The sequence below is a fragment of the Streptomyces sp. H39-S7 genome (genome assembly GCF_027158205.1).
Classification (GTDB): Bacteria; Actinomycetota; Actinomycetes; order Streptomycetales; family Streptomycetaceae; genus Actinacidiphila.
Genome location: NZ_JAPVLU010000016.1, coordinates 1 through 184,240 on the forward strand (window position 1 = coordinate 1; position 184,240 = coordinate 184,240).

Genomic DNA, 184,240 nt, shown 5'->3' on the forward strand with positions numbered 1-184,240 from the left:
CGCCGGCACCGTGGTCGGCCGGCGCCGGCGCCGGCGCTGCCACTCGGCGAGCAGGCCGAGCGGGTCGTGCTCGTCCTGGACCAGGGCGAGCGCGCGGCCGGCGTCGGCGGTCTGCGGCCCGGCCGCGGCCAGCAGCCAGGCGACGGCGTCGGCGTAGGCACCGGGGTGGAGTTCGGCGACGCTCGACGGGGTCCGCTCCGGCGGCCCGCCGGGGTACAGCTCGGCCAGGTCCTCCAGCAGGGCGTGCAGCAGCAGCGGGTTGCCGGCGGTCGCCGCGGCGAGGCCGGACGGCGGGTCGCCGCCGAGCCGCTCACGGGCGATCGCGTCGACCGACGGCCCGCTCAGCGGCGGCAGTCGCACCGTGTGGACGAGCGAGGGGGCCAGGCCCCAGGCGATGCCGCGCGGGGCGGCCGTCATGTCGTACTGGTGACGCTCGGTCAGGATCAGCAGCAGCGGCAGCCGGTCGAGCCGGGGCGCCAGCCGCCCGAACCAGGCGCGCGAGGCCGGGTCCGCCAGGTGGACGTCGTCGACGGCCAGCGCGAGCGGCACGCCGCCGGGTGACAGTTCGTCGATGGACGCGGCCTCGGGGGCGCCGTCCAGCAGCCGGTGCACGACGGCCGGCACGCCGTCCGCGTCCCGGTCATGCTCCGCGCAGCGGGTCCGCCGGACGTCCAGGCCCCGCCGCCGGGCGAGTTCGGCCGCGGCGTCCAGGAGGGCGGTCCTGCCGCTGCCGGTGCCGCCGCGCACCACCAGCAGAGCGCCGGCGCCCGCCTCGGCCCGCTGGGCGAGGCGCGCCGCGACGGCCAGCTGGCCGTCGCGTTCCCGCAGACCGAGCTGCTCCCCCACCGTGGCCACCGCACCCCTTCCGCCGCCGCGGTCCCAGGATATGCCGTGGTGTTGTCGTGGTTGATCTCGTGGTGGTCCACGATGGCCGGGCACCCCCGGTCCGGGCACTGTGGAGCTTGTAGCCGATCCACCGGGGGACCCCTCATGCACAGGCCGAGCCTGCCCACCGCGGTAAGCCTGGCCGTGCTTGCCCTCTCCGTGTTCGTGCTGGTGACGGCGTGCGGCGCCACCAAGGACGCCGCCCGTCCGTCACCGACCCAGGACCTGCCGGGACACGCCTCCACGGCCAGGCCCGGCACGGCGCTGTCCGTGATGTTCGCGACGGTGCCGTCGCGTTAGGGACGCGACCCGGACCGCGACCGCGGTCCCCACAGTCTTCCGGCGGCGGGGTTCTCCCCCGTATTCCCCGCCGCCGGAGGTAACTCCCCGGCTGCCGCCGCCGTCACCACACGCGGACCGAGCCTCCCGGTGCGAACGCCGGGCTGGTCGCGTCGGCGGGCGGCTCCTTCAGCGGCTCGGCGATCTCCGCCACCGTGGGTCCGGACTTCGCGGCGACCGCGTCCAGCAGCCCCAGGTCGAAACCGTAGACGCGGGCCGCGTTGCCGCCGGCCATCGCGGCGACCTCCTCGGCCGGCAGCCCGGCGAACGCGATCCGCAGGCCCTCCCTGGTGTAGGGGTACGTGCCCTCGTCGTGCGGGTAGTCGCTGCCCCACATGATCTTCTCCAGGCCGATCCGGTCGCGCAGCGGCACCTCGTGGGGGCGCATGAAGCTCGCGCCGACGAAGCAGTTGTCCCGCCAGACGGCCCGTGGGCCCTTGCCCATCGAATCGGCCAGCCCGGTACCGAACTTGGCCTCGGCGGTGGCCGCCCGGGTCGCGGCACTGACCAGCCGCCCGTGGTAGTACTCCAGCATGTCGAGCACGGCGGGGATCCACCCCGAGCCCTGCTCGGTGAGGACCAGCCGCAGCCCGGGATGGCGCTGGAACGCCCCGCCGAAGATCAGGTGCCACAGCGCCCGGTGCGAGAACCACGTCGTCTCGACCATGAAGACCGCGCGCGCCGCCGGTTCGTCGCCGAGCGGCGGGGAGGCCGAGCCGCCGTGGTGGTTCACCGGTACGTCCAGCTCGTCGCAGACCGCCCAGAGCGGGTCGTAGACGCCCGAGTACAGCTCGGGGACGCCGGAGCCCGGTGGCGCTCCCGGCAGCAGGATGCCGCCGGTCAGCCCGTGCTCCTTGGCCCACCGCACCTCGCGGACCGCCGCGTCCACGTCGTTGAGGAGGATCTGCGCGACGCCCGCGCGCCGGCCGGGGGCCCGCGCGCAGAAGTCGGCGAGCCAGCGGTTGTGGGCGCGCAGCCCGGCCCAGCGCAGCGCGAACTCCTCCTTCGTGGGCGCGGGGGCCAGCAGCGAGCCACTGGGGAAGAACGGCGGCACGGTGTTGGGGAAGACGACCTCGGCGACGATGCCGTCCGCCTCCAGCTCCGCGAGCCGGCGGTCGGAGTCCCAGTTGCGCGGCGCCTCGGGGGCGATCAGGTCCTCGTACGGGTTGACATACGTGGCCGCCCACGCGTCGAACTCCTCGTGGTGGCCGCTCTCCAGGTACGGCCGGTAGTCGAGCAGGTCGGCGCCGGCGTGGCAGTCCGCCGAGATCACCGTGTAGCGGTCGTCGGGACCGGGAGCGGGGGTCGTCATGTGCCCGCCTCCATCCCGACATACGGGAAGTCGTGCCCGGTCAGCCAGTGCCGTCCGGTGTCGCGGGCGCGCGCCCAGGACGCCTCGACGGCCGACTGGTCGTCCGGCTGGCCCAGTTCCGCCGGGGTCGGGCCGATGCGGCGGGCGATCGGCGCCAGCGCCCCGGTGTCGAACCCGAAGACCTCCGCGGCGGCCAGCCCCAGCATCTGCCGGGTCTCGGTCACCGGGATGTCGTGGAAGGTGTTCCGCAGCCACTCCCGGGTCGCGGGCCAGGTCCCCTCCGGGTGCGGGAAGTCGCTGCCCCACAGGATGTTGCCGACCCCGATCTCGTAGCGCTGGGCCAGCTCGCGCCGCTTGGTGTTGGTCGCGCAGATGAAGACCTGGCGGTCCAGGTACTCGCTCGGCGGCCGCTTCAGTTCGGCGAACGGGGAGAGCTTCTTGCCGCCGTGCGCGCCGAGATAGAGCCGGTCCATGAACCACAGCTGGTTCGGCAGCCACCAGCAGCCGGACTCGGCGATGCCGAACTTCAGCCCGGGGAAGCGCTCGAAGACGCCGGCCCACAGCAGGAACCACAGCGGCCGGGACGGCCAGAACGTCACCTCGCTGACGTAGATGCCCAGGTGGTCCCCGTACTCGTGGTGCGGGGCCGACCCGGAGTGGGTCACGATCGGCATCTCCAGTTCCTGCGCCACCGCCCATACAGGGTCGTAACGGGCGTCGTGGTAGGCCGCTTTGTCGACCCACCGGGCGGGGATCATCAGGGCGCCCAGGCCGGACGCCTTCGCCCTGCGGACCTCGGCCACCACCGCGTCGATCTCGCCGGTGATGGGCAGCAGCGCCACCCCGCAGCGGCGCTCGGGGCTGCGTTCGGCGCAGAACTCCGCCAGCCAGCGGTTGTGCGCCTGCGCGCCCGCCATGCCCAGCGCGGGGTCCTGGTCGCCGGAGAGCCCGAGGCCCACCCCGAAGGGCGCGGCGGTCTGGCTGTCGACGGCGTCGGCGTCGGGGAAGACGACCTCGGCCGCCACCCCGTCGCCGTCGAGCTCCTTGTCGCGCTGCGCGCTGTCCCAGCCGCCGCGCAGCCCTTCCTCGTTGTCGCTGAACCACTTCTGGGCGAACGCCTCGTTGCGCACCCCGAGCCGCGTCATCGCCTCGCGGCGCGCCTGGCGCTGCCCGAGGAACGCGTCGAACTCCGCGTGGAACGCACTGTCGAGATACGGCCGGTACTGCTCCGTCGGCAGGCCCGCGTGGCAGTCCGAGGAGATGATCAGGTACGGATCCGTCATGGTGTCTCCTGTCCCCTCGTTCAGTCGAGGATGAAGTTCTCCAGGTAGCCCGGGTCGGCCCGGTCGAGCATCGACCGCGAGCGCGCCCTGATCTGGGCGTCGCTGCGGTCGCTGGCCGGCAGCATCCAGAAGCGGCCGGCGCGGATGCCGTCCACCACGAAGGCGGCGACCTCCTCCAAGGGGGTGAACGCCACCTCGTGCCCGGCCTCCTTCATCGCGGCCTCCCACTGGTCGAGGCTGCGGTAGGGGGTGCGGCGGGGCGCGGACTTGGCGTACCGCTCGGGGCGGTTGCGGTGCGACTCCCACAGGCCGGTGCGGAGCATGTGGGGGCCGGGGAAGAGCACGGAGGCGCCGACGGCCGCCCGCTCGGCCTTGAGGTGCGCGTACAGCGACTCCGTCATCGTCACCACGGCGGCCTTGGTGACGGCGTACACCGACGCGGTCGGGAGCGGGGCGATCCCGCCGTCGCCCGACGAGGTGTTGACGACGTGTCCGGGCTCACCGGCCGCGAGCATCCGGGGCAGGAACGCCTGGATGCCGTGGAAGACCCCCCACACGTTGACGGAGAACGCCCACTGCCAGTCCTTGGGGTCGTGCTCCCACATCCGGCCCTCGGCCCCGGAACCGACCCCGGCGTTGTTGCACAGCACGTGGACGGCGCCGAAGGCCCGGTACGCGGCCTCGGCGAGCGCTTCGACGGACGCGCGGTCGCTCACGTCGGTGAGCTGCCCGACGGCCTCGGCGCCGTTCTCGCGCAGCCGCCCGACGGCCTTGTCGAGCGCGCCCTCCTCCACGTCGGCGAGGACCACCCGCAGCCCTTCCGCGGCGAACCGTTCCGCCATGGCGTACCCGATGCCGCTCGCGGCGCCGGTCACCACGGCCGTCTGTCCGGCCAGCAGCTCCATCAGGCCTCCCGGTGGGGCGCGTCGAGGATCTGCTGGACGTCGTCGTAGCGCTGGTGGATGTAGGGCAGCAGCGCCTGTGCGCTGACCCGTTCGACGACCTGGCCCGACTGGTCGCTGGTCTTCTCGCCGAGGGTGATCCCGACGAGGCGGCGCACCGTGAGGTCGGCGACCGGGTCGTAGGCGGACTCGCGCAGCACCACGCTGCCGGTCACCGCTTCGAGCTTGCGCACCCGTTCGTGCCGGGTGCAGCGCACGAGCACCGGGTCGCCGTCGAAGCCGTTGCCGTCGACCGCCGGGAGGAACTTGAAGTAGAAGTCGGTCTTCTCGGTGACGTCCGGCAGCGGCAGCGCGCCGCTGACCGCGCCGGCGACCTCGACGAACGCGATGCCGTGCCGGGCCAGTCTGGCCATCACGACGTCGCCGACCCGCTCCACGGCGACCTCGCCGAGCTTCTTCGGCTCGCCGAAGACCTCCCGGCCGCCGATCAGCGCCCGTTCGGTCGTCATGGGCATCACCAGCGGGTACCAGCCCTCGACGCCGTCGTGCCGGGCGGAGACCGCGACGGAGCCGGCGCCCAGCGGGTGCCCGAACAGGTCGACGCGGCTGATGTTCGCCCGTACCAGGGGCCGTTCCCCCGGCTTGAGCGGCGGCGGCAGGACCTGCGCCACCACGTCCGGGTCGGTCTCCCAGACCGCCACCACCCCGGTGGACCAGATGTCGGGGAGCCTGCCGCCGGCCGCCTTCGCCGCCCGCATCTCCGCTTCGCTCCGCGGGCCGTACCGTACTCGCGCCATGTCGTGCCGCCCTTCGTTCATGTCAGTCACACGGGTGAGTCATGAGGGAATCGGGACGAGCTCTGTAACACAGTTACACCGACGCGCTCGAAGGGTAAATAGGCGTGCACGGTCCACAATGGGAGCACCATGCCGCGCACCGCCCTGACCCGCGACGACGTACTCGACGCCGCTGCCGCGCTCGTCCGGCAGCTCGGCCCCGAGGCGCTGACCATGCGCAAGCTCGCGGCGGAACTGGGCACCGCGGTCACCTCGATCTACTGGCACGTGGGCAACCGCGAATCGCTGCTCGACGAGCTGGTGGCCCGTACCGTGCGGGAGATGGGCGCCATCGCGCCCAGCGGCCGCGGCCCGCTCGACCGGGTGCTGTCCATCGCCCGCGCCCAGCGCCGGATGCTGCGCGACCGGCCGCATCTGATCGCGATGGTGCACGAACGGGGCCTGACCGAGCTGATGTTCCTCCCCGCCCAGCAGGCCCTGGTACGTGAGCTGCACGACGCGGGGCTGCGCGGGGCGCGGGCCGCGGAGGCGCTGCGCGCCATCGAGTTCCACGTCATCGGCTTCGTCCTGGTCGAACGCAACCGCGACCGTTCCCCCGCCCAGAGCCCCGCGGAACAGGACTTGTGGGACACCGCCGCGGCCGGCCACGACCCGGCGCTGGCCCGCGCGCTGGCCGCCCCGCCCGACCCCGAACGCCTCTTCACCACCACGACGCGCGCCCTGGTCGGCTCACTGCTGCGTATCTGAGTGTCAGCGGCGCCCCCTATTCTCAATGACCATGCTGGACAACCGCACCGAGCCGACCGCCTCCCCGTCCCCGTGGCCCGCCGCGTACCCGGACGGATATGCCGTGGTCGACGTCGAGACCACCGGTCTCGGCCGCGACGACCGGATAGTGTCCGCCGCCGTCTACCGGCTGGACGCCCGGGGCGAGGTCCAGGACCACTGGTACTCACCGGTCAACCCGCTGCGCGATCCCGGTCCGGTGTGGATCCACGGACTGACCAGCGCGATGCTCGCCGACGCCCCGCTCTTCCCGGAGATCGCCGCCGAGCTGGCCGAGCGGCTGGCCGGCCGGGTCCTCGTCGCCCACAACGCGGTCTTCGACTGGTCCATGCTGGCCCGCGAGTACGCGCGGGCGAAGTCCACCGCCCCGGTCGAGCAGCGGTTGTGCACGATCGTGCTGGCCAAGGAGCTCCGGCTGCCGCTGGCCAACCACAAGCTGGAGTCGCTGGCCGCGCACTACGGCGTCATCCAGCAGCGCGCCCACCACGCCCTGGACGACGCGCGGGTGCTCGCCGAGGCGTTCCGCCCGAGCCTGCATCTGGCGGCCGCGGCCGGGCTGCCGCTGCCGCTGCACGCCTGCCGGGCGCTGACCGAATGGGTCGAGGGAAGCGTGCCGGCGGCCCGCCCCGCGCCGGCCGGCGGATCGTACGGCTCCCAGCGCCCCGGCAGCTGGCGCCCCGCGCGCAAGCGGCCGTCCTGCCCGTACCCCAACCCGGGCCGGCTGGCGCCCGACGGTGCGCTCGCGCAGGGGATGCGGGTCGCGTTCTCCGGCGACACCGGGATCGACCGCGAGCTGCTGGAGGACCGCGCGACCGACGCCGGACTGCATGTCGCGTCCAGTGTCAGCCGGCTCACCAGCGTGCTCGTCACCAACGACCCGGACTCCCCCACCGGCAAGTCCGTCAAGGCCCGCGCGTTCGGCACCCCCGTCATCGACGAGCGGCGCTTCGCGGAACTCCTCAAGGCGGTGACCCCCGCGCCCGGGGTACACGGCTGATCGAGTGGCGCGGCGGCGACGCGCCCGGCCGCCTGTTGCCCGCCGCCCCGCCGCGGCGCAATCTGTGCCCCATGGCCCGATGTGAAGTGTGCGGAAACGACTACGTCATGAGCTTCGAGGTGCACGCCCAGGGGGCGGTGCACGTCTTCGACAGCTTCGAATGCGCCATCCACCGCATGGCGCCCATCTGTGAGCACTGCCGGGTGCAGATCGTCGGCCACGGCGTCGAGGCCGACGGCCAGTGGTACTGCAGCGCGCACTGCGCCAAGGCCGAGGGCGCGCACGGCGTCGTCGACCGTGTCGGCTCCGCCCCCACCTCCTGATCCGTCCCCCCTCGACCCGCTATCGGCAGGCATCCCGCGACCGAGTACGGTCGTGGGGTGTACCGCTTTCTGCTGTCCCGCCAGTGGGTGATCCTCACGCTGCTCGGCCTGGTCATGATCCCCGCGATGGTCAAGCTGGGGTACTGGCAGCTGCACCGCCACGAGCACCGGGTGGCCAACAACCACCTGATCAGCCAGAACGTCGAGGCCGCCGCCGTGCCCGTCGAGGAGCTGGCAGCGCCGGGCAGGGCGGTACCCCGCAAGGACCTGTACCGGTCGGTCAGCGCGACCGGTCACTACGACACCGCGCACGAGGTCGTCGCCCGCCAGCGCACCGCGGCCGACGGGCAGAAGAACGGGTACCACGTCATCACCCCGCTGGTGCTGGACGACGGCCGGGCGATCCTCGTCAACCGGGGCTGGATCGACCCCGGCGGCGGGCTGACCACGCTGCCGCGGATCCCGGCCGCCGCGTCGGGTGAGATCACCGTCACCGGGCGGCTGCGCCCCGACGAGACGAGTGCGAGCACCGGCATCAAGAACAAGAGCGGCCTGCCGGACCGCATGATCATGCTCATCAACTCCGCCGACCTGGCGGAGGCCGGCCCCCGGCCGCTGCTCGGCGGCTACCTGGAACTGGCCACCACCTCCCCCAAGCCCTCGGGACCCCAGCCCGAACTGATCCCCGAGCCGGACGACTCCAGCATCGGCCCGCACATGGCGTACGCGATCCAGTGGTGGCTGTTCTCGGCGATGGTCCCGGTCGGATGGATCATTCTGGTGCGCCGCGAGCGCAAGGAGCGCGCCTCCGGGCAGGAGTCAGAGAAAGGCGTTCCGGTCGCGGTGTAGCCGCGTCCCCGGCACGCTACGAGCAGCAGTGTGTACGAAAGGCGGCCCCGTGCCAGGACTGATCGAGGACTACGCGCTCATCGGTGATCTGCAGACCGCGGCGCTGGTCGCCAAGGACGGCTCCATCGACTGGCTGTGCCTGCCCCGCTTCGACTCGGCCGCCTGCTTCGCGGCGCTGCTCGGGGACGAGGAGAACGGCCAGTGGCGGATCGCCCCGGCCGGCGCCGACCAGTGCACCCGGCGCGCGTACCGCGGCGACACCCTGGTGCTGGAGACGTTCTGGGAGACGGAGACCGGAACGGTCAAGGTCACCGACTTCATGCCGCAGCGCGACCGCGCCCCCGACGTCATGCGGATCGTGGAGTGCGTCTCCGGCACCGTGCAGATGCGCAGCGAGCTGCGGCTGCGCTTCGACTACGGCAGCATCGTGCCCTGGATGCGGCGGGCCGACGGCCACCGCATCGCGGTCGCGGGACCCGACTCGGTCTGGCTGCGCAGCTACCCGACGCAGCTGCCGATGTACGGCAAGAACTTCTGCACCTACGCCGACTTCTCCGTCTCGGCCGGCGACCGCGTCGCCTTCGTCATCACCTGGCACCCGTCGCACGAGACGCGCCCGCGCCGCATCGACCCGTACGACGCGCTCGCCACCAGCATCGAGGACTGGGAGAAGTGGTCGGCGCAGTGCACCTACGAAGGCCCCTGGCGCGACGCCGTGCTGCGCTCCCTGATCACCCTCAAGGCGCTCACCTACGCCCCGTCGGGCGGTATCGCCGCGGCCGTCACCACCTCGCTGCCGGAGGAGATCGGCGGGGTGCGCAACTGGGACTACCGCTACTGCTGGCTCCGCGACGCCACCCTGACCCTCAACGCGATGGTCTCCAGCGGCTACCTCGAAGAGGCCTCGAAGTGGCGCAACTGGCTGCTGCGCGCGGTCGCCGGGGACCCGGCCGACCTGCAGATCATGTACGGGATCTCCGGTGAGCGGCGGCTGCCGGAGTACGAGGTGCCGTGGCTGGCGGGGTACGAGGCGTCCGCCCCGGTCCGGATCGGCAACGCCGCGGCGGGACAGCTGCAGCTCGACGTCTACGGCGAGGTCCTCGACTCGCTCTACCTGGCGCGCGAGAGCGGACTCGCCGACGACAAGCACGCCTGGAGCCTGCAGCGCACCCTGATGGACTTCCTGGAGTCGAACTGGCGCGAGCCGGACGAGGGCCTGTGGGAGGTCCGCGGGCAGCGCCGGCACTTCACGCACTCCAAGGTGATGGCGTGGGTCGCCGCGGACCGCGCGGTCCGCACGCTGGAGGCGCAGCCGAAGCGCGGCGGGGACCTGGCCGGCTGGCGGGCCATGCGTGACCAGGTGCACCTGGAGGTGTGCAAGCGCGGCTACGACAACGAGCGCAGCACGTTCACCCAGTTCTACGGCTCCAGCCAGCTCGACGCGGCGACGCTGCTCATCCCCCAGGTCGGGTTCCTGCCGGCGTCCGATCCGCGCGTGATCGGCACGGTCGACGCGGTGCGCAGGGATCTGGACCACGGTGGCCTCGTCCGCCGCTACACCCTGGACGAGAAGGCCGTGGACGGTCTGCCCGGCCAGGAGGGCGCCTTCCTGGCCTGCTCGTTCTGGCTGGCCGACGCGCTGCACTCGACGGGCCGCGAGCGGGAGGCCCGCGAACTCTTCGGGCACCTGCTGAGCCTGCGCAACGACGTCGGGCTGCTCGCCGAGGAGTGGGACCCGGTCTCCCGCCGCCAGCTCGGCAACTTCCCGCAGGCGTTCAGCCACATCGGACTCGTCAACACCGCACTGCACCTGTCCGGGGCGCGTAGGGGAGCATGAGCGCATGGATCTCGAACTGAAGGACCGGGTGTACATCGTCACCGGCGCCACCCGCGGGCTGGGCCTGGCTGCCGCTCGCGAGCTCGCGGCCGACGGCGCGAAGCTGGTCGTCACCGGCCGCTCGCAGGAGTCGGCCGACGCGGCGGCCGGCGCGCTGGGCGGCCCCGGGAACACCATCGGGCTGGCCGCCGACAACAGCGCCGCGGACACCCCCGACCGGCTCATCGGCGCCGCCCGCGAGGAGTTCGGACGGCTGGACGGGGTGCTGATCAGCGTCGGCGGCCCGGCCGTCGGCCTGTCGGAGAGCATCACGGACGACCAGTGGCGGGACGCGTTCGAGACAGTCTTCCTCGGCGCGGTACGGCTCGCGCGGGCCACCGCGGCGGCGCTCGGCGAGGGCGGCGTGATCGGGTTCGTGCTCTCCGCGTCGGTGTACGAGCCCATCCCGGGCCTCGCGGTCTCCAACGGGCTGCGGCCGGGGCTGGCCGGCTTCGCCAAGAACCTCGCCAACGAGCTGGGCCCGCGCGGCATCCGCGTCGTCGGGCTGCTGCCGTCCCGGATCGACACCGAGCGGGTGGCGGAGCTCGACGCCCTCAGCGGCGACCCGGCGGCCTCCCGCGCCCGGCACAGCGCCGCCATCCCGCTGCGCCGCTACGGAACCCCGGAGGAGTTCGGCCGGGCCGCGGCCTTCCTGCTCTCCCCCGCCGCCTCGTACCTGACGGGCGTCATGCTCCCGGTGGACGGCGGAGCCCAGCACGGCTTCTGACGTGGAACACCGGTGCGCGGCGGGTCGTCCGGCCCGCCGCGCACCGGTCAGCTGACGCGGCTGGCCCGGTGCTTGACGGCCCGCAGCCGCGCCTCGGCCGGGAGGTGGTCGAGGCCCGCGGAGCTGCCCGCGCGCCGCAGGATCTCGGTGTCCAGGCGGGACACGACGGTGTCGGGGTCCGCGTGGGGGGCCAGCGCGAGCGTGAGGCGCGCGTGGGGCGCGGAGCGCTTGCCCGTCAGCGTGGCGCCGGCCCGGTCCACACCGTCCAGCGCCTCGGTCTCGGTGGCCAGCACGTCCTCCAGGGCCCGCCCGCGCAGGCCGGCCTCCTGGCCGTCGTGGCTGTCGACGCGCAACTGGCGCATCCGGTGGCTGCGGAACTGGGCGAGCAACCACCACAGGGCCGCCAGCACCAGCACGCCCAGGACGGCGAGGACGGCGGGCCACCACCAGCCGTCGCCCCGGTAGCGGGTGCGCTCGTGGGCCGTGAGGAGCACGTCCTCGGGCCCGTCGAAGGGCCACTTGTCCGGCAGCGTGAATCCCCAGCGGCGCTGCAGGTCCAGGCTGCCGACCAGCACCGCGAGACCGGCGGTCAGCAGGATCAGGCCGGTCAGTGCCAGCAGGATCCGGTTGAGGGAGCTGCGCATCGGCGGATCAGCCCTTCTGGGCGCGCTGGACGTGGATGGTCAGGGCGGGCGAACGGGCCAGCCCGAGTTGGACGAGTCCCTCGGTCAGGGCGGTGTCCAGGTCGGCCCGTACTTCGTCCAGGTCGCGGAAGTGGGACGCGGCGCGGGCGCTGATACGGCGGCGGCCGACGCGGACCCGGACGGTGTGCACGCCGGCGACCTCCATCGCCCGGTCGCGCAGCGTGAGTTCGGCCGCGTGCTTGTCGAGCCCCGCGCGCACCCCGGTCGTGCTGCGGCGCATCGGCAGGATGTCGCGCAGACCAGGGGTCAGGGCCAGGACGATCAGCCACAGGCCGATCGCGGCGGCAACCGCCGCGCCGGTGATGACGACCCAGTTGTCCAGTGGCCGGGTGGCCAGTTCATGTGCCAGCCGGGGCCGCCAGCTCATCGCGGCGCGGTCGGTGCGGACCGCGGCGATGTCGTAGAGCAGGATCCCGGTGGCGCCCAGCACCACCAGCGCGGTCAGCGCCGACGGCACCCTGCGCTGCGACCAGAACCGCGGCGCGCGGCCGGCCGGCGGCTCGGCGGGGCGTCCGGTGGCGGACCCCTCGGGCCGGTCGGGCTCGGAGGACCCGATGACCGGCAGCTGCCGGGTCGTGCCCCCGGGTTCGGATTGCGCACCAGTCCCGGTCACAGCACCCTCCCCTCGCTCTGCTGCCGCACCGTCGCGGAGTGCAACCGCTCGATCTCGACGGCGACCTCGGGTACCTCCATACCCGTCAGCGCCCGCAACCGGTCCGCGACATGGCGGCGGACCGAGCCGCAGACCCGCCCGAGATCACCCGGATAGCCCAGTTCCACCGACAACCGCACCCGCGCGGTCTCCTTGCGCACCGAGACCGACGCGTGCGGCGTACGGTCCGCCGGCACCAGCCCGGACTCCGGGACGTCCGCGAGCACCTCGGACGCGGCCCGAGCGGCGATCTTGGCCACCACCCGGTCCGCGATCCTGAGCGCGCCGCGATCCGCGGCCGGCAGGGTGTCCGGGGCCGCTGCGGCCATCACCGCCGCCGGTCGCGGCTGCGGAAGAACTCTCCGGGCTCCAGGTCGCCGTCCAAGAACTTCCCGGCCACGAACCCGACCGCGCCGAGCGCGGCCACCAGCAGGAAGGCACCGAATCCGCCGAAGTACCCGGCGAACCCGAGCGCCATGCCCACGATCAGTCCGACCAGTGACATCCTCATCGTCCGTTCACCGTCCTCTCCTCACCGCTGTCGCCGGCGGCACCGGCCGCCGTCCCGCCTGTCCACACGGTCGTCACTGGACCCTCTGCTCGCGGTCGTCCTCGTCGTCCTCGTCCGGCAGCTTCACGTCGCCGACCGCGACGTTGACCTCGACGACCTCCAGGCCGGTCATCCGCTCGACCGCGGCGATCACGTTCTCCCGCACCGCCCGGGCCACTTCGACGATGGACACCCCGTACTCGACGACGATGTCCAGGTCGAGCGCGGTCTGCACCTCGCCGACCTCCGCCTTCACGCCACGGGTGACGGACTTGCTGCCGGGCACCCGGTCGCGCACGGCACCGAAGGTACGGGCGAAGCCGCTGCCCATCGCGTGCACGCCGAGCACGTCACGGGCGGCCAGTCCGGCGATCTTCTCGACCACGCCGTCCGCGATGGTGGTCCGGCCGCGGGTCGCGGGGTCGCCCAGCGGCGCCCGCCGGCCGGGCGTTCCCGAACCCGCGCTCGTGCCCTTCTCCAACGTCCTGCCCTCGCCCACGGAATCGGGGCCGTCAGGCTCGGAAATGTTGCGCTGTGCCGCCTCGGTCATCGCGAGTCGTCCCTTCGTCTGGGCTGCTCCGTGCACCACACTATGTGCGCATGCCCTACCGCGCTGCGGAGATGCGGCCAGGAAGTGTGGGGCGCACCGCCGTTCGGGTGGCGCGCGACGAAGGAGGCGGAGACCGGTGACTGTGGACCGTTTGACCCGTGCGGTACGGGAGCAGATCGCGTTCGGGCGGGTGCTGCCGCTCGGCGGGGTGGGTGACGGTGCCTGGATCACCGAGAGCGCGGCCGCCGACGCGCTGCGCGGGGCGGTGGCCGGGCTCCCCGGCGTACGGGTCGGTGCCCTGCGCATCAGTCCGGAGGCGGGTGGGCCGGACCATCCGGAGCCGGCCGCGGAAGCGGAGCGGGCGGCGGGCGGGGCCGGTGCGTCGCTCGTACCGCCGAGTGCGGTGCCGTACGGACCGCTGTGCCTGTCCGCGTCCTTCGAGGCAGCCACCGACCGGCCGCTGCCCGCCACCGCCGAGCGGTTGCGGGCGGCTCTGTGGCGCGCGGCCCACGACCAGCTGGGGCTGCCCCTCACCACGGTGGACCACGACGTCACCGGCCTGATGGATACCCCGGCCGGACCCGGGGCGCTGCCCGCTTTCGATGCCGTCCCCCAGCCGGCCGTCGAGGGTCCGGCGGGCGCCTCCGGCCAGGACCCGGTGGAGGCCGGTCCCGCACCTGCCGCGAACGGGGTGGTCGTCGCCGCGCTCCTGGTGCCGGGCGTCGCCCGGGTCACCTCGCGGCTCGGCGGCTTCGCTTCCGGGATCCGCACGGCCGACGGCGGCGATCCGCCGGCCCGGGAGGTCCGGGTGCAGATCGCGGTGGTGCCCGGCCACCGCGCGCTGGACGTGGCCCGAGCGGTGGGCGCGGCGGTCACGGAGGCCGCGCAGCCGGGCGCGCCCGGCCCGGTGACGACGGCGGTCGTGGTCACCGCCAGCGGGTGACCACGACCGGACGGACCGGGCGTCGATCGCGCGGAACTACTCGCCGACCCCGGCGAGGTCGCGCAGCCGGCGGCCCTGGGCGGCGCGCTCGGCGGGGCGCTGCTCCTCGTAGGAACGGCCGACGGCGCCCTGGAGCAGGGCCTTGGTCTCGATGACGGCGTCGCGCGGCGCGGCGATCAGTTCGGCGGCGAGCGCCCGAACGGTGTCGTCCAGCTCCGCGACCGGGACCACAACGTTGGCGAGGCCCAGTTGCCACGCCTCCGAGCCGTGCACGAAGCGCCCGGTGGCGCAGATCTCCAGCGCCCGCGCGTAGCCGACGAGGTCGACCAGCGGCTTGGTGCCACCGAGGTCGGGAACCAGCCCGAGGCTGGTCTCCCGCATGGCGAACTGCGCGTCGTCCGCGCACACCCGCAGGTCGCAGGCGAGAGCGAGCTGGAAGCCGGCACCGATCGCGTGGCCCTGTACGGCCGCGATGCTCACGATGTCGCTGCGCCGCCACCAGGTGAACGCTTCCTGGTACTCGGCGATGGTCGCGTCGAGCTGCTTGTCGGAACCGCGCGCGAGGTCGATGAACGACGGCTCGCCGTCGAAGCCCTCGGGCGTGAAGGCCTGCCGGTCGAGTCCCGCGGAGAAGGACTGGCCTTCGCCGCGGAGCACCACGACGCGTACGTCGCCCGGCAGGAGCCGGCCCGCTTCTGTCAGCGTCCGCCACATGGCGGGCGACTGGGCATTGCGCTTGGCCGGATTGCACAGTGTGACGGTCGCGACGGAGTCGTCGGCGGTGAGCCGTACTCCGTCACGCTCGAGCAGCACGGTGGGGTCGGGCATCGGGCACCTCCGAGCGAACCACGGAATTGATTACCGAAGAGTAACCACTCGGTCGACACGGTCGTCGACCGGGTGGGCACGCCGGGAATCCGGTTCGCGGGAGATGCCCTGCCCGTCAGGCCGTAGCGGCCTTCGACTTGCCTCGTGTTGCTCCGCCGCGACCGCGCAGGGTCACGCCGGACTCGCTGAGCATCCGGTGCACGAATCCATAGGAGCGGCCGGTTTCCTCGGCCAACGCCCGGATGCTCGCACCGGAGTCGTACTTCTTCTTCAGGTCTGCCGCGAGCTTCTCGCGCGCGGCGCCGGTTACCCGGCTGCCCTTCTTCAGAGTCTCGGCCACCCGTGCCTCCTCTAGGGAAGTGCGCTCTGGACTCTCATGATCACCCCTAGGCGGCTTCCTGGCCACCCATTCGGCAAGGTCCGTACGACAACATTTGAACCGGGGACCTTTTTACGGCGGCCCGACAGCACGGGAGGATCCCCGAATGCGCCCGTCGCTTTCCGGACAATTGTCCGAGCGCCGCGAAAAGCGGCAGGTCATCCATGGTCGGTAAGGAGTTTGCCGACGTCACACCACTGATCGACTGCAGGACGAGCTCCTACCGCGCCACGTGCGGGCACGGTATGAGCTCGTCTCACACAGATGATGGATCACCCATAGGCCGAATGATCCACTGCCAAGTGATCAGGCCAGCGAGACCAGGTCCGCGTAGTCCTCGCCCCACAGGTCCTCGACACCGTCGGGCAGCAGGATGATCTTCTCGGGCGACAGCGCGTGCACCGCGCCCTCGTCGTGCGTCACCAGGACGACGGCGCCGCTGAAGGTGTGCAGCGCGCCGAGGATCTCCTCGCGGCTGGCCGGGTCGAGGTTGTTGGTGGGCTCGTCGAGCAGCAGCACGTTCGCGCTGGAGACCACCAGCGAGGCGAGCGCCAGCCGGGTCTTCTCACCGCCGGAGAGGACGCCGGCCGGCTTGTTCACGTCGTCGCCGGAGAAGAGGAACGAACCGAGGATCTTCCGGATCTCGACCAGGTCGGTGTCCGGGGCGGCCGAGCGCATGTTCTCCAGGACCGTGCGATCCGGGTCCAGGGTCTCGTGCTCCTGGGCGTAGTAGCCGAGCTTGAGGCCGTGGCCCGGCTCGATCTTCCCGGTGTCGGGCGTCTCGACGCCCGCCAGCAGGCGCAGCAGCGTCGTCTTGCCGGCGCCGTTGAGGCCGAGGATGACGACCCGGGAGCCGCGGTCGATGGCCAGGTCGACGTCGGTGAAGATCTCCAGCGAGCCGTACGACTTGGACAGCCCGGTCGCCATCAGCGGGGTCTTGCCACAGGGCGCGGGGTCCGGGAAGCGGAGCTTGGCGACCTTGTCCGAGACGCGGACGGCGTCGAGACCCGCCAGCAGCCGGTCGGCGCGCTTGGCCATGTTCTGCGCGGCGACCGTCTTGGTGGCCTTGGCGCGCATCTTGTCGGCCTGCGAGTTGAGCGACGCGGCCTTCTTCTCGGCGTTGCTGCGCTCGCGCTTGCGGCGCTTCTCGTCGGCCTCGCGCTGGGCCTGGTACAACTTCCAGCCCATGTTGTAGACGTCGATCTGGGTGCGGTTGGCGTCCAGGTAGAAGACCTTGTTGACGACCGTCTCCACGAGCTGGATGTCGTGGGAGATCACGATGAAGCCGCCGCGGTAGGTCTTGAGGTAGTCGCGCAGCCAGCCGATGGAGTCCGCGTCCAGGTGGTTGGTCGGCTCGTCGAGCAGCAGGGTGTCGGCGTCGGAGAACAGGATCCGGGCCAGTTCCACCCGGCGTCGCTGGCCGCCGGACAGGGTGTGCAGCGGCTGGCCGAGCACCCGGTCGGGCAGTCCGAGGGCGGCGGCGATGGTGGAGGCCTCGGCCTCGGCCGCGTAGCCGCCCTTGGTGAGGAACTCGGTCTCCAGGTTGGAGTACTTCCGCATCGCCTTCTCGCGGGTGGCGCCCTTGCCGTTCGCCATCCGCTCCTCGTTCTCCCGCATCTTGCGCAGGACGGAGTCCAGGTCGCGGGCGGAGAGGATGCGGTCGCGGGCGAGGGTGTCGAGGTCGCCGGTGCGCGGGTCCTGCGGGAGGTAGCCCACCTCGCCCGAACGGGTCACGGTGCCGCCGGCGGCCTGGCCCTCACCCGCCAGGACCTTGGTGAGGGTGGTCTTGCCGGCGCCGTTGCGGCCGACGAGGCCGATGCGGTCGCCCTTGGCGATACGGAAGGAGGCGGACTCGATGAGGATGCGGGCTCCAGCACGCAGCTCGAGGCCAGTGGCAGTAATCACGGGAAAAGCTCCAGGGCATGGCGAACGACAGAAAGGGGCGCGGGAAGGTCGTACGCCGCCGGCTAATGAACGAGAGGGACTGCCATACAGGCCAGTCTACCGGGGTGTGGCAAGCCGGTTGTTGCCCAGGGCGGGGCGGTGAGGTGGTACACGCCCGAGGCCGCGGGGCGCGCCCGGGCGGCTCCCGGAGGGCCACTGTGGGGCAAATCACCCATACTCGATCCATGCAGTTCGACGACAACGCAGGGCTGGACACGTCGCAGGTGCAGGACCAGCGCGGTGGCGGCTCCTCCGGCGGCGGCCCGTTCGGCGGCGGCGGTCCCAGCGGCAAGGTGGTCGGCGGCGGCATCGTCGGCCTGATCGTCGCCGTGATCGGGATCGTCCTGGGCATCAGCCCCGACCAGATGGGCCTGTCCGGCGACGGCACGGACACCGCGCCGCGCACCGGCGCCGCCGCCGACCTGGCGCAGACCTGCGCGACCGGCCGGGACGCCAACACCCGGGACCAGTGCCGGATCGTCGCGGTGGTCAACAGCGTCCAGGCGTACTGGACGGACGAGTTCCGGAACCGCGGCGGGACCTATCAGCCCGCGCCGACCGTCTTCTTCGACCGGCCGCTGCGCACCGGCTGCGGGACCGCCGATCCGCGGACCGGGCCGTTCTACTGCCCCGTCGACCGCAAGGTCTACATCGACCTGAACTTCTTCGCCACGCTGCAGGACCAGTTCGGTGCCGAGGGCGGGCCGTTCGCGGAGAGCTACGTGGTCGCCCACGAGTACGGGCACCACGTGCAGAACCTGCTGGGGACGCTGCGTGCCGCCCAGGACGGGCGTACGGGGGCCGCCAGCAAGTCCGTACGGGTCGAGCTGCAGGCGGACTGCTACGCGGGCGTGTGGTCGAAGAACGCCACGATGACCATCAACCCGTCCACCGGCAGGCCGCTGATCACGGCGGTGACGGCGGACGACATCGCCCGCGGCCTCGACGCAGCGGCCGCGGTCGGCGACGACGCGATCCAGTCCCGGGCACAGGGCCGGGTGACCCCGGACAGCTGGACGCACGGCTCGTCGGCGCAACGGCAGCAGTGGTTCACGACCGGTCTGCGGACCGGCGACATGGCGCGCTGCGACACCTTCGGCTGATCCCCGGAGCCGGGTCCGGCCCGGGGGCGGAACGGTGCCGGCGCTGTCAGACGCCGCCGGTGTGCACCTGGAAGGCGGCCCGCCGGACGGCCTTGGCCACGGCCGGGTCCGGGTGCGCGGCGGCCAGCGCCACCAGCACCTGGACGGTACGGGGGTGCCCCGCGCCGCGGATCTCCACCAGCAGCGCACGCGCACCGAGCCCTCGACCGCCGCGTCGAGGTGGCTGACGAGCAGCTGCCCCTCGCCGTGGTCGGCCACGGCCGCGGCGGTGTCCACCCACAGCCAGGCCGTCTCCTCGCGGGTCAGCAGCCCCGCGACGGCCTCCGGGTCGCCGCCGTCCTGCTCGGCCAGCCACAGCAGCGCGTACGGGCGCAGCGTCGGCTCCTCCGACGCGGCGCGCACCGCGGGCTCGGCGGGCGCTCCCACCACCCGGAGCGCCTCGAAGGCCAGGCCGCGCAGCAGCGCGTCCTCACCGCGGGCGGTCTCCAGCAGCTCGGCGACGGCCAGGCCGACGGGCCGGGCGGCGAGCCAGGCCCGGTACTCGGCGCGGGCCGGTCCCGGGGACAGCCGCGCACAGGCGCGCAGCATCTTCTCGGCGGGTTGCTCGATATGACCGGCCGGGCCCTGGGCGGCCACGCAGATCTGCTCCAGCTTGACCCAGACCGCCCAGTTGCCGAGCGGGGTGAGCGCGGCCTCCCGGGCGTCGGAGCCGGCGTCGCGCGGCTGCAGCGCCCCGACCCCGGCGACCGCGTCGAGCACCCAGTCCAGGAGGGCGGGCAGCGGGTCGTGGGCGCCGTCGGCGGGCGGCTCGTGCCGTTCGGTCCGCAGCTCCGCGACCCGCTGGCGCAGCAGGTCGAGCAGGGTGTCGACCGGCACCGGGCCCGAGGACAGGTGCAGGAAGGACAGCAGCTGGGGGGTGGCCTCGACGACCTCGGCCACCAGCGAGGGGTCCGCCTCGGCGGGGTCGCCGGGGGGATGCGCGAGGGACCAGGCGTCGAAGAGCGCGACCCAGCCGCGCAGGACGGCGGTGTTGTCGCGGTCCCAGGCGCGCAGCCGCCAGCCGGGGCGGGCGGTCCCCCGGTGGAGTTCGATCAGGCCGGCGAGCCGGGCCCGGTCCCAGCCGGACCGGATCTGCCGTTCCGTCAACTCCAGCTCGGCCGCGGCCTGCTGGACGTCGGCGTCGGGAAGTATCCCGGTCGGGCCGGCGGTACCGGGGCCCGCTTCGGACCACCGCGCGAGGCGGACCGTGTCGGCGAGTTCGGCCCGCGCCTGGCGGGCGAGCTCGGACAGCGCGGGGGTGCCCTCGGGCGGCCGCGGCGGGCGGGAGCGCCGCGCCGTCGCCGTGGGGCGGGCGGCGGAGCCCCCCACGGCGAAGGCCAGGGAGGGTCGTCGGGGGACAAGACGGAGCGGAGTGTCTCGCGAAGTACGGGACGTCACTGGAGCAGTGTCCCGGGTGAGGCCCCAGAATCCCAAACGCGCTCCGGGGCGCCGCCCCTCACCCTGCGCTCCCGGCCCCGCGCCGAGCGCTACATCAGGGGGGTCAGGAACCGCCGCAGGGCCTCTTCGTACGACTCCGGGTCGACGTTCCACATAGCGCCGTGGGAGGCGCCCTGGACGGTGTGCAGGGTGACCAGATCCGGTCGTCCCGCGGCGAGTTGGCGCGAGCCTGACCAGGACGAGAGGGTGTCGTCCGGGCCGTGCACGACCAGCGTGGGAACGCTCAGCCGGCCGGGGTCGGCGGCGTCCGCGATCCGTTCCGCATGCAGCCCCGTGCGCCCTTCCGCGGCGCGGACCCCGAGGGGCACCAGCGCTCCCGGCACGCCGTGCGAAAACGCCGCGGCGCGCACGGTCGACTTCCAGTCCAGAACGGGCGAATCGAGGATCAGCCCGCTGATCCGGTCCCGCAGCGCCGAGTGGTCGGCGGCCCGCAGGGCCATCGTGGCGCCCGTCGAGAATCCGTAGAGCACGATCCGCTCGGCGCCGTACTCCACGGCGTACCGCATCGCCGCGTCCAGGTCGCGCCACTCGGTGTCGCCGAGGTGGCCGAGGCCGTCCGGGGAGGCCGGGGCGCCGGCATCGTTGCGGTAGGCGAGGTCGAGCACCGGGAAGCGGTGGCCGTTCAGGGCGGGCAGGACGTTGAGCGGGAGCTCGCGGGTGGTGCCCAGGCCGTGCACGGCGATCACCCATGTCGAGCGGGCCGCGGGGACGAACCAGGCGGGCAGCGGGCCGAGTTCACCGGGCACCAGCACCTCGGCGTAGTCCAGGCCGAGGGCGCCGCGCGGGTCGCCCTCGTGGACCTGGGCCGTCATCCGGACCTTGGTGCCGGGATCGAGCGCACCGCGGTAGACGCGGTCCAGGCGCCGGGCGACCGTGTCCGGTGTCGTCCACAGCACCTCGCCGACCGCGGCGTGCACGCCGTCGCCGGACAGGCCGTAGACACCCGGGCGCAGCGAGGCCAGGGCGCGCGTCATGGTGACCTGTCCCGCCGCGGTGGCGTGGACGGTGAGCCGCTCGTCCGGCTCCGCGCTCTCGGGGGACGGTTTGAGAGCGAGGTCGGACACGTACCGTCCGGCCGCCACAGCGGCCGCCCCGGCACCGATCACGGTGGTGGCGGCCACGGCCGCCACGGTTCGCTTACGCATCGGTACCAGTGTCCGCGGAGCGGGGCGATGCGGCCAGTGGACGTCGGCCGGTCGGGTCACGACCGGTCCCGGGGACCGTCAGCCGGGCTGGCCGTAGCCGCGCAGCCGCCCGCCCGCCTCGTCCATCTCCGCGTCCGACAGCAGGGCGGGCGTCAGCCCGGGGACCGAGCGGGCGGTGAGCCAGACCCGGCACATCCACTCCAGCTGCGCCGTGCGGTCGTACGCTTGGTCCAGTGTGTCGCCGTACGCGACCGTGCCGTGGTTGCGCAGCAGGCAGGCGCTGCGGTCGCGCAGCGCCTCCAGCACCCGCGCGGCCAGCTCGTCCGTCCCGTAGAGGGCGTATCCGGCGACCCGGATCCGGCCGCCCATCGCGGCGGCCATGTAGTGGATCGACGGCAGCTCGTCCACCAGTGTCGACACGGCCGTGGCGTGCACGGCGTGGGTGTGCACGACGGCCCGCGCGCCCGTGCCGCGGTAGACCGCCAGGTGCATCGGCAGCTCGCTGGTGGGGCGCAACCGCCCGGAGACCTGCCGGCCGTCCAGGTCGACGGCGACGGCGTCGACCGGGCCGAGGCGGTCGTACGGGACGCCGGTCGGGGTCACCAGCACCAGATCGCCCACCCGGACCGAGACATTGCCGGACGTACCGACCACCAGGCCGTCCGTGACCGTGCGCCGGGCCGTGGCGACCAGTTCCGACCAGGCTTTCTCCAGGGCATCGCGCATCCGTCGATCCTTACAGGTTGGCCGTTGCCGCGTACTCGCGGGGCGCAGTACCGTCCCGCACACCACCGGCCGCACACTGGCCGTGTCTGGCGAATGGCGCCGTCCGCCCGGAGGGCGGGGCCCGCGGCGTCTGGTGCGTACGATCGCAAGGCGGAGGGCCGTCCTCGTACCGGGGTACGTGGATGAGCCCGACAACGCAGCGAGCGTGCGTGCCAGGCGTCGCGGGTCAGGCGGGATTCGTCAGACACGGCCTAGGCCGCACCGGCTCGCACACGGATTGCAGGGGCATCATGACCACCGTCAACGGCGGCATCTCCTTCTGGTACTCGCAGACCGGCGTGCCTGTGCCCCGCGAGCCGCTGCCGGGGGACGCGACCGCCGACGTCTGCATCGTCGGGGGCGGCTACACGGGGCTGTGGACCGCCTACTACCTCAAGAAGGCCGTGCCGTTCCTGCGCATCACGGTGCTGGAGCAGAAGTTCTGCGGCTACGGCGCGTCCGGGCGCAACGGCGGCTGGCTGTACAACGGCATCGCGGGCCGCGACCGGTACGCGAAGCTGCACGGCCGGGACGCCGCGGTCGCGCTGCAGCACGCGATGAACGACACGGTCGACGAGGTGGTGCGGATCGCCGGCGAGGAGGGCATCGACGCCGACATCGTCAAGGGCGGGGTGCTGGAGGTGGCGCACTCCCCCGCGCAGCTCGCCCGGCTGAAGGCGTTCCACGAGGCGGAGGTGGCCTTCGGCGAGAAGGACCGGCTGCTGCTGGGGGCGCGCGAGTCCGCGGAGCGGATCAATGTCGCCGGGACCTCCGGCGGCACCTGGACGCCGCACGGCGCCCGTATACAACCGGTGAAGCTCCTGCAGGGGCTGGCGAAGGCCGTCGAGTCCCTGGGGGTGGTGATCCACGAGTCCACCCCGGTGACCGAGATCAGGCCGAAACACGCGATCACCCCGTACGGAACGGTGCGCGCCCCGTACGTGCTGCGCTGCACGGAGGGCTTCACGGCGTCGCTCAAGGGCCAGAAGCGGTCCTGGCTGCCGATGAACTCCTCGATGATCGCCACCGAGCCGCTGCCGGCGCGGGTCTGGGACACCATCGGCTGGGACGGCCGCGAGAACCTCGGCGACATGGCGCACGCGTACATGTACGCGCAGCGCACCGCCGACGACCGGATCGCGCTGGGCGGTCGCGGGGTGCCCTACCGGTTCGGTTCGCGGACCGACAACGACGGGCGCACCCAGCCGGCCACGGTCGAGGCGCTGCGGGAGATCCTGGTCCGCTTCTTCCCCGCCACCGCCGGGGTGGCCATCGACCACGCCTGGTCAGGGGTGCTGGGAGTGCCCCGCGACTGGTGCGCGAGCGTGGAGCTGGACCGGGCCACCGGCCTCGGCTGGGCGGGCGGGTACGTCGGCAGCGGCGTCGCGACGGCGAACCTGGCGGCGCGGACCCTGCGCGACCTGGTGCAACTGGACTCGGGCCAGGGGCACGGCACCGAACTGACGGCGCTGCCCTGGGTGGGGCACCGGGTGCGGCGCTGGGAGCCGGAACCCTTCCGCTGGATCGGGGTGCACGGGATGTACGCGGCCTACCGCGGCGCGGACCGCCGTGAGCTCACCGGACGCAGCGGCGAGACGGACCCCGTGGCGCGCGTCGCCGACCGGATCTCCGGACGGCACTAAGCGGAATCCGCGGGCGGTTCCGTAACAAATTTTCGGGTGGCGCCGGGTCCGGTTTCCGCGTGCTATCGGACCCGGGCCCCGTGGGGCGCCTGAACCGTCCCAACACCCGTCATGGCCTGAAGAATCGGGTGCGCGGACACCGGCACCATGCGGCCGCCGCCAGTTAACCTTCCGTTCACCCAGGCTCCGTACGGTCGCCATCGCCACTGTCCGATCAAACGATTGCCTGGGTAAATGGAACACATCACGCTCCTGATCGGAATCGTGATCGTGACCGCTCTCGTGTTTGATTTCACGAACGGTTTCCACGACACCGCCAACGCGATGGCCACCACCATCTCCACCGGCGCACTCAAGCCCAAGACGGCGGTGGCCATGTCCGCCGTGCTGAACCTCGTCGGCGCCTTCCTGTCCGTGGAAGTCGCCAAGACCATCTCCGGCGGCATCATCGACGAGAGCGCCGGGATCCGGCCCGAAGTCATCTTCGCCGGTCTGGTCGGCGCCATCGTCTGGAACATGCTGACCTGGCTGGCCGGGCTCCCCTCCAGCTCCTCCCACGCACTGTTCGGCGGCCTCATCGGCGCCACCCTGGTCTCGGTCGGCGCCCACGGCGTCAACGGCGACAAGGTCGTCATGAAGGTCCTGATCCCGGCGCTCGCCGCCCCGATCGTCGCGGGCCTGGCGGCGATGCTCGCCACCAAGCTCACCTACCGGATCGGCCGCAACAGCGACCCGAAGGCGACCGCCAAGGGGTACCGGGCCGGGCAGATCGCCTCGGCCGGCCTGGTCTCGCTCGCGCACGGCACCAACGACGCGCAGAAGACCATGGGCGTCATCACCCTCGCGCTGATCACCGGCGGAGTCGTCGCCCCGCACGCCGACCCGCCGATGTGGGTCATCGTCTCGGCGGGCACCGCCATCGCGCTCGGCACGTACCTCGGCGGCTGGCGGATCATCCGCACCATGGGCAAGGGCCTCACCGACATCGAGGCGCCGCAGGGCTTCGCCGCCCAGACCGGCGCCGCGGCCACCATCCTGGCCTCCTCGCACCTCGGCTTCGCGCTCTCCACCACCCAGGTCTGCTCCGGCTCCGTGATGGGCTCCGGCGTCGGCCGCAAGGGCGCCGTGGTCCGCTGGAGCACCGCCGGCCGCATGGTCGCCGCCTGGGGCCTGACGCTGCCCGCCGCCGGTCTGGTGGCCGCCGGCGCCGCGCTGCTGGCCGACCAGGGCAGCTGGGGCATCACCGCGGTCGCCGTGCTGGCGCTCACCGCCTGCACCGCGATCTGGCTCGCCTCGCGCCGCAAGCCGATCGACCACAGCAACGTCAACGAACTCCCGGCCGAGCCGCAGGGTGCGGTCACCGCCGCCATCGCGGCCGTCAGCCCGCCGCCCGCCGGCCTCGTCGCCCCGCTCTCCGCGACCATCCCGGCCCTCGCGGTCGTCGCCACCCCCGCCGACGCCGCACCGGCCACGGCCTGATCCCGGCCCGGAAGGAATCCGCACCATGCAGATCGACTGGCAGGCCCTCGGCACCGTCCTCGGCGTCACCCTCGCGGTGACCATCGGGCTGGTGGGCGTCTTCACCCTCGGCATCGTCGGACTCGCCAAGCGGGAGTCCGCCCCGTCCGCCGAGGGCGGCGTCGCCGTCTCCGGCGGTTCCGCCGCCCTGACCCGGACCGGCGCCTACGCGTGCTTCGCGCTCTGCGCGGCGGCCGTCGCGTACGGCATCTACCTGATCGTCGCCTGATCAGCGCCTGATCGCCCCGCGATCACCGCGCGCGCCCGTCGCAGGCCCGCATCCGCGCACCGCGGGTGCGGGCCTTCGATGTGGGCCTTCGCACATCTTCCGCCGCAGGTCAACAGTGAGTTGACGGGGTTCGCGGCACGTGGTGGACTGCCCGGTGCCATACGGCGGCAGGAGAGGAAGTCCGGTGCGAATCCGGCGCGGTCCCGCCACTGTCACCGGGGAGTGCACCCCAACCCGAACGTCACGGCCGAGCGATCGGCCGGACGGACCGGGGTGCGCGGATCCGGGAGCCAGGAGACTCTCCGCCGCCGGTCACGTCGAAACCAGGGCGCGGACCCTGAGTGAGGACTCCTGCCATGCCCGGCTGCCGTCGTACCCCACCGGATCCCCAGGCCCTGTCCCGTCGAGGCGTGACGGCGGGCTGACGCCGTGCGAGCCGGACACGCCTTCGCTTGCGGCGCCGCTCTCGGCCATCTCGGCGACCTGATCGCGGGCGATCCCCGCCGCGGCCACCCGGTCGCCGGGTTCGGACGTGCCGCGGCGGCCGCCGAACGGCACCTGTGGCGCGACCACCGCGGCAGCGGCGCGCTCTGGACGGCGCTGTGCGCGGGCGGCGCGACCGCCGCCGCCGCGCTCGCCGCCCGGGCCGTACGCTCCTCCCCCGCCGCCACCGCCGCCCTGACCGCGGCCGTCACCTGGTCGGTGCTGGGCGGCGCCTCGCTGGGCCGCGAAGCGCTGGCCATCGGCTCCGCGCTGGAGGCGGGCGACCTCGACGCCGCCCGCGAGCGGCTGCCGAACCTGTGCGGCCGCGACCCGCACTCCCTGGACGCCGCGCAGATCGCGCGGGCCGTCGTGGAGTCCGTGGCCGAGAACACCTCCGACGCGGTCGTCGGCGCCCTGGTGTGGGGCGCGGCCGCCGGCGTCCCGGGGCTCGTCGGCTTCCGCGCCGTCAACACCCTGGACGCGATGGCCGGCCACAAGTCGCCGCGCTACCGCCGGTTCGGCTGGGCCGCCGCCCGCCTCGACGACGTCGCCGGCTGGCCCGGCGCCCGGCTGACCGCCGTCCTCACCACGCTCGCCGGCCCGGACCCGCGCGGCGCGCTGCGCGTCTGGCGCGCCGACGCCGCCGGCCACCCCAGCCCCAACGCGGGCCCCGTGGAAGCCTCCTTCGCCGGCGCGCTGGGCGTCCGGCTCGGCGGCACACTCGCGTACGCCGGCCGCGTGGAGCACCGCGCCGTGCTCGGCGCCGCCAACCGGCCGCCCGAGGTCGCCGACATCGCCCGCGCCGTCCGGCTCTCGCGGCGCGTCGGCGCGCTGGCGCTGGCGGTCTGCGCCGGCGGCCGGCTGGCCGTCACCGCACTGTCGGCATCCAACGAGAAGGGTCCCCGATGAGCAGTACACGCGGTACTCGCGGCGCGAGCCGTACCGGCGGAGGGCTGCTGGTCGCCGGGACCACGTCCGACGCGGGCAAGAGCGTCGTCACGGCGGGCATCTGCCGCTGGCTGGTCCGGCAGGGCGTGAAGGTCGCGCCCTTCAAGGCGCAGAACATGTCGCTCAACTCGTTCGTGACGCGCGAGGGCGCGGAGATCGGGCGGGCGCAGGCCATGCAGGCGCAGGCGGCGCGGGTCGAGCCGACCGCGCTGATGAACCCGGTGCTGCTCAAGCCCGGCAGCGACAGCAGCAGCCAGGTCGTGCTGCTCGGCAAGCCGGTGGGAGAGATGAGCGCCCGCGGTTACCACGGGGACGGCGGGCGCGGCAGGGCACTGCTCCCCGTCGTCCTGGAGTGCCTGACCGAACTGCGGGGCACGTATGACGCGGTGATCTGTGAAGGGGCGGGCAGTCCGGCCGAGATCAACCTGCGGCACAACGACATCGTCAACATGGGCCTGGCCCGCGCCGCCCGGCTGCCGGTCGTGGTGGTCGGGGACATCGACCGGGGCGGGGTCTTCGCGTCGTTCTTCGGCACGACGGCGCTGCTGAGCCCCGGGGACCAGGAGTTGCTCTGCGGCTACCTGGTCAACAAGTTCCGCGGCGACGTCTCGCTGCTGGAACCGGGCCTGGACATGCTGCGCGGGCTGACCGGCCGGTCGGTGTACGGGGTGCTGCCGTTCGCCCACGGGCTGGGCATCGACGAGGAGGACGGGCTGCGGGTCTCGATGCGCGGCGCCGTACGGGAGTCCGCCGTCGCCCCGCCGCACGGCGAGGACCTCCTGCGGGTCGCGGTCGTCGCGGTGCCGCTGATGTCGAACTTCACGGACGTGGACGCGCTGGCCGCAGAGCCGGGCGTCGTCGTGCGCTTCGTCGACCGGCCGCAGGAACTCGCCGACGCCGACCTGGTGGTGCTGCCCGGCACCCGGGGCACCGTCAGGGCGCTGGCCTGGCTGCGCGAGCGCGGGCTCGCCGACGCGATCGTCCGGCGGGCCGCCGAAGGCCGTCCGGTGCTGGGCATCTGCGGCGGCTACCAGATCCTCGGCGAGAGCATCGAGGACGACGTCGAGTCGCGCGCCGGCCGGGTCGACGGGCTCGGACTGCTGCCCGTGCGCGTCCGGTTCGCGGCGGAGAAGACCCTGGCCAGGCCGGTCGGCGAGGCGCTCGGCGAGCCGGTCGAAGGGTACGAGATCCACCACGGGGTCGCCGAAGTCCTGGGCGGCGAGGGGCCCTTCATGACGGACGACGGCGGGCGCGCGCTGGACGGCTGCCGGGTGGGCGCCGTCTGGGGCACCCACTGGCACGGCTCGCTGGAGAGCGACGGCTTCCGCCGCGCCTTCCTGCGCCGGATCGCCCAACAGGCGGGACGGCGTTTCGTCCCCGCCCCCGACACCTCCTTCGGAACGCTGCGCGAGGAACAGCTCGACCGCCTCGGCGACCTGATCGAAGAACACGCGGACACCGCCGCGCTCATGCGGCTCATCGAGGACGGCGCACCCGCCGGCCTCCCCTTCCTTGCTCCGGGGGCACCGTGACCACCGTTCTGCTTCTGTCCACCGCCGACACCGACCTGCTGGCGGCCCGCGCCTCCGGTGCGGAGTACCGGATCGGCAACCCGACCCGGATCTCCCCCGACGAGCTGCCCGCGCTGACCGAGGGCGCGGACATCGCCGTCGTGCGGCTGCTCGGCGGCAAGCGCGCCTGGGAGGACGGACTCGCGGCGCTGCGCACGTCCGGCATCCCGACGGTGCTGCTCGGCGGGGAGTCGGTGCCGGACGCCGAACTCATGGCGGAGTCCTCGGTGCCCGCGGGCGTCGTCGCGGAGGCGCTGCGCTACCTGGTCGAGGGCGGCTCGGCGAACCTGGTGGAGCTGGCCCGCTTCCTGTCGGACACGGTGCTGCTGACCGGCGAGGGCTTCGAACCCCCCGCCACCATGCCGCAGTACGGGACGCACGGCGCGTACCCGTTCACCGAGGGCCGCCCGACCGTCGGGGTGCTCTTCTACCGCGCCCACGAACTGTCCGGGAACACCGGCTTCGTGGACACGCTCTGCGCCGCGATCGAGGCGAAGGGCGCCAACGCGCTGCCGGTGTACTGCGGGACGCTGCGCGGCGCCGACGACGGCCTGTACGCGCTGCTCGGCCGGGCGGACGCGCTGGTCGCGACCGTCCTGGCGTCCGGCGGCACCCGCGCCTCCGACGCCTCGGCGGGCGGCGACGACGAGGCCTGGGACATCGGCGCGCTCGCCGACCTGGACGTCCCGGTCCTCCAGGGCCTGTGCCTGACGTCGTCCCGCGCGGCCTGGGAGGCCTCCGACGCGGCCCTGTCGCCGATGGACGCGGCGATGCAGGTGGCGATCCCGGAGTTCGACGGCCGGCTGATCACCGTCCCGTTCTCGTTCAAGGAGACCGGCGAGGGCGACGTGCCGGTCTATGTCGCCGACCCCGAGCGCGCCGCGCGCGTCGCCGGGATCGCGGTCCGGCACGCCGTGCTCAAGCACAAGCCGAACGCGGAGAAGAAGCTCGCGGTCGTCTTCACCGCGTACCCCACCAAGCACTCGCGGGTCGGCAACGCCGTCGGCCTCGACACCCCCGCCTCGGCGGTGGGCCTGCTCGACGCGCTGCGCGGCGCCGGATACGCCGTCGACGGCTACCCCTCGGAGGGCGACGAGCTGATCCACCGGCTGATCGCCGCAGGCGGCCACGACGTCGAGTGGCTCACCGAGGAGCAGTTGTCCGCCGCCCCCGCCCGCGTCCCGCTCGCCGACTACCAGCGGTGGTTCGCGACGCTCGACCCTGGGCTGCGCGCGGGGATGCTGGAGCACTGGGGCGAGCCGCCGGGCTCCCTCTACCTCGACGGTGAGGACATCGTCCTGGCGTCCCTGCAGTTCGGGAACGTCGTGGTGATGATCCAGCCGCCGCGCGGCTTCGGTGAGAACCCGATCGCGATCTACCACGACCCGGACATGCCGCCCTCGCACCACTACATGGCGGCCTACCGCTGGCTCGACAACACGTTCGGCGCCGACGCGATCGTCCACATGGGCAAGCACGGCACCATGGAGTGGCTGCCCGGCAAGGGCCTGGGCCTGTCGGCGGGGTGCGCGCCGGACGCGGTGCTGGGCGAGCTGCCGCTCGTCTACCCGTTCATCGTCAACGACCCGGGCGAGGGCACCCAGGCCAAGCGGCGCGGCCACGCCACCGTCGTCGACCACCTGGTGCCGCCGATGGCCCGCGCCGACACGTACGGCGACCTCGCCAAGCTGGAACAGCTCCTCGACGAGTACGCGCTCGTCTCCGACCTGGACCCGACGAAGACGCCGGCCGTCCGCAGCCAGATCTGGACGCTGGTGCGGGCCGCCGAACTCCACCACGACCTGCACGTCGACGACCAGCCCGACGAGGACGCCTTCGACGAGTTCGTCATGCACATCGACGGCTGGCTCTGCGAGATCAAGGACGTCCAGATCCGCGACGGGCTGCACATCCTCGGCGGCGGCCCCGTCGGCGACGCCCGCGTCAACCTGGTGCTGGCCATCCTGCGCTCCTCCCAGGTGTGGGGCGGCGTCGGCGCCGCACTGCCGGGTCTGCGGGCCGCGATGGCCGAGGCGTTCGGCCTGAACGAGAAGTCGCTGCTCGCCGAGCCCGGCGCCCGGGTCGCGGTGCCCGCCGCCCTGACGGCACTGGCCGACGGTCCCGCGCGGACCGCGGCCGACGCCGTCGACCTGCTGGAGACGCTCGCGCGCCGGCTGGCCGGGGCGATGGAGGAGTCCGGCTGGAGCCGGGCGGCGGTGCCCGCCATCGTGCGGGACGTACTGAGCACGGAGGTGGCCGACGCCGTCCGCATCCTGGAGTTCGCCGCCGACGAGGTGGTGCCCCGCCTGGAGCGCACCACCGACGAGATCGACAACATCCTGCGCGCGCTGCGCGGCGGCTACGTGCCGGCCGGTCCTTCCGGGTCCCCGACCCGCGGCCTCGTCAACGTCCTGCCGACCGGCCGCAACTTCTACTCCGTCGACCCCAAGGCCATCCCGTCCCGGCTCGCCTGGGACGTTGGCACCGCCCTCGCCGACTCGCTGCTGGCCCGGCACCTCGCAGACACCGGCGCGTACCCGAAGTCCGTCGGCCTGACGGTGTGGGGCACGTCCTGCATGCGCACCCAGGGCGACGACATCGCCGAGATCCTGGCCCTGCTGGGCTGCCGCCCGGTCTGGGACGACGCCTCGCGCCGGGTGACGGGCTTCGAGGTGGTGGGTCCGGAGGAGTTGGGCCGCCCGCGCATCGACGTGACGGTCCGCATCTCCGGCTTCTTCCGGGACGCCTTCCCGCACGTCATCCAGCTCCTCGACGACGCGGTGCAGGCCGTCGCGGAGCTCGACGAGCCGGCGGACACCAACTACGTCCGCGCCCACGCGGACGAGGACACCGCGGAACACGGTGACCGCCGCCGGGCCACGGCCCGCATCTTCGGCTCCAAGCCGGGCGCCTACGGGGCCGGCCTGCTGCCGCTGATCGACGCCCGCAACTGGCGCTCGGACGCCGACCTCGCCGAGGTCTACGCGGTCTGGGGCGGTTACGCGTACGGGCGCGGCCTGGGCGGGCGCGCGGCACGCGGGGACATGGAGCAGGCCTTCCGCCGCATCCAGGTCGCCGCGAAGAACGTCGACACCCGCGAGCACGACATCGTCGACGCCGACGACTACTTCCAGTACCACGGCGGCATGGTGGCGATGACGCGCCACCTGACGGGCGTCTCCCCCGCCGCCTACGTCGGCGACAGCGCCACCACCGACCAGGTCAAGACCCGCACGCTGGGCGAGGAGACCCACCGCGTCTTCCGCGCCCGGGTGGTCAACCCGCGCTGGATGGCCGCGATGCGCCGCCACGGCTACAAGGGCGCCTTCGAGATGGCCGCGACCGTCGACTACCTCTTCGGGTACGACGCGACGGCGGGCGTCGTGGACGACTGGATGTACCAGCGGCTCGCGGCGGAGTACGTGTTCGACAAGGAGAACCAGGACTTCATGAAGAAGTCGAACCCCTGGGCCCTGCGCGGCATCAGCGAGAGGTTGCTGGAAGCCGCCGACCGCGGTCTGTGGGCCGAGCCCGACCCGGAGACCCTGGACCAGCTCCGGGAGATCTATCTGCAGCTCGAAGGCGACCTGGAAGGCGACTCATGAGCACCCCTTACCCGTTCACCGCGATCGTCGGGATGACCGACCTGCGGCTCGCGCTGCTGCTGAACGCCGTTTCGCCGGCGGTCGGCGGGGTGCTGGTGCGCGGCGAGAAGGGGACCGCGAAGAGCACCGCCGTGCGCGCGCTCTCGACGCTGCTGCCGGACGTCGCCGTCGTCGCCGGGTGCCGGTTCAGCTGCGATCCGGCGGCGCCGGACCCGGCGTGCCCGGACGGTCCGCACGCGGGCGGTGCGGGCACCGCCCGCGCGGCGCGGATGGTGGAGCTGCCGGTCGGGGCCTCGGAGGACCGGCTGGTCGGTTCGCTGGACATCGAACGCGCGCTGTCCGAGGGCAAGAAGTCGTTCGAGCCGGGGCTGCTGGCCGACGCTCACCGCGGCGTGCTCTACGTCGACGAGGTCAACCTGCTCCACGACCACCTGGTCGACCTCCTGCTGGACGCCGCCGCCATGGGCGCCTCCTACGTCGAGCGCGAGGGCGTCTCCGTACGGCACGCGGCCCGCTTCCTGCTCGTCGGCACCATGAACCCGGAGGAGGGCGAGCTGCGCCCGCAGCTCCTCGACCGGTTCGGGCTGACGGTGGAGGTCGCGGCGTCCCGCGAGACGGACGAGCGCGTCGAGGTCGTGCGGCGCCGGCTCGCGTACGACGAGGACCCGGCGGCGTTCGCCGGGAAGTGGGCCGGCGACGAGGACGCGCTGCGCGCGCGGATCGTGGCGGCGCGGACGCTGCTGCCGTCCGTGCTGCTCGGGGACCGGGCGCTGCGCCAGATCGCGGCGACCTGCGCGGCGTTCGAGGTCGACGGGATGCGCGCGGACATCGTGATGGCGCGGACCGCGACCGCGCTGGCGGCGTGGGACGGGCGGACCGAGGTCATCGCGGAGGACGTCCGGCAGGCGGCGCTGCTGGCGCTGCCGCACCGGCGGCGCCGCAATCCCTTCGACGCGCCGGGCCTCGACGAGTCGAAGCTCGACGACACGCTGGAGCAGAACAGCGGCGGTTCCGACCCGGAGGACGACCCGGATCCGGAGGGGCCCGACGACGGGGGCGGGCAGCCGCCGGAGGGCGGTCCGGACGACGGGCCGGACGACGGCCCGCAGGACGGCCCGGACTCCTCGGAGCAGCCGGAGCAGGAGCGCGGTGGCGCATCGGGCGGTGGCGAGCAGGGTGCCGCTCCGGCCGGCGAGCCTTTCAAGACCAAGGCGTTCACCATCCCCGGCATGGGCGAGGGCGCGGCAGGCCGCCGGTCGCGGGCGCGGACCGCGCACGGCAGGACGACCAGCGCGCGGCGCCCGCAGGGCCAGTTGACGAAGCTGCACCTGGCGGCGACGGTGCACGCGGCGGCCCCGCACCAGCGGGCGCGCGGGCGCAGCGGTCCCGGTCTGGTGATCAGGAAGGACGATCTGCGGCAGGCGGTGCGGGAGGGGAAGGAGTCGAATCTGGTGCTGTTCGTCGTCGACGCCTCCGGCTCCATGGCCGCCCGGCAGCGGATGACCGCCGTCAAGGGCGCGGTCCTGTCGCTGCTGATGGACGCGTACCAACGGCGCGACAAGATCGGGATGATCACCTTCCGGGGTGCGGACGCCGAACTGGCGCTGCCCCCGACCTCGTCGGTGGAGGCGGGCGCGGCCCGGCTGCAGGTGCTGCCGACGGGAGGCAGGACGCCGCTGGCGGCCGGACTGCTGAAGGCGCGCGAGGTGCTGCGGATCGAGCGGCTGCGGGACGCGTCCCGCCGGCCGCTGCTGGTCGTGGTGACGGACGGCCGGGCGACCGGCGGGCCCGAGCCCGTCCAGCTGGCCTCGCGGGCGGCGCGGCTGCTGAACGCCGAGGGTGTGGCGTCGGTCGTCGTCGACTGCGAGTCGGGGCCCGTGCGGCTCGGTCTCGCGGGCGCGCTCGCGGTCGATCTGGCGGGGACCGCCGTGACGTTGGAGGAACTGCGCGCGGACACCGTGTCCGCGCTCGTACGTGATGTGCGGAGGGCCGCGTAATGCCGCAGGGACAGCCGAGCAGCGTGCCGGACGACGGGCTCACAACGCGCCAGCGCCGCAACCGGCCGCTGACGATCGTGCACACCGGTATCGGCAAGGGGAAGTCGACGGCCGCCTTCGGGCTCGCGCTGCGCGCGTGGAACCAGGGGTGGCCGATCGGGGTGTTCCAGTTCGTCAAGTCGGCGAAGTGGAAGGTCGGCGAGGAGCGGGCACTGCGCGTCCTCGGCGACTCCGGCGAGGGCGGCACCGTCGCCTGGCACAAGATGGGCGAGGGCTGGTCCTGGGTGCAGCGCGACATCGCCGACAGCGAGGAGGCGGCGCGCGAGGGCTGGGAGCAGGTCAAGCGGGACCTGGCCGCCGAGACCTACCAACTGTACGTGCTGGACGAGTTCGCGTACCCGATGCACTGGGGCTGGGTGGACACCGACGAGGTGATCCAGGTGCTCAACGACCGCCCCGGCACCCAGCACGTGATCATCACCGGCCGCAACGCGCCGGAGAAGCTGGTCGAGGCCGCCGACCTCGTCACCGACATGTCGAAGGTCAAGCACCCGATGGACGCGGGGCAGAAGGGCCAGAGGGGCATCGAGTGGTGACGTGCGTCCCCCGTCTGGTCATCGCCGCCCCGGCCTCGGGCAGTGGCAAGACCACCGTGGCCACCGGGCTGATGGCGGCCTTCACCGGGGCCGGCCTCGCCGTGTCCCCGCACAAGGTCGGCCCCGACTACATCGACCCGGGCTACCACGCGCTGGCCACCGGCCGCCCGGGACGGAACCTCGACGCCTTCCTGTGCGGCCCCGATCTCGTCGCCCCGCTCTTCCTGCACGGCGCCGCCGGGACGGATCTGGCGGTCGTCGAGGGCGTCATGGGCCTGTTCGACGGGGCTGCCGGGCAGGGTGAACTGGCGTCGACCGCGCACGTGGCGAAGCTGCTGCGCGCGCCGGTGGTGCTGGTCGTCGACGCCTCGTCGCAGTCCCGGTCGGTGGCCGCGCTGGTGCACGGCTTCGCGTCCTGGGACCCGGAGGTGCGCCTCGCGGGCGTCATCCTCAACAAGGTCGGCTCCGACCGCCACGAGGCGCTGCTCCGCGAAGCGCTGGACGAGTCCGGCGTCCCGGTCCTGGGCGCCCTGCGCCGGGCCGAGCAGGTCGACACGCCGTCGAGGCACCTGGGGTTGGTACCGGTCGCCGAGCGGCGCGAGGACGCGGTGAGCGCGGTCCGCGCGATGGCGGCCCAGGTCCGCGAGGGCTGCGACATGGACGCGCTGCTGGCGCTGGCGCGCAGCGCCCCGGTGCTGGACGCCGGCCCGTGGGACCCTGCGGGGCTCTTCCCCCACCCCGCCCCTTCCCGAAGTCCTCGGTCGCCGGACGGGCTGAACGCTGTGGGCGGGGTCGGGGGGACGGCCCGCCGCGGGCGCCCCGTGGTGGCCGTCGCCGGCGGGCCCGCGTTCACGTTCTCGTACGCGGAGCACGCGGAACTGCTGACCGCCGCCGGCGCGCAGGTCGTGACCTTCGATCCGCTGCGTGACGAGGTCCTCCCCGACAACACCGCCGGCCTGGTGATCGGCGGCGGCTTTCCCGAGATGTACGCGCCGGAGCTCTCGGCCAACGAGCCGCTGCGCGAGGCGGTGGCGGCGTTCGCCGCGTCGGGGGCGCCGGTCGCCGCCGAGTGTGCGGGGCTGCTCTATCTGGCGCGGGAGCTGGACGGCCGGCCGATGTGCGGGGTGCTCGACGCGACCGCGCGGATGTCGGAGCGGCTGACGCTGGGGTCTCGCGAGGCGGTGGCGGTCTCCGACAGTGTCCTGGCGGAGGCCGGGACGCGGGTGCGCGGACACGAGTTCCACCGCACGGTCGTCGAGCCGGGCGCGGGCACCACGCCCGCGTGGGGGGTGACGCGGCCGGAGCGCCGTGTCGAAGGTTTTGTCCACGGGGGCGTGCACGCCTCGTATCTGCATGTGCACTGGGCCGCCGTTCCGAGCGTGGCCCGAAGACTGGTGGAGAGGTGTTCCGAATGAGCGGTCGGCTGATCGGGGTCGGGGTGGGCCCCGGCGATCCGGAGCTGGTGACCGTCAAGGGGGTGAACGCCCTGCGGGCGGCGGCGGTCGTGGTCGTCCCCGTCATGGACACCCTCGAACGCGGCCGGGCCGAGGCGACCGTGCTGCACTACGTGGAGCAGGAGAAGATCGTCCGGATCGTCTTCGCGCTCAACGAGCGGACCGACCGGGCACGGCGTGAGGCCGCGTGGGACGCGGCGGGCGAGCAGGTGGCCGCGCTGCTGCGGACGCACGGCACGGTGGCGTTCGCGACGATCGGCGACCCCAACGTCTACTCGACGTTCACCTACCTCGCGCTGACCGTCGGGGAGTTGGTCGACGGCGTCGCCGTCGAGACCGTTCCCGGCATCACGGCGATGCAGGACCTCGCCGCGCGCAGCGGCGTCGTGCTGGCCGAGGGGACCGAGCCGCTGACGCTCGTGCCCGTCACGGCCGGGTCGGCGGTGCTGAAGGAGGCCCTGGAGGGTCCCGGCACGGTCGTGGCGTACAAGTTCGGGCGGCTGGCGGCGGAGGTCGCGACCGCGTTGCGGGAGACCGGCAGGACCGAGGGCGCCGTGTGGGGTTCCGCGCTCGGGCTGCCCGAGGAATCGATCCGGCCCGCCGCCGAACTGCTCGAAGGCCCGCTCCCCTATCTCTCGACACTCATCGTCCCCGCTCGCCGGGACACCCGTGGAGGCAAGCTGTGACCGGCAAGGTGACCATCGTGGGGGCGGGGCCCGGCGCCGCCGACCTGCTGACGTTCCGGGCGGCCCGCGCGATCGCGGCCGCCGACATCGTCATCTGGGCGGCGAGCCTGGTGCAGGCGGAGGTGCTGGAGCACGCCCGTGAGGGCGCGGAGATCCTGGACTCGGCGACGATGTCGCTGGAGGACGTCGTCGCGGTCTATCAGCGGGCGCAGGCCGAGGACCTGCACGTCGCGCGGATCCACTCCGGCGACCCGGCCCTGTGGGGCGGCACCCAGGAGCAGGTCGACCGGCTCGACGGGCTCGGCATCGAGGTCGAGATCATTCCGGGTGTCTCGTCCTTCTCGGCGGTCGCGGCGATCGCGCAGCGCGAGCTGACGATCCCCGAGGTCGCGCAGTCCGTGATCCTGACCCGGCTGGGCGGCGGCAAGACGCCGATGCCGCCGGGCGAGGAGGTACGGGAGTTCGCCCGGCACGGCACGACGATGGCGCTGTTCCTGTCGGCCGCCCGGTCGGGCCAGCTCGTCACGGAGCTGCTGGAGGGCGGCTATCCGACGGAGACGCCGGTGGTGATCGCGTACCAGGCGACGTGGCCGGAGGAGCTGGTGCTGCGCTGCACGATCGCGACGCTGGAGGAGACGGTCAAGGAGCACAAGCTCTGGAAGCACACCCTCTTCCTCGTCGGCCCGGCGCTCGCCGCGTCCGGCACCCGCTCGCACCTGTACCACCCGGGGCACTTCCACGGTTTCCGCCGTGCGGACCCGGCGGCCCGGCGCGCGCTGCGCGAGTCCAAGGCATAACCCCCTTGCACCCCCGAACGAAGGGACGGCCTTGAGCCGGACGCCGTACGAGCCGTACGCCCAGCCCGGCCCCCGCGGGCCGGAACTGCCGCGTACCTCCGGCACGCCCACGCCCGGCGCGATCACCGTCATCGGCACCGGCACGGGTACCGGCGTGGCCGCCACGGCTCCGCCGGGCGCCACGCTCGTCGTCGGCGCGCGCCGCCATCTGGAGGCGGCGGCGCTGCCGGACGGGGTGGAGCGGGTCGTCCTCGGCCCGCTCGCCCCGGCCCTCGATGCCATCGAGCGGCACCTCGGCTCACCGGAGGACCGGGACCGGCGGGTGGCCGTGCTCGCCTCCGGCGACCCCGGGTTCTTCGGGATCGTCCGGGCCCTCGGGGCGCGCTTCGGCCCGGCGGCCCTCGACGTCCGCCCGTCCTCCCCCTCCATCGCGGTGGCCTTCGCCCGGCTCGGTCTGTCCTGGGACGACGCGGTCGTCGTCAGCGCGCACGGCCGCGATCCGCGCACGGCCGTCAACGTGTGCCGCGCGCATCCCAAGACCGCAGTGCTGACCGGGCCGGGGGCCGGTCCCGCCGAGTTGGGCGCGGCGCTGGCCCGGACCGGTATCGAGCGCACGCTGGTGGTCGCGGCGGCCCTCGGGACGGCGGATGAGACGGTCGAGCGCCTCTCCCCCGCCGACGCCGCCGTCCGCGACTGGACCGGCACCGGGGTGAGTGTCGTGCTCTGTCTGGACGAGGCGCGGGTGCTGTCGCCGGTCCAGCGGATCGTCGCGGGACCGCCGGCCGCACCGGCCGGATGGGCGCTGCCCGAGGAGGCGTTCGGGTACCGCGACTCGATGATCACCAAGTTCGAGGTGCGCGCCCTGGCCCTGTCCCGGATCGCCCCGCGCACCGGTGATCTCGTGTGGGACATAGGGGCCGGCTCGGGGTCGGTCGCCGTGGAGTGTGCCCGCTTCGGCGCTGCCGCGGTCGCCGTCGAGAAGACCGCCGACGGGATCGAGCGGATCCGGGCGAACGCGGCGGCCCACGGGGTGGACGTGCAGATCGTGCACGGCGCCGCCCCGACCGTGCTCTCCCAGCTCCCGGACCCCGACGCCGTCTTCATCGGGGGCGGCGGGCGCGATCTGCCCGCCATCGTCGGTGCCTGTGCCCGGCGCGCGCGCAGGACCGTGGTCGTGACCCTGGCGGCCGTCGACCGTGTCGGCGACGTACGCGACGCCCTGTCGGCGGCCGGTCTCGTGCCGGACGGCCTGCTGCTGCAGTCCTCCCGGCTGGCACCGCTGCCGGGTGGCGTCACCCGGCTCGCCGCCAACAATCCCGTATTCGTCCTGTGGGCCACCCGGCCCGGCACCGAAGGAGCAATTCTGTGATCGGCCTGATTTCCGCCACGTCGGCGGGGCAGCGCGGCTGCGAACACCTGGCCGCCGCCTGGCCGGACGAGGTCCGGGTCTACGACGGGCCGGTCCGCGAGGCGGTCGGGCGTGCCTTCGCCGAGTGCGGGCAACTCGTGGTCTTCCTCGCCACCGGCGCCGTCGTCCGCCTGATCGCGCCGCTGCTGCGGGGCAAGGACACCGACCCGGGCGTCGTCACGGTCGACGAGACGCACCAGCACGCGATAGCCCTGCTGGGCGGCCACGGCGGCGGTGCGAACGAGCTGGCGCAGCGCGTCGCGGACGTGCTGGGCTGCCGTCCGGTGGTCAGCACCGCCACCGACGCCGCCGGGGTGCCCGGCCTGGACATGCTGGGGTGGCCCGTCGAAGGCGCGGTCGCGGCCGTCAGCCGCGCGATCCTCGACGGCGACCCCGTGCGTCTGGACACCCCCCATGGCGTCCACCCCCTTCCCGCTCTGCCACCCAACGTAACCGCCGCCACTGACAGTGACGTCTCACTCACCGTCACCGACCGTGCGACCAGCGACGATGCGGCCGCCGGCACCACCGTGCTGCTGCGCCCGCCGTCCCTGGTGGTCGGCGTGGGCGGCAGCCGGGGAGTGCCGGCCGACGAGGTGCTGACGCTGATCGGGAGCGCGCTCGCCGACGCCGGTCTCTCGCCCGGCTCCGTCGCGGCGCTGGCGACCGTGGACGCGAAGGCGGACGAGGCGGGGATCGTCGAGGCCGCCGGGCGGCTCGGGGTGCCGCTGCTGACCTTCGGCGCGGACCGGCTCGCCGGGATCGACGTGCCGAACCCGTCGGACGCGCCGCTCGCGGCCGTCGGCACCCCGTCCGTCGCCGAGGCGGCGGCGCTCGCGGCGGCGCCCGGCGGCGAACTGCTCGTGCCGAAGCGGAAGTCCGCACCCGCTGAGGGGCCCGCCATGGCGACCGCCGCCGTGGCGCGGCGCCGGCCGCGCGGCCGGCTCGCGGTGGTCGGGCTCGGACCGGGCGCACGCGACCTGCTGACGCCGCGGGCCCGCGAGGAGCTGCGCCGGGCGTCGGTGATCGTCGGCCTGGACCAGTACGTCGACCAGATCAGGGACCTGCTGCGGCCCGGCACCCGGGTCCTGGAGTCCGGGCTGGGCGCCGAGGAGGAGCGGGCACGCACCGCCGTGGAGCAGGCGCGTGCGGGGCACGCGGTGGCCCTGATCGGCAGCGGCGACGCCGGCGTCTACGCGATGGCCTCCCCCGCGCTCGCCGAGGCAGCGGACGACATCGACGTCGTCGGGGTCCCCGGCGTGACGGCCGCGCTCGCCGCCGCCGCGATCCTGGGGGCACCGCTCGGCCACGACCATGTGTCGATCAGCCTGTCGGACCTGCACACACCGTGGGACGTCATCGAGCGCCGGGTCCGCGCGGCGGCCGAGTCCGATCTGATCGTCACCTTCTACAACCCCCGCAGCCGGGGCCGCGACTGGCAGCTGCCGAAGGCGCTGTCGCTGCTCGCGGAGCACCGGGAGCCCGGTACCCCGGTCGGTGTCGTGCACGCCGCCTCCCGGCCCGACGAGCGCAGCGAGGTGACGACCATCGCGGCGCTGGACGTGACGACGGTCGACATGGTGACCGTCGTGACCGTCGGCAACACCGCCACCCGCAACGTGGCCGGCCGCATGGTGACGCCGCGCGGCTACCGGTGGCAGGCATGACCGGCCCGCGCCCACGCCTGCGCCCGCGCTTCACCGACAACGACAACGACAACGGCAGACCGGGAGGTTCCCTATGACCCGAACCGTCCATCCCATCGAGCAGGAGTCGTTCCGCAGGCTGCGCTCCCGGCTCGACACCTCGCACTTCCCGCCGCTGACGCGGGCCGTGGTCGAGCGGGTCGTCCACTCCAGCGCCGATCTGGAGTACGCCGGGGAACTCGTGTGCGACGAGGACGAGTTGCTGGCCGCGCATGCCGCGCTGCACGCGGGCGCCCCGATCGTCGCCGACGTCGAGATGGTCGCCGCCGGGATCACCACCCGGCCCGTCGTCTGCCGCCTCAAGGACGGCCGGTCGGGACCGGGGCTGACCCGCAGCGCGCACGCGATCCGGCTCGCCTACGAGCAGGTCGGGCCGGGCGCCGTCTGGGTGATCGGATGCGCGCCGACCGCCCTGGAGGAGCTGCTGACGCTGGACGCCGCGCCCGCCCTGGTGATCGGTCTGCCGGTCGGCTTCGTGGGGGCCGCCGAGAGCAAGGAGTCGCTGCGCATCTCCGGTCTTCCGGCCGTCAGCAACATCTCCGAGAAGGGCGGCTCGGCCGTCGCCTCCGCCGCGCTCAACGCCCTGCTCTACACCGAACTCCCCGGCGGCCCCTCCGTCGACCCGGGTTCCGCAACCACCCCCAGCAACAAGGAGAACTCCCTGTGATCCCGCCCGCACTCCTGCTCGTCGGCCACGGAACCCGTGACGAGGCCGGGGCCGAAGCCTTCCGCGCGTTCGTCCGGCAGCTCGGCGAGCACAACCCGGGACTGCCGGTCGGCGGCGGCTTCATCGAGCTGTCGCCGCCGCCGCTCGCCGACTCCGTCGCCGAGCTGGTGGGCCAGGGTGTCCGCAGCTTCGCGGCGGTGCCCATGGTGCTGGTCTCCGCCGGGCACGCGAAGGGCGACATCCCGGCGGCCCTGGCCCGCGAGGAGCAGCGGCACCCGGGCACGACGTACACCTACGGCCGGCCGCTCGGACCGCACCCGGGTCTGCTGACCATCCTGGAGCGGCGGCTGGACGAGGTGCTGGGCGACGACGACCGCTCGGACACCACCGTGCTGCTCGTCGGCCGCGGTTCGACGGACCCGGACGCCAACGCCGAGATCTACAAGGTGGCGCGACTGTTGTGGGAGGGCCGCGGTTACGCGGGCGTGGAGACGGCGTTCGTGTCGCTGGCCGCGCCGGACGTGCCGTCGGGCCTCGATCGCTGCCGCAAGCTGGGCGCCGGCCGCATCGTCGTGCTGCCGTACTTCCTGTTCACCGGGATCCTGCCGGACCGGGTCCGGGACCAGGCCGCCGAGTGGGCCGCGGCGCACACGGACACCGAGGTGCGGCAGGCGGCCGTCATCGGCCCGGAGCCGGAACTGGCCGACCTGGTGATGGAGCGCTACCGCGAGACGCTCAAGGGCGATCTGCGGATGAACTGCGACTCCTGTGTCTACCGCGTGAAACTGCCCGGTTTCGAGGACCGGGTCGGCATGCCGCAGCAGCCGCACCACCACCCCGACGACCCGTCGGGCGATCACGGCCACGGCCACCACCACGGTCACCATGCCCACTCCCACTGACCACGCCGGCGGTGACGGCTATGACCTGCGGCACCACGGCGACGCGGAGGTGCGCGACGACGGCGGGGTGCTGACCGACCTCGCCGTCAACGTCCGCGCCGGTACGCCGCCGGCCTGGCTGAAGGCCGTGATCGCCGGGTCGCTCGACGGCCTGGCCGCCTACCCCGACGGGCGGGCGGCCCGCGCCGCCGTCGCCCGGCGGCACGGCCGGCCGGTGGACGAAGTGCTGCTGACGGCGGGTGCGGCGGAGGCGTTCGTGCTGCTGGCGCGAGCGTTCGCGCCGCGCCACGCGGTCGTGGTGCACCCGCAGTTCACCGAGCCCGAGGCGGCGCTGTGCGACGCGGGACACCCGGTGCACCGGGTGGTCCTGGACGCCGCCGACGGCTTCCGCCTCGATCCGGCGGCCGTCCCGGAGGATGCCGACCTCGTCGTGCTCGGGAACCCGACGAACCCGACCTCGGTGCTCCACCCGTCCGACGTTGTCGCCCGACTGGCCCGGCCGGGCCGGACCCTGGTGGTCGACGAGGCGTTCATGGACGCCGTGCCCGGCGAGTCCGCCTCGCTGGCCGCCCGGCGTGACGTGCCCGGCCTCGTCGTGCTGCGCAGCCTCACCAAGACCTGGGGGCTGGCGGGGCTGCGGATCGGCTACGTGCTCGCCGGCCCCGGGCACATCGCCCTGCTGGAGCGGGCGCAGCCGCTGTGGGCGGTCTCGTCGCCGGGGCTGGCCGCCATCGAGGCGTGCGTGGCACCGGACGCGCTGGCGGAGGCGGACCGGGCCGCGGCCGACATCGCGGCCTGTCGCGCGTACCTGCTCGCCCGGCTGGGCGAGTTCGACGGCCTGAGGGTCGCGGGCGCGCCCGCCGGGCCGTTCGTCCTGGTCGAACTCGCGCAGGCGGCGGCCGTCCGTGAGCGGCTGCGCGACCTCGGCTTCGCCGTCCGCCGCGCCGACACCTTCCCCGGCCTCGACGCGCGGTGGCTGCGGATCGCCGTCCGCGACCCCGCCACCACGGACGCCTTCGTCGAGGCCCTGGCCAAGGCGCGGAGCACCGGACCGGGGCAGGTGAACCCCGCGCTCAGCCCTTGACGCCGAGAGCCTGGAGGTCGACCCCGCCCAGCGCCGGATGGAGATAGACGTTGGTCAGCCGCGTCGACCGGTAGTTCAGCTCCCGCACGTACATGTACGGGATCAGGGTGCCCCGGTCCTGGGAGGTGGAGTCGACGGTCCGCCAGACGCTGTCGGCGGAGTTCCGGTCGGTCTTGGCGTCGGCCTCGTCCATCAGGTCCTTCAACTGCTGGTCGACGAGGGCCGCGTAGTTGTTCGGGCTGCCGTTCAGCAGCAGCGGGCGCAGGAGGCCGGCCGGGGTGGGCCAGTCGGCCTGCCACGTGGTGAGGACGATGCCCCACCCGCGCTCCTTGATCTTCTTCTGGTCGGGCAGCGTCGCGTAGAAGTCCGCGGCCTCGGGGTACTCGGCCTTGGCGGTGATCCCGACGGCGGCCAGCTGGGTGCGCAGGTTCTCCACGACGGCCTTGGTGTGGGGATTGCCGTTGGCCGTGACGATCGTGGTCGAGAAGCCGGACGCGTGACCGCAGTCGGACAACTGACGTTTGGCGAGGTCGGGGTAGGTGCGGCCGGAGGCCGTCCCGTAGGTGTTCAGGTGCGGGTCGTAACCGCCGACCGTCGGCGGCAGCATCCCGCCCGCGACGTCCCCCGCCTCCTTGCCGCCGCCCGCGTCGCGCAGCGCCGTGCGGTTCGCGGCGTACTGCACCGCCCACCGGCAGCGGTAGTCGTTCAGCGGCGCGACGGCGGTCTGCAGGGAGAAGTACCGGACGGCCCCGATCAGGGCGGAGTCCGCGTTCGCCTTGAGGCTGTCGCTGGCGAGGATCTTGGTACGGGTGGCGTCCTGGACACCGACCTGGCCCGGATCCAGGTCGGCCTCCCCGTTCAGGAGCGCGGCGTCGACCGCGTCGACGCTCGCCGCGACCGTGAACTCGACGATGTCCGGCAGGGCCGTACGGATGCCGTCGGTGGCCGGATCCCACTTCTCGTTGCGCACCAGGCGCAGCTTCTTGTCGCGGTCGTAGATGGCGATCTTGTAAGGGCCGCTGGCGACCGGCATCTTCTCGTAGTTGCCCTTGGTGTCTTTCGCCTGCGGCACCGGCGAGGACATCGGCAGCGCCAGCACGTACGGGAAGTCGGCGAACGGCGCGTCGAGGTGGAAGACGATGGTCCGGTCGTCCGGCGTGAGCACGCTCTTGAGGCCCAGTTGATCCGGGTCGGTGTCCTTGTAGGGGCCCGGGTACGACTGCCCCTGGTCGAGCAGGTCCCTCAGGTGCGTGGGCCCGCCGCTGAACAGGTCGGTCGCGAACGTCCGCTCGATGCCGTACTTGATGTCCTTGGACGTGATGGCCGTGCCGTCCTCGAACGTCACGCCGTTCTTGAGGGTGTACGTGTAGGTGCGGCCGCCGTCGCTGATGGTGCCGGTGGTGGTCGCGAGGTCCGGCGCGAGCGTCGCGCCCGCCTGGCCGGGCTGCGGGGCGAAGTCCACGAGTTTGCGCAGCAGCAGCCGGTCCAGGTTGAAGGAGAGGGGTGAGTACGAGCGCGCCGGGTCCAGCGAGTCGGGGGCGTAGAACGACATCAGCTTGAGGGTGCCGCCCTTGACCGTGGACGGGTTGACGGTGCCCGTGACCGCCCCGTTGAATCCGGCGCCGGGGTGGCGCTGGTCGATGAGGTCCAGGGCCGAGACGGTGTGCTCGGGTGTGTGGGACGAGGAGCCGAGGCGGACGGCGACGACCGTGCCGACCGTCAGCACCACCGCCGCCGAGACCGCAATGAGGGCGCGCCGCCGTGCCTTGCCGCGCCGTGGACCGGCCGGTGGCGCGGCCCAGCGCTGCGCCGTGTACGCCTCTCCCGGGCGCCCGGGCGGTGGCATCAGCTGGCGGGCCGGGGCGGGGGGCGGCGTGTGGGGCGGGTTGTAGGCCGGGTGCAGCGGCACGAGCGGCCGCGGGGCGGGGGCCGGGGCGGGCGGCGCCGGCGTGGCGCCCCGGGGTGCCGCGAGCCACGCGTTCAGGTCGTCGCGCATGGCGGCCGCGCTGCGCGGGCGCAGCGCCGGGTTCTTGGAGAGGGCGGCGATGACGACCGCGTCCAGCTCGGGCGGTACGGCCGCGTTCCGCGCCGAGGGCGGATCCGGGGTGGAGTGGACGTGGGCGTACATCACCGTGAGCGGCGTCGGGCCGGGGAACGGGACGGTGCCGGTGAGCAGTTCGGTCAGCATGCAGCCGACCGCGTACAGGTCGCTGCGCGCGTCGACCTCGCGGTCCTCGATCTGCTCGGGTGACATGTAGCCGGGGGTGCCGAGGGCGGATCCGGTGCCGGTGATCCGGGTCAGCGAGTGCACGACCCGGGCGATCCCGAAGTCGGCGACCTTGACGGAACCGGTCGAGGTGATCAGGACGTTGGACGGTTTGACGTCCCGGTGGACCAGCCCGCGGGCGTGCGCGTGCGCCAGCGCGTCCAGGATGTCGCAGGTGATCCTGACGGCCCGCTCGATGTCGAGCCTGACCTGGCTGCGGGCCAGGTCGGCGAGGGTGCTGCCGTCCACGTACTCCATGACGAGGGACGGCACGATGTCCTCGTCCGTCCGCACCTCGTCCTGGTCGTGGACGGTGACGATGCCGGGGTGGTTGAGCCCGGCGGCGGCGCGGGCCTCGCGCGCGAAACGGCGCCGGGCCTCGGCGTCCCGGGCCAGCTCCGGCAGGAGGGTCTTGACGGCGACGGTCCTGCCGAGCCTCGTGTCGTACGCGAGATGCACCCGTGCCATGCCTCCGGAGCCGAGCAGCTCCCGGATCTCGTACCTGCCCCCGAACAGCGCGCTGTCCATCGCGTCCCCCGACCCCCTGCCCGTTCAGAGGACCCCGTGACCCCTGAAACGAACTGCGAAACGAACCCTGAAACGAATCTTGCGAAACCCTGCTTGTTCTCCCCTGGAGACAACAGTAGAGGGCGACGCCGACAACGGCGCCGCCCTCTACTATTCCCCCTCCGGGACCCTCGGTCCCCCCTCACACCCCCTCGGGTCCCCATCCGGTCGTATCAAGACGTACCCGGACGTCTACGCGTCCGCTTCCGCGGCCGCCATCGCCTCCGCGGCCTTGCGGCGGCGCGACGCCAGATACAGCGCGCCCCCGCCGACCACCACGAGCGCGCCCGCGCCCGCGGCGAGCAGCGGGGTGTTGGAACCGCTGCCGGTCGCGGCGAGGTCCTGGGTGGTGGGGCCGGCCTGCGGCTCGGTCCCACCACTGCCGCCGGTGCCCCCGGAACCGCTCGCGGCGCTCGACCCGCCGCTGGCACCGGAGTTGCCGCCCGAGGCACCACCGGAATCGGCACCGGTCGACGACCCGCCGGACGACGCTCCCCCGGCGGAGGCCCCGCCGCTCGCAGCACCGCCGTTGGTGGAACCGCCGTTGCCGGCACCGCCGTTAGTGGAACCGCCGTTCGCAGTGCCTCCGTTGCTCGCACCGCCGTGGGTGGCACCCCCGGCGCCGGTGCCGCCGGTCGTCGGGTCGACCACCTTCGGCGTCTCGCACGTCGCCCTGACGAGCGTCACGGTGCCGCTGACATCGGCGACGTTCAGATTGCCGGGATTGACCTTCACCTTCAGCTCCAGGGCGGTCGCGGCGGCCGTCCGCGTCGTGGTCCGGGTCTGCGTCAGGTCGAGGCCGACCACGCCGACCCCCGGCACCACCACCTTCGTCGCCGGCCCGGTGGCGGTCAGGGTGATCTTCTTGTTGAGCACCCACACGCCGGCCAGGGTGGCCGACGCGGTCGGCTTCCGGCCCGCCTCGCAGGTGGCCTTGGAGGTGGCCGCCTCGATCCTGATCAGGGACAGCAGCGGCAGACCGGGCAGATGCACCTCGGCGCGGACCAGGTTCGCGTAGCCCTCCGCCTTGCGCGCGCCGGCCGCCGCGCGGGCGGTGGCGACGTCCGCCCGCAGCATGGTGAACGGCTTGCCGTGGTCGACGCCGGCCAGCTTCGCCGTGAGCGCGGTCTCGTCGGCGCCGGCCGGCGCCTTCACATCGTTGAGGGAGACGTTGAGCGGGACGTCGACCGTCTTGTTGAGCAGCGACACGTCGAGACCCGCGCGCAGGACGGTCGCGGTCGACCTGCCGCTCTCCGGGCTGCTGCCGGAGGTGCCCCCGGAGGTGCCGGAGGGATGCGCCTGGGCCGCCGGGGCGACGGCCAGCGCACCTGCCGCGAGCGCGACGGCCGCGCCGATGGCGGCGGCCGAACGGCGTGCGGGCAGGCTGAAGTTGGAGCTGTACACGGTGGGACCCCCACGAGTGGCTTGGAGTCAGCGGCGACGCTTGCGGGGACAACGCGTCCGCCGGTGACCTCGGTCCCGCCATATTTACGCACTGAGAGTGAACTGGCGACTACCCGCAGCCAGTTCACCCATACGGGTGGTTTCCGGCACTGTCTTCGAATCTCGTTGCACGTCCGTTCCCACCCGTCACCCGCGCCACGTGGTGACGGCCTCCGCCACGTTGACGCGCCGACGCGTACGCGATGGTGTCCAACGATCCGCGGCCCCTCCACGTAACGCTGCGTCAACCCACCACCCGCCCGCGCAGCACGATGCGCCGCGGAGCGGCCAGCACCCGTACGTCCGCGCGCGGATCGGTGGCGTACACGACCAGGTCGGCGGAGGCTCCCTCGGTGAGCCCGTCGCGGCCGAGCCACTCCCGGGCGCCCCAGGTCGTGGCGGAGAGCGCCTCGACGGGCGGGAGGCCGGCCAGGACGAGCTCGGCGACCTCGTCCGCGATCAGGCCGTGGGCCAGCGAGCCGCCCGCGTCGGTGCCCGCGAAGATCCGGATGCCGGCGTCGTGCGCGGCGCGCACCGTGTCGTGCCGGCGCTCGTGCAGCCGGCGCATGTGGGCCGCCCAGCGCGGGAACCTGGCCTCGCCGCCGGCCGCCATCGCCGGGAAGTTCGCGATGTTGACGAGGGTCGGGACGATGGCGACGCCGCGTTCCGCGAAGAGCGGGATGGTGTCCTCGGTCAGTCCGGTCGCGTGCTCGACGCAGTCGATGCCCGCCTCCACGAGGTCGCGCAGCGAGTCCTCCGCGAAGCAGTGCGCGGTGACCCGGGCGCCCTCCTCGTGGGCGGCGGCGATGGCCTCCTCCAGGGCGCCGCGCGGCCAGCAGGCCGTGAGGTCGCCGGCCTCGCGGTCGATCCAGTCGCCGACGAGCTTCACCCAGCCGTCACCGCGCCGTGCTTCCCGGCGCACGTACGCCGTGAGATCCCCCGGCTCGATCTCGTGCGCGTAGTTGCGGATGTAGCGGCGGGTGCGCGCGATGTGCCGGCCGGCGCGGATGACGCGCGGCAGGTCCTCGCGGTCGTCGATCCAGCGGGTGTCGGACGGCGACCCGGCGTCGCGCAGCAGCAGAGTGCCGGCCTCGCGGTCGGTCAGCGCCTGCTTCTCCGCGGTCTCCGCGTCGACCGGCCCGTGCGTGTCGAGGCCGACGTGGCAGTGCGCGTCGACGAGGCCGGGCAGCGCCCAGCCCTCGACGGTGGTCACCTCACGCGGTCCGGCCGGCCGGTCGTAGGTGATCCGGCCGTCCAGCACCCACACCTCGTCCCTGACGTCCTCGGGCCCGACCAGCACCCGGCCCTTGACGTGCAGCGCACCGCGATCACCCAAGACACTCATGCCCCGCACCCTAAAAGGTCGGAGGTACGCTCGCGACGGCACCCCAAGGCCCGCCACGGCACCCCGGCCCCCAGCCCCTCACCCGTACGGAAGAGACACCTCGTGACGCACCCCCTCCTGGACCTGCCCCCGCTGACCGCCGGCCGTTTCGCCGGGATCGAACGGCGGGTCGCGGCCCTGCTGGAGACCGAGCAGGACGTCGTCATCACCCAGGGCGAGGCGCTGCTGCCCCTGGAGGGCTGCATCCGCGGCGGGGCGCGGCCCGGCTCGGCGGCGCTCAACGTGGTGACCGGCCCCTACGGGAGGACGTTCGGCGACTGGCTGCGCGACGCGGGCGCCGACGTCACCGACCTGGCCGTGCCGTTCCACGGGGCGGTGAGCGCCGAACAGGTGGAGCGCGCGCTGGCGGAGCGTCCGGAGATCGACTTCGTCTCGCTGGTGCACGCCGAGGCGGCCACCGGCAACACCAACCCGGTGGCGGAGATCGGCGAGGTGGTGCGCGCGCACGGCGCGCTGTTCCTGCTGGACGCGGTCGCGTCGGTGGCCGCGGAGCCGCTGCTGCCGGACGCGTGGGGCGTGGACCTGTGCGTCATCGGCGCGCAGAAGGCGATGGGCGGCCCCGCCGGCGTGTCGGCGGTCTCGGTCAGCGCCCGTGCCTGGGAGCGGATGGCGGCCAACCCGGCGGCGCCGCGCCGTTCGTACCTCTCCCTCCTGGACTGGAAGGAGCGCTGGATCGACACCGGGCGTGCCGCGCTGCCGCACGCGCCCGCGCAGCTGGAGATGCTGGCGCTGGAGGCGTGCCTGGAGCGGATCGAGGCGGACGGCCTCGACGCGGTGATGGCCCGGCACCGGGCGGCGGCCATCGCGACCCGCGAGGGCGCGCTCGCGCTCGGCGGCGGCCTGGAGCCGTATGTGCACGAGGTGCGCGACGCCGCGCCCGTCGCGACGACGCTGCGGGTGCCCGCGGGCACCGACGCCACCGCGCTCGTGGCGCGGGCGCTCGCCCTGGACCCGTCGGTACCGCTCGTCGCGGGCGGCGGCGCGCTCGCCAGGGAGATGGTCCGCGTGAACCACTACGGTCCTGCCGCGGATCCCGCCGTGGTCGCGCGGAGCCTGGCGGCTCTGGGCACGGCGCTCTCCGGCTGACGCGAGCAGACGCAGGCAGCCGTTGACAGACATTGCCGGATATTGGACGGACATTGACTTCCGGGGAATTCGGCCTTTTCCTGGCACTCCCAGAGCGAATTTCCCGGAGGTATTCTTCCGGATGACTCCTGCCCAGCCCCCCGCAGGTTAAACGCACTAATTTGGCCCATGATTTCCGGGTGCTCCAACAATGTGACCGAGTCCACACCAAGATCAAATCGTCCGGTAATATCAGGACATAACACCAGCTCTCGCCACGGTTCTGGCCACCCGCACCCGCCCGCGCGATAACACGACGGGTTGGCCTCGTAAAGGCCTTTGCCCCATGCAATTCCACTTTCAGCTCGGTAGGTTCATTCCGCATGAACGCCGCTACGGAATTGAAGGCGCCGATCGCCCCCGCATTCCTCGACACCCCCACAGTCGACGACGGCGGAGCGATGTGGCGCATAGCCCGCGATTCAAAGACGCTCGATCTCAACTCCTCGTACAGCTATCTCCTGTGGTGCCGTGACTTCGCCGCCACCTCGGTGGTCGCCCGCGACGCCGACGGGGCCCCGGTGGGTTACGTGACCGGATACATCCGTCCCGAGGAACCGCGGACGCTGGTCGTCTGGCAGGTGGCCGTCGACGCCGCACAGCGCGGCCGCGGCGTGGCCGCCGCCATGCTCGACCACCTCGCGGTACACACCGCTGCCGGCGGCGTCCGGCTGATCGAGACCACGATCACGCCCGACAACGCCGCCTCGCAGCGGCTGTTCCTGTCCTTCGCCGAGCGCCATGGCGCGCCGGTCGAACGCGAGGTCCTCTTCCCCGGCGCCCTGTTTCCCGACGGACACGACTCCGAGGTGCTGTTCCGCATCGGCCCGATGGCCTGACGCGACCGCGTTCGACCCCCCGACTTCGCATCACCACCGTCGCCCCTCCCCCCGGAAAGCAGGCACAGTGACCATCACCACCCCCGACCTGACCGTTTTCGAGTCCCTGGAGTCGGAGGTCCGCAGCTACTGCCGCAGCTGGCCCGTCGTCTTCGACCGCGCCCAGGGCAGCGTCATGTACGACGAGGACGGCCGCGCCTACCTCGACTTCTTCTCCGGTGCCGGCGCGCTGAACTACGGGCACAACAACCCGGTGCTCAAACGCGCGCTGCTGGACTACCTGGAGCGCGACGGCGTCACCCACGGCCTCGACATGAGCACCACGGCGAAGCGCACCTTCCTGGAGCGCTTCCAGCAGGTGGTCCTGGAACCGCGCGGCCTGGACTACAAGGTGATGTTCCCCGGCCCGACGGGCACCAACGCCGTCGAGGCCGCGCTGAAGCTGGCCCGCAAGGTCAAGGGCCGCGAGTCGATCGTCTCCTTCACCAACGCCTTCCACGGGATGTCGCTGGGCTCGCTCGCCGTCACCGGCAACTCCATGAAGCGGGCCGGCGCGGGCATCCCGCTGGTGCACGGCACCCCGATGCCGTTCGACAACTACTTCGACGGCCGGGTGCCGGACTTCCTGTGGTTCGAGCGGCTGCTGGAGGACCAGGGTTCCGGCCTCAACCAGCCGGCCGCGGTGATCGTCGAGACCATCCAGGGCGAGGGCGGCATCAACGTCGCCCGTCCGGAGTGGCTGCGGGCGCTGGCCGACCTGTGCAAGCGCCGCGACATGCTGCTGATCGTCGACGACATCCAGATGGGCTGCGGCCGTACCGGCGCGTTCTTCTCCTTCGAGGAGGCCGGGATCACGCCGGACATCGTCACCCTCTCGAAGTCCATCAGCGGCTACGGCATGCCGATGTCGCTCGCGCTCTTCAAGCCGGAGCTGGACATCTGGGAGCCGGGCGAGCACAACGGCACCTTCCGCGGCAACAACCCGGCGTTCGTCACCGCCACCGCCGCGCTGGACGCCTACTGGGCCGACGGCCAGCTGGAGAAGCAGACGGTGATGCGCGGCGAAATGGTCGAGCGGGCGCTGCGGGAGATCTGCACCGCGCAGGCGCGCGCGGGCGCCGAGTACCGGGGCCGCGGCCTCGCCTGGGGCCTGCAGTTCATCGACCCCTCGATCGCCGGCCGGGTCTGCGCCCGCGCCTTCGAGCTGGGGATGCTGCTGGAGACCTCGGGACCGCGCAGCGAGGTCGTCAAGCTGCTGCCGGCCCTGACCATCAGCCCCGACGAGCTGGACGAGGGGCTGCGCACCCTGACGCGGGCCGTGAGCGAAGCGGTCGCCGAAGCCGTCTGAGCGAGCACCCGCACCCGGCCGCGAACGGAACGAAAGCACGCGAACGGAACGAAAGCAGAGGCACGTACATGATCGTCCGATCCTTCAAGGACATCGAGGGCACCGACCGCGATGTGACCGCCGAGACCGGCACCTGGCGCAGCAAGCGCATCATCCTCGCCGCCGAGGGCGTGGGCTTCTCGATGCACGAGACCACGATGTACGCCGGTACCGAGACGTCCATGTGGTACGCCAACCACATCGAGGCGGTGCTCTGCGTCGACGGTGAGGGCGAGCTGACCAACGACGAGACCGGTGAGACCCACTGGATCTCCCCGGGCACGCTCTACCTGCTCGACGGCCACGAGCGGCACACCATGCGCCCCAAGACCGATCTGCGGTTCGTCTGCGTCTTCAACCCGCCCGTCACCGGGCGGGAGGTGCACGACGAGAACGGGGTCTACCCGCTGCTGACCGAGACCGGGGGCACGACGACCGCGACCCGTACCAGGAACCGAACCGAGACCGAGACCGAGACCGAGACCGAGGGAGCCTGACGCCATGACGACGATCACCACCGACACCATCACCAGCCGGTACCCGACGCGCGGCGCGTCCGAGGCCGTCACCCCGCGCCAGGACCCGGTCGTGTGGTCCGAGTACGGCACCCCGGGTCCGATCCAGCCCGCCGAGCTGCGCGGCTACGACCGGGACGGCTTCCTCACCGTCGACCAGCTGCTGATGCCGGGCGAGGTGGACCGCTACCGCCATGAGCTGGACCGGCTCATCGCCGATCCGGCGGTCCGGACCGACCCCCGCGCGATCGTGGAGCCGAAGTCCGGGTCGATCCGCTCGGTCTTCGAGGTGCACAAGATCAGCGAGGTCTTCGCCGAGCTGGTCCGCGACCCGCGGCTCGCGGACCGCGCGCGCCAGATCCTCGGCTCCGACGTCTACGTCCACCAGAGCCGGATCAACGTCAAGCCGGGCTTCGGCGCGTCGGGGTTCTACTGGCACTCGGACTTCGAGACGTGGCACGCCGAGGACGGTCTGCCCGGGATGCGGACGGTCTCCGTGTCGGTCGCGCTGACCGAGAACCACGACACCAACGGCGGGCTGATGATCATGCCCGGCTCGCACCGCACGTTCCTCGGCTGCTCGGGCGAGACGCCGAAGGACAACTACAAGCAGTCGCTGCAGATGCAGGACGCGGGCACCCCGTCCGACGAGGCGCTCACCGGGCTCGCCGGGGAGCACGGCATCAAGCTCTTCACGGGCGCCGCGGGTTCGGCGACCTGGTTCGACTGCAACTGCATGCACGGTTCCGGCGACAACATCACGCCGTTCCCGCGCAGCAACGTCTTCATCGTCTTCAACAGCGTGGAGAACGCGGCGGTCGAGCCCTTCGCGGCGCCGGTGCGGCGGCCGGAGTTCATCGGCGCGCGGGACTTCACGCCGGTGCGGTAGGGAGTGCGCTCCGGGGGCGGGCCGCTGCGGGCGGCCCGCCCCCGCGCCGGGTTCAGCTGCCGTCGCGCAGGTCGCCGGGCGCCCAGGGCCGGAAGACGATCCGGTCGAAGACCGCCGTGCACCCGTCGGCGTCCGGGGACGGGCACTGCGCCATGAAGCCGACGCTCGCGACCGCCGCCTCCCGCTCCGTGCCGAGGGTGAAGAGCCGGACGAACGTCCACCGCTCGCCGTCGTCCGAGGCGTGGAAGGCGAAGGCCCGCCCGGTGCGGGTGATCCGCAGCCAGACGTGGTCCCCCGGCACCTCATAGCTGTTGGCGTCGTCGGAGCGGCCCCGCGTGACGACCGAGACCACGGTGTACCGGGCGGGCGACAACTCCAGGCAGAGCTTGGCCCACTGGTCGTCGGCCACTTCAAGGCAGAGCGCTCCGGCGTCGCCCGCGGAACGCAACCGGGGCGTCACCCGGGCGATCAGCTGGAAGTCGCCCTCCGGCGGGGTGCCGAGCAGCCGGGGCGCGTCGGCCGCCGGCACCTTCGGCTCCCGGCCGGGGTGCACGAAGCGGTCCTGGCCGGGACCCGTGGTGATGACGAGCTCGCCGTCCTCGTACCCCGGGTCCGCGGCCGGGCCGTACGCCAGCAGCCCGAAGGGCAACTCCTTCGGTTCCCACAGCGGTTCACGCGGCACCGTCAGATTTCCAGCCGGCCGTCGAAGCGGCGCGGCAGGCGCAGCGGGTTCTCGTCGCGCAGCTCGGCGGGGAGCAGCGCGACCGGGGTGTCCTGGTAGGCGACCGGGCGCAGCCAGCGCTCGATGGCGGTCCCGCCGACGGAGGTGGACGTCGACGTGGTCGCCGGGTACGGGCCGCCGTGGTGCTGGGCGGGGGCGACGGCGACGCCGGTCGGCCAGCCGTTGACGAGCAAGCGGCCCGCCAGCGGGGTGAGTTCGGCGAGCAGCGCGGTGGCCGGGCCGTCCTCCTGTCCGGCCTCCTCGTCACCGATGTGGACGGTGGCGGTGAGGTTGCCGGGCAGCCGCTGCAGCACGGCGGTGATCTGGGCGCGGTCCTCGTAGCGCGCCACGACCGTCACCGGCCCGAAGCACTCCTCCAGCAGCAGGTCGTGCGGCCCTTCCGCGGCCAGCCGGTCGGCGGGAACGGTGAGGTAGCCGGCGCTGACGGTGTGCTCGCCGCCGGAGCCCGGCGTCACCGGTGCCTCGACTCCGGGAAGGGCGGCCCTGGCCTCGACGCCTGCGACGAAGGCGTCCCGCATCCGGGTGTCGAGCAGGACGCCCGCGTCCGAGTCGCTGACGGCGGCGGTGACGGCCTTGAGCAGCCGGTCGCCCGCCGCGCCGGCCGGGGCCAGCACCAGACCGGGCTTGACGCAGAACTGGCCGACGCCGAGCGTCATGGACCCGGCGAGCCCCGCGCCGATCTGCTCGGCGCGTTCGTCCGCCGCCGCTTCGGTGATCACGACCGGGTTGAGGCTGCCCAGTTCGCCGTGGAACGGGATCGGCTTGGGACGGGCCGCGGCCGCGTCGAAGAGCGCCCGGCCGCCGCGTACCGAGCCGGTGAATCCGGCGGCGCTGATCAGCGGGTGCTTGATGAGGTCTATTCCGGCCTGGAAGCCGTGCACGACGGAGACGACGTCCGCCGGCAGTCCGACGCGGACGGCGGCGCGGCGCAGCACGCTCGCGCACAGCTCCGACGTGGCGGGGTGGTCCGGGTGCGCCTTGACGACGACCGGGCATCCGGCGGCCAGCGCGCTCGCGGTGTCGCCGCCGGGGACGGAGAACGCCAGCGGGAAGTTGCTGGCCGAGTAGACCGCGACCACGCCGAGCGGGATCTTGTAGCGCCGCAGGTCGGGGCGGGGGGCGGGCTTGGCGGCCGGGTCCGCGTGGTCGATGACGACGTCCAGGAAGGCGCCTTCGTCGACGATGTCGGCGAACGCGCGCAGTTGGAAGGTGGTGCGGGCGAGCTCGCCGGTCAGCCGGCCGGGGCCGAGCGCCGTCTCGGCGTCGGCCGCCTCCAGTACCTGCGGACCGGCCTCCTCCAGGAGGTCGGCGGCGGTGCGCAGCAGCCGGGCGCGTACGCTGCGGTCGGCGAGCGCGGGGATCGCGGCGGCCGCGGCACGGACGGCGCCGTCGATCTCGGCCGTGGTGGCCTCGTCCGCCACCTGCTCCCGCTGCTTCCCGGTACGGGGGTCGACGGACCAGACTGGAACAGCCACCGGGGGAACCTCCAGATTTGCCTCATGCGGATCAGCCACTGTTCGATATGCTGAACAGCGTCTTCACTTATGAATCTTTGAACTATTCCGGAGCCTACTTGCAGGGTCCGGGGCCGAACAAGAGGGGTCAGGACGATGTCTGCTGGCGAGGGTGGCGGTTCCCAGGTCAAGTCCGCGGTCCGTACGGTCGAACTGCTGGAGTTCTTCGCGGGGCGCCCCGGTATGCACAGCCTCGCGGCCGTACAGGAATCCGTCGGCTACCCCAAGTCCAGCCTGTACATGCTGCTGCGCACCCTGGTCGAGCTCGGCTGGATCGAGACCGATGCCACCGGAACGCGCTACGGGATCGGCGTCCGCGCCCTGCTCGTCGGCACGTCGTACATCGACGGTGACGAGGTCGTCGCCGCGGCCCGCCCGACCCTCGACCGGCTCTCCGACGACACCAGCGAGACGATCCACCTCGCCCGGCTGGACGGCACCAGCGTCGTCTACCTCGCGACCCGCCAGTCCCAGCACTACCTGCGCCCCTTCACCCGGGTCGGCCGCCGTCTGCCGGCCCACTCCACCTCGCTCGGCAAGGCGCTGCTCGCCACGTACTCCGACGAACAGGTCCGCAAGCTGCTCCCCGAGACCCTGGAACCCCTCACCGAGCACACCCACACCGACCGCGAGAAGCTCATCGAGGAGCTCGCGGTCATCCGGGAGCAGGGCTTCGCCGTCGACCGCGAGGAGAACACCCTCGGCCTGCGCTGCTTCGGCATCGCCATCCCGTACCGCACCCCGGCCCGGGACGCGGTCAGCTGCTCGGTCCCGGTGGCCCGCCTCACCCCGGCCCACGAACAGATGATCAAAGACACCCTCTTCGACGCCCGTGACCGCCTGACCCTTGCCACCCGCCGCCTCTGATCTCCTGATCGTCACAGAACGTCGACGACCTGCCCCTGGCCTCGTCACCCTGCCTCCCACAGTGCGAGAATCGACGCGGAGTTGATCACACACGGGGGGAAACGTGGCGAATCGTCCGACGGACTGGCATGTGCTGGATCTGGACCGGGACCCGGTGCCGGGTGATCCGTACGAGGTGAAGGAACTCGCCCGCAAGCTGGGCGACTTCGCCGACGACGTCTCGTCGGCCCTGAGATCGGTCAAGGGCCTGAGCGGGAACAACGCGGTCCAGGACTGGGCCGGGCTCGCGGGCGACGCGTACCGGGAGCAGTTCGGGGATCTGCCCGGCGAGCTGACCAAGCTGGAGAAGTCCTACCGGCTGGCGGGCACCGCGTTGGAGACGTACTGGCCGAAGCTGGAGACCGCGCAGGCGGATGCCGACCGGGCGCTCGCCCAGGGGCGTACCGCCCGGCACGACCTGGACGCCGCGAAGACCACCCAGGGCAACGCGGACGACTGGGTGAAGCGGGCCGGAGACAAGTCCAAGGAGTACCAGGCCGATCCGAAGCCGGGCGTGGAGCCGCCGTCCGCCGACGAGGTCCGCACCGCCACCCGCAACGCGCTGGATGCCTCGAACGCGCAGAAGTCCGCGAACTCCGCGGTCCACGAGGCCCAGCAGCGGCTGGACGCGGCCAAGGAGCTGGCCGCGCAGGCGGCGCATCTGCGGGACACGGCCGCGTCGACGGCCGAACACGCGCTGCACGAGGCGTCGGACGCGGGCATCAAGAACAAGCACTGGTGGGAGAAGGCGGTCGACTGGGTCGCGGACCACTGGGACGAGATCGTCGCGGTCTGCAAGGTCATCGTCGCCGTCCTCGGCATCATCGTGATGATCATCGGCGGGCCGCTCGCCTGGCTCGTGCTCGCCGCCGCCCTCGTCGTCCTCGCCGACACACTCGTCAAGTACGCGCAAGGAAAAGCCAGCCTGTGGGACGTCGCGTTCGCCGCCCTGGACTGCATACCGGGAATGAAGGGCCTGACCACCGCCGGCGGCCTGCTCAAGATGGCCAAGAGCCTGCCCAAGCTGATGAAGGGCATGGGCAGCCATCTCGGTGACATCGCCGGCGCCATGCGCAAGGGCGCCCAGAGCGTACGGCAGGCAGCGAAGCGCATGGGTGAGCGCCGGTGCAAGAGCGACCCGATCGACGTGGTCACGGGCGAGATGGTGCTGCCCCAGGTCGATGTCGACCTGCCCGGAATCCTCCCGGTGCTCCTGGAGCGCGCGCACATCTCCTCCTACCGGGCCGGCCGGTGGTTCGGCAAGTCCTGGGCCTCCACGCTCGACCAACGGCTTGAGCTGGACGGCCAGGGAGTCTGCTTCGTCGCCGACGACGGCATGCTGCTGCAGTACCCGGTGCCGGCCCGCGACGTGCCCGTGCTGCCCGTCGCCGGACCGCGCTGGCCCCTGGTCTGGGACGGCTCACCGGCCGGGATCGTCACCGTCACGGATCCCGACAGCGGGCGCACCCTGCACTTCGACCCCAACGGGCCCACCCTTCCGACCGCCTCCGGGCAACCGGTACAGCTGCCGCTGCGCGCGCTCAGCGACCGCAACGGACAACGAATAGACATCGACTACAGCGAGGACGGGGTGCCGACGGGGATCCGCCACGCGGCCTACCGCCTCCGCGTGGCCACCTCCGAGGGCCACATCGCGGCGCTGTACCTGCTCGACGGGACGCGCGAGGGGTCCGCGGAGCAGGGCGCGGACGGGCACGAGCGCCAGGAGCCGGCAGAGATCCTGCTCGGCCGGTTCGGCTATGAGAACGGCCATCTCGCCGAGGTCTTCAACTCATCGGGCCGCGCTGCCCGCTTCGGCTACGACGACCACGGCCGGATCACCGGGTGGGAGGACCGCAAGGGGACCGGCTACGCGTACCTGTACGACAGCGAGGGCCGCTGCGTGCGCACCACCGGATCCGACGGTTTCCTCAGCGGCACCTTCGACTACGACACCGACCGCCGGGTCACCGTCCACACCGACTCGCTGGGTCATACGACCACCTTCCACTACAACGAGGAGCTCCAGGTCACCCTGGAGACCGACGCTCTCGGCCACAGCACTGCGAGCGAGTGGAACAGCCGTGATCAACTCCTGGCCCACACCGACGCCCTCGGCCGTACCACCCGGTACACCCGCGACGCCGAGGGCAACCTGCTCGCGATCCGGCGCCCCGACGGCACGTCGACCACCGCGGAGTACAACGCCCTCCGGCTTCCCGAATCGATCACCGAACCGGACGGCAGCCGCTGGCGCTTCGGCTACGACGAACGAGGCAACCTCCTCACGGTCACCGACCCGATCGAGGCCACGACCCGCCACACCTACGACGAGCTCGGGCGGGTCCGCGCCGTGACCGACGCGCTGGGACACACCCGGCGCATCGAGGCCGACGCCGCGGGCCGGCCGGTCGTCCTGACGGACGGCAGCGGGTCCTCCACCCGGTACGCGTACGACACGCTGGGCCGGGTGATCGCCATCACCGACCCCACCGGCGGCGTCACGCGCTTCACCTGGTCCGTCGAGGGCCTGCTGACCTCCCGCACCAGCGCGGCAGGCAACACCGAGCAGTGGGTGTACGACGGCGAGGGAAACCTGGTGCGGCACATCGAGCCCACCGGTGCCGTCAACCGCTTCGAGAGCACCCACTTCGAGTTGATGACCGCACGGACCGCCCCGGACGGCTCCCGTATGGAGTTCGCCTACGACACGGAACTGCGCCTCACCCGGGTCACCAACCAGCAGGGCAGCACCTGGACCTACGAGTACGACCCACTGGGCAACCTCCTGCGCGAGACGGACTTCAACGGCCGCGTCCTGTCCTACCGGTACGACGCGGCGGGGCAACTCGTCGAGCGCGTCAACGCCGCGGGACAGAGCGTCGAGTACCTCCGGGACGCCCTCGGGAACATCGCGGAGCAGAGCTGCGGCGGACTGGTCACGACGTTCCGCTACGACCGGCTCGGCCGGATGGTCGGGGCCTCCAACGCCGACGTGGACGTCGCCTTCGAACTCGACGGAGCGGGCCGCGTCGTCGCCGAGACCTGCAACGGTCGCGTCCTGCGGAACACCTATGACCTGCTCGGGCGCCGAACGCGGCGTCTCACCCCGGGCGAGGCCGTCAGCACCTGGGAGTACGACGCCGACCACCGTCCCACCGCACTGCGGGCCGCCGGGCAGGTGCTCCGCTTCGGCTACGACGCGACCGGCCGGGAAGTCGGCCGGCAACTCGGTTCGACCACTCTCCGCCGGGAGTGGGACGACGACCACCGTCTCACCGCGCAGACCCTGGCCGACGCGGACAGCCGGGTCACGCTGAGCCGCCGGTACACCTACCGTGCGGACGACTACCTGACGGCCGTCGACGACAGTGCCGGCGGCAGCCGCGGCTACGACCTGGACCCGGCGGGGCGGGTGACCGCCGTGCACGCCGGCACGTGGACCGAGCGGTACGCGTACGACGCGGCCGGCAATCTGACCGAGGCGCAGTGGCCCACCGGCCCGGACCCGGAGGATGCCGGTGTGCTGGGGGCTCGTACCTTCACCGCGGCACTGGTCGGCAGGGCGGGCCGGACGACGTTCGAGCATGACGCCCAGGGGCGCGTCGTGCGTCGCAGCCGCAAACAGCTCTCGGGTGGTTCCCGCACCTGGGAGTACCGCTGGGACGGCGAGGACCGGCTCACCGACGCGATCACCCCGGACGGCCGGCACTGGCGCTACCTCTACGACCCGCTGGGACGGCGGACGGCCAAGCAGTTGCTGGACGGGGACGGCAGGGTGCTCGAACGGACCGACTTCACCTGGGACGGCACCGTGCTCGCCGAGCAGTGGAGTTCGGCGCAAGGCCGCACCCTGACGCTCGACTGGGCGCCCGACAGCGGACTGCCCGTGGCGCAGACCGATCGCGTTCCGCTCAGCGACGCGTCCCAGGGCGAGTTCGACGAGCGCTTCTACGGCATCGTCACCGACCTGCTCGGCACCCCGACGGAACTCGTCTCCCCGGACGGGCACATCGGCTGGAGCCTGGAAACCAGCCTCTGGGGAAACCCGCTCCCCACCCCGCGGGGCGAAACCGAATGCCCGCTGCGGTTCCCGGGTCAATACCATGACGACGAGACGGGCCTGCACTACAACTATTTCCGTTACTACGATCCGACGGTCGGCCGCTTCCAGAGCCTCGACCCGCTCGGTCTCGCCGGGGGCCCGAATCCTGGTTGGTACGTCCCGAACCCGACGGCGTGGATCGACCCGTACGGCCTCGCCCTCTGCCGGCAGAAGCCGCGTATCGAGAACGGGAACGTCAAGGAGGGCTGGATACACATCGACGGCCGCCACATCTCGGGCACCATCCCCAACCACGGCGGCCTGAGCAGCCTGATGCCTCCCACCACCACACGCGAGCAGGTACTCAAGGCCGCTACGACGGCGGTACGAAAAGGAAATAGGATCTCCGACCCCGCCAAGCGCATGCAATTGTTCGAGAAGAAGATGACAGTCAACGGTTTCACCGCCAAGTACCATGTCCTGGTCGATTCACACGACGCGAACCGGGTGGTCACCTTCTTCCCCTTCGGAAAGAGTTTTGGGGCGTAATGCGATTCGTGTTCTCCGCCGATGACGTGCCGCCGCCTTCCGGGTTCGATCTCGGGCATCTGGAGGTGGCGGGGAACCTGGGTTCGTACTCCTCGCGCGGGCATGCCCCGGACCAGGCGATGATGATCTACGTTTCGCTCTCGCTGCTGCTCGACGGTCTGCGGTCGCTCGTCGAGGCCGGGCGCGGCGGGTACGCGTTCGGCGGGGTCGACTCCTCCTTCTCGCTGAAGTTCTCGCTGACGAAGGACGGGACGCTCACCACCCAGGCCCCCGGCACGCCGGTCGACCGGTCGGACGTACGGACGGTCGTCGCCGCGGCGTGGGCGGCGGCGGAGGGGTTCGCCGCCGCCCACCTGCCGGGCCTGCCGCCGGACGACGCCGGGCGGCAGGACCTCGAGATGTCGCTGGCCGCCTTCGCGCCGCTGGTCACGCGGGCCGGGTAGCCGGGTGGTGGCCGGCGACGGTCAGACGCGGGTGACCTGGCCGCAGCCCTCCCCCGGGCCGACGGGCTTGCTGCGGTCGTAGGGGTCGACGGCGGAGGCGGAGGGAGCCGGGGTGGTGCTGGGGCCGCCGGTCGGTCCGATGCTCGGGTGCAGGAAGCCGTCGGTGATGTCGCAGGCCGAGTTGCCGAGGTCCTGGCGGTAGTCGGTGATCCAGAGCTTGCCCCTGGTCACCTGCTTGACCCGGGGGTCGGCGACGTCGAAGTCCAGCACGCGCCGCACGATGGTGCGGGAGACGGCCGACGAGTGGCCGTCGGCGGCGGTCACCCCGTAGACGAAGGTGACGTCGGCGTGCACGGTGACCGAACCGGACTTGCCCTCCTTGAAGGTGAGCAGACCGCGCGTCTTGACCACGTCGCCGACCATCCGCACCTCGGCCGGGGCGAACCGGCTGGCCACCGCCAGCGGGTTGTGGTTCTTGTCGGGCTTGCGGAAGGAGGTGTCCCACAGTGAGACGATCTCCGACTCCAGCGGGTCGATCAGGCCCAGAGCGATCCGCGGGCGCTCCCCGCGCAGGGTCGCCGGGTTGAGGTTCGTGTCGATCAGGAACTGCTTGGTGCGCTCCAGCGCGTCCTCCACCTGCGCGCGTGTCATCCGCCCCACCGCCTTCGCCGGGGGGACGACGATCCCGGTCGCGCCGTCCGCGTACAGGAGGGCCGGCGAGCCGCGGAAGGGCTCCGCGAGCGTCGGGGTGTCCGCCATCGGGTCGACGGACGGGGCAGCCGTGGGCGGCGCCGTCTCCGGCGGGAGGGCGGGGGGCCGGCCCGAGTCGTCGGAGCGGTACCCCGTCGTGTCGGCGGAGTCCGCGGAAGCGCCCGAGCCGCTGAAGTCGCCGCGCAGCCAGTCCAGCGCGGTGGACGGATTGAGTACCACCAGGAGGACCACCACCGCCAGAAGCACGCCCAGCCCTCCGCGCAGGCGCCGCCGGGTCGCGCGGCGTTCCCGGTCCTGCCAGGTGGGCCCGGTGCGCCAGCCCGCGGGCTCCGCGGGCACCGCCGGCTTCGCGCGGCGCCCCCACCGCTTGCCCTTCCGCTGCTGCAGCGCGGCGAGTTCCGCCTCGCGCCGGAACCGCTCCGTCACCATCCGGGCGCGCGCCGAGGGTTCCTTCGGAGCCTGCGCCCTAATGTCCTGTTCGGTGTCCCGGACGAACTTCTCCCATACGTCGTCCGGTATAGCGGACTTGTCCCCGGAAGCAGGTGGTTCAGCGGTCACGGAAGGGCCCCCCACAGGCTGTTCTGACACGTGAGGGCAGTTCTACAGGCCAACGGCGCACCCTACAAATCGGTTCAGGACCGCAGGGCGCCGAGGGCCGAGCGGACCGTTTCGAGGTCCGCGTCGGAGGCCAGGCCCGCGTGGTAGAGCCGGATCTCGGTGGCGCCGAGGCCCGCGGCGTGGGTGACGTCGGCGGCCAGGGTGCCGGGGCTGCCGCCCATGCCGGACACGACGGGGAAGTTGGCGGCGAGGACGGTGTCCGGACGCCGGTGGGGCGCGAAGGGGCTGAGTACGGCGGCCCGTTCGGCCGGGCCGCCGGCGCAGGGCAGGACGAGGCCGTCGGCGTGCGCGAGCACGTCCTCCGCGTCGACCCCGACGTTCGCGCCCGTGCGGTGCGGGCCGGGGTCCGCGTGCAGCAGGATCCGGAAGCCGGGGGCGGCCTCGGCGCGGACCGCCGAGACGACCTCCCGCTGGAAGTGCCGGGCCACCATGGCGCGCCAGGACAGCGTCGCGCCGGCCAGGTCCACGCCGAGCAGCTTCTCGACCTCGGCCCACTCGGCCGCGCGGTCACCGGGCGCCGGCTCCCGCTCGCCGGACCACACGGGCACCAGCGCGGTCCGTACGGCGACCTGCAGCGCGTCGGGATCCTGTCCGAGCCCCGCGTAGCCGTCCCGGCAGGTGCGGCAGAAGCAGAGCGACATCAGGTACTGGGCCGCCCCGTCCAGCGGCACTCCCCCGACCTTGTCGTGCGCGTGCAGATGGCCGAATCCGTACCATCCGCAGGACTCCAGCTCGGTGCCGTCGGTCCCCGGCCTGACCGCCGCCTCCACCGCGAGGTCGACGGCGTAGGCGCGCACCTCGGGCTGGGCGATGCACGGCGCCCACGGGTAGCGGTCGCCATAGGCGTTGCGCACCGAGGTGCGCGGGAACTCCTCGCCCAGCCGGGAGTTGTGCGCGAGCACCACCCAGGAGTGGACGGAGAGCCCGGCCGCCGACAGCGCGGCGGCCGCCTCCCCGTAGGCGTCGGCCGCCGGCACCCACGCCTGCGGGTACGGCCGCAGCGAGCGGCCGCTCCAGCGCTCGGGGTCCGGCGGGTAGAGCACCGCCGCGTGCCGGGCCGTGACGACGCGCCCGCGCGGATGGCGGGGCGTCAGGGCGCGGGTGGAGTGGTAGGCGGACGCGAGCGTGACCTGCTGGACGCCGAGGCCGGCGATCCGGCGCGGGGCGTCCGGATCACCGACGATGTCCCACGGGTAGACGAAGGCGGAGGCTTTCAAGGGTGGCTCCTCATACAGCGGGTCGGCACACGCGGGCCCGATGCTGCCGCACCGGGCGCCCGTTCGTCAGCTGTCGCTCAGCAGCGCCATTCCGCGCTCGATCAGTTCGGCAAGCTCCTTGACGTGCGCGGGCGAGGGCTCGACCAGCGGTGAGCGCACCTCGCCGACATCCAGGCCGCGCAGCCGGACGCCCGCCTTGACCAGCGAGACCGCGTAGCCGCGCCCCTCGTTGCGCAGCGCGACCAGCGGCCGGTAGAAACCGTCGATGAGCCGGTTGACGGTCGCGTCGTCACCGGTGTTCAGCGCCTTGTGGAAGGCGAGGGCGATCTCGGGCGCGAAGCAGAAGACGGCCGAGGAGTACAGCAGCACGCCGATGCCGCGGTAGGCGAGGCCGGTGAGCTCGGCGGTGGGCAGGCCGTTGAAGTAGAGGAAGTCGCGCTCGGGCAGCTCGGTGCGTACCGCGCTGACGATCCGCTGCATCAGGTCGAGGTCGCCGAGGCCGTCCTTGAGGCCGATGATGTTGGGGATCCTGGCCAGTTCGACGACGGTCGCGGGGTCGAAGACGGCGTTGTCGCGCTGGTAGACGATGATGTCGAGCCCGGTGCCCGCGGCGAGGCCGGAGTAGTGGCGCAGCAGGCCGGCCTGGTCGGGGACGACGAGGTAGGGCGGCATGGCGAGCAGCCCGTCCGCGCCCGCGTCCTGCGCCAGCCGCGCGAACTGCACCGCGAGGGCGGTCCCGTAACCGGCGCCCGCGACCACCGGCACCCGGCCCGCCGAGACCTCGACGGCCGCGGCGACGACGGCGCGGAACTCCTCGGGGGTGAGGGCGTGGAACTCGCCCGTGCCGCAGCACGCGAAGACCGCCGCCGCGCCCGCTTCGATGCCTCCGCGCACATGCGCGCGGAAGGCGTCGAGATCCAGCTCACCGTCGGGGCCGTAGGCGGTGACGGGGAAGAACAGCAGGCCGTCGAGGCGCTCGGCAAGTGAGGCTGAGGTCATCGGATCCCCTTGGAGTTCTGTGCGCTCTTCTGGCTGTGCGCTCTTCTGATTCACGTCCATATTCGTGAACGCTGCCACGCTAAGCGAGCCCAGCCGCGCCGGTCAAGCGAACGGACATGCCTTGACGGTGACGGAGGCGCTCTTTAGCCTGTCCATAGATATGAATGATGTCCACGGAGGAGAACAATGTCGGTCCCCCGCACCATCCTGCTCACCGGCGCGGCGGGCGGCCTGGGCACCCTGATGCGCGAACTGCTGCCCGCGTACGGCTATGAGCTCCGCCTGCTGGACGTCCGCCCCGTCGACGGGGCGCCGGACGCCATCACGGCCGATCTCACGGACGCCGGCGCGCTGCGCGAGGCGGTCCGGGGCGTCGACGCGGTCATCCACCTCGCGGGCATCTCGCTGGAAGCACCCTTCGAGAAGATCGTGCGTTCCAACATCGAGGGGACCTACCACCTCTACGAGGCGGCGCGCCAGGAAGGCGTGCGGCGCGTCGTGTTCGCCTCCAGCAACCACGCGGTCGGCTTCACCCCGCGCCCCACCGGCGACGACCCGCTGATCCCCATCGACACCCCGCGCCGCCCGGACACCTTCTACGGGCTGTCGAAGTGCTTCGGCGAGGACCTCGCCTCCCTCTACTGGGACCTGCACGGCCTGGAGACCGTCTCGCTGCGGATCGGCTCGTGCTTCCCCGAGCCGACCTCCGTGCGGATGCTCTCGGTCTGGATGAGCCCCGCCGACTGCGCCCGGCTGCTGCACGCCGCGCTCACCGCCGAGGACGTCCGGCACACCGTCGTCTACGGCAGCTCGGCCAACACCCGCCTGTGGTGGGACCTGACGACGGCCCGCGCGCTCGGGTACGAGCCGCAGGACGACTCCGAGCCCTTCGCCGCCGCCCTCATCGCCGAGCACGGCGAACTCGACCCGGCCAACCCCGACCACGCCCACCTGGGCGGCCCCTTCTGCACCAACCCGCCCGTCTGGCCGTACTGAGGGCGGGGCGCACCCTGCGACCAGCCGGTTCTCCACAGGCGGCGCAAGGTAATGGAACCGCAAAGCCCGGTCGATCGTTACCGGGGCATGACCGCTATGACACCCGGCTCGAATGTCCCGCTCTCCGCACCGCGCGTCGCGGTGGACGTCACCGCCCCCGTGCGGCTCGACGTGTCGGGCCTGCTGCTCACCGCCGACGGCAAGGTGCGCTCGGACGACGACTTCGTCTTCTACAACCAGCCGAACGGTCCGGGCGTGACCCACCAGTCGGGCCGCGGCACCGGACCCGACTCGATCACCGTGGACACCGCCGCCGTGCCCGAGGGCATCGAGAAGATCGTCGTGACGGCGAGCCTGGACGCGGCGGGGGCCACCTTCGCCGGCACCGAACCGACGGCCACGGTCCGTGACGCCGACAGCGGCAGCGTCATCGCGACGTTCACCCCGCCCCGGCTGGGCTCGGAGACCGCGCTGGTGGGCGCCGAGGTCTACCGGCGCGGTGGCGCGTGGAAGGTGCGCGCCGTCGGCCAGGGGTACTCCAACGGGCTGGCCGGGATCGCCACCGACTTCGGGGTGAGCGTGGAGGAGCCCGCCGCCGCCCCGCAGGCACCCGCTGCCCCGCAGGCTCCCATGGCCCCTCAGGCACCCGCGGCCCCGCAGGGCTTCGGCCCGCCGCCCGCCATGCCGAGCGCGCCCCCGCCCCAGCCCCCGGCCGCGCCGGCCGCGCCCGCGAAGATCAACCTGGACAAGGGCCGGGTCAGCCTCACGAAGAACCAGTCCGTCTCGCTGGTCAAGGCGGGCAAGCCGCTGATGTCCTCGGTGCGGCTGGGCCTCGGCTGGGAACCCGCCGCCGGCGGCCGTTCCATCGACCTGGACGCGTCCGTCATCGCGTACGGCCCCACCCGCAACCACATCGAGACCTGCTACTTCGGCCGCCTCAGCATCATCAACGGCGCCATCCAGCACTCCGGCGACAACCTCACCGGCGCGGGCGCGGGCGACGACGAGACGATCACCGTCCACCTCGGCGGGCTGCCGCCCGAGGTCACCGGCCTCGTCTTCACCGTCAACTCCTACTCCGGGCAGAAGTTCAACAAGGTGGCCAGGGCGTACTGCCGGCTGCTGGACGGCGCCACCGGCGAGGAGCTGGTGCGCTTCGACCTGACGAACGGCGAGGCCCGCACCGGGGTCCTGATGTGCAAGATGGTCAAGCAGTTCTCGGGCGAGTGGGAGATGACCGCCCTGGGCGACTTCATCGACTCCCGCAGCGCCAAGGGCATGGTGAAGCCGGCCGCGGCGGCGCTGTAGCGCCACGGCGGCCGGCCCGTCCGGGTCAGCCGGTCAGCAGTGCTTCTGCCGACGCCAGGGTCCGGTGATCGCGAGCATGATCCCCGGGTCCTGGATGTTGGCGAACAGCGTGTGTCCGTCGGGCGAGAAGGTCACCCCGGTGAACTCGCTGTACTCCGGCTCCAGATCGGTGCCGATGTTCAGCTCGTTGCGGGCGATCGGGTAGGTGCGCCCGTCGTTCACCGCGCCGAAGAGGTGCTGGATGCCGGCGCCGTCCTCGGCGATGACCAGGCCGCCGTAGGGCGAGACGGTGATGTTGTCCGGGCCGTCGAGCGGGCCGTCGGCGCCCGGGTCGGCGTTGACGCCGAGCAGCACCTTCAGCGTCAGCGTGCGGCGCTTCGGGTCGTAGAACCAGACCGCGCCGTCGTGGTGCACCGGGCTCTCGTCACGGGCGAAGGACGAGACGATGTAGGTGCCGCCGTCGCCCCACCACATGCCCTCCAGCTTGCGGGCCCGGGTGACCTCGCCCGCCGCGAACTGCTTGCGCACCGAGACCGTCTTCGCATCGCGGTCCGGGACGTCGACCCAGTCCACGCCGTACACGGTGCCGGTCTTCGTCGCCCGCGACAGGTCGTCGACGAACTTGCCCCCGGAGTCGAAGCACTTGAACGCCTGCAGCACGCCGGCGGTGTCGCCGAGGGTGTCCAGGTGGCCGCGGCCGTGGTGGAAGCCGGCCGGCGGCGTCCAGCGGTAGAGCAGCCCGTTCGGTCCCGAGGCGTCCTCGGTGAGGTACAGGTGGCCGCGCTTGGGGTCGACGACGACCGCTTCGTGGGCGTACCGGCCCAGCGCCTTGATCGGCTTGGGGTCGCGGTTGGCACGGCGGTTGTACGGGTCGACCTCGAAGGCGTAGCCGTGGTCCTTGGTCATGCCGTTCTGGCCGGCCTTGTCCTCGGTCTCCTCGCAGGTCAGCCAGGTGCCCCAGGGAGTCGCGCCGCCCGCGCAGTTGGTGGAGGTACCGGCGATGCCGACCCACTCGGCCACGTGGCCGCCGTGCTTCGCGACCTCCACGACGGTGCAGCCGCCGGATGCCGCCGGGTCGTAGACCAGGCCCTCGGTGAGCGGCACCGGGTGCGGCCAGTCGGCCCGCTTGCCCTTCAGCTCGTGGTTGACCACGAGCAGCGTCGCACCGCGCACGCCCTCGAAGGTGGCCGTGCCGTCGTGGTTGGACGGGGTCGACTCACCGGTCTCCAGCGTGGTGACGCCGGTGCGGGTGATCACCCGGTACGAGAAGCCCGCGGGAAGCCCGAGCAGACCCTTCGGGTCCTCGACGATCGGGCCGTACCCCAGCTCGGGCGCGTGGTGTCCGGCGGCCGCCGGCTTGGCGGCCGTGGCCGGGGTGTCGGCGGCGAGCGCGCCCGGGGCGGTGGCGAGGACGTCGACGGCACCCGCCAGTGCCACGCCGGCACCGGTGATGGCTGTGCGCTGAACGAAGTCTCTACGGCTGAGCGGCACTCTGGGGCTCCTTCTGTCGCGGGCTGCGGCGGTCACGTTCCCTTCCCGAGACGAACGCCGGATGAACGACATCCGGCCACCGGGAAGCCACGCATGGATAAGCTCAAAAACCCGTAAGGAATCTTCGTATACAAGGTCAAGACATGACCAACACCCTGAACGGCGAGTTTTCGTGTGAAAGTGCTCGCCCCTCGTCCTGACAGTCCTCTGCGTCAGCCGCAAAGTACCCCGCGCCGGGCGCCGCGCTGAAGATGCGGATCCGGCCGAACTCGACGGCGTGCCGGTAGGAGTGCTCGCCGTCGGATCAGGTGCCGCCGGGCGGGCCGGGTCGCTACGGCCCGCCCGGCACACCGCTGTACGCCGGTCCCGGTCAGCGCCCGGTGCCCGCCTTGGAGCGGGCCTTGAAGGCGGCCTTGCGGGCGGTCTTGGCGACCGACTTGTCGGGGTGCAGCCGCCCCATCGCCTCCAGGACATCCGACGTGGCCGGGTGGTCGACGCGCCACACCGCGTCGAAGAAGCCGTCGTGCTGGGCGACGAGGCCGGTCACGAGTTCGGCCAGCAGCTCGGGGGCGTGCTCCGAGTCGAGCTGCGCGGCCAGGGTGTCGACGGTCAGCCAGAACACCATCGCCTCGTCCGGCGCGGGCACGTCCCGCGCTCCGTGCTCGGTCAGCCACACCCGGGCGAGGCCGCCGAGCTGCCGGTCGTCGAGCACCTCGCGCAGCGCGGGTTCCGCGTCGGTGCCGAGCAGGCTGAGGGTCTGCTGGCACATCAGCCGGCGGCCGGGCGCGCCCAGGTCGTCGCCGGTGGACGCCGCGAGCAGTTCGCGCGCCGCCTCGTCGGACTTGCGGCCGTCGAGCCACAGTTCGGCCTCGGTGCGGGCCGCCTGGTCCGGGTAGTCGGTCATCGCGTCCAGGAGCACGGCGGCCTCCCGGTCGGCGAGGTCGCCGACGGCGGGCGCGTGGGCGCCCGCGTCGAGCAGCCGGGCGCGGACGCCGAACACCCCGAGCGGGGTGAGCCGGACCATGCCGTAGCGGGAGATCTCCTCCGGGTCCAGGTCGGCCCCGAGGTCCTGGTCGGCCGCGGCGCCCCCGTCCTCGTCGCCCTCCTCGATGAGCGCGTCGTCGACCGGCTGATACTCGATCAGGCCGGTGGGGGCGAGCAGCCGGAAGTGGTCGTCCAGCCGCATCATGACCTCGGTGACCTCCTCGAGGACGTCGTCCGTCGGCTCGGCCATGTCGTCGGGGACGACGAGCGAGGCTGCCAGGACGGGCAGCGGCACGGACTCGTACCCGGCCTCCTCCATCGCGCTGTACGCGTACAGGTTGGCGAGCGCCGCGTCGAGAAACTCGGCCTCCTCCTCGGGGTCCCAGTCCAGCGCGTCGAGGTCCAGGACGCCGTCGTCGTCCTGGCCGTCGCCGCCGATGGCGGCGCGCAGGCCCTCGAAGTCCGGTGAGGCTGCTTCGCCGAGGGCGGTCTCGGCGGTGGCGAGCCACACCTCCAGGACGTCCTGCGGCTCGCCCGCGGTCAGTTGGGCGAGTGCCTCGCCGGGCAGCGCGCTGCCGGCGGGGTCGCCGGGCTCGGTGGCCTGGGCGGCGGCCTCGTCGATCTCCAGCTCGACCAGGCCGGTGTCGATCGCGATGCCCCAGGCCTGCGAGGTCTCGGCCAGACCGTCCTGGTCGTCGGCGAGGCCGAGCTCGGCCGCCGCACGCAGCCGGTCGTCCTCCGTCAGCTCGCCCATGACGTCGACCCGGGTGTCGGGACCGGCCCAACGGGCCAGCCGGACCGCGCGTTCGAGCAGCGGCACGGTGAGCGCGAGCCGTGCCAGCTCGTCCTCGGGGAGCAGCCGCACAGGCGGCAGGGCGAGGCGGTCAGCGGCCATGGCGGGGTTCTCCTCAACAGCGGTGGGGGGTGACGGCGCCGCGCCAGTGGGGCGGCGCGGACCCAGCCTAGACGCGTCGGAAGGCGGCACGTCCGGTTCATCTCCCCTTCAGGGTTCGTTCCCTTTTCATCCGTTGTCCGGCTCTTGACAACACCTAGGCCTTACAAGGAAATTGACGCGCGTAGACCTTTGCTCCACACACCTTTGCGCCAGAGACCTTTGCCCTCACGGAGGCCACGTTGACCACCCCTCGCTCCATCGGCGCCATAGCCACCGCCGCGCTCGCGGCCGGGCTGCTCGCCCTGCCGCAGTCCGCGACCGCGGACACGCCCGCCGCCGACGGCGTGCGCGTTCACGACGTCCAGGGCGCCACCCGGCTCTCGCCGCTGTCCGGCCAGGCGGTCACCGCGGTACCCGGCATCGTCACCGGTGTCCGCGCCTACGGCTCCTCCAAGGGCTTCTGGATGCAGGACCCGACGCCGGACGCGGACCCGGCGACCAGCGAGGGCGTCTTCGTCTTCACCAGCTCCAACCCCACGGTGGCGGTCGGCGACTCGGTGACGGTCTCCGGCACGATCAGCGAGTACTACCCGGGCGGCAAGGCCACCGGCGACCAGTCCGTCACCGAGATCACCAAGCCGGTGGTGACCGTCGTCTCCTCCGGCAACGCGCTGCCCGCCCCGGTGGTCCTGAACAGCGCCGCCGTCCCCGCCGCGTACGCCCCGGCCGGCGACCCGGCGGCCGGAAACAGCATCGAGGCGCTGCCGCTGCGGCCCGCGGCGTACGCACTGGACCTGTACGAGTCCCTGGAGGGCATGAACGTCCAGGTCGCCGACACCCGCGTGGTGGGCGCCACCGACCCGTACTCCGAGCTGTGGGTGACGGTCCGGCCCACGGAGAACCCGACCCCGCGCGGCGGCACCGTCTACGGCTCCTACGCCAACCAGAACTCCGGCCGGCTGCAGATCCAGTCCCTGATCCCGACGGCCCAGCAGCCCTTCCCGACCGCGAACGTCGGCGACGTCCTCACCGGCGCCACCGAAGGCCCGCTGGACTTCAACCAGTTCGGCGGGTACACCCTGACCGCCCGCACCATCGGCACCGTCGCCTCCCACGGGCTGCAGCCGGAGACGACCCGCAAGCAGAGGAAGGACGAGCTGGCGGTCGCGACGTACAACGTCGAGAACCTCGACCCGTCCGACCCGCAGACCAAGTTCGACCGGCTCGCCGCCGGCGTCGTCACGCACCTCGCCTCGCCCGACATCGTCGCCCTGGAGGAGATCCAGGACAACAACGGCGCCGTCAACGACGGTACGGTCGCCGCCGACCAGACGGTGAACAAGTTCATCGACGCGATCGTCGCCGCCGGCGGCCCGCGCTACCAGTGGCGCTCCATCGACCCGGCGAACGGCACCGACGGCGGTGAGCCCGGCGGCAACATCCGCCAGGCGTTCCTCTACAACCCGGCGCGGGTCTCCTTCACCGAACGGCCCGGCGGCGACGCCACCACCCCCGTCTGGGTCTCCAGCATCCACGGCAAGGCCGCGCTCAGCGTCTCCCCCGGCCGCATCGCCCCCGGTGACAGCGCCTGGGCCGACAGCCGCAAGCCGCTCGCGGGTGAGTTCACCTTCCGCGGCAAGCCCGTCATCGTCATCGCCAACCACTTCGCGTCCAAGGGCGGCGACGCGCCCCTGACGAGCCGCGTCCAGCCGGTGGTGCGCAGCTCCGAGACCAAGCGCCTGCAGCAGTCCGTCCAGGTCAACACGTTCGTGCGGCAGATCCAGGCGGTCCAGAAGGACGCCCGGGTCGTCGTGCTCGGCGACATCAACGACTACGAGTTCTCCGCCGCCGGGCAGCGCCTCACCGAGGGCCGCGCCCTGAAGGACCTCGTCCTGTCGCTGCGTCCGGGCGAGCGCTACTCGTACGTCTTCCAGGGCAACTCGCAGGTGCTCGACCACATCCTGGTCAGCCCCTCCCTCGGTTCCCCGGACTACGACGTCGTCCACATCAACGCCGAGTTCGCCGACCAGGCGAGCGACCACGACCCCCAGGTCGTCCGCGTCCGCCCGTAACACCGCCACGGCCCGGGGCCCCCGCCACACCGGCGGGCGCCCCGGGCCGTCCTGGGAGCGGCGCCGGGTGGGTCTCCACCCGCCCGGCGCCGTCGCTCAGTTGTGGCTGTGCAGGAGCTCGTTCAGGCCGCCCCACGAGCCGGTGCGCTGCAGTACCTCGACCGTGCCGGTGGTGGAGTTGCGGCGGAAGAGGAGGTTGTCGGCGCCGGAGAGCTCCAGGGCCTTGACGATCTTGCCGTCCGGGAGCGTGACGCGGGTCCCGGCGGTGACGTAGAGGCCGGCCTCGACGACGCAGTCGTCACCGAGCGCGATGCCGATGCCCGACTCGGCGCCGAGCAGGCAGCGCTCACCGACGGAGACGACCTGCTTGCCGCCGCCCGACAGGGTGCCCATGATGGACGCGCCGCCGCCGATGTCGGAACCGTCGCCGATGACGACGCCCTGCGAGATCCGGCCCTCGACCATGGACGTGCCGACGGTGCCGGCGTTGAAGTTGCAGAAGCCCTCGTGCATCACGGTGGTACCGGCCGCGAGGTGCGCGCCGAGGCGGACCCGGTCGGCGTCGGCGATGCGGACGCCGGCGGGGGCGACGTAGTCCGTCATGCGGGGGAACTTGTCGACGCCGTAGACGGACAGGTGCAGCCCCTCGCCGCGGGCGGCGAGTCGCGCGGCGTTGATCCCGGCGACCGGCACCGGGCCGATGGAGGTCCAGGCGACGTTGGCGAGCAGCCCGAACAGGCCTTCCAGGCTCTGCCCGTTGGGGCGCACCAGGCGGTGGCTGAGCAGGTGCAGGCGCAGGTAGGCGTCGTGCGCGTCGAGCGGCTTGTCGTCGGTCGAGGCGATGACGGTACGTACGGCGACGACCTCCACCCCGCGGCGCGGGTCCGGTCCGAGCGCCTTCGACACGGCGGCGCCCAGCAGCTCGGCGGCGCGCTCGGCGGTCAGCCGCTCGGTGCCGGCCGGACCGGGGTCGGCGACGAGCTCGGGGGCGGGGTACCAGGTGTCCAGGACCGTGCCGTCATCGGCGATGGTGGCAAGGCCGGCGGCAACGGCGCCGGTGGCGCGGTCAGTGGTCGAAGCGGTCGTGTCAGTCATGCCTCGCACGCTAGCCGCTGGCCACGCCCGATGCCCAACCGGCCCGGCATGCGGAATGCGGTTTCCGCGCCGCCGTCACCGCGCCGGCGCCCCGCGCACAGCGGCACCGTCCCGAGAACCGCGGCCCCGCGCGCCACCGCTCAGCGCGCAGCGCCGCCGCCCAGCAGGCGGCCGAACATTTCTCGGGCGTACGGGCGGTCGTAGGGGGAGCCGGTCAGGAGGGACTGGAGGCAGATGCCGTCGATGAGGGCGATCAGGGCGCGGGCGGTGGGCGGGTCGGTGTGGGCGGCGAGGAGGGTGGTGGCCTGGTCGACCCATTCCGCCGCGATGGGGCGGACCGCCTCCCGGCGGAGGGCGGCGAGGTAGAGGTCGTAGTCCCGTGCGATCAGGGTGCGGTCGCCGGTGAGCCAGACCTCCAGCAGGCGGGACAGCTCGTTCGCGAGGGCAGCCGAAGAGGCCGGGCCCGGACCTGGGACGGCGAAGAGCGGGCTGTCCCGGATGGACTGGGCGAAACCCTCGTTGGACTGCCGGAGCGCCGCGACGAGCAGATCGTCGAGGGTCGCGAAGTGGTAGGTCGTCGAGCCGAGCGGCACGTCCGCCTCGGCGGCGACCGAGCGGTGGCTCAGCCCGGCGATACCGCGGGCGCCGACCACCCGGATCGCGGCGTCGATGATGCGCCCGCGCCGCTCGGGGTCGTAGCGGCGGGCCATCAGTGCGACCCGCCGAGGTTGAGCACGATGACGCCCGCGATCACCAGCAGCACCCCGAGGACCTTCGCGGCGTTCGCCGTCTCCCCCAGGAAGGCCATGCCGATCGCCGCGATGGTCGCGGTGCCGACCCCCGCCCAGATCGCGTACGCGGTACCGACCTCGACCGTCTTCAGCGTCTGCGCGAGCAGCGTGAAGGCGATGACGTAGCCGGTGATCGTGACCGCGGACGGCCAGAGCCTGCTGAAACCGTCGCTGTACTTCATCGCCGTGGTGCCGAGTATCTCGGCGATGATGGCGCCGCCCAGCATGATGTACCCCATGTGTACGAGCGTACGCAACGATACGTACGCCCGTACACAGGATGCGGTCAGCTCACCGTGAACCACGTCGCCCGGGACTTCTTCCACTCCGCGTGGGTGAGGTCCTTCGCCTCGGTGCCGTCGCCGTACAGGTCGGCCGAGCCGCCGTCGGTGATCAGCTGCGCGCGGGCACCCGGCACGGTCAGGTCCGGGACGTCCACGACGGCCTCCCAGCCGCCCGCGTCACTCGTCGGCAACTGGACCCGCTGGACCGGGGCGTGGCCCGCGACTCCGTCCCACGAGTAGAGCGCGTACGGGTCGCTGTTGTCGTCGGCCGCCCAGGAGCCCGCCACGATCAGGTACTGGTCGGCGGCGTTCCTGCGGAGGTCGCGGATGCTGAGGCCGCCCAGGTCGAGCTCGATCGGGGCGCCGAAGACGGCCTTCGTGCCGGTGACGACCTTGTCGATGTTGGTGACCGGCACGAGCAGCGCCTTGCCGCCCGGCACGTGCGGGGCCAGCGGGGCGCGGAAGCCGATGTACGCGGTGGTGGTGCTGCCGGGCGCGAACTCCAGGCCCTCGACGTTGAACCCGTCGATCTGCTTGGGCACCTCGCCCGGCGCGGCGCCGGCCGCGAAGCCGTAGCGGTTGCCGTTGGCCTTGTCCCAGGCGATCAGGTCGGCGCGCAGGTTCTTGTACTTGCCGCCCAGCGCGAGCTGGGTGCTCGCCCCCGAGCCGGTCACCGTCGTGGTGAACAGCGTCGCGCGGTCGGGCCTGATCTCGCCGTCCTTGTTGTTGCCCAGCGAGCCGGTCCAGTAGATCGTGTTGCCGACCCGGGCCGCCGCCTCGATGTCGATCTCCTTGGAGACCCCGAGCGAGGAACTGAAGTCCCAGGTGCGCACCGGAGCGCCGGACGCGGCGCGGTCGTACAGCCGCAGCGTGTTGGACTCGTCGTCGGCCACGACGGCGTAGCCGCCGCCGACGTCCACCGCGGCGGAGGCGTCGGACGAACCGGTGAAGTAGCGGGTGTCGGCGGAGAACTGGACCGCCGGCGAGGCCGCGTAGTGCAGCGTCTTCGTCGCGGTCTTGCCGCCGAGGCCGGTGACCTTCAGCGTCAGGTCGGTGTACCCGGTGGCGTGCGCGGCCACCGCGACCCTGCGCGCTCCCCCGGTCCCGGTCACCGTGACGTCGCCCGTCCCCGCGACGGCGGACTTCGAGCTGGCGGAGGCGGCCACCGTGAGCGCCGACGCCTCGGCACCGCTCTGCGAGACCGTCGCCGTGACCACGGGGTCGCCGCTCGCGCCGACCGCCCCCGACAGGTACGCGGCGGAGAGCGTGATGACGGGCGTGCCGTAGCTCGCGGCGTGGGCGGGGGCGGCGAGGCCCATGGCGCCCAGGGCGAGAGCGGCCGCCGCGGCCAGACCGGCCCTGCGCACGGACGGGGAAACGTAAGGCTGCACGAGGAGTGCCCTTCGACGTCGCGGATGTCGTCGCAAACGCTCGGGCACGGCCGCCAACGAGGGACCCCCGCAGGGCATACGTCAGGCGAACAACGGCGGACGGCCCGTACGCGCGAGGCGTACGGGCCGTCCGGAGCAATCGCGGAAAGGGCTAGCCGATGTTGAAGCCGAGCGCCCGCAGCTGCTCGCGACCGTCGTCGCTGATCTTGTCCGGGCCCCACGGCGGCATCCAGACCCAGTTGATCTTGAGGTCGGCGACGATGCCGTCGGTCGCCGAACGCGCCTGGTCCTCGATGACGTCGGTCAGCGGGCAGGCCGCCGAGGTGAGCGTCATGTCCAGCGTCGCGACGTTGGAGTCGTCGACGTGGATGCCGTAGATCAGGCCCAGGTTGACGACGTCGATGCCCAGCTCGGGGTCGACGACGTCGTACAGCGCCTCGCGCACTTCCTCCTCGGAAGCGGGCTTGGTCGTCACGTCTGCGTTGTCGGTCATGCGGTCTCCCTCGCCGTGCCATTCGCCAGTGCCTGCGATGTGGCGTCTTTCCACGCCATCCAGCTCAGCAGGGCACACTTCACACGCGCCGGGTACTTGGAGACGCCGGCGAACGCGACCGCGTCCTCCAGCACCTCTTCCATCGCGTCGTCCGGTTCTACCTTGCCCTTCGACTGCATGAGCTCCAGGAAGACCTCCTGGACCTTCAGCGCGTCGTCCAGCTCGCGACCGACCACCAGCTCGTTCAGCACCGAGGCGCTGGCCTGACTGATCGAGCAGCCCTGTCCCTCGTAGGAGACGTCCACGATCTTCGAGCCGTCGAGCTTGACCCGCAGCGTGATCTCGTCACCGCACGTCGGATTGACGTGGTGCACCTCGGCGTCGCCGTCGCGCAGACCGCGCCCGTGCGGGTGCTTGTAGTGGTCCAGGATCACTTCCTGGTACATCGAATCCAGCTTCACCAGTCAGCCCTCACCCGAAGAAGTTCCGTACGTGCTCCAGTCCCTCGACGAGGGCGTCGACCTCGGCGGGGGTGGAGTACAGATAGAACGACGCCCGCGTGGTCGCGGGAATTCCGTAGCGCAGGCAGACCGGGCGCGCGCAGTGGTGCCCGACGCGGACCGCGATGCCCTGTTCGTCCAGTACCTGGCCCACGTCGTGCGGGTGGATGTCACCCAGCACGAACGAGATCGCCGCGCCCCGGTCCTCGGCCGTCGTCGGGCCGATGATCCGCAGGTCCGGGACCTCCAGCAGGCGCTTCACCGCGTACTCGGTGATGGCGTGCTCATGGGCCTCGATCTTGTCCATGCCGATCGCGGACAGGTAGTCCACGGCCGCGCCCAGCCCGACCGCCTGGGCGATCGGCGGGGTGCCGGCCTCGAACTTGTGCGGTGCCGGCGCGTACGTCGAGGAGTGCATCGAGACGGTTTCGATCATCTCGCCGCCGCCGAGGAACGGCGGCAGGTCCTCGAGCAGCTCCTGGCGGCCCCACAGCACACCGATGCCGGTCGGGCCGCACATCTTGTGGCCGGTGAAGGCCACGAAGTCGGCGCCGAGCGCCTGCACGTCGAGCGGCATGTGCGGCGCGGCCTGCGAGGCGTCGATGAGGACCAGCGCGCCGACGTCCTGGGCGCGCCGGACGATCGCGTCGACCGGGTTGATCGTGCCCATGATGTTGGAGACCAGGGTGAACGAGACGATCTTCGTCTTCTCGGTGATCACCTGGTCGATGTTGGAGAGGTCGAGCCGGCCGTCGTCGGTCAGCCCGAACCACTTCAGCTTCGCGCCGGTGCGCTGCGAGAGCAGCTGCCACGGGACGATGTTGGAGTGGTGCTCCATCTCCGTGATCACTATCTCGGTCTCGCGGTCCACCCGGTAGGGCTCGTCGGCCCAGCCCAGCATGTTCGCGACGAGGTTGAGCGACTCCGAAGCGTTCTTGGTGAAGATCACTTCGTCGCGGCTCGGCGCGTTGATGAACGCGGCGACCTTGTCGCGGGCGCCCTCGTAGAGCGCAGTGGCCTCCTCCGCGAGCACGTGCACGCCGCGGTGGACGTTGGCGTTGTGCCGCTCGTAGTACCCGTTCAGCGCGTCGAGCACCTGGCGCGGCTTCTGGGAGGTCGCCGCGTTGTCCAGGTAAACGATCTTCTTGCCGTCGTGGACGACGCGGTCCAGGATCGGGAAGTCCTTGCGGATCGCCTCGGTGTCGAGGAGGCCATGCAGTGGTGTCACGCGGAAGCGCCGCCCTTCGTGCTGTATGCCTCGTAGCCCTCGTTCTCCAGCTTGTCGGCCAGCTCGGCGCCGCCGGACTCGGCGATCCGGCCGTTCGAGAAGACGTGGACGAAGTCGGGCTTGATGTAGCGCAGGATGCGGGTGTAGTGGGTGATCAGCAGCGTGCCGACCTCGCCCGTCTCGCGGACGCGGTTGACGCCCTCGGAGACCTGGCGCAGCGCGTCGACGTCCAGACCGGAGTCCGTCTCGTCCAGGATCGCGATCTTCGGCTTGAGGAGCTCCAGCTGCAGGATCTCGTGGCGCTTCTTCTCACCGCCGGAGAAGCCCTCGTTGACGTTGCGCTCGGCGAAGGCCGGGTCCATCTGGAGCTGCTCCATCGCGGACTTGACCTCCTTGACCCAGGTGCGGAGCTTGGGGGCTTCGCCGCGGATCGCGGTGGCGGACGTGCGCAGGAAGTTGGAGACCGAGACTCCGGGGACCTCGACCGGGTACTGCATGGCGAGGAACAGGCCGGCGCGGGCGCGCTCGTCGACGGTCATCGCGAGGATGTCCTCGCCGTCGAGCGTGACGGTGCCGCCGGTGATGGTGTACTTCGGGTGGCCGGCCACCGAGTAGGCGAGGGTGGACTTGCCCGAGCCGTTGGGGCCCATGATGGCGTGCGTCTCGCCCTGCTTCACGGTCAGGTCGACGCCGCGGAGGATCTCGCGGGGGCCGTTCTCGGCCTCGACGGAGACGTGCAGGTCGTGGATCTCAAGCGTTGCCATGGGTGCCTCAGGACTCCTGGGTGACGGAGACGAGCACGTCGTCGCCGATGATCTTTACGGGATATACGGGTACGGGCCGCGTGGCGGGTAGCCCGGACGGCTTGCCGGTGCGCAGGTCGAAACTGGATCCGTGCAGCCAGCACTCGATCTGGCAGTCCTCGACCTCGCCCTCCGAGAGGGAGACGTTCGCGTGCGAGCAGATGTCGTTGATCGCGAACACCTCGCCCTCGGTGCGCACCACGGACACCGCGGTGCCGCCGATTTCGACGCGCTTGGGCGTGTCGTCCTCCAGCTCGCTCAGCGAGCAGGCGACGACGAACCCCGGGGCGTCCTGAGCCGTGGTCATCAGACGGACGCCTCCAGCTCCGCGTCGATCTTCGCCATCAGGCGCTCCTCGAGGTCGGGCAGGCCGATCTGCTGGACCAGCTCGCCGAAGAAGCCGCGGACGACCAGTCGGCGGGCCTCGGCGGCCGGGATGCCGCGGGCCATCAGGTAGAAGAGCTGCTCGTCGTCGAAGCGGCCGGTCGCCGAGGCGTGGCCGGCACCGGCGATCTCGCCGGTCTCGATCTCCAGGTTCGGGACCGAGTCGACCCGCGCGCCGTCCGTGAGGATCAGGTTGCGGTTGAGCTCGTAGGTGTCGGTGCCCTCGGCGGCGGCGCGGATGAGCACGTCGCCGATCCAGACCGCGTGCGCGTCCTTGCCCTGCAGCGCGCCCTTGTAGGTGACGTTGCTGCGGCAGTGCGGCGTGTCGTGGTCGATGAAGAGCCGGTGCTCCTGGTGCTGGCCCTCGTCGGTGAAGTACAGGCCGAAGAGCTCGGCATCGCCGCCCGGGGCGCCGTAGACGACCCGCGGGTGCAGCCGGACCACGTCGCCGCCGAAGGTGACGATCACGGACTTGAAGCTGGCGTCGCGGCCGACCAGCGCGGTGTGCTGGGCGACGTGCACCGCCTTGTCGTCCCAGTCCTGGACCGAGACGACGGTGAGCTTGGCGCCGTCGCCGATCAGGTACTCGACGTTGGCGGCGAGCGTGGCGTCACCGGTGTGGTCGATGACCACGACGGCCTCGGCGAAGGCGCCGATCTCGATGATCTGGTGGCCGTAGGCGGTGCCGCCCTCGCCGCGCACGGCGATCCGGACCGGCTCGGTGAGCACGAGATCCTTGGGGATCGAGACGACCGAGGCCTTCTCGAAGGAGCTGAACGCCTGGGCCACGACCCGGTCCGCGGGCTTGCCGGCCTTGCCGACGCGGGCGTCGGTGCGGTCCACCGTCTCGACGGTGACGCCCTCGGGGGCGGTCGCGTCGACGCGCAGGCCGCCGTCGGCCTTCGCGGTGCCGTCGTGCAGGCCGCGCAGCCGCTCCAGGGGAGTGAAACGCCACTCCTCCTCGCGGCCGTGCGGCACCGGGAAGTCGGCCACGTCGTAGGACGGCGCGGCGCTGACCCGGGCATCGGCGGGGTGGCCCACCGTGATGGCACCTTCGGTGGTGCTGCCGGCAGGGATGTTGTCAGCCATGGCTTGTCGTACTGCTCTCTTTCTGGAAGAAACGTCGATTGCGGTCGCGTCGCCGGTCGGACGGCCCGTACGGGTGCGCGGGGCGCACCCGTACGGTCAGCGTCGTACTAACCGACGGAACCTTCCATCTGCAGCTCGATCAGGCGGTTCAGCTCCAGCGCGTACTCCATCGGCAGCTCACGCGCGATCGGCTCGACGAAGCCGCGCACGATCATCGCCATCGCCTCGAACTCCGTCATACCGCGGCTCATCAGGTAGAAGAGCTGGTCGTCCGAGACCTTGGAGACGGTCGCCTCGTGGCCCATGGACACGTCGTCCTCACGGACGTCCACGTACGGGTACGTGTCCGAGCGGGAGATCGTGTCGACGAGCAGGGCGTCGCAGAGCACGTTGGACTTCGATCCGGCCGCGCCCTCGCCGATCTCGATGAGACCGCGGTAGGAGGTACGGCCGCCGCCGCGCGCCACGGACTTGGAGACGATGTTGGACGACGTGTTCGGCGCCATGTGCACCATCTTCGCGCCGGCGTCCTGGTGCTGGCCCTCGCCCGCGAAGGCGATGGACAGGGTCTCGCCCTTGGCGTGCTCGCCCATCAGGTAGACGGCGGGGTACTTCATGGTCACCTTGGAGCCGATGTTGCCGTCGACCCACTCCATCGTGGCGCCCTCGTAGGCGACCGCGCGCTTGGTGACCAGGTTGTAGACGTTGTTCGACCAGTTCTGGATGGTCGTGTAGCGGCAGCGGCCGCCCTTCTTCACGATGATCTCGACCACGGCGCTGTGCAGCGAGTCCGAGGAGTAGATCGGCGCGGTGCAGCCCTCGACGTAGTGGACGTAGGCGTCCTCGTCGACGATGATCAGCGTCCGCTCGAACTGGCCCATGTTCTCCGTGTTGATACGGAAGTAGGCCTGCAGCGGGATGTCGACATGGACGCCCTTGGGGACGTAGATGAACGATCCGCCGGACCATACGGCCGAGTTCAGCGAGGCGAACTTGTTGTCACCCACCGGGATGACGGTGCCGAAGTACTCCTGGAACATCTCCGGGTACTGCTTCAGCGCCGTGTCGGTGTCGAGGAAGATGACGCCCTGCTCCTCCAGGTCCTCACGGATCTGGTGGTAGACGACCTCGGACTCGTACTGGGCGGCGACACCGGCGACGAGGCGCTGCTTCTCGGCCTCCGGGATGCCCAGACGGTCATAGGTGTTCTTGATGTCCTCGGGCAGATCCTCCCAGGAAGCGGCCTGCTTCTCGGTGGAGCGCACGAAATACTTGATGTTGTCGAAATCAATACCGCTGAGGTCCGAGCCCCAGGTGGGCATGGGCTTCTTGCCGAACAGCTTCAGACCCTTCAGCCGCAGCTTCAGCATCCACTCCGGCTCGGACTTCTTCGCGGAGATGTCGCGCACGACATCCTCGTTGATTCCACGCCTGGCGTTGGTGCCGGCGGTGTCCGAGTCGGACCAGCCGAACTCGTACGTGCCCAGCCCATCGAGTTCCGGGTGCGTGGTCTCCGTGGGAGCAGTCATGCGGGGTTCCTCCCGGCCGTACTGGCGGATGCGTTATTCACTGCGGTGGTGGTATTCACTGCGGTGCTGGTTTCTACGGTGCTGGTATCCACTGCACTGCTGACCTGCTGGTGCTGCGGGTGCCGCGGAATGTACGTCGTGCAGACGCCGTCGCCGTGGGCGATGGTGGCGAGCCGCTGGACGTGGGTTCCCAGCAGGTGGGAGAAGACCTCGGCCTCCGCCTCACACAGCTGTGGGAACTCCTCGGCGATGTGCGCCACCGGGCAGTGGTGCTGGCAGAGCTGCTCGCCGGCGGGCTCCCGTGCGGCGGCACCGGCCGACGCGCTGCGGGTGGTAGCAGCGTACCCGTCCTCGCTCAGGGCCCTGGCGAGCGCCTGGGTGCGCTGGGCGGGCTCCGCGGCGTCGACCGCGGTGCGGTAGCGGTCCGCCTGTTTGGCGACCCGGGCCCGGGCGAACGCGGTGACCGCGGCGTCGCCCATCTCCCCGCCGCCGGCGGACTGCGCGATCCAGCGCAGCGCGTCGGCCGCGATCTGGTCGTACGCCTGGTCGAAGGCGTCGCGGCCGCAGTCGGTGAGTGCGAAGACCTTGGCGGGGCGCCCACGGGTGCGCGCTCCGTAGACCCGCTGCTCACGCGGCTCGACGATGTTCTCCGCGACGAGGTGGTCCAGGTGGCGGCGGACGGCGGCCTGCGTGAGGCCCAGCCGCTCCGCCAGGTCGGCGGTGGTCGAAGGACCGTGGTCCAGGATCGACCGGGCGACCCGGTTGCGGGTACTCCGCTCCCCGGTCGTCTGCTCCTCCTGAGCCGCGCCGACGTTTTTCACAACTTCATTGTTGCGTAATTCATCAGGCCTCGGCAACCCACGCCGGATTCGACCCGCGGTGGAGTTCGTCACTTAGGCAAACCTAAGTTGACCTGCGAAATTGCCTGAACAAGATCCATTCCTCAGATATTCCGTCCGCGCGCCTCCGCCGGGGCCAAGGGCCGGTTCTGAGCGCGGAACACCGCTCCCGAGACTCACGGGTATGCGAAGCGGCAGCACCAGTCAGCCACCGGCGGGCGAGATCGCCGGCCTGGTCAAGCGGTACGGCGACAAGACCGCGGTGGACGGTCTGGACCTGGCGGTGGCGGCCGGCTCGGTGACCGCCGTGCTCGGGCCGAACGGCGCCGGCAAGACCACCACCGTCGAAATCTGTGAGGGCTACCGGCGCGCCGACGCCGGCAGCGTGCGGGTGCTGGGACTCGACCCGGCCACCGACGGCTCCGCGCTGCGCCCGCGCATCGGAGTGATGCTGCAGTCCGGCGGTGTCTACCCCGGGGCGCGTGCCGAGGAGATGCTGCGGCACACCGCCGCGCTGCACGCCCGCCCGGTGGACCCCGCGCTGCTCATCGAGCGGCTCGGCCTGGAGTCCTGTGGCCGCACCCCCTACCGCCGGCTGTCCGGCGGGCAGCAGCAGCGGCTCGCGCTCGCCATGGCCGTCGTCGGCCGCCCGGAACTGGTCTTCCTCGACGAGCCCACCGCCGGGCTCGACCCGCAGGCCCGCCGCGCCACCTGGGACCTCGTAAGGGAACTGCGTGGTGACGGGGTGACCGTCGTCCTCACCACCCACTTCATGGACGAGGCGGAACAGCTCGCCGACCAGGTCGTGATCATCGACCACGGCCGGTCCATCGCCCACGGCACCCCCGAGGAGCTGTGCCGGGGCGGCGCCGAGAACACCCTGCGCTTCACCGGCCGTCCCGGCCTCGACCTCGTCTCGCTGCTCAAGGCGCTGCCGGACGGCACCGCGGCGGCCGAGCTGACGCCGGGCAGCTACCGGATCGAGGGCGCGGTCGACCCCCAGCTGCTCGCCACCGTCACCTCCTGGTGCGCGCAGCACGGCGTCATGCCGGACCGGCTGGCGGTCGAACGCCGCACTTTGGAGGATGTCTTTTTGGATCTGACCGGCAAGGAGCTGCGCGCGTGACGACGGCAGAGAAGAAGGCCGCCGAGGGCGCCTCCACCTTCGTTCCCGACCCGGGCGCGGCGCCGCTCTCCCGCATGATCGGCGCGCAGACGGCGTTCGAGACGAAGATGCTGCTGCGCAACGGGGAGCAGCTGCTGCTGACCGTGGTGATCCCGGCACTGCTGCTCGTCCTGTTCAGCGCCGTCTCGATCGTCGACACGGGTACGGGCAAGGCCGTCGACTTCCTGGCCCCCGGCATCCTGGCGCTCGCCGTGATGTCCACCGCCTTCACCGGCCAGGCCATCGCCACCGGGTTCGAGCGCCGCTACGGCGTGCTGAAGCGGCTCGGCGCCTCGCCGCTGCCGCGCTGGGCGCTGATGACCGCGAAGACCGGCTCGGTGCTGGTCACCGAGGTGCTGCAGATCGTGCTGCTCACGGCGATCGCGTTCGCGCTGGGCTGGTCGCCGCACGGCAACCCGCTCTTCGTCGTGCTGCTGCTCGTGCTGGGCACCGCCGCCTTCTCCGGGCTCGGCCTGCTGATGGCCGGGACGCTCAAGGCGGAGGCGACGCTCGCCGCCGCGAACCTCGTCTTCCTGCTGCTGCTGGTCGCCGGCGGGATCATCGTGCCGCTGGAGAGGTTCCCGGGCGCGGCACAGGACGTGCTGCGGCTGCTGCCGGTCTCCGCCCTGTCCGACGGCCTGCGCGACGTGCTGCGGGACGGCGCGGGCATGCCGTGGGGCAACCTCGCGATCCTGCTGGTCTGGGCGGTCGTGGGGCTCGGCGCGGCGGCGCGCTTCTTCAGGTGGGAGTGACGCCCGGCGGGACGGTCCTCAGCCCGGCATGATGCAGTCGACGAAGCGGGCGAACTTCTTGTCGTGCGAACCGGCCGCCACGAACGCGTCCGCGGGATGGTCGACGATCCGGCACATGTCGTAGCGCACGCTCGTCGGCAGCTGGGCGCCGGCGGCGGGCCGGAACTGGTGGGCGCCCGAGAGCTGGCACATGTCGTACCGCACCAGCGGCCCGGCGGGGCCGATGCTGTAGCGGTGGGCGGTGAGGCCGTCCGAATACTGCTTGTACGACTGGGACGTGTCGTCGCAGTCGTTGAAGTGGACCGTGCCGCTGCTCCACTCGCAGTCGATGACCACGACCTGCGGGTCGCGTATCTCGAAGCGGATGTCCTCGGCGTGGAAGCGCTGTACGGAGTCGAAGTGCGAGGCGCGCGGGAAGCGGAAGAAGGCGCTCTCGAACCCGTACTCCGGGTGGGGCGTGGGGCGGCGGCCGGTGATGATGTAGCTGCCGCTGCGGCAGGTGATCGAGCCGCCGTAGGGGAATTCCAGGAAGTTGCCCCAGTCGTAGGTGACCGTCATGTCGGTGAACCAGTAGTTGAGGAACTGGTCCTGTTGCTCGCGCTTCTCCGACCGCTTGGAGAGCCCCGAGTACAGGAACGCCTTGCGGTAGGCGCCGCCCACCCGGCACGCCTCCCAGCGCATCTCCGAGTTGTTGTTGCTGCCGTCCAGGGCGAGGCCGTACTCCCACTCCCCCATCCACTCGCACTCGGAGAAGCGGTAGTTCTGCGCCCAGCCGGTGGAGTACGAGGAGAAGAACGACGCGCCGGGGGTGCCCGAGGTGAAGCGCAGCCCCTCGAAGGAGATGTTGCTCCACATGTTGTTGTTGCGGCACAGGTAGGCGTCCTTGGGCGACTCCGGCGCGAAGACGATCTCGCTGATCCGCATGCCGCCGCCCCGGAACCGCAGGCCGCTCGCACGCTTGTCCGGCTTGTCGCCGGCGAGCAGCGCACCCGGCTTCTTCACCAGGTACACCCCTGGCGGCACATCGATCACGGTGTGCCCCACGCCGCCCGAGACCCGCGACTCGGCGTAGGCGTACGCGGCGGCGAAGGCCGCGCTGTCGTCCGTCCTGCCGTCGCCCTTGGCGCCGAAGTCCGCCACGACGTCCGCCACGCCGGGATGGTCGGCGTTCCCCGACGCCGCGGCGGGGGCGCTCCACTCCCCGCTGGCGTACCCCGCGATGCCCGCCCCGGCGACCACTGCGGCGCCTCCGTAGAGCATTCTCCGCCGGTTGACCGAACCGCTCTTGCCGGTTGTCATATTTCCCCCAGTCGCGGATCCTCCGCTCGATGGTAAGTGCGCCCGGGGCGCGGGGGCCCTCCCGACCCCCTCGTGAAAAGTTGCACAAGCGGCCGCTTACGATGGACGCGTGCCGAAGTCGCTCGAAGTCGCCCGTAATCCCCTCGCCCACATCGCCCGGCGCTGGACCCCGTCCCCGGTGACGGTCCAGCGGGCCTGCGCGGCCGCCCTCGCGATGGCCGTGGTCATCGTGGTGACGGGCGGGGCGGTCCGGCTGACCAGTTCGGGGCTCGGCTGCCCGACGTGGCCCAAGTGCACCGACCAGAGCCTGACGACCACCAGCGACATGGGCGTGCACGGCGTCATCGAGTTCACCAACCGGATGCTGACGTACGTGCTGTGCGCGGCGGTCGGCTGGGCGATCATCGCGGTGCGGTCGCAGAAACCGTGGCGACGCAGTCTGACCCGGCTCGGCTGGGCCCAGTTCTGGGTGGTCATGGGCAACGCGGTCCTCGGCGGCATCACCGTGCTGACCGGCCTCAACCCGTATGTCGTCGCCGGGCACTTCCTGCTCTCCAGCGCGCTGATCACCGTCGCGGTGTTGACCTGGCAGCGGGCCCGCGAGGGCGATGGGGCGGTGCGCCCGCTGGTGGGCAGGCCGTTGCAGCAGCTGGCGTGGGTGCTGACCATCAGCTGCGCGCTGCTGATCGCGGTGGGCACCGTCGTGACCGGTGCGGGGCCGCACGCGGGTGACTCCACCGAGGTGCACCGCATTCCGATCGACTGGAAGACCGTCGCCCAGCTCCACGCCGACCTCGCCTGGGTCGTGGTGGCCCTCACGCTCGCCCTGTGGTTCGTACTGCGCGCCGTGGACGCGCCCGCCGGGCCGAAGGCCCGTACGCGGGACCTGTTCCTCGTGCTGCTGGCGCAGGGCGTCATCGGCTACGTGCAGTACTTCACGCACCTGCCGGAGGTACTGGTCGGGCTGCACATGCTCGGCTCGGCGCTGATCTGGATCGGGGTGCTGCGGGTCGTGCTGTCGATGCGCGAGCGCCCGTCGGAGCAGCCCGGCATCCCGGGCCCGGCGCAGTCCGGCTCCGCGCTCGCGTCAGCGGTCTGATCCGGCCGTCAGCGCTCTGATCCGGCACCGTCCGGGCGGCGCTCCAGTCCGTACACCCGCCGCGCGTTGCCCGCGGCGATCAGCTCCGCGACGCGCCGCGCGTCGGCAGGCGTCCAGGCGCCGCCGGCGACCCGGTCGGTGACCAGCCGCTCCAGCGCCTCGTGGAAGAACCGCGCCCCGATCACGTACAGCTCGGGCAGTGCGTGCGCCCCGGTCGAGAAGAGCACCTTGCCGAAGGGCGCCACTTCCAGCGTCTCGGCCAGGGCGGAGGCCACCGGCGCGGAGCCGATGTCCGTGTAGACGTGCGGGAACGCGGCCGCCAGCCGGGCGGCGGGCCGGTGGCTGGGGAACCCCCGTAAGAGCACGACGTCGGTGCCGAGACCCGCGGTCGCGCGCAGGAAATCGCCGAGCCGCAGGGGGTCGGCGCCCACCGGGCCGCGGATCTGCAGCGGCAGGCCGGTCGCGACGGCGTTCCACACCAGATGGCGCAGCAGCACCGGGTCGTGGAGCGGTTCGCCGGCCGTACGCCCCGCGAGCCACGCGCCGGCCGCGCGCCGTACCGGTCCGGCCTCGGGCGGCCCTGCGGGGAATCCGGGCGGACAGGTGTCGGCGACCGAGAAGGCGACGGCCGTGCGGGCCGCTCCGTGCACCGCCTCGGCGATGTTGGTGAGGAACGCTCCGACGGTCCCCGAGGTGTCGGCGACCTGCTGTGCCAGCGGCTCCAGCCGGACGATCTCGTACGCCGGAGCGGCCGCGGCCGAGCCCAGGTCCTTGGGCGAGGTGAGTTCGGGGGGCGGTGCGGCGGGGAGCGGATCGCCGCCGGCTCCCGCCGCCGCGTCCACCAGGTAGGCGCCGATCCCGGTGCCGCGCAGCAGTCGCCGGGTGGCCTCGTACGAGCCCAGGTGCCGGCGTCCCGCCAGGTAGTGCGCGGGGGTGCAGTGCGGTTCCAGGCCCAGCAGGGGCGGGCACCAGCGGCGTACGGCGAAACCGGCGGGGCTGTCGAAGAGCGTGGTGCCGGGCGCGGCGGCCCCCGTCAGGAGCGCCTCGAACGAGCCGAGGCCCAGCTCCCCGGGGACCACCCCGTGGCAGTGCGCGTCCACCAGAGGTGGCAGCTCCAGCATCACTGACTCCTCGCGCCGCCGGTCGGGACCGCTTCCATGGTCCCTAACGTGCGGGCGGCGCGTCAGGTGTTGCTGGGGCCGCCGATCTGGATGCCGGCCATCCGCTGCCACTCGTACGGGCCGGTGCGCACCTTGGCGGCGAATTCGCCGTCGAAGTCCTCGTGCACGGTGACGCCGGCGCGCTCGACGGCCTCGCGGGCCATGGCGTACGTCGGGGCCACCAGGTCGCCCCACTCGCCGTTCTCGCCGACGAGGACGATCCGGGTGCCGACCTCGCCGATGTACGCGATGTTCGCCTCGGCGCCGCCGCCGTGGCTCTTGGCGAAGGACTGGATCTGCTTCGCCAGCCGGGCGGTGCGGCGCTCGGCGCGCGGGTCCGTCTGGGGGGTCTCTTCCACGGTGTTCTGCGCGGTCTCAGCCATGAGGCAGATGCTACCCGTCGGTAATCAGTGAAGGAAAGGATCCACGGCCACGACGACGAAGAGCAGCGACAGATAGGTGATGGACCAGTGGAACAGCCGCATCTCCTTCAGCTTCGCGCCGCTGACCCCGGCCTTCGCGCGGCTGTACAGGCCGTGCGCCTCCTTGAGCCACATCGCGCCGAGCAGCACCGCGGCCACCGGGTAGAGCCAGGACGTCTCGTTCAGCGGCCACCACAGGGTCAGCGAGACGAGCACCATCACCCAGCTGTAGATCACGATCTGCCGGGCGACCACCAGGTTGCCCGCCACGACCGGCAGCATGGGCACGCCCACCCGCTCGTAGTCGTCCTTGACCTTCATCGACAGCGGCCAGTAGTGCGGCGGCGTCCAGAAGAAGATCACCAGGAAGAGGACCAGCGCGGACCAGGAGACGGAATTCGTGACGGCGGACCAGCCGATGAAGACCGGCATGCAGCCCGCGATGCCGCCCCACACGATGTTCTGCGCGGTGCGGCGCTTGAGGCCGAGCGTGTACACGAAGACGTAGAAGAGGATGGCCGTCAGCGACAGCGCCGCCGACAGCATGTTCACCAGGACCGCGAACCAGACCGTGGAGACCACGGAGAGCGCGATGCCGAAGACCAGCCCCTCGCGCGGCGACACCATGCCGGTGACCAGCGGACGCTGCTCGGTGCGGTGCATCAGCGCGTCGATGTCGCGGTCGATGTACATGTTCAGCGCGTTGGCGCCGCCCGCCGACAGGTAACCGCCCACGACGGTCGTCAGCACCAGCCACAGGTCGGGGACGCCACCCGCCGCCAGGAACATCACCGGAACGGTCGTGATGAGCAGCAGCTCGATAATGCGTGGCTTGGTCAGCGCCACGAACGCCATGACACGTGCCGCGAACGGCCGCTGTCCGGGGCTCGTCCCGATGACCCCTGCGGGTCGGGATTCGACGGCCGTCACAAATACCCCTGGGGAAGGTTCAAGTCCAGCAAGTCCCGGTCCCAGACGTGAAGGTCCGGTAAGTCCTTGCGCGTACCACGCCACTGTAGACGTAGGGAATACTCCGCCCGCCCCGGGGGGTGACCCGTGTTGCCGCCCGGCGGTGTTCGCCGGACGTTCAGCAGGCGAACGCGCCCGGGTCGGGGCAGGCTGTCAGTATCCCGGCATGCCGGGAATGGCTGTGCCAAGGTCCTGGTTGCCCGAAGTGCCGCCGCGGACGCTGCCTCGCGCAGCGCTCCGGGCGCCGTACCGAGGGGTCGAACAGCCCGCTCGAAAAGGTGCACGCGCCTGCGGCGGTAGGCTCGACCACGCCGGGTAGGCGCCACGTCACCGGCATCTCGACATGTGGAAAGGAGCCCTGAACCAGGGTGAGCAGCAAGCCGACCACCACAGCCCTTGAGTGGACCGATCTGGACGAGCGGGCCGTTGATACCGCTCGTGTTCTGGCCATGGATTCCGTGCAGAAGGTCGGCAACGGCCATCCCGGCACGGCCATGAGCCTCGCGCCCGCCGCGTACCTGCTGTTCCAGAAGGTGATGCGGCACGACCCGTCGGATCCCGACTGGACCGGTCGCGACCGTTTCGTCCTCTCGGCCGGCCACTCCAGCCTGACGCTCTACACCCAGCTCTACCTGGCCGGATACGGTCTGGAGCTGGACGATCTGAAGGCGTTCCGCACCTGGGGCAGCAAGACCCCGGGGCACCCGGAGCACGGCCACACGGTCGGTGTGGAGACCACGACCGGTCCCCTCGGCCAGGGCATCGCCAACGGTGTCGGCATGGCCATGGCGGCCCGCTACGAGCGCGGCCTGTTCGACCCGGACGCGGAAGCGGGCACCTCCCCGTTCGACCACACCATCTGGGTCATCGCCGGTGACGGCTGCCTCCAGGAGGGTGTCTCCGGTGAGGCGTCCTCGCTCGCCGGGCACCAGAAGCTCGGCAACCTCGTGCTGCTGTGGGACGACAACCACATCTCCATCGAGGGCGACACCGAGACGGCCGTCAGCGAGGACACCCTCAAGCGCTACGAGGCGTACGGCTGGCACGTCCAGCGCGTCGAGCAGCTGCCCAACGGCGACCTGGACCCCAAGGGTCTGTACGAGGCGCTGAAGGCGGCGCAGGCCGAGACCTCGCGTCCGTCGTTCATCGCGGCGCGCTCGATCATCGCCTGGCCGGCCCCGAACGCGCAGAACACCGAGGCCGCGCACGGCTCGGCACTGGGCGACGAAGAGGTCGCCGCGACCAAGAGGGTGCTGGGCTTCGACCCCGAGAAGACCTTCGAGGTCGACGACGCGGTGCTGTCCCACACCCACGCGGCCGCCGACCGCGGCCGTGAGGCGCACGCCGTCTGGAACAAGCGGTTCCAGGAGTGGCGCGACGCCAACCCGGAGCGTGCGGCCGAGTTCGACCGCATCAACGCGGGCGAGCTGCCCGACGGCTGGGAGAAGGCGCTGCCGTCCTTCGAGACCGGCAAGAGCCTCGCCACCCGCGCCGCCTCCGGCAAGGTCCTGCAGGCGCTCGGCGCGGTCGTGCCGGAGCTGTGGGGCGGCTCCGCCGACCTCGCGGGCTCCAACAACACCACGATCGACAGCGGCTCGTCCTTCCTCCCGACGGGGAACCCGCTTCCGGGCGCCGACCCGTACGGCCGCACGGTGCACTACGGCATCCGCGAGCACGCCATGGGCTCGACGATGAACGGCATCGCGCTGCACGGCAACACGCGCATCTACGGCGGCACCTTCCTGGTGTTCTCCGACTACATGCGCCCCGCCGTGCGACTGGCCGCGCTCATGCAGCTGCCCGTCACGTACGTGTGGACGCACGACTCCGTCGGCCTCGGCGAGGACGGCCCGACGCACCAGCCGGTCGAGCACCTGTCCGTGCTGCGCGCGATCCCGGGCCTGAACATCGTCCGTCCGGCCGATGCCAACGAGACGGCGATCGCCTGGCGCGAGATCCTCAAGCGCCACGCGTCCAAGCCCGCCCCGCACGGTCTGGCGCTCACCCGCCAGGGTGTGCCCACGTACCCGGCGAACGAGCACGCGGCCAAGGGCGGCTACGTGCTCTTCGACTCCGAGGGCGGCCGTCCGCAGGTCATCCTCATCGCCACCGGCTCCGAGGTGCAGCTGGCCGTCGAGGCCCGCGACGCACTGCAGGCCGACGGGATCCCGACGCGAGTCGTCTCGATGCCGTCCGTCGAGTGGTTCGAGGAGCAGGACCAGGCGTACCGCGACAGCGTGCTGCTCCCGGACGTCCACGCCCGGGTCGCGGTCGAGGCCGGCATCGGCCTGACCTGGCACCGCTACATCGGCGCGCAGGGCCGGATCATCAGCCTGGAGCACTTCGGTGCCTCGGCCGACGCCAAGATCCTGTTCCGCGAGTTCGGCTTCACCGCCGACGCCGTCGCCAACGCCGCACGTCAGTCCATCGACGCCGTCGACGCCGTCACCCGCTGAACCGCACCCGACCAGTAGGAGATGTAATTCCATGACAGACGCACTCAAGCGCCTCTCCGACGAAGGCGTCGCGATCTGGCTGGACGACCTGTCCCGCAAGCGGATCACGTCCGGGAACCTGGCCGAGCTGATCGACCAGCAGCACGTCGTGGGTGTCACCACGAACCCGTCGATCTTCCAGAAGGCGATCGCCCAGGGCGAGGGGTACGAGACCCAGCTCACCGACCTCGCGGCCCGCGAGGTCACGGTCGAAGAGGCCATCCGCATGATCACCACGGCGGACGTCCGCGACGCCGCCGACATCCTGCGGCCGGTCTTCGACCGCACCGACGGCCAGGACGGCCGGGTCTCCATCGAGGTGGACCCGCGCCTGGCCCACAACACCCGGGCGACCGTCGCCGAGGCCAAGCAGCTCGCCTGGCTCGTCGACCGGCCGAACGCCCTCATCAAGATCCCGGCGACCCTGGGCGGCCTGCCCGCCATCGGCGAGGTCATCGGCCTGGGCATCAGCGTGAACGTGACGCTGATCTTCTCGCTGGCCCGCTACCGGCAGGTCATGGACTCCTACCTGGACGGGCTGGAGAAGGCCAAGGCCTCCGGCCTCGACCTCTCGAAGATCTACTCGGTGGCGTCCTTCTTCGTGTCCCGCGTGGACACCGAGATCGACAAGCGGCTGGAGAAGCTCGGCGGTGACCAGGCCAAGGCGCTCAAGGGCAAGGCCGCGCTGGCCAATGCCCGGCTCGCCTACCAGGCGTACGAGGAGGTCTTCTCCTCGGACCGCTGGAACGCGCTGGAGAAGGCGGGCGCGAACAAGCAGCGTCCGCTGTGGGCCTCGACCGGTGTCAAGGACCCGGCCCTCCCGGACACGCTCTACGTGACCGAGCTGGTCGCCCCGAACACCGTCAACACCATGCCGGAAGCCACGCTGGAGGCCACCGCCGACCACGGCGAGATCACCGGCGACACCATCCGCGGCACGTACGAGCAGGCCCAGGCCGACATCGACGCCCTGGCGGGCCTCGGCGTCTCGTACGACGACGTGGTCCAGCAGCTCGAGGACGAGGGCGTCGAGAAGTTCGAAGCCGCGTGGAACGAGCTGCTGGAGTCCACCCAGGCGGTACTCAAGCGTCAGACGCCCGTGGAGGCATGAGTTGACCAGCAGCAATCCGCTGCGTGACGCACAGGACCGGCGGCTCCCGCGTATCGCGGGGCCGTCCGGCCTGGTCATTTTCGGCGTCACGGGCGATTTGTCCCGTAAAAAGTTGATGCCTGCCGTCTACGACCTCGCCAACCGCGGTCTGCTGCCACCGGGCTTCGCGCTCATCGGCTTCGCCCGGAGGAGCTGGGAGGACGAGGACTTCGCCCAGGAGGTGCACGACGCGGTCAAGGAACACGCCCGCACCCCCTTCCGCGAGGAGGTCTGGCAGCAGCTCGCCGAAGGCTGCCGCTTCGTCCAGGGCGAGTTCGACGACGACACCGCCTTCGAGAACCTGAAGGCGACGATCGAAGAACTCGACAAGGCGCGCGGCACCGGCGGAAACTTCGCCTTCTACCTCTCCGTGCCGCCGAAGTTCTTCCCGAACGTCGTGCAGCAGCTCAAGAAGCACGGGCTGTCCGAGGGCCCGGGCGAGTCGTGGCGGCGCGCGGTCATCGAGAAGCCGTTCGGCCACAACCTGGAGAGCGCGCAGGAGCTCAACCAGCTCGTGCACGACGTCTTCCCGCCCAACGAGGTCTTCAGGATCGACCACTACCTGGGCAAGGAGACCGTCCAGAACATCTTGGCGCTCCGCTTCGCCAACACGATGTTCGAGCCGATCTGGAACCGGTCGTACGTCGACCACGTCCAGATCACGATGGCCGAGGACATCGGAATCGGCGGCCGGGCCGGGTACTACGACGGCATCGGCGCGGCCCGGGACGTCATCCAGAACCACCTGCTGCAGCTGCTCGCGCTGACCGCGATGGAGGAGCCCGGCTCCTTCCACCCGAAGGCCCTGGTCGCCGAGAAGCTCAAGGTGCTCGGCGCCGTCGAGCTCCCCCAGGACCTCGGCTCGCACACGGTGCGCGGCCAGTACGCGCACGCCTGGCAGGGCGGCGAGGAGGTCGTGGGGTACCTCGAGGAAGAGGGCATCGACCCCAAGTCGAAGACCGACACGTACGCGGCGGTCAAGCTGGAGATCAACAACCGCCGCTGGGCCGGGGTCCCCTTCTACCTGCGCACCGGCAAGCGGCTCGGCCGCCGGGTCACCGAGATCGCGGTGGTCTTCAAGCGGGCCCCGTACCTGCCCTTCGAGGCCGGATCCACCGAGGAGCTGGGGCAGAACGCCCTGGTCATCCGGGTGCAGCCGGACGAGGGAGTGACGGTGCGCTTCGGTTCGAAGGTGCCCGGCACCTCGATGGAGGTCCGGGACGTGACGATGGACTTCGCCTACGGCGAGTCCTTCACCGAGTCCAGCCCGGAGGCGTACGAGCGGCTCATCCTCGATGTGCTGCTCGGCGACGCCAACCTCTTCCCCCGCCACCAGGAGGTCGAGCTGTCCTGGAACATCCTCGACCCGATCGAGAAGTTCTGGGACACGCACGGCAAGCCCGCCCAGTACGCCTCGGGCACCTGGGGACCGGTCGAGGCGGACGAGATGCTCGCACGAGACGGTAGGAGCTGGCGCCGGCCATGAGGATCGATCTGACGGACACCACGTCGTCCCGCATCAACGCCGGGCTCATCGACGCCCGCCGTGCCATCGGCACACCGGCCGTCGGCATGGTGCTCACCCTGGTCATCGTCACCGACGAGGGCAGCGCCTACGACGCCCTCAAGGCGGCCAGCGACGCGTCGCGGGAGCACCCGTCCCGCATCCTGGCCGTCATCAAGCGGCCCGGCCGTTCACCGCGCGACCGCGCGATGGCGCGGCTGGACGCCGAGGTGCTGGTCGGCTCGGACTCCGGCACCGGTGAGACGGTCGTACTGCGGATGCACGGCGAGCTCGCCAACCACGCCGAGTCCGTGGTGCTGCCGCTGCTGCTGCCGGACGCCCCGGTGGTGGTGTGGTGGCCGGAGGAGTCGCCCGACAACCCCGCCGAGGACCCGCTGGGGAGGCTCGCGCAGCGCCGGATCACCGACGCCGCCGCGGCCGAGGACCCGGTGGCCGCGCTCAGTGAGCGTGCCGCCGCGTACGCCCCCGGCGACACCGACCTCGCCTGGACCCGGATCACGCCGTGGCGCAGCATGCTGGCCGCGGCCCTGGACCAGAAGCACACCAAGATCGCCTCGGCGAGCGTGGAGGGCGAGGCCTACAACCCGAGCACGGAACTGCTCGCGCTGTGGCTCGCCGACCGGCTGAGGATCTCGGTGGAGCGCAGGGTCTCGGAGGGACCCGGGATCACCGGTGTCCAGTTGGTCACCGCCGACGGCGAGATCCGGCTGGACCGGGCCGACGGCTCGCTGGCCGAACTGGCCATGCCGGGGCAGCCGGACCGTCACGTGGCGCTCAAGCGGCGCGAGACCTCCGAGCTGATCGCCGAGGAGCTGCGGCGGCTGGACCCGGACGACATCTACCGTTCGACGGTGAAGTTCGGCGTCGGCCGGCTGACCGACTTCGGGTCGCAGGACGCGGAGGAGCCGGTCGGGGCGGTGGAGCTGATCACCGCGGCCAAGGACACCAAGGCGGCCGGGAGCGCGGCGGGCAAGTCCGCTCCCGCCAAGGATCCCGCCAAGAAGGCGGCGCCCGCGAAGAAGTCGGCGGCCAAGGGGACGAGCTCGTCATGAGCACCCCCCAGGTCGTCGTCCACCGCGACAAGGAGCTGATGGCGAAGGCCGCGGCGGCCCGGCTGATCACGAAGATCGTGGACGCCCAGGCCGCCCGCGGCTCCGCCTCGGTGGTGCTGACCGGCGGGCGCAACGGCAATGCGCTGCTCGCCGCGCTGGCCGGGTCCCCGGCGCGGGACGCGGTGGACTGGGCGCGGCTGGACCTGTGGTGGGGCGACGAGCGGTTCGAGCGGGAGGGTGATCCCGAGCGCAATGTCACCCAGGCCCGGGACATCCTGCTCGACACGGTGCCGCTCGATCCGGCGCGGGTGCACGCCATGCCCGCGTCCGACGGCGTCCACGGCCGTGACGTCGACGCCGCGGCGGCCGGCTACGCGGCCGACCTCGCCAAGGCGTCCGGGCCGGAGGACCACGGCCCGGTGCCGACTTTCGACGTGCTGATGCTGGGGGTCGGCCCCGACACCCATGTCGCGTCGCTCTTCCCGGAGCACCCGGCCGTGCGGGAGACGGAGCGGACGGTGGTCGGGGTGCACGGAGCGCCCAAGCCGCCGCCGACCCGGATCTCGCTGACCCTTCCGGCGATCCGCGCGGCGCGCGAGGTGTGGCTGCTCGCCGCGGGCGAGGACAAGGCCAACGCGGTCGCGATGGCGCTGTCCGGCGCGGGCGAGATCCAGGCACCGGCGGCCGGGGCACGCGGCCGCCGTCGCACGCTGTGGCTGCTGGACCGGGCCGCGGCGGCGAAACTGCCACCGCAGCTGTACCCGCCGGCTTCGGCGTAGCGGTCACCTTCCGTGTAACGGCCGCCGGCCGGGCTGGTCCTCCAGCCCGGCCGGCGGCCGTTACGCGTCTGTCGGCGGTTCTCCGGCGGCTGGTCAGCGGCCGCGCAGCTCCCGGTAGCGCCGGACCAGCGCCTCCGTGGAACCGTCCAGGCCGGGGATGGCCGCGCCTTCGCTGAGCGCGGGCTCGATCCGCTTGGCGAGCACCTTGCCCAGCTCGACCCCCCACTGGTCGAAGGAGTCGATGTTCCACACCGCGCCCTGGACGAACACCTTGTGCTCGTAGAGCGCGATCAGCTGGCCGAGCACCGACGGGCTCAGCTCGGTGGCCAGGACGGTTGTCGTGGGGTGGTTGCCGCGGAACGTCTTGTGCGGCACGAGTTCGGCGGGCACGCCCTCCGCCGCGACCTCCTCCGGCGTCTTGCCGAAGGCGAGTGCCTGGGTCTGCGCGAAGAAGTTGGCCATCAGCAGGTCGTGCTGGTCCTGGAGCGGGCCGAGTTCACCGATGGGGTTGGCGAAGCCGATGAAGTCCGCGGGGATGACCTTCGTGCCCTGGTGCAGCAGCTGGTAGTAGGCGTGCTGGCCGTTGGTGCCCGGGGTGCCCCAGACCACCGGGCCGGTCTGCCAGGTCACCGGGTTGCCCTGCCGGTCCACGGACTTGCCGTTGGACTCCATGTCCAGCTGCTGGAGGTACGCGGTGAACCGCGACAGGTAGTGGCTGTACGGGAGGACCGCGTGCGACTGCGCGTCGTGGAAGCCGCCGTACCAGACGCCCAGCAGGCCGAGCAGCAGCGGGACGTTCTCCTCCGGCGGTGCGGTGCGGAAGTGCTCGTCCACCAGGTGGAAGCCGGCCAGCATCTCGCGGAAGTGGTCCGGGCCGATGGCGAGCATCAGCGACAGGCCGATCGCCGAGTCGAAGGAGTACCGGCCGCCGACCCAGTCCCAGAACTCGAACATGTTCGCCGGGTCGATGCCGAACTCGGTGACCTTCTCCGCGTTCGTGGACAGCGCCACGAAGTGCTTGGCGACGGCCGAGGAGTCGGCGTTCAGGCCGGTCAGCAGCCAGTTGCGGGCGGAGGTGGCGTTGGTGATGGTCTCGATGGTGGTGAACGTCTTCGACGCGATGACGAAGAGCGTCTCGGCCGGGTCCAGGTCGCGCACGGCCTCGTGCAGGTCCGCGCCGTCGACGTTGGACACGAAACGGAGCGTCAGCCCGCGGTCGGCGTACGGGCGCAGTACCTCGTACGCCATCGCCGGGCCCAGGTCGGAGCCGCCGATGCCGACGTTGACGATGTTCTTGATGCGCTTGCCGGTGTGGCCGGTCCACTCGCCGGAGCGGACGCGGTCGGTGAAGACGGACATCTTGCTGAGGACGGCGTGCACGGCGGGCACGACGTCATGGCCGTCGAGCTGGATGACGGCGGAACGCGGGGCGCGCAGCGCGGTGTGCAGCACCGCGCGGTCCTCGGTGACGTTGATCCGCTCGCCGCGGAACATCGCGTCGCGCAGTTCGGCCACACCGCTCGACGCCGCCAACTCGCGCAGCAGCCGCAGGGTCTCGTCGGTCACCAGGTGCTTGGAGTAGTCCAGGTGCAGGTCACCGACCTGCAGGGTGTACCGGTCGGCCCGCTGCGGGTCCTGGTCGAACAGTTCGCGCAGCCGTACCTCCCCCAGCTCTTCGCGGTGTTTGCCCAGGGCGTGCCATTCGGGCAGCTGGTCGAGACGGGGACGGCCATGCGTATGGGTGTCGGACATGGGTCCAAACTAATTGATGACGGCCGGTCCGAGCACGATCACCCCGCAGGCGAAGAGCGCGGCGGCGGCCAGTGCCGGGGTGTTCAGCCCCCACGCCGTCGCCACCGCCCCGCCGAGCAGGGCGCCGAGCGGCGCCCCCGCGGTGGACAGGGTGCGGTTGGCGGCGCTGACCCGGCCCAGCAGGGCGGCGGGCGTCCGCTCCTGCAGGAGGGTGACCTCGTTGACGTTCCACAGCATCCCCAACGCGCCGAAGAGCGCCAGAGCGATCACGGCGACGGGCAGCGACCGCACGGTGCCCAGCACGATCAGGGCGCAGCACTGGAGCGCCAGCCCGGCCACCAGCACTCTGGTCCTGCCCAGCAGTTCGGAGAGCCGGCCGGCCACCAGCCCCCCGGCCACGCTGCCCGCGCCGTAGGCGGTGAGCACGGCCGCGTAGCCGGAGTGCCCGGCGTGCAGCCACCCGGTGACGTGCAGGACCAGGGTGGCGATGAGCGCGCCCATCCCGATGTTGACGACGGTGTTGGCCGTGCAGAGCGACCGCAGGACCCGGTCCCGCCACAGCACCGCGATGCCCTCGGCGATGTCCTGACGCAACGTCCGGCCCGTGGCGCGCGGGGGGCGCTCGCGCGGCGCCGTCCGTATGGAGGCGACCAGCGCCGCGGCGAGCAGGTACGTCGCCGCGTCCACCGCGAACGGCAGCCCCGCCGACAGGCCGATCAGCAGGGGCACCAGGGGCGCGCCCAGGAAGGTGCCCGCGATGGTCTGCCCGGTCATCAGCCGCGCGTTGGCGCGGCCGAGGGCGGTGGTGGGGACGATCGACGGCAGCAGCGCGGTCGCCGCGTTGTCGAAGAGGGTCTGCAACGTCGTCAGGACGAACGCCAGCACCAGCAGCAGGGCGACGCTCACCCGGTCCAGCCACACGGCGAGCGCGAAGCAGGCCATCAGCCCGCAGCGCACCGCGTCGACCGACCACATGGCGCGCCGCTGGTCCACCCGGTCGGCGATCGCCCCGCCCAGCAGGCCGAACAGGATCCAGGGGAGGAACCCGGCCGCCGTGACCAGCGAGACGAGCAGCGGGGAGTCGGTGAGACCCACCGCGAGCAAGGGCAGCGCCGCCGTGCGCAGTCCGTCCCCCAGCCGCGAGGCCACCGCGGCACTCCACAGCCGGCCGAAGCCGCCGCGCCAGGACGGCACGGCGCTCTCCACGGCCGGCCGCAGATCGCTGTCGCTCGTGGTCAAAGCTCCCCCTCGGGCCGGAATCAGATCGGTCCCGGCACCGTAGCGGCGGCCACTGACAACGCCTGGGAGAGCCTGTGGGGAGCCGGGGTTCAGAATCCGCCGCGGTGCAGCCGGCCCTCGTAGCGGGCCTCCAGAACGGCGTTGCGCTCGAACCCGCCGGGCAGGTTGGCCGAGATGTAGACCGGCGGTTCGTGCCCCTCGGCCGTCAGGATGCCGACCGCCTCGGCGACGACCATCTGGACGAGCAGCGCGGAGGTGATGGTGGAGACCCCGCACAGCGCTCCGCCGTCGGGCATCGGCAGCAGCGCGTCACCGGTCGGCGCGCAGTTGTCGAGTACGGCGTCGGCGAGGTCGGCGAGCCGCTTTCCGCTGCTGTGCAGCGCGGGCACCGCGTGGGTGTGCTCCAGGGAGGTGAGGGCGATCAGCCGGTGCCCCGCCTCCTTGACCTCCAGGGCCATGTCGACGACGGAGTTGTTGACCCCGGAGTTGGAGATGATCACGAAGAGGTCCTGCGGGTGCGGGGTGGCCAGTTCGTAGAGCCGCTTGGCCAGGCCCGGGGAGCGTTCCAGCAGCGGGTCGGCGAGCACGGAGCGGTCCTCGCCGCCGCGGAGCACCAGGTCGGACAGGCCGATCCGGCTGGTCGGGACGAGGCCGCCGGCCCGGCCCGCGATCTCCAGTGCGGTGGCCTGCGAGTGGCCGGTGCCGAAGGCGTGTATGACGCCGTCGGCGGCGACGCTGTCGGCGACGAGGCGGGCCGCGGCGGCGACGGAGTCGGTGTTGGCGGCGATCGCCCGCTCGACGGCGGCGCGGCCGTGCTCGGCGAACTGGGCGGCGCTGAGCTGTGATGCGGCCATGACCGGCTCCTTGGTTGAATTAACCATCGCTTCGACAAATCACTGAAACAATGAACCGGGCAGCGTGGTCACGTCAAGAGTCTCGCCAGCGCCACCGCGCCCGCACCGCCGTCCGGCACCGGGACGACGCGCAGTCCCATCGCCCGCGCACGCTGCGACAGCCGGTCCAGCAACGGCCCGGCCGGAGCCAGCAGACCGCCGGTGACCACCAGCGGCTCGCCGGCCTCGGGACGCAACGCGGCGACGGTCCTGCCGAGTTCCGCGGCCGCCGCGTCGAGCAGCTCGCCGGCGACCTGGTCACCGGCCCGGTCGGCGGCGACGACCAGCGGGCTCAGCGCGGCCAGCCGCACCGGCGGCTGCCCGTACACCAGGGGCACGATCACGTCCCGCAGCCGCCCCAGCCGGCGCAGGTCCGCCGGCTCCACCGGCCCGGCGAAGCCCGGCGGGCCGGGGAGACCGGCCAGTGCGGGCCGGCCGGCCGGGTCCCCGTCCGGCGCCAGGTAGTGCTCCGCCACCGCGCCGACCAGCGAGGTCCAGGGCCCGCGCCCGGTCAGCGCCCGCAGCGCCGCCCTGACAGCCTCCCGGCCCAGCCAGAAGCCACCGCCCTCGTCACCGAGCAGCCACCCGTCGCCGTCCACCGTCAGCTCCTGCCGCCGACCGGTGATCCGCGCCGACGCGGCGCCCGTCCCGGCGATGAGCAGCAGCCCGTCGGCGGGCATACCGGGCGCGGAGGCGAAGGCGATCTCGATGTCCCCGCGGACCGCCACCTTCCCGGCCTCGATCCCGGTCGCGGCCAGCGCCGCCCCGAGGCAGGACCGCGCGAGGTCGTGGCCGGTGTCGGGTCCGGTGTCGAGGGCGGCGCCCGCGAAGCCGCCCAGCACGGCGGCCACGGACGGGCGCAGCTCCGGCGGCACGGCGGCGCCGAGTGCGGCGGCCAGGTTCCGGGTCAGCTCGGCGCGCGGCACGCTCATCGCGTTGCCGGGACCGCCGGCGCCCTCACCGATCACCCCGCCGGACCCGAACCCGGTCCCGGTCCCGGCTGCCCCGGCCTCGGCCTCGGCGAGGTAGGCGCGGATCCGGGTGCCGCCCGCGTCGATGCCGACCACCAGCGGCCGGCCGGCCGGCGTCGACCCGCAGTCGTGGTCACCGAGAGCGCTTCGGTTGTGAATTTCATTCATCACACCGCATGGTGATTGATAGATTCACTGACCGACAAGACCCCTGCCGAGACGAGTCGTCATGGTCATCGCCCTGATCCGCTCCGAACTCCCCCGGATGTCCGATTCCTTGCGCAAGGTGGGCGAGCTGGTGCTGGCGGACCCGACGGCGGCCACCCGCGGATCGGCGGCCGAACTGGGCCGCCGCACGGGCACCTCCCAGGCCACCGTCACGCGCTTCTGCCACGCGCTGGGCCTGGACTCCTACCAGCATCTGCTGATCGAGCTGGCGCAGGAGCAGGGCCGCAGCCAGGGCGGCGACGGAGAGGGGCCGCTCAGCCCCGTGCTGGGCCCGGACATCGGCCCCGACGACGATCTCGACCATGTCGTCGCCGTGGTCGCCCAGGCCGATCTGCGAGCCCTGCGGCTCACCCTCGACCAGTTGGACCGGGAGAGCCTGGAACGGGCCGCCCAAGCACTGGCCAGGGCCCGCCGGATCGATGTGTACGGCGTCGGCGGCTCCGGTATCGCCGCCCGGGAGGCCGAGGCGCGGCTGTTCGGCATCGGCTGCGCCGCCCGCGGCTGGACGGAGGTGCACGCCGCCGAGACCTCCGCGGCGCTGCTGACGCCGTCCGACGTGGCCGTGGCGATCTCGCACTCCGGCACCACGCGTGAGGCCCTGGACCCGCTACGGCTGGCCGCGGAACGCGGCGCGACCACGGTGGCCGTCACCAGCGACCCGCGCTCACCGATCGCCCAGGCCGCCGACATCCGGCTCACCTCGGCCTCGGCGGAGACCAGCTTCCGGCGCGGCGGCTACGGCACCCGGCACTCGGTCCTGCTGATCATCGACTGCCTGTCGGCCCGGGTCGCCCAGCTCACCTACGAGCGGGCCACGTCGGCGGTCGCGCTGACCGCCCACATCGCCGACAGCCACACCGCCCGCGCCCGCCGCCGCTGACCGACAGGGAAGCAAACACCCCCGTCCGCCGGGCGGCTCCCGGTCGGGCCCGCCCGGCGAACGGGGGTGTGTATCCGCGTGCCGTACGCGAGGAAAACTCTCAGATCTCGCCGCGGAGCTTGGCGAGGGCCTCCGCGAGAATCGCCTCGCCGTCGGCCGCGCTGCGCCGCTCCCGCACGTAGGCGAGGTGCGTCTTGTACGGCTCGGTCCGCGGCGGCGCCGGCGGGTTCTCCTCGTCCTGCCCTGCCGGGAAACCACAGCGCGGGCAGTCCCAGGTCTCCGGGATCTGCGCGTCGCTGGCGAAACTCGGCTGGGTCTCGTGCCCGTTCGAGCACCAGAAGGAGATGCGGAGGCGTGGCGCGGACTCGCCGCGCTCGGCCTCTCCCATCGGCCCCGCTCCGACCCGACTGCCACGGATCGCGTTGCCACTTGCCACGGTCGTAACTCCCTGCGTGATGGTGCTGCGAGGTCGCCCAGTTTACGGAGACCTTACGTGCCGTCCAGTGGCAGGTGGTGTACCCGGCCCCGTGGGACGCCCTCCCATGATAAGCCGCGTTTGCGACGAGGCGTCAGTTCTCCCTGGACTCACGGGAGTACGCCGCAGGCGCTACTTCTGGAACTTCAGCACCAGACCAAGTACGACAATGCACGTAAACCACAACAGACCGATCACCACGGTGATCCGGTCGAGGTTGCGTTCGGCCACCGAGGAGCCGCCGACGGAGGACTGCATGCCACCACCGAACATGTCCGAGAGGCCGCCGCCCTTCCCCTTGTGCATCAGCACCAGCAGCAGAAGCAGCAGGCTGAAGATGATGAGGGCGATGGAGAACCCGAGAACCACGGCTGGACCAACTCTCTCGACTACAAACGGACGGCGCGGGGCCGAACCGGGCGCCAATGCGCCGGTCCGGCCCCGACAGGGTACTTCGTGCGGGCCTGCTCGGCCCACCGCCTACTGGTCCTACTGGTCCCGGAAGCGGACGATCTTGACGAACTCCTCCGCGTCGAGCGCCGCGCCACCGATCAGGGCGCCGTCCACATCCGGCTGCGCCATGATCGCCGCGACGTTTCCGGACTTGACCGAACCGCCGTACTGGATGCGGACCTTTTCGGCCAGTTCCTGGCTGTACAGCTCGGCGAGACGGCCGCGGATGGCACCGCAGACCTCCTGCGCGTCCTCGGGGGTGGCGACCTCGCCGGTGCCGATGGCCCACACCGGCTCGTACGCGACGACGATCGTCTCGGCCTGCTCGGCCGGGATGTCCTTCAGCGCGCCGTCGAGCTGGGCGAGGGTGTGCGGGACCTGCCGGCCGGCCTTGCGGACGTCCAGGCCCTCGCCGACGCACAGGATCGGGGTCAGTCCGTGCCGGTACGCGGCCTTGACCTTGGCGTTGACGAGTTCCTCGTCCTCACCGTGGTACTGGCGGCGCTCGCTGTGGCCGATGGCCACGAACGTGCACTTCAGCTTGGCCAGCATCGGGCCGGAGATCTCACCGGTGTACGCGCCGGAGTCGTGCGCGGAGAGGTCCTGGGCGCCGTACTTGATCTTCAGCTTGTCGCCGTCGACCAGGGTCTGCACCGAGCGCAGGTCGATGTAGGGCGGCAGGACGGCGACCTCTACGGCGTCGTAGTCCTTGTCGGAGAGCGCGAAGGCGAGCTTCTGGACGTGCGCGATGGCCTCGAGGTGGTTGAGGTTCATCTTCCAGTTGCCGGCCATCAGCGGGGTACGGGTGCTCATGCTGGGTCAGTCCTCCAGTGCGGCGAGACCGGGGAGCGTCTTGCCCTCGAGGTACTCGAGGCTCGCGCCGCCACCGGTCGAGATGTGGCCGAAAGCGTTCTCGTCGAAGCCGAGGATGCGCACGGCCGCGGCCGAGTCACCGCCGCCGACGACCGTGAAAGCCGGGCTGTCGATCAGTGCCTGGGCCACCGCGCGGGTGCCCTCGGCGTAGTCGGGGTGCTCGAAGACACCCATCGGACCGTTCCAGAACACGGTGGCCGCGTCGGCGAGCTTCGAGGCGAAGAGCTCACCGGACTTCGGACCGATGTCCAGGCCCATGACGTCGGCGGGGATCGCGTCGACGTTCACGGTCACCGGGTCGGTCGGCGCCTGCGCCTTGAGGTCGGGGAACGCGCCCGCGGCGACGACGTCGACCGGCAGCACGAACTCCACGCCCTTGGCCTCGGCGCGCTTGAGGTACTCCTGGACGACCGGGATCTGGTCCTCCTGGAGCATGCTCTTGCCGACCTCGTGGCCCTGGGCCTTGAGGAAGGTGAAGACCATGCCGCCGCCGATCAGGATCCGGTCGGCCTTATCCAGCAGGTGGTCGATGACACCGAGCTTGTCGGAGACCTTCGCCCCGCCCAGCACGACCGCGTACGGCCGCTTCACCTCGGTGGTGAGCTTCTTCAGCACGTCGACCTCGGTGGCGATCAGACCGCCCGCGGCGTGCGGGAGGCGCGCCGGGAGGTCGAAGACCGAGGCGTGCTTGCGGTGCACGGCGCCGAAGCCGTCGCCGACGTAGACGTCCGCGAGCGCGGCCAGGCGGTCGGCGAAGGCGCCGCGCTCGGCGTCGTCCTTCGCGGTCTCGTCCGCGTTGAACCGCAGGTTCTCCAGCAGCACCACGCCGCCGTCGGCCAGTGCGGCCACGGCCGCCTGGGCGCTGTCCCCGACGGTGTCGGCCGCGAACACGACCTCCGCGCCGAGCAGCTCACCGAGGCGTGCGGCGACCGGTGCGAGCGAGAACTGCGGGTCGGGCTCGCCCTTGGGGCGGCCCAGGTGGGAGGCGACGATCACCTTCGCGCCCGCGGCGACGAGCTTGGTGATGGTCGGGACGGCGGCGCGGATGCGGCCGTCGTCGGTGATGGTGGTGCCCGAGAGCGGCACGTTCAGGTCGGCGCGGACGAACACCCGCTTGCCCGCGACCTGTCCCTCGGTCAGGAGGTCGTCGATCGTCTTCATATCCGGTGGGCTCCTCGTGGTCGACAAGGAACAGGGCCCGGCCGACGCGTCATCGCGTCGCCCGGACCCTGTCACTCACATCTGCGTGGCTGAACCGTCGTGACTTAGAGCTGGCCGCCGACGAAGGTGGTCAGGTCCACCAGGCGGTTGGAGTAGCCCCACTCGTTGTCGTACCAACCGAAGATCTTGACCTGGTCGCCCTGGACCATGGTCATCTGCGAGTCGAACGTGCACGAGGCCGGCTCGTTGACGATGTCCGTGGAGACGATGAGGTCCTCGGTGTACTCGAGGATGCCCTTGAGCTGGCCCTCGGCCGCCTTCTGGAAGGCAGCGTTGACCTCTTCCTTGGTGACGTCGCGCTCGACGGTCACCACGAGGTCGGTGATCGAGCCGGTCGGGACCGGGACGCGCAGCGAGGTGCCGTCCAGCTTGCCCTTGAGCTCGGGGATGACCAGCGCGGTCGCCTTGGCGGCGCCCGTGGAGGTCGGGATGATGTTGATCGCGGCGGCCCGCGCACGGCGCAGGTCGCTGTGCGGGAAGTCCAGGATCTTCTGGTCGTTCGTGTAGGCGTGGATCGTCGTCATCAGGCCCTTGACGATGCCGAAGTTCTCCAGAAGGACCTTGGCCATCGGCGCCACACAGTTCGTGGTGCACGAGGCGTTGGAGATGATGTTGTGCTTCGCCGCGTCGTACTTCTCGTGGTTCACGCCCATGACCACGGTGATGTCCTCGTCCTTGGCCGGAGCCGAGATGAGGACCTTCTTCGCGCCGGCCGCGAGGTGCTTGGCGGCGTCGTCGCGCTTGGTGAAGAAGCCCGTGGACTCGATGACGATGTCCGCGCCGAGCTCGCCCCACGGCAGGTTCGCCGGGTCCCGCTCGGCCATCGTCTTGAAGGTCTTGCCGCCGACGGTGATGGTGTTGTCGGTGTGCGTGACCTCGGCCTTGAGACGGCCCAGGATGCTGTCGTACTTAAGAAGGTGCACCAGGGTCGCGTTGTCGGTCAGGTCGTTGACACCGACGATCTCGATGTCCGCGCCCTGCTCGAGAACGGCACGGAAGAAGTTGCGACCAATACGACCGAAGCCGTTGATGCCTACCCGGATCGTCACGAACCGATCTCCTCGCTGATGTGCCGGATTACACTCCGGCTGCGAAATATGGGATGTCCCCGACCACCCACGACCCTACCTCGCCCACGTGTTCCCAGTGACATCGACAGCCGCCGAGACGGCCCCAGACGGGCCCTGAGCGTCCGCTCAGGGCCCGTTTTCGCAGTTCAGACCACCTGTCACGGAGTGTCACCGAGAAGGCCCGAGGTGGCCGCTCCGGATGCTGAGACGGCCGGCGGGTCAGCCGACCATCTCCTCGGTGAGGTTCGCCTCGGTGCCGGGCATCCCCATGTCGGAGGCGCGCTTGTCGGCCATGGCCAGCAGCCGGCGGATACGGCCGGCGACCGCGTCCTTGGTCAGCGGCGGCTCGGCGAGCGAGCCCAGCTCCTCCAGCGACGCCTGCTTGTGCTCGATCCGCAGCCGGCCGGCCGCCGCGAGGTGCTCGGGCACCTCCTCGCCGAGGATCTCCAGGGCGCGCTGCACCCGGGCGCCGGCCGCGACGGCGGCCCGCGCGGAGCGGCGCAGGTTCGCGTCGTCGAAGTTCGCCAGCCGGTTCGCGGTGGCCCGGACCTCGCGCCGCATCCGGCGCTCCTCCCAGGCCAGGACGGAGTCGTGGGCGCCGAGCCGCGTCAGCAGCGCGCCGATCGCGTCGCCGTCCCGTACGACGACCCGGTCGACGTTGCGCACCTCGCGGGCCTTGGCCGGGATCTGCAGCCGGCGGGCCGCGCCGACCAGGGCCAGCGCCGCCTCGGGGCCGGGGCAGGTGACCTCCAGCGACGAGGAGCGGCCCGGCTCGGTGAGCGAGCCGTGGGCCAGGAAGGCGCCGCGCCAGGCAGCCTCCGCGTCACAGGTGGCACCGGAGACGACCTGCGGGGGCAGGCCCCGGATGGGGCGGCCGCGGCCGTCCACCAGACCGGTCTGCCGCGCCAGCTGGTCACCGCCGGCGACCACCCTGACCACGTACCGGCTGCCGCGGCGCAGCCCGCCGGGGGCCATCACCACCAGGTCGGAGGAGTGGCCGAAGATCTCCAGGATGTCCTTGCGCAGCCGCCGGGCCGCGATCCCCGTGTCCAGCTCCGCCTCGATCACGATGCGGCCGCTCACCAGGTGCAGACCGCCCGCGAACCGCAGGATCGACGAGACCTCCGCCTTCCGGCAGCAGGTCCGGGTGACGGGGAGCCGGGAAATCTCATCCTTCACCGCTGCCGTCATCGCCATGGGCCGATCCTTCCACGCATACGAAAAATCCGGTCATACGCGGTGGCCAACAGCTCCGGATCGTGTCGCGGCCCGTCAGGGGCCGCTATCCGCGCCAGCTCGACCGTGCCGCACAACCGTTCGGCAGCCTGGGCCAGGCTCTCGCGGTCGGGCACGGCGGCCTCGTCGGCCAACACCACGTCGATGGTGAGTTTAGGGGCGTGTCGGGCCAAAACCTCCAAGTGACGCTGCGGAGAAAAGCCGTCGGTCTCCCCCGGCTGGGGCGCGAGGTTCAGTGTGAGGACCTTGCGGGCGCGGGTGTTCACCAGTGCGTCGGCCAGTTCGGGGACCAGCAGATGGGGGATTACCGAGGAGAACCAGGAGCCCGGTCCGAGGACCACCCAGTCGGCGTCCAGGACCGCCTGGACGGCCTCGGGAACGGCCGGCGGATCGGCGGGCAGCAACCACACTTCCTGCACGTCACCGGGGGTGAGGGCGACCGTCGCCTGCCCCCGTACGGTGGTGGTCTCGTCGGGCGCGGCGGGGTCGTGCCCGCGGACGCTCGCATGGAGGTCCAGCGGTACCGCGGACATGGGCAGCACCCGGCCGTGCGCACCCAGCAGCCGGCCGACCCATTCGAGGGCCGCGACCTCGTCGTTGAGCTGCTCCCAGAGGGCGACAATCAGCAGATTGCCTACGGCGTGTCCGTGCAGATCACCCTTGCTGACGAAGCGGTGCTGGATCACCTTGGCCCACGTGCGCCCCCACTCGTCGTCCCCGCACAGGGCGGCCAGCGCCTTGCGCAGGTCGCCGGGGGGCAGGACGCCCATCTCCTCGCGCAGCCGGCCGCTGGACCCGCCGTCGTCGGCGACGGTGACGACGGCGGTCAGGTCGCCGGTGATCCGGCGCAGGGCGCTCAGCGACGCGGACAGGCCGTGACCGCCACCCAGGGCGACCACTTTCGGCGGTACTCCGGAGCGACGGCTCGTGCGACGCAGGCGCCGTGCCGTCCGGATCACTCGCGCCCCATGTCCCGGTGGACGATGACGGTCTCCACCCCGTCCGAGGAGAGCCGCGCGGCGAGCCGCTCGGACATCGCGACGCTGCGGTGCTTGCCGCCGGTGCAGCCGACGGCGATGGTCACGTACCGCTTGCCCTCACGGCGGTAGCCGGCGGCGATGATGTGCAGCAGCTCCGCGTACCGGTCGAGGAACTCCTTGGCGCCGGGCTGGTTGAAGACGTACTGCGAGACCTCGTCGTTCAGACCGGTGAACGGGCGCAGCTCCGGCACCCAGTGCGGGTTGGGGATGAACCGGCAGTCGACCACGAGGTCGGCGTCGACCGGGAGCCCGTACTTGAAGCCGAAGGACATCACCGTCGCCCGCAGCTCGGGCTCCTCGTCGCCCGCGAACTGGGCGTCCATCTTGGCGCGCAGCTCGTGCACGTTCAGGCTGGAGGTGTCGATCACCAGGTCTGCCTCGCCGCGCAGCTCGCGCAGCAGGTCGCGCTCCTTCGCAATGCCGTCCACGATCCGGCCGTCGCCCTGCAGCGGGTGCGGGCGGCGGACGGACTCGAAGCGGCGCACCAGGAGGTCGTCGGAGGCTTCGAGGAACACCACGCGGCGCTTGACGCCCTTGGTGTCGAGGTCCGCGAACGACTCCCGCAGATTGTCGAAGAAGCGGCGCCCTCGGACGTCCACGACGACCGCGATCCGCGCCACGTTGCCCTGCGAGCGCGCGCCGAGGTCCACCATGGTGGGGATCAGGGCGGGCGGCAGGTTGTCCACGACGAACCAGCCGAGGTCCTCGAGACACTTGGCCGCGGTGCTGCGGCCGGCTCCGGACATGCCGGAGATGATCACCAGTTCGGGGATGGCCTCGGCGGCCTCCCCCGTTCCACCGGTCGTCACAGCTGCTCCGTCTCCGTCGTTCTCTGTCATCGCTGTCTCCCCCGTTCCACTGAGGCGGCCCCCGGGTGCGGCCGTCTACTCATCCTCAATGATCTCTCCCGTGGTGGTGTTCACCGCGGGAACGGCGGGCGCGGCTCCCTGCAGGGCCGCGGCGACGGTCTCGGCCGTGCGGCGGCCGATGCCCGGCACCTCGCAGATCTGCTCCACCGTGGCGGCCCGCAGCCGCTTGACGGAGCCGAAGTGCTTGAGCAGCGCCTGTCGGCGTGTCTCGCCGAGGCCCGGGACCGCGTCCAGGGCGCCCGCCTTCATCGATTTCGATCGTTTGGTGCGCTGGTACGAGATCGCGAAACGGTGGGCCTCGTCCCGGATCCGCTGCAACAGGTACAGGCCCTCGCTCGTGCGGGGCAGGATCACCGGATCGTCGTCGTCCGGCAGCCAGACCTCTTCCAGCCGCTTGGCGAGGCCGCAGACGGCCACGTCCTCGATGCCCAGCTCCCGCAGGGCCCGCTGGGCGGCCGCGACCTGCGGCTGCCCGCCGTCGACGACGACGAGCTGCGGCGGGTACGCGAACTTGCGCGGCCGGCCGGTCTCCGGATCGATGGGGCCGCCCGCGGCTTCCGGGGCCGCTTCGGCCGTCGCCGCACCGCCTTCGGCGGCGACCTCGCCGCCGGCCGCGCTCGCGTCCCACTCCCCCGTCCTCTGCTTCTCCGCCAGATAGCGGCGGAAGCGCCGGGAGATCACCTCGTGCATGGACCGGACGTCGTCCTGGCCCTCGAAGGACTTGATCTGGAAGCGGCGGTACTCGCTCTTGCGGGCGAGGCCGTCCTCGAAGACCACCATCGAGGCGACCACGTCGTCCCCCTGGAGGTGCGAGATGTCGAAGCACTCGATGCGCAGCGGAGCCGTCTCCAGCTCCAGCGCCACGGAGATCTCCTCCAGCGCCCGGGAGCGGGTGGTCAGGTCCGAGGCGCGCTTGGTCTTGTGCAGCGCGAGCGCCTGCTGCGCGTTGCGCTGCACGGTGACCATCAGGTCCTTCTTGTCGCCGCGCTGCGGGATCCGGAGGCTGACCTGCGAACCGCGCCGCTCGCCGAGCCACTGGGTGAGCGCCTCGGCGGTCTGCGGCATCGCCGGGACCAGGACCTCCTTGGGGACGCCCTCGCCCTTCTCCTCGCCGTAGAGCTGCTGCAGGGCGTGCTCGACGAGACCGGCGGTGTCGACCGCCTCGACCTTGTCCGTGACCCAGCCGCGCTGCCCCCGCACCCGCCCGGCGCGGACGTGGAAGATCTGGACGGCCGCCTCCAGCTCGTCCTCGGCGACCGCGATCAGGTCGGCGTCGGTGGCGTCGGTGAACACCACCGCGTTCTTCTCCAGGGCGCGCTTGAGCGCTTCTATGTCGTCACGCAGCCGGGCGGCCTTCTCATACTCCATCTCCGAGGCGGCCTCGCGCATCTGCTGCTCCAGCCGGCGCAGGTACGTGCCGGTGCGCCCCGCCATGAAGTCGCAGAACTCCTCGGCCAGTTCGCGGTGCTCGTCGGGGGTCACCCGGCCGACGCAGGGGGCGGCGCACTTGCCGATGTAGCCGAGCAGGCAGGGCCGGCCGATCTGCGCGGACCGCTTGAACACCCCCGCGGAGCAGGTCCGCACGGGGAAGACCCGCAGCATCAGGTCGACGGTCTCGCGGATCGCCCAGGCGTGGGCGTACGGCCCGAAGTACCGCACGCCCTTCTTCTTGGGCCCGCGCATGACCTGCACCCGGGGGAACTCCTCACCCATGGTGACGGCCAGCGACGGGTAGCTCTTGTCGTCCCGGTACTTGACGTTGAACCGGGGGTCGAACTCCTTGATCCAGGAGTACTCCAGCTGCAGCGCCTCGACCTCGGTGCCGACCACGGTCCACTCGACGGACGCGGCGGTCGTCACCATGGTGCGGGTGCGCTGGTGCAGGTTGGCGATGTCCTGGAAGTACGAGGAGAGCCGCGGGCGCAGGCTCTTCGCCTTGCCGACGTAGATCACCCGGCCGTGCTCGTCCCGGAACTTGTAGACCCCCGGCGAGTCGGGGATCTGACCCGGCTTCGGTCTGTAACTGGAGGGGTCTGCCATGCCACCACCCTACTGGCGGGCAGTGACATTCCCGGTCCCGGCACGGGTCACGCGCGGGGACCGGGAATGACGGTTCAGCTACGCCGCGCGGTGCGGCGGCGTACGCCGAAGGCGAGGGCGGTGATCAGTGCGAGACCGGCGCCGACCGCGCCGAGCGGGGCGCCCTTCCCGAGGGAGCCGCCGGGAGCCTGCGCGGCCTCCGGGGCGGCCGCGGTGTCGTAGCCGCCGCCCAGGCCGGCCCGGTCGTACGCCGAGCCCGGCAGCTTGTCGCCGTACCGGCGGTGGACCGACTGCTGGTAGCCGGCCAGCGTGGCGCCGCCCGCGCCCACGGCCTTGACCGCGTCCGGGTCGAGCGGCAGGACCCGGCCGTCGCGCACCACGTACCAGGCGTCGATCTGCGGCTCGCGGAAGACCGTCGAACCGGCCCGCGCAGCGCCCTTGGCGACGTAGTCGGTCTCGTCGCTGCCGGTGGCGATGTTGACCACCTTCCAGCCGGCGCCGCTGCGCACCGTCCACACGGAGGCGGTGTGCCCGTCCGCGGAGACGGCCTTGGTGGCGGCGAAGTCCGGGAGCGCGACGGCCGCGCCGCGGTCACCGGCGACGACGGCGGGGTTGAGGGTGTTGACGGTGACGGTCGCGCCTTCGAGACGCGGTGCGGCGGCCTTCAGGGCGGTGCCGCCGTCACGGGCGAAGAAGCGGGAGAGCGTGTCGAGGGTGGCGGGCGCCGCGGCGGCCTCGCGGGCCGCCGCGGGAGCCGCGGAGGTGGCTGGTGCATCGTCGGCGTGGGCCGCGGGGACCGCGCCCAGGGTGAGCGCGCCGGACGCCAGGACGGCGGCGGTGCCTGCCGCGAGCTTGTGTGCCGTGCTCGTCTTCATCGGCGCCTCACGCTCCGATCCGGTAGAGCGAGTGGGTCCAGGAGAACGAGCTGTTGTTGACGTAGTAGGAGTAGTCCGCCCAGTTGTAGCGGTTGTTGGAGGGCCACGGGTCGCCCCAGTAGACGAAGTTGGTGGCGGTGTCGTATCCGTACAGCACGTGCATGTGCCCGCCGCCGGAGCTCCACGCGATGCGGGTCTCCACCGGCCGGTTGGCACTGATCTCGCTCTGCACGGTGGTGTAGCGCAGGTAGCCGCTGACGTAGCTGCCGGAGTTGATGCCGGCCCAGTCCAGCGCGTTCTGGACGTTGTCCAGCGACGCCTGCCAGTTGCCGCAGGTCGAGCCCTGGGTCCGGTTGAACGCCGCGTTGCAGAACTGGTTCTGCGAGTAGGAGCGGCCGAACCAGGTGGCGATGGTGTTGCCGCTCGCCGCCCAGCACCAGTTGGTGTTCTGCTGCGCCTGCATGGTGATGTTCAGCGTCTTCGCGCCGGCCAGGCCGCTGGCCGCGCCCGGTGCGTCGGTGATCGCCACGGTGGACGCGGAGCCGGCCGCGGCACCGGCCGTGGGGGTGCCGGTGAGGCCGAGGCCGAGGGTCGCCGCGAGTGCCAGAACGACCGCCGCGAGGCGCCCGCGACCGCGGGACCGTATGCGGAGGGGATGGAGCATGGCGTTCCTCCCTGTCGGGAAGTGGGGGGTGGAGGAGCGCGTCCGGACGCTGGATCAGAGCATCGGGGTGTTGTCGGGAACCGGTCAACGGGCTTGAATGTGCGGGCGAGCCAGGTGTGAACGCCCGCTGTACAGGTGTGAACGCACGGCGCGGATCAGCAGGTCAGCAGCGTGTCGCGAGACGTACCGGCCACCACGTGGGTGAACGTTCACAGACCGCGCGGCCGGAGGAGCGCGATGTCCCAGAGAACCGCATTGTCCGACGCGCTGCGCACCGGGCCCTTCCACCACGCGCTGCGGACGGCCGTCGCGGCCCGCGGGCTGGCCCTGGACCGGGTGCGGCACCGGCTCGCGCAGCGCGGCGTGCGGGTCTCCGTCGCCAGCCTCAGCTACTGGCAGAGCGGCATCCGCAGGCCCGAGCGGGCCGAATCGCTGCGCGCCGTCCGGGCGTTGGAGGACGTGCTGGATCTTCCCGCGCACTCCCTGAGCCGGCTGCTCGGACCGCGCACGGCGATCGACCGGCCGCCGGCCCGCTCGTACCAGTACCTGATGGAGCCCGCCGCGGCCCTGGCGGGCCTGCTCGCGGAGCTCGGCTCCCCGCCGGACGGCGGGCTGCACACCGTCGTGCACTACGAGCGGGTGCGGATCGGGGAGGCGCGGGAGCTGCTCGCGCACGACTCGCAGCATGTGGTCCGCGCACACCGCGACGGTGTGGACCGCTATGTGGCCATCCACCACGGCGACCCCGGGTGCGACGTCGAGCGGGTGCGGGTGCGGGCCGCCGACAACTGCCGGGTCGGACGGGTCCGGCGCGACCAGGCCTCCGGCGTGGTCGTCGCCGAGCTGCTCTTCGACGGCCGGCTGGGCGGCGGCGACACCGCCCTGCTCGGCTACGGTTTCGACGACGGCAGCGGCCCGCCGAGCGGCGAGTACGTCCGCGGCTTCCCCTTCGGGGGCGGCCAGTACGTCCTGCAGGCCGCCTTCGCCCCGGCCGCGCTGCCGGTCCGCTGCCGCCGGTTCGAGCAGCCGACGCAGGGCGCACCCCAGCAGGCGGTGGCCGAACTGGTGCTCAACGGCCGGGGCACCGCCCACTTCGTCGAGGAGACGGTACGGCCGGGGCTGCTGGGCATCGCCTGGGACTGGTCCTGACGGCCTCCGGCGGCCCGGGGCGGGGCCGTCCCTCGCCGGACGGCCCCCGGGTGGGTCACCAGCCGCGCTCGCGCCACTCGGCGAGGTGCGGGCGCTCGGCGCCCAGCGATGTGTCGTCGCCGTGGCCCGGGTAGACCCAGGTCTCGTCGGGAAGCGCGTCGAAGAGCTTGGCGGTCACGTCGTCCAGCAGCTGGTTGAAGGCCTTCGGGTCGTCGTGGGTGTTGCCGACACCGCCCGGGAAGAGGCAGTCGCCCGTCCACAGGTGCGGGTGGCCGTGCGGGTCGTCGTAGACGAGGGCGATGCTGCCCGGCGTGTGGCCGACCAGGTGCCGGGCGGTCAGCTCGACCCGCCCGACCCGGACGGTGTCGCCGTCCTCGACCAGCACGTCGGTGGGTACCGGGATGCCCTCCGCGTCATAGCGCCCGGCGTAGGTGCGCGCGCCGGTGGCGCCCTGGACCTCGCCGAGGGCGCCCCAGTGGTCGCCGTGCTGGTGGGTGGTGACGACGGAGGCGATGCCGTCGTCACCGATCAGGCCGAGCAGCGTCGGGGGCTCGGCGGCCGCGTCGATCAGCAGCTGCTCGCCGGTGGCCCGGCAGCGCAGCAGGTACGCGTTGTTGTTCATCGGTCCGACCGCGACCTTGGTGATGATGAGGTCGGTGAGTTCGTGCACGTCCGGCGCGCCGCCGACCTTCACTTCTCCGTTATAGGACATGCCGCCCAGGTTAGGGCCTGTCCTCGCGGAGGTGTCAGATGAGCGGCGGGAGGGCGGGCAGCGCGTGGTCCGGTTCGGTGGCCAGTCCTTCGCCCGTGCCTCGGCCGCTGACCCAGGCCAGCAGCGCGTTGCCGGTGCCGCTGACGGTGAGCTCCGGCTCGGTGGCCGCGCCCAGGTCCCAGGAGGCCCCGCTGCCGGTGTCGCGCACCCGGACGGCGGCGACACCCTCGTGGCCGGAGAGGCTGTCGAGCAGGACGTCGAGCTGCCGCCCGGTGAATTCGGCCGGAAGGTCGTCGAAGCCGCAGCCGATACCGAGATCCACATGGTGGAAGTTGACCTCGGCCAGCCGCCGCCACGGGACCTCGGCGGCGGCGATCACCTTGCCGGACCGCATCCGGACCTGGGCGGCCCATGCCTGCGGGGAGATCTCCCCCGCGGCCAGCGCGAAGCGCTCGGCGGAGCTCCGCAGATCGTCCAGGTGCTCGGCGAGCGGGCGGCCCGCGCCGTCGGCGATGTCCTTGTCGCGGACCTCGCTGCTGAGGTACATCGGGGTCTCCACGCCGGTGCGCGCCCAGGTGAGGAGGTTGACGAGCGAGTCGGCGTTGCGGGCGAGGTGGGCCAGGACATGGCCGCGGGTCCAGCCGGGCAGCAGCGAGGGCTCGGCGACGGCGGCGGCGGGGAGCGCCGCGACCGCCTCGATCAGCCGTTCGGTGGCCGCGGATACGGCGGCCGCATCGCGGGCGGGGTCGGGTCGTTGGACGGACACAGGGCCTCCTGATCGACAACGCTGATCGACAAGTGCACGAACGACGCTAACCCGATCACTCGGTCGGGTGAACATGGCACACGCGCTCCGTAAATCGAATGCGCGTGCTATAGGCTCGGTGTGTCACAACAGGAAGAAATGTTGGCGGCATCCTGTTTAGGCTGACTGGGGGTGCCGACTCTGTCCTTTTCTATGAAAGGTGCGCACTGGCGTGGCCGATCGACTCACAGTCCGTGGCGCTCGCGAGCACAACCTCAAGAACGTCTCGCTCGACCTTCCCCGGGACGCGCTCATCGTGTTCACCGGGCTCTCCGGTTCGGGCAAGTCGTCCCTCGCGTTCGACACGATCTTCGCCGAGGGGCAGCGCCGGTACGTCGAGTCGCTCTCCTCCTACGCCCGGCAGTTCCTGGGCCAGATGGACAAACCCGACGTCGACTTCATCGAGGGCCTCTCCCCGGCCGTCTCGATCGACCAGAAGTCCACGTCGCGCAACCCGCGCTCCACCGTCGGCACCATCACCGAGGTCTACGACTACCTCCGGCTGCTCTTCGCCCGGATCGGCAAGCCGCACTGCCCCGAGTGCCGCCGCCCGATCTCGCGCCAGTCGCCGCAGGCCATCGTCGACCGGGTCCTGGAACTGGAGGAGGGCAGCCGCTTCCAGGTGCTCTCCCCGCTGGTGCGCGAACGCAAGGGCGAGTTCGTCGATCTCTTCGCCGACCTGCAGACCAAGGGGTACAGCCGGGCCCGGGTGGACGGCGTGACCATCCAGCTGACCGAGCCGCCGGTGCTCAAGAAGCAGGAGAAGCACACCATCGAGGTGGTCATCGACCGCCTCACCGTCAAGGAGAGCGCCAAGCGGCGGCTGACGGACTCCGTCGAGACGGCCCTCGGGCTGGCCGGCGGCATGGTGATCCTGGACTTCATCGACCTGCCCGAGGACGACCCGCAGCGCGAGCGGATGTTCTCCGAGCACCTGTACTGCCCCTATGACGACCTGTCCTTCGAAGAGCTGGAGCCGCGCTCCTTCTCCTTCAACTCGCCCTTCGGCGCCTGCCCGCAGTGCAGCGGCATCGGCACCCGCATGGAGGTCGACCCGGAGCTGATCGTTCCGGACGAGGAGAAGTCGCTGGAGGATGGCGCGGTCGCACCGTGGTCCGGCGGGATGTCCAAGGGGTACTTCCAGCGGCTCGTCGAGGCACTCGGCGAGGAGCTCGGGTTCCGTACCGACATCCCCTGGGCCGGTCTGCCGGTCCGCGCCAAGAAGGCGCTGCTGTACGGGCACAAGACGCAGATCAAGGTGGCGTACAAGAACCGGTACGGCCGCGAGCGCGCCTACACGACCAACTTCGAAGGCGCGATCCCCTTCGTGAAGCGGCGGCACCAGGAGTCCGAGACGGACTCCAGCCGCGAACGCTTCGAGGGCTTCATGCGCGAGGTGCCGTGCCCGACCTGTGAGGGCACCCGGCTCAAGCCGATCGTGCTGGCGGTCACCGTGCAGGGCAAGTCCATCGCCGAAGTGGCGGCGATGTCGATCAGCGACTGCGCGGACTTCCTGTCCGTGATGAAGCTGGACGCCCGGGACAAGAAGATCGCCGAGCGGGTCCTGAAGGAGGTCAACGAGCGGCTGAAGTTCCTCGTCGACGTCGGCCTGGACTACCTCTCGCTGAACCGCGCCTCGGGCAGCCTGTCCGGCGGCGAGGCCCAGCGCATCCGCCTCGCCACCCAGATCGGCTCCGGTCTGGTCGGCGTGTTGTACGTGCTGGACGAGCCGTCGATCGGCCTGCACCAGCGGGACAACCACCGGCTCATCGAGACCCTGGTGCGGCTGCGGGACCTCGGCAACACCCTGATCGTGGTGGAGCACGACGAGGACACCATCAAGATCGCCGACTGGATCGTCGACATCGGCCCGGGCGCAGGTGAGCACGGCGGCAAGGTCGTGCACTCGGGCTCGCTCAAGGATCTGTTGAAGAACGAGGAGTCGCTGACCGGCCAGTACCTGTCCGGCAAGCGCGTCATCCCGATGCCGGACGTCCGCCGCCCGGTCGACCGCGACCGGCAGCTGACCGTGCACGGCGCCCGCGAGCACAACCTCCAGGACATCGACGTGTCCTTCCCGCTCGGGGTGCTCACCGCCATCACCGGCGTCTCGGGGTCCGGCAAGTCGACGCTGGTCAACGACATCCTCTACACCCACCTGGCCCGCGAGCTGAACGGGGCGCGCAGCGTCCCGGGCCGCCACACCCGGGTGGACGGCGACGACCTGGTGGACAAGGTCGTGCACGTGGACCAGTCGCCGATCGGCCGCACCCCGCGTTCCAACCCGGCCACGTACACCGGTGTCTTCGACCACGTCCGCCGGCTCTTCGCCGAGACGATGGAGGCGAAGGTGCGCGGCTACCTGCCGGGCCGCTTCTCCTTCAACGTCAAGGGCGGCCGCTGCGAGAACTGCTCGGGCGACGGCACGATCAAGATCGAGATGAACTTCCTGCCGGACGTCTACGTCCCGTGCGAGGTCTGCCACGGCGCCCGCTACAACCGCGAGACGCTGGAGGTGCACTTCAAGGGCAAGTCCATCTCCGAGGTGCTCGACATGCCGATCGAGGAGGCGCTGGACTTCTTCGAGGCCGTCCCGACGATCTCCCGCCACCTGCGCACCCTGAACGAGGTGGGGCTGGGCTACGTCCGGCTCGGACAGTCGGCGCCGACCCTCTCCGGCGGCGAGGCGCAGCGCGTCAAGCTCGCCAGCGAGCTGCAGAAGCGCTCCACCGGCCGGACGGTCTACGTCCTGGACGAGCCGACCACCGGTCTGCACTTCGAGGACATCAGCAAGCTCATCAAGGTGCTGTCGGGCCTGGTCGACAAGGGCAACACGGTCATCGTCATCGAGCACAACCTCGATGTCATCAAGACCGCAGACTGGGTCATCGACATGGGCCCCGAAGGTGGCAACGGCGGCGGTCTGGTGGTCGCCGAGGGCACGCCTGAGGACATCGCGGCCACGACGGCCAGCCACACGGGCAAGTTCCTGCGGGACATCCTCGGGGACCGGGTGAGCGACGCCGCGCCGCCGAGGAAGAAGCCTGCGGCCAAGAAGGCGACCGCGAAGAAGACCGTGGCGACGAAGGCCGTGGCGACGAAGTCGGCCGCGAAGAAGACCGTGGCCGCCACCGCGGCACCCGCCAAGAAGGCGGCCCCGCGCAAGAAGGCCACGGGCAGGACCGCGAGCAAGGGCTGACAGAGGCAGGCACAGGAAGGGGACGTAGGGTGCTGGTCGCAAGATCAGTCCCCGCGTCCCCTTCCGCGTTCTGAGCCTGGAGCAGCCCCATGACCGAACCGCACGCCGCCTGCCGCCGTACCGTCCTGCGCAGCGCGGCTTTCGCCGGAGTCGCCGGCCTGGGTCTCACGGCCTGCGGCGGATCCGGCAAGGACGACGCGGCGGCCACCGAGCCCGTCACGCTCGGGCCGGCCACCGACGTCGCCGTCGGCGGCGCCAGGCTCTACCGCGACGGCAAGGTCGTGGTCTCCCAGCCCACCCAGGGCGCCTACAAGGCGTTCAGTGCCGTGTGCACCCACGCCGGCTGCGTGGTGGACAAGGTCGAGGACGGGATCATCTCCTGCCCCTGCCACGGCAGCACCTTCAACGCGACGACCGGCGCGGTCGTCCAGGGCCCGGCGACCGAACCGCTGCCCGCGGTCGTGGTACGCGTCGAGGGCGGCAAGCTGATCAAGAGCCCGAAGGCCTGACACCCGCCATGGGTGTCAGGCCTCGGCAACCGCGCGTCACGCGTCGATGCTGTCCTTCTCCGCCGTTTCGGCCGCCGCCTGCTTCTTGGAGGCGATCAGGCTGGTGACGGTGGTGACCGCGAGCACGGCCACGATGACACCCAGCGAGACGGGGATGGAGATCTCCGGGACGTGCACCCCGGACTCGTGCATCGCGTGCAGGACCAGCTTCACGCCGATGAAGCCGAGGATGACCGACAGCCCGTAGGAGAGGTGGACCAGCTTCTTGAGCAGTCCGCCGATCAGGAAGTAGAGCTGGCGCAGACCCATCAGCGCGAAGGCGTTGGCCGTGAAGACGATGTACGGGTCCTGGGTGAGGCCGAAGATCGCCGGGATGGAGTCGAGCGCGAACAGGACGTCCGTGGTGCCGATCGCCAGCATGACGACGAGCATCGGCGTCATCAGGCGCTTGCCGTTCTCGACGATGAACAGCTTCGTGCCGTGGTACTTGTCGGTGGACGGAACGCGCCTCTCGACGAGCTTGAGGAGCTTGTTCTCCTCGAACTCCTCGTCCTCCGGGTCGGCCAGCGCCTCCTTGATGAGCTTCCACGCGGTCCAGATCAGGAACGCGCCGAAGATGTAGAAGACCCAGGAGAAGTTGGCGATGATCGCGGCGCCGCCGGCGATGAAGACCGCGCGCAGCACCAGGGCGATCAGGACGCCGACGAGCAGCACCCGCTGCTGGTACTTCGTCGGCACCGCGAACTTCGACATGATCAGGACGAAGACGAAGAGGTTGTCGACGCTCAGCGACTTCTCGGTGATGAACCCCGCGAAGAACTCACCGGCGGGCTGACCGCCCGCGAAGAGCGCCAGACCGAGCCCGAAGAGGGCGGCCAGGACGATCCAGACGACCGTCCAGATTGCCGCTTCCTTGATGGTGACGTCGTGCGGCTTGCGTCCGATGAGGAAGTCGACGGCGATCAGGGCACACAGACCCGCGATGGTCAGGGCCCACATGTTCAAGGAAACATCCACTGCGCCTCCGGTAGTTCACTACGAACAGTGAACGGTACCGGAATGCCCAAGGGATGGCAAAGACAGGGTCAAAATCGCAGGTCAAAGGCCTTTGCCAAACGGTCAGCGACCAAAGGCCTGCCGAGCTGCCGCGACCTGACGGAGGACCTGGGGCACCACCTGACTACCCGGAGGTACGAGCAGCGGCTCATACGTCCAGGCGTGGCCGACCCAGGGGTCCGCCAGGTGGTCCTCGGGGGTGGAGGTGAGCCGCATCAGGGACCGCCACAGCGGGTCGAGGACCGGGCCGTACGCCCGTGCGTCGTCCCGGTCGGCCACCATCAGCAGGTGCACACCGACCGAGGGCCCCTCGTCGGCGAGGTAGCGCAACTGGTTGACGGTGCGGTCGTCGAAGCCGTACGGGAAGTCATTGACGATCAGCAGTTGCTCGGCGGTGTCCAGGTCCACCGGCAGCGAGTCGGGGGCGCCGGCCCGCATGGCCATCTGCACCAGGTCCACCCGCTCGGTCATCCTGCCGATCAGCGCGGCCACCCCGGCCGCGCCGGCGGCGGGCGGCACGCGCAGCGTCCCCGACGAGGTCAGCGGAGTGAGCGCGGTGGCGCCGGTGCCGGCCGGGTCGATCACGTGCACCGAGAAGTCGCCGACCGGGTACGAGGCGAGCAGCCGGGCCGCGATGGTGACCGCGATCTCCATGGCCACGCGCCGGTCCTGGGAGCTGTCGATCCACAGACCGCGCTCCAGCGGCAGCCTGACCAGCAGCGGGATCCGCAGTTCCGGGGTCTCGGGCAGATGCAGGTTGCCGAGCCTGACGGCCATCGGCACTTCCATGGGCACCGTGTAGCCGTGCCAGACCGGGCTCTCCCAGCCGGCGTACGGCGGCGGCAGCGCCGGTTCGACGACCTCTGACTCGGCGCGCAGTTGCGCCAGGTCCCGGTCGAGCACGGCACGGGCCTGGTCCGTCAGGTCGGCCTGTTTGGCGCGCGCCTGGTCCCGGGCGGCGTCGGCGGCCGGTCCAACGCGGGTGCGCGGGTCGGCCAGCAGCCGGTCCAGTTCCTGGTCCAGCCGGGACTCGGCGAAGTCGACCGAGCTGCGGTAGGAGGCGGTGGTGCGGGCCAGGTCCTCGAACATGCCCCAGACCTGGTTGTAGAGGCGCTCCTCCATCGTCCAGCCGCTGGCGTCGCCGGCGACGGGCTGGGGGGCGCCTGCCGGGGGCGCGGAGTCGGCCGGGTGGCCGGCCGGAGTGTCGGATGCCCGCCGGGCCTGCGGGGGCGGGGCGGTGTGCCGCCGGGGGTGCTGGTAGCTGATCGGGCCGTCGGCGGGCGGGGACGGGGCGCCCGCGGGCTGCTGCGGCCGGGGCGGCGGGGTGACCGAGCGGGCCAGCCCCGTCGCCACCGCGTCATGGATGGCGGCGGCGAGCCCGGCCGCCTCCGGGAGGCCCTGGTCGAGCAGCATCGCGGACAGACCGCCCGCGTACCCCTGGCCGACCGCGCGGACCTTCCACGCGCCCTGCCTGCGGTAGAGCTCGACGGCGACGACCGCGGTCTCCGGGCCGAGCCCGGTGATGGTGAATCCCGCGACCTCGGCCCCGTCCGGCGTGGTGACCGCGACATGCGGAGCGGCCACCACGCCGAAGGAGGCCGGAACACCGGCCGCGGGGGGAAGCGCGAGCAGCACATGGACCCGGTGGACGTCCTCGGAGAGGGCGCCCAGGTCCACCGCGAGCCGGTGGGAGGCGGCGGCCTGCTGGGACACCTCGAGGCCGGGCAGGTGCGGCGATCCGGGGTGGGCGATCGACTCGGTGCCGCTCACACGCCCCTGCTCGTCACCCAGGGTGGCCACGGCCACCACCGGCGTGCCCGCCGTCACCCGGATCTCCAGACGGCCGGCGCCCTCGGGCCCGGCCGGGAGTGGATGATTCTGTCCCCGGACCAGCTCGGCAGCCATGCCGCCACCCCCCATTGGTGTTGTACGCGCCGTGCTTGTGACGCGCGTGGTGCTGTTGTGCGTGTGGTGCTGTCGTGCGTGTGGTACTGGTCGTTCTCGTACTGCCGTGGTGCTGTGGTGCCGTGTGTCAGAGCGCCGGAAGGATCGACGGCATCAGGTCCTGGAACGTACGGCCCGCGGCCGGTGTCCCGATGGCGGTCATCGACCAGCCGCTGCCCGCGCGCTGCACCTTCGCCATGATCTGCGCGGTGTACTGTCCGCCGCCGGTCAGGGTGTAGCGGGCCAGCTCCTGGCCGTTGGTCTCGTCGACGAGGCGGCAGAACGCGTTCTGCACCTCGGCGAAGGTCTGCCCGGTGAACGAGTTCACCGTGAAGACGATCTGGTCGATGTGGACCGGCACCCGCTGCAGGTCGACCAGGATCGACTCGTCGTCGCCACCCTGGCCGGCGCCGCCGACCACGTTGTCGCCGGTGTGCCGGACGGAACCGTCGTCGCTGACCAGGTGCCGGAAGAACACCACGTCCACCGGCTGCTTGTCGGCGAAGAGCACCGCCGACGCGTCAAGGTCGATCTCCCGGGTGCGGCTGCCGAACAGCCCACGGCGGGGCGCGGCCTGCCAGCCGAGCCCCATCCGAACGGCCGTCAGCGTCCCCCCGTCGGACTTGGTAAGGCTGATCTGCTGGCCCTTGGTCATGTTGACCGTCACGCGCTGTCCCCTCTCACCCGTCACCGGACTGTGTGCGGTTGTCCCGCACCCTAACAAGACGCTGGGACAGCGCACCCCGGTTCGCTTCGAGGGCTACGCGATACCGGCCTCGCGCATCTGGCGCAGCTCCTTCTTCAAGTCCCCCAACTCGTCGCGGAGCCGGCCCGCGATCTCGAACTTCAGCTCGGCCGCCGCGGCGTGCATCTGCGCGGTGAGCTCGGCGATCAGGTCCGCCAACTCCTCGGCCGGCAGGCTCTTGGACACCCGCTTGCCGCCCGCCTTGGAGGACAGTCCCGGTACCGGGGCCTTGCCCCGCGAGCGCTGCCTGCCGGAGCCCAGCAGCTCCTCGGTGTCCGCGTCCTCGCGCGCGAACGAGTCGAGGATGCCCGCGATCTTCTTGCGGAGCGGCTGCGGGTCGATGCCGTGCTCGGTGTTGTAGGCGACCTGCTTCGCACGGCGCCGGCTGGTCTCGTCGATGGCCTGAGCCATCGCGGGGGTGATCGTGTCGGCGTACATGTGGACCTCGCCGGACACGTTGCGCGCCGCACGGCCGATGGTCTGGATCAGGGAGGTGCCCGAGCGCAGGAAGCCCTGCTTGTCCGCGTCCAGGATCGCGACCAGCGACACCTCGGGAAGGTCCAGGCCCTCGCGGAGCAGGTTGATGCCGACCAGCACGTCGTACTCGCCGGCCCGCAGCTCGCTCAGCAGCTCCATCCGGCGCAGCGTGTCGATGTCACTGTGCAGGTACCGCACCTGGATGCCCAGTTCCAGCATGTAGTCGGTGAGGTCCTCCGACATCTTCTTCGTGAGGGTGGTGACCAGCACCCTCTCGTTCCGCTCGGTGCGCAGCCGGATCTCGTGCACCAGGTCGTCGATCTGCCCTTCGGTGGGCTTGACGATGACCTGCGGGTCGACCAGTCCGGTCGGGCGGATGATCTGCTCGACCGCACCGTCGCCGCGCGACAGCTCGTACTTGCCGGGGGTCGCCGACAGGTAGACGGTCTGGCCGATGCGCTCCAGGAACTCCTCCCACTTCAGCGGGCGGTTGTCCATCGCCGACGGCAGCCGGAAGCCGTGGTCGACCAGGGTGCGCTTGCGGGAGGCATCACCCTCGTACATGGCGCCGATCTGCGGCACGGTGACGTGCGACTCGTCGATGACCAGGAGGAAGTCCTCCGGGAAGTAGTCGATGAGGGTGTTCGGGGCGGTGCCCGCCTCACGGCCGTCCATGTGCCGCGAGTAGTTCTCGATCCCGGAGCAGCTGCCGATCTGGCGCATCATCTCGATGTCGTACGTGGTCCGCATGCGCAGCCGCTGGGCCTCCAGCAGCTTGCCCTGCTTCTCCATCGTCGCGAGGGTCGTCTCCAGCTCCTTCTCGATCCCCGCGACGGCGCGCTCCATGCGCTCCGGCCCCGCCACGTAGTGGGTCGCCGGGAAGACGTACATCTCCCGGTCGTCGCTGATGACCTCGCCGGTGAGCGGGTGGAGGGTGGACATCGCCTCGATCTCGTCACCGAACATCTCGATGCGGACGGCGAGCTCCTCGTAGACCGGGAAGATCTCGATGGTGTCGCCCCGCACGCGGAAGGTGCCCCGCTGGAACGCCAGGTCGTTGCGGGTGTACTGGATGTCCACGAACTTGCGCAGCAGCGCGTCGCGCTCGATCGTGTCACCGACCCGGAGCCGCACCATGCGGTCGACGTACTCCTGCGGGGTGCCGAGGCCGTAGATGCAGGAGACCGACGCGACGACGATGACGTCGCGACGGGTCAGCAGCGAGTTGGTGGTGGAGTGGCGGAGCCGCTCGACCTCCTCGTTGATCGAGGAGTCCTTCTCGATGTAGGTGTCCGTCTGGGGGACGTACGCCTCCGGCTGGTAGTAGTCGTAGTACGACACGAAGTACTCGACGGCGTTGTTCGGGAGCAGCTCGCGGAACTCGTTCGCCAGCTGCGCCGCGAGGGTCTTGTTGGGCGCCATGACGAGCGTCGGGCGCTGGAGCCGTTCGATCATCCACGCCGTGGTCGCCGACTTTCCGGTGCCGGTCGCGCCGAGCAGGACGACATCCTTCTCACCTGCGCGAATGCGCCGCTCCAGCTCCTCGATGGCGGCCGGCTGGTCACCATTGGGCTGGAAGGGGCTGACGACCTCGAAGGGCGCCACAGTACGTTCGATGTCTGATACGGGCCGCATGGAACCACCGTACGGCCCCCCACTGACAATCCGCGGTGATCATCGCGGGCGACGGCCGTGGGAGGGTGCGCGGACCGGCTCGTAGCGGGGCTGCTGGACGACGCCGGGCGGGTCCAGCGCCACCACGACCCCGGCCAGGAAGAGGAACACCACCGGGCCGATCAGGACCGGCGCCAGGATCGCGGCGGGCGAGGCGCCGCCCAGGCCGCCGGCGATCCCCGAGTCGTGCAGGTGCACCCTGAGCGCGGCCATGCCCGTGTAGTGCATGCCGGTGACCGCGACGCCCATGATCAGGCTGGCTCCGAGACTCGCGACGAACCCCTTGACGGAGACCGCGGCCCACAGCGCCGCGGTGGCCGCCGCCACCGCGATGCCGATCGACAGGTAGACCGTCGACGAGTTGTAGGCGAGGTCCGCGTCCAGCTTCATACCGGCCATGCCGAGGTAGTGCATGGCGGCCACCCCGACGCCGGTGATCACGCCGGCGGCGAGCAGGACCGGTGCGCCGCGGCCGAAGAACCCGACCAGGAAGACGCCGGCGCCGACCACCGCGATGGCCACCGCGAGGCTCGCGAAGGTGATCGACTTGTCGTAGTTGATCTCCACCTGGTCGACGGTGAACCCCATCATGGCGATGAAGTGCATCGTCCAGATGCCGGAGCCGATCGAGATGGCCCCCAGGGCGAGCCAGCCGGCCCGCCGCGACCGCTCCATCACGATCGCCCGGACCGTGCAGCGCAGCCCGAGAGCCGCGCCCAGGCAGGCCATGGTGTAGGCCACCACGGGGGTGATCCAGCCGTACGTGAATCCGTCGACCGTTCCGTACATGCCGTCCACGGCGGGCCCCCTACGACGCATCGAGTGGCACACGATAGGGGGAACGGGAGAACATCTGACCGAGTTTCAGATTCCCTTTACCGTCCCGTGATCCGGATGCACGGTGACTCGGTCGAGCGGGCCGTGCGGCCCCGAGGACAGCGCCGCCCGCAATGCCGCCACGACCTGCGCGGGCCTCGTCGTCAACGCCTCCGCCGGCACCCGGACCACCCGCAGGCCACAGCTGTGCAACGGCCCGCCACCGGTCGGAGACCCGATCTCCAGGACCACCCCTTCGCGGGCCCAGTAGGCGTCCGGTTTCGCCAGGAAGGCTCCGTCCAGGCGGAGTTCGGGCCGCCACAGCGGCCGCCGCGGCCCCGCGAGCGCGGCCAGCGAGCGCAACTGGCCGCCGATCGGGCAGCGCACCCGCCCGGGGACCGACAGCTCCCGCAGCGTCTCGTCGATCCCGGACCGGCGGGCCGGCGGCACGGTGCGCAGCTCGCCCGCCAGTTCGGCCGGGTCGACCCCCCGGTCCCACACCAGTTCACGGAGGACGGCCCGCACCCAGTCCGGGTCGCACGACGCCCGCACACCGTCCCCCGCGGCACGCACCAGGGGCGCGACGGGCAGCTCGTCCACCACCTCGCAGCCGGGCAGGGCGCGCGCGTGGTGGACCCGCACCCAGGTGTGCGTCCTGAGCGCGCGCCCGGCCGGCACCAGGACGTCGACCACCCGCACCTCCGCGGGCACCAGAACCTCCCGCATCCCGTGCAGGGCCAGTCCGGCGATCCCCGTCAGCTGCGCCTGGGCCGCCGGGTAGCCGGCGTAGGCCAGAGCGGCGCGGCAGCGCTGCCAGGCGGACAGCGCACCGCGCCGCAGCACCACCACGCGCGGCAGCACCCGCTGCCACGGGCCGCCCGGCCCGCAGCGCTTGCGCAGCGCGAGCTCCGACACCCCGATGCCCGACAGCTGGCCGACCGTCACCACCTGCCGCTGGTCGCGGGCGAGGATGCGCAGTGCCTGGGTGTAGTCGTTTCGCGTCATGCCGGTCCCCTCCCCTCCGGAACCGGACAACTACCCGCTGTGACAAGGCTGTCGAAGAGCGGCACCCGCCCGGGTGACCGATACGGGCGGGGCTGACGGGCGCGGCTGACGCACGGGGCCGACGGTCCGGCCGCCGGGGGTCCGGCCGACCGCCGCGGCCTGTCAGTGGCCCGGCATACGCTGACGGTATGACGAACACCGAGCAGCACGACGTGGCGGACGGGCCCGCCACGGTGGTCTGGACGCGGATGGACAGCCCGATCGGCCCGCTGCTGCTCGCCGCGACCACCGTGGGGCTGGTCAGTGTCGTCTTCCGGGCCGACGACGAGGTGACGGAGGCCTTCCTGGAGCGGCTGGGCCGTCGGCTGGGCGCGGTCCCGGTCGAGGACTCCGGGCGGCTCGCCCCCGCCGTCGCCCAGCTCCGGGCGTACTTCGCCGGGGAGCTGCGCGACTTCACCCTCGATCTGGACTGGTCGCTGACCGCCGGCTTCAACCGCCGCGTCCAGCGCGAGCTCGCCACCGGCGTGCCGTACGGCTCGGTCGTCGGCTACCAGGATCTCGCCGACCGGGTCGGCGAGCCCGGCGCCGCCCGTGCCGTCGGCACCGCCATGGGCGCCAATCCCCTGCCGATCGTCGTCCCGTGCCACCGCGTCGTGGAGAGCAACGGCGGCATCGGCGGCTTCGGCGGCGGCCTGGAGATGAAGCGCACGCTGCTGGCACTGGAAGGCGTGCTCCCGGCGCCCCTGTTCTGACGGGGCGGGACGGGAGCTACGGCGTCACCCCGGCTGTCAGGGGCAGCCCGGGTCGGCGGCGTCGACCGACAGCGGGGCGCCTTCCGGCACCAGGTACGTGACGTACAGGACGACCGGCACCGTGCCGAGATTGCGCCCGGTGTGCACCTTGCGGGCCCCGTCCGGCTCGATGAACGACTGGCCGGCGCTGCTGCGCTCCACCGAGCAGTCCGCCAGCGTCCTGGTCAGCGTGCCGGCCTGGACGACGGCGATCAGCGGCCCCTGGTGGTAGTGCCAGCCGGTCTCACCACCCGGCGCGATGGTGATCGTGCGCACCACGACGTCGGTGCGCCCCTTCGTCCTGATCTTCAGGCCCTCGGCGGAGGTGCCCTTGGCCAGCACCGTCGCCGTCACCCCGCTGCCCGGCGTCGCCACGGCCGCCGACGGCAGCAGCCCCAGCGCCGCCACACATCCCGCCACCGCCGCCGCTCCGCGGATCCGGCTCAGCCGCCTGCTGCTGTCCATGTACGGGGTCCCTCCGGAACGGTTCAGGGAGCGTCGAAGCGGGCCGCCTCGACGTAGTCGGGTCGCGGATCGAGGGCGGCGGCCAGCCGGAAGTGCCGCAGCGCCTCATCCGGACGGTTGGCGCGCTGCAGCGTCCGGGCGAGCGCGAAGTGCGCGAAGGCGTTGTCGGGCTCGCGCTCCAGCACTATCTGGAACTCGAGCTCGGCCGGACGCAGTTGGGCGGCGGCGAAGAAGGACCGGGCCCGCAGCAGGCGCGCGGCGGTGTTCTCCGGGTGGGCGGCGATGACCGAGTCCAGCAACTTCACCGCTCCGCCCGGGTCGCGGGCTGCCAGCAACTGCTCCGCGGCACGGAAATCGATGACGTGGGTCTCGGGGGTCTGCTCGGCCACGGCCGCCTCCCTTCCATCGTTCGGGTGACGACTGATCGTCGGCACAGACATACCCAACGCGGTCCCCCGCAATCGCATTCCGGGCGGTCCCGCGCCGGCCGGGCGCTACTGCCCGGCGCGGTCGCGCAACTGCTGCCAGACCCGCTTGACCTGGGGTTCGAGGGCGTCCAGGGGGCCGTCGTTGTCCAGCACGACGTCGGCGACGGCGAGCCGTTGCCCGCGGGTGGCCTGGACCGCCATCCGGGAGCGTGCCTCGGTCTCGTCCATGCCGCGCAGCCGCACCAGGCGGTCGATTTGGGTGTCGGTGGACGCGTCCACCACCACGACCAGGTCGTAGAGTTTCGCGAGCCCGTTCTCGGCGAGCAGCGGCACGTCATGGACCACGATGTCGTCCGGGCCCGCGGCGCCCTCCAGTTCGGCCGACCTGCGGCCCACCAGCGGATGCACGATCGCGTTCAGGGCCCGCAGCCCGGCGGGGTCGGCGAAGACGATCGAGCCCAGCTTGGGGCGGTCGAGCGCGCCGTCGGAAGTCAGCACCTCCGCCCCGAACTCGGCCACCACGGCGGCCAGCCCCGGCGACCCGGGTTCCACGACCTCCCGGGCGATCTTGTCCGCGTCCACGACGACCGCTCCGTACGACGCGAGCAGCCGTGACACTTCGCTCTTGCCGGCGCCGATTCCACCGGTCAGGCCCACCTTCAGCATGGCGTCAGCCTAGGCCCTGTCGTCGAACCGGCGCCTGCCCGGCGGGCGGACGCCGCCTGTTCGCAGACAGGTCCCAGGCCTTGTCCGCACGCGCAGGAGCGGCCGGTCAGCACCTGACCGGCCGCTCCTGCGCGTCTTCCACCGCCGTCAGCTTCCGTCGTCCTCCCGGTCCGCGAGGAAGCGTTCGAACTCGGCCCCGAGGTCGTCGGCCGACGGCAGGTCGACCGGCTCGGCAATGAGGCTCTCCCGCGTCATCGAACCGGCCACCGCGTCGTACTGGCTCTCCAGCCCGCGGACGACCGAGACCAGCTCGCCGTCGCCCTCGGCGACCTGGCGGTCGATCTCGCCGCGCACGGTGTGCGCCTCGGCGCGCAGCGCGTGCGCCACCTCGGGCAGGACCAGGCCGGTGGCAGCGGTGATCGCCTCGAGCACCGCGAGCGCCGCGTCCGGGTACGGGGAACGCGACAGGTAGTGCGGCACGTGCGCGGCGACACCCAGGACGTCGCGGCCCGCCTCGGCGAGCCGCAGCTCGATGAGGGATTCGGCGCTGCCGGGCACCGTCGCCTCGTCGAACCAGCTGCGGTGGCCGGGCATCAGGTCCACCCGGTTGCCGTGCGGGGTCAGACCGACCGGGCGGGTGTGCGGGACGCCCATCGGGATGCCGTGGAAGTTGATGGCCAGCCGCACCCCGAGCCGCTCGACGATCTGCAGCACGGCCGCGGCGAAGCGCTCCCACTCGACGTCCGGCTCGGAGCCGGTCAGCAGCAGGAAGGGCGTTTCCGTGGTGTCACGGACCAGGTAGAGGGCGATCTCCGGTGCCTCGTACCCCGACCAGTGGTCGCGTTCGAAGAGCATCAGGGGCCGGCGCGCGCGGTAGTCGACCAGCCGGTCGGCGTCGAACCTGGCCACCAGCTGGTTGTCGAGCCGGTCCAGCAGCTGCTCCGCGATCTGCTCGCCGGTGTCCCCCGCGTCGATGTACCCCTCCAGGTGGTACAGCAGCACGGGGCCGGTCTCCCCGACCGCCTCGTCCACGGCCTCGGCGCCGCCCGGCACGAATTCGTACAGCCCCTGCGGATCCAGCACTGTGATCGTTCCTCCTCGTTCTTCCTCCTCGGAAACGTGCGAGGAGCTGGGAGCATTCCCGCATCCGGGCCCGCTTCACCCCCTGACAACGCGGAAGGCCCGCCCCCCTCGCGGGGGAACGGGCCTTCCGTCCGTACGGCTACCTGCGGGTCAGAGCGTCAGCTCTGGCCGCCGGCCAGCTTCTCGCGGAGCGCGGCCAGTGCCTCGTCCGACGCCAGGGCGCCGGAGTTGTCGTCCGACTCCGAGGAGTAGGAACCGCCGCCACCGAGACCGGCGGAGCTGACGGCGCCGGCGGGAGCCGCAGCACCCTCGGCCTCCGCCTTCTCGTCGGCCTCGCGGGACTTGATGACCTGGGCCTGGTGCTGCTCGAAGCGGGTCTGGGCCGTGGCGTACTGGCCTTCCCACGCCTCGCGCTGGGTCTCGAAGCCCTCGAGCCAGTCGTTGGTCTCGGGGTCGAAGCCCTCGGGGTAGATGTAGTTCCCCTGGTCGTCGTACGACGCGGCCATGCCGTACAGGGTCGGGTCGAACTCGACCGTGGCCGGGTCGGCACCGAAGGCCTCGTTGGCCTGCTTCAGCGAGAGGCTGATGCGGCGGCGCTCGAGGTCGATGTCGATGACCTTGACGAAGATCTCGTCGTTGACCTGGACGACCTGCTCCGGGATCTCCACGTGGCGCTCGGCCAGCTCGGAGATGTGGACCAGGCCCTCGATGCCCTCGTCGACGCGCACGAACGCACCGAACGGGACGAGCTTGGTGACCTTACCGGGAACGACCTGGCCGATCTGGTGCGTCCGGGCGAACTGCTGCCACGGGTCTTCCTGCGTCGCCTTCAGCGACAGGGAGACACGCTCGCGGTCCATGTCCACGTCGAGAACCTCGACGGTGACTTCCTGGCCGACCTCGACAACCTCGGAGGGGTGGTCGATGTGCTTCCAGGACAGCTCGGAGACGTGCACGAGACCGTCAACGCCGCCGAGGTCCACGAACGCACCGAAGTTGACGATCGAGGAGACGACGCCGGAGCGGACCTGGCCCTTCTGCAGGGTCGTGAGGAAGGTCTGACGGACCTCGCTCTGGGTCTGCTCGAGCCAGGCACGGCGGGACAGGACCACGTTGTTGCGGTTCTTGTCCAGCTCGATGATCTTGGCCTCGAGCTCCTTGCCCACGTACGGCTGGAGGTCGCGGACACGACGCATCTCGACGAGCGAGGCCGGCAGGAAGCCGCGGAGGCCGATGTCCAGGATGAGACCACCCTTGACGACCTCGATGACGGTACCGGTGACGATCCCGTCTTCTTCCTTGATCTTCTCGATGGTGCCCCAGGCACGCTCGTACTGAGCGCGCTTCTTCGAGAGGATCAGGCGGCCTTCCTTGTCCTCCTTCTGGAGAACAAGGGCTTCGATCTCGTCGCCGACCTTGACGACCTCATTGGGGTCGACGTCGTGCTTGATCGAAAGCTCGCGGGACGGGATGACGCCCTCGGTCTTGTAACCGATGTCGAGCAGGACCTCGTCCCGGTCGACCTTTACGATCACGCCTTCGACGATGTCGCCGTCGTTGAAGTACTTGATCGTCGCATCGATCGCTGCGAGGAAGTCTTCCTCGGAACCGATGTCGTTGACCGCCACCTGCGGGGTGGTGCGCGTTGCCTCGGTGCTGCTCGTCATATGGGGAAGGGCTCCGGTACGGACAGAAGTTGTAGGTACTGCTACGCCAGGACCCGTGATCGCACTGCCGAAGCCGGACAGCCGCAAAGCAGACCTTCCAAAAATACGATTCGGAGAGTCGCCTCGAGGACCGAGGGGAACAACCAGTGCGAGCGCAACCTGCTACGTCTGAGGTGCGCAGGCCCGCAGCGCAACTTGTAGCATACGGGGGCAGCCGGACAGGGTCAATGCGCGAAGGCCCCACGTAGGGCAGAACAGCCCATACCCGGCCGAAGTCTCCCCGTCACAGGTCCAACCAGAGAGTACGACGACAACCGCGATGAGCCAAGGACCCGAACCAGAAGCCACCCGGCGTACCGCCGGCGTCACGGAAAGCAGCCGGGCCAACCGCGGCTGGTGGGACCGGAACGCCGACGAGTACCAGGTCGAGCACGGAGCGTTCCTCGGCGACGGGAACTTCGTCTGGGGACCGGAAGGTCTCGACGAGGCGGACGCGGGGCTGCTCGGCCCCGCCGCGGAACTCGCGGGCCGGGCGGTACTGGAGATCGGCGCGGGCGCGGCGCAGTGCTCGCGCTGGCTGGCGTCGCGCGGCGCGCGCCCGGTCGCCCTCGACCTCTCCCACCGGCAACTGCAGCACGCGCGCCGGATCGACGAGGAGTCGGCGGACGGCGGTTTCCCGCTCGTGCAGGCCGACGCCGGGACGCTGCCCTTCGCCGACGGCTCGTTCGACCTGGCGTGCTCGGCGTACGGCGCGCTCCCCTTCGTCGCCGACCCCGAACGCGTGCAGCGCGAGGTGCACCGCGTGCTGCGGCCCGGCGGGCGCTGGGTCTTCTCCGTCACCCACCCCATCCGCTGGGCCTTCCCCGACGAGCCCGGCCGCGAGGGGCTGACCGCGGTCTCCTCCTACTTCGACCGCACCCCCTACGTCGAGCAGGACGAGCGCGGGCTCGCCGAGTACGTCGAGCACCACCGCACCCTCGGCGACCGGGTGCGGGAGATCGCCGCGGCCGGCTTCCGGCTGGTTGACCTCGTCGAGCCGCAGTGGCCGGAGTGGAACACCCAGGAGTGGGGCGGCTGGTCGCCGCTGCGCGGGACCGTCCTGCCGGGCACCGCGATCTTCGTCTGCGTACGGGGCTGACCGCGGCGTACGGGACCGACCGCGGCGTCCGCGGCCTGACCGACGAGGGCACACTGGGCGGGTGATCCGCACCGGCTCCCTCGACCTGCCCGTCCAGACCGTCGTGCCCGCACTGCTGCGGGCGCTCGACGAGCGGGGGTGCGCCGTGCTCGCCGCCCCACCCGGCACGGGGAAGACCACCCTCGTCCCGCTCGCGCTGGCCGGACTGCTCCCCCAGTACGGACAGGCCCCGCACCGGGTGCTGGTGGCCGAGCCGCGCCGGATGGCGGCGCGGGCCGCCGCCCGGCGGATGGCGTGGCTGCTCGGGGAGAGCGTCGGCGCGCGGATCGGCTTCACCGTGCGCGGCGAGCGGAAGGTCTCGGCGGAGACGGTCGTCGAAGTGGTGACGACCGGGGTGCTGCTGCAGCGGCTGCAGCGCGACCCGGAACTGGCCGGGGTCACCACCGTCGTGCTGGACGAATGCCACGAGCGGCATCTGGACGCCGATACTTCGATGGCGTTCCTGCTGGACGTACGCGCGGCACTGCGCCCGGAACTGCGGGTCGTCGCGGCCTCCGCCACCTCGGACACCGCGGCCTGGGCCGCGCTGGTCGGGGGCGCGGACGGCGCCGCCCCGGTGGTCGAGGCCGAGGGGATCCTGCACCCGGTCGCGGTGGAGTGGGCGCCGCCCGCCCGCCCGTTGCGGCCCCCGCACGGGATGCGGGTCGATCCGGCGCTGCTGGAGCATGTGGCGGCGGTGGTACGGCGGGCCCTGCGGGAGAAGGAAGGGGACGTGCTGTGCTTCCTGCCGGGCGTCGGGGAGATCGCGCGGGTCGCCGGAATGCTGAACGGGGCGGGCGACGGGTCCGATGTCGAGGTGCTGCAACTGCACGGGCGGGCGCCGGCCGCCGTGCAGGACGCGGCGCTCGCGCCGGGCACCCGCCGCCGGGTGCTGCTGGCCACGTCGGTGGCCGAGTCGAGCCTGACCGTCCCCGGGGTGCGGATCGTGGTGGACGGCGGGCTGGCGCGCGAGCCGCGGGTGGACCACGCGCGCGGCCTCGACGCGCTGACGACGGTGCGGGTCTCGCACGCGTCGGCCCGTCAGCGGGCCGGGCGCGCCGGGCGCGAGGGGCCGGGAACGGTCTACCGCTGCTGGTCGGAGGCGGACGACGCCGGGCATCCGCGCCGGTCCGCACCGGAGATCTCCGTCGCCGACCTCGCCGCCTTCGCGCTCCAGGCGGCCTGCTGGGGCGACCCGGACGCCACCGGCCTCGCGCTGCTCGACGCCCCTCCGGCGGGCGCGATGGGCGCGGCCCGCGAGGTGCTCCTCGCGGTCGGCGCGGTCTCCGCCGACGGCCGGGCCACCGACCGCGGCAAGCGGCTCAGCCGGCTGGGCGTGCACCCACGGCTGGCCCGCGCGCTGCTCGACGGGGCCCGCGCGGTCGGTGCGCGCCGCGCCGCCGAGGTCGTGGCGCTGCTCAGCGAGGAGCCGCCGCGCGACTACGGCGACGACCTGGCCGCCGCCTGGCGGCAGGCCCGGCGCGGCGGTGACGGCTACGCGGCGCGCTGGCGCGCGGAGGCGGGGCGGCTGGAGTCGTCGCTGCGCCAGGCCGGGGCGGCCGGCGGCTCCGCCGGGGCGGCCGGCCCCGGGGGCGACGACGCGGCCGCCGGGCTGGTGGCCGCGCTCGCCTTCCCCGAGCGGGTGGCCCGGGCGCGCGGCGCCGGCACGTATCTGATGGCGTCGGGAACGGCGGCGGAGCTGGGGGCCGGCTCCCGGCTCGGGACGCCCGGCTGGCTGGCCGTCGCGGTCGCCGACCGGCCGGTGGCAGCGGTGTCGGCGCGGGTCCGGCTGGCCGCGGTGATCGACGAGGCGACCGCCCGCACCGCGGCGGCTCCGCTGCTGGCGGCGGGCGAGGAGGTGCGCTGGTCGGACGGCGACGTGGTGGCCCGCTCGGTGGAGCGGCTGGGCGCCGTGGAGCTCACGGCGCGTCCGCTGCGCTCGCCGGACCGGGCGCTGCTGCGCGCCGCCGTCGCCGAAGGGCTGCGGCGGGAGGGCACCGGGCTGCTGCGCTGGTCGCGTGACGCGCAGGACACCCGCCGCCGGCTGGCGTTCCTGCACCGGGAGCTGGGCGCGCCGTGGCCGGACGTCTCGGAGCAGGCGCTGCTGGAGGGGATGGACGACTGGCTGGGGCCCGAGCTGTCCGCGGCCCGGCGTCGCGCGGATCTGGAGCGTATCGACGCGGGCGGCCCGCTCAACCGGCTGCTGCCGTGGGCGGGCGGCGCCGCCGCCCGGTTCGGCGAACTCGCCCCGGAGCGGGTCGAGGTGCCCAGCGGTTCACGGATCCGGGTGGACTACGAGGGCGACCAGCCGGTGCTGGCCGTCAAGCTCCAGGAGCTGTTCGGCTGGCAGGAGACACCGCGGATCGCGGGCGGGCGCGTACCGCTCCTCGTCCATCTGCTCTCCCCCGCGGGCCGGCCCGCCGCCGTCACCGCCGACCTCGCCTCGTTCTGGCAGGGCGGCTACCGCTCGGTCCGCGCCGAGCTGCGCGGCCGCTACCCCAAGCACCCGTGGCCCGAGGACCCGTCGACCGCCGCACCCACCCGCCGGGTCAGCCGGCGCCCTCCCGCGGACGGTCTCAAGCGATGACCGGCTGCGGGTCGGGGTCGGGTTCGCGCAGCGGGTCGAGCGGGGCCGGGTCGGCCGGGCGGCGGCCGCGCGCCTCCAGGAACAGGCTCAGCGCGAGCAGGGCGACGCCCAGGATCAGGAAGCCCCAGGGGAGGTAGCTGGTCAGCAGCAGGATGAGTTGGCGCTGCGACTTCACCAGGTCGACGGTGGAGTCGATGTAGTCCTCGCGCATCTTGACCTCACCGGCGAAGACGGTCACCGGCTTGGTGTCGGGCGCCTGCGGGAAGCGCAGCTCCTCGCGGTGGACCTCCTCGCCGTTGACCGGGGCGCCGGTGGTCGGGTCGACCCAGAACTTGCGCACGGTGGTGTACCAGCGCTCCACCGACCCGCCGAGCGACTCCTCGGTGACGCCGCCGGGCATCTTCTTCGGCAGCGGGACCTTCACCCAGGGGACCGTCTGCTCGAAGTAGTAGACGGACAGGCCGCGGAAGTTCTGCGTCGCCTTGTAGTGGATGGGCGCGGACGTCCGGGACTGCGCGTCGAAGTAGAAGTAGTCGCGCTGCTCGGTGAGGAAGGGGAACTTGAACTCCACGCCCTCCCGGTGCACCGGGTCGCCGTCGACGCTCTCGCTCGCGGTGTGGACCGGGTCCTGGGTGTGGGCGTCGAAGACGTAGCGCTCCGGGATCTCCGAGACCATCTTGCCGTCCGGGCCGGCCACGAAGGACAGCGCGTCCCAGACCACGACGTCGCGGCCGGTGTCCGCCTTGACCTTCCTGGCCTCCGCGACGTTGCCCTTGAGCGTCTGGACGATGCTGAGTTTGGGGACGATCTGCGGCTTGAGCGAGAGGTAGTCGACGAGGAGGGTGGCGTTCTTCGCCTCCAGGACCACCGCCTGGTACTCGTTGGCCGGCACCTTGGCCAGTCGCGGGAAGGCGTACCAGCGCATCAGGGGCGACAGGGTCGCGAAGAAGACGGCGAAGGCGAGCAGCACCAGGCTGGACTTGCGGCGCATCGGGACGCTTCCCCCTCCTATGTGGTGACGGCCTGCGGTCGCGGCCGGTCTACGGGTGGCTGGGAATCGTGGTGAGCAGCGGCTTCGGCGAGGTCTTGCCGGCGGGAGATCCGACGAGGGTCATTCCGAACACGCACACGAGAGCAACGGCGAGTCCGATGGCTGCGGCGATCAGAGCGCGCACGGCGGACCTCCCTGGTGGACGACGGCGTCGGCTGGGCCGGGGCACCGTAGCAATCGGGGGATCAGATGAGAACAGGTTCTACCGATCGAATGCGGCCGCCCCTCGAACGAACCCGGCCGGGACGTGAACGAGCCCGGCCCCGCCGTGAAGGCGGGGCCGGGCTCGGGGTGTTCGGTGGCGGACGGGCGCCGGGTCAGCCGGCCGCGGGCGCCGGGCTCGTCGACGGTGCCGCGCTCGGACTCGCGGCCGCCGTCGTGGGAGTCGGCGTCGGGGACGTGCTGGGCGTGGGGGTGGGGCAGGAGCCGTCGGTCGGGGTGGGCGTCGGCGTCGGGGTGCCGGTCGGCGTGGGCGACGGCGAGGCGGACCCGCTCGGGGTGGGCGTCGGCGTCGGGCAGCCCGGGGTGGGGGTTCCGGTCGGCGTGGGCGTCGGCGTCGGCTTGGGCGACGGCGAGGAGGTGGCGCTCGGCGTGGTGGTGGGCGTGCCGGGGCGGGTGGTCGGCGGGGCCGACGGGACCGTCGCGGACGGCGACGGCGAGGGGGAGCCGGTGACCGTGGGGGACGGGCCGGTGCCCGGCTTCGCCCCGGGGGTGGCCGGCGGCCGGGACCTGGGGCCGGTGACCGGTGCGCGGCCGCTGTCCGGGACCGCGACGGCCCCCTGCTCCTTGAAGTGCTGGAACCAGGCCCTGACGGTGTGCAGGTAGTCCTGGGAGTGGTTGTAGCCGAGGATCGCCCGGTCGATGTCCGCGGAGACCGACAGGTCGCGGTTGTCGGCGCACAGGTAGTGGCCCGCGGCGAGGGCGGCGTCGTAGATGTTGTTCGGGTTCTTCACACCGTCGGCGTTGCCGTCGGCTCCCCAGCTGGCCCAGGTGGAGGGGATGAACTGCATCGGCCCGACCGCGCGGTCGTGAACGGTGTCCCCGTCGTAGGCGCCGCCGTCGCTGTCCGAGATGTTCGCGAACCCGACACCGTCCAGGACCGGGCCCAGGATCGGCTTGTACGTGGTGCCCTGCGCGTCGACGGCTCCGCCGCCGGCCTGACCGGATTCGACCTGCCCGATCGCGGCCAGCAGTTCCCAGGGCAGCCTGCACCCGGCGTCGGAGGTCGCGATGGCCAACTGCGCCCTGCGGTAGGCGTCCAGCACCGTGCCGGGCAGGCCCGTGCCGCCGGTGTCGACGCCGGCGCCGGTGCCGCCGGTGGGCGTGGGGGCCGAAGTGCCGCCCACGGCCAGGCCGCTGGGGTCCTCGGGCGGCAGGGCGCTGTAGAACGGCGACCCGCCGTCGATCTGCGGGCCCGGGGGCGGCTTGGGGACCGCGTTGCGCGCGCGTTCCGCCTGGGCGAAGCCGGGTGCCTGCGAGGCGCTGAGCGCCGCGACCGCCAGTGCGGCGACCGCCGTGCCTGCCGCGCCGCGGCGGATCGCGCGTATCCGCCGTATGTATCGCGCTGCCATGTCTGCGGTCCCTCCCACATGCGTGATGAGCGCGTTACCGCGCCGCAACCCCACGGACCCTACGGGAACTCTTGGCGCGCATCCACCGTGCGTCCCTCCGCATACTGGACGGCAGAGATCACTTCACGAGGGGGATTGATGCCGTTCACCTTGAGCCACGCGGCAGCGGTACTGCCGGTGCTGCGCCGGAACGGAACCGCTCGCGGGCCGCTGATCACGGCGGCGCTCGTCGCGGGTTCCTTCTCCCCCGACATGCCGTACTTCGCCGCGTCGGTGGTGTCCGGGGTCTTCCCGTTCGGCCGGGTGACGCACTCGCCGGCCGCGGTCCCGACCCTCGATCCGCTGATCGCCGCAGGGTTGGTGGGCGGCTGGCTGTTCCTGCGCGATCCGCTGCTGGCCCTGCTGCCCGAGCGGTGGCAGGGGCGGGCCGGGACGCTGTTCGGCGGGGACCGGAGGCCGTGGTCGGCGCGGGCGGCGGGCTGGTTCTGGCTCTCCGCGACGATCGGTGCGGCCACCCACGTCGGCTGGGACGCCTTCACCCACCACGGCCGGTGGGGGGTGCGGATGCTGCCGGTGCTGGACACCGTGGTGCACGAGGAGCCGCTGTACCAGTGGCTGCAGTACGGCAGTTCGGCGGCGGCGCTGCTGGTGCTGGCCGCGTTCACCGTCCGGGCGCTGCGCGCCGCCCCGCAGGGGCCGCCGCCCGCGCGGCTGCCGCGGCTGACGGCCCGCGGGCGCGGCGGCGCCGTCGCACTGCTGGCCGGCTGCGCGGTGGCCGGCTCGACCGTGCGCCTTCTGCGGGAGTACGCCGTCAGGCCACCGGAGTCCCTGCCGGAGATGATCCCCACGGCGGCCTTCGGCGCGGGGGCGGGGCTGGCGGGCGGCGCGCTGCTGTACGCGGCCGCCGCCCGCCTGCGCCGCAGGCGGCGCCGTCAGTGGGCCGCGGACTCCCAGTCCCTGCCGACACCCACCGAGACGTCGAGCGGGGCGCGCAGCGGGTAGGCGCCGGCCATCTCGCGGCGCACCACCTCCTCCACGCGCTCGCGCTCGCCCGGCGCGATCTCCACCACGATTTCGTCGTGCACCTGCAGGAGCATCCGCGAGGTCAGCTTCTCCTCGGTGAGCGCCTCGCCGACCCGGAGCATCGCGAGCTTGACGATATCGGCGGCCGAGCCCTGGATCGGCGCGTTCAGCGCCATCCGCTCGGCCATCTCGCGGCGCTGCCGGTTGTCGCTGTTGAGGTCGGGCAGGTAGCGGCGGCGGCCCAGCAGCGTCTCGGTGTAGCCGGTGCCGCGGGCCTCCTCCACGACGCGCTGCAGATAGTCCCGCACGCCGCCGAACCGCTCGAAGTACGTCTCCATCAGCGCGCTCGCCTCACCCGGGCTGATGCTCAGCTGCTGCGACAGGCCGAACGCGGACAGCCCGTAGGCCAGCCCGTACGACATGGCCTTGATCTTGCGCCGCATCTCGGCGTCCACCGCGTCCTTGGGAACGCTGAAGACGTGCGAGCCGACGGTGGTGTGCAGGTCCTCGCCGGTGTTGAACGCGTCGATCAGGCCCGCGTCCTCCGACAGGTGGGCCATCACCCGCAGTTCGATCTGGCTGTAGTCCGCCGTCAGCAGCGACTCGAAGCCCTCGCCGACGACGAAGCCCCGCCGGATCTCGCGCCCCTCGTCGGTACGGACCGGCACGTTCTGCAGGTTGGGGTCGGTGGACGACAGCCGGCCGGTGGCGGCCACGGTCTGGCTGAACGAGGTGTGGATCCGTCCGTCCGGCGAGATCGTCTTGATCAGGCCCTCGACCGTCACCCGCAGCTTGGCCTGCTCCCGGTGGCGCAGCATGATCACCGGCAGCTCGTGGTCGGTCTGCGCGGCCAGCCACGCCAGCGCGTCGGCGTCCGTGGTGAACCCGGTCTTGGTCTTCTTCGTCTTCGGCAGGCCCAGCTCCCCGAACAGCACCTCCTGGAGCTGCTTGGGCGAACCGAGGTTGAACTCGTGCCCCACCGCGGTGTGCGCCTCGGCCACCGCCTGCTGCACGGCGTCGGCGAAGCGCTGCTCCAGCCGCTCCAGGTGGGCGCGGTCGGCCGCGATCCCGGACCGCTCCATCCGGGCGAGCAGCGCCGACGTCGGCAGCTCCACGTCCCGCAGCAGTCCCGTCGCGCCGTCCTGCTCCAGCCGGCCGATGAACGCGGCACCGAGGTCCAGGACCGTGCGCGCCTGCACCATCAGCGCGTCGAGCGCGGCGGAGTCCTCTTCCTCCTCGCCGAACGCCAGCTGCCCGCTCACGGCGCCGGGCGGTGCCAGCTCACGGCCCAGGTACTCCACCGACAGCACGTCCAGGGCGAAGGAGCGGCGGCCGGGCCTGATCAGGTAGGCGGCGAGCGCGGTGTCCATGCTGACGCCGGCCACCGTCCAGCCGTGCTCGGCGAAGACCCGCATCACGTTCTTCGCGTTGTGCAGCACCTTGGGGCGGGCGGGGTCCGCGATCCACGCCGCGAACACCTTCTCGTCCGCCTCGTCCAGCCGCACCGGGTCGAACCACAGCGCCGGCCCCTCGGCCCCGGCCAGCGCGACCTGGGTGACGGTGCCGCTGCCCAGCGACCACGTGTCGACGGTGGCCATGCCGAGCGGTTCGGCGGCGTGCCCCTCCAGCCACTCGCGCAGACCGCCGTCGACGAGCTGCGCACCCTCCACGGCGACGCCCTCGGCGACCTGGGCCTCTTCCTCCTTGGCACCCGGATCCGCCGCGAACAGCCGGTCGCGGAAGTTCTGGTTACGGAACTCCAGGGTCTCCAGCACGATGTTCAGCGCGTCACGGTCGTACGCCGCGCGCTCCAGCTCCACCGGGCCGCACGGCAGCTCGACGTCGCGCACCATCTCCGTCAGCTTGCGGTTGAGCTTGACCGCGTCCAGGTGCGCGCGCAGGTTCTCCCCCGCCTTGCCCTTGACCTCGTCCGCCCGCTCCATCAGCGCCGCGAACGACCCGAACTGGGTGATCCACTTGGTGGCGGTCTTCTCCCCCACGCCGGGAATGCCGGGCAGGTTGTCCGACGGGTCGCCGCGCAGCGCCGCGAAGTCCGGGTACTGCGACGGCGACAGGCCGTACTTCTCCTCGACCTTCGCCGGCGTGAACCGGGTCAGCTCCGAGACGCCCTTCGTCGGGTACAGCACCGTCGTGTGCTCGCTGACGAGCTGGAACGCGTCCCGGTCACCGGTCACGATGAGGACGTCGAACCCCGCGGCCTCCGCCTGCGTGGCCAGCGTGGCGATGATGTCGTCCGCCTCGTACCGCTCCACCGCGAACCGCTTGACGCCCATCGCGTCCAGCAGCTCGCCGATCAGCTCCACCTGGCTGCGGAACTCGTCGGGAGTCTTGGAACGGGTCGCCTTGTACTCCGGGAACTCGTCGAACCGCCACGTCTTGCGCGAGACGTCGAAGGCGACGGCCAGATGCGTCGGCTTCTCGTCACGCAGCGTGTTCGCCAGCATAGACGTGAAGCCGTACACGGCGTTCGTCGGCTGGCCGGTGGCGGTGTTGAAGTTCTCCACCGGCAGGGCGTAGAACGCCCGGTACGCCAGGGAGTGCCCGTCGAGCAGGAGCAGCCGGGGCCGTCCCCCCGCCGCGGGTGCCGTGCCGGTCGCTTCGCTCGTCTTCGATGCCTTTGCTGCCACGTCCTCGATACTCCCACGCCCCACTGACAAGCCCCGCCAACGCCCGGCACCGGACCCGCGACGCGCCTGAGCGGGTGACCGTGCGGCGTGGCAGGATCGGACACATGGCAGCGAAACCCCCCGCGGGCGACCCCGTACAGGACGCACCCGACGTCACAGCGCCGCAGCACTCCGCCGCGGGCCTGCCCGCGGTCGCGCACACCCTGAAGATGGCCCAGCAGCAGATGGGGGTGCGCCGCACCGCGCTCACCCTGCTCAAGGTCAACCAGAAGGACGGCTTCGACTGCCCCGGCTGCGCCTGGCCCGAGCCCGAGCACCGCCACAAGGCCGAGTTCTGCGAGAACGGCGCCAAGGCCGTCGCCGAGGAGGCGACGCTGCGCCGGGTCACGCCCGACTTCTTCGCCGGGCACCCGGTCTCCGACCTGGCACGGCGGAGCGGCTACTGGCTGGGCCAGCAGGGCCGCCTCACCCAGCCCATGTACCTGGCCGAGGGCGCCGACCACTACGTGCCGGTGCCCTGGGAGCGGGCCTTCGACATCGTCGCCGAGGAGCTGCGCGCGCTCACGTCGCCCGACCAGGCGGTGTTCTACACCTCGGGTCGCACCAGCAACGAGGCCGCCTTCCTCTACCAGCTCTTCGCCCGCCGGCTGGGCACCAACAACCTGCCGGACTGCTCGAACATGTGCCACGAATCCTCGGGCTCCGCGCTCACCGAGACCATCGGCGTCGGCAAGGGCAGCGTGCTCCTGGAGGACCTGTACCGCGCCGACCTGATCATCGTCGCCGGGCAGAACCCGGGCACCAACCACCCCCGGATGCTCTCCGCCCTGGAGAAGGCCAAGCAGCGGGGCGCGAAGATCGTCACCGTCAACCCGCTGCCCGAAGCGGGCCTGGAGCGCTTCAAGAACCCGCAGAACGCCCGCGGCCTCGCCGGCCCCGGCACCGCGCTGACCGACCTGTTCCTGCAGATCCGGCTCGGCGGGGACCAGGCACTCTTCCGTGCCCTGAACCGGCTGATCGTCGAAGCCGGCGCCGTCGACCGCCCCTTCATCGACGAGCACACGCACGGCTACGAGGACTTCGCGGCCGCCGCGCGCACCACCGACTGGGACGAGGTGCTGCGCGCCACCGGCCTGGAGCGCGCCGAGATCGACCGGCTGCTCGCGATGGTCCTGGACGCGAAGAGCGTCGTCGTGTGCTGGGCGATGGGCCTGACCCAGCACAAGCACGCCGTCCCCACCATCAAGGAAGTCGTCAACTTCCTGCTGCTGCGCGGCAACATCGGCCGCCCCGGCGCCGGCGTGTGCCCGGTGCGCGGCCACAGCAACGTGCAGGGCGACCGCACCATGGGCATCTTCGAACGCCCCGCCCCCGCCTTTCTCGACGCGCTGGAGAAGGAGTTCGGCTTCGCGCCGCCGCGCGAGCACGGCCTCGACGTCGTCCGTGCCATCCGCGCGCTGCGCGACGGCACGGCGAAGGTCTTCTTCGCCATGGGCGGCAACTTCGTGGCCGCCTCCCCCGACACCCTCGTCACCGAATCCGCCATGCGCAACGCGGCCCTGACCGTGCACGTGTCCACGAAGCTCAACCGCTCGCACGTCATCACCGGATCGCGCGCCCTGATCCTGCCCACCCTGGGCCGCACCGAGAAGGACATCCAGGCGGGCGGCGAGCAGTTCGTCACCGTCGAGGACTCCATGGGCATGGTGCACGCCTCGCACGGCTCCCTGCGGCCCGCCTCCCCGCACCTGCTGTCGGAGACCGCGATCGTCTGCCGGCTCGCCCGCGCCACCTTCGGCCACGACACCGCCGTCCCGTGGGCCGCCCTCGAAGCCGACTACGACCTGGTGCGCGACCGGATCTCCCGCGTCGTGCCCGGCTTCGACGGCTTCAACACCAAGGTCCGCCACCCCGGCGGTTTCACCCTGCCGCACGCCCCGCGCGACACCCGCACCTTCCCCACCGCCAACGGCAAGGCCAACTTCACCACCTCACCGGTCGAGTACCCGGCCCTGCCCGAAGGCCGGCTGCTGCTGCAGACGCTGCGCTCGCACGACCAGTACAACACCACGATCTACGGGCTCGACGACCGCTACCGGGGCATCAAGGGCGGCCGCCGCGTCGTCATGGTCAACCCCGCCGACGCGGACGCCCTCGGGCTTCCCGACGGCTCCTACGCCGACCTCGTCGGCGAGTGGACCGACGGCACGGAACGCCGCGCCGACGGCTTCCGCGTCGTGCACTACCCCACCCCGCGCGGCTGCGCCGCCGCCTACTACCCCGAGACGAACGTCCTGGTTCCGCTCGACCACACCGCGGACACCAGCAACACCCCGGCGTCGAAGTCGGTGGTCGTACGCCTGGAGCGGACGGCCCCGGTGCACGGATCGTGACTACCGTCAGGTAGAAAGCTGACCAGTACACCGATTACCGACCCCCACCGAACGATGACGATCGGAGCCGGCCGCATGGGCGAGCAGACGAGCACGCAGTTCCCACAGGAGATCCTGGCGCAGTGGTCCGGCCTCGGCCTCGACCTGCCCGCCCTGTTCTCGGCCGGCCACCTCGGCGACCGCATGAGCATCCGGATCACCGAGGCCTCCCCCGACCGCGTCGTCGGCGTCATGCCCGTCGAGGGCAACACCCAGCCCTACGGCCTGCTGCACGGCGGCGCCTCCGCCGTCCTCGCCGAGACGCTCGGATCCGTCGGCGCGATGCTGCACGGCGGCCCCGGCAAGCTCGCCGTCGGCGTGGACCTCAACGCCACGCACCACCGCGGCATCCGCTCCGGCAACGTCACCGGCGTCGCCACCCCCGTCCACCGCGGCCGCTCCTCGGCCACCTACGAGGTCGTCATCACCGACGAGGACGACAAGCGCGTCTGTACCGCCCGCCTCACCTGCATGCTGCGCCCCTCAGGCCCCGGGGCCACCACGGTCTGACCGACCGGCCGGGCCCGCACCGTTGTCGCGCGGGCCCGGAGGCCCTAGCGTTTTCGGCAGGGGGGCGGCCATGGCGGCAGCAGGGATCCGGCACGCGCGGCGCCGGCGCGCGCCCGCCCGCGCCCTCGGACCGCCCGAACGCACCGGGATCGGGGCCCGATGAGCGGCATCGGCCCGGTGGAAGGCCCCGGCGGCGGAACACCCAGCGTCAACACCCCGCTGCTGCCCGCCCGTTGGGCCCGCCTCTGGGAAGTGCGCCGGGCCGCGCTGTCCGTCCGCGGGCGGCGCGCGGTCAAGGCCGCCACCGCGGCGCTGGCCGCCGTCGCGGTCATCAGTCTGGGCCACGCGATGCGCACCCCCGAGCCGGTGCCCGACCTCGGCCCGTGGCCTGCGCAGGTCACCTACATCGCCTACGAGTCGGGCCGCCTGCAGCCCAAGCCGGCTGCCGCTTCCGGGGTGTTCGGATTCGTGGTGAGCGTGCGGGACGGAACTCCCGTGACGATTCTCCGTGTTACTCCCTCATTCGAGGGACTCGGTGCCGAAATCGGCCCTTCGATACCATTGACGGTGAAGCAGGGAACAACCCGGCACATCACGATAAAGATGATCGTTCGCAAATGTTCCGGACTACCCCTCGACGTCGATCTTCCTGTTCTGGACGTAACGCTGCGTAACGCGCGCGCAATACAGAATCAGAGCTTCATCTTCGGCGGCGGATACCCCCGCGACCTCTCCGCATTCCTCCACCGAATCTGCCGCCCGACACCCACCGGCAGCCCTTCCACGCCGTAGCGGAAGTGCGGGTTCTCGATATCCGAACAACGACATAAAACATGCGGACAGGGTGACAAACCTGCCCAAATACCCCACGGAACCTCAACAAAACCTCAAGAGTTTCCATCCGGCATAACAAGACAGTCACACTCTTCCCGCACCGCTGCCCGAGTTCCCCACACAGGCCTAGAGTCACGGCCAGTCACCGCGCCACCGGATTCGCCAGTTCGGGTTCCAGCGCACGACTCGGCCTCTCACCAGAGCAGGCCGCGCCTGGGGAAAGGACTGATCGTGCGACACCGTTCCTTGCTGCTACTGACCTCCGTGCTCACCACTGGGGCCCTCACCCTCACCGCCTGCGGCTCCCGCAGTGACGACAGCAAGAAGGGCGACGACGGCGCCAACACCACCGTCGTCATCGGGGTCGACGCTCCGTTGACCGGCGACCTGTCCGCGCTCGGCCAGGGCATCAAGAACTCCGTCGAGCTCGCCGCCAACACGGCGAACAAGACCAAAGAGGTCCCGGGCGTCACGTTCAAGATCCAGGCGCTGGACGACCAGGGCAAGCCCGGCCCCGGCCAGCAGAACGCCACCAAGCTCGTCGGTGACAGCACCGTCCTCGGGGTCGTCGGCCCGCTGAACTCCTCCGTCGCCCAGTCGATGCAGAAGATCTTCGACGGCGCGAACCTCGTCGAGATCTCCCCCGCCAACACGAACCCGTCCCTGACCCAGGGCGAAAAGTGGGCCACGGGCACGAAGGCCCGCCCGTTCAAGTCGTACTTCCGCACCGCGACCACGGACGCCATCCAGGGCCCGTTCGCCGCGCAGTACCTCTTCGGCGAAGCCAAGAAGACCAAGGTCTACGTCATCGACGACCAGAAGACCTACGGCGCCGGCCTCGCCGCCACCTTCACCGGCGAGTTCACCAAGCTCGGCGGCAAGGTCGTCGGCACCGCCCACGTCAACCCCGACGACCGCGACTTCAACGCCATCGTCACCAAGGTCAAGGCCGCCGGCGCCGAAGCGGTCTACTACGGCGGCGAGTACCCCGCCGCCGGTCCGCTGAGCCAGCAGCTCAAGGACAACGGCGTGGCCATCCCGCTCATGGGCGGCGACGGCATGTACAGCGCCGACTACGTCAAGCTGAACAAGAAGGCCGAAGGCGACCTCGCCACCTCGGTCGGCGCGCCCGTCGAGACCCTCCCGTCCGCGAAGAAGTTCGTCGCCGACTACGCGGCCGCAGGCTACAAGCAGGCCTTCGAAGCGTACGGCGGCTACTCCTACGACTCCGCCTGGGCCATCATCCAGGCCGTCAAGACGGTCATCAACGACAACGGCGGCAAGCTCCCGACCGACGCTCGCGCGAAGATCACCGCCGCCACGTCCAAGGTCTCCTTCAACGGCGTGACCGGCACCGTCTCCTTCGACGAGTTCGGCGACACCACCAACAAGCAGCTCACCGTGTACCAGGTCAAGGGCGGCAAGTGGGCGCCGATCAAGAGCGGCGTGTTCAACCAGAGCTGACCACTCGCACCACGCCCCACCCGCACCTGACCCACCGCAGCACCCCCCTGTAAGTACGCAACCGGCCGCGCGGGCCGCATCAGCGCCCGCGCGGTCGGCCGTATCCGTCCCACTCCACGGAGGCCCTGCGGTGCACGAACTGCCGCAACAGCTGGCCAACGGCCTGATACTCGGCGCGTTGTACGGACTGATAGCAATCGGCTACACGATGGTCTACGGCATCGTCCAGCTCATCAACTTCGCCCATGGCGAGATCTTCATGATCGGGGGATTCGGCGCCCTCACCGCCTTCCTCGTCCTTCCCAACGGCACCGCCCTCTGGGTCGCACTCCCCCTCATGATCGTCGGAGGCGTCGTCTGCTCCGTCGGCGTCGCCGTCGCCGCCGAGCGCTTCGCCTACCGGCCACTGCGCAACGCCCCCCGGCTGGCGCCTCTCATCACCGCGATCGGCCTGTCCATCGCCCTCCAGCAGGCCATCTGGAAGTGGTACCCGGACGCGAACAAGGACCACCCCTTCCCGCGCTTCTCCGGTGAGCCCTTCCACCTCGGCAGCGTCACCATCCAGCGCGGCACGATCTTCCTGCTCATCGCCGCCCCGGTCTGCATGCTCGCCCTCGGCCTGTTCGTCGCCAAGACCCGCATGGGCCGCGGCATGCAAGCGACCAGCCAGGACCCCGACACCGCCAAGCTGATGGGCATCAACACCGACCGCATCATCGTCATGGCCTTCGCCATCGGTGCCGCGTTCGCCGCCGTCGCAGCCGTCGCCTACGGGCTCAAGGACGGCCAGATCAGCTACCGCATGGGCTTCCTGATGGGCCTCAAGGCCTTCACCGCGGCAGTACTCGGCGGCATCGGCAACATCTACGGCGCCATGCTCGGCGGCATCACCCTCGGCATCGCGGAAGCGCTCGCCACCGGCTACATCGACAACATTCCCGGCATGGGCCAGTTCGGCTCCGCCTGGAAGGACGTCTGGGCCTTCGTCCTGCTCATCCTCGTCCTGCTGATCCGGCCCCAGGGCCTGCTCGGCGAACGCGTCGCGGATCGGGCGTGATCCACATGACCACAGACACCACCCCCCGGCAGCAGGGGATCATCCCGCTCCAGGAGAAGACCGCCCGCGCACTCGTCGCCATCGGCGGCGCCGCCACCGCGGTCTCCACCTTCCTCGCCTGGACCTGGACCTCCGAATTCCCCGGCGACCTCACCGTCACCGGCTACCCCGGCGGCCTCCAGGTGCTCGCCCTCGTCGGCGCGCTCCTCACCGTGCTCTTCACCGCCGCGTCCTACGGCGTACGGGGACTGCGCTGGCTGAACCCCGCCGGCACCGACAGCCCCCTGCTCCTGCTCACCCTCGGAGTGTTCGGCGTCGTCTGGTACACGGTCGCGAGCATCACCGTGGAACTCAATGGCGCCGTCAACCTCGAACCCGGCGCCTACGTCGCGGCCGCCGCGTCCCTGGTCGCGCTCGTCGGAGCCCTCGGCCTGCCCATCCGGGGCGACAGCGGTGACCTCACCGCACCCGCCAACGCCTGGGAGACCTTCCGGCGCGCGATCGCCGCGGCACCGCCCCGCAAGCCCGCCCGCACCCTCCCCTCCTGGGCGGAACTGCTCCTCATCGTCGTGGCGTTCGGCATCGGCCTCTACGTCTTCACGTACGGCATCGACACCGCGTACGCGGAACTCTTCGTCGGCTTCCTGATCATCGTCGCCTTCGGCTTCGCCGCCCTCACCAAGAGCGGCCTGATCGCCCGGCTGACCACCATCACCACGAAGCACCGCAACGTCACCATCGCCGCCGCCTTCACCGCGGCGGCCGGCTTCCCCTTCACCCAGAACAACGACGCCTACACCTCCGTCGGCGTCAACATCCTGGTCTTCGCCACCGTGGCCCTCGGCCTCAACGTCGTCGTCGGCCTCGCGGGCCTCCTCGACCTCGGATACGTCGCATTCCTCGGCGTCGGCGCCTACACCGCCGCCCTCGTATCCGGCTCCACCTCCTCCGCGCTCGGCATCCAGTTCCCCTTCTGGGCCGCAGCCCTCGCGGGCGCCGCCGCCTCCCTGGTCTTCGGCGTCCTCATCGGAGCACCCACCCTGCGGCTGCGCGGCGACTACCTCGCCATCGTCACCCTCGGCTTCGGTGAGATCTTCCGCATCACCATGAACAACCTCAACGGCACCACCGGGCCCGACATCACCAACGGACCCAACGGCATCTCCAACGTTCCCGACCTCGACATGTTCGGGTTCAACTTCGGCGAAAGCCACGAGACCGGCATCAACAGCCTCGGTAGGTTCGGCAACTACTACCTGCTGATGCTCCTCTTCACCGCCATCGTCGTCATCGTCTTCCGACGCGCCGGAGAATCCCGCATCGGCCGCGCCTGGGTCGCCATCCGCGAGGACGAGACCGCCGCCACCGCCATGGGCATCAACGGCTTCCGCCTCAAGCTCATGGCCTTCGCACTCGGCGCAAGCCTCGCCGGACTCGCCGGAGCGGTACAGGCACACGTGACCTACAGCGTCACACCCGACCAATTCGAATTCGCCGGAACCGCACCACCCAACTCCGCGTTCCTCCTCGCCGCCGTCATCCTCGGCGGCATGGGAACCGTGAGCGGCCCCCTCATCGGCGCCTCACTGCTCTACCTCATCCCGGTCAAGCTGCAATTCATGCACGACTACCAGCTCCTCCTCTTCGGCCTCGCGCTCATCCTCCTGATGCGCTTCCGCCCCGAGGGCCTGGTCGTCAACCGCCGGTCCAAACTCGAATACCACGAGACCGACCAGCTCGCCGTCCCCAAGCAACTCACCCTCGCCGACGCCAACGTCGACTCCAGCAAGGCAGGGGCGTGAGAAGCAGCATGACCACCGACACCACCACCCCCGCAGCCGGCCCCACCCCCGGCACCCCCCTGCTGCACGCCTCCGGCGTCACCATGCGATTCGGCGGCCTCACCGCCGTCAGATCCGTCGACCTCACCGTCAACACCGGAGAGATCGTCGGCCTCATCGGCCCCAACGGCGCCGGCAAGACCACCTTCTTCAACTGCCTCACCGGCCTGTACGTGCCCACCGAGGGCACCGTCAGCTACCAGGGCAAGGTCCTGCCGCCCAAGCCCCACCTCGTCACCCAGGCCGGCATCGCCCGCACCTTCCAGAACATCCGGCTCTTCGCCAACATGACCGTCCTGGAAAACGTGCTCGTCGGCCGCCACACCCGCACCAAAGAAGGCCTGTTCTCAGCGCTCCTGCGCGGCCCCGGCTTCAAACGCGCCGAAGCCGCCTCCCGGGACCGCGCCATGGAACTGCTCGCCTTCATCGGCCTCGAAGCCAAGGCCGAACACCTGGCGCGCAACCTCCCCTACGGCGACCAGCGCAAACTGGAGATCGCCCGCGCCCTCGCGAGCGACCCCGGACTGCTGCTCCTCGACGAACCCACCGCGGGAATGAACCCCCAGGAAACCCGCACCACCGAGGAACTCGTCTTCGCCATCCGCGACATGGGCATCGCCGTCCTCGTCATCGAGCACGACATGCGCTTCATCTTCAACCTCTGCGACCGCGTCTCCGTACTCGTCCAGGGCGAGAAACTCGTCGAAGGCACCAGCGAGGTCGTCCAGCGCGACGACCGCGTCATCGCCGCCTACCTCGGTGAACCCTTCGAAGGAGCCCCGGGCGACGAAGAACTCGCCGAGGTCGAGGCAGCGGAAACCGCGACCGGCAGCACCACCAGCACCATAGGTACGGAAGGCGAACGATGACCGCACTGCTCGAAGTCGAGGACCTGCGCGTCGCCTACGGCAAAATCGAAGCCGTCAAGGGCATCTCGTTCAGCGTCGAAGAAGGCCAGGTCGTCACCCTCATCGGCACCAACGGTGCGGGCAAGACCACCACCCTGCGCACGCTGTCCGGGCTCATCAAGCCGCTCAGCGGCAAGATCAGCTTCGGCGGCCAGTCGCTGGACAAGGTGCCGGCACACAAGATCGTGGCGCTGGGCCTCGCCCACTCCCCCGAAGGCCGCCACATCTTCCCCCGCCTCACCATCGAGAACAACCTGCAGCTCGGGGCGTACCTGCGCAACGACAAGGCAGCCATCGCCCAGGACATCAAGCGCGCCTACGACCTCTTCCCCATCCTCGGGGAACGCAGGAAGCAGGCCGCGGGAACCCTCTCCGGCGGTGAACAGCAGATGCTCGCCATGGGCCGCGCACTGATGTCGCGACCCAAACTGCTCATGCTCGACGAGCCCTCCATGGGCCTCTCCCCGATCATGATGCAGAAGATCATGCACACGATCGCCGAGCTCAAATCCCAGGGCACCACGATCCTGCTCGTCGAACAGAACGCGCAGGCCGCGCTCTCGCTCGCCGACCAGGGCCACGTGATGGAGATCGGCAAGATCGTCCTGAACGGAACCGGCGCGGACCTGCTCCACGACGAATCCGTGCGAAAGGCGTACCTCGGCGAGGACTGAGTCCTCCACGCCGAAGGGCCGCACCGTGACAACGGTGCGGCCCTTCGTCACATCGCTCCCCGGCTACTTCTCCGGAACCTCGTCGATCACGGCCTGCGCCACCTGCTGCATCGACATCCGCCGGTCCATCGACGTCTTCTGGATCCAGCGGAACGCCGCCGGCTCGGACAGGCCGTACTTCGTCTGCAGCACGCTCTTCGCCCGGTCCACCAGCTTCCGGGTCTCCAGCCGCAACGACAGATCCGCGACCTCGAGCTCCAGCGCCCGCAACTCCTGGAACCGGCTCACCGCCATCTCTATGGCCGGCACCAGATCGCTCTTGCTGAACGGCTTCACGAGATAGGCCATCGCCCCGGCATCCCGCGCCCGCTCGACCAGCTCGCGCTGGGAGAACGCGGTCAGCATCAGAACGGGGGCGATCTTCGCCTTCGCGATCTGCTCGGCGGCGGAGATCCCGTCCAGGATCGGCATCTTCACATCGAGGATCACCAGATCCGGCCGGTGCTCCTCCGCCAGCTTGACGGCAGTCTCGCCGTCGCCGCAGTCACCGACGACGGAGTAGCCCTCCTCCTCCAGCATCTCCTTGAGATCGAGCCGGATCAGCGCCTCGTCCTCGGCGATGACGACGCGCGTCGTCATCGGCGGTACGTGCGACTGCTCGTCTATGGGCTCGGCGGCGCTCAACGGGACTCCTCGATCACGGGCGGGGGTACTGCCCCCTGAGCCTACCTAGCTCCTGTATCTTTGGAGCACGGAGGGTTTCCGCTATCCTTCGTTTCGAAGGAGCCCCGGTAGCCCAGCGGCAGAGGCGATGGATTCAAAACCCATTCAGCGTCGGTTCGAATCCGACTCGGGGCACTTTCCCTTCATTTTCAAGGGTAAAGACACTTTTACAAACATCACTGCACATGGTGAATGTATGTGCCATCGGGCCCATGAGCGCCGGACAGCGGCAACGCTCGCCGTATGTACGGTCTTGAACGTCGCAAGCTGACACTTGCCCTCCTGGACGCCGGTCACAGCCTCAACTCGGTCAGCAAGCAGACGGGCATATCCCGATCGGCGATCCGGGACTGGCGAATGCGCGTCGAACCGATCCGGCGCAACGCCGAATGCGTGCGCTGCGCGACACCGCCGACCGCTCCACAGCAAGCTTCCGCGTACGCCTATCTGTTGGGTCTTTACCTCGGCGACGGCTGCCTCAGCGCCCAGCCGCGCGGCGTCCATGCCCTCCGCATCGCCTGCGCGGACGCGTGGCCCGGCCTGATCGAATCCTGCGAGGAGTCGATCCGCGCGATCCACCCCGACAACGCCGTCTGCCGCGTGCGCAAACAGGGTTGCACCATGGTGACGTCCACCAGCAAACACTGGCCGTGTCTCTTCCCGCAGCACGCCCCGGGCAAGAAGCACGAGCGGCGCATCGCTCTCGAACCCTGGCAGCAGGAGATCGTCGACGCCCACCCCTGGGCCTTCATCCGGGGGCTCATCCACTCCGACGGATGTCGGATCACCAACTGGACCGAGAAGGTCATCGGCGGGGAGCCGAAGCGCTACGAGTACCCGCGGTACTTCTTCACCAACAAGTCCGAGGACATCCGCACCCTGTTCAGCGACACCCTCGACAAGGTCGGCGTCGAATGGAAAGTCACCCGTCGCGGCAAGGACCCGTACAACGTCTCCGTCGCGCGCCGCGCGTCCGTCGCGCTCATGGACCTGCATGTGGGGCCCAAGTACTGAGCCCCACGGAGTGGTTCCGGCTACTTCGGAGAATCGTCCTCGCCGATGTGGTGCACGCGCACCAGGTTCGTCGTGCCCGGGACGCCCGGCGGGGAGCCGGCCGTGATGACGACGATGTCGCCCTTCTGGCACTTGCCGACGCGGAGCAGTTGTTCGTCGACCTGGTCGACCATTTCGTCGGTGGTCTGCACCATGGGGCCGAGGAGGGCCTCGACGCCCCAGGTGAGGTTGAGCTGGGAGCGGGTGGCGGGTTCGGGGGTGAAGGCGAGGAGGGGGATCGGGGAGCGGTAGCGGCTGAGGCGGCGGACGGTGTCGCCTGATTGAGTGAACGCCACGAGATACTTCGCTCCGAGGAAGTCACCCATTTCGGCGGCGGCCCGGGCGACGGCGCCGCCCTGGGTGCGGGGCTTGTTGCGTTCGGTGAGTGGGGGGAGGCCGGAGGAGAGGATCTCCTCTTCGGAGGCGCAGATGATGCGGCCCATGACCTTGACGGTTTCGATGGGGTGTTTGCCGACGCTGGTTTCGCCGGAGAGCATGACGGCGTCGGTGCCGTCCATGATGGCGTTGGCGACGTCGGAGGCTTCGGCGCGGGTGGGGCGCGATGCGTCGATCATGGAGTCGAGCATCTGGGTCGCGACGATGACGGGTTTGGCGTTGCGCTTGGCGAGCTTGATGGCGCGCTTCTGGACCATGGGCACTGCTTCGAGGGGCATTTCGACGCCGAGGTCGCCGCGGGCGACCATGATGCCGTCGAAGGCGTCGACGATCTCTTCGAGGTTGTCGACCGCCTGCGGCTTTTCGATCTTGGCGATGACGGGGACGCGGCGTCCCTCTTCCTTCATGATGCGGTGGACGTCGATGACGTCCTGGGCGCTGCGGACGAAGGAGAGGGCGATGATGTCGGCGCCGATGCGCAGGGCCCAGCGGAGGTCCTGGATGTCTTTTTCGGAGAGGGCGGGGACGGAGACCGCGACGCCGGGGAGGTTGAGTCCCTTGTTGTCGGAGACCATGCCGCCTTCGATGACGATGGTGTGGACGCGGGAACCCTGGACTTCGGTGACTTCGAGGGTGACGCGGCCGTCGTCCACGAGGATGCGTTCGCCTTTGGTGACGTCTGCGGCGAGTCCTTTGTAGGTGGTGCCGCAGGTCTGGCGGTCGCCTTCGATGTCTTCGACGGTGATGGTGAATTCGTCGCCGCGTTCAAGGAGTACGGGGCCTTCGGTGAATCGGCCGAGGCGGATCTTCGGGCCTTGGAGGTCGGCGAGGATGCCGATGCTGCGGCCGGTCTCCTCCGAGGCTTTGCGTACGTGGCGGTAGCGGTCCTCGTGGTCGGCGTAGGAGCCGTGGCTCAGGTTGAGGCGGGCGACGTCCATTCCGGCTTCGACGAGTGCTTTGATCTGGTCGTAGCCGTCGGTGGCGGGGCCCAGGGTGCAGACAATTTTTGCTCGGCGCATGTTTCGAGCCTATGACTTACTGACGGGTAGGCAGATGGGCGGAGGCGACTGTCCAACGTCGGCTGGATTAACGGTTGTTGACAAGTGTCGAACGTGCATGGCATTGCTCATGTGAGCAGTCTGGCGGGGTCAGGTGAGTACCGGTGGAGTCATGGTGAAGTGGGCGGTGACTTGCGCGTGGACGTTCTGACGTTCGGGTTCGAGGTCGAGGGAGGGCGGAGAGGCCGTGTCCACGGAGTAGCCGCCGGCTCGGGCGCTCATGGCGAAGGCCTGCTGCTGGTAGGGGGCGGCCTGGTGGACGCCGTCGTCGGCGAGTTCGATGAGGGCGGTGAGGGTGGAGCCGAGGGCTTCGGCGTATTCGCGGCCGCGTTGGACGGCGTCGCGGACGGCTTGCTGGCGGGCTTCGCGGTAGACGGGTGACTGGGGGCGCAGGGACCACCAGGGGCCGTCGACGCTGGTGAGTTCGAGGTCGGCGAGGCGGGTGGCGAGTTCGCCGAGTGCGGTGAAGTCGGTGAGGGTGGCGCCGATGCGTACGACGCCGTGGTAGGCGCGGATCTTCTCGCCGCGGTCGCGGCCTTTGTCGCGGAGTTCGGGGGTGAGGCCGATGGTTCCGGTTTCGAGTTTCTCGACGGCTTCGCCGTAGCCCTTGATGAGGTCGAGGGCCTGGGTGTTGCGGCGGGTGAGGTCGTCGAGGGTGTGGCGGCGGTCGGTGCCGCGGGATCTGACGGTGACGCTGATGCGGGCGAGTTCGGGTTCGCATTCGATGGTGGCTTCGCCGCGGACGCCGACGCGGGGGGCTTCGAGGGGGCGGGGGGTCCTGTCCGTTTCCGTGGCCATGTGCCCCACTGTCGCAGGCGGCTCATTTCTCCGGCGGGACATCTGATGGAAATGCCTGGGGGGTGTTGCGGGGTGGGGTTCCTGCGCCAGAATCTACGCGCGTTACATCACCAGACCGACCGGGAGCAGACATGCCGCTCAACCGAAGGACTTTTCTCAACCGTTCCGCCGCCACGGGCGCGGGAGTCGCGCTCGCGGGGACCGTCGCAGGCGCCGCGCCGGCCCAGGCGCACGGGCACGGCCCGAAGACGTACTCGCTGCGGGTGCTGGGCACGACGGATCTGCACGGGCATGTCTTCAACTGGGACTACTTCACGGACAAGGAGTACGACGACAGCACCCACAACGACGTGGGCCTGGCGAAGATCTCCACGCTGGTGGAGCAGGCGCGGGCCGAGAAGGGCTGCGAGCGCACCCTGCTGATCGACGCGGGCGACACCATCCAGGGCACGCAGCTGTCGTACTACTACGCGCGGGTGGAGCCGATCACGGGCACCGCCGGCAAGCGCGGGAAGCCGCCGGTGCACCCGATGGCGCTGGCGATGAACCACATGCGCTACGACGCGGCGGCGCTGGGCAACCACGAGTTCAACTACGGCATCCCCGTGCTGCGGAAGTTCGAGGAGCAGTGCGACTTCCCGCTGCTGGCGGCGAACGCGGTGGACGCGAAGACGCTGAAGCCGGCGTTCCCGCCGTACACGATCAAGCGGATCAAGGTGCAGGGCGGGCCGGACATCAAGGTGGGGATCCTGGGGCTGACGAACCCGGGGATCGCGATCTGGGACAAGGCGAACGTGCAGGGGAAGCTGGCGTTCCCGGGTCTGGTGGAGCAGGCGAAGATCTACGTGCCGAAGCTGCGGGCGCTGGGTTGTGACGTGGTGATCTGTTCTGATCACTCGGGGGTCGACGGCGCTACGTCGTACGGGGACGCGCTGCCGTATCCGGAGAACGCGTCGGCGCTGGTGGCGGAGCAGGTGCCGGGGATCGACGCGATTCTGGTGGGTCACGCCCACAAGGAGATCGCGTCGCGGACGGTGGTCAACACCGCGTCGGGCAAGGACGTGGTGCTGTCGGAGCCACTGATGTGGGGGATGCGGCTGAGCGTCTTCGACATCGCGCTGGAGTTCTCGCGGGGCCGCTGGTCGGTGACGAAGGTGGTGGCGGAGGTCCGCAACGCGAACACGGTGGCGGAGGACCCGCACGTGGTGAAACTGGTGAAGGCGGAGCACGACAAGGTCGTGGCCTACGTGAACCAGGTGGTGGGCACGTGTGCGGTGGCCATGTCGGCGACGGAGGCCCCGTACAAGGACACGCCGATCATCGACTTCATCAACGCGGTGCAGATCCAGACGGTGAAGGCGGCGCTGGCGGGGACGGAGTACGCGGCTCTGCCGGTGCTGTCGCAGGCGGCGTGCTTCTCGCGGTCGGCGGCGATTCCGGCGGGTCAGGTGTCGCTGCGGGATGTGGCGGGGCTGTACGTGTTCGAGAACACGCTGGACGCCCGAGTGCTCACGGGTGCGCAGATCAAGGACTATCTGGAGTTCTCGGCGAAGTACTTCGTGCAGACGGCGCCGGGTGCGGTGGTGGACGTGTCGAAGCTGACGAACGCGGGCAGCACGCCGGACTACAACTACGACGTGGTGGGCGGGGTGTCGTACGAGATCGACATCGCGAAGCCGGTGGGTTCGCGGATCGCGAACCTGACGTTCCAGGGTGCGCCGGTGGATCCGGCGGCGAAGTTCGTGCTGGCGGTGAACAACTACCGGGCGAACGGGGGCGGCAACTTCCCGCATGTGGCGGCGACGCCGTCGGTCTGGGCGAACTCGGACGAGATCCGGAACACGATCGTCGCGTGGGTGAAGGCGAACGGTTCGATCGATCCGTCCGCCTTCGGTGCTGACAGTTGGAAGCTCACGCGCGACGGAGTGCCGCTGTTCTAGTCGGCACGTTGGAGGCGGCCGTCCCGTCGAGGCCGAACGTGGTGAACGCGGTTCTGGCCGGCAGGGGGTAGGGCTCCTTGCCGGTCAGTGCGTTGAGGATGACGGCGGAGCGCCAGGCGACGAGGCCGAGGTCGGGGGCGCCGACGCCGTGGGTGTGGCGGCTGGCGTGCTGGATGTGGACGGCGCCGCTGATGGAGGCGTCGAGGGCGAGCCGGTGGTCGGCGTCGATGCGGGGGCGGCCGGCGGTGTCGCGGCGCAGGTAGGGGTGGAGTGGGGCGAGCAGTTGCTCGATGGGGCGTTCGCGGTAGCCGGTGGCGAGGACGACGGCGCTGGTGTGGAGGCGGCTGCGGGTGCCTTGCTGCTCGTGTTCGAGGTGGAGTTCGATGCCGGTGCTGCCGAGGCGTCCGGCGGTGCGGACGGTGACGCCGGGGGTGAGGGTGGCGTCAGGCCAGCCGCCGTCGAGGGTGCGGCGGTAGAGCTCGTCGTGGATGGCGTTGATGGTGTCGTGGTCGATGCCTTTGTGGAGTTGCCACTGCTGGGGGACGAGTTGGTCGCGGACGGGTTCGGCGAGGCCGTGGAAGTAGCGGGTGTAGTCGGGGGTGAACTGTTCGAGGCCGAGTTTGCTGTATTCCATGGGGGCGAAGGCGGGGGTGCGGGCGATCCAGGTGAGGCGTTCGCGGCCGGTGGGGCGGGCGCGCAGCAGGTCGAGGAAGACTTCGGCGCCGGACTGTCCTGATCCGACGACGGTGATGTGGTCGGCGGCGAGGAGTCGGGCGCGTTGCTCGACGTAGGCGCTGGAGTGGATGACGGGGACGGTGGGGGCGTCGGCGAGGGGGCGGAGGGGTTCGGGGACGTAGGGGCTGGTGCCGATGCCGATGACGAGGTTGCGGGCGTGGGTGCGGCCGAGGGCTTCGGCTTCGCCGTTGCGGTCGAGGTGGGTGTGGTCGATTTCGAACAGGGCGCGGCCGGGGTTCCAGCGGACGGTGTCGACCTGCTGGCCGAAGTGGGTGGTGGGGAGGGTGTCGGCGACCCAGCGGCAGTAGGCGTCGTATTCGGCGCGGTGGAGGTGGAAGCGCTCGGCGAAGTAGAAGGGGAAGAGCCGTTCGCGGGTTTTGAGGTAGTTGAGGAACGACCAGCGGCTGGTGGGGTCGGCGAGGGTGACGAGGTCGGCGAGGAAGGGGACCTGGAGGGTGGCGCCGTCGATGAGCAGGCCGGGGTGCCATTGGAAGGAGGGTCGTTGGTCGTAGAAGGCGGTGGTGAGGTCGGGGATGCCGTCGGCGAGGGCGGCGAGGGAGAGGTTGAACGGGCCGATGCCGATGCCGAGGAGGTCGAGGGGTTCTTCGAGGGGAGCGGGTTCGCCTGCGGGCGGGGTGGGGGGTGCGGTCGTCATCGGGCCGTGCCTTCCGTGGTGAGGTGCAGGAGCGCTGTGAGGTCGGCGGGCCGGGTGTGGGGGTTGAGCAGGGTCGCTTTGAGCCAGAGGCGTCCGTCGGCGTGGGCGCGGCCGAGGACGGCGTGGCCGTCGTGCAGGAGGCGGCGGCGGAGGGCGGCGACGTGGGTGTCGTCGGCGTGGGTGGGGCGGAACAGGACGGTGCTGATCTCGGGGCGGCCGCGCAGGGTGAGGGCGGGGTGGGCGTCGATGAGGTCGGCGAGGTGGTGGGCGTGGTCGCAGACGGTGTCGATGAGGGCGCCGAGTCCTTCGCGGCCCAGTGCGCGGAGGGTGACGGCGATTTTGAACACGTCGGGCCGGCGGGTGGTGCGCAGGGAGCGGCCGAGGAGGTCGGGCAGGCCGGCGTCGGTGTCGTCGTCGGCGTTGAGGTAGTCGGCCTGGTGGTTCAGGGGCCGTAGTGCGGTGGTGTCGCGTACGGCGAGGAGGCCGGCGGCGATGGGTTGCCAGCCGAGTTTGTGCAGGTCCAGGGTGACGGAGTCGGCGAAGGGCAGGCCGTCGAGGCGGTGTGCTTCGCGGTCGCTGAAGAGCAGGGGTCCGCCGTAGGCGGCGTCGATGTGGAGTTCGGCGCCGTGGGCGGCGGTGTGGTGGGCGATGTCGGGGAGTGGGTCGATGGCGCCGGTGTCGGTGGTGCCGGCGGTGGCGACGACGAGTACGGGGCCGGTTTCGTCGCGTTTGCCGAGGTCGCCGAGGGCGGTGTGGAGGGTGGCGGGGTCGAGGGTGCCGGCGGGGGTGGGCAGGACGAGTGCGGGTGGCAGGCCGAGGAGCCAGCCGGCGCGTTGGATGCTGTGGTGGGCGTTGGCTCCGCACACGACCCGCAGTGCGGGGGCGCCGGGGTGGCGTTCGCGGGCGAGGAGCAGGGCGAGGTGGTTGGACTCGGTGCCGCCGGTGGTGATCAGCGCGTCGGGGGCGCGGTGGCCGGGGTAGACGAGGGCGGCGAGCGCGGCGGTGGTCTCGGCTTCGAGGACTGCGGCGGCGGGGGCCTGGTCCCAGGAGTCGAGGGACGGGTTGAGGGCGCCCGCGGCGAGGTCGGCGGCGACGGCGAGGGCCAGCGGCGGGCAGTGCAGGTGGGCGACGCAGCGGGGGTGCGCGGGGTCGGCGGCTCCGGCGGCGAAGGCGTGCACGAGGGTGCGCAGCGCGTGTTCCGCGCCGGTGCCGGTGTGCGGGATGACGGGCGTGCACGCGTCGCGCACGTGTTGGGCGACGGTGTCGGGGCCGCCGGCGGGGAGGGGTCCGCCGCGGGCGGTGGCGCCGGTGGTGAGTGCGTCGAGGACGGTGTCCAGCAGGGGGCGCAGGTGGGTGGGTCCTGTGATCCCTCCGGCGAGCTGGGGTGGCATGAGGTGGCCCCTTCGCGGTCGCTGCCTGTCGGGCGGGCGGTTCCGCCCGGTGTGTTCAACGAGAGGCACCGGTCAGGGGTATTGCGGGGGCGGTACGGAGGATCGTTTTCGGCCGTACGGGGTCGATTCTGAAGCCCCGTGTCGCCGGGGTGCCCGTACGGTCGCGGGCACCCCGGCTCGGAGGGTCAGGGGTACGTCGCCCGGATCTTCAGCGCGCGCTGCAGGTCGTGGAGTTGGTCGGCGAGTTGGCGGCGCAGCGCGGGTACCGGGTTCGCGTCGCGCAGGCATTCGCCGCCCAGGCGCAGGGTGGAGGTGTCGGTGGCGGGGGTGGGGAAGGCGTGCCGGCCGGCGGCGGTGGCGAGTGCGGGGCCGCGGCGGGCGGCGACGGCGGTTGCGGCGGCGAAGTAGTAGGGCACGTATCCGTGCAGCAGTTCGTGCTGCTCCGGCTGCCAGAAGCCCTGGGCGGTGGCGGTGAACAGGTAGGCCGACAGGGAGTCGTCCCCGAACATCAGGGTCCAGGCGGCGTGTTTGGCGTGCGGGTCGGGCAGGGCGGCGCGGCAGCGGGCGGCGCCCTCCTCGCCGGAGGCGCTGGGGTCGCGGGTGAGTTCCGCGGCGATCTCGGCGGGGGTGGCGGCGCCGAGGACGGTGAGGCGCAGCAGCAGTTGCCAGCGCAGTTCGGGGTCGAGGGCGGGGCCGTCGGTGATGCGGCCGGCGGTGAGCCAGTCGCGCAGCCGTGCGGTGTCGGCTGCGGTGACGGCGCAGTCGATGAGGGTGCGGGCGGCGCTGAGGTGCAGGGCCGGGGAGCCGCCGTGCAGGAAGGTCCGGCAGACGCCGGAGAGCAGGGTGAGGTCGGCTGTGCGGCGGGCGGGGTCGCGGTAGCGGTCGACGAGCTGGCCGCGGGTGAAGGTGAGGACGCCCTGGACGATGGCGGGGTCCGTTTCGGCGGGGAGGTGCCGCAGGACCAGGTCGAGGTAGTCGCCGGGTGGCAGTTCGCCGTCGCGCACCAGGTCGCGGGCGGCGTTCCAGACGACGGCGCGGGAGATCGGGTGGGGCAGGCCGCTGAGGCATTCCGTGACGGTGGTCCACGACTGGTCGTCGAAGCGGATCTTGGTGTAGCTGAGGTCGCCGTCGTTGAGCAGGACCAGGTCGGGGCGGACGGGCCGGCCTTCGGGCAGCAGGGGGACGCGGGGGGCGGCGAGGTCCGCCGCGAGGCGTTCGCGCAGGACGAGCCGGCAGGGGTCGGTCACGGCGCGGTCGTACAGGCCGACGTCGATGTGGTGCGGGCGGCTGCCGGTGCGGGCGATGAAGGGTGCGGCGGCGGTGTCGAAGTGCGGCTGGAGGGTGTCGACGCCGGTGGTGCGCAGCCATTGCGCGGCCCATTTGCGGACGTCGCGGTCGGTGGCGCCGCCGAGGGAGTCGATGAAGTCGTCGAGGGTGGCGTTGCCGAAGCGGTGGCGGGCGATGTGGGCGTTGACGCCGGCGCGGAAGTCCTTGGTGCCGAGCCAGGCGACGAGCTGCCGCAGCGCGGAGGCGCCCTTGGCGTAGGAGATGCCGTCGAAGTTGAGCATCGCGGAGGCGGTGTCGGGGACCGCCTCCGGGGCGACGGGGTGGGTGGAGGGGCGCTGGTCGGCGTCGTAGCCGTAGGTCTTGCGGGCGATGGCGAAGTCGGTCCAGGTGGTGGTGAAGCCGGTGGCTTCGGCGAGGACCTGGTAGCCGAGGTACTCGGCGAAGGACTCGTTGAGCCAGATGTCGTCCCACCAGCGCAGGGTGACGAGGTTGCCGAACCACATGTGGGCCATCTCGTGGGCGATGACGACGGCCCGTTGCTGGCGTTCGGGGTGGGTGACGGCGGAGCGGTAGACGTATTCGTCACGGAAGGTGACCAGGCCGGGGCTTTCCATGGCGCCCCAGTTGAGTTCGGGGACGAACGCCTGGTCGTAGGAGTCGAACGGGTAGGGCTCGTCGAATATCTCGTGGTAGCGGTCGAAGCAGCGGCGGGTGGTGTCGAGGAGTTCGGCCGCGTTGCTCTCCAGGTGCGCTCCCAGGCTCCGGCGGGAGTGGAGGCCGAAGGGCAGTCCGGCGTGTTCGGTGCGGATGCTGTGCCAGGGTCCCGCGGCGACGGCGAGGAGGTAGCTGCTGATGGGCGGCGTCGCGGCGATCTGCCAGTGCCCTTCGCCGGTGCGCTGCGAGACGCCGTTGCCGTGGACCGTCCAGGCGGGTGGGGCGGTGACGGTGACGTCGAAGACGGCCTTGAGGTCGGGCTGGTCGAACGTGGCGCTGAGCGCCGGGCTGTGGTCGAGGCCGAGCTGGGTGTACGTGTAGACCTCGCCGTCGGCGGGGTCGGTGAAGCGGTGCATGCCCTCGCCGGTGCGGGAGTAGTGCATGTCCGCGTCGATCCGCAGTTCGTTGTGGGTCCGCAGCCCGGTGAGCGGGAGCCGGCCGTCGTCGAGGGTGCCGGGGTCGAGCGGGCGGCCGTTGAGTTCGGCGCGGTGCAGGGCTGCGGGCCTGAGGTCGATGAAGGTCGCGGCGCCGGCTTCGCGGGCGGTGAAGCGGATCACCGAGGTGGAGCGGAACGTCGCGTCCCCGCGGGTGAGGTCCAAGTGGATCGCGTAGTGGTCGACGTCGATCAGGCGGGCGCGGGTCTCGGCCTCGGCGCGAGTCAGGGCTGGCATGCCGGACATGCTGCCGTACGACGGAGCGTCGTCAAAGTGCCGGCGCCACCACCCGGGCCGCGGGTCACGTCCCGGGGTGGTCCGCTGTCTGCCGGGCGATCCGGCGGGGGTCCAGCTGGTCGGTGGACCAGCCGCCGGGGACGGTGCGGTACTGCTGCTCGCGGAAGCGTACGGGGGCGGCGCCGACGCGGCGGGTGAACAGCCGGCTGAAGTAGGCGGGGTCCTCGTAGCCGACGCGGCGGGCGACGGCGGCGACCGGCAGGTCGGTGGCGGCGAGGAGTTCCTTGGCGCGGCCGAGCCGGATGCCGAGCAGGTAGTCCTTGGGGCTGCAGTCGGCGCTGCGGCGGACCGCGGCGCGCAGTTCGGCCAGGGTCATCCCGTGCCGGGCGGCGTGTTCCGCGATGGTCAGCGGCAGGAACGCGTCGCGGGCGAGGGCGTCGAGCACCCGGTCGCCGTCGCCGGTGGTGTCGGCGCGGGCGCGGCGCAGGGCGACGAGGAGTTCATGGACGGCGGCGGAGCTCTCGACTTCCAGGAGCGGGTTTCCCGGGCGGGCGGCGCGGGCTATGCGGGCGATGACGGCGCGCGGCCCGGTGGTGTCGCTGAGCGGGACGATGGGTCGGTCGGGCTCGATGTAGCCGAGTTCGGTGTAGGTGGCGGCGGCCGGTCCGGTGAAGTCGACGAAGCTCTCGTCCCAGCCGCTGCCGGGGTGTGGCGCGTAGTGGTGCTCGGCGTCGGGGGTGAGCCAGAGCAGGGTGGGCGCGGTGATCTCCACGGCGTCGCCGCCGCGGTGCCGGAACCAGCCGGTGCCGGCGCTGATGACGACGGCGACGTGGTGGTCGATGGTGCGTGGCCCGACGGTGGGCAGCGCGCCGTGCTGCATGCCGACGCCGAGGCATACCAGGCCGAGTCGGTGGTGGACCGGGTTCGGGGTGAAGTAGCGCATCCATGTATGGAACATCGAGGACTGATCTTCGCTCATGGAGTGTGGCGGTTCGGGGTGCTATGCGGGGCCGAGGTCCGTGACGGCGAAGGTGTCGAGGGAGAACTCGGCGGTGCCGCTGTCGCCGGTCTTGCGCAGCCCCACCCAGGCGTCCCCGCCGGTGGGGGCGGTGAACTCGTAGCTGTGGGTGGTGGGCACCCGGGCGGCGGGCAGGTCCGTCCGGGACAGTTCGGTGGTCTCCGGGCGGTCGGTGGCGGTGATCCAGGTGTACTGGCCGGCTTCCTCGTTCTCGTAGCGGAACGTGACGCGGTAGCGGTGGCCGGGGGTGAAGCGGGCGGTGTGCGGGACGGTCCGGTAGATCAGCCCGTCGTTCTCGCCGCGGGATTTGAGGGACTGGGTGCCGTCGATGACGTCGTCGATCGCCTTGCCGTTCCAGCCTGCCTGAGTGAACGGGAAGTGCCGCTGCGCGATGTGGGTGCGGGGGTCGGTGACGTCGCCCGCGTCGCCCTTGACGAAGGCGCCCCAGCCCTGGGGGACGTTCTCGAAGTCCTCGTGGACGAGGGCGCCGGGGGCGCGGGTGGGGGTGGTGGCGACGACGCGGAGGTTGTCGAAGGTGACGCGGGCCGTTCCGGCGTCGGCGCGCAGGATGAGGGTGACGGGCCCGCCGCCTTCGGGGACGGTGAACCAGGTGAACATGCGCTGCATGCGGGAGCCGTGCTTGCGGTCGGCGGCGACGTAGTTGCCCGCGGTGGACGTGTCGGTCCAGTTGGCGGCGGTGACGCCGTCGGCGGTGCGGATCTCCAGGGCGGCCCGGCGCCGCTCCCCCGCGGTGGCGCCGACCTCGACCTGGACGGAGGCCGCGTAGCTGCCGGGCCGCAGCCGCGACAGGCGCTGGCCGACGGCGGCGGCGGTGCCGGCGCCGATGACGAGTTCGTAGTCGCCGAGCGGGTTGCGGACGACGCTCGCCGGCCCGTTGACGTGCCAGTCGTCGAGCCGCCCGGAGTGGAAGCCGGGGTCGTGGATCGCGGTGCCCTCGCCCCAGCCGGGGGCGGCCTGGCGGGGTGCCCGGTCGCGGTGGACGGCGTAGGGCTGTCCGGCGGCGGCGGTCACGGTGACCGAGCCGTCCCTGACGGGCAGGTCCCCTTCGAAGCGGCGGCCCTGGTCGGTGAGGCGGTAGAGGCTGACGGTGCGGGCCTTCGCCCAGCCCGCGGGCAGCCGCCACGTGGAGGTGCCGCCCGCGGGGTTGTAGTGGTAGAGCTTCGGCGGGTTCTTGGCCTGCCGCGGCTCCCAGGGCAGCAGGTAGGTGCCGCCGCGGTAGACGGTGCGGCCGTCGGTGGAGATGGTCTTCGTGCCGTCGGCGTCGGTGACGGTGGTCGCGGTGGGTCCCATGAAGGTGATCTCGTGGTCGGTCCAGGTGCGGATCGGGTACGCCTGGAGGTACTTGGCCGGCAGGTTCTCCGTCCAGATGGTGCGGTGGAAGGCGTTCCAGTCGGTCTTGCCGACCCAGCCCTCGAAGGTGCCGAGTTTCGCGGTGCCCAGCAGCGGCCACTTGTCGGCGAAGACGTCCTTCTGGTGGTGCCGCACCATGCGGATGAGCTGGGAGTTGATGCCGCGCGAGGTGTCGCCGCCGTAGTCGGTCTCGTTCGCCCAGTGCGACCACAGGGAGGAGCGTTCCAGGCCGTGGCCCCACTCGCTGGTGACGGTCCACCCCTGGGCGCGCAGGTGGCGCTGGAGCCGGTCGGATGTCCAGCCCGACTCGCGGAACACGTCGAGGTAGATGGTGTTCAGGGCCGGGTGGGTCTCGTCGCGCAGTTGCTGGAAGCGGGCGGCGATGTCGCCGCTGATCAGGTCGCGGCGTGCGTCGATGCGGTAGGACTGGTCGAGCCAGTCCCACTGCTTGTTCGTCTTGTCGACGAGCTTCTCGGAGAAGGCGTTGGCGACCGGGTAGGACTCGGTGGCGTTGACGTGGACGGCGAAGTCGCTGTTCCAGCGGGCGCCGCGGGCGACGAGGGTGTTGAGGTCGGCGAGGCCGCCGGCGCGCTGGTTGTAGTTGCCGCCGTAGTCGGGGTGCGCGGAGTCGTGGCCCTCGGACTGGTACCCCTTGAGGAGGGTGAACTGCCGCAGCCCGTCGGTGGCCAGGGAGATCCGCTTGACGTTGTCGAGGGTGGCCAGGAACGGGTTGGTGGCCTGGCTGGCGAAGTTGAACGGGATGTGCGGGACGACCCGCAGGTGCTGGGTGTCGGCGCCGAGCGGGGTGACGGCGATGTCCCGCAGTGCGATCGCCGCGTCCTGCCAGTCGGTCTTCCCGTCGCCGTTGCGGTCCCGGGTGACGATGACCTTGGCGTACGGCAGCGGCTCGGTGTCGTTGGTGGCGGCGCCGGCGGCCCGGTGCGTCCACTGGCCGGGTGCCAGGCCGGCTTCGACCCAGCCGTCGCCGGCCAGGGTCTGGCGCCAGAAGCGGCCGTTCTCCCACGTGGTGCCCTGGGCGCCGGCCGGCTTGTCGTAGACGGTGTTGCTCTCGATCGCGGCGGCGAGCGCGTCGGTGGCGACGACCGCGTAGGCGCAGCCGGTGGCCGCCGCCTCGACGGGTGTGGTGGCGCCGACGCGGATGAGGGTGTCGCCGCTGGTGGCCTTGTCGAGTTGCACCTTCGCGGCGAGGAGGGCGGCTCCCGGCTGGTCGCCGCGCACGCTCAGCAGCCGCAGTCCGGGGATCTGCAGGGTGCCCACGCGCAGGCTGTCGGTGTCGGCGACGGCGGTGACGCGGAACTCGGTGATCCAGCCGTCGACGGTGATCTGCGCCTCGATGCGGGTCCCGCCGTCGAAGGCGAGGGTGTAGGTGATCCGGTCGGCGCGGACGGTGCTGGTGACGTGCGGGGTGCGGGCGGTCCCGTCGATGAGGAGGGTGCTCGCCGGGGCGGGCGCGCCGTGGAGGACGGCGCCGGTGCCGCGGTCGGTGTAGGACGCGACGCCGGGGAAGGCGGTGTGGACGCGGACGTCCAGGTGGGCCGAGCGGATCACTGCCTGACCCGCGGCGGCCGTGGCGGCGGTGGCGTGTCCGGGGACGAGCGCCGCGGCCAGGCCGGTGGCGGCGGTGGAGAGCACCACCGCGCGGCGGCTGGGGCCGGATTCCCTGCTGGTGTCGGGGGTGGACATCGCACTCCTCACTAGGGCGTCACCACGGCATGGCGGTGCCGCGGGACGCGCTGCCGGTGGCCGTGGACCGCACGGCCGGCGACTGCCGGTGCCGGGCGGCCGCTGCACGGCCGATCGGCCTTCACCTTGCGCTGCCGGGGCCCGGCGCGCCCATGGACAAAGGCGCGCCGGTGTTGGACTCCTGCTGCGGGCGCCGGATCCGCGGCGGCCGCGGGTGCGGTCCGCGATCCCCGTGTCCCCCTACGGAGGCACCACCAGTGGTTTTCGCGTCTCCTCCGGTACGGACGCGTAATCTCGAAAGGCCACGGGTCCGCACGGTGGCTGGCGGGGGGAGGTGGTTGTGACCGCGATCGAGCACGGGTTCCCGCACCTCGCCACGGTCCGGAGTTCGCTGACCGCGCTGTACCGGCGGCTGTCGGCGGACACGGTCGAGCAGTACGCGGCGAGCGTGCGCCCGGAGTCGGTGGAGTTCCCGCCGGACGAGGACCCGTACCTGGGGGCGCAGCGCGTGGCGCGCGTCATGCTGCAGCACTTCCGGCTGCCGGACGCCCGCATGGTGGTGGGGTTCCGCGACATGGTGCACGCGGGGAGTGTCGAACTGACGGCGGGCCCCGAGTACTTCGTGGAGCTGCACGCACGCTTCAAGACCGACCGGCGTGACGTGGGCGCGGCGCTGGCGCACGAGGTCATGCACGTCTACCTGCACCGGCTGGGCCTGGAGCTGCCCGGCATCCGGGACAACGAGATCCTCACCGACACCGCGACCGCGTTCCTGGGGGCGGGGTGGCTGCTGCTGGACTCGTACCGGGAGGAGCCGGCGATCCGGGACGACCGGCTGATGATGTCGGCGTACAAGCTGGGGTATCTGACGCCGGAGGAGTATGGCTATGTGCTCGCGAAACGGGCGCTGGTCTTCGGTGACGACATCGAGCCGTGGTTCAGCAGCCCGCTGGCCCGCGACGCCTACCGGGCGGGGCTGGTCCTCGCCGAGCAGGAGCGGCGGCAGCCGCCGCTGCTCGCGGCGGGCTGGGCGGCCCGGCGCCGCTACGCCAGGGACCGGCGGGCGGGCACCGCCTCCCCCGAGGCCGGCTACGCGTTCGAGACGGCCGCCCCGCGCCAGGTCTCGTTCCCGTGCCCCACCTGCCATCAGCGCATCCGGGTCCCGGTGCGCGGCCGTGTCACCGTCCGCTGCACGCTGTGCCGGACGCATCTGGAGTGCGACACCTGACCTTCGTCCCGGCCGGGGCACGCGGAAAAGGCGACGCGGCACCTGCCCCCGTGGTCGGGGTGGGCAGGCGCCGCGTCTTGTTCCGCACTTCGTTGTGCGGGACAGCTGGGGTGGTGCGGATCAGACGGCGACCGGGCGGTCCGTCGGCCGGACCGGGGCGTGCAGGGTGCTGTGGCCGGTCAGGAAGCGGTCCACCGCGCTGGCGGCCGAACGGCCCTCGGCGATGGCCCACACGATGAGCGACTGGCCGCGGCCCGCGTCTCCGGCGACGAACACGCCGCCGACGTTGGTCGCGTACTGCTGGTCGCGGGCGATGTTGCCGCGCGCGTCCAGGGCCAGGCCGAGCTGGTCGATCAGGCCGTTCTTCTGGTCGGTGCCGGTGAAGCCCATGGCCAGCGTGACGAGCTGGGCCGGGATGGTGCGCTCGGTGCCCGGCTGCGGCACGAACTTCCCGTCCTGGAACGCCACCTCGACCAGGTGCAGCGACTGGACGTTGCCGTCCTCGTCGCCCTCGAACTTCACGGTGTTGACGGCGTAGACCCGCTCGCCGCCCTCCTCGTGCGCCGAGGTGACCTTGTACGTCATCGGCATCGTCGGCCAGGGCTGGTTGTCCGGGCGGTCCTCGGTCGGCCGCGGCATGATCTCCAGCTGGGTGACCGAGGCCGCGCCCTGGCGGTGGGCGGTGCCGACGCAGTCGGCCCCGGTGTCGCCGCCGCCGATGACGACCACGTGCTTGCCCGCGGCGGTGATCGGAGGGGCGACGAAGTCGCCCTCCTGCACCTTGTTCGCGAGCGGCAGGTACTCCATCGCCTGGTGGATGCCGCCCAGCTCGCGGCCGGGCACCGGCAGGTCACGGGCCTGGGTGGCGCCGGCGGCGATGACGACCGCGTCGTAGCGCTTCTTGAGCTTGTCGCCGGGCAGGTCGGTGCCGATCTGGACACCGGTGCGGAACTTGGTGCCCTCGGCGCGCATCTGCTCGATACGGCGGTTGATGTGCCGCTTTTCCATCTTGAACTCGGGGATGCCGTAGCGCAGCAGGCCGCCGATGCGGTCGGCGCGCTCGTACACCGCGACCGTGTGGCCGGCGCGGGTCAGCTGCTGGGCGGCGGCGAGTCCCGCCGGGCCCGAGCCGATGACGGCGACGGTCTTGCCGGACAGCCGCTCGGGCGGCTGCGGGGTCACGTCGCCGCTGTCCCACGCCTTGTCGATGATGGTGACTTCGACGTTCTTGATGGTGACGGCGTCCTGGTTGATGCCCAGCACGCAGGCGGACTCGCAGGGCGCGGGGCACAGCCGGCCGGTGAACTCCGGGAAGTTGTTGGTCGCGTGCAGCCGCTCGCTGGCCGCGGTCCAGTCCTCGCGGTAGGCGTAGTCGTTCCACTCGGGGATGAGGTTTCCGAGCGGACAGCCGTTGTGGCAGAACGGGATGCCGCAGTCCATGCAGCGGCCGGCCTGCTTGCTGATGATCGGCAGCAGCCCGCCGGGAACGTAGACCTCGTTCCAGTCCTGCTTGCGCTCCTCGACGGGACGCCGGTCGCACAGCTGGCGGGGCGTGGTGAGGAAGCCCTTGGGGTCAGCCATTAGCCGCCTCCATCATCTTCGCGGTGGTCTCGGACTCGGAGAGTCCGGCCTGCTCGGCGGCGTTCTTGGCGGCGAGCACTGCCTTGTAGTCCCTCGGCATGACCTTGCCGAAGCGGGTGAGGGTGGTTCCCCAGTCGCCGAGCAGCTTCTCGGCGACGGTGGAACCGGTCTCCTCCTGGTGGCGGCGCACGACGTCGTGCAGCCACGTGATGTCCTCGGCGTCGAGCGGCTCGACGTTGACCATGCCGGTGTTGACGTTGTCCGGGTCGAGGTCCAGGACGTACGCGATGCCGCCGGACATGCCGGCCGCGAAGTTGCGGCCCGTCTCGCCCAGGACGACGGCCCGGCCGCCGGTCATGTACTCGCAGCCGTGGTCGCCCACGCCCTCCGAGACGACGGTGGCGCCGGAGTTGCGGACGCAGAACCGTTCGCCGGTCCGGCCGCGCAGGAACAGCTCGCCGCCGGTCGCACCGTACGCGATGGTGTTGCCCGCGATGGTGGAGAACTCGGCGAGGTGGTCGGCGCCGCGGTCCGGGCGGACGATGACGCGTCCGCCGGACAGGCCCTTGCCGACGTAGTCGTTGGCGTCGCCCTCCAGGCGGAGCGTGATGCCCCGGGGCAGGAAGGCGCCGAACGACTGGCCGGCGGAGCCGGTCAGGGTGATGTCGATGGTGTCCTCGGGCAGGCCCGCGCCGCCGTACTTCTTCGTCACCTCGTGGCCGAGCATGGTGCCGACCGTGCGGTTGACGTTGCGGATCGGGAGCTGCACGCGGACGGGGGCGCCGGTGGCCAGTGCCTCCGCGGCGAGCTGGATCAGCGTGTTGTCGAGCGCCTTCTCCAGCGCGTGGTCCTGCACCGTGGTCTGGTGGCGGACCGCGCCCTCGGGCATCTCCGGGACGTACAGCAGCGGGGCCAGGTCCAGGCCCTGCGCCTTCCAGTGGTCGACGGCGCGGCCGGCGTCGATGAGCTCGGCGCGGCCGACGGCCTCCTCGATGGAGCGGAAGCCCAGCTCCGCGAGGATCTCGCGGACCTCTTCGGCGATGAACTCGAAGAAGTTGACGATGTACTCGGCCTTGCCGCTGAACCGCTCGCGCAGCACCGGGTTCTGGGTGGCGACGCCGACCGGGCAGGTGTCCAGGTGGCAGACGCGCATCATGATGCAGCCCGACACGACCAGCGGGGCGGTCGCGAAGCCGAACTCCTCGGCGCCCAGCAGGGCGGCGATGACGACGTCGCGGCCGGTCTTGAGCTGGCCGTCGGTCTGCACGACGATACGGTCGCGCAAGCCGTTGAGCAGCAGCGTCTGCTGGGTTTCGGCCAGGCCGAGCTCCCAGGGGCCGCCCGCGTGCTTGAGCGAGGTGAGCGGCGAGGCGCCCGTTCCGCCGTCGTGGCCGGAGATCAGGACGACGTCCGCGTGGGCCTTGGAGACACCGGCGGCGACGGTGCCGACGCCGACCTCGGAGACCAGCTTGACGTGAATGCGCGCCTTGGGGTTGGCGTTCTTCAGGTCGTGGATGAGCTGGGCGAGGTCCTCGATCGAGTAGATGTCGTGGTGCGGCGGCGGCGAGATCAGGCCGACGCCGGGCGTCGAGTGCCGGGTCTTGGCGACCCAGGGGTAGACCTTGTGGCCGGGCAGCTGGCCGCCCTCGCCGGGCTTGGCGCCCTGCGCCATCTTGATCTGGATGTCGTCGGAGTTGACCAGGTATTCGCTGGTCACACCGAAGCGGCCGGAGGCGACCTGCTTGATGGCGCTGCGCCGGGCCGGGTCGTAGAGCCGCTCGGCGTCCTCGCCGCCCTCACCGGTGTTGGACTTGCCGCCCAGCTGGTTCATGGCGATGGCAAGGGTCTCGTGCGCCTCCATGGAGATGGAGCCGTACGACATGGCGCCGGTGGAGAAGCGCTTGACGATCGCGGAGACCGGCTCCACCTCGTCGATGGAGATCGGGGTGCGGGCCGTCTCCTCGGCGCCCTTGAACGCGAACAGCCCGCGCAGTGTCATCAGGCGCTCCGACTGCTCGTCGACGCGGCTGGTGTACTGCTTGAAGATGTCGTAGCGGCGGGTGCGCGTGGAGTGCTGCAGCCGGAAGACCGTGTCCGGGTCGAACAGGTGCGGCTCGCCCTCGCGGCGCCACTGGTACTCGCCGCCGATGTCCAGGCGGCGGTGCGCGGCGGCGATGCCGGAGGCCGGGTAGGCCTTGGCGTGCCGGGCGGCGACCTCCTTGGCGACGACGTCGAGGCCGGAGCCGCCGAGCTTGGTGTCGGTGCCGTGGAAGTAGGTGTCCACGAACTCCTTGTCGAGGCCGATGGCCTCGAAGACCTGCGCGCCGCGGTAGGAGGCGACGGTGGAGATGCCCATCTTGGACATGACCTTCAGAACGCCCTTGCCGAGCGCCTTGATGAGGTTGCGGATCGCGTCCTCGGCCTCGATGCCCTGCAGGAAGGTGTCCGCGCGGGCCAGGTCCTCGACGGACTCCATGGCCAGGTACGGGTTGACGGCCGCGGCACCGTAGCCGATGAGCAGCGCGACGTGGTGCACCTCGCGCACATCGCCGGCCTCGACGATCAGGCCGACCTGGGTGCGCTGCTTGGTGCGGATCAGGTGGTGGTGGACGGCCGAGGTGAGCAGCAGCGACGGGATCGGCGCGTGCTCGGCGTCGGAGTGCCGGTCGGACAGCACGATGAGGCGTGCGCCGTCCTCCATCGCGGTGTCGACCTCGGCGCAGATCGCGCTGAGGCGCGCGGCGAGGGCGTCACCGCCGCCCGCGACCCGGTACAGGCCGGACAGGGTCGCGGCGCCGAGGCCGGGCAGGTCGCCGTCGGCGTTGATGTGGATGAGCTTGGCCAGCTCGTCGTTGTCTATCACCGGGAAGGGCAGCACGACGTTGCGACAGGAGGCCGGTGACGGCTCCAGCAGGTTGCCGCCGGGGCCGACCGTGGAGATCAGCGAGGTGACGAGCTCCTCGCGGATGGCGTCCAGCGGCGGGTTCGTGACCTGCGCGAAGAGCTGGGTGAAGTAGTCGAAGAGCAGCCGGGGGCGCTCGGACAGCGCCGCGATCGGCGAGTCGGTGCCCATGGAGCCGAGCGGCTCGCCGCCGGTCTTGGCCATCGGGGCAAGGATGACGCGCAGCTCTTCCTCGGTGTAGCCGAAGGTCTGCTGGCGGCGGGTGACCGAGGCGTGGGTGTGCACGATGTGCTCACGCTCGGGCAGGTCCTCCAGGGCGATCAGCCCGGCGTCGAGCCACTCCGCGTACGGGTGCTCGGCGGCCAGTGCCGTCTTGATCTCGTCGTCCTCGATGATGCGGTGCTCGGCGGTGTCGACGAGGAACATCTTGCCGGGCTGCAGCCGTCCCTTGCGGACGATCCTGCCGGGCTCGATGTCCAGGACGCCGGACTCCGAGGCGAGCACGACGAGGCCGTCGTCGGTCACCCAGTAGCGGCCGGGGCGCAGACCGTTGCGGTCCAGGACCGCGCCGACCTGGGTGCCGTCGGTGAAGGTGACGCAGGCCGGGCCGTCCCAGGGCTCCATGATCGTGGAGTGGTACTGGTAGAAGGCGCGGCGGGCCGGCTCCATCGAGGGGTGGTTCTCCCACGCCTCGGGGATCATCATCAGCACGCTGTGCGGCAGCGACCGGCCGCCGAGGTGGAGCAGCTCCAGCACCTCGTCGAAGGACGCGGTGTCCGAGGCGCCGGGGGTGCAGACGGGGAAGACCCGCTCCAGGCTGCCGCCGAACAGCTCGCTGTCGAGCTGGGACTCGCGGGCCCGCATCCAGTTGCGGTTGCCCTTGACGGTGTTGATCTCACCGTTGTGCGCCACGAAACGGTACGGGTGGGCCAGCGGCCAGCTCGGGAAGGTGTTGGTGGAGAAGCGGGAGTGCACCAGGGCGATGGCGGTGGCGGTGCGCCGGTCCGACAGGTCCGGGAAGAACGGCTCCAGCTGCCCGGTGGTGAGCATGCCCTTGTAGATGATGGTGCGCGCGGACAGCGACGGGAAGTAGACGTCGGCCTCGCGCTCGGCGCGCTTGCGCAGCACGAAGGCGGGCCGGTCCAGTGCCAGGCCGGCGCGGGTGCCGGTGCTGTCGGCGACGAAGAGCTGGGCGAAGTGCGGCATCGTCGAGCGGGCCGTGGCGCCCAGCAGCTGCGGCGCGACGGGGACCTCGCGCCAGCCGAGGACGGTGAGGCCCTCTTCGGCGGCGATCCGCTCGATCGCGTCGACGGCCTTGGTGCGGTCCTCGGTGTCGACGGGCAGGAAACCGATGCCTACGGCGTAATGGCCGGCCTCGGGGAGAGCGAACCCGGCGGCTTCGCGCAGGAACGCGTCCGGGACCTGGAGGAGGATGCCCGCGCCGTCACCCGAGTCGGGTTCGGAACCGGTGGCACCGCGGTGCTCCAGGTTGCGCAGAACGGTCAGTGCCTGCTCGACCAGCGCGTGGCTGGCCTCGCCCGTCAGGGTGGCCACGAAGCCGACGCCGCAGGCGTCGTGCTCGTTGCGGGGGTCGTACAGTCCCTGCGGGGCGGGTCGCCCGTCCATGAACGCGGAACGCATCGGCTCTCCCGTCGTCGTCATTATTGGCATATATGCAGTGCCTGTCATAGGCATGCGCAATAGGGACGACGTTGGCCCTCTGCGATTTCGTGCAGGTTACATGATGACCGAGTGTTCGAGAAGCGGATACTCAGTTCCATCATGTGGACAAGGTGCGGTGTACGCAGGCAGTACGCAGCACCTACGGACCATGTCGTTACAGAGCTGCCCGGGGCGGATCCCGCCCGGCGCCACGGTCTGATGCCCGTTGGCGCGGCCCCTGAAACGAGGGAGAAACAACAGAAGGCTTGTGGCCTCGATCACCCGGCTCAGCCGACGGCGGTACCGATGAATGAGCCCAATACGAAGGTAACCCCGGCAGCCGTTCCGCCCAACAGGAGCTGCCGGATTCCGCTGAACCACCACGAGCGGGCCGTGACCCGCGCCACCGCGGCGCCGCAGCCGAACAGCCCGGTCAGCGCCAGCACCAGCGCGGGCCACAGTGCCGTCGCACCGAGCAGGTACGGCAGGACCGGCAGCAGCGCACCGAGCGCGAAGGAGACGAACGACGAGCCGGCCGCCACCAGCGGGGACGGCAGGTCGGCCGGGTCGATGCCCAGTTCCTCGCGGGCGTGTATCTCCAGCGCCTGCTCGGGGTCGGCCGACAGCTGACGGGCGACCTCCATCGCCAGCTCAGGCTCCACCCCGCGCGAGACGTAGAGCGCGGCCAGTTCCCGCAGCTCGTCCTTGGGGTGCCGGCTCAGTTCCAGCCGTTCGATGTCCAGCTCCGCCTCGACCAGCTCGCGCTGCGAGGCCACCGAGGTGTACTCCCCCGCCGCCATCGAGAACGCGCCGGCCGCCAGCCCCGCGAGTCCGGTGACCACTATCACCTTCGTGGTGACGTCGCCGCCGGCCACACCGGTCATCAGCGCGAGGTTCGAGACCAGCCCGTCCATCGCCCCGAACACCGCGGGCCGCAGCCAGCCACCGCTGACGTCCCGGTGCGTGTGGTGCGCGACGTGGTACGGCGCGGGCTTCTCTTCGGTCTCGACGGCCGTCGACATGGTGGCGGTGCTCCCTCCGACCGGGGCACTCGCCCCGGTTCCCTCCCTGTGAACATCCCGAAGGTACGCGCGAATTCCGTCGCATTCCAGCTAGGAAAGGCTGTCCTACCTGCGAAAACACCGCGGCCGCCGGACTCGGAAGAGCCGGCGGCCGCGGGAGGATCTGGGAGGTTCAGGAGGATTTGGACGCCTCTGCGTCGTCGTTCTTCGCGTCGGACCTGGTGCTGCCGGAAGCTACCGGGGCCTCGGTGTCCCCTGCGGCCGTGTCCTCGGCGTCCCCGCCGGCGGCGTCCTTCTCCAGGTTCACTGCGGCACCGGCCGCTGCCGGCTCCACGATCGTCTCCACGCCCGGGTGCCACTTCGCCGACAGCACCATGCAGACCACCGCGCCGATGAAGACGACGACCGCGGTCCAGCAGTTCAGCCGCAGGCCCAGGACGTGGTGGGTGTCGTCGACGCGCATGTACTCGATCCAGAAGCGCCCCACACAGTAGGACGCGACGTACAGCGCGAAGGCCCGGCCGTGTCCCAGGCCGAACCTGCGGTCCGCCCAGATCACCAGCAGCGCGACCCCGACGCACCACAGCGACTCGTACAGGAACGTCGGGTGGTAGGTGCCCGCCGGGTGCTGGTCGGTGGCGCTGATCTTCACCGCCCACGGCAGGTCGGTGGCGCGCCCGTACAGCTCCTGGTTGAACCAGTTGCCCCAGCGGCCGCAGGCCTGCGCCAGCGCGATGCCCGGTGCGAGGGCGTCCGCCCAGGCCGGCAGCGGGATGCCCCGGCGGTGGCAGCCGATCCAGGCGCCGACCGCGCCGAGCGCGATGGCGCCCCAGATCCCGAGGCCGCCCTCCCAGATCTTGAACGCGTTGACCCAGTTGCGGCCGTCACCGAAGTACAGCTCGTAGTCGGTGATGACGTGGTAGAGCCGGCCGCCGACGAGTCCGAAGGGCACCGCCCACACGGCGATGTCCGCGACGGTCCCCTTCTGGCCGCCGCGGGCCACCCACCGCTTGTTTCCGAGCCAGACGGCTACGAAGACGCCGATGATGATGCAGAACGCGTAGCCGCGGAGCGGGACGGGTCCGAGATAGACCACACCGCTGGACGGACTGGGAATGAAAGCGAGGTTCTCCATAGCAGGGCCGACGCTACCGTGCCGAGCGGGCGCAGTGGCACCCAGCCCGGCTACGGACGCGTAACGGCCCTGCCGTCAGGACGCGGTCGGTGCGGGTGTCAGGGGGTGGGGGCCGGCGTGACCGCGCCCGGCTCCTTGCCCTTGTTGGCGGCCGCGACCTGCTGCTTGAGCTTGTCCGGGGTCAGCGGATCGGTCTGGTTTCCGTAGACGCTCCTGCCGTTCAGCAGAATGGTCGGCGTGGAGCTGAACCCGGAGCCGCTGAAGGCAGCGGCCGACTTCTTGATCCAGCTGTCGTACGTGCCGTTGTTCACACACGCGGTGAAGGTGTCGGTCTTCAGCCCCGGCACCTTGCCGGCGAGCTCCAGCAGGTACGCCTTGTCCCCGAACTTGTCCTCCCGCTCGTCGGGCTGGTTCTCGTAGAGGACGTCGTGGAACGCCCGGAATCTGCCCGCGTCCTGCGCGCAGACAGCGGCGTTGCCCGCGTTCAGCGAACCGGTCCCGCCCATGTTGCCGTCGATGATCGTCACGAGGTGGTAGTCGGTCCTCAGCGCGCCGCTGTCCTCCAGGGAGTGCACGGTGTCGCGGAAGCTCTTCTCGAACATGCCGCAGCCGGGGCAGCGGAAGTCCTCGTAGACGGTCAGCGTGGACGGCGCGTCGGTCGCGCCGGTCGGGATGACGAGGTTGTCCTTGCCGGTCGCGCCTTTGGGGGACGCCAGCGGCTTGGCCGGTTCGCTCTTGTGGTTGGCCACCACCCCGGCGATCGCTCCCGCGATCGCCAGGACCACGACGACGGCACCGCCGACGATCCACGTCCTCTTGCGTTTGTCGCGCGCCTTGTCCTTCTCGCGCTGCTCATACATCGCCTCTCGGGCGGTGCGCTTTCCCTCACGGTTCTTCTGGCTCACACCCCTGGACAACGAACCGGGGAGGCGCCACTGCGCCTCCCCGGTCCCGATTCGCCCTAATGAGGTACTAAAACGATCTGCTTACCGGCTCTGCCGGACCGCTCCGGCGCGCGTGCGGACGCCCGCGGAGAGATCGGCCGCGAGCTCGCGCACCCCGGCCAGGCCGGTCTCCAGGTCGGGTGCGTCCAGCAGCCGCTTGACGAACGCGGAGCCGACGATGACGCCGTCCGCGAAGGCGGCGACCTCGGCGGCCTGCTCGGGGTTGGAGACGCCCAGCCCGACGCAGACCGGCAGTTCCGTGGTGGCGCGGGTGCGCTGTACGAGGTCGGCCGCCTGCGCGCCGACGCTCACCCGGGTGCCGGTGACGCCCATCAGCGACGCCGCGTAGACGAAGCCGGTGCCCACCGCGGTGATCTTGGCGAGCCGTTCGTCGCGGCTGCTCGGCGCGACCACGAAGACGGTCGCCAGACCGTGCAGCTCCGCGGCCTTGCGCCACACCTCGGACTCCTCGACCGGCAGGTCCGGCAGGATGCAGCCGGCGCCGCCCGCCTCGGCGAGGTCGGCGGCGAAGCGTTCGGTGCCGTACCGGTCGACCGGGTTCCAGTACGTCATGACCAGCACCGGCGCCCCGGTGGCGGCGTGCGCCTCGCGGACGGTGCGCAGTACGTCCTTGATCCGGACGCCGCCGCGCAGCGCGATGTCGTCCGCGGTCTGGATGACCGGTCCGTCGAGCACCGGGTCGCTGTGCGGCAGGCCGACCTCGACGACGTCGCAGCCGCCTTCGAACATCGCCTTGACGGCTGCGATGCCGCCGTCGACCGAGGGGAATCCGGCCGGGAGGTAGCCGACCAGCGCGGCCCGGTTCTCGGCCTTCGCCGCGGCCAGGACACCGTTCAACAGCTCGATGTTGCCGCTCACTTGGCTTCCCCCTGCTCGTTCTCGTTCTCGTACAGGCCGAAGTAGCGGGCGGCGGTGTCCATGTCCTTGTCGCCGCGTCCGGAGAGGTTCACCAGGAGCAGGGCGTCCGGGCCCAGTTCACGGCCGATCTCCAGCGCCCCGGCGAGCGCGTGGGCGCTCTCGATCGCGGGGATGATGCCCTCGGTCCGCGAGAGGAGGCGCAGCGCCTGCATCGCGTGGTCGTCGGTGACCGCGCGGTACTCGGCGCGGCCGCTGTCCTTGAGGTACGAGTGCTCCGGGCCGACGCCCGGGTAGTCCAGTCCCGCCGAGATCGAGTAGGGCTCGGTGATCTGCCCCTCGTCGTTCTGCAGGACGTAGGAGCGGGAGCCGTGCAGGATGCCGGGCTCGCCCTGGCTGAGGGTGGCGGCGTGCTCGCCGGTCTCCACCCCGTGACCCGCCGGTTCGCAGCCGACGAGGCGTACGCCCGCGTCGGGGAGGAAGGCGTGGAAGAGCCCGATGGCGTTCGATCCGCCGCCGACGCAGGCGACGGCGACGTCCGGGAGCCGTCCGGTGCGCTCCAGGATCTGCCGGCGGGCCTCGACGCCGATGACCCGGTGGAAGTCGCGGACCAGTGCGGGGAAGGGGTGCGGCCCCGCCACCGTGCCGAAGAGGTAGTGCGTGCGGTCGACGTTGGCGACCCAGTCGCGGAACGCCTCGTTGATGGCGTCCTTGAGAGTGCGGCTGCCGGACGTGACGGAGACGACCTCGGCGCCGAGCATCCGCATCCGCGCGACGTTCAGCGCCTGGCGCTTGGTGTCGACCTCGCCCATGTAGATGGTGCATTCGAGGCCGAAGAGCGCGCACGCGGTGGCGGTGGCGACCCCGTGCTGGCCGGCCCCGGTCTCGGCGATGACGCGGGTCTTGCCCATCCGCTTGGTGAGCAGCGCCTGGCCGAGCACGTTGTTGATCTTGTGCGAGCCGGTGTGGTTGAGGTCCTCGCGCTTGAGGAACACCCGGGCGCCGCCCGCGTGCTCGGCGAACCGCGCGACCTCGGTGAGCGCGCTCGGCCGGCCGGTGTAGTTGACCATCAGGTCGTTGAGTTCGGCGGCGAAGGCGGGATCGGCCTTGGCCTTCTCGTACTCCGCGGCGACCTCGTCCACGGCGGCGACCAGCGCCTCCGGGATGAACTTGCCGCCGAACGCGCCGAAGTAGCCTTCGGCGCTCGGGACCAGGCCCTCGGGATCGGGAATGAAGAATTCTGACATGGCAGACACAGGAGTCCCCTGACAGTGAAATGCGTGGCTGATGGAAGTGTCGCGGCTCAGCCGCGTCGCCATCGCATTCCGTTGACCTGTCCGGGCTCGCCACCGATCACATAACGCACCCGACGGCCCAATACACGACGCGCCGGCGCCCGGCAGCCGCGGGGGCGGCAACCAGGGGCGAGGCGGGTCGAGATCGACATGGGGGTTACTTCCGTCCGAACCGCAGGGCGGGGTGGGCACCGGCGGCCACGAGGTCGGCGACGGCCGCCCGCGGGTCCTTGCCGGTCACCAGGGACTCGCCGACCAGTACGGCGTCGGCTCCGTCGTTGGCGTAGGCGATGAGGTCGTGCGGGCCGCGGACACCGGACTCGGCGATCTTCACGATCTCGTCCGGGATCTCGGGCGCGATGCGGGCGAAATTGCCGCGGTCGACCTCGAGGGTCTTGAGGTTCCGGGCGTTGACGCCGATGATCCGGGCGCCGGCGTCGACCGCGCGGGCGGCCTCCTCCTCGTCGTGCACCTCGACGATCGGGGTGAGCCCGATCGAGGTCGCCCGCTCGATGAGCGAGACCAGCGCGTCCTGCTCCAGGGCCGCGACGATCAGCAGGGCGAGGTCGGCACCGTAGGCGCGCGCCTCCCACAGCTGGTACGCGGTGACGATGAAGTCCTTGCGGAGCACCGGGATGTCGACCTTGGCGCGGACCGCTTCGAGGTCGGCGAGCGACCCGCCGAACTTGCGCTGCTCGGTGAGGACGCTGATGACCGCGGCACCGCCCGCCTCGTAGTCGGCGGCGAGTCCCGCCGGGTCGGCGATGGCGGCCAGCGCGCCCTTCGAAGGGCTGGAACGCTTGACCTCGCAGATGACCTTGACGCTGTCACCGCGCAGCGCGGCGACTCCGTCCATCGCTTCGCGTGCCTTGCCGGCCAGCTCCTTGAGCTCGTCGATGGAGACCTGAGCCTGCCGGTCGGCGAGGTCGGCGCGGACTCCGTCGATGATCTCGTCGAGCACACTCACGCGAGCGGTCCCCTTCCGGGCTGGGTGGTGGAGCACGGTCCGTACACCGAAACGATCAAGCCAGTAATGCCCGCTCCGGCTCACTGATGGTATCCGGCCGAGGGCGGAGGGCGCGCATCCGGTCGATCGTGGTCCCACTTGATGGACAAATGCTGTCATCGGGCGCGGCGGCAGCCCGTCCGTGGCACGGCTTCACCGGCTTTCGGAGGGCCGGCGGCCTCCGCGTGGCCGGATCCTGCCACTTCCGGCGTGTCGCTCTGCTCCGTACGGGGGCGACGCGTCGGAGGGACGGTCGCGTCGGACGGGGTGCCGGGGGCCGCGGCCTACGGGGCGAGCGCCGATCCGAACGGCAGGTTCCGGGCGACGCCGAAGAACAGCACGGCCGCGCCGACCGCCCACCAGTACACGGGGCGCAGCCGGATCTCGAACGCGCGGCCGCGCAGCGTCCGCGACAGCCACACCGTCCAGACCACGGCGAAGAGCACGTAGCAGGCCACCGCCAGGGCGTTCAGGCCGAGGGCCGCGCCGACATCCCCGTGCGCGAACGCGTGGGCGCTGCGCAGCCCACCGCAGCCGGGGCAGAAGATCCCGGTGTACGCCAGCAGCGGGCAGACGGGGTAGTGGCCGGGGGTGTTCGGGTCGACCGAGGCGACGTACGCGAACGCGGAGACGACGCCCGCCAGCACCCCGAGCGGCACGGCGGCCCGCCGCAACCGGCCGGCGGGCGGCGCGGGATCGGGGGCGGACCCCGGCCGGGGAGCGGGAGCGGACCACGGCCCGTGGGGCGCGGCGGTACCGGTCGGCGACGGCACGGTCAGCTTGTCGGTCACGTGCCTGATTGTGCCCCGTGACGCACAGGGGCGCAGCCCCGGACCAACCGGGGCCGCGCCTGAGTCGTGCCGTTGTACGCCGAGCTGTCGTGGGCCGCGCCGCCGGGCCGCGCCGCCACCGGACGTCAGGTGTGGGCGGGCTTCCGGGGCTGGCCCAGGCCCATCGTCCGCATCACGAGGCCGACGACGCCGCCGAGCACGGCCACGACCAGGCCCGCCCAGAAGCCGAGCGGCTCGGCCTTCACCATGAAGGCACCGGAGACGCAGAATCCGATGACCGCGATTATGACGCCGGTCCAGGCGGCAGGGGTGTGGCCGTGGTTGTTGCCCGCCATGAGTGCTCCCATAAGTTCTCGGTCGGGGAAGTTGTCCTCGACCATTCTTGCGCGTGTCAGCCACCCCTCATGCACGGGGGTGCGGCCCACGGGTCAGCTCCCGGTCGGGTCCTCGCCGCGGTCGAGGGCCTTCCACAGCTCCTCGGGGCGTTCGGGATCGGGGGCGGCGCGCGGGGCCTTGCGGGACGGCAGGCCGGTGGCCCCGTCCCGGTCATAGCGGTTGGACATCCCCGGCCAGTGGCGGCCGCGCAGCACGGCGAGCGCGCCCGCCGCGAGCAGCAGCGCTCCCCCGGCGGCGGCGGCCCATGGCCATGTGGTGGAACTCTCACCGACGACGGTCGTGCTGGTGAGCGTCGTGGCGGCCTTGGCGGCCGCGTCCAGGGCGGCGCCGCCGCCTTCGGTGAGGGAGGCGGTCACGATGCCCGCGCCGCAGAGCACGAGCAGGCCCGAGACGACGGAGCGGCCGACCCCGCGGACGGCGAACACGGCGACGAGGGCGGCCAGGCCGACGAGCGCGAGGGCGCGGGGCACGCCGGTGACGTCGCTGCCGGAG

General features: G+C 71.6%; 154 protein-coding genes, 1 tRNA gene, 3 pseudogenes and 1 riboswitch. Of the genes and pseudogenes, 64 read left to right on the forward strand and 94 right to left on the reverse strand.

Features of this window, described 5'->3' with window-relative positions; translation table 11 throughout:
* A pseudogene (locus O3X23_RS17130) lies at positions 1–855 on the reverse strand (hypothetical protein); the annotation flags it as partial.
* A 135-nt stretch (positions 856–990) separates the two neighbouring features.
* On the opposite strand from O3X23_RS17130, the gene O3X23_RS17135 reads away from it, so the two are divergent.
* Positions 991–1,185 (forward strand): hypothetical protein, encoded by a 195-nt coding sequence (locus O3X23_RS17135; protein WP_269272266.1) that lies wholly within the window; start codon positions 991–993, stop codon positions 1,183–1,185.
* Between the two features lie 103 nt (positions 1,186–1,288).
* Here the strand turns inward: O3X23_RS17135 and O3X23_RS17140 are convergent, their stop codons facing one another.
* Genes O3X23_RS17140 through O3X23_RS17155 form a run of 4 tightly spaced genes read right to left on the reverse strand, consistent with a single transcriptional unit; the run spans position 1,289 to position 5,518 of the window.
* The gene (locus O3X23_RS17140) at positions 1,289–2,536 is read right to left on the reverse strand and encodes an amidohydrolase family protein (protein WP_269272267.1); all 1,248 of its coding nucleotides are present in this window, start codon (positions 2,534–2,536) and stop codon (positions 1,289–1,291) included.
* Positions 2,533–3,819: an amidohydrolase family protein gene (locus O3X23_RS17145; RefSeq protein WP_269272268.1), complete on the reverse strand. Its 1,287-nt coding sequence runs from the start codon at positions 3,817–3,819 to the stop codon at positions 2,533–2,535. The genes O3X23_RS17140 and O3X23_RS17145 overlap by 4 nt, the downstream gene beginning before the upstream one ends.
* 20 nt (positions 3,820–3,839) lie before the next feature.
* Positions 3,840–4,724: an SDR family NAD(P)-dependent oxidoreductase gene (locus O3X23_RS17150; protein WP_269272269.1), complete on the reverse strand. Its 885-nt coding sequence runs from the start codon at positions 4,722–4,724 to the stop codon at positions 3,840–3,842.
* Entirely contained in the window at positions 4,724–5,518 is a 795-nt protein-coding gene (locus O3X23_RS17155; RefSeq protein ID WP_269272403.1) for an acetoacetate decarboxylase family protein, read from the reverse strand. Before O3X23_RS17155 ends, O3X23_RS17150 begins: the two co-directional genes overlap by 1 nt.
* Before the next feature lie 129 nt (positions 5,519–5,647).
* On the opposite strand from O3X23_RS17155, the gene O3X23_RS17160 reads away from it, so the two are divergent.
* The 6 genes from O3X23_RS17160 to O3X23_RS17185 all read left to right on the forward strand — a co-directional run bounded on the left by O3X23_RS17160 (position 5,648) and on the right by O3X23_RS17185 (position 11,076).
* On the forward strand, positions 5,648–6,265 hold the full coding sequence (locus tag O3X23_RS17160; RefSeq protein WP_269272270.1) for a TetR/AcrR family transcriptional regulator: 618 nt from the start codon (positions 5,648–5,650) through the stop codon (positions 6,263–6,265).
* A 31-nt stretch (positions 6,266–6,296) separates the two neighbouring features.
* On the forward strand, positions 6,297–7,301 hold the full coding sequence (locus O3X23_RS17165) for a DEDDh family exonuclease (protein ID WP_269272271.1): 1,005 nt from the start codon (positions 6,297–6,299) through the stop codon (positions 7,299–7,301).
* Positions 7,302–7,372: 71 nt separating this feature from the next.
* Positions 7,373–7,624 (forward strand): hypothetical protein, encoded by a 252-nt coding sequence (locus tag O3X23_RS17170; protein WP_269272272.1) that lies wholly within the window; start codon positions 7,373–7,375, stop codon positions 7,622–7,624.
* A 57-nt stretch (positions 7,625–7,681) separates the two neighbouring features.
* Positions 7,682–8,473 (forward strand): SURF1 family cytochrome oxidase biogenesis protein, encoded by a 792-nt coding sequence (locus O3X23_RS17175; RefSeq protein WP_269272273.1) that lies wholly within the window; start codon positions 7,682–7,684, stop codon positions 8,471–8,473.
* Between the two features lie 49 nt (positions 8,474–8,522).
* Entirely contained in the window at positions 8,523–10,310 is a 1,788-nt protein-coding gene (locus O3X23_RS17180) for a glycoside hydrolase family 15 protein (RefSeq protein WP_269272274.1), read from the forward strand.
* Between the two features lie 4 nt (positions 10,311–10,314).
* The gene (locus O3X23_RS17185; protein ID WP_269272275.1) at positions 10,315–11,076 is read left to right on the forward strand and encodes an SDR family oxidoreductase; all 762 of its coding nucleotides are present in this window, start codon (positions 10,315–10,317) and stop codon (positions 11,074–11,076) included.
* Positions 11,077–11,123: 47 nt separating this feature from the next.
* Here the strand turns inward: O3X23_RS17185 and amaP are convergent, their stop codons facing one another.
* From amaP to O3X23_RS17210, 5 genes are all read right to left on the reverse strand, one after another.
* Positions 11,124–11,720, reverse strand: a complete 597-nt coding sequence (gene amaP, locus O3X23_RS17190) for an alkaline shock response membrane anchor protein AmaP (protein ID WP_269272276.1) — start codon at positions 11,718–11,720, stop codon at positions 11,124–11,126.
* Positions 11,721–11,727: 7 nt separating this feature from the next.
* Positions 11,728–12,393: a DUF6286 domain-containing protein gene (locus tag O3X23_RS17195; RefSeq protein WP_269272277.1), complete on the reverse strand. Its 666-nt coding sequence runs from the start codon at positions 12,391–12,393 to the stop codon at positions 11,728–11,730.
* Positions 12,390–12,761 (reverse strand): Asp23/Gls24 family envelope stress response protein, encoded by a 372-nt coding sequence (locus O3X23_RS17200; protein ID WP_269272278.1) that lies wholly within the window; start codon positions 12,759–12,761, stop codon positions 12,390–12,392. Before O3X23_RS17200 ends, O3X23_RS17195 begins: the two co-directional genes overlap by 4 nt.
* Positions 12,761–12,943, reverse strand: coding sequence for a hypothetical protein (locus tag O3X23_RS17205; protein WP_269272279.1), 183 nt, complete (start codon positions 12,941–12,943; stop codon positions 12,761–12,763). The genes O3X23_RS17200 and O3X23_RS17205 overlap by 1 nt, the downstream gene beginning before the upstream one ends.
* A 73-nt stretch (positions 12,944–13,016) precedes the next feature.
* Positions 13,017–13,532, reverse strand: coding sequence for an Asp23/Gls24 family envelope stress response protein (locus O3X23_RS17210; protein WP_269272280.1), 516 nt, complete (start codon positions 13,530–13,532; stop codon positions 13,017–13,019).
* 136 nt (positions 13,533–13,668) lie between these two features.
* On the opposite strand from O3X23_RS17210, the gene O3X23_RS17215 reads away from it, so the two are divergent.
* Positions 13,669–14,475 carry a nucleopolyhedrovirus P10 family protein gene (locus tag O3X23_RS17215; RefSeq protein WP_269272281.1) on the forward strand — a complete coding sequence of 269 codons (807 nt, stop codon included), beginning with the start codon at positions 13,669–13,671 and terminating at the stop codon, positions 14,473–14,475.
* Between the two features lie 36 nt (positions 14,476–14,511).
* On the opposite strand, the gene O3X23_RS17220 is transcribed toward O3X23_RS17215, so the two are convergent.
* From O3X23_RS17220 to O3X23_RS17230, 3 genes are all read right to left on the reverse strand, one after another.
* A complete protein-coding gene (locus O3X23_RS17220) occupies positions 14,512–15,303 on the reverse strand; it encodes an enoyl-CoA hydratase/isomerase family protein (RefSeq protein WP_269272282.1) in 792 nt (263 codons plus the stop codon).
* Between the two features lie 115 nt (positions 15,304–15,418).
* A complete protein-coding gene (locus O3X23_RS17225; RefSeq protein ID WP_187144825.1) occupies positions 15,419–15,643 on the reverse strand; it encodes a helix-turn-helix domain-containing protein in 225 nt (74 codons plus the stop codon).
* 345 nt (positions 15,644–15,988) lie between these two features.
* Positions 15,989–17,587, reverse strand: a complete 1,599-nt coding sequence (locus tag O3X23_RS17230) for an ABC-F family ATP-binding cassette domain-containing protein (protein ID WP_269272283.1) — start codon at positions 17,585–17,587, stop codon at positions 15,989–15,991.
* A gap of 224 nt (positions 17,588–17,811) precedes the next feature.
* Here O3X23_RS17230 and ypfJ point away from each other — a divergent pair, with 224 nt between their 5' ends.
* Positions 17,812–18,729 (forward strand): KPN_02809 family neutral zinc metallopeptidase, encoded by a 918-nt coding sequence (ypfJ, locus tag O3X23_RS17235; protein ID WP_269272284.1) that lies wholly within the window; start codon positions 17,812–17,814, stop codon positions 18,727–18,729.
* Between the two features lie 46 nt (positions 18,730–18,775).
* Here the strand turns inward: ypfJ and O3X23_RS17240 are convergent.
* The 3 genes and pseudogenes from O3X23_RS17240 to O3X23_RS17250 form a co-directional block, all read right to left on the reverse strand.
* Positions 18,776–20,109, reverse strand: a pseudogene (locus tag O3X23_RS17240) (hypothetical protein).
* A gap of 146 nt (positions 20,110–20,255) precedes the next feature.
* The gene (locus O3X23_RS17245) at positions 20,256–21,371 is read right to left on the reverse strand and encodes an alpha/beta hydrolase (protein WP_269272285.1); all 1,116 of its coding nucleotides are present in this window, start codon (positions 21,369–21,371) and stop codon (positions 20,256–20,258) included.
* A 78-nt stretch (positions 21,372–21,449) separates the two neighbouring features.
* Complete coding sequence (locus O3X23_RS17250) at positions 21,450–22,097, reverse strand: class II aldolase/adducin family protein (protein ID WP_269272286.1); 648 nt, start codon at positions 22,095–22,097, stop codon at positions 21,450–21,452.
* Between the two features lie 290 nt (positions 22,098–22,387).
* Here O3X23_RS17250 and O3X23_RS17255 point away from each other — a divergent pair, with 290 nt between their 5' ends.
* The 16 genes from O3X23_RS17255 to cobC all read left to right on the forward strand — a co-directional run bounded on the left by O3X23_RS17255 (position 22,388) and on the right by cobC (position 43,430).
* A complete protein-coding gene (locus tag O3X23_RS17255) occupies positions 22,388–23,779 on the forward strand; it encodes an NAD(P)/FAD-dependent oxidoreductase (protein WP_269272287.1) in 1,392 nt (463 codons plus the stop codon).
* 234 nt (positions 23,780–24,013) lie between these two features.
* Positions 24,014–25,258: an inorganic phosphate transporter gene (locus O3X23_RS17260; RefSeq protein ID WP_269272288.1), complete on the forward strand. Its 1,245-nt coding sequence runs from the start codon at positions 24,014–24,016 to the stop codon at positions 25,256–25,258.
* A gap of 25 nt (positions 25,259–25,283) precedes the next feature.
* Positions 25,284–25,526, forward strand: coding sequence for a hypothetical protein (locus tag O3X23_RS17265; RefSeq protein ID WP_269272289.1), 243 nt, complete (start codon positions 25,284–25,286; stop codon positions 25,524–25,526).
* A 126-nt stretch (positions 25,527–25,652) separates the two neighbouring features.
* Positions 25,653–25,847: riboswitch (cobalamin riboswitch) on the forward strand.
* A gap of 108 nt (positions 25,848–25,955) precedes the next feature.
* Entirely contained in the window at positions 25,956–26,918 is a 963-nt protein-coding gene (locus O3X23_RS17270; protein WP_269272290.1) for a cobalamin biosynthesis protein, read from the forward strand.
* Positions 26,915–28,489 (forward strand): cobyric acid synthase, encoded by a 1,575-nt coding sequence (locus O3X23_RS17275; RefSeq protein ID WP_269272291.1) that lies wholly within the window; start codon positions 26,915–26,917, stop codon positions 28,487–28,489. Before O3X23_RS17270 ends, O3X23_RS17275 begins: the two co-directional genes overlap by 4 nt.
* Positions 28,486–32,133 (forward strand): cobaltochelatase subunit CobN, encoded by a 3,648-nt coding sequence (cobN, locus tag O3X23_RS17280; protein ID WP_269272292.1) that lies wholly within the window; start codon positions 28,486–28,488, stop codon positions 32,131–32,133. Before O3X23_RS17275 ends, cobN begins: the two co-directional genes overlap by 4 nt.
* Entirely contained in the window at positions 32,130–34,130 is a 2,001-nt protein-coding gene (locus O3X23_RS17285) for a putative cobaltochelatase (protein ID WP_269272293.1), read from the forward strand. Before cobN ends, O3X23_RS17285 begins: the two co-directional genes overlap by 4 nt.
* Entirely contained in the window at positions 34,130–34,726 is a 597-nt protein-coding gene (gene cobO, locus O3X23_RS17290; RefSeq protein ID WP_269272294.1) for a cob(I)yrinic acid a,c-diamide adenosyltransferase, read from the forward strand. Before O3X23_RS17285 ends, cobO begins: the two co-directional genes overlap by 1 nt.
* A complete protein-coding gene (locus O3X23_RS17295; RefSeq protein ID WP_269272295.1) occupies positions 34,723–36,141 on the forward strand; it encodes a cobyrinate a,c-diamide synthase in 1,419 nt (472 codons plus the stop codon). The genes cobO and O3X23_RS17295 overlap by 4 nt, the downstream gene beginning before the upstream one ends.
* A complete protein-coding gene (gene cobI / locus O3X23_RS17300) occupies positions 36,138–36,866 on the forward strand; it encodes a precorrin-2 C(20)-methyltransferase (protein WP_269272296.1) in 729 nt (242 codons plus the stop codon). The genes O3X23_RS17295 and cobI overlap by 4 nt, the downstream gene beginning before the upstream one ends.
* Positions 36,863–37,663, forward strand: coding sequence for a precorrin-4 C(11)-methyltransferase (cobM, locus tag O3X23_RS17305; protein ID WP_269272297.1), 801 nt, complete (start codon positions 36,863–36,865; stop codon positions 37,661–37,663). Before cobI ends, cobM begins: the two co-directional genes overlap by 4 nt.
* 121 nt (positions 37,664–37,784) lie before the next feature.
* Positions 37,785–39,032, forward strand: coding sequence for a precorrin-6y C5,15-methyltransferase (decarboxylating) subunit CbiE (gene cbiE, locus O3X23_RS17310; RefSeq protein WP_269272404.1), 1,248 nt, complete (start codon positions 37,785–37,787; stop codon positions 39,030–39,032).
* Complete coding sequence (gene cobJ, locus O3X23_RS17315) at positions 39,029–40,738, forward strand: precorrin-3B C(17)-methyltransferase (protein WP_269272298.1); 1,710 nt, start codon at positions 39,029–39,031, stop codon at positions 40,736–40,738. Before cbiE ends, cobJ begins: the two co-directional genes overlap by 4 nt.
* A gap of 73 nt (positions 40,739–40,811) precedes the next feature.
* Complete coding sequence (locus O3X23_RS17320; RefSeq protein ID WP_269272299.1) at positions 40,812–41,444, forward strand: precorrin-8X methylmutase; 633 nt, start codon at positions 40,812–40,814, stop codon at positions 41,442–41,444.
* Complete coding sequence (locus O3X23_RS17325) at positions 41,441–42,346, forward strand: sirohydrochlorin chelatase (protein ID WP_269272300.1); 906 nt, start codon at positions 41,441–41,443, stop codon at positions 42,344–42,346. The genes O3X23_RS17320 and O3X23_RS17325 overlap by 4 nt, the downstream gene beginning before the upstream one ends.
* Complete coding sequence (gene cobC, locus O3X23_RS17330; RefSeq protein ID WP_269272301.1) at positions 42,330–43,430, forward strand: Rv2231c family pyridoxal phosphate-dependent protein CobC; 1,101 nt, start codon at positions 42,330–42,332, stop codon at positions 43,428–43,430. The genes O3X23_RS17325 and cobC overlap by 17 nt, the downstream gene beginning before the upstream one ends.
* Here cobC and O3X23_RS17335 read toward each other — a convergent pair.
* From O3X23_RS17335 to O3X23_RS17345, 3 genes are all read right to left on the reverse strand, one after another.
* Positions 43,420–46,224 (reverse strand): ABC transporter substrate-binding protein, encoded by a 2,805-nt coding sequence (locus tag O3X23_RS17335; RefSeq protein WP_269272302.1) that lies wholly within the window; start codon positions 46,222–46,224, stop codon positions 43,420–43,422. The genes cobC and O3X23_RS17335 overlap by 11 nt on opposite strands.
* Before the next feature lie 231 nt (positions 46,225–46,455).
* Positions 46,456–47,667 carry an SCO1860 family LAETG-anchored protein gene (locus O3X23_RS17340; RefSeq protein WP_269272303.1) on the reverse strand — a complete coding sequence of 404 codons (1,212 nt, stop codon included), beginning with the start codon at positions 47,665–47,667 and terminating at the stop codon, positions 46,456–46,458.
* 283 nt (positions 47,668–47,950) lie between these two features.
* Positions 47,951–49,051 carry an amidohydrolase family protein gene (locus O3X23_RS17345; protein ID WP_269272304.1) on the reverse strand — a complete coding sequence of 367 codons (1,101 nt, stop codon included), beginning with the start codon at positions 49,049–49,051 and terminating at the stop codon, positions 47,951–47,953.
* Positions 49,052–49,153: 102 nt separating this feature from the next.
* On the opposite strand from O3X23_RS17345, the gene O3X23_RS17350 reads away from it, so the two are divergent.
* From O3X23_RS17350 to thpD, 5 genes and pseudogenes are all read left to right on the forward strand, one after another.
* The gene (locus O3X23_RS17350) at positions 49,154–50,197 is read left to right on the forward strand and encodes a pyridoxal-phosphate-dependent aminotransferase family protein (protein ID WP_269272305.1); all 1,044 of its coding nucleotides are present in this window, start codon (positions 49,154–49,156) and stop codon (positions 50,195–50,197) included.
* Between the two features lie 362 nt (positions 50,198–50,559).
* Positions 50,560–51,075: a diaminobutyrate acetyltransferase gene (gene ectA, locus O3X23_RS17355; protein WP_269272306.1), complete on the forward strand. Its 516-nt coding sequence runs from the start codon at positions 50,560–50,562 to the stop codon at positions 51,073–51,075.
* A gap of 67 nt (positions 51,076–51,142) precedes the next feature.
* Positions 51,143–52,423, forward strand: coding sequence for a diaminobutyrate--2-oxoglutarate transaminase (gene ectB, locus O3X23_RS17360; protein WP_269272307.1), 1,281 nt, complete (start codon positions 51,143–51,145; stop codon positions 52,421–52,423).
* A gap of 68 nt (positions 52,424–52,491) precedes the next feature.
* Positions 52,492–52,887: pseudogene (locus O3X23_RS17365) on the forward strand (ectoine synthase); the annotation flags it as partial.
* 76 nt (positions 52,888–52,963) lie between these two features.
* Positions 52,964–53,866 (forward strand): ectoine hydroxylase, encoded by a 903-nt coding sequence (thpD, locus tag O3X23_RS17370; RefSeq protein WP_269272308.1) that lies wholly within the window; start codon positions 52,964–52,966, stop codon positions 53,864–53,866.
* Positions 53,867–53,918: 52 nt separating this feature from the next.
* Here thpD and O3X23_RS17375 read toward each other — a convergent pair whose 3' ends face one another.
* Positions 53,919–54,548 (reverse strand): DUF1349 domain-containing protein, encoded by a 630-nt coding sequence (locus O3X23_RS17375; RefSeq protein ID WP_269272309.1) that lies wholly within the window; start codon positions 54,546–54,548, stop codon positions 53,919–53,921.
* A 2-nt stretch (positions 54,549–54,550) separates the two neighbouring features.
* Positions 54,551–56,083, reverse strand: a complete 1,533-nt coding sequence (locus tag O3X23_RS17380) for an aldehyde dehydrogenase (NADP(+)) (protein WP_269272310.1) — start codon at positions 56,081–56,083, stop codon at positions 54,551–54,553.
* A gap of 135 nt (positions 56,084–56,218) precedes the next feature.
* Between O3X23_RS17380 and O3X23_RS17385 the strand changes: the two genes are divergently transcribed.
* From O3X23_RS17385 to O3X23_RS17395, 3 genes are all read left to right on the forward strand, one after another.
* Positions 56,219–56,989, forward strand: coding sequence for an IclR family transcriptional regulator (locus tag O3X23_RS17385; protein ID WP_269272311.1), 771 nt, complete (start codon positions 56,219–56,221; stop codon positions 56,987–56,989).
* A gap of 103 nt (positions 56,990–57,092) precedes the next feature.
* Complete coding sequence (locus tag O3X23_RS17390; RefSeq protein ID WP_269272312.1) at positions 57,093–61,622, forward strand: RHS repeat-associated core domain-containing protein; 4,530 nt, start codon at positions 57,093–57,095, stop codon at positions 61,620–61,622.
* Positions 61,622–62,065 (forward strand): hypothetical protein, encoded by a 444-nt coding sequence (locus O3X23_RS17395; RefSeq protein ID WP_269272313.1) that lies wholly within the window; start codon positions 61,622–61,624, stop codon positions 62,063–62,065. Before O3X23_RS17390 ends, O3X23_RS17395 begins: the two co-directional genes overlap by 1 nt.
* Before the next feature lie 21 nt (positions 62,066–62,086).
* Here the strand turns inward: O3X23_RS17395 and O3X23_RS17400 are convergent, their stop codons facing one another.
* From O3X23_RS17400 to O3X23_RS17410, 3 genes are all read right to left on the reverse strand, one after another.
* Positions 62,087–63,334 (reverse strand): hypothetical protein, encoded by a 1,248-nt coding sequence (locus O3X23_RS17400; protein ID WP_269272314.1) that lies wholly within the window; start codon positions 63,332–63,334, stop codon positions 62,087–62,089.
* Positions 63,335–63,408: 74 nt separating this feature from the next.
* Positions 63,409–64,611 (reverse strand): hypothetical protein, encoded by a 1,203-nt coding sequence (locus O3X23_RS17405; protein WP_269272315.1) that lies wholly within the window; start codon positions 64,609–64,611, stop codon positions 63,409–63,411.
* A gap of 66 nt (positions 64,612–64,677) precedes the next feature.
* Positions 64,678–65,610 (reverse strand): 5-dehydro-4-deoxyglucarate dehydratase, encoded by a 933-nt coding sequence (locus O3X23_RS17410; protein ID WP_269272316.1) that lies wholly within the window; start codon positions 65,608–65,610, stop codon positions 64,678–64,680.
* 186 nt (positions 65,611–65,796) lie between these two features.
* Between O3X23_RS17410 and O3X23_RS17415 the strand changes: the two genes are divergently transcribed.
* Positions 65,797–66,606: an NAD-dependent epimerase/dehydratase family protein gene (locus O3X23_RS17415; protein ID WP_269272317.1), complete on the forward strand. Its 810-nt coding sequence runs from the start codon at positions 65,797–65,799 to the stop codon at positions 66,604–66,606.
* Between the two features lie 96 nt (positions 66,607–66,702).
* Positions 66,703–67,914, forward strand: coding sequence for a TerD family protein (locus O3X23_RS17420; RefSeq protein ID WP_269272405.1), 1,212 nt, complete (start codon positions 66,703–66,705; stop codon positions 67,912–67,914).
* A gap of 33 nt (positions 67,915–67,947) precedes the next feature.
* Here O3X23_RS17420 and O3X23_RS17425 read toward each other — a convergent pair whose 3' ends face one another.
* Positions 67,948–69,405 carry an alkaline phosphatase PhoX gene (locus O3X23_RS17425; protein WP_269272318.1) on the reverse strand — a complete coding sequence of 486 codons (1,458 nt, stop codon included), beginning with the start codon at positions 69,403–69,405 and terminating at the stop codon, positions 67,948–67,950.
* Positions 69,406–69,775: 370 nt separating this feature from the next.
* Positions 69,776–71,284, reverse strand: a complete 1,509-nt coding sequence (locus tag O3X23_RS17430; protein ID WP_269272319.1) for a hypothetical protein — start codon at positions 71,282–71,284, stop codon at positions 69,776–69,778.
* Between the two features lie 239 nt (positions 71,285–71,523).
* Here O3X23_RS17430 and O3X23_RS17435 point away from each other — a divergent pair, with 239 nt between their 5' ends.
* Entirely contained in the window at positions 71,524–73,356 is a 1,833-nt protein-coding gene (locus O3X23_RS17435) for an endonuclease/exonuclease/phosphatase family protein (protein WP_269272320.1), read from the forward strand.
* Between the two features lie 96 nt (positions 73,357–73,452).
* Here the strand turns inward: O3X23_RS17435 and dapD are convergent, their stop codons facing one another.
* From dapD to O3X23_RS17495, 12 genes are all read right to left on the reverse strand, one after another.
* Entirely contained in the window at positions 73,453–74,451 is a 999-nt protein-coding gene (gene dapD / locus O3X23_RS17440; protein WP_269272321.1) for a 2,3,4,5-tetrahydropyridine-2,6-dicarboxylate N-succinyltransferase, read from the reverse strand.
* A 140-nt stretch (positions 74,452–74,591) separates the two neighbouring features.
* Positions 74,592–75,161 carry a TetR/AcrR family transcriptional regulator gene (locus O3X23_RS17445; RefSeq protein WP_269272322.1) on the reverse strand — a complete coding sequence of 190 codons (570 nt, stop codon included), beginning with the start codon at positions 75,159–75,161 and terminating at the stop codon, positions 74,592–74,594.
* Positions 75,161–75,481, reverse strand: a complete 321-nt coding sequence (locus O3X23_RS17450) for a DMT family transporter (protein WP_269272323.1) — start codon at positions 75,479–75,481, stop codon at positions 75,161–75,163. Before O3X23_RS17450 ends, O3X23_RS17445 begins: the two co-directional genes overlap by 1 nt.
* A 47-nt stretch (positions 75,482–75,528) precedes the next feature.
* The gene (locus O3X23_RS17455; RefSeq protein ID WP_269272406.1) at positions 75,529–76,845 is read right to left on the reverse strand and encodes a hypothetical protein; all 1,317 of its coding nucleotides are present in this window, start codon (positions 76,843–76,845) and stop codon (positions 75,529–75,531) included.
* Positions 76,846–77,068: 223 nt separating this feature from the next.
* A complete protein-coding gene (locus O3X23_RS17460; RefSeq protein WP_269272324.1) occupies positions 77,069–77,410 on the reverse strand; it encodes a metal-sulfur cluster assembly factor in 342 nt (113 codons plus the stop codon).
* Positions 77,407–77,871: a Fe-S cluster assembly sulfur transfer protein SufU gene (gene sufU, locus O3X23_RS17465; RefSeq protein ID WP_269272325.1), complete on the reverse strand. Its 465-nt coding sequence runs from the start codon at positions 77,869–77,871 to the stop codon at positions 77,407–77,409. The genes O3X23_RS17460 and sufU overlap by 4 nt, the downstream gene beginning before the upstream one ends.
* Positions 77,872–77,881: 10 nt before the next feature.
* Positions 77,882–79,138 carry a cysteine desulfurase gene (locus tag O3X23_RS17470; protein WP_269272326.1) on the reverse strand — a complete coding sequence of 419 codons (1,257 nt, stop codon included), beginning with the start codon at positions 79,136–79,138 and terminating at the stop codon, positions 77,882–77,884.
* Positions 79,135–79,902 carry a Fe-S cluster assembly ATPase SufC gene (gene sufC / locus O3X23_RS17475; protein ID WP_269272327.1) on the reverse strand — a complete coding sequence of 256 codons (768 nt, stop codon included), beginning with the start codon at positions 79,900–79,902 and terminating at the stop codon, positions 79,135–79,137. Before sufC ends, O3X23_RS17470 begins: the two co-directional genes overlap by 4 nt.
* A gap of 7 nt (positions 79,903–79,909) precedes the next feature.
* Entirely contained in the window at positions 79,910–80,248 is a 339-nt protein-coding gene (locus O3X23_RS17480) for a non-heme iron oxygenase ferredoxin subunit (protein ID WP_269272328.1), read from the reverse strand.
* A complete protein-coding gene (gene sufD, locus O3X23_RS17485) occupies positions 80,248–81,414 on the reverse strand; it encodes a Fe-S cluster assembly protein SufD (protein ID WP_269272329.1) in 1,167 nt (388 codons plus the stop codon). The genes O3X23_RS17480 and sufD overlap by 1 nt, the downstream gene beginning before the upstream one ends.
* Before the next feature lie 107 nt (positions 81,415–81,521).
* On the reverse strand, positions 81,522–82,943 hold the full coding sequence (gene sufB / locus O3X23_RS17490) for a Fe-S cluster assembly protein SufB (RefSeq protein ID WP_269272330.1): 1,422 nt from the start codon (positions 82,941–82,943) through the stop codon (positions 81,522–81,524).
* Positions 82,940–83,764: a helix-turn-helix transcriptional regulator gene (locus tag O3X23_RS17495; protein ID WP_269272331.1), complete on the reverse strand. Its 825-nt coding sequence runs from the start codon at positions 83,762–83,764 to the stop codon at positions 82,940–82,942. Before O3X23_RS17495 ends, sufB begins: the two co-directional genes overlap by 4 nt.
* A 202-nt stretch (positions 83,765–83,966) precedes the next feature.
* Here O3X23_RS17495 and O3X23_RS17500 point away from each other — a divergent pair, with 202 nt between their 5' ends.
* Complete coding sequence (locus O3X23_RS17500) at positions 83,967–84,908, forward strand: ABC transporter ATP-binding protein (RefSeq protein WP_269272332.1); 942 nt, start codon at positions 83,967–83,969, stop codon at positions 84,906–84,908.
* 74 nt (positions 84,909–84,982) lie between these two features.
* Positions 84,983–85,699, forward strand: coding sequence for an ABC transporter permease (locus O3X23_RS17505; protein ID WP_269272407.1), 717 nt, complete (start codon positions 84,983–84,985; stop codon positions 85,697–85,699).
* Between the two features lie 18 nt (positions 85,700–85,717).
* Here the strand turns inward: O3X23_RS17505 and O3X23_RS17510 are convergent, their stop codons facing one another.
* Positions 85,718–86,998 carry a glycosyl hydrolase family 28-related protein gene (locus O3X23_RS17510; protein WP_269272333.1) on the reverse strand — a complete coding sequence of 427 codons (1,281 nt, stop codon included), beginning with the start codon at positions 86,996–86,998 and terminating at the stop codon, positions 85,718–85,720.
* A gap of 109 nt (positions 86,999–87,107) precedes the next feature.
* On the opposite strand from O3X23_RS17510, the gene O3X23_RS17515 reads away from it, so the two are divergent.
* Positions 87,108–88,097 (forward strand): COX15/CtaA family protein, encoded by a 990-nt coding sequence (locus tag O3X23_RS17515; protein ID WP_269272334.1) that lies wholly within the window; start codon positions 87,108–87,110, stop codon positions 88,095–88,097.
* Between the two features lie 8 nt (positions 88,098–88,105).
* Here the strand turns inward: O3X23_RS17515 and O3X23_RS17520 are convergent, their stop codons facing one another.
* The 3 genes from O3X23_RS17520 to O3X23_RS17530 all read right to left on the reverse strand — a co-directional run bounded on the left by O3X23_RS17520 (position 88,106) and on the right by O3X23_RS17530 (position 90,609).
* Positions 88,106–89,218 carry an amidohydrolase gene (locus O3X23_RS17520; RefSeq protein ID WP_269272335.1) on the reverse strand — a complete coding sequence of 371 codons (1,113 nt, stop codon included), beginning with the start codon at positions 89,216–89,218 and terminating at the stop codon, positions 88,106–88,108.
* Between the two features lie 62 nt (positions 89,219–89,280).
* Positions 89,281–89,640, reverse strand: a complete 360-nt coding sequence (locus O3X23_RS17525; protein ID WP_269272336.1) for a hypothetical protein — start codon at positions 89,638–89,640, stop codon at positions 89,281–89,283.
* Positions 89,641–89,664: 24 nt separating this feature from the next.
* Positions 89,665–90,609 carry a heme o synthase gene (locus O3X23_RS17530; RefSeq protein WP_269272337.1) on the reverse strand — a complete coding sequence of 315 codons (945 nt, stop codon included), beginning with the start codon at positions 90,607–90,609 and terminating at the stop codon, positions 89,665–89,667.
* A gap of 407 nt (positions 90,610–91,016) precedes the next feature.
* Here O3X23_RS17530 and tkt point away from each other — a divergent pair, with 407 nt between their 5' ends.
* Genes tkt through pgl form a run of 5 tightly spaced genes read left to right on the forward strand, consistent with a single transcriptional unit; the run spans position 91,017 to position 97,649 of the window.
* A complete protein-coding gene (tkt, locus tag O3X23_RS17535; protein ID WP_269272338.1) occupies positions 91,017–93,104 on the forward strand; it encodes a transketolase in 2,088 nt (695 codons plus the stop codon).
* 31 nt (positions 93,105–93,135) lie between these two features.
* A complete protein-coding gene (tal, locus tag O3X23_RS17540; protein WP_269272339.1) occupies positions 93,136–94,254 on the forward strand; it encodes a transaldolase in 1,119 nt (372 codons plus the stop codon).
* A gap of 1 nt (position 94,255) precedes the next feature.
* On the forward strand, positions 94,256–95,779 hold the full coding sequence (gene zwf / locus O3X23_RS17545; protein ID WP_269272340.1) for a glucose-6-phosphate dehydrogenase: 1,524 nt from the start codon (positions 94,256–94,258) through the stop codon (positions 95,777–95,779).
* A complete protein-coding gene (gene opcA / locus O3X23_RS17550) occupies positions 95,776–96,870 on the forward strand; it encodes a glucose-6-phosphate dehydrogenase assembly protein OpcA (RefSeq protein ID WP_269272341.1) in 1,095 nt (364 codons plus the stop codon). The genes zwf and opcA overlap by 4 nt, the downstream gene beginning before the upstream one ends.
* A complete protein-coding gene (gene pgl, locus O3X23_RS17555; protein WP_269272342.1) occupies positions 96,867–97,649 on the forward strand; it encodes a 6-phosphogluconolactonase in 783 nt (260 codons plus the stop codon). Before opcA ends, pgl begins: the two co-directional genes overlap by 4 nt.
* 93 nt (positions 97,650–97,742) lie before the next feature.
* Here the strand turns inward: pgl and pgi are convergent, their stop codons facing one another.
* The 4 genes from pgi to O3X23_RS17575 all read right to left on the reverse strand — a co-directional run bounded on the left by pgi (position 97,743) and on the right by O3X23_RS17575 (position 102,672).
* Entirely contained in the window at positions 97,743–99,401 is a 1,659-nt protein-coding gene (gene pgi / locus O3X23_RS17560; protein ID WP_269272343.1) for a glucose-6-phosphate isomerase, read from the reverse strand.
* A gap of 9 nt (positions 99,402–99,410) precedes the next feature.
* Positions 99,411–100,640, reverse strand: coding sequence for an MFS transporter (locus O3X23_RS17565; RefSeq protein WP_269272344.1), 1,230 nt, complete (start codon positions 100,638–100,640; stop codon positions 99,411–99,413).
* Positions 100,641–100,729: 89 nt separating this feature from the next.
* On the reverse strand, positions 100,730–101,494 hold the full coding sequence (locus O3X23_RS17570; protein WP_269272345.1) for an SIS domain-containing protein: 765 nt from the start codon (positions 101,492–101,494) through the stop codon (positions 100,730–100,732).
* Positions 101,495–101,562: 68 nt separating this feature from the next.
* Entirely contained in the window at positions 101,563–102,672 is a 1,110-nt protein-coding gene (locus tag O3X23_RS17575) for an N-acetylglucosamine kinase (protein ID WP_269272346.1), read from the reverse strand.
* 61 nt (positions 102,673–102,733) lie between these two features.
* On the opposite strand from O3X23_RS17575, the gene O3X23_RS17580 reads away from it, so the two are divergent.
* Positions 102,734–103,612, forward strand: a complete 879-nt coding sequence (locus O3X23_RS17580) for a MurR/RpiR family transcriptional regulator (RefSeq protein ID WP_269272347.1) — start codon at positions 102,734–102,736, stop codon at positions 103,610–103,612.
* A gap of 100 nt (positions 103,613–103,712) precedes the next feature.
* On the opposite strand, the gene O3X23_RS17585 is transcribed toward O3X23_RS17580, so the two are convergent.
* The 11 genes from O3X23_RS17585 to O3X23_RS17635 all read right to left on the reverse strand — a co-directional run bounded on the left by O3X23_RS17585 (position 103,713) and on the right by O3X23_RS17635 (position 114,428).
* A complete protein-coding gene (locus tag O3X23_RS17585; protein WP_073497103.1) occupies positions 103,713–104,048 on the reverse strand; it encodes an RNA polymerase-binding protein RbpA in 336 nt (111 codons plus the stop codon).
* A 171-nt stretch (positions 104,049–104,219) separates the two neighbouring features.
* The gene (secG, locus tag O3X23_RS17590; RefSeq protein ID WP_269272348.1) at positions 104,220–104,456 is read right to left on the reverse strand and encodes a preprotein translocase subunit SecG; all 237 of its coding nucleotides are present in this window, start codon (positions 104,454–104,456) and stop codon (positions 104,220–104,222) included.
* A gap of 120 nt (positions 104,457–104,576) precedes the next feature.
* Positions 104,577–105,353 carry a triose-phosphate isomerase gene (gene tpiA, locus O3X23_RS17595; protein ID WP_269272349.1) on the reverse strand — a complete coding sequence of 259 codons (777 nt, stop codon included), beginning with the start codon at positions 105,351–105,353 and terminating at the stop codon, positions 104,577–104,579.
* A 6-nt stretch (positions 105,354–105,359) separates the two neighbouring features.
* Positions 105,360–106,574: a phosphoglycerate kinase gene (locus O3X23_RS17600; protein ID WP_269272350.1), complete on the reverse strand. Its 1,215-nt coding sequence runs from the start codon at positions 106,572–106,574 to the stop codon at positions 105,360–105,362.
* A 104-nt stretch (positions 106,575–106,678) separates the two neighbouring features.
* Positions 106,679–107,683: a type I glyceraldehyde-3-phosphate dehydrogenase gene (gap, locus tag O3X23_RS17605; protein WP_269272351.1), complete on the reverse strand. Its 1,005-nt coding sequence runs from the start codon at positions 107,681–107,683 to the stop codon at positions 106,679–106,681.
* Between the two features lie 240 nt (positions 107,684–107,923).
* Positions 107,924–108,901 (reverse strand): DNA-binding protein WhiA, encoded by a 978-nt coding sequence (gene whiA, locus O3X23_RS17610; protein ID WP_250975334.1) that lies wholly within the window; start codon positions 108,899–108,901, stop codon positions 107,924–107,926.
* The gene (locus O3X23_RS17615; RefSeq protein ID WP_443047870.1) at positions 108,892–109,899 is read right to left on the reverse strand and encodes a gluconeogenesis factor YvcK family protein; all 1,008 of its coding nucleotides are present in this window, start codon (positions 109,897–109,899) and stop codon (positions 108,892–108,894) included. The genes whiA and O3X23_RS17615 overlap by 10 nt, the downstream gene beginning before the upstream one ends.
* A complete protein-coding gene (rapZ, locus tag O3X23_RS17620; protein WP_269272352.1) occupies positions 109,896–110,819 on the reverse strand; it encodes an RNase adapter RapZ in 924 nt (307 codons plus the stop codon). Before rapZ ends, O3X23_RS17615 begins: the two co-directional genes overlap by 4 nt.
* A 45-nt stretch (positions 110,820–110,864) precedes the next feature.
* Positions 110,865–112,889 carry an excinuclease ABC subunit UvrC gene (uvrC, locus tag O3X23_RS17625; protein ID WP_269272353.1) on the reverse strand — a complete coding sequence of 675 codons (2,025 nt, stop codon included), beginning with the start codon at positions 112,887–112,889 and terminating at the stop codon, positions 110,865–110,867.
* A gap of 74 nt (positions 112,890–112,963) precedes the next feature.
* The gene (locus O3X23_RS17630; RefSeq protein ID WP_269272354.1) at positions 112,964–113,764 is read right to left on the reverse strand and encodes a hypothetical protein; all 801 of its coding nucleotides are present in this window, start codon (positions 113,762–113,764) and stop codon (positions 112,964–112,966) included.
* Between the two features lie 7 nt (positions 113,765–113,771).
* Positions 113,772–114,428, reverse strand: coding sequence for a papain-like cysteine protease family protein (locus tag O3X23_RS17635; protein ID WP_269272355.1), 657 nt, complete (start codon positions 114,426–114,428; stop codon positions 113,772–113,774).
* Between the two features lie 237 nt (positions 114,429–114,665).
* On the opposite strand from O3X23_RS17635, the gene O3X23_RS17640 reads away from it, so the two are divergent.
* Positions 114,666–115,577 carry a hypothetical protein gene (locus O3X23_RS17640; protein WP_269272356.1) on the forward strand — a complete coding sequence of 304 codons (912 nt, stop codon included), beginning with the start codon at positions 114,666–114,668 and terminating at the stop codon, positions 115,575–115,577.
* A 55-nt stretch (positions 115,578–115,632) separates the two neighbouring features.
* Here the strand turns inward: O3X23_RS17640 and O3X23_RS17645 are convergent, their stop codons facing one another.
* Together O3X23_RS17645 and O3X23_RS17650 are read right to left on the reverse strand one after the other, a co-directional pair.
* A complete protein-coding gene (locus tag O3X23_RS17645; RefSeq protein WP_269272357.1) occupies positions 115,633–116,289 on the reverse strand; it encodes an MBL fold metallo-hydrolase in 657 nt (218 codons plus the stop codon).
* A 34-nt stretch (positions 116,290–116,323) separates the two neighbouring features.
* Positions 116,324–117,055, reverse strand: coding sequence for a maleylpyruvate isomerase family mycothiol-dependent enzyme (locus tag O3X23_RS17650; RefSeq protein ID WP_269272358.1), 732 nt, complete (start codon positions 117,053–117,055; stop codon positions 116,324–116,326).
* Positions 117,056–117,266: 211 nt separating this feature from the next.
* Here O3X23_RS17650 and uvrA point away from each other — a divergent pair, with 211 nt between their 5' ends.
* Both uvrA and O3X23_RS17660 read left to right on the forward strand, forming a co-directional pair.
* Entirely contained in the window at positions 117,267–120,293 is a 3,027-nt protein-coding gene (gene uvrA, locus O3X23_RS17655; protein WP_269272359.1) for an excinuclease ABC subunit UvrA, read from the forward strand.
* An 89-nt stretch (positions 120,294–120,382) separates the two neighbouring features.
* On the forward strand, positions 120,383–120,802 hold the full coding sequence (locus tag O3X23_RS17660) for a Rieske (2Fe-2S) protein (RefSeq protein WP_269272360.1): 420 nt from the start codon (positions 120,383–120,385) through the stop codon (positions 120,800–120,802).
* A 36-nt stretch (positions 120,803–120,838) separates the two neighbouring features.
* Here O3X23_RS17660 and O3X23_RS17665 read toward each other — a convergent pair whose 3' ends face one another.
* From O3X23_RS17665 to O3X23_RS17690, 6 genes are all read right to left on the reverse strand, one after another.
* Complete coding sequence (locus O3X23_RS17665; RefSeq protein ID WP_269272361.1) at positions 120,839–121,819, reverse strand: TerC family protein; 981 nt, start codon at positions 121,817–121,819, stop codon at positions 120,839–120,841.
* 102 nt (positions 121,820–121,921) lie between these two features.
* The gene (locus O3X23_RS17670; protein ID WP_269272362.1) at positions 121,922–123,763 is read right to left on the reverse strand and encodes a TerD family protein; all 1,842 of its coding nucleotides are present in this window, start codon (positions 123,761–123,763) and stop codon (positions 121,922–121,924) included.
* Between the two features lie 127 nt (positions 123,764–123,890).
* Entirely contained in the window at positions 123,891–124,469 is a 579-nt protein-coding gene (locus tag O3X23_RS17675; RefSeq protein ID WP_138356309.1) for a TerD family protein, read from the reverse strand.
* A gap of 93 nt (positions 124,470–124,562) precedes the next feature.
* Positions 124,563–126,659: an excinuclease ABC subunit UvrB gene (gene uvrB / locus O3X23_RS17680; RefSeq protein ID WP_269272363.1), complete on the reverse strand. Its 2,097-nt coding sequence runs from the start codon at positions 126,657–126,659 to the stop codon at positions 124,563–124,565.
* 39 nt (positions 126,660–126,698) lie between these two features.
* A complete protein-coding gene (locus tag O3X23_RS17685; RefSeq protein ID WP_269272409.1) occupies positions 126,699–127,487 on the reverse strand; it encodes an MHYT domain-containing protein in 789 nt (262 codons plus the stop codon).
* A 75-nt stretch (positions 127,488–127,562) separates the two neighbouring features.
* A complete protein-coding gene (locus tag O3X23_RS17690; RefSeq protein ID WP_269272364.1) occupies positions 127,563–128,519 on the reverse strand; it encodes a hypothetical protein in 957 nt (318 codons plus the stop codon).
* A gap of 188 nt (positions 128,520–128,707) precedes the next feature.
* On the opposite strand from O3X23_RS17690, the gene O3X23_RS17695 reads away from it, so the two are divergent.
* The gene (locus tag O3X23_RS17695) at positions 128,708–129,271 is read left to right on the forward strand and encodes a methylated-DNA--[protein]-cysteine S-methyltransferase (RefSeq protein ID WP_269272365.1); all 564 of its coding nucleotides are present in this window, start codon (positions 128,708–128,710) and stop codon (positions 129,269–129,271) included.
* A 36-nt stretch (positions 129,272–129,307) separates the two neighbouring features.
* Here O3X23_RS17695 and O3X23_RS17700 read toward each other — a convergent pair whose 3' ends face one another.
* From O3X23_RS17700 to rpsA, 5 genes are all read right to left on the reverse strand, one after another.
* Positions 129,308–129,775 carry a cupin domain-containing protein gene (locus O3X23_RS17700; protein ID WP_269272366.1) on the reverse strand — a complete coding sequence of 156 codons (468 nt, stop codon included), beginning with the start codon at positions 129,773–129,775 and terminating at the stop codon, positions 129,308–129,310.
* A 23-nt stretch (positions 129,776–129,798) separates the two neighbouring features.
* Complete coding sequence (locus O3X23_RS17705; RefSeq protein ID WP_269272367.1) at positions 129,799–130,164, reverse strand: tetratricopeptide repeat protein; 366 nt, start codon at positions 130,162–130,164, stop codon at positions 129,799–129,801.
* A 105-nt stretch (positions 130,165–130,269) separates the two neighbouring features.
* On the reverse strand, positions 130,270–130,869 hold the full coding sequence (coaE, locus tag O3X23_RS17710) for a dephospho-CoA kinase (RefSeq protein ID WP_269272368.1): 600 nt from the start codon (positions 130,867–130,869) through the stop codon (positions 130,270–130,272).
* 147 nt (positions 130,870–131,016) lie between these two features.
* Entirely contained in the window at positions 131,017–131,952 is a 936-nt protein-coding gene (locus O3X23_RS17715) for a PAC2 family protein (protein WP_269272369.1), read from the reverse strand.
* A gap of 158 nt (positions 131,953–132,110) precedes the next feature.
* On the reverse strand, positions 132,111–133,619 hold the full coding sequence (gene rpsA, locus O3X23_RS17720) for a 30S ribosomal protein S1 (protein WP_269272370.1): 1,509 nt from the start codon (positions 133,617–133,619) through the stop codon (positions 132,111–132,113).
* 319 nt (positions 133,620–133,938) lie between these two features.
* Between rpsA and O3X23_RS17725 the strand changes: the two genes are divergently transcribed.
* The gene (locus O3X23_RS17725) at positions 133,939–134,757 is read left to right on the forward strand and encodes a class I SAM-dependent methyltransferase (protein ID WP_269272371.1); all 819 of its coding nucleotides are present in this window, start codon (positions 133,939–133,941) and stop codon (positions 134,755–134,757) included.
* 61 nt (positions 134,758–134,818) lie between these two features.
* Positions 134,819–137,383, forward strand: coding sequence for an ATP-dependent helicase HrpB (hrpB, locus tag O3X23_RS17730; RefSeq protein WP_269272372.1), 2,565 nt, complete (start codon positions 134,819–134,821; stop codon positions 137,381–137,383).
* Here hrpB and O3X23_RS17735 read toward each other — a convergent pair.
* From O3X23_RS17735 to O3X23_RS17745, 3 genes are all read right to left on the reverse strand, one after another.
* Positions 137,373–138,374, reverse strand: a complete 1,002-nt coding sequence (locus tag O3X23_RS17735) for a DUF3068 domain-containing protein (protein ID WP_269272373.1) — start codon at positions 138,372–138,374, stop codon at positions 137,373–137,375. The genes hrpB and O3X23_RS17735 overlap by 11 nt on opposite strands.
* Positions 138,375–138,423: 49 nt before the next feature.
* Positions 138,424–138,558 carry an SPW_0924 family protein gene (locus tag O3X23_RS17740; protein ID WP_269272374.1) on the reverse strand — a complete coding sequence of 45 codons (135 nt, stop codon included), beginning with the start codon at positions 138,556–138,558 and terminating at the stop codon, positions 138,424–138,426.
* A 193-nt stretch (positions 138,559–138,751) separates the two neighbouring features.
* Positions 138,752–140,005 carry a lytic transglycosylase domain-containing protein gene (locus tag O3X23_RS17745; protein ID WP_269272375.1) on the reverse strand — a complete coding sequence of 418 codons (1,254 nt, stop codon included), beginning with the start codon at positions 140,003–140,005 and terminating at the stop codon, positions 138,752–138,754.
* 138 nt (positions 140,006–140,143) lie between these two features.
* Between O3X23_RS17745 and O3X23_RS17750 the strand changes: the two genes are divergently transcribed.
* Positions 140,144–141,007, forward strand: coding sequence for a DUF4184 family protein (locus O3X23_RS17750; protein ID WP_269272376.1), 864 nt, complete (start codon positions 140,144–140,146; stop codon positions 141,005–141,007).
* Here the strand turns inward: O3X23_RS17750 and polA are convergent.
* Positions 140,938–143,676, reverse strand: a complete 2,739-nt coding sequence (polA, locus tag O3X23_RS17755; RefSeq protein ID WP_269272377.1) for a DNA polymerase I — start codon at positions 143,674–143,676, stop codon at positions 140,938–140,940. The genes O3X23_RS17750 and polA overlap by 70 nt on opposite strands.
* A 104-nt stretch (positions 143,677–143,780) precedes the next feature.
* On the opposite strand from polA, the gene O3X23_RS17760 reads away from it, so the two are divergent.
* The 8 genes from O3X23_RS17760 (at position 143,781) to O3X23_RS17795 (ending at position 153,396) form a co-directional block, all read left to right on the forward strand.
* Positions 143,781–146,069, forward strand: coding sequence for an FdhF/YdeP family oxidoreductase (locus tag O3X23_RS17760; RefSeq protein WP_269272378.1), 2,289 nt, complete (start codon positions 143,781–143,783; stop codon positions 146,067–146,069).
* Between the two features lie 75 nt (positions 146,070–146,144).
* A complete protein-coding gene (locus O3X23_RS17765) occupies positions 146,145–146,618 on the forward strand; it encodes a PaaI family thioesterase (protein ID WP_269272379.1) in 474 nt (157 codons plus the stop codon).
* 159 nt (positions 146,619–146,777) lie between these two features.
* Positions 146,778–147,410, forward strand: coding sequence for a hypothetical protein (locus tag O3X23_RS17770; protein WP_269272380.1), 633 nt, complete (start codon positions 146,778–146,780; stop codon positions 147,408–147,410).
* Between the two features lie 273 nt (positions 147,411–147,683).
* Positions 147,684–148,916, forward strand: a complete 1,233-nt coding sequence (locus tag O3X23_RS17775) for a branched-chain amino acid ABC transporter substrate-binding protein (RefSeq protein ID WP_269272381.1) — start codon at positions 147,684–147,686, stop codon at positions 148,914–148,916.
* A 130-nt stretch (positions 148,917–149,046) separates the two neighbouring features.
* On the forward strand, positions 149,047–149,973 hold the full coding sequence (locus O3X23_RS17780; RefSeq protein ID WP_269272382.1) for a branched-chain amino acid ABC transporter permease: 927 nt from the start codon (positions 149,047–149,049) through the stop codon (positions 149,971–149,973).
* A 5-nt stretch (positions 149,974–149,978) separates the two neighbouring features.
* On the forward strand, positions 149,979–151,775 hold the full coding sequence (locus O3X23_RS17785) for a branched-chain amino acid ABC transporter permease (RefSeq protein WP_269272383.1): 1,797 nt from the start codon (positions 149,979–149,981) through the stop codon (positions 151,773–151,775).
* 8 nt (positions 151,776–151,783) lie between these two features.
* On the forward strand, positions 151,784–152,683 hold the full coding sequence (locus O3X23_RS17790; protein ID WP_269272384.1) for an ABC transporter ATP-binding protein: 900 nt from the start codon (positions 151,784–151,786) through the stop codon (positions 152,681–152,683).
* Positions 152,680–153,396 carry an ABC transporter ATP-binding protein gene (locus O3X23_RS17795; RefSeq protein WP_269272385.1) on the forward strand — a complete coding sequence of 239 codons (717 nt, stop codon included), beginning with the start codon at positions 152,680–152,682 and terminating at the stop codon, positions 153,394–153,396. The genes O3X23_RS17790 and O3X23_RS17795 overlap by 4 nt, the downstream gene beginning before the upstream one ends.
* 63 nt (positions 153,397–153,459) lie before the next feature.
* Here the strand turns inward: O3X23_RS17795 and O3X23_RS17800 are convergent, their stop codons facing one another.
* The gene (locus tag O3X23_RS17800) at positions 153,460–154,035 is read right to left on the reverse strand and encodes an ANTAR domain-containing response regulator (RefSeq protein WP_269272410.1); all 576 of its coding nucleotides are present in this window, start codon (positions 154,033–154,035) and stop codon (positions 153,460–153,462) included.
* Positions 154,036–154,181: 146 nt separating this feature from the next.
* Here O3X23_RS17800 and O3X23_RS17805 point away from each other — a divergent pair.
* A tRNA-Leu gene (locus O3X23_RS17805) sits at positions 154,182–154,254 on the forward strand.
* Positions 154,255–154,362: 108 nt separating this feature from the next.
* The gene (locus tag O3X23_RS17810) at positions 154,363–155,133 is read left to right on the forward strand and encodes a transcriptional regulator (protein WP_269272386.1); all 771 of its coding nucleotides are present in this window, start codon (positions 154,363–154,365) and stop codon (positions 155,131–155,133) included.
* 20 nt (positions 155,134–155,153) lie between these two features.
* On the opposite strand, the gene pyk is transcribed toward O3X23_RS17810, so the two are convergent.
* Both pyk and O3X23_RS17820 read right to left on the reverse strand, forming a co-directional pair.
* The gene (gene pyk / locus O3X23_RS17815; protein WP_269272387.1) at positions 155,154–156,587 is read right to left on the reverse strand and encodes a pyruvate kinase; all 1,434 of its coding nucleotides are present in this window, start codon (positions 156,585–156,587) and stop codon (positions 155,154–155,156) included.
* Between the two features lie 129 nt (positions 156,588–156,716).
* Complete coding sequence (locus tag O3X23_RS17820; RefSeq protein WP_269272388.1) at positions 156,717–157,424, reverse strand: SIMPL domain-containing protein; 708 nt, start codon at positions 157,422–157,424, stop codon at positions 156,717–156,719.
* Between the two features lie 131 nt (positions 157,425–157,555).
* Between O3X23_RS17820 and O3X23_RS17825 the strand changes: the two genes are divergently transcribed.
* A complete protein-coding gene (locus tag O3X23_RS17825) occupies positions 157,556–159,364 on the forward strand; it encodes a bifunctional metallophosphatase/5'-nucleotidase (RefSeq protein ID WP_269272389.1) in 1,809 nt (602 codons plus the stop codon).
* On the opposite strand, the gene O3X23_RS17830 is transcribed toward O3X23_RS17825, so the two are convergent.
* The 5 genes from O3X23_RS17830 to O3X23_RS17850 form a co-directional block, all read right to left on the reverse strand.
* On the reverse strand, positions 159,336–160,754 hold the full coding sequence (locus O3X23_RS17830) for a lysine N(6)-hydroxylase/L-ornithine N(5)-oxygenase family protein (RefSeq protein WP_269272390.1): 1,419 nt from the start codon (positions 160,752–160,754) through the stop codon (positions 159,336–159,338). The genes O3X23_RS17825 and O3X23_RS17830 overlap by 29 nt on opposite strands.
* The gene (locus tag O3X23_RS17835; RefSeq protein WP_269272391.1) at positions 160,751–162,145 is read right to left on the reverse strand and encodes a pyridoxal phosphate-dependent decarboxylase family protein; all 1,395 of its coding nucleotides are present in this window, start codon (positions 162,143–162,145) and stop codon (positions 160,751–160,753) included. Before O3X23_RS17835 ends, O3X23_RS17830 begins: the two co-directional genes overlap by 4 nt.
* A 185-nt stretch (positions 162,146–162,330) precedes the next feature.
* Positions 162,331–164,817: an aminopeptidase N gene (pepN, locus tag O3X23_RS17840; RefSeq protein WP_269272392.1), complete on the reverse strand. Its 2,487-nt coding sequence runs from the start codon at positions 164,815–164,817 to the stop codon at positions 162,331–162,333.
* A gap of 64 nt (positions 164,818–164,881) precedes the next feature.
* Positions 164,882–165,775, reverse strand: a complete 894-nt coding sequence (locus tag O3X23_RS17845; RefSeq protein WP_269272411.1) for a helix-turn-helix domain-containing protein — start codon at positions 165,773–165,775, stop codon at positions 164,882–164,884.
* Between the two features lie 42 nt (positions 165,776–165,817).
* Positions 165,818–168,910, reverse strand: coding sequence for an endo-alpha-N-acetylgalactosaminidase family protein (locus O3X23_RS17850; RefSeq protein ID WP_269272393.1), 3,093 nt, complete (start codon positions 168,908–168,910; stop codon positions 165,818–165,820).
* 349 nt (positions 168,911–169,259) lie between these two features.
* Here O3X23_RS17850 and O3X23_RS17855 point away from each other — a divergent pair, with 349 nt between their 5' ends.
* Positions 169,260–170,138: a hypothetical protein gene (locus tag O3X23_RS17855; protein WP_269272412.1), complete on the forward strand. Its 879-nt coding sequence runs from the start codon at positions 169,260–169,262 to the stop codon at positions 170,136–170,138.
* Between the two features lie 120 nt (positions 170,139–170,258).
* On the opposite strand, the gene O3X23_RS17860 is transcribed toward O3X23_RS17855, so the two are convergent.
* The 12 genes from O3X23_RS17860 to O3X23_RS17910 form a co-directional block, all read right to left on the reverse strand.
* Complete coding sequence (locus tag O3X23_RS17860) at positions 170,259–171,719, reverse strand: glutamate synthase subunit beta (RefSeq protein WP_269272394.1); 1,461 nt, start codon at positions 171,717–171,719, stop codon at positions 170,259–170,261.
* Positions 171,712–176,283: a glutamate synthase large subunit gene (gene gltB, locus O3X23_RS17865; protein WP_443047872.1), complete on the reverse strand. Its 4,572-nt coding sequence runs from the start codon at positions 176,281–176,283 to the stop codon at positions 171,712–171,714. The genes O3X23_RS17860 and gltB overlap by 8 nt, the downstream gene beginning before the upstream one ends.
* A gap of 287 nt (positions 176,284–176,570) precedes the next feature.
* The gene (locus O3X23_RS17870) at positions 176,571–177,305 is read right to left on the reverse strand and encodes a VIT1/CCC1 transporter family protein (RefSeq protein WP_269272395.1); all 735 of its coding nucleotides are present in this window, start codon (positions 177,303–177,305) and stop codon (positions 176,571–176,573) included.
* A 172-nt stretch (positions 177,306–177,477) separates the two neighbouring features.
* Positions 177,478–178,440 carry a prolipoprotein diacylglyceryl transferase gene (gene lgt / locus O3X23_RS17875; protein WP_269272396.1) on the reverse strand — a complete coding sequence of 321 codons (963 nt, stop codon included), beginning with the start codon at positions 178,438–178,440 and terminating at the stop codon, positions 177,478–177,480.
* Between the two features lie 98 nt (positions 178,441–178,538).
* The gene (locus O3X23_RS17880) at positions 178,539–179,345 is read right to left on the reverse strand and encodes a DsbA family protein (protein ID WP_269272397.1); all 807 of its coding nucleotides are present in this window, start codon (positions 179,343–179,345) and stop codon (positions 178,539–178,541) included.
* Positions 179,346–179,426: 81 nt separating this feature from the next.
* The gene (gene trpA / locus O3X23_RS17885; RefSeq protein ID WP_269272398.1) at positions 179,427–180,263 is read right to left on the reverse strand and encodes a tryptophan synthase subunit alpha; all 837 of its coding nucleotides are present in this window, start codon (positions 180,261–180,263) and stop codon (positions 179,427–179,429) included.
* A complete protein-coding gene (gene trpB / locus O3X23_RS17890) occupies positions 180,260–181,507 on the reverse strand; it encodes a tryptophan synthase subunit beta (protein ID WP_269272399.1) in 1,248 nt (415 codons plus the stop codon). The genes trpA and trpB overlap by 4 nt, the downstream gene beginning before the upstream one ends.
* A 56-nt stretch (positions 181,508–181,563) precedes the next feature.
* On the reverse strand, positions 181,564–181,707 hold the full coding sequence (gene trpM / locus O3X23_RS44205) for a tryptophan biosynthesis modulator TrpM (RefSeq protein WP_368860168.1): 144 nt from the start codon (positions 181,705–181,707) through the stop codon (positions 181,564–181,566).
* A gap of 5 nt (positions 181,708–181,712) precedes the next feature.
* On the reverse strand, positions 181,713–182,522 hold the full coding sequence (gene trpC / locus O3X23_RS17895; protein ID WP_269272400.1) for an indole-3-glycerol phosphate synthase TrpC: 810 nt from the start codon (positions 182,520–182,522) through the stop codon (positions 181,713–181,715).
* A 323-nt stretch (positions 182,523–182,845) separates the two neighbouring features.
* Entirely contained in the window at positions 182,846–183,352 is a 507-nt protein-coding gene (locus O3X23_RS17900; RefSeq protein WP_443047874.1) for a DUF2752 domain-containing protein, read from the reverse strand.
* Positions 183,353–183,477: 125 nt separating this feature from the next.
* Positions 183,478–183,687: an HGxxPAAW family protein gene (locus O3X23_RS17905; protein ID WP_269272401.1), complete on the reverse strand. Its 210-nt coding sequence runs from the start codon at positions 183,685–183,687 to the stop codon at positions 183,478–183,480.
* A 93-nt stretch (positions 183,688–183,780) separates the two neighbouring features.
* Positions 183,781–184,240: TIGR02234 family membrane protein (locus tag O3X23_RS17910; protein ID WP_269272402.1), on the reverse strand; the 460-nt coding region annotated here is incomplete at its 5' end.

Coding starts and splice junctions, on each gene's coding strand:
- O3X23_RS17135 (WP_269272266.1), top strand. CDS start 991: ATGCACAGGCCGAGCCTGCCCACCGCGGTAAGCCTGGCCGTGCTTGCC.
- O3X23_RS17140 (WP_269272267.1), bottom strand. CDS start 2,536: ATGACGACCCCCGCTCCCGGTCCCGACGACCGCTACACGGTGATCTCG.
- O3X23_RS17145 (WP_269272268.1), bottom strand. CDS start 3,819: ATGACGGATCCGTACCTGATCATCTCCTCGGACTGCCACGCGGGCCTG.
- O3X23_RS17150 (WP_269272269.1), bottom strand. CDS start 4,724: ATGGAGCTGCTGGCCGGACAGACGGCCGTGGTGACCGGCGCCGCGAGC.
- O3X23_RS17155 (WP_269272403.1), bottom strand. CDS start 5,518: ATGGCGCGAGTACGGTACGGCCCGCGGAGCGAAGCGGAGATGCGGGCG.
- O3X23_RS17160 (WP_269272270.1), top strand. CDS start 5,648: ATGCCGCGCACCGCCCTGACCCGCGACGACGTACTCGACGCCGCTGCC.
- O3X23_RS17165 (WP_269272271.1), top strand. CDS start 6,297: ATGCTGGACAACCGCACCGAGCCGACCGCCTCCCCGTCCCCGTGGCCC.
- O3X23_RS17170 (WP_269272272.1), top strand. CDS start 7,373: ATGGCCCGATGTGAAGTGTGCGGAAACGACTACGTCATGAGCTTCGAG.
- O3X23_RS17185 (WP_269272275.1), top strand. CDS start 10,315: ATGGATCTCGAACTGAAGGACCGGGTGTACATCGTCACCGGCGCCACC.
- amaP (WP_269272276.1), bottom strand. CDS start 11,720: ATGCGCAGCTCCCTCAACCGGATCCTGCTGGCACTGACCGGCCTGATC.
- O3X23_RS17200 (WP_269272278.1), bottom strand. CDS start 12,761: ATGGCCGCAGCGGCCCCGGACACCCTGCCGGCCGCGGATCGCGGCGCG.
- O3X23_RS17205 (WP_269272279.1), bottom strand. CDS start 12,943: ATGAGGATGTCACTGGTCGGACTGATCGTGGGCATGGCGCTCGGGTTC.
- O3X23_RS17210 (WP_269272280.1), bottom strand. CDS start 13,532: ATGACCGAGGCGGCACAGCGCAACATTTCCGAGCCTGACGGCCCCGAT.
- O3X23_RS17220 (WP_269272282.1), bottom strand. CDS start 15,303: ATGCCCGACCCCACCGTGCTGCTCGAGCGTGACGGAGTACGGCTCACC.
- ypfJ (WP_269272284.1), top strand. CDS start 17,812: ATGCAGTTCGACGACAACGCAGGGCTGGACACGTCGCAGGTGCAGGAC.
- O3X23_RS17245 (WP_269272285.1), bottom strand. CDS start 21,371: ATGCGTAAGCGAACCGTGGCGGCCGTGGCCGCCACCACCGTGATCGGT.
- O3X23_RS17250 (WP_269272286.1), bottom strand. CDS start 22,097: ATGCGCGATGCCCTGGAGAAAGCCTGGTCGGAACTGGTCGCCACGGCC.
- O3X23_RS17255 (WP_269272287.1), top strand. CDS start 22,388: ATGACCACCGTCAACGGCGGCATCTCCTTCTGGTACTCGCAGACCGGC.
- O3X23_RS17260 (WP_269272288.1), top strand. CDS start 24,014: ATGGAACACATCACGCTCCTGATCGGAATCGTGATCGTGACCGCTCTC.
- O3X23_RS17265 (WP_269272289.1), top strand. CDS start 25,284: ATGCAGATCGACTGGCAGGCCCTCGGCACCGTCCTCGGCGTCACCCTC.
- O3X23_RS17275 (WP_269272291.1), top strand. CDS start 26,915: ATGAGCAGTACACGCGGTACTCGCGGCGCGAGCCGTACCGGCGGAGGG.
- O3X23_RS17285 (WP_269272293.1), top strand. CDS start 32,130: ATGAGCACCCCTTACCCGTTCACCGCGATCGTCGGGATGACCGACCTG.
- cobO (WP_269272294.1), top strand. CDS start 34,130: ATGCCGCAGGGACAGCCGAGCAGCGTGCCGGACGACGGGCTCACAACG.
- cobI (WP_269272296.1), top strand. CDS start 36,138: ATGAGCGGTCGGCTGATCGGGGTCGGGGTGGGCCCCGGCGATCCGGAG.
- O3X23_RS17320 (WP_269272299.1), top strand. CDS start 40,812: ATGACCCGAACCGTCCATCCCATCGAGCAGGAGTCGTTCCGCAGGCTG.
- cobC (WP_269272301.1), top strand. CDS start 42,330: ATGCCCACTCCCACTGACCACGCCGGCGGTGACGGCTATGACCTGCGG.
- O3X23_RS17335 (WP_269272302.1), bottom strand. CDS start 46,224: ATGGACAGCGCGCTGTTCGGGGGCAGGTACGAGATCCGGGAGCTGCTC.
- O3X23_RS17345 (WP_269272304.1), bottom strand. CDS start 49,051: ATGAGTGTCTTGGGTGATCGCGGTGCGCTGCACGTCAAGGGCCGGGTG.
- ectA (WP_269272306.1), top strand. CDS start 50,560: ATGAACGCCGCTACGGAATTGAAGGCGCCGATCGCCCCCGCATTCCTC.
- thpD (WP_269272308.1), top strand. CDS start 52,964: ATGACGACGATCACCACCGACACCATCACCAGCCGGTACCCGACGCGC.
- O3X23_RS17385 (WP_269272311.1), top strand. CDS start 56,219: ATGTCTGCTGGCGAGGGTGGCGGTTCCCAGGTCAAGTCCGCGGTCCGT.
- O3X23_RS17395 (WP_269272313.1), top strand. CDS start 61,622: ATGCGATTCGTGTTCTCCGCCGATGACGTGCCGCCGCCTTCCGGGTTC.
- O3X23_RS17410 (WP_269272316.1), bottom strand. CDS start 65,610: ATGACCTCAGCCTCACTTGCCGAGCGCCTCGACGGCCTGCTGTTCTTC.
- O3X23_RS17415 (WP_269272317.1), top strand. CDS start 65,797: ATGTCGGTCCCCCGCACCATCCTGCTCACCGGCGCGGCGGGCGGCCTG.
- O3X23_RS17420 (WP_269272405.1), top strand. CDS start 66,703: ATGACACCCGGCTCGAATGTCCCGCTCTCCGCACCGCGCGTCGCGGTG.
- O3X23_RS17430 (WP_269272319.1), bottom strand. CDS start 71,284: ATGGCCGCTGACCGCCTCGCCCTGCCGCCTGTGCGGCTGCTCCCCGAG.
- dapD (WP_269272321.1), bottom strand. CDS start 74,451: ATGACTGACACGACCGCTTCGACCACTGACCGCGCCACCGGCGCCGTT.
- O3X23_RS17445 (WP_269272322.1), bottom strand. CDS start 75,161: ATGGCCCGCCGCTACGACCCCGAGCGGCGCGGGCGCATCATCGACGCC.
- O3X23_RS17450 (WP_269272323.1), bottom strand. CDS start 75,481: ATGGGGTACATCATGCTGGGCGGCGCCATCATCGCCGAGATACTCGGC.
- O3X23_RS17455 (WP_269272406.1), bottom strand. CDS start 76,845: ATGGGCCTCGCCGCCCCCGCCCACGCCGCGAGCTACGGCACGCCCGTC.
- O3X23_RS17460 (WP_269272324.1), bottom strand. CDS start 77,410: ATGACCGACAACGCAGACGTGACGACCAAGCCCGCTTCCGAGGAGGAA.
- sufC (WP_269272327.1), bottom strand. CDS start 79,902: ATGGCAACGCTTGAGATCCACGACCTGCACGTCTCCGTCGAGGCCGAG.
- O3X23_RS17480 (WP_269272328.1), bottom strand. CDS start 80,248: ATGACCACGGCTCAGGACGCCCCGGGGTTCGTCGTCGCCTGCTCGCTG.
- sufD (WP_269272329.1), bottom strand. CDS start 81,414: ATGGCTGACAACATCCCTGCCGGCAGCACCACCGAAGGTGCCATCACG.
- sufB (WP_269272330.1), bottom strand. CDS start 82,943: ATGACTGCTCCCACGGAGACCACGCACCCGGAACTCGATGGGCTGGGC.
- O3X23_RS17500 (WP_269272332.1), top strand. CDS start 83,967: ATGCGAAGCGGCAGCACCAGTCAGCCACCGGCGGGCGAGATCGCCGGC.
- O3X23_RS17505 (WP_269272407.1), top strand. CDS start 84,983: ATGATCGGCGCGCAGACGGCGTTCGAGACGAAGATGCTGCTGCGCAAC.
- O3X23_RS17510 (WP_269272333.1), bottom strand. CDS start 86,998: ATGACAACCGGCAAGAGCGGTTCGGTCAACCGGCGGAGAATGCTCTAC.
- O3X23_RS17520 (WP_269272335.1), bottom strand. CDS start 89,218: ATGCTGGAGCTGCCACCTCTGGTGGACGCGCACTGCCACGGGGTGGTC.
- O3X23_RS17525 (WP_269272336.1), bottom strand. CDS start 89,640: ATGGCTGAGACCGCGCAGAACACCGTGGAAGAGACCCCCCAGACGGAC.
- tal (WP_269272339.1), top strand. CDS start 93,136: ATGACAGACGCACTCAAGCGCCTCTCCGACGAAGGCGTCGCGATCTGG.
- opcA (WP_269272341.1), top strand. CDS start 95,776: ATGAGGATCGATCTGACGGACACCACGTCGTCCCGCATCAACGCCGGG.
- pgl (WP_269272342.1), top strand. CDS start 96,867: ATGAGCACCCCCCAGGTCGTCGTCCACCGCGACAAGGAGCTGATGGCG.
- pgi (WP_269272343.1), bottom strand. CDS start 99,401: ATGTCCGACACCCATACGCATGGCCGTCCCCGTCTCGACCAGCTGCCC.
- O3X23_RS17570 (WP_269272345.1), bottom strand. CDS start 101,494: ATGGCCGCATCACAGCTCAGCGCCGCCCAGTTCGCCGAGCACGGCCGC.
- O3X23_RS17575 (WP_269272346.1), bottom strand. CDS start 102,672: ATGAATGAAATTCACAACCGAAGCGCTCTCGGTGACCACGACTGCGGG.
- O3X23_RS17580 (WP_269272347.1), top strand. CDS start 102,734: ATGGTCATCGCCCTGATCCGCTCCGAACTCCCCCGGATGTCCGATTCC.
- tpiA (WP_269272349.1), bottom strand. CDS start 105,353: ATGAGCACCCGTACCCCGCTGATGGCCGGCAACTGGAAGATGAACCTC.
- O3X23_RS17600 (WP_269272350.1), bottom strand. CDS start 106,574: ATGAAGACGATCGACGACCTCCTGACCGAGGGACAGGTCGCGGGCAAG.
- whiA (WP_250975334.1), bottom strand. CDS start 108,901: ATGGCGATGACGGCAGCGGTGAAGGATGAGATTTCCCGGCTCCCCGTC.
- rapZ (WP_269272352.1), bottom strand. CDS start 110,819: ATGACAGAGAACGACGGAGACGGAGCAGCTGTGACGACCGGTGGAACG.
- uvrC (WP_269272353.1), bottom strand. CDS start 112,889: ATGGCAGACCCCTCCAGTTACAGACCGAAGCCGGGTCAGATCCCCGAC.
- O3X23_RS17630 (WP_269272354.1), bottom strand. CDS start 113,764: ATGAAGACGAGCACGGCACACAAGCTCGCGGCAGGCACCGCCGCCGTC.
- O3X23_RS17635 (WP_269272355.1), bottom strand. CDS start 114,428: ATGCTCCATCCCCTCCGCATACGGTCCCGCGGTCGCGGGCGCCTCGCG.
- O3X23_RS17640 (WP_269272356.1), top strand. CDS start 114,666: ATGTCCCAGAGAACCGCATTGTCCGACGCGCTGCGCACCGGGCCCTTC.
- O3X23_RS17645 (WP_269272357.1), bottom strand. CDS start 116,289: ATGTCCTATAACGGAGAAGTGAAGGTCGGCGGCGCGCCGGACGTGCAC.
- O3X23_RS17660 (WP_269272360.1), top strand. CDS start 120,383: ATGACCGAACCGCACGCCGCCTGCCGCCGTACCGTCCTGCGCAGCGCG.
- O3X23_RS17670 (WP_269272362.1), bottom strand. CDS start 123,763: ATGGCTGCCGAGCTGGTCCGGGGACAGAATCATCCACTCCCGGCCGGG.
- uvrB (WP_269272363.1), bottom strand. CDS start 126,659: ATGCGGCCCGTATCAGACATCGAACGTACTGTGGCGCCCTTCGAGGTC.
- O3X23_RS17685 (WP_269272409.1), bottom strand. CDS start 127,487: ATGTACGGAACGGTCGACGGATTCACGTACGGCTGGATCACCCCCGTG.
- O3X23_RS17690 (WP_269272364.1), bottom strand. CDS start 128,519: ATGACGCGAAACGACTACACCCAGGCACTGCGCATCCTCGCCCGCGAC.
- O3X23_RS17695 (WP_269272365.1), top strand. CDS start 128,708: ATGACGAACACCGAGCAGCACGACGTGGCGGACGGGCCCGCCACGGTG.
- O3X23_RS17700 (WP_269272366.1), bottom strand. CDS start 129,775: ATGGACAGCAGCAGGCGGCTGAGCCGGATCCGCGGAGCGGCGGCGGTG.
- coaE (WP_269272368.1), bottom strand. CDS start 130,869: ATGCTGAAGGTGGGCCTGACCGGTGGAATCGGCGCCGGCAAGAGCGAA.
- rpsA (WP_269272370.1), bottom strand. CDS start 133,619: ATGACGAGCAGCACCGAGGCAACGCGCACCACCCCGCAGGTGGCGGTC.
- O3X23_RS17725 (WP_269272371.1), top strand. CDS start 133,939: ATGAGCCAAGGACCCGAACCAGAAGCCACCCGGCGTACCGCCGGCGTC.
- O3X23_RS17735 (WP_269272373.1), bottom strand. CDS start 138,374: ATGCGCCGCAAGTCCAGCCTGGTGCTGCTCGCCTTCGCCGTCTTCTTC.
- O3X23_RS17745 (WP_269272375.1), bottom strand. CDS start 140,005: ATGGCAGCGCGATACATACGGCGGATACGCGCGATCCGCCGCGGCGCG.
- O3X23_RS17750 (WP_269272376.1), top strand. CDS start 140,144: ATGCCGTTCACCTTGAGCCACGCGGCAGCGGTACTGCCGGTGCTGCGC.
- O3X23_RS17760 (WP_269272378.1), top strand. CDS start 143,781: ATGGCAGCGAAACCCCCCGCGGGCGACCCCGTACAGGACGCACCCGAC.
- O3X23_RS17765 (WP_269272379.1), top strand. CDS start 146,145: ATGGGCGAGCAGACGAGCACGCAGTTCCCACAGGAGATCCTGGCGCAG.
- O3X23_RS17770 (WP_269272380.1), top strand. CDS start 146,778: ATGAGCGGCATCGGCCCGGTGGAAGGCCCCGGCGGCGGAACACCCAGC.
- O3X23_RS17785 (WP_269272383.1), top strand. CDS start 149,979: ATGACCACAGACACCACCCCCCGGCAGCAGGGGATCATCCCGCTCCAG.
- O3X23_RS17790 (WP_269272384.1), top strand. CDS start 151,784: ATGACCACCGACACCACCACCCCCGCAGCCGGCCCCACCCCCGGCACC.
- O3X23_RS17795 (WP_269272385.1), top strand. CDS start 152,680: ATGACCGCACTGCTCGAAGTCGAGGACCTGCGCGTCGCCTACGGCAAA.
- O3X23_RS17800 (WP_269272410.1), bottom strand. CDS start 154,035: ATGACGACGCGCGTCGTCATCGCCGAGGACGAGGCGCTGATCCGGCTC.
- O3X23_RS17810 (WP_269272386.1), top strand. CDS start 154,363: ATGTACGGTCTTGAACGTCGCAAGCTGACACTTGCCCTCCTGGACGCC.
- pyk (WP_269272387.1), bottom strand. CDS start 156,587: ATGCGCCGAGCAAAAATTGTCTGCACCCTGGGCCCCGCCACCGACGGC.
- O3X23_RS17820 (WP_269272388.1), bottom strand. CDS start 157,424: ATGGCCACGGAAACGGACAGGACCCCCCGCCCCCTCGAAGCCCCCCGC.
- O3X23_RS17825 (WP_269272389.1), top strand. CDS start 157,556: ATGCCGCTCAACCGAAGGACTTTTCTCAACCGTTCCGCCGCCACGGGC.
- O3X23_RS17830 (WP_269272390.1), bottom strand. CDS start 160,754: ATGACGACCGCACCCCCCACCCCGCCCGCAGGCGAACCCGCTCCCCTC.
- O3X23_RS17835 (WP_269272391.1), bottom strand. CDS start 162,145: ATGCCACCCCAGCTCGCCGGAGGGATCACAGGACCCACCCACCTGCGC.
- pepN (WP_269272392.1), bottom strand. CDS start 164,817: ATGCCAGCCCTGACTCGCGCCGAGGCCGAGACCCGCGCCCGCCTGATC.
- O3X23_RS17845 (WP_269272411.1), bottom strand. CDS start 165,775: ATGTTCCATACATGGATGCGCTACTTCACCCCGAACCCGGTCCACCAC.
- O3X23_RS17850 (WP_269272393.1), bottom strand. CDS start 168,910: ATGTCCACCCCCGACACCAGCAGGGAATCCGGCCCCAGCCGCCGCGCG.
- O3X23_RS17860 (WP_269272394.1), bottom strand. CDS start 171,719: ATGGCTGACCCCAAGGGCTTCCTCACCACGCCCCGCCAGCTGTGCGAC.
- gltB (WP_443047872.1), bottom strand. CDS start 176,283: ATGACGACGACGGGAGAGCCGATGCGTTCCGCGTTCATGGACGGGCGA.
- O3X23_RS17870 (WP_269272395.1), bottom strand. CDS start 177,305: ATGTCGACGGCCGTCGAGACCGAAGAGAAGCCCGCGCCGTACCACGTC.
- lgt (WP_269272396.1), bottom strand. CDS start 178,440: ATGGAGAACCTCGCTTTCATTCCCAGTCCGTCCAGCGGTGTGGTCTAT.
- trpB (WP_269272399.1), bottom strand. CDS start 181,507: ATGTCAGAATTCTTCATTCCCGATCCCGAGGGCCTGGTCCCGAGCGCC.
- trpM (WP_368860168.1), bottom strand. CDS start 181,707: ATGTCGATCTCGACCCGCCTCGCCCCTGGTTGCCGCCCCCGCGGCTGC.
- O3X23_RS17905 (WP_269272401.1), bottom strand. CDS start 183,687: ATGGCGGGCAACAACCACGGCCACACCCCTGCCGCCTGGACCGGCGTC.